Source organism: Marinobacter koreensis, from assembly GCF_023156285.1.
Classification (GTDB): Bacteria; Pseudomonadota; Gammaproteobacteria; order Pseudomonadales; family Oleiphilaceae; genus Marinobacter; species Marinobacter koreensis.
Window position 1 is genome coordinate 1 of sequence record NZ_JAKZAJ010000002.1, and the last position, 230,686, is coordinate 230,686.

Annotated in this window: 216 protein-coding genes and 2 other RNA genes (1 of these 218 cut by a window edge); 120 read left to right on the forward strand and 98 right to left on the reverse strand. The window is 59.5% G+C overall.

Annotated elements, in window-relative coordinates; translation table 11 throughout:
* The 6 genes from MLD04_RS17755 to grpE form a co-directional block, all read right to left on the reverse strand.
* Nucleotides 1–122, reverse strand: a 122-nt coding sequence (locus MLD04_RS17755; protein ID WP_278351164.1) for a carbamoyl phosphate synthase preATP-grasp domain-containing protein, incomplete at its 3' end; no start/stop codon positions are given.
* An 80-nt stretch (nt 123–202) separates the two neighbouring features.
* Nucleotides 203–1,333 carry a glutamine-hydrolyzing carbamoyl-phosphate synthase small subunit gene (carA, locus tag MLD04_RS05100; RefSeq protein ID WP_248155435.1) on the reverse strand — a complete coding sequence of 377 codons (1,131 nt, stop codon included), beginning with the start codon at nt 1,331–1,333 and terminating at the stop codon, nt 203–205.
* Nucleotides 1,334–1,530: 197 nt separating this feature from the next.
* Nucleotides 1,531–2,334, reverse strand: a complete 804-nt coding sequence (gene dapB / locus MLD04_RS05105; RefSeq protein WP_248155437.1) for a 4-hydroxy-tetrahydrodipicolinate reductase — start codon at nt 2,332–2,334, stop codon at nt 1,531–1,533.
* 27 nt (nt 2,335–2,361) lie between these two features.
* Nucleotides 2,362–3,486 carry a molecular chaperone DnaJ gene (dnaJ, locus tag MLD04_RS05110; protein WP_248155439.1) on the reverse strand — a complete coding sequence of 375 codons (1,125 nt, stop codon included), beginning with the start codon at nt 3,484–3,486 and terminating at the stop codon, nt 2,362–2,364.
* Between the two features lie 78 nt (nt 3,487–3,564).
* Nucleotides 3,565–5,490: a molecular chaperone DnaK gene (dnaK, locus tag MLD04_RS05115; protein ID WP_008939490.1), complete on the reverse strand. Its 1,926-nt coding sequence runs from the start codon at nt 5,488–5,490 to the stop codon at nt 3,565–3,567.
* Nucleotides 5,491–5,582: 92 nt separating this feature from the next.
* A complete protein-coding gene (grpE, locus tag MLD04_RS05120) occupies nt 5,583–6,188 on the reverse strand; it encodes a nucleotide exchange factor GrpE (protein WP_248155441.1) in 606 nt (201 codons plus the stop codon).
* Between the two features lie 260 nt (nt 6,189–6,448).
* Here grpE and recN point away from each other — a divergent pair, with 260 nt between their 5' ends.
* The gene (gene recN / locus MLD04_RS05125) at nt 6,449–8,125 is read left to right on the forward strand and encodes a DNA repair protein RecN (RefSeq protein WP_248155443.1); all 1,677 of its coding nucleotides are present in this window, start codon (nt 6,449–6,451) and stop codon (nt 8,123–8,125) included.
* 102 nt (nt 8,126–8,227) lie between these two features.
* Here recN and fur read toward each other — a convergent pair whose 3' ends face one another.
* A complete protein-coding gene (gene fur / locus MLD04_RS05130) occupies nt 8,228–8,650 on the reverse strand; it encodes a ferric iron uptake transcriptional regulator (protein WP_008939493.1) in 423 nt (140 codons plus the stop codon).
* A gap of 123 nt (nt 8,651–8,773) precedes the next feature.
* Between fur and MLD04_RS05135 the strand changes: the two genes are divergently transcribed.
* Nucleotides 8,774–9,100 (forward strand): outer membrane protein assembly factor BamE, encoded by a 327-nt coding sequence (locus tag MLD04_RS05135; RefSeq protein WP_248155445.1) that lies wholly within the window; start codon nt 8,774–8,776, stop codon nt 9,098–9,100.
* Between the two features lie 6 nt (nt 9,101–9,106).
* Here MLD04_RS05135 and MLD04_RS05140 read toward each other — a convergent pair whose 3' ends face one another.
* Genes MLD04_RS05140 through MLD04_RS05150 form a run of 3 tightly spaced genes read right to left on the reverse strand, consistent with a single transcriptional unit; the run spans nt 9,107 to nt 11,496 of the window.
* Nucleotides 9,107–9,388, reverse strand: a complete 282-nt coding sequence (locus MLD04_RS05140) for an RnfH family protein (RefSeq protein ID WP_248155447.1) — start codon at nt 9,386–9,388, stop codon at nt 9,107–9,109.
* On the reverse strand, nt 9,388–9,834 hold the full coding sequence (locus MLD04_RS05145) for a type II toxin-antitoxin system RatA family toxin (protein WP_248155449.1): 447 nt from the start codon (nt 9,832–9,834) through the stop codon (nt 9,388–9,390). Before MLD04_RS05145 ends, MLD04_RS05140 begins: the two co-directional genes overlap by 1 nt.
* Nucleotides 9,835–9,867: 33 nt before the next feature.
* A complete protein-coding gene (locus tag MLD04_RS05150; RefSeq protein ID WP_248155451.1) occupies nt 9,868–11,496 on the reverse strand; it encodes a sodium-dependent transporter in 1,629 nt (542 codons plus the stop codon).
* Between the two features lie 180 nt (nt 11,497–11,676).
* On the opposite strand from MLD04_RS05150, the gene smpB reads away from it, so the two are divergent.
* From smpB to MLD04_RS05245, 19 genes are all read left to right on the forward strand, one after another.
* Nucleotides 11,677–12,156: an SsrA-binding protein SmpB gene (gene smpB / locus MLD04_RS05155; protein WP_248155453.1), complete on the forward strand. Its 480-nt coding sequence runs from the start codon at nt 11,677–11,679 to the stop codon at nt 12,154–12,156.
* A 170-nt stretch (nt 12,157–12,326) separates the two neighbouring features.
* Complete coding sequence (locus tag MLD04_RS05160; protein WP_248155455.1) at nt 12,327–13,745, forward strand: wax ester/triacylglycerol synthase family O-acyltransferase; 1,419 nt, start codon at nt 12,327–12,329, stop codon at nt 13,743–13,745.
* 71 nt (nt 13,746–13,816) lie between these two features.
* Nucleotides 13,817–14,182: a transfer-messenger RNA gene (gene ssrA, locus MLD04_RS05165) on the forward strand.
* A gap of 201 nt (nt 14,183–14,383) precedes the next feature.
* Complete coding sequence (locus MLD04_RS05170) at nt 14,384–15,616, forward strand: tyrosine-type recombinase/integrase (protein WP_248155457.1); 1,233 nt, start codon at nt 14,384–14,386, stop codon at nt 15,614–15,616.
* A 17-nt stretch (nt 15,617–15,633) separates the two neighbouring features.
* The gene (locus tag MLD04_RS05175; RefSeq protein ID WP_248155459.1) at nt 15,634–15,831 is read left to right on the forward strand and encodes a hypothetical protein; all 198 of its coding nucleotides are present in this window, start codon (nt 15,634–15,636) and stop codon (nt 15,829–15,831) included.
* Nucleotides 15,832–16,197: 366 nt separating this feature from the next.
* Nucleotides 16,198–17,016 carry a hypothetical protein gene (locus MLD04_RS05180; RefSeq protein ID WP_248155461.1) on the forward strand — a complete coding sequence of 273 codons (819 nt, stop codon included), beginning with the start codon at nt 16,198–16,200 and terminating at the stop codon, nt 17,014–17,016.
* Nucleotides 17,017–17,108: 92 nt separating this feature from the next.
* The gene (locus tag MLD04_RS05185; RefSeq protein ID WP_248155462.1) at nt 17,109–17,345 is read left to right on the forward strand and encodes a helix-turn-helix transcriptional regulator; all 237 of its coding nucleotides are present in this window, start codon (nt 17,109–17,111) and stop codon (nt 17,343–17,345) included.
* The gene (locus MLD04_RS05190) at nt 17,342–18,322 is read left to right on the forward strand and encodes a toprim domain-containing protein (RefSeq protein WP_248155464.1); all 981 of its coding nucleotides are present in this window, start codon (nt 17,342–17,344) and stop codon (nt 18,320–18,322) included. Before MLD04_RS05185 ends, MLD04_RS05190 begins: the two co-directional genes overlap by 4 nt.
* 137 nt (nt 18,323–18,459) lie before the next feature.
* Nucleotides 18,460–20,205 carry a DUF927 domain-containing protein gene (locus MLD04_RS05195; protein ID WP_248155466.1) on the forward strand — a complete coding sequence of 582 codons (1,746 nt, stop codon included), beginning with the start codon at nt 18,460–18,462 and terminating at the stop codon, nt 20,203–20,205.
* 185 nt (nt 20,206–20,390) lie between these two features.
* Nucleotides 20,391–20,783, forward strand: a complete 393-nt coding sequence (locus MLD04_RS05200; protein WP_248155468.1) for a hypothetical protein — start codon at nt 20,391–20,393, stop codon at nt 20,781–20,783.
* A gap of 164 nt (nt 20,784–20,947) precedes the next feature.
* Nucleotides 20,948–22,660, forward strand: a complete 1,713-nt coding sequence (locus MLD04_RS05205) for a class I SAM-dependent DNA methyltransferase (RefSeq protein ID WP_248155470.1) — start codon at nt 20,948–20,950, stop codon at nt 22,658–22,660.
* Nucleotides 22,650–24,098, forward strand: coding sequence for a restriction endonuclease subunit S (locus MLD04_RS05210; protein WP_248155472.1), 1,449 nt, complete (start codon nt 22,650–22,652; stop codon nt 24,096–24,098). The genes MLD04_RS05205 and MLD04_RS05210 overlap by 11 nt, the downstream gene beginning before the upstream one ends.
* A complete protein-coding gene (locus tag MLD04_RS05215) occupies nt 24,098–25,153 on the forward strand; it encodes a restriction endonuclease (RefSeq protein WP_248156825.1) in 1,056 nt (351 codons plus the stop codon). Before MLD04_RS05210 ends, MLD04_RS05215 begins: the two co-directional genes overlap by 1 nt.
* A 368-nt stretch (nt 25,154–25,521) precedes the next feature.
* A complete protein-coding gene (locus tag MLD04_RS05220; protein ID WP_248155474.1) occupies nt 25,522–28,677 on the forward strand; it encodes a type I restriction endonuclease subunit R in 3,156 nt (1,051 codons plus the stop codon).
* A gap of 644 nt (nt 28,678–29,321) precedes the next feature.
* Nucleotides 29,322–30,323 carry a TRAP transporter substrate-binding protein gene (locus tag MLD04_RS05225; protein ID WP_248155476.1) on the forward strand — a complete coding sequence of 334 codons (1,002 nt, stop codon included), beginning with the start codon at nt 29,322–29,324 and terminating at the stop codon, nt 30,321–30,323.
* 1 nt (nt 30,324) lies between these two features.
* On the forward strand, nt 30,325–30,858 hold the full coding sequence (locus MLD04_RS05230) for a TRAP transporter small permease (protein ID WP_248155478.1): 534 nt from the start codon (nt 30,325–30,327) through the stop codon (nt 30,856–30,858).
* Nucleotides 30,855–32,105: a TRAP transporter large permease gene (locus MLD04_RS05235; protein WP_248155480.1), complete on the forward strand. Its 1,251-nt coding sequence runs from the start codon at nt 30,855–30,857 to the stop codon at nt 32,103–32,105. The genes MLD04_RS05230 and MLD04_RS05235 overlap by 4 nt, the downstream gene beginning before the upstream one ends.
* 105 nt (nt 32,106–32,210) lie before the next feature.
* Nucleotides 32,211–32,807: an exopolysaccharide biosynthesis protein gene (locus tag MLD04_RS05240; protein ID WP_248155482.1), complete on the forward strand. Its 597-nt coding sequence runs from the start codon at nt 32,211–32,213 to the stop codon at nt 32,805–32,807.
* Nucleotides 32,808–32,969: 162 nt separating this feature from the next.
* Nucleotides 32,970–33,860, forward strand: a complete 891-nt coding sequence (locus MLD04_RS05245) for a chemotaxis protein (protein ID WP_248155485.1) — start codon at nt 32,970–32,972, stop codon at nt 33,858–33,860.
* Here the strand turns inward: MLD04_RS05245 and MLD04_RS05250 are convergent.
* The 5 genes from MLD04_RS05250 to mqo all read right to left on the reverse strand — a co-directional run bounded on the left by MLD04_RS05250 (nt 33,857) and on the right by mqo (nt 41,483).
* Nucleotides 33,857–34,726 (reverse strand): MlaD family protein, encoded by an 870-nt coding sequence (locus tag MLD04_RS05250; RefSeq protein ID WP_248155487.1) that lies wholly within the window; start codon nt 34,724–34,726, stop codon nt 33,857–33,859. The two genes, MLD04_RS05245 and MLD04_RS05250, sit on opposite strands and share 4 nt — an antisense overlap.
* Before the next feature lie 40 nt (nt 34,727–34,766).
* On the reverse strand, nt 34,767–36,440 hold the full coding sequence (locus MLD04_RS05255) for an acetolactate synthase large subunit (protein ID WP_248155489.1): 1,674 nt from the start codon (nt 36,438–36,440) through the stop codon (nt 34,767–34,769).
* 94 nt (nt 36,441–36,534) lie between these two features.
* Entirely contained in the window at nt 36,535–38,559 is a 2,025-nt protein-coding gene (locus tag MLD04_RS05260; protein ID WP_248155491.1) for a hypothetical protein, read from the reverse strand.
* Nucleotides 38,560–38,613: 54 nt separating this feature from the next.
* The gene (locus tag MLD04_RS05265; protein WP_248155493.1) at nt 38,614–39,846 is read right to left on the reverse strand and encodes an ATP-grasp domain-containing protein; all 1,233 of its coding nucleotides are present in this window, start codon (nt 39,844–39,846) and stop codon (nt 38,614–38,616) included.
* Nucleotides 39,847–40,001: 155 nt separating this feature from the next.
* Nucleotides 40,002–41,483 (reverse strand): malate dehydrogenase (quinone), encoded by a 1,482-nt coding sequence (mqo, locus tag MLD04_RS05270; protein ID WP_248155495.1) that lies wholly within the window; start codon nt 41,481–41,483, stop codon nt 40,002–40,004.
* A gap of 323 nt (nt 41,484–41,806) precedes the next feature.
* Between mqo and nhaD the strand changes: the two genes are divergently transcribed.
* Together nhaD and MLD04_RS05280 are read left to right on the forward strand one after the other, a co-directional pair.
* A complete protein-coding gene (gene nhaD / locus MLD04_RS05275; RefSeq protein ID WP_248155497.1) occupies nt 41,807–43,057 on the forward strand; it encodes a sodium:proton antiporter NhaD in 1,251 nt (416 codons plus the stop codon).
* Between the two features lie 10 nt (nt 43,058–43,067).
* Nucleotides 43,068–44,060 (forward strand): calcium/sodium antiporter, encoded by a 993-nt coding sequence (locus MLD04_RS05280; RefSeq protein ID WP_248155499.1) that lies wholly within the window; start codon nt 43,068–43,070, stop codon nt 44,058–44,060.
* A 23-nt stretch (nt 44,061–44,083) separates the two neighbouring features.
* On the opposite strand, the gene MLD04_RS05285 is transcribed toward MLD04_RS05280, so the two are convergent.
* The 3 genes from MLD04_RS05285 to msrA form a co-directional block, all read right to left on the reverse strand.
* A complete protein-coding gene (locus tag MLD04_RS05285) occupies nt 44,084–44,848 on the reverse strand; it encodes a lysophospholipid acyltransferase family protein (protein ID WP_248155501.1) in 765 nt (254 codons plus the stop codon).
* 135 nt (nt 44,849–44,983) lie between these two features.
* Nucleotides 44,984–45,409, reverse strand: coding sequence for a peptide-methionine (R)-S-oxide reductase MsrB (msrB, locus tag MLD04_RS05290; RefSeq protein WP_248155503.1), 426 nt, complete (start codon nt 45,407–45,409; stop codon nt 44,984–44,986).
* A gap of 11 nt (nt 45,410–45,420) precedes the next feature.
* Nucleotides 45,421–46,071: a peptide-methionine (S)-S-oxide reductase MsrA gene (gene msrA, locus MLD04_RS05295; protein ID WP_248155505.1), complete on the reverse strand. Its 651-nt coding sequence runs from the start codon at nt 46,069–46,071 to the stop codon at nt 45,421–45,423.
* 208 nt (nt 46,072–46,279) lie between these two features.
* Between msrA and MLD04_RS05300 the strand changes: the two genes are divergently transcribed.
* Complete coding sequence (locus MLD04_RS05300; protein ID WP_248155507.1) at nt 46,280–47,254, forward strand: metallophosphoesterase; 975 nt, start codon at nt 46,280–46,282, stop codon at nt 47,252–47,254.
* Between the two features lie 5 nt (nt 47,255–47,259).
* Here the strand turns inward: MLD04_RS05300 and MLD04_RS05305 are convergent, their stop codons facing one another.
* From MLD04_RS05305 to pqqA, 11 genes are all read right to left on the reverse strand, one after another.
* Nucleotides 47,260–47,742, reverse strand: coding sequence for a CDP-archaeol synthase (locus MLD04_RS05305; RefSeq protein ID WP_248155509.1), 483 nt, complete (start codon nt 47,740–47,742; stop codon nt 47,260–47,262).
* A gap of 24 nt (nt 47,743–47,766) precedes the next feature.
* Nucleotides 47,767–49,143: a class II fumarate hydratase gene (locus tag MLD04_RS05310; protein WP_248155511.1), complete on the reverse strand. Its 1,377-nt coding sequence runs from the start codon at nt 49,141–49,143 to the stop codon at nt 47,767–47,769.
* A gap of 83 nt (nt 49,144–49,226) precedes the next feature.
* On the reverse strand, nt 49,227–49,511 hold the full coding sequence (locus tag MLD04_RS05315; protein WP_248155513.1) for a hypothetical protein: 285 nt from the start codon (nt 49,509–49,511) through the stop codon (nt 49,227–49,229).
* 68 nt (nt 49,512–49,579) lie between these two features.
* Nucleotides 49,580–51,325, reverse strand: a complete 1,746-nt coding sequence (locus MLD04_RS05320) for a PAS domain-containing hybrid sensor histidine kinase/response regulator (RefSeq protein WP_248155515.1) — start codon at nt 51,323–51,325, stop codon at nt 49,580–49,582.
* Nucleotides 51,309–52,472, reverse strand: a complete 1,164-nt coding sequence (gene ercA / locus MLD04_RS05325; protein WP_248155517.1) for an alcohol dehydrogenase-like regulatory protein ErcA — start codon at nt 52,470–52,472, stop codon at nt 51,309–51,311. The genes MLD04_RS05320 and ercA overlap by 17 nt, the downstream gene beginning before the upstream one ends.
* 56 nt (nt 52,473–52,528) lie before the next feature.
* A complete protein-coding gene (locus MLD04_RS05330; protein WP_248155519.1) occupies nt 52,529–54,421 on the reverse strand; it encodes a S9 family peptidase in 1,893 nt (630 codons plus the stop codon).
* A complete protein-coding gene (gene pqqE, locus MLD04_RS05335; protein ID WP_248155521.1) occupies nt 54,387–55,544 on the reverse strand; it encodes a pyrroloquinoline quinone biosynthesis protein PqqE in 1,158 nt (385 codons plus the stop codon). Before pqqE ends, MLD04_RS05330 begins: the two co-directional genes overlap by 35 nt.
* Nucleotides 55,541–55,819, reverse strand: a complete 279-nt coding sequence (pqqD, locus tag MLD04_RS05340; protein WP_248155523.1) for a pyrroloquinoline quinone biosynthesis peptide chaperone PqqD — start codon at nt 55,817–55,819, stop codon at nt 55,541–55,543. The genes pqqE and pqqD overlap by 4 nt, the downstream gene beginning before the upstream one ends.
* Nucleotides 55,816–56,571, reverse strand: coding sequence for a pyrroloquinoline-quinone synthase PqqC (gene pqqC / locus MLD04_RS05345; RefSeq protein WP_248155525.1), 756 nt, complete (start codon nt 56,569–56,571; stop codon nt 55,816–55,818). Before pqqC ends, pqqD begins: the two co-directional genes overlap by 4 nt.
* Complete coding sequence (gene pqqB / locus MLD04_RS05350; protein WP_248155527.1) at nt 56,568–57,497, reverse strand: pyrroloquinoline quinone biosynthesis protein PqqB; 930 nt, start codon at nt 57,495–57,497, stop codon at nt 56,568–56,570. Before pqqB ends, pqqC begins: the two co-directional genes overlap by 4 nt.
* 53 nt (nt 57,498–57,550) lie before the next feature.
* A complete protein-coding gene (gene pqqA, locus MLD04_RS05355; RefSeq protein WP_007153157.1) occupies nt 57,551–57,622 on the reverse strand; it encodes a pyrroloquinoline quinone precursor peptide PqqA in 72 nt (23 codons plus the stop codon).
* A gap of 224 nt (nt 57,623–57,846) precedes the next feature.
* Here pqqA and MLD04_RS05360 point away from each other — a divergent pair, with 224 nt between their 5' ends.
* The gene (locus MLD04_RS05360; protein WP_248155529.1) at nt 57,847–59,964 is read left to right on the forward strand and encodes a NosR/NirI family protein; all 2,118 of its coding nucleotides are present in this window, start codon (nt 57,847–57,849) and stop codon (nt 59,962–59,964) included.
* 106 nt (nt 59,965–60,070) lie between these two features.
* Here the strand turns inward: MLD04_RS05360 and exaC are convergent, their stop codons facing one another.
* The 4 genes from exaC to pedF form a co-directional block, all read right to left on the reverse strand.
* A complete protein-coding gene (gene exaC / locus MLD04_RS05365) occupies nt 60,071–61,591 on the reverse strand; it encodes an acetaldehyde dehydrogenase ExaC (protein ID WP_248155531.1) in 1,521 nt (506 codons plus the stop codon).
* A gap of 204 nt (nt 61,592–61,795) precedes the next feature.
* Nucleotides 61,796–63,574, reverse strand: a complete 1,779-nt coding sequence (locus MLD04_RS05370; protein WP_248155532.1) for a PQQ-dependent methanol/ethanol family dehydrogenase — start codon at nt 63,572–63,574, stop codon at nt 61,796–61,798.
* Between the two features lie 201 nt (nt 63,575–63,775).
* Nucleotides 63,776–64,747: a substrate-binding periplasmic protein gene (locus MLD04_RS05375; protein WP_248155534.1), complete on the reverse strand. Its 972-nt coding sequence runs from the start codon at nt 64,745–64,747 to the stop codon at nt 63,776–63,778.
* Between the two features lie 80 nt (nt 64,748–64,827).
* The gene (pedF, locus tag MLD04_RS05380) at nt 64,828–65,256 is read right to left on the reverse strand and encodes a cytochrome c-550 PedF (protein WP_008939530.1); all 429 of its coding nucleotides are present in this window, start codon (nt 65,254–65,256) and stop codon (nt 64,828–64,830) included.
* Between the two features lie 266 nt (nt 65,257–65,522).
* Between pedF and MLD04_RS05385 the strand changes: the two genes are divergently transcribed.
* From MLD04_RS05385 to MLD04_RS05400, 4 genes are read left to right on the forward strand one after another with little or no spacing between them, the layout of a single operon-like run.
* A complete protein-coding gene (locus MLD04_RS05385; protein ID WP_248155536.1) occupies nt 65,523–66,698 on the forward strand; it encodes an ABC transporter substrate-binding protein in 1,176 nt (391 codons plus the stop codon).
* 33 nt (nt 66,699–66,731) lie between these two features.
* Entirely contained in the window at nt 66,732–67,706 is a 975-nt protein-coding gene (locus MLD04_RS05390) for a YVTN family beta-propeller repeat protein (RefSeq protein ID WP_248155538.1), read from the forward strand.
* On the forward strand, nt 67,703–68,425 hold the full coding sequence (locus MLD04_RS05395; protein ID WP_248155540.1) for an ATP-binding cassette domain-containing protein: 723 nt from the start codon (nt 67,703–67,705) through the stop codon (nt 68,423–68,425). Before MLD04_RS05390 ends, MLD04_RS05395 begins: the two co-directional genes overlap by 4 nt.
* A gap of 1 nt (nt 68,426) precedes the next feature.
* The gene (locus MLD04_RS05400) at nt 68,427–69,230 is read left to right on the forward strand and encodes an ABC transporter permease (protein WP_248155542.1); all 804 of its coding nucleotides are present in this window, start codon (nt 68,427–68,429) and stop codon (nt 69,228–69,230) included.
* Between the two features lie 3 nt (nt 69,231–69,233).
* Here the strand turns inward: MLD04_RS05400 and MLD04_RS05405 are convergent, their stop codons facing one another.
* The 3 genes from MLD04_RS05405 to MLD04_RS05415 are packed head-to-tail and all read right to left on the reverse strand — an operon-like array spanning nt 69,234 to nt 71,654.
* Complete coding sequence (locus MLD04_RS05405; protein WP_248155543.1) at nt 69,234–69,896, reverse strand: ATP-binding cassette domain-containing protein; 663 nt, start codon at nt 69,894–69,896, stop codon at nt 69,234–69,236.
* Complete coding sequence (locus MLD04_RS05410) at nt 69,889–70,662, reverse strand: ABC transporter permease (RefSeq protein WP_248155545.1); 774 nt, start codon at nt 70,660–70,662, stop codon at nt 69,889–69,891. The genes MLD04_RS05405 and MLD04_RS05410 overlap by 8 nt, the downstream gene beginning before the upstream one ends.
* Complete coding sequence (locus MLD04_RS05415) at nt 70,659–71,654, reverse strand: ABC transporter substrate-binding protein (protein ID WP_248155547.1); 996 nt, start codon at nt 71,652–71,654, stop codon at nt 70,659–70,661. The genes MLD04_RS05410 and MLD04_RS05415 overlap by 4 nt, the downstream gene beginning before the upstream one ends.
* Nucleotides 71,655–71,914: 260 nt before the next feature.
* Here MLD04_RS05415 and MLD04_RS05420 point away from each other — a divergent pair, with 260 nt between their 5' ends.
* Nucleotides 71,915–72,592, forward strand: a complete 678-nt coding sequence (locus tag MLD04_RS05420; protein WP_248156827.1) for a response regulator — start codon at nt 71,915–71,917, stop codon at nt 72,590–72,592.
* 2 nt (nt 72,593–72,594) lie between these two features.
* On the opposite strand, the gene MLD04_RS05425 is transcribed toward MLD04_RS05420, so the two are convergent.
* The 4 genes from MLD04_RS05425 to MLD04_RS05440 all read right to left on the reverse strand — a co-directional run bounded on the left by MLD04_RS05425 (nt 72,595) and on the right by MLD04_RS05440 (nt 78,894).
* Nucleotides 72,595–74,826, reverse strand: coding sequence for a hybrid sensor histidine kinase/response regulator (locus MLD04_RS05425; protein WP_248155549.1), 2,232 nt, complete (start codon nt 74,824–74,826; stop codon nt 72,595–72,597).
* Entirely contained in the window at nt 74,804–75,973 is a 1,170-nt protein-coding gene (gene nosP / locus MLD04_RS05430) for a nitric oxide-sensing protein NosP (RefSeq protein WP_248155551.1), read from the reverse strand. Before nosP ends, MLD04_RS05425 begins: the two co-directional genes overlap by 23 nt.
* Before the next feature lie 241 nt (nt 75,974–76,214).
* On the reverse strand, nt 76,215–77,315 hold the full coding sequence (locus MLD04_RS05435; protein ID WP_248155554.1) for a porin: 1,101 nt from the start codon (nt 77,313–77,315) through the stop codon (nt 76,215–76,217).
* A 169-nt stretch (nt 77,316–77,484) separates the two neighbouring features.
* Complete coding sequence (locus MLD04_RS05440) at nt 77,485–78,894, reverse strand: WS/DGAT domain-containing protein (RefSeq protein WP_248155556.1); 1,410 nt, start codon at nt 78,892–78,894, stop codon at nt 77,485–77,487.
* A 320-nt stretch (nt 78,895–79,214) separates the two neighbouring features.
* Between MLD04_RS05440 and MLD04_RS05445 the strand changes: the two genes are divergently transcribed.
* A complete protein-coding gene (locus MLD04_RS05445) occupies nt 79,215–80,138 on the forward strand; it encodes an alpha/beta fold hydrolase (RefSeq protein WP_248155558.1) in 924 nt (307 codons plus the stop codon).
* Between the two features lie 68 nt (nt 80,139–80,206).
* Nucleotides 80,207–80,956 carry a DUF8198 family protein gene (locus tag MLD04_RS05450; RefSeq protein WP_248155560.1) on the forward strand — a complete coding sequence of 250 codons (750 nt, stop codon included), beginning with the start codon at nt 80,207–80,209 and terminating at the stop codon, nt 80,954–80,956.
* A 9-nt stretch (nt 80,957–80,965) separates the two neighbouring features.
* Here the strand turns inward: MLD04_RS05450 and MLD04_RS05455 are convergent, their stop codons facing one another.
* Nucleotides 80,966–81,250 (reverse strand): polyhydroxyalkanoic acid system family protein, encoded by a 285-nt coding sequence (locus MLD04_RS05455; protein ID WP_248155563.1) that lies wholly within the window; start codon nt 81,248–81,250, stop codon nt 80,966–80,968.
* 115 nt (nt 81,251–81,365) lie between these two features.
* Between MLD04_RS05455 and ubiE the strand changes: the two genes are divergently transcribed.
* The 9 genes from ubiE (at nt 81,366) to MLD04_RS05500 (ending at nt 87,466) form a co-directional block, all read left to right on the forward strand.
* Nucleotides 81,366–82,142 (forward strand): bifunctional demethylmenaquinone methyltransferase/2-methoxy-6-polyprenyl-1,4-benzoquinol methylase UbiE, encoded by a 777-nt coding sequence (gene ubiE / locus MLD04_RS05460; protein ID WP_248155565.1) that lies wholly within the window; start codon nt 81,366–81,368, stop codon nt 82,140–82,142.
* On the forward strand, nt 82,142–82,780 hold the full coding sequence (locus tag MLD04_RS05465) for a ubiquinone biosynthesis accessory factor UbiJ (RefSeq protein WP_248155567.1): 639 nt from the start codon (nt 82,142–82,144) through the stop codon (nt 82,778–82,780). Before ubiE ends, MLD04_RS05465 begins: the two co-directional genes overlap by 1 nt.
* Complete coding sequence (gene ubiB, locus MLD04_RS05470) at nt 82,777–84,420, forward strand: ubiquinone biosynthesis regulatory protein kinase UbiB (RefSeq protein ID WP_248155569.1); 1,644 nt, start codon at nt 82,777–82,779, stop codon at nt 84,418–84,420. Before MLD04_RS05465 ends, ubiB begins: the two co-directional genes overlap by 4 nt.
* A 28-nt stretch (nt 84,421–84,448) precedes the next feature.
* Entirely contained in the window at nt 84,449–84,856 is a 408-nt protein-coding gene (gene hisI / locus MLD04_RS05475; RefSeq protein ID WP_248155571.1) for a phosphoribosyl-AMP cyclohydrolase, read from the forward strand.
* A 10-nt stretch (nt 84,857–84,866) separates the two neighbouring features.
* Nucleotides 84,867–85,196: a phosphoribosyl-ATP diphosphatase gene (locus tag MLD04_RS05480; RefSeq protein WP_248155572.1), complete on the forward strand. Its 330-nt coding sequence runs from the start codon at nt 84,867–84,869 to the stop codon at nt 85,194–85,196.
* Nucleotides 85,197–85,285: 89 nt separating this feature from the next.
* Nucleotides 85,286–85,516, forward strand: coding sequence for a Sec-independent protein translocase subunit TatA (tatA, locus tag MLD04_RS05485; protein ID WP_248155574.1), 231 nt, complete (start codon nt 85,286–85,288; stop codon nt 85,514–85,516).
* Between the two features lie 11 nt (nt 85,517–85,527).
* Entirely contained in the window at nt 85,528–85,968 is a 441-nt protein-coding gene (tatB, locus tag MLD04_RS05490; RefSeq protein WP_248155576.1) for a Sec-independent protein translocase protein TatB, read from the forward strand.
* Complete coding sequence (gene tatC, locus MLD04_RS05495) at nt 85,965–86,750, forward strand: twin-arginine translocase subunit TatC (RefSeq protein WP_248155578.1); 786 nt, start codon at nt 85,965–85,967, stop codon at nt 86,748–86,750. Before tatB ends, tatC begins: the two co-directional genes overlap by 4 nt.
* Nucleotides 86,747–87,466 carry a 16S rRNA (uracil(1498)-N(3))-methyltransferase gene (locus tag MLD04_RS05500; RefSeq protein WP_248155580.1) on the forward strand — a complete coding sequence of 240 codons (720 nt, stop codon included), beginning with the start codon at nt 86,747–86,749 and terminating at the stop codon, nt 87,464–87,466. The genes tatC and MLD04_RS05500 overlap by 4 nt, the downstream gene beginning before the upstream one ends.
* A gap of 8 nt (nt 87,467–87,474) precedes the next feature.
* Here the strand turns inward: MLD04_RS05500 and MLD04_RS05505 are convergent, their stop codons facing one another.
* Genes MLD04_RS05505 through MLD04_RS05525 form a run of 5 tightly spaced genes read right to left on the reverse strand, consistent with a single transcriptional unit; the run spans nt 87,475 to nt 92,889 of the window.
* The gene (locus tag MLD04_RS05505) at nt 87,475–88,407 is read right to left on the reverse strand and encodes a DUF808 domain-containing protein (RefSeq protein WP_248155582.1); all 933 of its coding nucleotides are present in this window, start codon (nt 88,405–88,407) and stop codon (nt 87,475–87,477) included.
* A gap of 33 nt (nt 88,408–88,440) precedes the next feature.
* Entirely contained in the window at nt 88,441–89,652 is a 1,212-nt protein-coding gene (locus MLD04_RS05510; RefSeq protein WP_379883695.1) for an FAD-dependent monooxygenase, read from the reverse strand.
* A complete protein-coding gene (ubiH, locus tag MLD04_RS05515) occupies nt 89,645–90,937 on the reverse strand; it encodes a 2-octaprenyl-6-methoxyphenyl hydroxylase (RefSeq protein ID WP_248155586.1) in 1,293 nt (430 codons plus the stop codon). The genes MLD04_RS05510 and ubiH overlap by 8 nt, the downstream gene beginning before the upstream one ends.
* A 4-nt stretch (nt 90,938–90,941) precedes the next feature.
* The gene (gene pepP, locus MLD04_RS05520) at nt 90,942–92,261 is read right to left on the reverse strand and encodes a Xaa-Pro aminopeptidase (protein WP_248155588.1); all 1,320 of its coding nucleotides are present in this window, start codon (nt 92,259–92,261) and stop codon (nt 90,942–90,944) included.
* A 25-nt stretch (nt 92,262–92,286) separates the two neighbouring features.
* A complete protein-coding gene (locus tag MLD04_RS05525) occupies nt 92,287–92,889 on the reverse strand; it encodes a UPF0149 family protein (RefSeq protein ID WP_248155590.1) in 603 nt (200 codons plus the stop codon).
* 214 nt (nt 92,890–93,103) lie between these two features.
* Between MLD04_RS05525 and MLD04_RS05530 the strand changes: the two genes are divergently transcribed.
* The 4 genes from MLD04_RS05530 to MLD04_RS05545 all read left to right on the forward strand — a co-directional run bounded on the left by MLD04_RS05530 (nt 93,104) and on the right by MLD04_RS05545 (nt 94,479).
* Nucleotides 93,104–93,310 carry a TIGR02449 family protein gene (locus MLD04_RS05530; protein ID WP_008939560.1) on the forward strand — a complete coding sequence of 69 codons (207 nt, stop codon included), beginning with the start codon at nt 93,104–93,106 and terminating at the stop codon, nt 93,308–93,310.
* Nucleotides 93,310–93,606 (forward strand): cell division protein ZapA, encoded by a 297-nt coding sequence (locus MLD04_RS05535; protein ID WP_248155591.1) that lies wholly within the window; start codon nt 93,310–93,312, stop codon nt 93,604–93,606. Before MLD04_RS05530 ends, MLD04_RS05535 begins: the two co-directional genes overlap by 1 nt.
* A gap of 51 nt (nt 93,607–93,657) precedes the next feature.
* A non-coding RNA gene (gene ssrS / locus MLD04_RS05540) (6S RNA) lies at nt 93,658–93,839 on the forward strand.
* Between the two features lie 4 nt (nt 93,840–93,843).
* Nucleotides 93,844–94,479, forward strand: coding sequence for a 5-formyltetrahydrofolate cyclo-ligase (locus tag MLD04_RS05545; protein ID WP_248155593.1), 636 nt, complete (start codon nt 93,844–93,846; stop codon nt 94,477–94,479).
* Here MLD04_RS05545 and MLD04_RS05550 read toward each other — a convergent pair.
* Nucleotides 94,461–94,625, reverse strand: coding sequence for a hypothetical protein (locus MLD04_RS05550; RefSeq protein WP_008939563.1), 165 nt, complete (start codon nt 94,623–94,625; stop codon nt 94,461–94,463). The genes MLD04_RS05545 and MLD04_RS05550 overlap by 19 nt on opposite strands.
* Nucleotides 94,626–94,809: 184 nt before the next feature.
* A complete protein-coding gene (ilvA, locus tag MLD04_RS05555) occupies nt 94,810–96,360 on the reverse strand; it encodes a threonine ammonia-lyase, biosynthetic (protein WP_282451793.1) in 1,551 nt (516 codons plus the stop codon).
* Between the two features lie 112 nt (nt 96,361–96,472).
* Here ilvA and rpiA point away from each other — a divergent pair, with 112 nt between their 5' ends.
* The 3 genes from rpiA to ppa all read left to right on the forward strand — a co-directional run bounded on the left by rpiA (nt 96,473) and on the right by ppa (nt 99,098).
* Entirely contained in the window at nt 96,473–97,153 is a 681-nt protein-coding gene (gene rpiA, locus MLD04_RS05560) for a ribose-5-phosphate isomerase RpiA (protein ID WP_008939565.1), read from the forward strand.
* A gap of 139 nt (nt 97,154–97,292) precedes the next feature.
* A complete protein-coding gene (locus tag MLD04_RS05565; RefSeq protein WP_248155598.1) occupies nt 97,293–98,432 on the forward strand; it encodes an acyl-CoA dehydrogenase family protein in 1,140 nt (379 codons plus the stop codon).
* Nucleotides 98,433–98,570: 138 nt separating this feature from the next.
* Nucleotides 98,571–99,098, forward strand: a complete 528-nt coding sequence (ppa, locus tag MLD04_RS05570) for an inorganic diphosphatase (RefSeq protein ID WP_008939567.1) — start codon at nt 98,571–98,573, stop codon at nt 99,096–99,098.
* A 76-nt stretch (nt 99,099–99,174) separates the two neighbouring features.
* Here the strand turns inward: ppa and MLD04_RS05575 are convergent, their stop codons facing one another.
* Together MLD04_RS05575 and MLD04_RS05580 are read right to left on the reverse strand one after the other, a co-directional pair.
* Nucleotides 99,175–100,227: a DUF2333 family protein gene (locus MLD04_RS05575; RefSeq protein WP_248155600.1), complete on the reverse strand. Its 1,053-nt coding sequence runs from the start codon at nt 100,225–100,227 to the stop codon at nt 99,175–99,177.
* Nucleotides 100,228–100,249: 22 nt separating this feature from the next.
* On the reverse strand, nt 100,250–102,238 hold the full coding sequence (locus MLD04_RS05580) for an EAL domain-containing protein (RefSeq protein WP_248155602.1): 1,989 nt from the start codon (nt 102,236–102,238) through the stop codon (nt 100,250–100,252).
* A gap of 196 nt (nt 102,239–102,434) precedes the next feature.
* Here MLD04_RS05580 and MLD04_RS05585 point away from each other — a divergent pair, with 196 nt between their 5' ends.
* The 11 genes from MLD04_RS05585 (at nt 102,435) to MLD04_RS05635 (ending at nt 114,996) form a co-directional block, all read left to right on the forward strand.
* Nucleotides 102,435–104,051, forward strand: a complete 1,617-nt coding sequence (locus MLD04_RS05585; protein WP_248155604.1) for a diguanylate cyclase — start codon at nt 102,435–102,437, stop codon at nt 104,049–104,051.
* Between the two features lie 264 nt (nt 104,052–104,315).
* On the forward strand, nt 104,316–104,756 hold the full coding sequence (gene aroQ / locus MLD04_RS05590) for a type II 3-dehydroquinate dehydratase (RefSeq protein WP_248155606.1): 441 nt from the start codon (nt 104,316–104,318) through the stop codon (nt 104,754–104,756).
* Nucleotides 104,757–104,783: 27 nt separating this feature from the next.
* A complete protein-coding gene (gene accB / locus MLD04_RS05595; protein ID WP_248155608.1) occupies nt 104,784–105,245 on the forward strand; it encodes an acetyl-CoA carboxylase biotin carboxyl carrier protein in 462 nt (153 codons plus the stop codon).
* An 18-nt stretch (nt 105,246–105,263) separates the two neighbouring features.
* Entirely contained in the window at nt 105,264–106,610 is a 1,347-nt protein-coding gene (gene accC / locus MLD04_RS05600; protein ID WP_248155610.1) for an acetyl-CoA carboxylase biotin carboxylase subunit, read from the forward strand.
* Between the two features lie 2 nt (nt 106,611–106,612).
* Complete coding sequence (gene prmA / locus MLD04_RS05605) at nt 106,613–107,509, forward strand: 50S ribosomal protein L11 methyltransferase (RefSeq protein ID WP_248155612.1); 897 nt, start codon at nt 106,613–106,615, stop codon at nt 107,507–107,509.
* A 63-nt stretch (nt 107,510–107,572) separates the two neighbouring features.
* A complete protein-coding gene (locus MLD04_RS05610) occupies nt 107,573–108,748 on the forward strand; it encodes a DUF3426 domain-containing protein (protein WP_248155614.1) in 1,176 nt (391 codons plus the stop codon).
* Nucleotides 108,749–108,969: 221 nt separating this feature from the next.
* A complete protein-coding gene (gene dusB / locus MLD04_RS05615; RefSeq protein WP_379883174.1) occupies nt 108,970–109,968 on the forward strand; it encodes a tRNA dihydrouridine synthase DusB in 999 nt (332 codons plus the stop codon).
* The gene (fis, locus tag MLD04_RS05620) at nt 109,965–110,282 is read left to right on the forward strand and encodes a DNA-binding transcriptional regulator Fis (RefSeq protein WP_248155616.1); all 318 of its coding nucleotides are present in this window, start codon (nt 109,965–109,967) and stop codon (nt 110,280–110,282) included. Before dusB ends, fis begins: the two co-directional genes overlap by 4 nt.
* Nucleotides 110,283–110,398: 116 nt before the next feature.
* Nucleotides 110,399–111,979, forward strand: coding sequence for a bifunctional phosphoribosylaminoimidazolecarboxamide formyltransferase/IMP cyclohydrolase (gene purH / locus MLD04_RS05625; RefSeq protein ID WP_248155618.1), 1,581 nt, complete (start codon nt 110,399–110,401; stop codon nt 111,977–111,979).
* A gap of 12 nt (nt 111,980–111,991) precedes the next feature.
* Nucleotides 111,992–113,278, forward strand: a complete 1,287-nt coding sequence (gene purD, locus MLD04_RS05630; RefSeq protein WP_248155620.1) for a phosphoribosylamine--glycine ligase — start codon at nt 111,992–111,994, stop codon at nt 113,276–113,278.
* Nucleotides 113,279–113,421: 143 nt separating this feature from the next.
* Nucleotides 113,422–114,996, forward strand: coding sequence for a cation:proton antiporter family protein (locus tag MLD04_RS05635; protein ID WP_248155622.1), 1,575 nt, complete (start codon nt 113,422–113,424; stop codon nt 114,994–114,996).
* Here the strand turns inward: MLD04_RS05635 and senA are convergent.
* On the reverse strand, nt 114,993–116,342 hold the full coding sequence (gene senA / locus MLD04_RS05640) for a selenoneine synthase SenA (RefSeq protein WP_248155624.1): 1,350 nt from the start codon (nt 116,340–116,342) through the stop codon (nt 114,993–114,995). The genes MLD04_RS05635 and senA overlap by 4 nt on opposite strands.
* A 234-nt stretch (nt 116,343–116,576) precedes the next feature.
* Between senA and MLD04_RS05645 the strand changes: the two genes are divergently transcribed.
* Nucleotides 116,577–117,956 carry a sigma 54-interacting transcriptional regulator gene (locus MLD04_RS05645; RefSeq protein ID WP_248155626.1) on the forward strand — a complete coding sequence of 460 codons (1,380 nt, stop codon included), beginning with the start codon at nt 116,577–116,579 and terminating at the stop codon, nt 117,954–117,956.
* On the forward strand, nt 117,953–119,032 hold the full coding sequence (locus MLD04_RS05650) for a transporter (protein WP_248155629.1): 1,080 nt from the start codon (nt 117,953–117,955) through the stop codon (nt 119,030–119,032). The genes MLD04_RS05645 and MLD04_RS05650 overlap by 4 nt, the downstream gene beginning before the upstream one ends.
* Nucleotides 119,033–119,047: 15 nt before the next feature.
* On the opposite strand, the gene MLD04_RS05655 is transcribed toward MLD04_RS05650, so the two are convergent.
* From MLD04_RS05655 to MLD04_RS05670, 4 genes are read right to left on the reverse strand one after another with little or no spacing between them, the layout of a single operon-like run.
* Nucleotides 119,048–119,644, reverse strand: a complete 597-nt coding sequence (locus tag MLD04_RS05655; protein WP_248155631.1) for a hypothetical protein — start codon at nt 119,642–119,644, stop codon at nt 119,048–119,050.
* Nucleotides 119,645–119,649: 5 nt separating this feature from the next.
* Nucleotides 119,650–120,342, reverse strand: a complete 693-nt coding sequence (locus MLD04_RS05660; RefSeq protein ID WP_248155633.1) for a C39 family peptidase — start codon at nt 120,340–120,342, stop codon at nt 119,650–119,652.
* 13 nt (nt 120,343–120,355) lie between these two features.
* A complete protein-coding gene (locus tag MLD04_RS05665; RefSeq protein ID WP_248155635.1) occupies nt 120,356–120,700 on the reverse strand; it encodes a hypothetical protein in 345 nt (114 codons plus the stop codon).
* 56 nt (nt 120,701–120,756) lie between these two features.
* Nucleotides 120,757–121,776 (reverse strand): hypothetical protein, encoded by a 1,020-nt coding sequence (locus tag MLD04_RS05670; protein ID WP_248155638.1) that lies wholly within the window; start codon nt 121,774–121,776, stop codon nt 120,757–120,759.
* Nucleotides 121,777–122,346: 570 nt separating this feature from the next.
* On the opposite strand from MLD04_RS05670, the gene MLD04_RS05675 reads away from it, so the two are divergent.
* The 3 genes from MLD04_RS05675 (at nt 122,347) to MLD04_RS05685 (ending at nt 127,163) form a co-directional block, all read left to right on the forward strand.
* Complete coding sequence (locus MLD04_RS05675; RefSeq protein ID WP_248155640.1) at nt 122,347–124,161, forward strand: hypothetical protein; 1,815 nt, start codon at nt 122,347–122,349, stop codon at nt 124,159–124,161.
* Between the two features lie 150 nt (nt 124,162–124,311).
* Nucleotides 124,312–126,510: a sensor histidine kinase gene (locus MLD04_RS05680; RefSeq protein WP_248155642.1), complete on the forward strand. Its 2,199-nt coding sequence runs from the start codon at nt 124,312–124,314 to the stop codon at nt 126,508–126,510.
* The gene (locus MLD04_RS05685; protein ID WP_248155644.1) at nt 126,507–127,163 is read left to right on the forward strand and encodes a response regulator; all 657 of its coding nucleotides are present in this window, start codon (nt 126,507–126,509) and stop codon (nt 127,161–127,163) included. Before MLD04_RS05680 ends, MLD04_RS05685 begins: the two co-directional genes overlap by 4 nt.
* A gap of 92 nt (nt 127,164–127,255) precedes the next feature.
* On the opposite strand, the gene MLD04_RS05690 is transcribed toward MLD04_RS05685, so the two are convergent.
* The gene (locus MLD04_RS05690; RefSeq protein ID WP_248155646.1) at nt 127,256–128,848 is read right to left on the reverse strand and encodes an isocitrate lyase; all 1,593 of its coding nucleotides are present in this window, start codon (nt 128,846–128,848) and stop codon (nt 127,256–127,258) included.
* Nucleotides 128,849–129,037: 189 nt separating this feature from the next.
* Entirely contained in the window at nt 129,038–130,768 is a 1,731-nt protein-coding gene (gene dauA, locus MLD04_RS05695) for a C4-dicarboxylic acid transporter DauA (protein WP_248155648.1), read from the reverse strand.
* A 124-nt stretch (nt 130,769–130,892) separates the two neighbouring features.
* Between dauA and MLD04_RS05700 the strand changes: the two genes are divergently transcribed.
* Together MLD04_RS05700 and MLD04_RS05705 are read left to right on the forward strand one after the other, a co-directional pair.
* Complete coding sequence (locus tag MLD04_RS05700) at nt 130,893–131,075, forward strand: CopG family transcriptional regulator (protein WP_248155650.1); 183 nt, start codon at nt 130,893–130,895, stop codon at nt 131,073–131,075.
* Between the two features lie 83 nt (nt 131,076–131,158).
* Entirely contained in the window at nt 131,159–132,097 is a 939-nt protein-coding gene (locus MLD04_RS05705) for a ChaN family lipoprotein (protein ID WP_248155652.1), read from the forward strand.
* Here the strand turns inward: MLD04_RS05705 and MLD04_RS05710 are convergent, their stop codons facing one another.
* Nucleotides 132,098–132,625, reverse strand: a complete 528-nt coding sequence (locus tag MLD04_RS05710) for a macro domain-containing protein (RefSeq protein WP_248155654.1) — start codon at nt 132,623–132,625, stop codon at nt 132,098–132,100. It lies immediately after the preceding gene.
* Nucleotides 132,626–132,720: 95 nt separating this feature from the next.
* Here MLD04_RS05710 and MLD04_RS05715 point away from each other — a divergent pair, with 95 nt between their 5' ends.
* On the forward strand, nt 132,721–133,431 hold the full coding sequence (locus MLD04_RS05715) for an SIMPL domain-containing protein (protein ID WP_248155656.1): 711 nt from the start codon (nt 132,721–132,723) through the stop codon (nt 133,429–133,431).
* Nucleotides 133,432–133,442: 11 nt separating this feature from the next.
* Here MLD04_RS05715 and MLD04_RS05720 read toward each other — a convergent pair whose 3' ends face one another.
* Nucleotides 133,443–134,510 carry a beta-N-acetylglucosaminidase domain-containing protein gene (locus tag MLD04_RS05720; protein ID WP_248156830.1) on the reverse strand — a complete coding sequence of 356 codons (1,068 nt, stop codon included), beginning with the start codon at nt 134,508–134,510 and terminating at the stop codon, nt 133,443–133,445.
* 18 nt (nt 134,511–134,528) lie between these two features.
* On the opposite strand from MLD04_RS05720, the gene MLD04_RS17655 reads away from it, so the two are divergent.
* The 7 genes from MLD04_RS17655 (at nt 134,529) to MLD04_RS05750 (ending at nt 141,000) form a co-directional block, all read left to right on the forward strand.
* Complete coding sequence (locus MLD04_RS17655) at nt 134,529–134,651, forward strand: hypothetical protein (RefSeq protein WP_282451779.1); 123 nt, start codon at nt 134,529–134,531, stop codon at nt 134,649–134,651.
* A gap of 44 nt (nt 134,652–134,695) precedes the next feature.
* Nucleotides 134,696–135,154 carry an ATPase gene (locus tag MLD04_RS05725; RefSeq protein WP_248155658.1) on the forward strand — a complete coding sequence of 153 codons (459 nt, stop codon included), beginning with the start codon at nt 134,696–134,698 and terminating at the stop codon, nt 135,152–135,154.
* 155 nt (nt 135,155–135,309) lie between these two features.
* Complete coding sequence (locus MLD04_RS05730) at nt 135,310–136,386, forward strand: TRAP transporter substrate-binding protein (protein WP_248155660.1); 1,077 nt, start codon at nt 135,310–135,312, stop codon at nt 136,384–136,386.
* Nucleotides 136,387–136,490: 104 nt separating this feature from the next.
* Nucleotides 136,491–137,036, forward strand: a complete 546-nt coding sequence (locus tag MLD04_RS05735) for a TRAP transporter small permease subunit (RefSeq protein ID WP_248155662.1) — start codon at nt 136,491–136,493, stop codon at nt 137,034–137,036.
* Nucleotides 137,033–138,334, forward strand: coding sequence for a TRAP transporter large permease (locus MLD04_RS05740; RefSeq protein ID WP_248155665.1), 1,302 nt, complete (start codon nt 137,033–137,035; stop codon nt 138,332–138,334). Before MLD04_RS05735 ends, MLD04_RS05740 begins: the two co-directional genes overlap by 4 nt.
* Nucleotides 138,335–138,520: 186 nt before the next feature.
* Nucleotides 138,521–139,834, forward strand: coding sequence for an SAM-dependent methyltransferase (locus MLD04_RS05745; protein WP_248155667.1), 1,314 nt, complete (start codon nt 138,521–138,523; stop codon nt 139,832–139,834).
* Entirely contained in the window at nt 139,834–141,000 is a 1,167-nt protein-coding gene (locus tag MLD04_RS05750) for an NAD(P)/FAD-dependent oxidoreductase (protein ID WP_248155669.1), read from the forward strand. Before MLD04_RS05745 ends, MLD04_RS05750 begins: the two co-directional genes overlap by 1 nt.
* A 52-nt stretch (nt 141,001–141,052) precedes the next feature.
* On the opposite strand, the gene MLD04_RS05755 is transcribed toward MLD04_RS05750, so the two are convergent.
* The 3 genes from MLD04_RS05755 to MLD04_RS05765 form a co-directional block, all read right to left on the reverse strand.
* On the reverse strand, nt 141,053–142,087 hold the full coding sequence (locus tag MLD04_RS05755) for a porin (RefSeq protein WP_248155671.1): 1,035 nt from the start codon (nt 142,085–142,087) through the stop codon (nt 141,053–141,055).
* 164 nt (nt 142,088–142,251) lie between these two features.
* Complete coding sequence (locus MLD04_RS05760; RefSeq protein ID WP_248155673.1) at nt 142,252–142,725, reverse strand: Dps family protein; 474 nt, start codon at nt 142,723–142,725, stop codon at nt 142,252–142,254.
* 159 nt (nt 142,726–142,884) lie between these two features.
* Entirely contained in the window at nt 142,885–144,327 is a 1,443-nt protein-coding gene (locus tag MLD04_RS05765) for a dihydrolipoyl dehydrogenase (protein ID WP_248155675.1), read from the reverse strand.
* A gap of 180 nt (nt 144,328–144,507) precedes the next feature.
* On the opposite strand from MLD04_RS05765, the gene MLD04_RS05770 reads away from it, so the two are divergent.
* Entirely contained in the window at nt 144,508–145,179 is a 672-nt protein-coding gene (locus MLD04_RS05770; RefSeq protein ID WP_248155677.1) for a LysE family translocator, read from the forward strand.
* Here the strand turns inward: MLD04_RS05770 and MLD04_RS05775 are convergent.
* Nucleotides 145,124–146,176: a 3-deoxy-7-phosphoheptulonate synthase gene (locus tag MLD04_RS05775; protein ID WP_282451780.1), complete on the reverse strand. Its 1,053-nt coding sequence runs from the start codon at nt 146,174–146,176 to the stop codon at nt 145,124–145,126. The genes MLD04_RS05770 and MLD04_RS05775 overlap by 56 nt on opposite strands.
* A gap of 29 nt (nt 146,177–146,205) precedes the next feature.
* The gene (locus tag MLD04_RS05780) at nt 146,206–146,346 is read right to left on the reverse strand and encodes a hypothetical protein (RefSeq protein WP_248155679.1); all 141 of its coding nucleotides are present in this window, start codon (nt 146,344–146,346) and stop codon (nt 146,206–146,208) included.
* A gap of 182 nt (nt 146,347–146,528) precedes the next feature.
* Here MLD04_RS05780 and MLD04_RS05785 point away from each other — a divergent pair, with 182 nt between their 5' ends.
* From MLD04_RS05785 to MLD04_RS05795, 3 genes are all read left to right on the forward strand, one after another.
* On the forward strand, nt 146,529–147,326 hold the full coding sequence (locus MLD04_RS05785) for a secretin N-terminal domain-containing protein (RefSeq protein ID WP_248155681.1): 798 nt from the start codon (nt 146,529–146,531) through the stop codon (nt 147,324–147,326).
* A 248-nt stretch (nt 147,327–147,574) separates the two neighbouring features.
* Nucleotides 147,575–148,678 (forward strand): efflux RND transporter periplasmic adaptor subunit, encoded by a 1,104-nt coding sequence (locus tag MLD04_RS05790; RefSeq protein ID WP_248155683.1) that lies wholly within the window; start codon nt 147,575–147,577, stop codon nt 148,676–148,678.
* Entirely contained in the window at nt 148,678–151,758 is a 3,081-nt protein-coding gene (locus MLD04_RS05795) for an efflux RND transporter permease subunit (RefSeq protein WP_248155685.1), read from the forward strand. Before MLD04_RS05790 ends, MLD04_RS05795 begins: the two co-directional genes overlap by 1 nt.
* Nucleotides 151,759–151,829: 71 nt before the next feature.
* Here the strand turns inward: MLD04_RS05795 and MLD04_RS05800 are convergent, their stop codons facing one another.
* Both MLD04_RS05800 and MLD04_RS05805 read right to left on the reverse strand, forming a co-directional pair.
* Nucleotides 151,830–152,552, reverse strand: coding sequence for a helix-turn-helix domain-containing protein (locus tag MLD04_RS05800; RefSeq protein WP_248155687.1), 723 nt, complete (start codon nt 152,550–152,552; stop codon nt 151,830–151,832).
* A gap of 339 nt (nt 152,553–152,891) precedes the next feature.
* Nucleotides 152,892–154,562: a putative bifunctional diguanylate cyclase/phosphodiesterase gene (locus MLD04_RS05805; RefSeq protein WP_248155689.1), complete on the reverse strand. Its 1,671-nt coding sequence runs from the start codon at nt 154,560–154,562 to the stop codon at nt 152,892–152,894.
* Nucleotides 154,563–154,797: 235 nt separating this feature from the next.
* Between MLD04_RS05805 and MLD04_RS05810 the strand changes: the two genes are divergently transcribed.
* The 5 genes from MLD04_RS05810 to MLD04_RS05830 all read left to right on the forward strand — a co-directional run bounded on the left by MLD04_RS05810 (nt 154,798) and on the right by MLD04_RS05830 (nt 160,510).
* Complete coding sequence (locus MLD04_RS05810) at nt 154,798–156,468, forward strand: methyl-accepting chemotaxis protein (protein ID WP_248155691.1); 1,671 nt, start codon at nt 154,798–154,800, stop codon at nt 156,466–156,468.
* A gap of 51 nt (nt 156,469–156,519) precedes the next feature.
* Nucleotides 156,520–156,831 carry a DUF3301 domain-containing protein gene (locus MLD04_RS05815; RefSeq protein WP_248156834.1) on the forward strand — a complete coding sequence of 104 codons (312 nt, stop codon included), beginning with the start codon at nt 156,520–156,522 and terminating at the stop codon, nt 156,829–156,831.
* 77 nt (nt 156,832–156,908) lie between these two features.
* Entirely contained in the window at nt 156,909–158,219 is a 1,311-nt protein-coding gene (locus MLD04_RS05820) for a substrate-binding domain-containing protein (RefSeq protein ID WP_248155693.1), read from the forward strand.
* A 121-nt stretch (nt 158,220–158,340) separates the two neighbouring features.
* Nucleotides 158,341–159,636 carry a pyridoxal phosphate-dependent aminotransferase gene (locus tag MLD04_RS05825; RefSeq protein WP_248155695.1) on the forward strand — a complete coding sequence of 432 codons (1,296 nt, stop codon included), beginning with the start codon at nt 158,341–158,343 and terminating at the stop codon, nt 159,634–159,636.
* 49 nt (nt 159,637–159,685) lie between these two features.
* Complete coding sequence (locus MLD04_RS05830; protein ID WP_248155697.1) at nt 159,686–160,510, forward strand: inositol monophosphatase family protein; 825 nt, start codon at nt 159,686–159,688, stop codon at nt 160,508–160,510.
* Between the two features lie 188 nt (nt 160,511–160,698).
* Here the strand turns inward: MLD04_RS05830 and slmA are convergent, their stop codons facing one another.
* The 9 genes from slmA to MLD04_RS05875 form a co-directional block, all read right to left on the reverse strand.
* The gene (gene slmA / locus MLD04_RS05835; RefSeq protein ID WP_248155699.1) at nt 160,699–161,286 is read right to left on the reverse strand and encodes a nucleoid occlusion factor SlmA; all 588 of its coding nucleotides are present in this window, start codon (nt 161,284–161,286) and stop codon (nt 160,699–160,701) included.
* Between the two features lie 90 nt (nt 161,287–161,376).
* A complete protein-coding gene (locus tag MLD04_RS05840; RefSeq protein ID WP_248155701.1) occupies nt 161,377–162,186 on the reverse strand; it encodes a thiazole synthase in 810 nt (269 codons plus the stop codon).
* Nucleotides 162,187–162,249: 63 nt separating this feature from the next.
* Nucleotides 162,250–162,450, reverse strand: a complete 201-nt coding sequence (gene thiS / locus MLD04_RS05845; protein WP_248155703.1) for a sulfur carrier protein ThiS — start codon at nt 162,448–162,450, stop codon at nt 162,250–162,252.
* 7 nt (nt 162,451–162,457) lie between these two features.
* A complete protein-coding gene (locus MLD04_RS05850; RefSeq protein ID WP_379883583.1) occupies nt 162,458–162,850 on the reverse strand; it encodes a DUF423 domain-containing protein in 393 nt (130 codons plus the stop codon).
* A 19-nt stretch (nt 162,851–162,869) separates the two neighbouring features.
* A complete protein-coding gene (locus tag MLD04_RS05855) occupies nt 162,870–163,670 on the reverse strand; it encodes a symmetrical bis(5'-nucleosyl)-tetraphosphatase (RefSeq protein WP_248155705.1) in 801 nt (266 codons plus the stop codon).
* Nucleotides 163,663–164,487, reverse strand: coding sequence for a 16S rRNA (adenine(1518)-N(6)/adenine(1519)-N(6))-dimethyltransferase RsmA (rsmA, locus tag MLD04_RS05860; protein WP_248155707.1), 825 nt, complete (start codon nt 164,485–164,487; stop codon nt 163,663–163,665). The genes MLD04_RS05855 and rsmA overlap by 8 nt, the downstream gene beginning before the upstream one ends.
* A complete protein-coding gene (gene pdxA, locus MLD04_RS05865) occupies nt 164,484–165,494 on the reverse strand; it encodes a 4-hydroxythreonine-4-phosphate dehydrogenase PdxA (protein ID WP_248155709.1) in 1,011 nt (336 codons plus the stop codon). Before pdxA ends, rsmA begins: the two co-directional genes overlap by 4 nt.
* Nucleotides 165,491–166,837, reverse strand: a complete 1,347-nt coding sequence (locus MLD04_RS05870) for a peptidylprolyl isomerase (RefSeq protein ID WP_248155711.1) — start codon at nt 166,835–166,837, stop codon at nt 165,491–165,493. Before MLD04_RS05870 ends, pdxA begins: the two co-directional genes overlap by 4 nt.
* Before the next feature lie 58 nt (nt 166,838–166,895).
* A complete protein-coding gene (locus MLD04_RS05875) occupies nt 166,896–169,196 on the reverse strand; it encodes an LPS-assembly protein LptD (RefSeq protein ID WP_248156842.1) in 2,301 nt (766 codons plus the stop codon).
* 286 nt (nt 169,197–169,482) lie between these two features.
* Between MLD04_RS05875 and MLD04_RS05880 the strand changes: the two genes are divergently transcribed.
* The 3 genes from MLD04_RS05880 to MLD04_RS05890 are packed head-to-tail and all read left to right on the forward strand — an operon-like array spanning nt 169,483 to nt 171,969.
* Nucleotides 169,483–170,529: an aminoglycoside phosphotransferase family protein gene (locus tag MLD04_RS05880; RefSeq protein ID WP_248155713.1), complete on the forward strand. Its 1,047-nt coding sequence runs from the start codon at nt 169,483–169,485 to the stop codon at nt 170,527–170,529.
* Nucleotides 170,526–171,206: an N-acetylmuramate alpha-1-phosphate uridylyltransferase MurU gene (gene murU, locus MLD04_RS05885; RefSeq protein WP_248155716.1), complete on the forward strand. Its 681-nt coding sequence runs from the start codon at nt 170,526–170,528 to the stop codon at nt 171,204–171,206. Before MLD04_RS05880 ends, murU begins: the two co-directional genes overlap by 4 nt.
* Before the next feature lie 4 nt (nt 171,207–171,210).
* Entirely contained in the window at nt 171,211–171,969 is a 759-nt protein-coding gene (locus MLD04_RS05890; RefSeq protein ID WP_248155718.1) for a DnaJ domain-containing protein, read from the forward strand.
* An 8-nt stretch (nt 171,970–171,977) separates the two neighbouring features.
* Here MLD04_RS05890 and MLD04_RS05895 read toward each other — a convergent pair whose 3' ends face one another.
* Nucleotides 171,978–172,910, reverse strand: a complete 933-nt coding sequence (locus MLD04_RS05895) for a DUF3530 family protein (protein ID WP_248155720.1) — start codon at nt 172,908–172,910, stop codon at nt 171,978–171,980.
* Between the two features lie 85 nt (nt 172,911–172,995).
* Here MLD04_RS05895 and rpe point away from each other — a divergent pair, with 85 nt between their 5' ends.
* The 6 genes from rpe to trpC all read left to right on the forward strand — a co-directional run bounded on the left by rpe (nt 172,996) and on the right by trpC (nt 178,731).
* A complete protein-coding gene (rpe, locus tag MLD04_RS05900; RefSeq protein WP_248155722.1) occupies nt 172,996–173,679 on the forward strand; it encodes a ribulose-phosphate 3-epimerase in 684 nt (227 codons plus the stop codon).
* Nucleotides 173,679–174,368: a phosphoglycolate phosphatase gene (locus MLD04_RS05905; RefSeq protein WP_248155724.1), complete on the forward strand. Its 690-nt coding sequence runs from the start codon at nt 173,679–173,681 to the stop codon at nt 174,366–174,368. Before rpe ends, MLD04_RS05905 begins: the two co-directional genes overlap by 1 nt.
* Before the next feature lie 235 nt (nt 174,369–174,603).
* Nucleotides 174,604–176,091 carry an anthranilate synthase component I gene (gene trpE, locus MLD04_RS05910; RefSeq protein ID WP_248155726.1) on the forward strand — a complete coding sequence of 496 codons (1,488 nt, stop codon included), beginning with the start codon at nt 174,604–174,606 and terminating at the stop codon, nt 176,089–176,091.
* Between the two features lie 16 nt (nt 176,092–176,107).
* Nucleotides 176,108–176,689: an aminodeoxychorismate/anthranilate synthase component II gene (locus MLD04_RS05915; RefSeq protein ID WP_248155728.1), complete on the forward strand. Its 582-nt coding sequence runs from the start codon at nt 176,108–176,110 to the stop codon at nt 176,687–176,689.
* Between the two features lie 16 nt (nt 176,690–176,705).
* Nucleotides 176,706–177,734: an anthranilate phosphoribosyltransferase gene (gene trpD, locus MLD04_RS05920; RefSeq protein ID WP_248155730.1), complete on the forward strand. Its 1,029-nt coding sequence runs from the start codon at nt 176,706–176,708 to the stop codon at nt 177,732–177,734.
* Between the two features lie 175 nt (nt 177,735–177,909).
* Nucleotides 177,910–178,731, forward strand: coding sequence for an indole-3-glycerol phosphate synthase TrpC (gene trpC / locus MLD04_RS05925; RefSeq protein ID WP_248155732.1), 822 nt, complete (start codon nt 177,910–177,912; stop codon nt 178,729–178,731).
* Between the two features lie 48 nt (nt 178,732–178,779).
* On the opposite strand, the gene MLD04_RS05930 is transcribed toward trpC, so the two are convergent.
* On the reverse strand, nt 178,780–179,388 hold the full coding sequence (locus MLD04_RS05930) for a DUF4202 domain-containing protein (protein WP_248155734.1): 609 nt from the start codon (nt 179,386–179,388) through the stop codon (nt 178,780–178,782).
* A 135-nt stretch (nt 179,389–179,523) separates the two neighbouring features.
* Here MLD04_RS05930 and MLD04_RS05935 point away from each other — a divergent pair, with 135 nt between their 5' ends.
* Nucleotides 179,524–180,657, forward strand: a complete 1,134-nt coding sequence (locus MLD04_RS05935) for a GGDEF domain-containing protein (RefSeq protein WP_248155736.1) — start codon at nt 179,524–179,526, stop codon at nt 180,655–180,657.
* An 8-nt stretch (nt 180,658–180,665) separates the two neighbouring features.
* Here MLD04_RS05935 and MLD04_RS05940 read toward each other — a convergent pair whose 3' ends face one another.
* From MLD04_RS05940 to MLD04_RS05950, 3 genes are all read right to left on the reverse strand, one after another.
* Entirely contained in the window at nt 180,666–181,283 is a 618-nt protein-coding gene (locus tag MLD04_RS05940; RefSeq protein WP_248155738.1) for a glutathione S-transferase family protein, read from the reverse strand.
* A gap of 94 nt (nt 181,284–181,377) precedes the next feature.
* The gene (locus MLD04_RS05945) at nt 181,378–182,115 is read right to left on the reverse strand and encodes an alpha/beta fold hydrolase (protein WP_248155740.1); all 738 of its coding nucleotides are present in this window, start codon (nt 182,113–182,115) and stop codon (nt 181,378–181,380) included.
* Between the two features lies 1 nt (nt 182,116).
* Nucleotides 182,117–183,217 carry a M14 family zinc carboxypeptidase gene (locus MLD04_RS05950; protein ID WP_248155742.1) on the reverse strand — a complete coding sequence of 367 codons (1,101 nt, stop codon included), beginning with the start codon at nt 183,215–183,217 and terminating at the stop codon, nt 182,117–182,119.
* A 279-nt stretch (nt 183,218–183,496) separates the two neighbouring features.
* Here MLD04_RS05950 and MLD04_RS05955 point away from each other — a divergent pair, with 279 nt between their 5' ends.
* The 4 genes from MLD04_RS05955 (at nt 183,497) to MLD04_RS05970 (ending at nt 187,612) form a co-directional block, all read left to right on the forward strand.
* Complete coding sequence (locus tag MLD04_RS05955; RefSeq protein WP_248155744.1) at nt 183,497–184,468, forward strand: ABC transporter substrate-binding protein; 972 nt, start codon at nt 183,497–183,499, stop codon at nt 184,466–184,468.
* Nucleotides 184,469–184,578: 110 nt separating this feature from the next.
* The gene (locus tag MLD04_RS05960) at nt 184,579–185,616 is read left to right on the forward strand and encodes an ABC transporter permease (RefSeq protein ID WP_248155746.1); all 1,038 of its coding nucleotides are present in this window, start codon (nt 184,579–184,581) and stop codon (nt 185,614–185,616) included.
* Between the two features lie 9 nt (nt 185,617–185,625).
* Nucleotides 185,626–186,684, forward strand: coding sequence for a quaternary amine ABC transporter ATP-binding protein (locus MLD04_RS05965; RefSeq protein WP_248155748.1), 1,059 nt, complete (start codon nt 185,626–185,628; stop codon nt 186,682–186,684).
* A gap of 82 nt (nt 186,685–186,766) precedes the next feature.
* On the forward strand, nt 186,767–187,612 hold the full coding sequence (locus MLD04_RS05970; protein ID WP_248155750.1) for a substrate-binding periplasmic protein: 846 nt from the start codon (nt 186,767–186,769) through the stop codon (nt 187,610–187,612).
* Here the strand turns inward: MLD04_RS05970 and MLD04_RS05975 are convergent.
* Nucleotides 187,582–188,553 (reverse strand): META domain-containing protein, encoded by a 972-nt coding sequence (locus MLD04_RS05975; RefSeq protein ID WP_248155752.1) that lies wholly within the window; start codon nt 188,551–188,553, stop codon nt 187,582–187,584. The two genes, MLD04_RS05970 and MLD04_RS05975, sit on opposite strands and share 31 nt — an antisense overlap.
* 112 nt (nt 188,554–188,665) lie before the next feature.
* Nucleotides 188,666–189,586: a PEP-CTERM sorting domain-containing protein gene (locus tag MLD04_RS05980; RefSeq protein WP_248155754.1), complete on the reverse strand. Its 921-nt coding sequence runs from the start codon at nt 189,584–189,586 to the stop codon at nt 188,666–188,668.
* Nucleotides 189,587–189,924: 338 nt separating this feature from the next.
* Here MLD04_RS05980 and MLD04_RS05985 point away from each other — a divergent pair, with 338 nt between their 5' ends.
* From MLD04_RS05985 to MLD04_RS06025, 9 genes are all read left to right on the forward strand, one after another.
* Nucleotides 189,925–191,589 (forward strand): CocE/NonD family hydrolase, encoded by a 1,665-nt coding sequence (locus MLD04_RS05985; protein ID WP_248155756.1) that lies wholly within the window; start codon nt 189,925–189,927, stop codon nt 191,587–191,589.
* A 93-nt stretch (nt 191,590–191,682) separates the two neighbouring features.
* Nucleotides 191,683–192,426: a glutathione S-transferase family protein gene (locus MLD04_RS05990; protein ID WP_248155758.1), complete on the forward strand. Its 744-nt coding sequence runs from the start codon at nt 191,683–191,685 to the stop codon at nt 192,424–192,426.
* 107 nt (nt 192,427–192,533) lie between these two features.
* Nucleotides 192,534–193,499, forward strand: coding sequence for a sterol desaturase family protein (locus MLD04_RS05995; RefSeq protein ID WP_248155760.1), 966 nt, complete (start codon nt 192,534–192,536; stop codon nt 193,497–193,499).
* Entirely contained in the window at nt 193,474–194,424 is a 951-nt protein-coding gene (locus MLD04_RS06000; RefSeq protein ID WP_248155762.1) for an alpha/beta hydrolase, read from the forward strand. Before MLD04_RS05995 ends, MLD04_RS06000 begins: the two co-directional genes overlap by 26 nt.
* The gene (gene modA / locus MLD04_RS06005; protein WP_248155764.1) at nt 194,424–195,206 is read left to right on the forward strand and encodes a molybdate ABC transporter substrate-binding protein; all 783 of its coding nucleotides are present in this window, start codon (nt 194,424–194,426) and stop codon (nt 195,204–195,206) included. The genes MLD04_RS06000 and modA overlap by 1 nt, the downstream gene beginning before the upstream one ends.
* A gap of 13 nt (nt 195,207–195,219) precedes the next feature.
* Nucleotides 195,220–195,900 carry a molybdate ABC transporter permease subunit gene (modB, locus tag MLD04_RS06010; RefSeq protein ID WP_248155766.1) on the forward strand — a complete coding sequence of 227 codons (681 nt, stop codon included), beginning with the start codon at nt 195,220–195,222 and terminating at the stop codon, nt 195,898–195,900.
* Nucleotides 195,897–196,973 (forward strand): molybdenum ABC transporter ATP-binding protein, encoded by a 1,077-nt coding sequence (gene modC / locus MLD04_RS06015; protein ID WP_248155768.1) that lies wholly within the window; start codon nt 195,897–195,899, stop codon nt 196,971–196,973. The genes modB and modC overlap by 4 nt, the downstream gene beginning before the upstream one ends.
* Nucleotides 196,974–197,075: 102 nt before the next feature.
* On the forward strand, nt 197,076–197,972 hold the full coding sequence (locus MLD04_RS06020; protein WP_248155770.1) for an alpha/beta fold hydrolase: 897 nt from the start codon (nt 197,076–197,078) through the stop codon (nt 197,970–197,972).
* Between the two features lie 99 nt (nt 197,973–198,071).
* Entirely contained in the window at nt 198,072–199,127 is a 1,056-nt protein-coding gene (locus MLD04_RS06025; RefSeq protein ID WP_248155772.1) for an alpha/beta fold hydrolase, read from the forward strand.
* Nucleotides 199,128–199,153: 26 nt separating this feature from the next.
* Here the strand turns inward: MLD04_RS06025 and crp are convergent, their stop codons facing one another.
* Nucleotides 199,154–199,795 (reverse strand): cAMP-activated global transcriptional regulator CRP, encoded by a 642-nt coding sequence (crp, locus tag MLD04_RS06030; RefSeq protein ID WP_007153756.1) that lies wholly within the window; start codon nt 199,793–199,795, stop codon nt 199,154–199,156.
* Between the two features lie 243 nt (nt 199,796–200,038).
* Between crp and MLD04_RS06035 the strand changes: the two genes are divergently transcribed.
* From MLD04_RS06035 to MLD04_RS06050, 4 genes are all read left to right on the forward strand, one after another.
* Nucleotides 200,039–200,461 (forward strand): OsmC family protein, encoded by a 423-nt coding sequence (locus MLD04_RS06035; RefSeq protein ID WP_248155774.1) that lies wholly within the window; start codon nt 200,039–200,041, stop codon nt 200,459–200,461.
* Between the two features lie 227 nt (nt 200,462–200,688).
* On the forward strand, nt 200,689–201,480 hold the full coding sequence (gene speD, locus MLD04_RS06040; RefSeq protein ID WP_248155776.1) for an adenosylmethionine decarboxylase: 792 nt from the start codon (nt 200,689–200,691) through the stop codon (nt 201,478–201,480).
* A 156-nt stretch (nt 201,481–201,636) separates the two neighbouring features.
* The gene (locus MLD04_RS06045; protein ID WP_248155778.1) at nt 201,637–202,239 is read left to right on the forward strand and encodes an FMN-dependent NADH-azoreductase; all 603 of its coding nucleotides are present in this window, start codon (nt 201,637–201,639) and stop codon (nt 202,237–202,239) included.
* A 36-nt stretch (nt 202,240–202,275) separates the two neighbouring features.
* Nucleotides 202,276–203,121 (forward strand): pirin family protein, encoded by an 846-nt coding sequence (locus MLD04_RS06050; protein ID WP_248155780.1) that lies wholly within the window; start codon nt 202,276–202,278, stop codon nt 203,119–203,121.
* An 8-nt stretch (nt 203,122–203,129) separates the two neighbouring features.
* Here the strand turns inward: MLD04_RS06050 and MLD04_RS06055 are convergent, their stop codons facing one another.
* A complete protein-coding gene (locus MLD04_RS06055) occupies nt 203,130–203,996 on the reverse strand; it encodes a phosphoribulokinase (protein WP_248155781.1) in 867 nt (288 codons plus the stop codon).
* Between the two features lie 20 nt (nt 203,997–204,016).
* Nucleotides 204,017–207,766: a DUF1631 family protein gene (locus MLD04_RS06060; RefSeq protein WP_248155782.1), complete on the reverse strand. Its 3,750-nt coding sequence runs from the start codon at nt 207,764–207,766 to the stop codon at nt 204,017–204,019.
* A 166-nt stretch (nt 207,767–207,932) separates the two neighbouring features.
* Between MLD04_RS06060 and MLD04_RS06065 the strand changes: the two genes are divergently transcribed.
* On the forward strand, nt 207,933–209,003 hold the full coding sequence (locus MLD04_RS06065) for an aminopeptidase (protein ID WP_248155784.1): 1,071 nt from the start codon (nt 207,933–207,935) through the stop codon (nt 209,001–209,003).
* Here the strand turns inward: MLD04_RS06065 and argA are convergent.
* The 7 genes from argA to coaBC all read right to left on the reverse strand — a co-directional run bounded on the left by argA (nt 208,977) and on the right by coaBC (nt 218,125).
* Nucleotides 208,977–210,284, reverse strand: a complete 1,308-nt coding sequence (argA, locus tag MLD04_RS06070; protein WP_248155786.1) for an amino-acid N-acetyltransferase — start codon at nt 210,282–210,284, stop codon at nt 208,977–208,979. The genes MLD04_RS06065 and argA overlap by 27 nt on opposite strands.
* A gap of 13 nt (nt 210,285–210,297) precedes the next feature.
* A complete protein-coding gene (gene argE, locus MLD04_RS06075) occupies nt 210,298–211,467 on the reverse strand; it encodes an acetylornithine deacetylase (protein WP_248155788.1) in 1,170 nt (389 codons plus the stop codon).
* Between the two features lie 35 nt (nt 211,468–211,502).
* Nucleotides 211,503–212,744 carry an LSm family protein gene (locus tag MLD04_RS06080; protein WP_345799608.1) on the reverse strand — a complete coding sequence of 414 codons (1,242 nt, stop codon included), beginning with the start codon at nt 212,742–212,744 and terminating at the stop codon, nt 211,503–211,505.
* A gap of 35 nt (nt 212,745–212,779) precedes the next feature.
* Nucleotides 212,780–213,676 carry an acetylglutamate kinase gene (gene argB, locus MLD04_RS06085; RefSeq protein ID WP_248155792.1) on the reverse strand — a complete coding sequence of 299 codons (897 nt, stop codon included), beginning with the start codon at nt 213,674–213,676 and terminating at the stop codon, nt 212,780–212,782.
* A 55-nt stretch (nt 213,677–213,731) separates the two neighbouring features.
* Nucleotides 213,732–216,371: a phosphomannomutase/phosphoglucomutase gene (locus MLD04_RS17660; protein WP_282451782.1), complete on the reverse strand. Its 2,640-nt coding sequence runs from the start codon at nt 216,369–216,371 to the stop codon at nt 213,732–213,734.
* A 99-nt stretch (nt 216,372–216,470) separates the two neighbouring features.
* Nucleotides 216,471–216,932, reverse strand: coding sequence for a dUTP diphosphatase (gene dut / locus MLD04_RS06095; RefSeq protein ID WP_248155794.1), 462 nt, complete (start codon nt 216,930–216,932; stop codon nt 216,471–216,473).
* The gene (gene coaBC, locus MLD04_RS06100) at nt 216,929–218,125 is read right to left on the reverse strand and encodes a bifunctional phosphopantothenoylcysteine decarboxylase/phosphopantothenate--cysteine ligase CoaBC (protein ID WP_248155796.1); all 1,197 of its coding nucleotides are present in this window, start codon (nt 218,123–218,125) and stop codon (nt 216,929–216,931) included. The genes dut and coaBC overlap by 4 nt, the downstream gene beginning before the upstream one ends.
* A gap of 187 nt (nt 218,126–218,312) precedes the next feature.
* Here coaBC and radC point away from each other — a divergent pair, with 187 nt between their 5' ends.
* From radC to rpmG, 3 genes are all read left to right on the forward strand, one after another.
* Nucleotides 218,313–218,987 (forward strand): RadC family protein, encoded by a 675-nt coding sequence (radC, locus tag MLD04_RS06105; RefSeq protein ID WP_248155798.1) that lies wholly within the window; start codon nt 218,313–218,315, stop codon nt 218,985–218,987.
* A 219-nt stretch (nt 218,988–219,206) separates the two neighbouring features.
* Nucleotides 219,207–219,443, forward strand: a complete 237-nt coding sequence (gene rpmB / locus MLD04_RS06110) for a 50S ribosomal protein L28 (RefSeq protein ID WP_008939672.1) — start codon at nt 219,207–219,209, stop codon at nt 219,441–219,443.
* Nucleotides 219,444–219,454: 11 nt separating this feature from the next.
* A complete protein-coding gene (rpmG, locus tag MLD04_RS06115; RefSeq protein ID WP_008939673.1) occupies nt 219,455–219,610 on the forward strand; it encodes a 50S ribosomal protein L33 in 156 nt (51 codons plus the stop codon).
* A gap of 71 nt (nt 219,611–219,681) precedes the next feature.
* Here rpmG and MLD04_RS06120 read toward each other — a convergent pair whose 3' ends face one another.
* The 3 genes from MLD04_RS06120 to MLD04_RS06130 form a co-directional block, all read right to left on the reverse strand.
* Entirely contained in the window at nt 219,682–220,542 is an 861-nt protein-coding gene (locus MLD04_RS06120; RefSeq protein WP_248155800.1) for an endonuclease/exonuclease/phosphatase family protein, read from the reverse strand.
* Nucleotides 220,543–220,608: 66 nt separating this feature from the next.
* Nucleotides 220,609–221,247: a thiol:disulfide interchange protein DsbA/DsbL gene (locus tag MLD04_RS06125; protein WP_248155802.1), complete on the reverse strand. Its 639-nt coding sequence runs from the start codon at nt 221,245–221,247 to the stop codon at nt 220,609–220,611.
* Between the two features lie 155 nt (nt 221,248–221,402).
* A complete protein-coding gene (locus tag MLD04_RS06130; RefSeq protein WP_248155803.1) occupies nt 221,403–222,011 on the reverse strand; it encodes a c-type cytochrome in 609 nt (202 codons plus the stop codon).
* A 172-nt stretch (nt 222,012–222,183) separates the two neighbouring features.
* On the opposite strand from MLD04_RS06130, the gene yihA reads away from it, so the two are divergent.
* Nucleotides 222,184–222,807: a ribosome biogenesis GTP-binding protein YihA/YsxC gene (gene yihA, locus MLD04_RS06135; RefSeq protein WP_248155805.1), complete on the forward strand. Its 624-nt coding sequence runs from the start codon at nt 222,184–222,186 to the stop codon at nt 222,805–222,807.
* Nucleotides 222,808–222,994: 187 nt separating this feature from the next.
* Here the strand turns inward: yihA and MLD04_RS06140 are convergent, their stop codons facing one another.
* Nucleotides 222,995–223,645 (reverse strand): TetR/AcrR family transcriptional regulator, encoded by a 651-nt coding sequence (locus tag MLD04_RS06140; RefSeq protein ID WP_040886921.1) that lies wholly within the window; start codon nt 223,643–223,645, stop codon nt 222,995–222,997.
* Nucleotides 223,646–223,823: 178 nt separating this feature from the next.
* Here MLD04_RS06140 and MLD04_RS06145 point away from each other — a divergent pair, with 178 nt between their 5' ends.
* From MLD04_RS06145 to MLD04_RS06165, 5 genes are all read left to right on the forward strand, one after another.
* Nucleotides 223,824–225,269, forward strand: coding sequence for a coniferyl aldehyde dehydrogenase (locus MLD04_RS06145; protein WP_248155808.1), 1,446 nt, complete (start codon nt 223,824–223,826; stop codon nt 225,267–225,269).
* A gap of 73 nt (nt 225,270–225,342) precedes the next feature.
* Entirely contained in the window at nt 225,343–225,981 is a 639-nt protein-coding gene (locus MLD04_RS06150) for a hypothetical protein (protein WP_248155810.1), read from the forward strand.
* Nucleotides 225,982–226,007: 26 nt separating this feature from the next.
* Entirely contained in the window at nt 226,008–227,600 is a 1,593-nt protein-coding gene (locus MLD04_RS06155) for a GMC family oxidoreductase (RefSeq protein WP_248155812.1), read from the forward strand.
* Nucleotides 227,601–227,694: 94 nt separating this feature from the next.
* Nucleotides 227,695–228,171 carry a pantetheine-phosphate adenylyltransferase gene (gene coaD, locus MLD04_RS06160; protein WP_008939682.1) on the forward strand — a complete coding sequence of 159 codons (477 nt, stop codon included), beginning with the start codon at nt 227,695–227,697 and terminating at the stop codon, nt 228,169–228,171.
* A gap of 16 nt (nt 228,172–228,187) precedes the next feature.
* A complete protein-coding gene (locus MLD04_RS06165) occupies nt 228,188–228,436 on the forward strand; it encodes a YfhL family 4Fe-4S dicluster ferredoxin (RefSeq protein ID WP_248155814.1) in 249 nt (82 codons plus the stop codon).
* Between the two features lie 60 nt (nt 228,437–228,496).
* On the opposite strand, the gene MLD04_RS06170 is transcribed toward MLD04_RS06165, so the two are convergent.
* A complete protein-coding gene (locus MLD04_RS06170; RefSeq protein WP_248155815.1) occupies nt 228,497–229,783 on the reverse strand; it encodes a YdgA family protein in 1,287 nt (428 codons plus the stop codon).
* Nucleotides 229,784–229,801: 18 nt separating this feature from the next.
* On the reverse strand, nt 229,802–230,686 hold the 3' portion of the coding sequence (ppk1, locus tag MLD04_RS06175) for a polyphosphate kinase 1 (RefSeq protein WP_248155817.1). Its footprint extends 1,260 nt past the window's final position; the window shows 885 of its 2,145 coding nt (coding positions 1,261–2,145); its start codon lies beyond the right edge, outside the window; its stop codon occupies nt 229,802–229,804.

Consider the following 230,686-nt stretch of genomic DNA (forward strand, 5'->3'; position numbering starts at 1 on the left):
CCCTCTTCCCTCAGCGCCTTGCAGGCCTGGGCCCCGGAGTAATCAAACTCGCACGCCTGTCCGATCACGATGGGGCCCGCGCCCAGGATCAGGATGCTCTTGATGTCGGTACGTTTTGGCATGTCTTGGTAAACCTGTCAGCAACTTTTGAATTCTGGCAGCGCAACACGCGGCGCCCGTGAGTTTTCCGTGGCGATCGGTCTCAGGCCGATCGCTCCCCCATCAGGCGGATAAACTCGTCAAACAGCGGGGCCACGTCGTGGGGACCGGGGCTAGCTTCCGGGTGGCCCTGGAAGCTGTAGGCCGGCTTGTCAGTCCGGCGGATGCCCTGCAAGGTGCCATCAAACAGGGACTTGTGAGTCGCCTCGACATTGGCCGGCAGTGTTGCCTCGTCCACGGCAAATCCGTGGTTCTGGCTGGTGATCATCACCGTGCCCCTGGCGATATCCTGCACCGGATGGTTGGCACCGTGATGGCCGTGCCCCATCTTCATGGTCTTCGCACCGCTGGCCAGGGCCAGAAGCTGGTGACCCAGGCAGATACCGAAGACCGGAATGTCGGTTTCGAGCACTTCCTTGATGGCGGTGATGGCGTAATCGCAGGGCTCGGGATCCCCCGGGCCATTGGAGAGGAAAATACCATCGGGATTCATAGCCAGGACTTCGGAAGCCGGCGTCTGGGCGGGCACCACGGTGATATCGCAACCCCGTGAAGCAAGCATCCGAAGGATGTTGTACTTCACCCCGTAATCCCAGGCGACAACCTTGAAGCGCGACTCTGACCGTTCGCCGTAGCCGTTATCAAGATCCCACTCGGTCTGATTCCACTGCCAGACCTTGTCGCAGGTGACTTCCTTGGCGAGGTCCATGCCCTTGAGACCCGGGAAGGCTTTGGCCAGCTCCAGAGCGCGTTCGGCATTGGCGTTTTCGCCGGCGACAATGGCACCGTTCTGGGACCCTTTATCCCGGAGGATGCGAGTCAGGCGACGGGTGTCGATGTCAGCAATTCCAACAATGTTGTTTTTTCGCAGGTAATCGTCGAGGCGACCCTGGCTGCGCCAGTTGCTGGCCACCAGAGGCAGATCCCGGATGATCAGGCCGGCGGCCTGGATGCGGTCGGATTCGATATCCTCTTCGTTCACACCGGTGTTACCAATGTGCGGATACGTCAGGGTGACGAGCTGACGGGAATAGGACGGGTCGGTCAGGATTTCCTGGTAGCCGGTCATGGCGGTATTGAACACCACTTCACCGCTGGTTTCTCCGTCAGCGCCAATGGCGGTGCCGTAGAAGAGGCTTCCGTCTGCGAGTGCAAGGATTGCTGGTGTGCTCAAGGCTTGTATCCTCATCGAGTGGCGGATAAGTTCGTCACGAACAGGAACGCAAGCGCAAATTCAGGTCGCAAAAAAGCGAGAGGGAGTAGAGACTCCGTCCCGCTTTTCATAAAACTCTTAAAAGCTTCTCAAAGCTACGCTTGGTGCAAATAAATCGCCTTATTGTAAGAAATACGGCGCTTTCTGTCCACGGATAATCACGCTTTGAGGTTGAGTACATCCTGCATGTCGTAGAGGCCTGCGGGCTTGTCCTGCAGCCAGAGCGCCGCACGCATCGCACCCTTGGCGAAGGTCATACGACTGCTCGCCTTATGGGTCACCTCGATGCGTTCGCCCTCGGTAGCGAACAGTACCGTATGGTCACCCACCACGTCGCCGGCACGAATGGTCTCGAAGCCGATTTCCTTGCGGGTACGCTCGCCGGTAAAACCTTCACGGCCGTAGACCGCGCATTCTTTCAGGTCGCGCCCGAGGGCATCGGCGACCACCTCACCCATACGCAGGGCCGTCCCCGAGGGGGCATCTTTCTTGTGCCGGTGATGGGCTTCGATGATTTCGACGTCGTAGTCGTCGCCCAGTGTTGCGGCGGCGGTGCGAAGCAGGTTGAGCACGACGTTGACGCCAACACTCATGTTGGGCGCAAACATGACCGGCACCGATTCCGCCACAACCGCCAGCTGCTGCTTCTCGGCATCGCTCATACCGGTGGTGCCGATGACCATCCGCTTGTCATGCTTGCCGCAGAATTCCGCGTTTTCCAGCGTCAGATCCGGGAACGTGAAGTCGATGAGGACCTCGAAGTCGTCCCGGACCTGATCCAGACTGTCGACCATCTTCACACCGGTTTTGCCGATACCGGTCATTTCACCAGCGTCGGCACCAACGAGGCTGCTGCCCGGCTCGACAATTGCCGCGCCCAGCTCCAGCCCTTCGGTGCCGTCAACCGCTTCGATCAGCACTTTCCCCATGCGCCCGGCGGCGCCCATGATTGCTACCCGCATGTCTGCTCTTCCTTACTTGGCTGAGGCTCAGAATTTCATTTCGTCAAAGAAACTTTTCACACCTTCAAACCAGGAGGTTTTCTTCGGCGCATGATGGGTACCGTTGTTGCCATCCAGTGTCTGCTGGAACTCTTCAAGCAGCTCTTTCTGGCGTTTCGTGAGGTTCACCGGTGTTTCGACAATGACGCGGCACAGCAAGTCGCCTGCCGGACCACCGCGAACCGGGCTGACACCCTTGTTGCGCAGGCGGAACAGTCGGCCGGTCTGGGTTTCGGGCGGAATCTTGAGCTTCACCCGACCATCCAGGGTGGGCACTTCCAGTTCGCCGCCCAGGGTGGCATCCACGATACTGATCGGCACCTCGCAATAGAGATTGCGACCGTCACGGGTGAAAATCGAGTGTTCACGCACCGCGATCTGGACATACAGGTCGCCAGGCGGACCACCGTCCACACCCATCTCGCCCTCGCCGGACAACCGGATGCGATCGCCGGTATCCACGCCGGGCGGAACCTTGACCGAAAGTGTTTTCTCTTCCCGCACACGACCCTGGCCGTGACAGACCTTGCACGGATCCTTGATGATCTGACCAGCCCCACGACAGGTCGGACAGGTCTGCTGAACGGCGAAGAAGCCCTGCTGCATGCGAACCTGACCCATACCCTTACAGGTACCACAGGTTTCAACACCCGAGCCCTTGGTCGCGCCGCTGCCATCGCAGGCCTCACATTCACGGTGCCCGGGAATGGTGATCTGGACGGTTTTGCCTTTGACCGCCTCCTCCAGATCCAGCTCAAGGGTGTATCTCAGATCCGCGCCACGGGTGTTTCGGCCACGACCACCGCCACCAAAGATATCCCCGAACACATCACCAAAGATGTCGGAGAAGCTGGCGCCACCGCCACCGAAGCCGCCCCCGGCCTGACCATCAACGCCGGCATGGCCGAACTGGTCATAGGCAGCCCGCTTGTTGGCGTCCGCCAGTACTTCGTAGGCTTCGCTGGCCTCTTTGAATTTATTCTCGGCATCGGTGTCGTCCGGGTTACGGTCCGGATGGTACTTCATGGCGAGCTTTCGGTAGGCTCGCTTGATTTCCTTCTCGTCCGCATCCCGGGAAATTCCGAGAATTTCGTAATAATCGCGCTTGGCCATGCTTCAAAACCCTGTTTTTATAACGCGGAAAACGCGGGGAGTTCCCCGCGTTTTCCAACTACCTGATGTACTTCGGATTTACTTCTTGTCGTCGTCTTTGACTTCTTCAAACTCGGCGTCGACAGCGTCATCCGCAGACTGGGACTGGGCGCCTTCCTGGCCGCCGGCCTGCTGCGCCTGCTCGCCCTGCTCCGCGTACATCTTCTGAGCCAGCTCCGAGGACACCTCGGTCAGCTTCTGGGTCTTGGTCTCGATGGCTTCCTTGTCGGAACCCTCCAGAGCTTCTTCCAGGTCCTTGATGGCCGCCTCGATGGACTCTTTCTCGCTGTCGCTGACCTTGTCACCAGCCTCGCTCAGAGTCTTGCGAACGGCGTGGACCATGGCGTCGCCCTGGTTGCGTGCCTGTACCAGCTCCTCGAACTTGCGGTCTTCCTCGGCATTCGCCTCGGCATCGCGCACCATCTTCTCGATTTCGTCATCGTTCAGGCCGGAGGAGGCCTTGATCACGATGGACTGCTCCTTGCCAGTGGCCTTGTCCTTGGCGGACACGTTGAGAATGCCGTTGGCGTCGATGTCGAAGGTCACTTCGATCTGCGGTACACCGCGCGGTGCCGGCGGGATGTCCGCCAGGTCAAACCGGCCCAGAGATTTGTTCTGGGTAGCCTGCTTGCGCTCACCCTGTACCACGTGGATGGTTACCGCGGTCTGGTTGTCTTCCGCTGTGGAGAAGGTCTGCGACTTCTTGGTCGGAATCGTCGTATTCTTCTCGATCAGCGGCGTGGCCACACCACCCATGGTTTCGATACCCAGGGTCAGCGGCGTCACATCCAGCAGCAGGACGTCTTTCACGTGACCGGAGAGGACAGCCGCCTGGATGGCAGCACCCATGGCAACAGCTTCGTCCGGGTTCACATCCTTGCGCGCTTCTTTGCCAAAGAACTCTTTCACCTTCTCCTGCACCAGCGGCATACGGGTCTGACCACCAACCAGGATAACTTCGTCAATTTCAGACGCCTTCATGCCCGCATCCTGAAGCGCCACTTTACAGGGCTCAAGGCTGCGCTGTACCAGCTCTTCCACCAGGGATTCGAGCTTGGCACGGGTCAGCTTGACGTTCATGTGCTTCGGACCGGAGGCATCTGCAGTGATGTACGGCAGGTTCACGTCGGTCTGCTGGCTGCTGGACAGCTCGATCTTGGCCTTCTCGCCAGCTTCTTTCAGACGCTGCATGGCCAGGGAATCACCGCGAAGGTCGATACCACTGTCCTTCTTGAACTGATCTGCGAGGTACTCGATGATCTTCAGATCGAAGTCTTCACCACCCAGGAAGGTGTCACCGTTGGTGGCCAGCACTTCGAACTGGTGCTCGCCGTCCACGTCCGCGATCTCGATGATGGACAGGTCAAAGGTACCACCACCCAGGTCATAGACAGCCACGGTACGGTCACCGCTCTTCTTGTCCAGGCCATAGGCCAGGGCTGCAGCGGTCGGCTCGTTGATAATACGCTTCACTTCCAGACCGGCGATCTTGCCCGCGTCCTTGGTTGCCTGGCGCTGGCTGTCGTTAAAGTAGGCCGGAACGGTGATAACCGCTTCAGTCACTTTCTCGCCGAGATAGTCTTCTGCAGTTTTCTTCATTTTCTTCAGAACTTCTGCAGACACCTGCGGCGGAGCCATCTTCTGGCCTTTCACTTCAACCCAGGCATCACCGTTGTCCGCCTTGGTGATCTTGTAAGGCACCATCTTGATGTCTTTCTGAACAACGTCGTCCTCAAAACGACGACCGATCAGACGCTTGATCGCGTACAGGGTGTTGTCCGGGTTGGTCACCGCCTGCCGCTTGGCAGACTGCCCAACCAGGGTCTCGCCATCTTCGGTGTAGGCGATGATGGACGGGGTGGTGCGATCACCCTCGGCGTTTTCAATAACCTTTACCTTGTCGCCATCCATGATGGCCACGCAGGAGTTTGTCGTTCCCAGGTCGATACCAATAATCTTGCTCATCGAATCACTCCAAATCTTCTGAATGCTTTTTCCGGAACCGCTGCCCGGCTTTTTCGCTATTTACTCGCTATATTGGCGCTTTATTCGCCTTTTCAAGCCTGCTCATCAACTTTCGGCGCACCTTCGGCCTTGGCCACCATCACCATGGCGGGCCGAACCACCCGGCCGTTCAGCAGATACCCTTTCTGCACAACGGCGACCACGCTGTTGGGCTCGGCATCCGGCGCAGGCACCATGGACATGGCCTCATGCTGCTGGGGATCGAACGGCTCGCCAACGGGGTTGAGCTGCTCAACATTGAATTTCTTCAGGCTGTTCATCAGGAGGTTCAGCGTCATCTCAACGCCTTCGCGGATCGAGGCCACAACGTCGCCGGCGTCCTGGTGCCCTTCGGCACTTTCGACTGCCTTCTCCAGGCTGTCAGCGACCGGCAGCAACTCCTTGACGAATTTCTCCAGAGCAAACTTGTGGGCCTTTTCCACATCGATCTCCGCACGGCGGCGAACATTCTGCATTTCCGCCTGGGAGCGCAGCATCTGCTCCTGAAATTCCTGAACCTGGGCTTTCAGCGCCTCTACTTCGGACACCTCGCCTTCGGACGCTTCCGCGTCTTCCCGGGCCTGCGCCTCCTCAGCGGCAGCCTCGGTTGCTTCCTTCAGTTCGTCTACCTGCTCGTTGCGCTTTTCGTCAGTGCTCATGACTACTCCTGCTAGATCTTCAGCGGCCAGTATCGGGGCCGGTTGAAATGAACTTCCGACCGACGCAAGCCGGAAAACTGTGTTTGCGAACCGATATGGGGCCCGCTCGGCAGGTTTCAACCACCTGATGGATGCAATATTGAAGAATTTGACGCGAGCCAATTTGCAAACCCGAAAAACCCTGTATATATTCACAGTCACTGTATGCAATTACAGTGGTTCCAGAAACTGCATTCGAAATCCGCGAGCGGAGGTCAGTCATGCTCACACAGCTAACCGTATCCAACTACGCCATTGCCGAACGCGTAGAACTGCAATTCAGCAAAGGCATGACGGCATTGACTGGCGAAACCGGGGCGGGCAAATCCATCGTACTGGACGCGCTGGGGCTTGCCATGGGCGGTCGGGCTGACGCCGGCGCCGTCCGTCATGGCGCAAAACGGGCCGACATAACGGCCACGTTCGACGTCGCCACGATTCCCGAAGCCTCGCAATGGCTCGAGCAACACGAGCTGGACGACGATACCGATTGCATCCTGCGCCGGGTGATCAGCAAGGATGGGCGCTCCAGGGCCTATATCAATGGCCAGCCCTGCCCGCTTGCACACCTGAAAGAACTTGGCGGCCTGTTGATGGACATCCACAGCCAGCATCAGCACCAGTCCCTGCTCCGGAAAGACACACACCGGAAACTGCTGGACGAGTTCGCCGGTGTCGAAAACCTCGCCGCCGAGACGCGTGACGCCTGGAAGGCCTGGCAACAGACGCGGCAACGCCTGACCGAGCGTCAGCAGAATGCCGAGGAATCGGAAGCGAAACTGCAACTGCTGCGTTATCAGGTGGAAGAACTCGATCGCCTGGCCCTTGAAGCCGACGAACAGGCCGAGCTGGAGCAGGAGCAAGCCCAGCTCAGTCAGGCGGACACCGTTCTGCACAGCAGTCACCAGGCGGCGTTGCTCTGTACCGAGGATGAAACCAGCGCCTCCGATCTGGTCCGGCAGGCCCTGCAGCAACTGGAGCAGCTCCCGGTGGATGTCCCGGCCCTGGCCGATACCATCCAGATGTTGAATGACGCCCAGATCCAGATTTCCGAGGCCGGCGACAACCTGCGCCGGTTCGTCGAGGATTATGAGGCCGACCCGGCTCGCCTGGCCGAAGTCGAGGAACGCCTCAGCGCGATTTACCAGATGGCCCGGAAGCACCGGATCACCCCGGAGGAGCTTCCAGACCTGCACCAGCGACTGACGGCAGAACTGGCAGAGCTGGACGGTGGCGCCGGCAGCCTGGAGCAACTTGAGGCAGAACTGGACAGCTTGCGCGCCGATTACGACCAGCTCGCAAACCGGCTCAGCGACGCCCGGCAACAGGCAGCGGTCGAGCTGGACCAACGCATTGCCGAGGAACTGGCCCAATTGAGCATGCCGTCGGTTCAGTTTGTCACGCACCTGAGCCGCCACAGCGAAGAGCCTGCCGCCCACGGCATGGAAGACATCGAATTCCTGGTCAGCGCCAACCCCGGCCAACCGGCCCGGTCGCTGGCCAAGGTGGCGTCAGGGGGCGAACTGTCTCGCATCAGCCTCGCCATCCAGGTTGTGGTGGCGCAAACCTCCACCACGCCCACACTGGTGTTCGACGAAGTAGACGTCGGGATTGGTGGCGGTACCGCCGAAGTGGTGGGGCGACTGCTTCGAACCCTGGGCAACAACGGTCAAGTGCTTTGCGTCACCCACCTGCCCCAGGTTGCGGCCCAATGCCATCAGCACCTTTTTGTGAGCAAGTTTACCGACAAGGAGGCCACGTTCTCGAAAATTGAGACGCTGGATGATCAGGGAAGGATTTCAGAAGTCGCCAGAATGCTGGGCGGTGTGGACATGACGGAACAGACCATCGCGCATGCCCGGGAGATGTTTTCAAAGGGACAGGCCACTCATCACTGAGCCGGCCACCTGCCAAACAGGTTCCTCTACCCCTCTCGATCCTGAGAGCTGTTGGGGCAGACACGTTGTCTGCCCCTTTTTTTGGCCGGCTGACCGGCGCCGTCAGTCGTTTTCGGTTTGCTTGATGGGCCTGACGTACAGAATCAGACTGTGATCGACGATCTCATATCCGTGTTCTTCGGCGATCTTTTTCTGGCGCTCTTCGATCATCTCGTCAACGAATTCGATCACTTCCCCGGTCTGGGTACACACCATATGATCGTGATGATCATCACCCGCCATCTCGAACACCGCATGCCCGCCTTCGAAGTTATGACGGAGCACCAGGCCAGCCGCTTCGAACTGGGTCAACACCCGGTATACCGTCGCCAGACCCACGTCATCTCCCTGCTCAAGCAACTTTTTGTAGACGTCCTCGGCACTGAGGTGATGCTCCCGGGAATTCTCAAGGATATTGAAGATCTTGACCCTCGGCAGGGTAACCTTCAGACCGACTTTTCGTAATTCGGCGTTTTCAGATGACATGTTACTATTCGCTCTTTGGTGTGCCTAACGGCTTCCGGTATGATGAAGCCGCCACATTCACGGTGTTACCGTGTCACATCTGCCTCCGGCAGGCGGTTTCAAGATAGAGGATTTCCCACGGCGATGCAAAAGCTCACAGCTCTCATTCTCACTCTCTTTATTGCCGGCTGTGCCTTCCCCGGCGTTTACAAAATCAACGTCCAGCAAGGCAACATTGTAACTGACGAAGAGCTGACCTCATTGACCGAAGGCATGCCTAAAACACAGGTGCGCGCCCTGCTCGGCACCCCCCTGATGCAAAACCCGGTCGATCCTTCGAGGGATTATTATGTTTACACCTTTCAGAAGGCCGGAGGCGAAATCAAGGAACAGCGCCTGATCGTCTACTACGACAACGACCAGTTTTCGCACTACGAAGCGCAGCTTCTGGACGACACCCCCGCTTACTGAAGGGGGTCAGGCGGTTTTCTTTTTGGCGCGATTCAGTCGCGCCTGTTTGGGATCGATCTTGAGCGGGCGATACAGTTCAACGCGATCCCCTTCCCGCAACTCATGCGCCGCCGGGTCCTTGACCACCTTCCCGAAGATACCCATGTCGCTGCTCTCGGGGTCGACCTCCGGAAACAGAGACGTGATGCCAGAGAGCTTCACTGCCTCCAGTGCCGTGGTGCCATCGGGAACGTCCAAAGGGACGATTTCCTGTTTATCGGGCCGGGCATAGGCGACTTCGACGTGCATTATGCGTTCTCCCTCCGGTAAAGCTCATCAGCTCGACGACAGAACGCGTCCACCATGGTATTGGCCGCCTGACTGAACACCGTGCCGAAGGTCATGCGCGACAGTGAGCCGGAAAATTCGAACTCCAGGCTCAAAATCACCTTGCACGCATTGTCATCCAGGGGTTTGAAATGCCAGCGCCCGCTCAGATTCCGGAAGGGTCCATCGACGAGGTTCATCTCGATTACCTCCGGCATACGTAGCTGGTTCCGCGTGGTCAAGCGGTGGCGGATCCCCCCTTTGGCAATTTCCAGCGACGCGGTAATGTGCTCGCCGGTCTCGTCAACGATTTCGGCATCGGCGCACCAGGGCAGAAATTCCGGGTAGCGGGCGATGTCGTTGACCAACTCGAACATGCGCTCGGCCGAGTGCATTACAAGGGCGGTTTTATCAATCTGGTGGGCCATGAGCTCCCGTCGTCCTAATCACATAAGCCTGAATCAGACACTATGATAAAGGATGTCGTCCTGTTTGGGGGCATTTTCATGGGGAGAGCGCTTCGCAGGCGCCGTGCCGGGATCGCCCGAGCCCTCGCTCGGAGGCGATGTGACCGGTACCGGAGGCGCCTCTTCGGGGGCCGGATTGTCAGGAACGTCATCTGCTTTCTTTTCCACGGCCGGCGAGTGGGTTTCGGAGACCACCGGTTCCGCCTGCCCACACCACAGCCTGCCGGTGCTTCCCTGGCAGAGGCTGGACAGGGAGAAAAGAATGTACGAGATGCCTATGTAGGCCACCACCACTGGCAGCACCAGCCGCATGACCCAGTACCAGATACTCGCCACCGGTCGGGGCGCCCGCCCGATCAGTGACAGTGCCAGCCGACGGGTCAGACACCAGCCGGTAAACAGCGCAACCAGGCTTGCAACCAGGGGAATCAGCAGACCGCCACTGAATAACTCCAGCCAACGGAACACCGTCGCGCCCGCGAATCGGATCTCCGCCCAGAGGTTGAAGGAAAGCAGCGATACCAACCCTGCCAGCCAGACCATGAGACCAACCAGCAGCGAGGACACCCCCCGAGGTGCCCCGGTCCATTCCCTGAACCATCCGATCACCGGCTCCATCAGCGCCACCGAGGTGGTCCAGACCACCAACACCACCATCAGAAAGGCCACCGCAATCAGAACCTGGCTTCCGGGCAATGCCGCGAGATTGACCGGCAGCGAGATGAACAGCAGACCAAAGCCGCGAGCGCTGTCGGCTTCCGCACCGGCAGCCGACAGCGAATACACCATCAGTCCCGCCACGATAGCCACCAACGTATCCATCAGGACCACCGCCAGAAGCGAACGTTTCAACGCCGTATGCGAGGTAGTGTAGGCACCAAAGACCGTCCAGACACCCATCCCGAGGCCCAGCGTAAAGAACGCCTGGAACAGGGCGGCCTTCACACTGCCGGCCGTCACATCCGCAGGGTGCCAGCCGAGGATCTGATCCACCGCATCGTTCATGTGCCCCTGCCAGAGCGACAGGACAAACAAACCCGCCAGCAACAGCAGGGTGCCCGGGACCACCACGCGCATGGTGCGCTCAATGCCGCTGACGACACCTTGCATGGACACCCAGACCACGAGAATGACGAAAAACGTATACCAGGCAACAAATCGACGGTAATGATCCGGGTCTGATACCAGACCGGAGAGGACCCCGCCGGCATCGCCCATGCTGGCGCTGGAGAACTCGCCCATAGCCCCGAAGAATACGTAGGCCAGCGCGATGGCTCCGAACACCAGCGTATAGGACAGCACCAGGAAGGCGGCCAGAATGCTCAGACGGCCGGCAAACATCCAGAGCCGGGAGGCCCGGGCGCCCCGGATGAGCCCGTCGAGTGCCAGCACAATGCCATGGCGGGAGTAACGCCCGAGAGAGGCCTCCGTCACCATGAGTGGCAAGGTAATCAGCAACAGGCACGCAAGATAGATGAGAATGAACAGACCGCCGCCGTGACGGCTGGCCAGGTAGGGAAACTGCCACAGGTTCGCCAGCCCCACCGTCGCGCCCACGGAGGCCCAGAAAAAGGTGGATTTGCGGGTAAAAGACCCGATGGCAGTCTGGTACGGCGTCGACATGCAATTCCCTGATAAAGACTGGGGGGTCATTGTAGCCGATGCCATCATACGCGCACCCCGACTTACAGACTATTGCGCCGATTTCGTGACCGGTCTGGCACTCCTGAGCTACAATGCGCGCTTCGCCGGGCCCGACCGCCCGGCCATTCGTACACTAATCCGACCCCGGATCACTGGTTCATGAGCAAGAAGAAACCCGGAACGCCCAGCAGCACCATTGCGCTGAACAAAAAAGCGAAACACGAGTATCACATCGAGGAACGCTTCGAGGCCGGCCTCTCGTTGCTCGGCTGGGAAGTGAAATCCCTGCGGGCCGGCAAAGCTCAGCTGGTGGACGCCTATGTGCTGCTCAAGAACGGCGAAGCCTGGTTGCTCGGCGCCCATATCACGCCTTTGAGCACGGCCTCCACCCATGTCATTGCGGATCCGACCCGGACCCGAAAGCTGCTGCTCCACAAAAAAGAAATCGCCAAGATTCTCGGCAAGGTGAACCAGGCCGGCTTCACCTGCATTCCGCTGGCACTGTACTGGAAGAAAAACAAGGTGAAGTGCGAGATTGCCCTCGCCAAGGGTAAAAAGCAGTTCGACAAGCGCGCCACGGAAAAAGAACGCGACTGGAACCGTCAGAAGCAGCGCATCCTGCGCGAAGCCAATACCTGAACCTGATTCCGGCCCAACAACCCTCAGCCTGACGCCAGTCAAGTGCGGCGCCCGTCATGTGTCGCATACTGGTCCTCTTTGCGAAGCTGTTCGCCAGTCCTATACTCACTGGTCCGAGGAGAATGCTGTCCCACGGTTTCGCCACCGGATGCGTAGCAAAGGGAGGGCTTATGCCATCTGATCTGACCCCGATGTCATCGGTTGACCGTGCCTGGCTGAGAATGGACACGCCCCAGAATCCCATGATGATCTGTGGGGTGTGGACGCTGGAAAAGCCCATTTCCATGAAACGTCTCCGGAACACACTTGAGAAGCGATTCCTGTGTTTCGACCGGTTCCGGCAACGGGTTGTGGACAACGGGGACCGGGCTTACTGGCAGTTTGATCCCCTGTTTGACCTGGACAACCACCTCCACCAGATCGCATTGCCTGGCAAGGCCGACAAGGCCGAACTCCAGAAACTGGTCAGCGATATGAACAGTACCTCGCTGAATTTCCGGCAACCGCTCTGGCAAATGCACTACATCGACAATTATCAGGGTGGTGCCGCCCTGCTGATCCGCATCCATCATTGCATTGCCGACGGTATTTCACTGGTCCGGGTCATGCTGTCGCTGACCGACAAGACGCCCGAGCCGAAGCTGAGCAGGGTCGCGTTAAAGCATCGGTCAAAACCGCGCCAGAGATCCGCGATCCAGACATTGCTCCATCGCGCGGTGGACAACGTTCAAGTCGCCACCGATCAGGCCAGGCTGTTTATCCAGTCGGTACGGGAAGAACCCAACTACCCTCTCAAACTGGCGTCGACCGCCGGCGATGTGGCCTTCGACCTGGTCAAACTCGGCCTGGCCCCGTTTGAGCCCAAAACCGGGCTGAAAGAACCCCTCTCCGGACGCAAACAGGTAGCCTGGGCAGATCCTCTGGACCTGGCAGAAGTCAAAGCCTGCGCCAAGGCACTGGGCGGTACCATCAACGATGCCCTGCTCTGCACCGTTACCGGCGCTCTGCAGCGGCATTTCGCAGCGCACAAGGAAGCCATTCCCGATTGCGGAATCCGCGTTGCCGTTCCATTCAACCTGCGGCCTCTTGATCAACCCATCGAAACCCTGGGCAACCAGTTCGGCCTGGTGTTGGTGACCCTCCCGGTGGAAGTGATGGACCCGCTCATGTGCTTCCAGCAGGTGCAGGAGAACATGAACCGGTTGAAGCGCTCCTATCAGGCCCAGGTTACCTACAGCCTCCTTGATTTATTCGGCCGCGGCCCCGACATTCTTGAACGCCGGGCACTGGACCTGCTCAGCAACAAGGCGTCTGCCGTGCTCACCAACGTGCCGGGCCCCAAAGAGGCCCTCTACCTGGCTGGCAGCAAGGTGACCCAGCCCATGTTCTGGGTACCCCAGAGTGGCACCATCGGCATCGGCATGAGCATTCTCAGCTACGCGGGCACCGTTCAGTTTGGCATTACCGTCGACAAAGCCATCCATGCCGACCCCAATGCCGTGATGGACTACTTCCGGGAAAGCTTCGACGCCTTGCGCCACGCGGCCCTTGCCGGCCGACAGGATGCCCTCACTCGCGAGGCCAGTTGAGAGGTATAGGTATAAATCTCACGAATAACCCTTGAAGTCCGGCAATCCGGACACATATACTGGTTATGCAAGGGGACGACTTGGCTTCGACGCCGGTGACGAACCCTTGGGTGCATGTCGAGATGGCAGCGAATCTCGTAAATCCAAAGCTGCTTTAAAATAGTCGCAAACGACGAAAACTACGCACTGGCGGCGTAAGCCGTTCCAGTCGTCCTGGCTGAGGCGCCTATAACTCAGTAGCAACATCCCAGGACGTCATCGCTTATAGGCTGCTCCGCTACCCAGAGCTCACTGGTTAGCGGCTAAGATTAAAGAGCTCGCCTCTTGCACCCTGACCTTCGGGTCGCTTGAGGTTAAATCAATAGAAGGACACTAAGCATGTAGACCTCAAGGCTGAGTGCTGGCGGACGCGGGTTCAATTCCCGCCGTCTCCACCAAATTTAGGTTTCTCCGGAACACCCCGGAACCCAAAACCTCCTCAAAAGCCCCGCCAGTCGGGGCTTTTTTTCGTTTTAGCCGTCCAAATTATTCCAACGAGTTCCGCTGGAATCCGCATATTTTTGTGGGTAAATTTGTGGGTAAAGATCGGGCCTACCCACACTGGCCCGCGTCCATACCCACAACTAAAGCGGACAGCCATGAGCAGAGCGGCCAACAAGCTAACCAACACTGCAGTCAAGAACGCCACGACGGAGGGCAAGGCACAGCGCAAGCTTGCAGACGGTGGAGGGCTGACCCTAGTGGTGAAGCCAGAATCGAAAGTGTGGTGGCTCCGGTACCGTTACGACGGAAAAGAGAAAACTCTTACCCTCGGAGCATACCCACAAACCTCACTCAAGGAAGCAAGGGCCAAGCGCGACGAAGCAAAGCAACTGCTGACTGAAGGGATCGACCCCGTTACCCACAGGGCTACCCACAAAACCAAGCGGGTAGAAGCCACCGCCAACACCTTCAAGGCCGTGGCAACCGAATGGCTGAAGGAGGTACACCAGAAAGCCGTGGTAGAGGAACACTACAACCGGAACGTTCGCCGCCTGGAGCAACACGCCTTCCCCAAGCTTGGCCGCCGCCCTATCAGCGAGATAGAGCCATCCGACATCCTGACGACATTGCGGGACGTAGCGAAGACTGGCCGGGTAGAAACAGCCCACCGGGTAAAAACCTTAATTAGTCAGGTATTCCGCTACGCAGTGAGCACAAGCCGAGTCCAGCGAGACATGACCGCAGACCTCCAAGGCCTGTTGCCGGCTTCGCAAACAAAACACCACGCAGCCGTGGTGACTCCTGACGAGATTGCCGACCTCCTGAAGCGAATTGATACCTACTGGGGCACCCCAACCGTCTGCATGGCTTTGAAGTTATCACCCTTGCTTTTTTTAAGGCCTGGAGAGCTTCGCACCATGAAGTGGGAGCAGATCGACTGGGAAGCCGCCACCTGGACAACTGAGCGCACCAAAAACGGAGAGCCACTGGTAGTGCCGCTCGCACGCCAAGCCATCGAGCTGCTGAATCAAATCAGGGAAGTTAATGGCAAGTGGGAGTGGGTGTTCCCAGGCGGCCATAGCAAGAACAAACCCATGAGCAACAACGCAGTCAGAACAGCCCTAACACGGCTGGAGCTGCACGGCATCATGTCTGCCCACGGATTCAGAGCCATGGCCCGAACCGTTCTTACCGAACGTTTGGGCTTCAGAGCCGAGATTGTAGAGATGCAGCTGGCCCACCGAGTGAAGGATATGCACGGCAGAGCCTACAACCGGACAACCTGGCTACCTGAACGCCAGGCCATGATGCAGCAATGGGCCGACTACCTGGACAACCTGAAGAAACCTGACAACAACGTGACACCAATTCACAAAACCGCCAACTGAGATAACACGGAGACGTTATGAATACGAACACCAGCAACGCAGAAATCAGAGCAAAATTGATGGATGCCGAGGCCATCCTTCTGCACCTCTCCAACGCAGAAAAGCTGCTGCAACAGGACTCCCCCGAAGTATTGGTTACCGCACTGGCAGAGAAAGCACAATCACTCGTGTCAGAAGCAAGCGAAGCCCTTGAACTACAAAATAAGGCAAGTTGACGAGCACGCAACACCCACTGCAGAAGTGTTGCGCAACGCCCCAACAGTGGAACGCTACATACGCCCCACTATTGGGGAGCTTCTGTTACCAACCCCGTCATCAAAGGATTAACAGGCCGGTTAACACACCAGCCCTGAGAAAAGCGCCCCTTCACCTTTTTAGGCACTCTGCAAACCTCACAGGAAACTATTGGTATCATTGCCGAAAGAGGTTAACACTGGGTTAACACGGTTTTTTCGCATTTCGGAAAAGTCATTCCGGCGCCTCCACATCAGATGCGTTCCATGGTTTGGCTACTTTCGGGAAACACGCAACACCCGACGCAACACGATATTGGCTAGTTTGGAAAAGGACAGAAATTCGGCATGCAGTCGTACTATTACCTACCACAGCTTCTCCAGGGCTCGCCTTACGAGCTTTCTTTACTTGATGCTTTGCATCTGGGAGCAACTGAAGCTCTCCCCCTTTACGCCCAACTGCCGGATCTCGTCATTCTGGAAAATATGAGCACGCGTGAACTCGAAACTGTTGGAGACCTCTACCTTCAAGTTTCAAGAGAGCTCGTATCAGTTATGGAAAGAGATGCCGTACGAGCAGCGGTGCACCCAGTATCCGAACGTGTGACTAAGTTAACGACAGCGTATCCCCTCGAAGTGGGCACACTCGATGACAGATCTAACAGATACTCCCACAGAACCTTACCTTTTAACCTTCAGCCCAATGAAGCAGTTGATGTTTTTGTCGATATGGATTTAGACAGCGGCGGGGAGGGTAGATTGCGCCCAACGGAAGCCACACATCCCAAGATAGATATTGCCGACCTACTCTGCTGGACTGATGATTTGGAAATGCTGGCGGACAAAGGCCGCATAAAATGCCGGACTTACGACACCAGTACCGCTGCCAGCAGCCAGCCAGAAAGCGATCGTGAGCTAACAGTGCTTCGCCGTACGCAGAGAACCCTTGCCGCCCTGGCTATCGGCCTTTCAGGTAAATATCCCGCCTACAAGAACGGAAGCAAGCCGAACGCCTCACAACTGGCGAAGCTGGCAACAGAGCATTTACGTGACACCACCAGCGACCGCACTCCGCACGGCTTCGGCGAAACCACCGCCCGCCTGACCATTGCGGAAGCGCTGAAAGCCTGCCCTGAACTGGCAGAAAGTCTCGTCGAGCCAGACTGACAACTGTCATTTGATTCTGACAACCGTCACCGATCAACGGCCGGTCATTAGAGGATTACCCCGAACCTAAACGGAACAAAGGGGTAATCCAGATGACCGAACAACCGAAAACCCAACAAACCGCAGTCACCGCCCGCCAGCAAATCGACCGGATGCTACGCCGTAAAGAAGTCGAGCAAATCACCGGTCGAAGCCGCAGCTCCATCTACGATGGGATTGCCACTGGCACTTTCCCGAAGCCGGTAAAAATAGGAGCCCGCGCCGTAGCGTGGCCTGAGTCGGTAATCCGGGCATGGATCGCTGAGCGCATGGAAGGGGGCCAGGCATGAAAAAGGCACCCGCCCCCGAAGGGGCAAGGCACCAGACCCGGCGCCAGTATAGCACCGCTGGCGGATACTCTGCCCTGCAAGAATCTATAAGGGCCGCCCTGCCGGAAAACGGCATAGAACCGGCCAACGTGGATGAATTTCTGTCACTGCTGGCTGACTCTGATAGCCAGTTCGTCCGAACCGGCACCGCCAGCAAACCCCGCAGCAAGAACCTATGGGGGATTGCCTACCACGACAGAGGGTTGCCCGTTGTGGTGATCGCCGGAGACTGGGCAACCGGGGCTGAAATGAAATGGGTAGCCGGGAACGTGGACACCATGACCCCGGCAGAGCGCCGCGCACTGAAATGCCGCATGGCTGAAGCCAAACAGGTCAGAGAGGAAGAACAGGCCCGGCAATGGGAAGTCAGAGCCGCCGCAGCCGTTCGCCGCTGGCAATCCGCCCAACCAGCAGATCCGCAACACCTCTACCTACAAAGCAGGGGCACAGACCCGCATAGAGCCCGCCAGCAAGGCAGCGAATTGGTGTTGCTACTGGTGGACTTCAACGGCAAGGGCTGGAGCCTGCAAACCATAGACGAGGCCGGGAATAAACGGCTGATGGCTGGCGGAAAGAAGGCCGGAAATTTCATTGTGGTGGATGGCCCGGACTACCCCGCCCGCGTGCTGATCTGCGAGGGCTTTTCGACTGGCTGCACCCTGGCAGAGATAGACCCCGCTGCCCTGGTACTCGCTGCCGTGGATTGCGGCAACCTTCAGACCGTAGCAACCGGAGCCCGCAACCGCTGGCCTGACGCTGACCTGATTGTGTGCGGAGATGATGACCGCCAGACACCGGGCAACCCCGGAGCCGCAGCCGCAAGGGCCGCCGCGCTGGCTGCCGGGGCACGGTTTGCCCTGCCGGACTGGCCGCCAGCCGCACCCCTGAACCTTTCCGATTTTAACGACCTGCACCAATGGCAAAGGGGGCAGCAATGACAGATCAGAGCCCTACACCTGAAAAAACAGGGGTTACAGAGGTTACAGGGGTTACACCCAGTAATGGCGCGGGCTGTAGCCGTAACCCCGAAAAAAAGGCCGGGGTTACAGGGGTTACAATTACCCCGCTGGCACCCATGGACGCACCGCCAGAGAACCCGGCAGAGCCAGAAATAGAGCGTTCATGCTTTCTGACCCATGATGATTGGTTCCAACTGAACGGGAAGAAACACCGCCCCGGCCTGTACTGGCATGGCATCAAAAACCCCGGAGAGGAAAGCCAGGCCGACATAGACGACTGGATAGGGGCACCGATTCACGCCCGCGCCATGACCCATGACGAGCAAGGCAGCAACCACGGGATGCTACTTGAGTTCGCAGACCCGCAAGGCCGCTGGAAGGTATGGGCCGCACCCATGGCCCTGTTGGCTGGCGGGGATGAACTGTTAAAAGAACTGCTGAAAAACGGCTATCGGTATGACCTGAGAAAAAAGGCCCTGTTTCTGCAATGGATGATGGGCCGCTATCCGAAAGAACACATAACCGCCGCCACCTGCACCGGATGGAGCCGAGAGGAAGACGCCTTTGTTTTGCCGACACACACAATCGGCAATCAGGCAATCCGGTTTCAGTCGGAGCACGCCGCCGCAGACACGTACAAGACAGCGGGCACGCTGGAAGGCTGGCGGGACAGCCTGGCGGGGCTTTGTGTCGGGAACCCTGTTTTGATTCTGGCGGTATCAACGGCATTTGCCGGGCCGCTACTGCTGAGAGCCAAACGGCAGCACGCCGGGGGCGGAGGGATTCACCTTGTCGGGGGTTCTGGCACGGGTAAGACCGGAGCCGCACAGATGGCCGCCAGCGTATGGGGCGGGCCTGACTATGTGATGACCTGGCGGGCCACCGGCAACGGACTGGAAGCCACCGCAGCCGCCCGGAATGACACCCTTCTGCCCTTGGATGAAATCGGGGAAAGCAACGCTTTTGAGATTGGCGAGACGGTTTACGCCCTGGCAAACGGACTGGGCAAGCAACGGGCCGCGCGCACTGGCGGGGCCAGGCTTTCGGCACGCTGGCGGATTGTGACCCTATCGACCGGGGAGCACACGTTAGCCACCCACATGAAAAAGGCCGGGGCCGGTATCAAAGCCGGACAGGAAGCCCGCCTTCTGGATCTTCAGGTAGACAACCGCGCCTTCGGCACCTACGACAACTTGCACGACTATCCGAACGGGGCCGCCTTCAATAGCGCCATTAAAGAGCGTTCGGGGCGGGACTATGGGCACGCTGGCCCCGCCTTCATTGAAGCCCTGCTGAATGACACGGAAGACAGAGCGGCACAGTACAACCTGCTGACGACTGCTAACACCTTCAGCGCCCGTGATGGGGTAGAGGCCAGAGCCGCCAGCACGTTTACCCTGATCGCCCTGGCTGGAGAGATTGCCACGGAATACGGCTTAACCGGATGGCCTGAAGGGGTAGCACTGGAAGCCGCCGCCGATATGTTCCAAAGCTGGAAAGACAACCGGGGCCAGGGCCAAACCGAAACCCGGCAAGTACTGGAAGCCGTGACCGCCTTCATTGAAACCCACGGGGACAGCCGGTTTACCGAGATACACCCGACCAGCCCGGAGCCTGTGAAGGCCAGCGGGCAAGGCCGGGCCGGATACTGGGAGGACACAACCGAAGGCCGGGTATTCCTATTCACCGCCGCCGCGCTGGAGGAGGCCGCCAGGGGGTTCGATAAGCGCCGGATAATCGAAACCTTGGACGCTGAAGGCTGGCTAGTTGAAAAAGACACCGGCAAACGCTCAAAGCTGAGACGGGCCGGGGGTAAATCAACGCGCCTGTATGCCGTATTGCCACGGGATGCCGAGCAATGAGTGTTGCCAGCCTAATTGCCCGGAAACTGGGCCAGCCTGTAACCCCTGTAACCCGGAAGGAAAACACCGGGGTTACGGCTGTAGCCCTTGGGGCACAAGGCTGTAACCCGTGTAACCCCTGTAACCCCACCAAATCGAGGTACACAGACAAAAACCCGGAGCCGGTAAACCCTGACGCCCTGCTGATGGAGATTGTCCAAACCCTTCAGGCCAGCCCCGCCAGCTTGCGGGCCCTGCTGGATTCAGACGATATGCGGGACATAGCCGAAGGGGCAACCAGCCGGGCCCACCTGCTGGCGTACTTCAGGCTGATGCGTTCGGACGGGCACCCGCTGGCGGACGATACACCAGAGCCCACCAGGCAGCCCCAGAGCCGCCCCGGACACGTTGAACTGATGCAGGCATGGAAGCCTGCCCATGACGCACTGATTAACCACCTGATGGCCTGCCAGCTCTGTCATGCGCCCAGGAATAGATACTGCCCCGAAGGCCAACAGTTGCGCGAAAACTACCACGCCGCTTACGACCGCTCGAAGTTACTCCCAAGCCCCTTAACCTTGCCTAACCCCACCAACTGACGTAAAACAACCCTATATCGAGTGGTTAGCAAGCAATACACCCCGGTATTGCCCGTTACACTCCGGAACAATCCAAGGCACGAACCGACACAGCCTGTCGCTCCGTGCCTTTACGCTTTATCAGAGAGCCCAAGCAGTAACTTCTCATAGGGAACAACCGAGCAATGAACAACACGGAACAGCAATTCCTCAAAGCCCTGGACGACAAGCTCTGGAAAGCCGCCGACAAGCTCCGCGCCAACCTGGATGCCGCCAACTACAAGCACGTGGTGCTGGGCCTGATCTTCCTGAAGTACGTCTCCGATGCCTTCGAGGAGCGCCAGGAAGAGTTGCTGGAACGGTTCAAGGATGAAAACGACGACATCTACTACCTGCCGCCGGAAGACTACGACGGCGACGAGGACTACCAGCAAGCGCTTCTGGAAGAACTGGAAGTATTAGATTACTACCGCGAGGCCAACGTGTTCTGGGTGCCCAAGCCCGCCCGCTGGAGCACCCTGAAAGAGAAAGCCGTGCTGCCCGTGGGCACCGTGCTCTGGCAGGACGACGCCGGTAACGACATAAAACTGCGCTCCGTGTCCTGGCTGATCGACAACGCCCTGGAAGAAATCGAGAAGAGCAACGCCAAGCTCAGGGGCATCCTCAACCGCATCAGCCAGTACCAGTTGGACAACGACAAGCTGCTGGGCCTGATCAACACCTTCTCCGACACCTCCTTCACCAAGCCGGTATTCGAGGGCGAGAAACTGAGCCTGCACAGCAAGGACATACTCGGCCATGTGTACGAATACTTCCTGGGCCAGTTCGCCCTGGCCGAAGGCAAGCAGGGCGGCCAGTATTACACCCCCAAGAGCATCGTCACCCTGATTGTCGAAATGCTGCAGCCTTACTCCGGCCGGGTGTACGACCCGGCCATGGGCTCCGGCGGGTTTTTCGTTTCCAGCGACAAGTTCATTGAGGAGCACGCCAGCGAACAGCACTACGACGCTGCCGAACAGAAGAAGCACATCTCCGTGTACGGCCAGGAATCCAACCCCACCACCTGGAAGCTGGCCGCCATGAACATGGCCATCCGGGGCATCGACTTCAACTTCGGCAAGAAAAACGCCGACACCTTTCTGGACGACCAGCACCCAGACCTGCGCGCTGATTTCGTGATGGCCAACCCGCCGTTCAACATCAAAGACTGGTGGAACGAATCCCTGGCCGACGACGTGCGCTGGAAATACGGCACACCGCCCAAGGGCAACGCCAACTTTGGCTGGATGCAGCACATGCTCCACCACCTGGCACCCACCGGCAGCATGGCCCTGCTGCTGGCCAACGGCTCCATGAGCTCCAACACCAACAACGAAGGCGAAATCCGCAAGCGCCTGGTGGAAGAAGACCTGGTGGAGTGCATGGTCGCCCTGCCCGGCCAGCTGTTCACCAACACCCAGATCCCGGCCTGTATCTGGTTCCTGACCCGGGACAAAGCCAACGGCATGGTGCGCAACGAGAAAAAGCGCGACCGCCGGGAAGAGTTCCTGTTTATCGATGCCCGCAACCTGGGCTTTATGCGGGATCGGGTGCTGCGGGACTTCACCAATGAGGACATCGCCAAGGTCGCCGACACCTTCCATGCCTGGCAGCGCGGCGAGGGTTATGAAGATGTCGCCGGCTTCTGCAAATCCGCCAGCCTGGATGAGATCAAGAAGCATGACTTTGTGCTGACGCCGGGGCGCTATGTGGGTGCTCAGGAGCAGGAAGACGATGGAGAGCCCTTTGCTGAAAAGATGGCGCGGCTGACCATCCAACTGCGGGAGCAGTTTGCGGAGAGTGACCGGCTGGAGGCTGAGATTAAGCGGAATCTTGGGGGGCTGGGTTATGAGTGCTGAGCTCGGTCACTTTGCCAAAGTACAGGGAGGATTTGCATTCAAGAGCAAAGACTTTGGAAGCGAGGGCATACCAGTCATCAAGATTGCGAATGTCACAGGCGGTGGCTTTGTCGATCTTAGCTCTTACGAGTGTATTCAGCCCGACCTTTACCCTAGGATTGGTCAGTTCTTGACCGAACGAGATGATGTACTGATCGCAATGACTGGCGCAAATGTGGGCAAGGTAGTTCGAGTCAACCATGAACAGCCGCAATGTGCTATAAATCAGCGTGTTGGACGATTACAGATAAAAGCTCATTGTGAGTATTCTAAGGATTTCTTTTACTATCTGACCTCTTCTCCAGCCGGTTATCAACACTTTGTCGGTGCCGCCTATGGGTCTGCACAGCCAAACATCAGCGGAGCACTGATCGAGAGGTTACAGGTCCCAGATATTTCCCCAGCTAGCGCCAATCAAGCCGCTAGCTTTCTGAGACAGATCGACGACAAAATCCACCTCAACCACCAAATTAACCAAACCCTCGAACAGATGGCCCAAGCCATCTTCAAAAGCTGGTTTGTCGATTTCGACCCGGTGAAAGCCAAGATCGCCGCACTGGAAGGCGGCGGCAGCGAGGAAGACACCCTGCTCGCCGCCATGCAGGCCATCTCTGGCAAAGGCGAAGCGGAGCTAACCCGCCTCCAGACCGAACAGCCCGAGCAATACGCCAAGCTCCGCACCACCGCCGAGCTGTTTCCGTCGGCTATGCAGGATAGTGAGTTGGGGGAGATTCCGGAGGGGTGGAGCGTAACCAGGGTCAACGAAATAGCTGAAATCGTGAAGGGTAAGTCCTATAAAAGCGCCGAGCTAGAACCTTCACAAACAGCCTTGGTGACCTTGAAATCCTTTAACCGGGGAGGCGGCTACCGGCTTGATGGCCTGAAAGAATACACTGGGAAATATAAGTCACAGCAGGAGGTGATGGCAGGTGATTTAATCATTGCCTACACGGACGTAACTCAAGCTGCCGATGTGATTGGTAAGCCAGCAATGGTCATTGGAGATGAGAGGTATGAGCACCTAGTAATATCACTAGACGTTGCTGTAATTCGCCCCGTCGACTTGGCCCTTAAACCTTACCTATATGGTCTCGCCAAGACGGATACGTTTCAGTATCACACGAAGGCACATACAACGGGCACGACTGTTCTGCATCTAGCAAAGAACGCAGTACCAGAGTATCCGCTCGCGTTGCCCTCGAAAGCTCTGATTGATGCTTACGCAGGTCAGGCAACCCCGTTATTCACTCTTATTAATGAAAAAGTACAAGAGAGCCGTTCGTTGGAGTCGCTACGGGACACTTTATTGCCAAAGCTCCTGTCGGGTGAGCTCTCCATGCCCAGCACGATAGATCAACTTGTAGCAGAGCCGCAAAGAGCAGAGCGGGAGGTAACTTGATGGAACTCTGGCTAACCCGAGCAGGATCTCACGGCGAGTTTGAGCAGAAGTTCTTGGACGAGGGCCGAATATATCTGACCTGGGACGAACTGGGTGAAGATCTGTCGAAACTGGATAACCGGCAGTCCCTTCTGGCACTCCTTGAGCAGACTTACCCGAATGAAAAGCTGAAACGGTTACAGAACCACAGCAGCCAAATCTGGCCGTTCGTCAAAACGATGCAAGCCGGTGACTGGGTGGTGCTCCCCTCCAAAAAACAGCCTGTGGTGTATGTCGGGAAGATAACAGGGGACTACGTTCATAACGCCAAAGGCCCGGATCCCTTCTTCCACTGGCGATCCGTCGAGTGGTTTGGGCAGGAGATCCCCCGCTCTCACTTTGGGCAAGACCTGCTCTACAGCTTCGGCGCGTTCATGACTATCTGCCGCATCAGGCGCAACAACGCATTGCTACGCCTACAGGCCATGCACAAGGCTGGCTGGCAGGCTGAGAACACCAAGTCAGTGATACAGCATACCGGCCAGCCCACTAACCACGATGCCGATGATGTATCCGATGATGACGGCTTCGATTTCAATCTGGCAGACCTGGCCAAGCAACAGGTGGTCAGCCTTATTGAGCAGAAGTTCAAAGGCCATGAGTTAACCCGATTAGTCGGTGCCATACTCAAGGCACAAGGCTACACCATCTGGCAGAGCCCCGAAGGTGCAGACGGCGGCGCCGATATTCTGGCCTCCAACGGCATGATGGGCTTCGGTAGCCAAACCATCTGTGTGGAGGTGAAGTCCGGCACTGGAACGGTGGACAGGCCCACTGTGGACAAGCTCTTGGGAGCCATGTCGAAGTTCAACGCCGACCATGGTCTGTTTGTCGCGTGGGGCGGGTTCAAACAGAATGTGCAGAAGGACATGGCCAGCAGCTTCTTCCGTCTGCGGTTATGGTCTCAGGATGACTTGCTGGATGAGCTGTTCGCGGTATACGACAAGCTGGACGATGAGCTGAAGGCCCAGCTGCCACTAAAGCGAGTCTGGACGGTGGTTGCGGCCGATGACTGATGCCCGGATTACTGTCGAGGGAAAAGATGAGCAGTATGCACAAACTGCATATTGCTGAATCAGGCAAAAGGGATCGGGAACTCTCCGGTATTTCCGGAACGTTCGATCAGCGAGCAAATGCGCAGATTCGAAACCGGCAACCGCCGAGGATCTCTCGGTAGTTGCGCCACTTGCCCATAATCAGGCTTCCAGCCCAGGACAAGCGGTTTTCCGTCATCCAGAGTCCGAAAGAGCACAGGTTCCATTCCGGAACCCATGGCTAGAGAAAAGCCGCAAGCTCCCGAAGCGAAACCGTTTGCGGAAGTAAATCGCGTGTATTTGCATGGCGACAAGTCTTGAGTAGATGCGTTCAAGTAAGGAAGTACGAAATGACGGAAGATCAGCTGGAACAACAATGCCTGGAATGGTTTGCCGAAGGCGGCTGGGAAATCGCCCACGGGCCTGACCTAGCACCGGAGGGCGAAGCCCCGGAACGCGCCGATTACCGGCAGGTATTGTTGCTGGCGGATCTTGAGGCGGCTATTCACCGCATCAACCCTCACCTGCCCCAGAGCGCCGTTGAACAGGCTGTGGCGGTCGTCCGCAAACCGGAAAGCCTGGATGTGGTGATCAGCAACCGGGCCTTTCACCGCCTGCTGCTGGACGGTGTGCCGGTGGAGTACAAGCGCGACGACAAGGTAGTTCACGACCAGGCCTTTCTGGTGGACTTCGGCGACCTGTCCGCCAACCGCTTCCGGGCCATCAACCAGTTCACCCTCGAAGGCTCCAAGCAACTGCGCCGGCCGGATGTAATCTGTTTTATCAACGGCCTGCCCCTGGCAGTACTGGAGCTGAAGAGCCCCGGCGCCGAGAACGTGAACATCTGGGATGCCTACAACCAGATCCAAACCTACAAAGACGAATGCTCCGATCTGTTTGCCTACAACGAAGCGGCCATCATCAGCGACGGCTATCTGGCCAGGGTAGGCTCCCTAACCGCCAGCCAGGAACGCTACATGCCCTGGCGCACCATCAAGCATGAGGACGACAAGCCCCTGCTGGAGTGGCAGCTGGAAACCATGGTGCGAGGCTTCTTCGACCGGGAGCTGTTTCTGGATTACATCCGCTACTTCGTGATCTTCGAGACGGACTCCGACAAGCTGATCAAGAAGATTGCTGGTTATCACCAGTTCCACGCGGTGCGTGAGGCGGTTCGTGCAACCGTGATTGCAGCTCGGGATATCAGCGGCGATGGTATCAGTGAGAAGCGCGCCACCTACGGCGACGAGGTTCTGCCGGGCAGCAAGAAAGCCGGGGTGGTTTGGCACACCCAGGGCTCCGGCAAGAGTATTTCCATGTGTTGTTACGCCGGCAAGCTGCTGCAACAGCCGGAGATGAACAACCCCACGCTGATCGTCGTCACCGACCGCAACGATCTTGACGGCCAGTTGTTCGCCACTTTCAGCGCCGCCCGGGAATTGTTGAAGCAAGAGCCCGTGCAGGCCGACGACCGGGACACCCTGCGCCGCTTGCTGTCTGAGCGGGAATCCGGCGGCATCATCTTCACCACGGTTCAGAAATTCGCCCTGCTGAACGACGAATCCGGACACCCGATTCTGAACGACCGCCACAACATCGTGGTGATCTCAGACGAGGCCCACCGCAGCCAGTACGGCCTGAAAGCCACCCTCAAGAAAGACGGCACCTACAAGTTCGGCTACGCTCGCCACATGCGTGATGCCCTGCCCAATGCCTCGTTCATCGGCTTTACCGGCACCCCCATCGAGAGCGAAGACAAAGACACCCGGGCCGTGTTCGGCGATTACGTTTCCATCTACGACATCCAGGATGCGGTGGACGATGGTGCGACCGTGCCCATCTTCTACGAATCCCGCCTGGCCAAGCTGGACATCAACCGCGAACAGATCGAGGAGCTGTCCGATCAGGTGGAGGAAGTGGTTGAAGACGACGAAGACGTTGGCAGCCGCGAGAAAACCAAGGGCGAGTGGAGCCGGCTGGAGAAGCTGGTGGGTGCCGGCCCGCGACTGAAGCAGGTGGCGGAAGACCTGGTGAACCACTTTGAAACCCGCTCCAGCACCATCGACGGCAAGGCCATGATTGTGGCCATGAGCCGGGAGATTGCGGTTCACCTGTATAACGAGATTGTCGCCCTGCGCCCGGAGTGGCACGACGATGATCCCGAGAAAGGTGCCATCAAGGTTGTGATGACCGGCTCCGCCTCTGACCGGGCCCTGCTGCAGCCGCACATCCACAACAAGCAGACCAAGAAACGGTTCGAGAAGCGCTTCAAAGACATCAACGACCCGCTCAGGCTGGTGATCGTGCGGGATATGTGGCTGACCGGCTTCGATGCGCCCTGCTGTCACACCATGTATGTGGACAAGCCCATGAAGGGCCACAACCTGATGCAGGCCATTGCCCGGGTGAACCGCGTGTTCAAGGACAAGCCCGGCGGGCTGGTGGTGGATTACATCGGCATCGCCAACGAGCTCAAGCAGGCCCTGAAAACCTACACCGACGCCAAGGGCAAGGGCTCCCCCACCCACAGCGCCGAAGAAGCCTATGCCATCCTGCTGGAAAAGCTGGACATCATCCACGGCATGTTTGCGCCCGGCCCCAAAGGTAAGGGATTCAGCTATAGCGGTTTTGACACCGAGCCCCGCAAGGTTCTGCTGGCCACCGCGAACTATGTGCTCAGCCTGGAAGACGGCAAAAAGCGCTTCTTGGATACCGTGCTGGCCATGAACAAAGCCTTCTCCCTGTGCGCCACCCTGGACGAAGCCCAGGCGCTTCAGAAGGAGGTGGCGTTCCTGTCGCAGGTGAAGACGGCCATCACCAAGTTCACCAGCGTAGACAAGAAGCTGACCGAGGAAGAGAAGAACAGCGCCCTGAAGCAGATCCTGGACAACGCTTTGGTGGCCGAAGGGGTAACCGATGTCTTCGCCCTGTGCGGACTGGACAAGCCCAACATCGGCCTGCTCTCTGACGAGTTCCTGGAAGACGTGCGGCAGATGCCCTACAAGAACTTCGCCGTGGAACTGCTGGAGAAGCTGCTCAAGGACGACATCAAAGCCAAGACCCGCAACAACGTGGTGCAGGAGAAGAAATACGCCGACCGCCTGCAGGAGACGCTGCGCAAGTACAACAACCGGGGCATCGAGACAGCCCAAGTAATCGAAGAGCTGATCGCCATGGCCAAGCAGTTCCAGGCCGAAATGGAGCGGGACGCTGCCCTCGGCCTGAACCCGGACGAAGTGGCCTTCTACGATGCCCTAGCCAGCAATGAAAGCGCGGTGCGGGAGCTGGGAGACGAGATCCTGAAGAAGATCGCCGTGGAGATCACCGACAAGCTGCGCAAATCCACCACCGTGGACTGGCAGGTGCGAGAGAGCGTGCGGGCCAAGCTGCGGATTCTGGTGCGGCGGACGTTGCAGCGTTACAAGTATCCGCCCGATAAGGCGCCGGCAGCGATTGAACTGATCATGGAACAGGCGGAAGCCCTGTCTAACCACTGGACGAAGTAATGTATTACTACACCGAGGACTTCGACGACAGAAGTTAAGGCTATGAGGAACAACTGAGTATTGTTTTACTCATCGTGGACAAGCGCGTTGATTGCCCATGTTGAAAAATGTTGAACGAAGAACAGCCCTTAATCGTGCTTCGATAGCCCTGACTTGGGGCTCTGAGTTCCTGTCTGTTCCGGGGGTAGCGAGCACTGAATGTGGGTATGCATGTGGGTATTTTCAAAGGCATACCCAAGGACATTCCAACTTATTCAACATTTTACAGGATAACTTCAGTGGACGCCGTCTCCACCAAACACCAAGAGAAAAGCCCCTGATTTCAGGGGCTTTTTTTATACTCGTGCGACCCATCCGCCTGACTGTCGCTCCCGCGCTACCTGCCCCATCATCGTCCAAGGATTCGATAACGGTGATGGCCTGTTGGTCGAATCGTCTCAATGCTGACTCTTAGCGGAGCTCCTCAGTGGCCTCTGGTCCGATCTGGCATCAGATCTGGTTGCAATACGAAAGCCTGTCAGGGTGCCTCAGTTCCGCTGGTGGTCCACTTTTCACGAGTCCCCCACCCAAAAAGCGCATTGCGCCGGCGCCGCTCCCATCGCTAGAATCGTAAGCTTGATAAATAAAAACACAAGGAGTCTGCCATGCCCACTCAATGGTTCCGCGCTGCGGCGCTGTGCGTGTCTACCACCCTGGCGTCCGTTCCGGCCTTCGCCGCCGGTTTCGAAGATATGGACCCGGTCACCCTGCGCCTTGCTCACGTGGTGAACGAACAGGACGGTTTCCACGTGGCCGCCATGAAGTTCCGTGACCTGGTGGCCGAGCGCACCGACGACAAGGTCACCGTCAAGATTTTCCCCAACGCCAGCCTGGGAGATGAACGAACCCTGCTGGAGGGCATGCAGATTGGCAGCGTCGATATGGGCGTGATCACCAACGGCCCGGTGGCCAACTTTGTGGAAGACATGGCGGTGTTCGAACTGCCGTTCCTGTTCCCGACCCGCCAGGACGCCTACCGGATTCTGGACGGCGACATCGGACAGGAACTGCTGGACCGGCTGTCTGAGGTCAATCTCAAGGGTCTGGCCTACGCAGAGCGTGGGTTCCGCAACCTGACCAACAGCGAGCACCCGGTAAACACGCCGGCGGATATCGACGGGCTGCGCATCCGCGTTATGGAAAATCCAGTTTACATCGATACCTTCCGTGATCTGGGCGCCAATGCCATCCCCATGGCCTGGACCGAGGCTCTGACGGCAATGCAGCAGGGCACCATCGACGGCCAGGAAAACCCGGTGAACGTGGTCTACGCCTTTAAACTTAGCGAAACCCAGAAATACATGACAATGACCCGGCACACATACGCGCCGGCGGTGTTCGTGATGGGTATGCCCACATGGAACAAACTGCCGAAGGCGGCCCAGGATGTGATCGTGAAGGCGGCACACGAGGCGGCCGAGTACGAGCGCGCGGACAACGCGAAGAAAGAAGATGAGCAGCTCGCGGCGCTCAAGAAGGCCGGTATGCAGATCAACGATAACCCGGATCTGGCGGCGTTCCAGAAAGCCGTTGAGCCGGTCTACAAAAAGTACGGCGAGCAGTTTGGTGATTACCTCGAGCGTATCCGGGCCGAGCTGAAGAACTGACGTGCTGCGCTGGATTACCCACATGGACCGCGCGGTGGCCGCGGTCCTCAAACCGGTGCTTGCCGGCGGCATTGCCGCATTGATAGCCGTGATCACCCTGCAGATTGTGTCCCGGGTGCTGTTCTCCGCCGTTGGCTGGACGGAGGAAGTCGCCCGGTTCCTGCTGGTGTGGCTGACCTTTCTCGGTGCCGTACTGGCCTGGGCGCAGCGCCGGCACATTGTGGTGACAGTGCTGGTGGATCGGCTGCCGCCCGCGGTGCGCCGGTGGCTGTCCGCGCTGGCACTGGCATGCGCGGTGGCAGCGCTGGTGGCCCTCGCCTGGATTGGTTACCAGTACATGATAATGCAGAGCTATCAGAAGTCGGCGTCGCTGCGGGTGCCGATGATGTATATCTACGCGGTGATCCCCCTAAGTGCGTGCCTTATGGCCCTTCTCGGGCTGGCTGATCTGGTACGAATGTGCCGGGGCGGGATGCTGTCCGAGCCTGACGATGACAGCGCCACGGATTCCGGCGAAGGGGAGGGCAAGGCATGAGCCTACTGCTGTTCGGGCTGTTTTTTGTGCTCCTGCTGCTGGGCCTGCCCGTGGCCGTGGCAATTTTTGGCGCTACCCTGGTGGCCTTGCAGGGCGACAGTGTGCCGCTTCTGGTGATGCCCCAACAGATGTTTGCCGGCGTCGATTCGTTCGCGCTGGTGGCGGTGCCCATGTTCATCCTGGCCGGGGATATCATGGCGGAAGGGCAAGTGAGCGCACGGCTGGTGGCTCTGGCGGACGCGATGATCGGTTTTCTCAAGGGTGGCCTGTCGATTGTTTCGGTGCTGGCCGCCATGTTCTTCGCGGCGATTTCCGGCTCCGGCGCCGCCACCACCGCTGCGGTAGGTTCCACGCTGGTGCCGGAACTCAAGCGCAAAGGCTATGATCCGGCCTCCGCCGCCAGCCTGATCGCTGCCGGTGGGACCATCGGTGTGGTAATTCCCCCATCGGTACCGATGATCATCTACGCGGTGATTGCCCAGGAATCGGTGTCCAAGCTGTTTCTGAGCGGGTTCCTGCCGGGCCTGGCTATGGGCTTGGGTTTGATCATCGTAGCGCTGGTGCAGGGTCATCGGCGGGCGTATCCACGAGGCAGCGCCTTTTCCCTGGCTACCATCTGGCGGACCTTCCGGGCGGCCTTCTGGGGATTGATGACGCCGGTGATCATTCTCGGCGGCATTTTCTCCGGGGTGTTCACGCCCAGCGAATCTGCGGTGATTGCCGTGAACTACGCCATCCTGGTGTCGCTGTTCATCTATCGGGACCTGAACCTCCAGGACATCTACCGTCTTTTCATCCGGGCGGCAGTCACCACGGCGGTGATCATGTTCGTGATTTCCGCGTCGGCGGCCCTGAGCTGGGCGCTGTCAAACTGGCAGGTGCCCACCCGGCTGGCGGACCTGGTGCTGGGGCTGTCCACCAACAGCTTCGTGTTGCTGGGCCTGATGTTGATCCTGATCCTACTGACTGGAGTATTCATCGAGACCGCCTCGGCGTTGATCATCCTCACGCCCATTCTGCTCCCATTGGCCACCGGGCTGGGGATTGATACGGTCCACTTCGGCATCATCCTGGTGGTGGGGCTGGCCATTGGCATGATTACGCCACCGGTGGCCATCAACCTTTACGTGGCGTCGTCCGTAACCAAGCTCAGCCTGGAGCGCATCTCCCGGGCCGTGGTGCCCTACCTGCTAGTGCTGATTACTGTACTGATAATGGTGGCGTACGTGCCAATGTTGCTGGACTGAGGTCGGAGCGCCCTCTACGACCTGACAAACCCGTCACTTCCACTTCATGATTTTCCAGCACAATTCGTCTAGGTTGGCCAGATCTTTTGCAACAAAGCATCCAGTGTGAATCAACCCGACGACCCGGAAAATCTGGAGCAGCTGTTTCATCGGCTGCGCACCTCTACCGACGGCCAGCAGGACGTGACGGTATCGGACATTTTCCGGGCCGTAGGCGAACGCTCGTTCGGGCCGGTGGTTCTGGTGGCCGGGCTGCTTGTGGTCGCGCCGCTCATCGGCGATATTCCGGGGGTGCCCACGCTGCTGGGGTTATTGGTGCTTCTGACGCTGGGCCAGCTGCTGTTCCAGCGGCGATCAATCTGGTTGCCCGGGGCGATTGCCAACCGTCGGGTAAAGCGGGCGCAGTTGGTCAAGGGGCTGGACTGGCTGGACAAACCGGCGGCCTGGCTGGATCGTTACACCCGGCCCCGGCTGGTGTGGCTCACACGGGGACCGGGGCAGTATCTGATGGCACTGGAGTGCATGTCGGTGGCGGGCGCCATGCCGGCCATGGAGGTGGTTCCCTTCAGTGCCAACGGCGGTGGCCTGTCCCTGATGGCGTTCGGGCTGGCGATCATTGCCCGGGATGGGCTGCTGGCGCTGATCGCTTCGGTGATTACGGTCGGGACCTTCTGGTTCATTGGCTCGGCCCTGCTGGGCTGAATTGCTGCAGCTTCGCTTTCCACCCCTATCCTTTCGTCACCATTTGATACAAAGCTGCCTCGTTCCTCCGGTCTGGAAGCTGCTACTATTGCTACAGATTATTCCCCGATATCGGTAGCACCCCACTGCGCGGGTGGCGAGTAGCAAAAGGATCTCCAGTTCATGTCCGTCAAAACGAAACAGTCCCAGAAACTGCTGCTGTTCCGGCTCGCCGGTGAACGGCTGTTTGGTCTCGGCACACTGAAGATTCGGGAAATTCTGCCGTTCCAGCCACTGACCAAACTGCCCCACAGTCACCATGCGGTCATCGGTACGGCCACCTTCCGCGGCTCGGCGGTTCCGGTAATCGACATGGCGGCGGCGGTCGGGTATCCACCTCTGTCCCGGGAGGAGCGGGAGAAGGCGTCCATCATCGTCACCGATATCCAGCGGCAGGAAATCGGATTTCTGGTGCGCAGCGTGCAACAGATCGTCGAAGTTGACTGGCGCAAGGTGACGCCCCCACCCAAGGCTCTGGGGCACAATGCGTTCGTCACCGGGCTGCTGGACATGGACGGCACCATCATCCAGCTTCTGGATGTGGAGCTGTTGTTGGCGAGGGTGTATCCGGAGACTCTGGAACCACAGGACGTGGTGCTGACGGACGTCGAGCGGGAGACCCTGCGCACCCAGAACATTCTGCTGGTGGACGACTCGCAGGTGGCCCGCAAGCAACTGTGCGATGTCCTCGACAGCAAGGGGATCCAGTACCAGGTGACGGCCAATGGCGACCAGGCGTTCCAGACGCTGCTGCGCGATTACGAGCTTGGCAAGCCGATTGATATTCTGGTGAGCGATATCGAGATGCCCGGGCTGGACGGCTACGAACTGGCGTTCAATATCCGGGATAATGCGTCACTGAAACAGCCCTACATCATTCTGCACACGTCGCTGAACAGTGAAATGAGTCTGAGTTACGCCAATCAGGTCGGAGCCAACGAAGCCCTGACCAAGTTTGATGCGGACGAACTGCTCCACGCCATGCTTCGCGGCGCAGAGCAGTCCAGTCACTAGCGTTCCTGCCCCAGGTTCTCGAAGAATTCCCGGGTATCCGCCCGGATCTCTTCAAGGCTCGATTCCCACTGCTGCTGGTACTCACTCCAGGTATCACTGCTCAGTGAGGCAATGCGTTTACCCGCTTCAGCCACGGCGCGGCTGGCGTCCGCCAGATGTTCCGCCGTCGGCTCATCCAGTGCCTCTGCGCGGGTATCGAGATCCCGTGCCGCCTGCTGCAGAACGGCCCGGTCTTCCCGGGGTGCCTGCTGATTGTCCTTGAGCGCGTCGTTCAGGGAATCTTCCAGGGATTTCATAGCGTCCTGGAGCTTCTCCCCGAAAGACTCCATGGCGTCCTGTGCCTTATCCCGGAGGTCTTCAGAATAGGTCTGCAGGTCCTGGCCCAGCTGATCCATTCTCGCGTTAAAATCCTCTGAGGATTGCGAGAAGTTGCGGGCAATGCGGTCCCCCAGCCTGTTCAGCTCGCCCATCAGCCCCTGGAACGGCGACGGGTTGAGAATGGCCTCACCGGTGCGGTCGTAGTCGACCTGCCAGCCGTCCGGCCCCTGCACCAGGTAGGTAATCAGTTCCTGCCGCTCCCCCTCCGGCCGGTCTTCCGCCGGCAGGCGAGTGACGACGGTCGCTTTCGGCCCATCAATGACCACACGCCCGAACGAAGGCACCACATTGGTCCAGTTGTGCTTGTAACCGTCGAAGCGGGATTCGTCGGTCAGCGTGGAGTACTCCACCACATCACCGGCGTCGTTGTCGGCCATCGCCTGCCAGAACGCAGCAGCAACCTCCTGCGGCGTTTCCGGCTTACTGCAACCAGCCAACAACACTGCCGCGGCCAGAAAAGCCAGAAACCGGAGCCTGAAAACAGTCATTGCGTACACCTTTTGTCCGTTGAAGCGCAATGATACCGCGCTAGAGTTTGCAGGTCAGTTCCGCCAGTTCTTCGTCGAAGACCCGATGGTTTTCACTGTAATCCACCGGCACATCCACCAGATGGACGCCGCCCGCGGCCAGAGCCTTCTCAAGGGTCGGTTGCAGCTCTTCCGTCCGGGTAATGCGATGGCCGGTGGCCCCGTAGGATTCCGCGTAGGTCACGAAGTTCGGATTCCGGTAATCCAGTCCGAAATCGGCGAACCCTTCCTGGCCCTGTTTCCACTTGATCATGCCGTAGGCGCTGTCGTTGATGATCAGTACCACCAGGTCCAGATTCAGGCGGACGGCGGTTTCCAGCTCCTGGCTGTTCATCATGAATCCGCCGTCACCGCAAATCGCCATCACTTTCTGCTTCGGATACAGCATGGAAGCCATCATCGCGCTGGGCAGGCCGGCCCCCATGGAGGCCAGGGAGTTGTCCAGCAGAACCGTGTTGTTGTCGTACGCCGGGTAATTGCGGGCAAACCACAACTTGTACATGCCATTGTCCAGGGCAATGATGCCATCCTCCGGCACCACTGCCCGGACGTCCCTGACGATCCGTTGCGGAATCACCGGGAATCGGTCGTCGTCCGCCCGATCCTGGAGGTGCCGGTCCACGGCTTCCTTTACCTCCATGAAACGGCTGAAGTCGTGATTGCGACACTCGCCGCAGTTTTCCGCCATGTACTCCACGCTGTTGGCGATGTCCCCGACCACTTCGTGCTGGGGAAAGTACACCGGGTCCACATCGGCACCGGAAAAGTTCACGTGAATGACCTGCTTGCCGCCGGGCTTCATGAAGAACGGCGGTTTCTCGACCACGTCGTGGCCGACGTTGATCACCAGGTCGGCGTGGTTGATTGCACAGTGGACGAAATCCCCGGACGACAGGGCGGCGTTCCCCAGGTACCGGGGATGACGCTCATCAATGACGCCCTTGCCCATCTGGGTGGTGAAGAACGGTATGTTGGTGGAGTTGACCAGATGGATCAGCGCCTGCGACACCCGTTTCCGGTTGGCCCCGGCACCAATCATGATCAGCGGATGTTTGGCCTGGCGCAGCATCTCGCAGGCCATATCCAGGCTCTTGGTACTGGCCGTCGGTCTCCGGGCATCGCTGGGCTGGAAAATATGGGTGTCCGGCGCCGGCTCTTCCGCCGCAATGTCCTCTGGCAGCTCAAGATGGACCGCGCCAGGGCGCTCTTCGGAAGCCAGTCGGAAGGCCTCCCGCACCTTGGCGGGGATGGTGTTGGCGTTGCTGATCTGGCGGGTGTACTTGGTAAGCGGACGCATCAGATCGACCACGTCCAGGATCTGGAACAGGCCCTGCTTGGAGGACTTGATCGGCTTCTGGCCCGAGATCATCATCATCGGCATGGCGCCCAGCTGGGCATAGGCGGCAGCCGTGACCAGGTTGGTCGCGCCAGGGCCGAGGGTAGAGAGACAGACACCCACCTTGCCGGTGAGTCGGCCGTAGGTGGCGGCCATAAAGCCCGCCGCCTGTTCATGGCGGTTCAGTACCAGTTGAATATTCGAGGTGCGCAGTGCTTCGAGAAAATCGAGGTTCTCTTCCCCGGGAACCGCGAACAGGTATTTGACCCCTTCATTCTCCAGCGCCTGGATGAACAATTCCGCGCCGTTTCGAGCCCGGGAAGCTTGCTGGTTTGCCATGGTCCGTCCCCAACTGATGGATTTGATACCGAGCATACCATTGTACGACTGGTACACCGGAACCCAAGACTTACCATAAGTTCAAGAAGTGCGCTCAGTTCGAAATCGGAGGTTCTGCCTGCAGCGCCTCCGCCGGCACGCGATCCTCGCCCCAGCTGCGGTATACGCCATCCACCACGCGCTTCAGCTCTTCCTCGCCGACATTGGCCGGCTCGCCCCGCTCAAGAGGATCGAAATGGAAAATATAGAGGCGAGAGGTGAACTGCTCGAATGGCAATGAGGATTCCCCAAACCGCTCGCCGTGGCCCTCGGTACTGACCCGCACGTCATCACCCCAGTTCTGGCCACTGTCGTTGTTGGGATTGAAAAAATACACCCGCATCTGTTCACCCGGATCGAGCGCCACCCGCAGGATCGTGATCGCGTGCCAGCCAATGAACCGGGCCGCACTGTCGGTGACGGCGATACCCGCGGGCTGGGGGTGAATGAGCGGCTGGTTACCATTGTAATAGGGATGGTAACTAGCGTAGAAATGCCGGATAAACCCTTCCAGATCATCGAGCTTTCCGGTCTCCACATCCACGTTGATGGCAAAGCCGCGGCCGGCGGACCAGCCGTGAAACTCCGGATTCACCCATTTGTGAGGATCGCCGGGCCGGTCCGCACACAGGCGGCCCATCTCCGCGTAAATCCGATCCAGGTGCGGCACGACAACCAGGGAGACGGGGTCAAGGTCCAGAGTAACCTCCGATGCCAGCCCCCCAAGGCTCGTCGCCGACGACACAGGCTGCCCTTCAAAATGCATGATGATCTCGTTGTCGCGGGCGGCCCAGGCGACCATCTGCAACAGGTAATCAGGATCGTTGTAGGCCCACATCGACAGCGCCCGGGCAGACTGGCAGGTCGGGTTGTTCCCCTGCCCCACCCCGAGCGGCTGGCCAAGCATATTCAGTACGCCCTGAATCAACCAGGCACCCGGCTGGGGATGATAGCCATACGCCAGCTGCAGGCGTTCACGGGCTTCGGGGCAGAGAGACAGGTTCGCCTGGCGCCAGAGCGCCGGAGCAACCGGTGGCTGGTAGAGGATGCCCCGCTCAAGCATCAGCGCCAGTCCGTACAGGCCCTGGGCGGTCTCCGGATACACACTCTCCTTCACGAGGGTGCCCACCAGTTCCCGATAGCACAGCAGGCAGTCTCGGCCGGTACTGGACAACCCGAGCGCCTCCGTCAGCAGGGCGTCGTTTTCTTCCAGGATAAACCGGACAAAAGTGGCGTGGTACGGCGATACCAGACCGGTATCGTGCATGGAGCGGGCAAACCCTGTGGCTTCGTTCTGCAAAGCCTGGGCGTCCATGGACTCCAGACGCTGCTCGTACACCACGGTACCCGGATCTTCACTGCAGGCGCGGGTCGGCCCATAGAGGCTGGAAATCAGCCGGTCGGCGCCCCGGCCGGCACCACCCAGGTCGGCGTGCGGTTCGGCACGACAGATCGCAATCTGGGTGATCATCTTCCGGACATCGGCCACCTGTATCGGCCGCTGCTGCAGAATCCGCCAGATCTCCTCGATCAGGCTGTCGATCACATGCTCGTAGCCGATGTGATGGGCAACATACTGCACCACGGCCTGACTGATCTTCGCCAGCTTACCCTGCTCACGCTCGGCCTCGCCGGTCATGCCGAACAGCAGGCCGAGATTGATGGCCAGTACCTGGGTCAGGTAATGATGCGCCTGTTCGGCGGATACGGTTGGGTGCAGGTAAAAACCACGGGCGACTGCCAGCAACCGCAGTTCGCTGAAAGCTTCGATGACGACGGTATCCGCGTTCTGGCTCTGCAGGGAATGCGTCGTCAGCGAGGGAAGCAGTATGCCGGGTTCGGCCCAGTCCGTGCCGACATACACCCCCGCGCGCTCCAGGCGCTCGGCACGCTCTTCGATCACCCGGCAACCGTCCGGCTGCTGCAGGACTCTCCGGGCAATGTCGAATACGCGCGGAAGCTTGCCGGCCTTGGCAAAAGACCGGCTTTCTTCCAGTACCTGGATCGACTCATCCAGCCTTTGCACCAGCTTGTCAAAATTGACTGCCGGTACCGCGCCGCCCGCCTGGTGATCGCTCAAACGATAATCCTCAGGGCCTGCACCAAACCCATCTGTTGTTAATGCTTCTCCGGATTATACATAGAAATCGAGCTCTTCCTGATGTTTCAGCAGATCCCGCATGGTGTAAGGATCGTCGCCGAAGAAGTAAACAAGTCCCCAGTGCGTCCCGAAGGCGGTCCGTTTGGTGACCGTTTCCTCCAGCGGCGGGGTCAGTTCGTGGGACTCGAAATACTCGTGATTCTCGGTCTCCTCCGGGATTTCCAGTTTGCTGACAACCCGGCGACGCGGATAGACGCCGAAGCATCCGGCATAGCCCTTGGCGTCCACCACCTCTTTCGGGAAGAAGGCCTTGATTTCCTCGTCGGTGGTTTTCGGATCAAAGGCCAGGATCAGGCCCTGGTATGCGTTGAAACCATAGGCGCGTTCAAGCAGCTCGAAGACCTTGAACCCGGGCGGCCGATAGGCGACCTCACCGAAATACATGGTGCCGTCGCTGGTGACGAAGTACTCGGGATGCACAAACCCGAAATCAATATCGAACGTCTTGATCAGCTTTTCGATCTCCGCGGTGATCTGGGCCCGGTACTTTTCCAGGTCCGGCGTCGCCGGGACAAACACGGAATAGCCGAGGGTGACGTATTCGGAGATGTTCAGGAAGGCAATCTTGCCATTATGGATCCAGGCCTCAACGGCAAACTCCCAGCCATCCAGGTGGGATTCCATGAGCACCGGAAACTCCTCCTCGGGAATGGTATCCACCTCGTCCGGCGTCCGGATCACCCGGTGTCCCAGGCATCCGGCCTTGTCGAAGGCCTTCAGGTGAATCGGGTCGTTCGGGTCACCGTCCAGTTTGAGCAGTGTCTGGTTAACGCGCTTGAGGAACCGGATGACATCCCCTTTGTCGTGCGCCTCTTCAAAGATCCCGACCCGGATACCACCGAGCTGGGCACGGCGCTTCATCAACGCCTTGTCACGCAACAACATGGCCTGGCCAAACAGCCGGGGTTTGTCCATGAGTACCGAATTGATGGCGCCGGCCCACTCGACGGTTTCCTCGAACAGCGGAATCGCCACATTGACGCCCATGTCTTTCAGGGTCTGCGCGATTTCAACGGACCGGTCGTTCAGGCGTTCGAAATTCCACGGCACATAAGGAATATCGTGCTCTTTACAGTAGGCTTCAGCCCAGTCGGGGGCGACAACCACATAGCGCCGATCGAACTTGTCTGCGGCTTCGACGGCATTCAGGCTCCATCCAAGCAGCGCAACGTATCCCTTTTCGGGGTTATATTTTTGCTCGCTCATACGCTCTCTCCTTTCGCGGGTTGTCCTTTAACCGTACGCCGTACCAGCGAAATCGCAAATCATCGGCCACTTTCCAGAAAAAAAAGCGCGTTGCTCCGAGGGTTAGAACCCGCGGAGCAACGCGCTTCAGGAGGCTTTTAGACCGATTGGGAATATCAGCCCAGTTTGAGGGTTTCCAGCGTCCTCGCCCGGACTTCAGTCAACAGGGCCTCGTTGTCGACCAGCGACTGACCGTAAGAAGGAACAAGCTCCTTCATGCGCTCCTGCCACTGCTCGGTCTTCATCTGTTCCGGGAAGCAGCGCTCCAGGACATCGATCATGGCATTGGCCGCTGTGGAAGCCCCCGGTGACGCGCCCAGCAGAGCCGCCAGCGTGCCGTCCTGGGCCGCCACAATCTCGGTGCCGAATTCCAGCTTGCCACCGCCCTCGGGCGTCTGCTTGATGATCTGCACCCGCTGGCCGGCCATCTGCAGCTCCCAGTCCTCCTCCCGGGCGTCCGGGAAGAAGTTGCGCAACGATGCCACACGGTCGCCATGGGACTGGAACACTTCGCCGATCAGGTAGCGGGTCAGGTCCATGTTGTGCTTGCTGACGGACAGCATGGGCTTGAGGTTGGTCGGCCGGACAGAGCCAATCAGGTCAAAGATGGAGCCCTGCTTGAGGAACCGGGTGGTGAAACCCGCAAACGGCCCGAACAGCAGCGCCGGCTCACCGTTGATGATCCGGGTGTCCAGATGCGGAACCGACATCGGCGGCGCCCCGATGGGTGCCTTGCCGTAGACCTTGGAGTGATGCTGCTCGACGATCTCCGGCTTCCGGCAGACCAGCCACTGGCCGCTGACCGGGAAACCACCATAACCCCGGGCTTCGTCGATACCGGATTTCTGCAAAAGAGGCAGGGCACCGCCGCCCGCACCGAGGAAGACGAAACCGGCTTCCAGCTTGGTCAGTTCACCGGTTTTCTGGTTCTTGACCCGCACCTTCCAGCGGCCGTTGTCACGCTGGTCGATGTAATGCACCGGGGAGCTCAGCATCAGCTCGAAGTTCGGCTGTTTCTGGAGCCACTCCACCATGCTCCGGGTCAGCGAGCCGAAGTCGACGTCCGAACCATGCTTGATCCGCGTAGCCGCGACTTTCTCCATGGGATCCCGGTGTTTGACCACCAGTGGCATCCACTCGGCCAGCTCATCCGGTGATTCGGTGTATTCCATTTCCCGGAACAGGTGATGGCAACTGAGCTGTTTGTGACGCTGCTTGAGGAACGCCACATTCTTCTCACCCCAGACAAAACTCTGGTGCGGCGTACGGTTGATGAAGTTCTTCGGTGCCGGAAGAATGCCCTGTTCAACCAGGTAGGACCAGAACTGGAGCGAAACCTCGAACTGGGCGTTGATCTTCAGTGCCCGTTCGATCGTGACGCCACCGTCATCGGTTTCCGGTGTGTAATTGAGTTCACAGTAACCGGCGTGACCGGTACCCGCGTTGTTCCATCCGTCAGTGCTTTCATGGGCGACGTGGTCGAGACGTTCCACCATGACGATGTCCAGGGACGGATCGAGCTGCCTGAGCATCATGCCGAGAGTGGCGCTCATGACGCCACCGCCGACCAGCACTACATCTGCCTGTCTTGCGGCCATTGGTTATTACCCTAGCTAGTGTTGAGCCTGTTCACCCATCCACGATCAGCAGAAGGGCCTGTGGGAAGCCGGTTTTGGCGTCAGGTGTAGGACGCTGCCGTCTGCTTCCTGTTCGAATTTGCGCGCAATTATCCTGATTTTCGCCGAAATAATAAATTGCGATTATCAATGTTTGCGCTCTGGGCCGGTCATAAGCGGCCATTTTTGATGCCGTATACCACCGAAGGACAGTGGCCCGGCCCATGTCAAACGTCTACAATCGCGGCCGTATTATCTTCACGGCCCTTCTCGGGCCACGTTGATTTCACCGGTTGGGACGCCCCATGTCTGCTCTTGATGCTGTACTGATTGTTTTTGCTGTAATGGCGCTGTTGGGCGTCATTTTCGAAGAAGTCATTCACGTCAACAAAGCCAAGGTAACCCTGTTCTTTGGCACCTTGAGCTGGATGCTGCTGTTTCTTTTCAGCACCAATGCCGGAGAAACCAGATCCATCGACAGCGGTCTGTCGGAAAGCATCGCCGAGATCGCCAGCCTCTGGTTATTCCTGGTAGCGGCAATGACGTTTGTTGCTTACCTGAACAAGAAGGGAATGATCGAGAATGTGATTTATCTGATCATGCCGAAGCAGGTGAGCGAACGAAAACTGCTGTTCCTGACCGGACTTTTCTGCTTCATTTTCTCCTCTTTGGCAGACAATATAACTGCCACTTTAGTCTCATGCTCCCTTATTTTATCCCTGGATCTGGAGCTGAAAAAGCGCATTCAGTTCACCACGCTGGTCGTTTTTGCGGTGAATTCCGGCGGCGTTTCACTGATCACCGGCGACGTCACCACATTGATGATATTCCTCGCGGACAAGGTGGAAATACTGACGTTGCTGACCCTCGCCATCCCCTCGGCGATCACCGTTTTCATCCTCGCCGTCTTCCTTTCAAGGGGCCTGACCGGCACCGTCAACCTGCGCTCGAACAGCAACCCGGTGCGGAAAGTGGATGCCGTGATCAGCGGACTGTTTTTGTTAACAATCCTGTGCACCATTCTCGGCAACGCCCTGTTCTCGATTCCACCGGTACTCACCTTTCTGTTCGGCCTCTCGGTCATGTTCCTGGTGTCCCGCTTCATGAGCGATGACGCCGAACTGGACCCGATCATTGAGTACATCCGGGTGATCGAGTTCGAGACTCTGCTCTTCTTCCTCGGCATTCTGCTGCTCGTAGGGATGCTGAAAGAGATCCATGCGCTGGATTCCCTCGTCGCCATCTACGACGTACTGCCACCGCTGATCGCCAATTACCTGATGGGCATTTTCTCTTCCATCATCGATAACGTCCCCCTGACCGCCGCCATGCTGAAGGCCGGCATCACCATGTCACCGGGTGAATGGATGGGGCTGACCTACGCGGTGGGCGTGGGCGGCTCGCTGTTGATCATCGGTTCCGCCGCAGGCATCGTGGCCATGAGCAAGATCGATGGTTTAACCTTTGGCGCCTACATGCGCTACCTGTTGCACCTGCTGGCCGCCTATACGCTGGGCTACGCAGGCGTATACGCCGTCGGACAATTCATTCACTGAGATACTACCTATGCTTCTGGCTTCTGGTTCTATCATTGCCGGTCTGATCCTGCTGGTCTGGAGCGCCGACCGGTTCGTGGACGGTGCTGCGGCCACAGCCAAACATCTGGGTATGCCGACACTGCTGATTGGCATGGTCATCATCGGATTTGGCACCTCTGCACCGGAACTGGCGGTGTCTGCCATGGCCGCCGCCGATGGCAACCCGGGGCTGGCACTGGGTAACGGTTACGGTTCCAACATCACCAACATCGCCCTGATCGTGGGGCTGACAGCGGTCATTGCCCCGATTACCGTCCACTCCCAGGTGATCCGCAAGGAATTGCCGCTGCTGTTGGTGCTGACCCTGATCGGCGGCGTACAACTGCTGGACGGGTCCCTCTCTCGGCTCGACGGCATGGTCTTGCTGCTGGTATTTGCCGGCGTCATGGGCTGGTCAATCGTTCAGGGAATCCGTGGCAAGGACGACACCCTGGGCGGGGAAACCGAAGCCGAAATCATCGCGCATCCCATGCCGCTGAAGTCAGCGGTTATCTGGCTGATCGTCGGGCTGGTGCTGCTGGTGGTCAGTTCACGAATGCTGGTCTGGGGCGCGGTGACGATTGCACAAAGCCTCGGGGTCAGTGATCTGGTCATCGGTCTGACCATCGTCGCGGTAGGCACTTCCCTACCCGAACTGGCCTCGGCACTGGCTGCCGTCAGGAAGAACGAGCACGACCTGATCCTGGGCAACATCCTCGGATCCGGTATTTTCAACACGCTGGCGGTGGTGGGTCTGGCCGCAACCATCGAGCCTCTCAGCGTCGAGCCCGCTGTTCTGTACCGGGACTGGACCCTGATGTTCGCGCTGACGCTCGGCCTGCTGCTGATGGGCATGGGCCTGATCAGCAAACAACGGGTCATCAGCCGTATCGACGGTGGCGTACTGCTTCTGGTCTACGTCGCGTACACGGGATACCTGCTCAGTACCGTGGTGTCCGGCGGCACCACGGTCGCGTACTGACACGCGGGGAGGCCGGGCCGCCTTTATTCGGCTTCGCCGTTGCCCAGCAAATCCTCCAGCCGCTGCCGGACCTCCGCCATGACCTCCGGCAGGTCTTCCTTGGTCTTGCCCGCTGTTTCAAACGGTGTCCCGACCCGCACATCCACCGGCTGGCCGAGATTGATTTGCCAGGTCCGGGCCGGCAATACCTCGTGAATGCCGCGGATGGCCACCGGCACGATGACGGCTTCGGTGTCCAGCGCCAGGTGGAAACAGCCCTTTTTGAACGGTAACAGCTTGCCATCGCCTGAACGCGTGCCCTCAGGCGCGGCCCAGAGTACAATCCCGCTCTCCATCATGGCCCTCGCCCGCTCCAGGTCCCGCACCGCACGGGTCCGGTTGGAACGGTCAATCGACGGAAACTCCGCAGCACGCATCGCCTGTCCGAGCAAGGGAATGCTGAACAGCTCTTTCTTCGCCAGCATCCGGATGGATCCGGGCAGGGACACAAAGCTCACAGGAATGTCGTAATGGCTGGCGTGGGTGCACATAACGATGTAACGGCGCCCATCGCCAAAATCCGGCACCGCACCCCGTACCGTGAGATTGGCCCGCACCAACCGCAACAGGGCCGCCGACCATTCCCGACAGTACTTATCGACAATCGGCCGGTTCAGTTTTCCGAACAGGGCCCGAAGCAGGATCAGCAGCGAGTACAGCGCGGTCAGTCCGACAGAGCCAAGGACCACCCCGGCCCGTCTCAATAACGTGGCCGATTCGGTCAGCGGATTCAGTTTCAGTCGGATCATGGCAACTCCATCGTTCCCGATACTAGGTCACATGCCCTCTCGAGCACAGGCGGTAGCCGCGCATTATAGCCTGCTGGAGCGAGCGCGATAATGCGGCGAAACGGGAAGATGGAGCAGCCGGGCTGTCAGAACAGCTCAGGCGTCTTCCTTGAACACCATGGCAATCGAGTTCAGACAATAGCGCTGCCCGGTGGGAGGCGGCCCGTCCGGAAACACATGTCCCAGATGAGAATCGCACCTGGGACAACGAATCTCGGTTCGGGTCATACCCAGGGTATTGTCTTCCAGATAACGGATGTGGTCCGGATCGAACGGCTGGAAAAAGCTGGGCCAACCGGTCCCGGAATCGAATTTCGCGTTGGAACTGAACAACGGCAGATCGCACAGCCGACAATGGTAAGTGCCCGACTGCTTGTTATCGAGCAGGGTTCCGCAGAACGGGTGCTCGGTGCCATGATCCAGCAGAACACGGCGTTCCTCCGGAGTGAGGTCCGCGGCCATCTCGTCGATCCGGGCCTCGGTCAACGGCGTCAGGTCGTAGCCGGATGCAGATTGGGTCATTGATATCCTCCTCAGGCCAGGTCGGGGTCGTCATTGGTGTATTCCGGTTTCAGCCGATCGGCGTAATTGTCGACCAGCTTCTCCATTTTCGGTGCGGCAACGGCCATGATGTAAGGTTGGTGAGGGTTTCGGGCCGCAAAGTTCTGATGATACTCCTCCGCCGGATAGAACGCTTCCAGCGGCTCCAACGTGGTCACAACCGGATCCGGGTACACGCCCGCGGCCTCCAGCTGCCGGATGTAGGCTTCCGCGACCTGCTTCTGCTCATCGGTCTCAAAGAAGATGGCAGACCGGTACTGGGTGCCGCGGTCGTTGCCCTGACGATTCAGCTGGGTGGGATCGTGGGCGACCGAGAAAAACACCTTCAGAAGCGCCCCGAAGCTCACCTCGGAGGGGTTGTAATGCACCTCCACGGCTTCGGCATGGCCGGTGGTACCGGTGCAGACGGCCTCATAGTTGGCGGTTTCCGGACGGCCACCCGCGTAGCCTGAAACCACTCGCGTCACGCCATTGATGGCGACAAATACGGCCTCTACGCACCAGAAACAGCCGCCTGCCAATACCACGCGCGCCTCGTTTCCGGCGGCGGGCAGATCCCGCTCTGGATCCGGGAACCGGCTTCGGGGGACGGTCAGGCCGGCAATGCTGCAAGACTCTGTCATGATTACCTCTGATTTGACGGTGTTTACCCTAGCTTAAAGACTTTTACGGTCGATCCCCAATCCGGGACTTCCCTATCTGCATAACATGAACAAACTGCCGGTCCGGTTGCATCCCCGGCTGGGCCAACCATAATGACAGACAGGGTCCACCTCTCACCGGTTCCACCGTCTGTGCATACGGACCCTGCTCGGCATCAGGGATACAAGAATGACCGCAAAGGCTCACGCACCGGACAGCAACAACGAACTGCTGGACTATCGGCTCAGTCTCCGCCTCGGGCCGGTCCACGCCCGCCAACGCCTTGGCATTGAACAGGAAGCCGAGGCCAGGGTTTTCGGCCAGGATCACAAATCATTTCACCTCGAGAACCTCACCAACGCGCCGGGTTTCATCCGGTTCTGCCTGCAATCTGTGGGGCTCTATCGCCGCGCCCAGGCCAACAGCCTGAAACTCGCCGCCGTGCACAACCGGTTTGTACTGCCGGATCTCCCCGAGGCGTTTGACGGTTTCCGGATCCTGCATCTGACCGATCTGCACGTGGACATGGACGAGGCCAACCTGCAGGCCGTTCTGCAAACCATCGAGCCGCTCGAGTACGACCTGTGCGTCCTCACCGGCGACTACCGCAAACTGACCTGGGGCCCGATCGAGGCAGCCCTGAGTGGTATGGCCCGGTTGCGGAATGCCATCCGGGGGGACGCTTTTGCCGTGCTCGGGAACCATGACAGTATCCGCATGCTGCCGCCGCTGGAAGACATGGGCTACCGCATGCTGATGAATGAGATGGTCCCGATTGAAAAAGGTGACAGCCGGTTCTTCCTCGCCGGCGTCGACGACGCGCACTTCTACAAAGCCCACAATCTGCACCAGGCGGGCGACACCATCCCCGCCGGCGGCGTCAGCATCCTGCTGAGTCATACCCCGGAAATCTGGCGGGAAGCCGCCCACGCCGGATACGATGTCTTCCTGTGCGGTCATACCCATGGTGGCCAGATCTGTCTGCCGGGTGGCATACCTGTAACGCTCGATTCGGATTGCCCCCGACAGCTTGGCCGGGGCTTCTGGCAGGTGAACGGTATGCAGGGCTATACCTCACCGGGTGCAGGCACGTCGGTCCTGAACGTGAGGCTCAATTGCCCACCGGAGGTAACCATTCACACCCTCACCCGGGGGCCCGGCTGACGCGCTCAGTGAGGCTGCCTTCGGATACCGAGTCGGTACAGCAGCGGTGACAGCAGAATATTGGCCAGCGCGAACAGCACCACCAGCAATACCGCCAGCCAGAGATCCAGTGGCAGCCAGACGACGGCAAGCCCCAGCGGCAGGGCAGCCTCGGGAATCTGGTCCAGCCAGAGCGCTCGCGAGCTGGACGCAAGCCCCATCCGTCGTTTGATGAAACTGCTGATCATATCGCCAAACAGGCCCAGGAACCCGAATAGCAGTCCGAACAAGGCACCCAGGTCCACCAGGGCTGCAAACACGCCACAGCTCAGGCAGCCGGCGATCACGCCCCGCCAGGTCTTGCTCTTCCCAAGAACCGGACGGCCATCGGTCCAGAGTCGCCCGCCGTCCACCGGCTGATCCCAGCGCCCCTTGAGAAGGCCCGCAGCCACAACGGGGGCGCCGTTGGCGAGCACCAGCATCACAAACAACTCCAGCGATATCAGCAAAGGCCAGTGCTCCCCGTCCAGGTATCAGTCCAGGCCGCCGTGGGTCAGCTTCAGGGGGTCCATCAGCTGCTCCAGACGCGCGCGACTCAGACCGCTCCGTTCCTCGGCCACATCGATCACAGGACGTCCCGTCCGGTAAGCCTCTTTGGCGATGTCCGACGCCAGGCTGTAACCGATCTCGGGATTCAGTGCGGTCACCAATACCGGATTACGACCGACACCGGCGTTGAGATTGTCGGTATTCACCGAAAAATCCTTGATCGCCTTGTCGGCAAGAATGCCGGCAGCATTGCCAAGCAGCCCGACCATATCCAGAAGGTTGCCGGCCACCAGGGGCAACATGACATTGAGCTGGAAATTGCCCGACTGGCCGGCAATGGCCACGGCACTGTCCAGCCCGATGACCTGTGCACCCACCATGGCAACCGACTCGGGAATCACCGGATTGACCTTGCCGGGCATGATGCTGCTGCCCGGCTGGAGAGCGGGCAGACTGATTTCGGCGAGCCCGTGAATCGGGCCGCTGTTCATCCAGCGAAGATCGTTGGCGATCTTGGTCAGCACGATTCCGATGCCCCGCAACTGCGACGACAGCGCGACGGGGCCGTCAACCGCACTCTGCCCCACGAACTTGTGTTCCAGTGACCGGAAGGGGTAACCCGTGTTCTTTTTGAGGAACCGGATGAACTGTTCGGCAAATTCCGGCGCGGCATTAACCCCGGTGCCAACCGCAGTACCGCCCTGGGGCACCGCCAGCAGGTCGTCTGCTGCAGACTCCAGCCGGGCCTCAGCCGCCACCAGCTGTTCCCGCCAGGTGCGCAGCTCCTGTCCAAGGGTGACCGGCATGGCATCCATCAGGTGGGTACGGCCGGTTTTCACCTGCTCGGAAAACAGGGCCTCGCGCTCGTAGATCACACCACGCAGGTGGGTCAGCGCCGGAATCAGGCTTTCTTTCACGCCGATCGTGGCACTGACATGGATGGATGTCGGTATCACGTCGTTCGAACTCTGGCTCATGTTGACGTGATCGTTGGGATGAACCTCGGTGCCGGCACGGCGGGCAATGGAGGCAATCACCTCGTTGACGTTCATATTGGTGCTGGTGCCGGAGCCGGTCTGGTAACGGTCCACCGGAAACTGATCCGCGTGTTCCCCCCGGATCAACGCATCGCAGGCGTCCACGATGGCATCCCGGCGGTCGTTATCCAGAAGTCCCAGGCTGGTGTTGGCCTCGGCGGCCGCCTTTTTGACCTGGGCTACGGCCTTGATAAAAGCGGATGGCAGCGGCTGCCCGCTGACCGGAAAATTATCCACGGCGCGCTGGGTCTGGGCACCCCAGAGCGCATCGGCTGGTACATGAACCTCGCCCAGGCTGTCTTTTTCGACTCGAAAATCGCTCATGTTCCCTCCTGTCTTTCCATTTACCTTCAGGGTACTGACAGCGAGTACGACGCCCATAAGGGGTTGTATCAACCCCCATGCAATCAGTCGTTGGCGTGGCTGCGCAACCGGACGTGGTCGCAGATGCCGGTCACCTGCCGGAAATCGAGAATCAGGGTATGCACCGTATTGGTGTAGGTGTCGTGCAGGTGGAACTTGAACCGATGCTGTTTTTCTCCCTGCAGGAACGCATCGTACTCTTTCGCCAACTCGCGGACGTCACCGCCTTCACCCTTGCTCCAGGTTGCATTGAACGGTCCCAGCACGGCCCCGCCGGCCAGACAGATGGTCACTTCATGGTTCGTCAATCCGCTATCAGAATTGCTCATGGAAGGTGTCTCCTCTTGCCTCTGGGTTGATGAGGTAAGTGTAGACGCTGACAGGCAGTCCGTGAGCCTCAGGCCCGGTTGGACAAACTGGTGAGCAATGCCCGGAGTCGATTCGGCTTGACCGGTTTATTCAGAATGGGGAGGTATTGGGCGCGCATGAACCGGCGCGTCTCGTCGCTGCGGTCGGCGGTGATGATGGCAGCGGGTACGTCGCGCCCCAACGCCTGACGAATCCCGTAAATGGCTTCGCATCCGGTCAGGCCATGATCCAGGTGGTAGTCGGCCAGCAGAATGTCGGGCCGACTGCCTGATGCAACCCGGGATCGTGCCTGCCGTTCGTCCGGCACCGCAATCACTTCGCAGCCCCAGCGTTCCAGCAAGGCCGCCATGCTCTCGAGCACCGCAGGCTCGTTGTCGATGACCATCACCGACAGTCCGGCCAGTCCCTCCGACAAGGCAGAGATCGCGGCGGATGAGGGAATAGCGAGTTCGCCAACCTCCGCTTCAGACGGCAGCGTCACGACAAAACGGGATCCTCTTCCCGGCCGGGAGGAAACATCAATGCGGTAGCCAAGGACCCGTATCATCCGCTCGACGATCGCAAGCCCGAGACCCACGCCCTGTCGTCCCCCGGTGCCCTGTGGCAGGAGCTGGTGAAATTCGGTAAAGATTTCCTGGAGTTTTTCCGGCTCGATACCAACGCCGGTATCCCAGATTTCGATCCGGATCCGGCCCTGGCTCCGGCGCAAGGCCATGACCACTCCGCCCCGACGGGTGTAACGGAACGCATTGCTGAGGAGGTTCCGGACAATGCGCGTGAGCATTCGCTGATCTGTCCGTATGAAGGCTGGCGATGCCCGCAGCCGGAAATCCAGTCCGGCGTTGGCAGCCACGGCCTCGAATTCTTCACCCAACCCCCGCAGCAGGGCCTCCAGGTCGGTATGGACAAGGTCCGGCTTCATCGCCTGCTGATCGAGCTTGGAGATATCCAGCAGGTCGGCAAGCAGATCCTCCGCCCCCTCGAGGGCACGGTGAACCTGGTGCACCATGCGACTTTCGGACTCCGGCAACTGACTGTCCTGCAGAGCGGAAATCATCAACCGGGCCGCGTTCAGCGGCTGCATCAGGTCGTGGCTGGCGGCGGCCAGATATTTGTCCTTGCTGCGGTTCGCTTCCTTTGCGGCCTCGACGGCAACCACCAGCTTCCGTTCGACCCGCTCCCGTTCTTCAATCTGGTACCGCAAACCCACGTTCGCATTCTGCAAGGCTTCGGTCCGTTCCTCCACACGACGTTCCAGGTCCTGATTCAGCTGTTCCAGCTTCTGCCGGGCCTGGACCCGTTCGGTGATGTCGGCGACAAAGGCCTCCACCACTTCCGGCCCCAGATCCGGCCGGCGCAGCAGGGTGACCGCAACGTGCACAGGTGTGCGATCGGCTTTCTGGAATTGTGTTTCCCTGGCACTCAGGCTGCCCTGGTCCAGCAATTCCTGGCGAATGGTGTCGAATTCAGCAGCACGGCAGAACAGCTGCTCCCGGAGCCGGATCATTTTTCCCATCAGGTGTTCCGGGCTGTCGTATCCGCAGATGCGCGCCATCGCAGGATTGCAGGCAAGAAAGCCACCCCGAAGGTTCGCCTGGAAAATGCCATGCAGCGCATTTTCGAAAAGCCATTTATAGCGGTTGCGCTCCTTCTCGAGCTCTTCCAGCCGGTCCAGCAGAGCGGGATAGTAGCTCTTGCGGGCCGACTGGCTGCCCAGCCCGAGCAGATCGCCGATCCCATAGCCACTTTCCGGTGAATCAGAGGGCTTCTTCATAGACAACCTGAACGTCTTTCAGCGAAGACTTCCTCGGATTGGTCAGGATACAGGGGTCCTGTAACGCATAACCCGACAGATAGGGAATATCGGAGGTCGTCACACCCAGCTGGGCCAGCCTGGCTTCGAGCCCTACGTGACGCTTCAGCTCGATGATCCGGTTCATCAACCGCTTCTTGATTTCCCGGGCGTTCATGCCGCGGGTATCAATGTCCATGGCCTCAGCCACCCGTCGGAACCGATCCTCGGCGGACGGAAAGTTGTAGGCCACGACATGCTCCAGCAAAAGCGCGTTGCACAGTCCATGGGGCAGGTCGAGAAAACCACCAAGGCTGTGCGACATGGCATGGACCGCCCCGAGGATGGCGTTGGAAAACGCAAGTCCCGCCTGCATCGAGGCCAGCATGATCTGCTCACGCAGGTAAGGGTCGGCGGTATTGGTGACCAATGGCTCAAGATTGCGGTTGATCAGCCGGATGGCCTCAAGCGCATGGGTATCGGTGAGCGGCCCACTGCCTGTGGAGACAAACGCCTCGATCGCATGCACCAGGGCATCCACACCGGTGCAGGCTGTGAGGTAGGCATCCATGGTTTCTGTCACTTCCGGATCAATGAGCGACACATCCGGAACCACCGCCTTGCTGATGATTGAAAACTTGAAGCGCCGATTCGGGTCACTGATGATCGCGAACTGGGAGACGTCTGCAGACGTCCCTGCCGTCGTCGGAATCAGAATGAGCGGTGGCGGCGGGTTGGTAATGGTATCGACACCCTCAAACTCCAGTATGCTGCGCCCGTGAGTGGCCACAATGCCGATACCTTTGGCGCAGTCCATGGGACTGCCACCCCCGATTGCCACAATGACATCGCATTCGCTCGACTTATAGAGCTCGGCCCCCGTCATGACTTCTTCCACCTTGGGGTTGGCCGACACCCCGGTGAACACCGTGGACCGGATCCCGGCCTCGGTCAGCAGGGATTCAATCTCCCCGACCCAGCCGGCATCCGCGACACCGGGGTCGGAAACCAGAAGCACATGGCGGGCACCAAAATTATTCGCAAAGTTGGCAACAGAGCGGCGCGATCCTGCACCGAACACAATTTCCGGTGAAACGAACTTACGGAGTGCAGAAATGTCGTGACTCATGGAGAGGCTCTCGACGGCTTGTTGTTATAGGAATAGCCGACAGTTTAACTCAAGTTTTAGAGGCAATCATTGGCCTTTCGGCTATGCCTCCGGTAGAAGCTGTGCAACCACTCGAGCATGGCAGCCAGGTTCTCCGGTTGCCGGAAACCATGGGCTTCGTCCTCAAACCAGTGCAACTCCGGTGAATGCCCGGCGGCTTTCATGGATTCCACCATGGTGCGCGTCTGCTCTGGCACCACCACCCGGTCCTGGCCGCCCTGGAAAAAAATCACGGGCGTTCGAATCCGGTCCGCGTGGTGCAACGGTGTTCGGGCATGCCACCGTTCCGGCTGATCTTCCGGCGCTCCCAGCAGCCAGTCGAGATAGCCGGACTCGAACCGGTGCGTCATGCTCCGAAGCCTCCGCGGATCCGTCACGCCGAACAGGCTCGCGCCTGCCACAAAACAATCCGTTTCGATCAGGGCCATCAGCACTGTGTAGCCACCCGCGCTGCGACCCTGGACAAACACCCGATCGCCATCGACGCGACCCACGTCCGACAAATAACGGGCGGCCCGAACCATGTCCTGAACGTCGAACTCGCCCCAGTGGCTCGCCAGCGACAGCCGGAACCCTCGCCCGAAACCGCTACTGCCACGGTAGTTGACCTCGGCCACGGCGAAACCACGCTGACACCAGAACTGGATTTGTGGATTGTAGACCGGATAAACCGCGGAGGTGGGACCGCCATGGGCCACGAAAATCACAGGCGGACGGTCGGCCACCGAGATCGTGGGCTCATAGAAAAATCCCTGAACCGCCGGCTCGCTCGACGTCCGGGGCACGAGGAACGTCTCGGGGATCTGGCAGTGCATACCCGGCAACGGATCCTCGCCACCGGCAAGGACATGCTCGGCAAGCGTATCCGGATCAATGGCCAGCACGACATCGAGACGGGCGGGGGATCGGGCCACGCAGTAGAGGGTTCCATCGTGCACCGACAGGCAGCGGAAATCCGTGAAACCGGTGGCCACCCGGGTCAGCGCAGCTTCAGACCCCACCCATAGCTCGCCGGTACCCTGGTTATAGCGAACCCGGGCCCATCGGCCGCCGGGTAAAGGACAGTGATGTCGTTCACCAAGCTGCCAAGGCGCATTCGCATGATCCTGCGCCGGGGCCGGTGCGGCGGTCCAGAGCGCTTCGCGCCCACTCCACGTCAGTTCCCACGGCTGCCACCACCCCTGATGATCCGACAGGACCCAGAGCACCTGCCCCGCGAAAACCGGCTGCTGGATCGACCCTTCCATTGGAGGCACACAGGACTGCACATGCTGCAGATGGCCCTCTGCATCCAGCTCGGCCAACCAGAGCCTTGTTCTCAGCCAGGGCATGTCCGGCAACTGCCAGGTTACCCAGGCAATTCGACGGCCATCCGGGGAAAGCGCCGGAGCACCATAAAAATCCGCGCCCTCATGCAGACACCGGCATTGTCCGTCGGGCGCAATCGCCACAAGCGCCTGCTGTCCATTCCATTCCCGCACCGCCAGTAACCGATTACGTCGGCAATCCGCAACCAGGCCGCCCCAGGCACTGTCAGGGTTGTCGACCAGCGTGGACCAATGACCGTTTCCAAGGGGGACAGAGATCAGGTGTTGCCGGTCGGTCACAGCCACAACCCGATCCGGAAAGGCCGACAGGGCACCACCGCCATACCCGTTGACGCGGCTGCCCAGGCCCGGCGTGGCCAGGTTCAAAAGGCGTTCCCCGTCGTGCCATTTGAGGACGGTCTTGCCGAGCGCCGAATCCGATTCCAGCCAGAACAGACCCGCCTCAGACGCCGTCAACTCGCCGCGCTGGACATGCCCATCGACAGCCTGGCGGGCGGTCATCCGCTGGACTGACGTTGGCCGTTCGGATTCGATGATCCCCGGCGGCTCAGCCCTGGAAAAACAGTCGTGAGTTCCGGGCATTTCGGTACACCAGGTCCTGCAGGCCGGCCGTGGCATGATCCGCCGCCCGACGTGCCGCCAGGATGCGCTCATGATGCGGTGACTTGCCGCAGACCGGGTCAGCGTTGTCGGCGTTACCGGTCAACAGGTAAGCCTGGCAGCGGCAGCCGCCAAAGTCCTTGTCCTTTTCATCACAGGAGCGACAGGGCTCCGGCATCCACTCATCCCCCCGGTAATGGTTGAAGCCCGGACTGTCGTACCAGATTTCTCTCAAGCCGAGCTCCTTCACGTTCGGAAAGTCGATCGGAAGCAACCTTGCGCTGTGGCACGGCAGGGCGGTGCCGTCCGGAGCGACCGTCAGGAACAGGTTGCCCCAGCCGTTCATGCAGGCCTTGGGGCGTTCCTCGTAATAATCCGGGGTGACGAAGATCAGCTTCATTGCGGAGCCCTTGGCCTGCAGCCGGGCCCGGCTATCGTTGACCTCGGCCTCCGCCCGCACCAGCTGTGCCTTTGAGGGCATCAGCCCCTCCCGGTTCTCGAAGGCCCAGCCGTAATACTGGCAGGTGGCCAGCTCTACGTAGTCTGCATCCAGTCGCTCGCACAGGTCGATGATGTCCGGCATCTGGTGGATGTTGTGACGATGTATGACAAAGTTGAGCACCATCGGATACCCCGCGGCCTTCACCGCCTTTGCCATGGCCAGCTTCTGTTCGAACGCCTTCCGCGAACCCGCCACTGCGTTGTTCAACTCCGGATCCGAGGCCTGGAAACTGACCTGAATATGGTCCAGGCCGGCCTCGGCGAAGGCTTCCACCCTGGCCTCAGTAAGCCCCAGGCCAGACGTGATCAGGTTGGTGTAGTAGCCCAGCTTCCGGGCTTCGGCAATCAGCTCCGGCAGGTCCTGGCGCACCAGCGGCTCACCGCCCGAAAATCCCAGCTGGGCGGCCCCCATTTCCCGACCCTGCCGCAACACGCTGATCCACTGTTCGGTACTCAGCTCCTGCTCGGTCTGGGCGAAGTCCAATGGGTTGGAGCAGTATGGGCACTGCAGCGGGCATCGATAGGTCAGCTCCGCAAGCAGCCACAGCGGTGGCCCCGCATTGTTGGGATTAAGACTGCTCGGGAGTGCATCAGCGCGTGTCATGACAGGTCAATCCAGTGTTGCTGCTCGGCGTCTTCCAGGAAGGCACGGACATCCGGGCCGAGATCACCGGCCTCGGGGAATTGCCGTTGCAGGGACTGGACGATGGCGTCCACATCCTGCCGGCCATCCACCTCGTTGAGAATCGCCCCGGCACTGCCGTTGAGTTTGACCATACCCTCCGGGTACAGCAGTACGTAACAATCCTGGGCGGGTTCCCACTGGAACCGGAAGCCACGGCGAAAACGGGGAATCTGGCTCATACGGTGCTCACTCACAGGCCCCGGTGCCACACTTGCTGGTCGGTCACCGTGTGGTATGGGGGCGTTTGATGCAGGTAGGCCATCGTCAATGCATCCAGCAGAGCCCACAGGATATCCAGCTTGAACTGGAGGATATCCAGGGCGCGGGCCTGCTGGGCCTCGGTGACGAAATGATCCAGGGTGATGCTGAGCCCATGCTCCACATCCCGGCGGGCCTCGGACAAACGCTTGCGGAAATAGCGGTAACCGCCCTCCTCGATCCAGGGGTAGTGCTGGGGCCAGCTGTCCAGACGGGACTGGTGGATCTCCGGGGCGAACAGCTCCGTCAGGGATGAGCAGGCCGCCTCCTGCCAGGTCGCCCGGCGGGCAAAATTGAGGTAGGCATCTACCGCAAACCGGACGCCCGGCAGAACGTGGCGCTGGTCGATGACCTCTTCACGGGTCAGGCCCACGGCCTCGGCCAGTGACAGCCAGGCCTCGATGCCCCCGACATCGTCATCATGGCCGTCGTGGTCCAGAATCCGCTGCAGCCAAAGCCGGCGCACCCCGGCATCCGGGCAGTTGGCCATAATGGCGGCATCCTTCTGGGGAATCCTGATCTGGTAGTAATACCGGTTTGCCACCCAGCCACGGATCTGTTCCGGAGTGCACTGCCCGCCATACATGGCTTTATGGTAGGGATGGTGGATGTGGTAGTACTGCCCCTTGCTGCGCAGGGCCTGTTCGAAGGCCTCGCGGTTCATCGCGGTGTTGGCTTTGGCGTTCATGGCTGCCCCGACAGATCAATGTGCATGCCGTCCCGGGACACTTCGATGCCGTGCTCGCCCAGTTCGGCGTGCTCGGGAGAATCCTCGTCCAGGATCGGGTTGGTGTTGTTGATATGAATGAGGATCTTGCGACGGGCGGGCATGGTATCGAGCACCTCGATCATGCCCCCGGGACCGCTCTGGGCCAGGTGCCCCATCGCCTGTCCCGTCTTGGTGCCCACTTCCTGGCGAATCATTTCGTCGTCCCGCCAGACGGTCCCATCCACCAGCAGGATATCGGCCTTTCGCATCCAGGCCAGGATGCGCTCATCCGGCTGACCCAGCCCCGGCGCATACAACACCCGGGTGCCGGTTCGGGTATCCCGGAGAAACAGGCCGATGTTGTCGCCCGGGTGCGGGTTGTCGCGGCGCGGTGAATACGGAGGCGCATTGCTCAGCAAAGGAATGGCGGTAAGCCGAAGGGACGGCGCACAGGGAATGCTGAATTCCACCTGTTCCGAGGCCTCGATCTCGCGCCAGTTCAGGCCGCCATTCCAGTGTTCCAGCATGTTGAACAATGGAAAACCCGAGCTGAGATCATCGTGTACCTGCCGGGTGCACCAGACGTCCATGGGCAAGCCTTCGCGCAACGACAGCAGGCCCGTGGTGTGATCCACCTGGCTATCCATCAGCACGATGGCACTGATCCCGGTATCCCGCAGGGCACGGGCCGGTTGCATCGCAGGGAACGCCGCCAATTGCGCACGGATGTCCGGCGAAGCATTGAAGAGAATCCAGTGATCCCCGTCCTCACTGATGGCGATCGAAGATTGGGTGCGGGCCTGCGCTTTCAGGGTTCCCTTGCGGAAACCGGCGCAATTCCGGCAGTTACAGTTCCACTGCGGGAACCCACCGCCAGCGGCGGAGCCAAGGACGTGAATCTGCATGGCGAAGATCCTGCGGAGAAACGGCCAGCGACTGATCGCCGGCCGGCTCACGCTCAGCGATTGGCGAAGTACATGGTGACTTCAAAGCCGATCCGCAGATCCTCGTAGGCTGGTTTGGTCCACATAATGCTCACCTCTTGTCATGATTGTTAGCGCATTGGGTGTTGGTCCCGGCAATGCCGACGACTCAGTTTCATCCTAGCGACAGAGACAAGCGGCCAATATGGTACTTTCGCACTGTTTTTGACCACCACAAAGTAGCAGCAGTCTGGCTCCGAGGTTGAATTGTCTGGACATGGCCACGCCGTAGCATGGAAGACGGACAATAATAACTTCAAGGAGTCCCCCTATGCGCCGACGAATTCTGCTCCTGCTGCTTGGCCTGTTCTTTCTGCCCGCGAGCCACGCCGAATTGCCACCCGATAAACAGGCACTTATCCAGGCCCTGTTCCCCTCAGCGACGATCATCAAGGACAAACTTCCCGATTTTCCGGTGTACCCGGTTTACCAGTTGCAGGAATTGCTGGGGTACGCGTTTGAGAGCACCGATCTGAGTGATCTTCAGGGATTTTCGGGACAACCGATCAAAATGATGATCGGCCTGGATACCCGTGGGCGATTTACCGGTGTCCGGGTGATGGACCATCATGAACCTGTTTTCCTGCACGGTCTGGGGGAAGCGCCGCTGTTCGAGTTCGTCGACCAGTACGAAAATCATTCGCTGCGCGAGCAGATCATCGTCCAGTCCTCAAACTCCAGAAAATCCGGGCGCAGGCAGGACGGCAACGTGGTCTATTTCGACGGTGTCAGCAAGGCCACCGTGTCCGTACTGATCATTAACGATACGATCCTCTCCACCGCCCTGAAGGTAGCCCGAAGGGAACTGGAAGCGTTCGCCCAGGCAACGCCAACCCGGGCCAGAACGGATTTTTACCAGCCACTGGACTGGCAACAACTGATTGACCGGGGCTACGTCGGTCATGCCACCGTGTCTGCGGCGGAGGTTGAACAGAAGCTCGGCCGCCCACTGTCCGATTATCCCGGCTCACTGCAGCCGGATCCGGACCAGCCTTTCTCGGAGCTGTTCTTCGCCTATATGAATTCACCGATGGTCGGTCGCAACCTGCTCGGTGATGCCGGATACGAGCGTTTCATGGACCGCCTCGGTCCCCACGACAAGGTATTGCTCGTGGCCTCCCGCGGGGTGTTCCCCCATGTCGGTCAGGATTTCACCCCGGGGAGTTTTCCTGATCGCATCGGCCTGTCCCAGAACGGCCTGGCCATGGAAATGCGGGATCTGAACTGGCTCGACCAGAACCTGCCCCTGACCGCAAAGGATCTGCCGGACTTTGCGGCCACCAACCTGTTTCAGGTAGGTGGAAATGCCGGATTCAATCCCGGCGCCAAGGCCATGCTCAGCTTGAATATTGAATTACCGCGCAACCACCTGATCACCGATGAAACCCGCTTTGACCTGCCTGTGGCATTCAGCGACGACCTCTTCGAGACCGTCGCACCGGAAGCGTCTCCGGCCGAGGCACGAGATCCGGTATGGGTGGGTCTCTGGAAAGAGCGCTGGTGGCAGATCGCATTGCTGGTCACCGGACTGACGGTGCTGACCGTCTTCTTCGCCCGTCAGAAAAGCCTGTCCCGCCACCCGGTGCTGGTTCGCCGTTTCCGCTGGGGATTTCTCGCCTTCACCCTGTTTTTCATCGGATTCTACGCCCAGGGGCAGTTGTCCGTGGTCAACATTTACACCCTGTTCCTCGCGATACGGGATGGATTCAGCCTGAATGTTTTCCTGCTCGATCCGGTCCTGTTCATCCTGTGGACCTACACCTTTATCACCCTGTTTATCTGGGGCCGCGGGCTATTCTGTGGTTGGCTGTGCCCGTTCGGTGCATTGCAGGAAATGGCCGCCTGGTTGGGCGAGAAGCTTCGGTTTCGTCAGATCCGCGTGCCTGAACGCTGGCATCGTCGTCTGATCCTGTTGAAATATCCCATTCTGCTCGGGCTGGTCGGCACCGCCTTCTATTCCCTGACGCTGGCGGAACAACTGGCGGAAGTGGAGCCCTTCAAAACCAGCATCACCCTGTTCTTCTGGCGTTATTGGCCGTTCGTGGCGTATGCGATTGGGCTCCTGGTCATTGGCATGTTCATTCACAAATTCTACTGCCGGTATCTGTGTCCGCTGGGCGCCGGCCTGGCCGTGCTGGGCCGGTTCCGCCTGTTCAGCTGGCTGGAGCGCATAGAGCGCTGTGGGTCTCCCTGCCAGCACTGCAAGAACGAGTGCGGGATCAATGCCATTCGCAAAGATGGTCGCATCGATTATGACGAGTGCATCCAGTGCCTGGAGTGCGTGGTGATCCTCCGGGATGAAAGCCAGTGCGTCGACAGCATCCTCCGCAACAAGCAACAGAGAAAGCAGCAGGCAAGGATTCTCGCAACGGACGCGGCCGGAGCATAACCGGGGGACACAAAAAAGGCCCCGGGGAGGGGCCAAAGAGACATAACACACGTCCATGTGAGGACACGAAAAAAGGGCCCCGCGGGGCCCTACCGCTTCTTGCAGATCAGAAGAATCCGAGAGGATTGGTGTCGTAGCTGACCAGCATGTTCTTGGTCTGCTGGTAGTGCTCAAGAGCCATCTTGTGGGTTTCGCGGCCAACGCCGGACTTCTTGTAGCCGCCAAAGGCTGCGTGTGCCGGATACGCGTGGTAACAGTTCATCCAGACCCGGCCGGCCTGAATGTTCCGACCCATCCGGTAAGCCAGGTTGGTATCACGGGTCCAGACGCCGGCACCCAGGCCGAACTCGGTGTCGTTGGCGATTGCCAGGGCTTCCTCTTCGGTCTTGAAGGTGGTGACCCCTACGACCGGACCGAAAATTTCCTCCTGGAACACCCGCATCTTGTTGTCGCCCTTGAACAGGGTCGGCTGGATGTAGAAGCCATCGTTGAATTCCACGCCCAGGTCTTCCCGGTCACCACCGGTCAGTACCACAGCACCTTCCTGCTTGCCGATTTCCAGATAGGACATGATCTTGTCGAACTGCTCTTTCGACGCCTGTGCACCAACCTGAACATCGGTATCCAGCGGGTTGCCACGCTTGATGGCCTTGGTGCGCTGGATGACCTTCTGCATGAATTCCTCGAACATGTCTTCCTGCACCAGAGCCCGCGACGGACAGGTACAGACCTCGCCCTGGTTGAAGAACGCCAGAACCAGACCTTCCACGCACTTGTCGATGAATTCCGGTTCGGCCTTCATGACATCGGAGAAGTAGATGTTCGGCGACTTGCCGCCGAGCTCGACCGTGGAGGGAATGATGTTCTCTGCCGCGCACTTGAGGATATGGGAACCGACCGGCGTGGAACCGGTGAACGCGATCTTGGCAATGCGCTTGCTGGTGGCCAGGGCCTGACCGGCTTCGATGCCGTAACCGTTGACGATGTTAATGACGCCCGGCGGCAGCAGGTCACCAATGATTTCCATCAGCACCAGGATACTGGCCGGCGTCTGCTCGGCTGGCTTGAGCACGGTACAGTTGCCTGCGGCCAGACAGGGGCCCAGTTTCCAGGCCGCCATCAGTATCGGGAAGTTCCAGGGAATGATCTGGCCGACAACACCCAGTGGCTCGTGGAAATGATAGGCCACGGTGTTGTGGTCAATCTCACCCATGTGGCCTTCCTGGGCGCGGATGCAGCCCGCGAAGTAACGGAAATGATCGGCTGCCAGCGGGATGTCCGCATTCAGGGTTTCGCGAACCGCCTTACCATTGTCCCAGGTTTCGGCAACCGCCAGCTTTTCCAGATTGGCCTCGATGCGGTCTGCGATCTTGAGCAGGATGTTGGAACGCTCCGTGGGCGACGTCTTGCCCCAGGCCGGCGCGGCTTTGTGGGCCGCGTCCAGGGCCAGATCGATGTCTTCGGCAGAAGAACGTGGAATTTCACAGATCACTTCGCCGGTTACGGGGGTGATGTTCTCGAAGTACTGGCCCTTTACGGGTTCCACCCACTCACCGCCAATGTAGTTCTGATAGCGGGATTTGAACGAAACGACGGAGCCGTCTTTTCCGGGTTTTGCGTAGATCATGGTATCGACCTCTTGTTGTGTTTATCGCAGGGCAACGCGGCCTTTCGCGTTTACTCATTCAATGTAGACGGCCCCCGGGAATCCGTGAATGATTCGATGGATCCGAAAAACTCATCCCTTGGTAGTAAAAACATCGCGGCACGTTTCCCGGACCACAAAAAAGGGCTGCCCGAAGGCAGCCCTGAAGGGACCCGAGAATCCGGATCAGTTTGCGGCGACCCGATCACCCGGCAACTTGAAGGTCCAGACCATACCGCCCTGGTTGAAGTCCTTGACGACTTTGGCTACTTCGCCGCCCCAGAGTGGCACGGCGCCGCCCCACCCGGACAGGACCGAGACGTACTGCTCGCCATCCATCTCCCAGGTAATCGGCGTACCGACAACCCCGGAACCGGTGTTGAAGCGGTAGAGCTCTTTACCGGTCTGGGCATCGAAGGCCTTGAGGTAGCCTTCCGGAGTACCGGTGAACACCAGGTTACCGGCCGTGGTCATGACACCACCCCATAGCGGCGCTGTGTTTTCATAGCGCCAGACTTCCTTCCCGGTCTTGGGATCCATCGCACGCAGCACACCGATGAAATCGTCGTGGGCCGGCTTGATGGTGAATCCGGCCCCCAGGAACGCCGCACCTTTCTTGTAGGAAACAGGCTCGTTCCAGATTTCCATGGCCCACTCGTTCGAGGGCACGTAAAACAGGCCGGTCTTTTTGCTGTAAGACACGGGCATCCAGTTCTTGCCGCCCAGGAACGCCGGCTGCGCCATGACCTTCTTACCCTTGTTACCCTCAGCAGCGGCAGGGTCTCCGGGACGGTGCGCATCACTGTAGATGGGGCGGCCGGTCTTCGGATCCAGGCCCGTGGCCCAGGTGATCTTGTCGACGAACGGGAAACCGCGGATGAAGTCACCATTCTCACGGTTCAGGACGTACATGAATCCGTTTCGGTCAGCGGTGGCAGCGGCCTTGATGGTTTTACCGTTCTCCTTGTAATCAAACGAGACCAGCTCGTTCACCCCGTCGTAGTCCCAGCCATCGTGCGGCGTGGTCTGGAAATGCCACTTGATGCTGCCGTCGTCCGGATCAATCGCCAGTCGTGACGATGAAAACAGGTTGTCGCCCGGGCGCAGGTGGGAGTTCCACGGTGCCGGGTTACCGGTTCCGAAGAAGATGGAATCGGTGTCGGCGTCGTAGGTGCCACCCAGCCAGGTGGCGGCACCGCCGTTTTTCCACATATCGCCCGGCCAGGTCTTACCGGCCTTGCCGCCGGAAATGCCATTCTCGATGGCCTTGCCATCCTTGTAGACATAACCCATGTGGCCTTCCACCGTCGGGCGCATCCACACCTTCTCACCGGTGTTGGCGTCATAGGCAATCACCTTGCCCACAATACCGAACTCACCCCCGGAAACACCGGTAATCACCTTGCCCTTGACGATCATGGGCGCGGCCGTGATCGCGTAACCGGCCTGGTAGTCGGCGACCTTCTTGATCCACATCGGCTTGCCGGTGTCCTTGTTCAGGGCGACCAGTTTGGCGTCGAGGGTGCCGAAAATCACTTTATCGTCGTACAGCGCAACGCCCCGGTTGACCACGTCGCAACAGGGCATGATGCCGTCGGGAAGGCGGGCGTCATACTGCCAGATCTCCTCGCCGGTCTTGATATCAATGGCATAGACCCGCGAGTAGGAGGCCGACACATACATCACGCCGTCCTTGACCATGGGCTGGGCTTCCTGTCCGCGCATCTTCTCGTTGCCGAACGAAAATGCCCACACCGGCTGAAGGTACTTCACGTTGTCCGTGTTCAGCTTTTCCAGGCCACTGTAGCGTTGCCCCTTGAGCCCCATGCCATAGGTAACCACATCACCCGGGGTGTTCTCGTCGTTCATAATGTCCTGGTCGGTCACCGCCGCCTGGGCGCCGTAGGATACCGCCAGGGCCAGAGCGCTGGCCGCAATGCGAATCCCGAACTTGTTCGATCTCATGGTTGCGTTCTCCCATTCTCTTGTTTTCGGTTTCTAGGCGAACCGGGAACGTTTCCCGCCTCTGAGTTGATTCTTCGCGTTCGGGCAAGGTGCAACAATTAATCCGCCGAACAGGTTTTCTCATCACTTGGTAGTACGACCCCGCTCCCAAACCAAAAAGGCCCGCCGTTGCAGGCGGGCCTCCCGGGGCAGGTTTCCGGATCAGTCCGAGCCCGACGCCCGCGCCAGGGCTTCGGGCTTGAGGAACTCCCGATAGTAATCGGGCACACCGTAACGAAGACCAAGGCCGGCGAAGAGCTGATCCATTTCACCGGTCTTCACCAGCTTGTCGACGATGCCCTCCAGGGCGTAGCCAAGCTGGCGATGATTGTTCTTGACCGCCATGCCAACATCCCAGACTTGCTTTCCAATGCCGGGAAAGCCGGTCTCGGCCAGCCGAAAGGCCCTGTTTTCCGGCCGGCCAAGTTCAAAGTCGATCTCTGAACGCATCGCCATCACCGCGCTGACGTCGCCCTCGCGCATGGCATTGAAGGCTTCCTCCACATCCCGATAATGCCGGACCTGGTCACGCATCCGGCCGCGAAGTCCGGAGGTCAGGTAGAAATCCGGCAGGGTGTCAATCTCAACGCCAATCGGGTGATACTGGAACACGGCCACAGTCTGCACGCTGTCCAGTTGCGAGGGATCGTAGGCAATCTGCCAGGTTTCACGCTGGTACGGCCCGAACATATGAACCTGTTCGTTGACGTATTCACCGGTGGAGTCCTGCTTGTAGGCGTAGGCCTTGTCGTAGGGAACCCGCATCATCACGTCGGCCAGCCTCTGCTTGTCGAGGTAATGCCCCTTCCAGACGTTGTTCCGAAGATCGTCACTGAGCGCTTCATCCGGCACGATCCAGTGCACCCGAAAGTCCACCCCCAGTTCCCGGGCGATGCGTTTTCCCAGCTCAACATCAATACCCCGGGGCTCACCGTCCTGCTCAAAGGAATACGGCGGAAAGTCCTTGTAAACGCCCACTTTCAGATAGCCGGACTCGATGATCCGGTCGTAGGTCCGGTCGGCAGGCCGGTTCAGGAGATCGTCGCCGTCCCGAACCTCGCCGGCGGAAACACCTGCACTGCACAGGACAAGGCCAAGGGCCAGCAGGCCGCCAATAAGAAACCTGGTATTCATGTCCGCTCCCTCCAACGACAAAGGGCCGACATCAGGTCGGCCCGGTGTTCTTCACCCGAAAAACAACGTTTTCGGAACCATCATTCAGGCTTGGGCAGTGACTCGACGTAGGTCCGGATGGCCCACATGGCGTTCTGGTCCAGAGTCTTCTTCCATGACGGCATGCCGCGATCGGTACCGTTGCGTACCCGATGAATGAAGTATTCGTCGTCCCACTGGGTCAGCTCCCGAAGATCGGGGGTCAATCCGCCTGACATCGCCCGAATGCCGTGACATCCGGCGCAATTTCCGGCATAGGCGCTTTCTCCGATCTCAACCGCCTCGGCGTTGTACTTGCCGAATTCGTTGCCTTCCCGGAAGGGATTTTCGGTCCGCACTTCGTCACCCAGCTTTGGAAGATCACCGGTGTCGACTGGCTGGGGGGTGACGTTGCCGTGGGCGATTGCGAAGCTGGCGACGCCAGCCAGAGTGAAGGCCAGGACCGCCTTCATTGATGTGCGAGTTGCCATGATTGCTACCTCTTGTTGTTTCCCCGTGCGTTGGCGATTGGAATTGTGTTTGCCAACTTGCTGACATCCAGTCTAGGGAGGAGCCACACGCTTCCGAATGCCACTTTGGGGTTTTTGCCCTAGTTCCTTGGTAGTAGGTAGGCGGTAGTCAGGCTCAAAACTCGTTCTTAAGTAGTGCCCCTTTCCTACTTTGTGAATATTCCCGACGCGTCACGGTCTCTCTATCCTCGGATGTAGCGATACAACAACAAACGGGAGTCTGTTTCATGCCCGGCCACCGCCTTATTCGCAAGCTGATCTTCGGCGTCCTGCTTGTGGCCAGTGCGGCTCTGCATGCCGAGCCGCTGGTCGTCCCGATGGGCTACATACAGTGGGTGCCAGACCAGGGCCCGGTGCTGTCCAACGTCATTCCGAAGCCTGCGGATTCCGGTCTGCGAGGGGCAGAGCTGGCAACTGCCGACAACAACACGACGGGCCGGTTTCTGGACCAGAATTATCGGATGGCTACCTCGGTGGCCGACTCAGAGGAAGGCGTCCTGGCGTCATTCGACCGGATGCTTGCCGACGGTGTGCGGCTGTTTGTATTTCGAGTGCCGGCGAAAACCCTCACTGCCCTGTCAAAGCGCGCCCGTCCGGATGTCCTGATGTTCAATGCCGGCGCGAGAGACGATGGTCTTCGGCTACGCGATTGCGCCCCTTCATTGCTGCACACCATCCCCAGCTACGCGATGCTCACCGACGCACTGGGGCAATGGCTGAATCAACGACGCTGGAATGAGGTATTCCTGATCTCCGGCCCGACCGCGGAAGACAAGGCGTGGGCCGCGGCATTCCACCGATCTGCCAGGCGATTCGGTCTGGACATCGTGGAAGACAAACCCTGGACGTTTGATGCGGACCTTCGCCGGAGTGCGTCCCGCGAATTACCGCTGTTCACTCAGGCGGATGACTACGATGTCGTGGTCGTCGCCGACGTACGCGGGGACTTCGGTGAGTATGTTCCGTTTCACACCTGGCTGCCGCGTCCGGTTGTGGGCACACAGGGCATGACGCCCGTGGCCTGGCACCGGGTTGTGGAAAGCTGGGGAGCGACCCAGCTGCAGAACCGGTTCCGGGAACTCGCCCAACGCAACATGAACAGTGAAGACTACGCTGCCTGGGCCGCTGTCCGGGCGATCGGAACGGCTGTTACCGAAACCGGCTCCGCCGAGGTGAAAACCCTGCGATCCTTCCTGTTCAGCGACCAGTTCCAGCTGGCCGGCTTCAAGGGCCGCAAACTGACCTTCCGCACCTGGAACGGACAACTTCGCCAGCCTATTCCGCTGGTTCATCCCCGGGGCCTGGTGGACCGGGCGCCCTTCGAGGGATTCCTGCACCCCAGAAGCAGGATGGACACGCTCGGATTCGACAGGCCGGAAAGCGAATGCCGAATCAATGGATGAGCCCTCTGCAGGCCAAGTGATAAGGAACAGACGATGAAACACCTGATAAAAACCGCGGCGTTGTTCTCGCTGATAAGCCTGTCCCTGCCGGTGACCGCCAGCCTGGCGTATGTCTCGAATGAGAAAGACAACACCATCTCGGTGATAGACACCGATGCCATGACCGTGGTGGATACCATCCCGGTCGGCGCCAGGCCCCGGGGCATCCTGTTATCCCATGACGGAACCCGCCTGTTCATCTGTGCCAGTGACGACGACACCGTCCAGGTGATGGATCTGGCCACACGGAAAATCGTGGACACCCTGCCCTCAGGAGAAGATCCGGAACAGTTCGCACTGGCGCCGGATGACCGACACCTCTACATCTCCAACGAGAACGACGCCATCGTCACCGTGGTGGATGTTAAAACCAAGCAGGTGCTGTCACAGATCGACGTCGGGCTGGAACCCGAAGGCATGGCCGTCAGCCCGGACGGTAAATGGGCGGTCAATACATCGGAAACCAGCAGCATGCTGCACTGGATCGATACAGAGACCTTCACCATCAAAAAGAATATTGTCGTCGGCCAGCGCCCCCGGCATGTGGAGTTCAGCCGGGACAGCAAGATTGCCTGGGCATCCACGGAGGTGGGAGGCACGGTTCATGTGATTGACGTGGATAATCTCAAGCAGATCCGGGAACTCACGTTCGATGTACCGGGCGTCAATCCGGACCGGGTACAGCCCGTTGGTATCGAACTGACCTCCGACGGTCGTTACGCCTTCATTGCACTGGGCCCGTCCAACCACGTGGCGGTGGTCGACGCCAAGACCTACGAAGTGCTGGATTATCTGTTGGTGGGCAGTCGGGTCTGGCAACTGGATCTGGGCAAAAACGAGAAATACCTCTACACCACAAACGGGGTGTCGGGCGATGTGTCGGTAATCGACGTGGGTCGCCTCAAAGTCATCAAATCGATCAAGGTCGGCCGCTATCCCTGGGGTGTGGTCGTCGACCCGGCATCATGAGCATTGACGTCCGGCACCTTGGCTTTGACTACGGGACAACACCGGTCCTCAAGGATCTGAGTTTTTCCCTGACGCCCGGTCGATTCCACGCCCTGCTCGGGCCCAACGGTGCCGGAAAGTCGACCCTGTTCGGGCTGTTGACCCGGCTCCTGGCCCTTCAGCGCGGGGAGCTGTTGTTCGAAGGCCAGTCCATGGCGCGCTTCCCGGCGCAAGCCATGCGCCGAATCGGAGTCGTGTTCCAGCAAAATGCCCTGGATCTGGACCTGACCGTTCGACAGAACCTCCTGTACCACGCAGCCCTGCACGGCCTTTCTAGAAAGCAGGCCCGGAACCGTGGCGACCGGGAACTTGAGCGATTCGGCCTGCTGGAACGGGCCAACGATCCGGTCCGGCTGCTCAACGGTGGACACCGGCGACGGGTGGAAATTGCCCGGGCCCTGCTACACCATCCTTCGTTACTGCTCCTGGATGAGGCCACGGTTGGCCTGGACGTCGCCAGTCGAAAGGCCCTGAACGAGCACGTCCGGGCGCTGTGTCGGGATGAGGATCTTACCGTGCTCTGGGCGACCCACCTGATTGAGGAAGTCCGCCGCGACGATCAGGTGCTGATCCTGCATCAGGGCCAGCTTCTTGCGAATGGCACCGGGCAGGCCATCTGTGACGAGACGGGTTCAAGGGACCTGTCGGAAACGTTCCATGTCCTGACCGGAGCCGGATAACATGAAGCTGTCTGAATACTGGCACTGCTTTCTCGGCATACAGACCCGCGAGTGGCTGCGTTTCTGGCAGCAACGTACCCGGTTTGCCAGCGCGCTTGTGCGCCCGCTGCTCTGGCTGGTGGTGTTTGCCGCCGGCTTCCGGGCGGTTCTGGGAATTTCGATCATTCCACCCTACGACACCTACATTACCTATGAGACCTACATTGCCCCCGGCCTGTGCGGCATGATCATCCTGTTCAACAGCATGCAGGGCGCCCTGTCGATGGTGTATGACCGGGAGCTCGGCAGTATGCGGGTCCTGTTGATGAGCCCACTGCCCCGCCCGTTCCTGCTGGTAACCAAGTTACTGGCAATGGGCGTGGTCTCGGTCGGACAGGTTTATGTCTTCCTGCTGTTGGCGTTGCTGGTCGATGTCGAACCACCGCTCTGGGGCTATGTCGCGGTGTTGCCGGCACTCGTTCTGACCAGTCTGATGCTGGGCGCCCTGGGGCTCCTGATTGCGACCTGGATCAAGCAACTCGAGAACTTCGCCGGGGTCATGAACTTTGTGATCTTCCCGATGTTTTTCATGTCGTCGGCGCTTTACCCGCTGTGGCGAATGCAGGAGGCCAGCCCCTGGCTTTACTGGGTGTGCCAGTTCAACCCGTTCACCCATGCCGTGGAGGCGATCCGCTTTGCCCTGTATCTGCAGTGGAATGGCCAGGCGTTCGGGATTACGGCGGCGGTGACGGTCGTACTGGCTTTGCTGGCCACCGCCGGGTTTCAACCCCAGCGCACCAGAATCCTGGGAACACGCACCGGCTAGCCCTCACAGCAAAGGCATGCTGGTGCGCAGGCTCTGAACAATGGTCTCCACGTCCGACGCTACCGGCGCGTCCCATTGCAGGTGGGCGGGGTGGCCATCAAGGTACCAGAGACGATTCGCCAACGCGGTCGCATCGGAAGCATCGTGGGTCACACAGAGCATGCCCATGTGGGGATGGGCGTCCAGCAGCTCGGATATCAACGTTCGGAGCTCACCGGCGCGTACCGGATCAAGAGACGCGAACGGCTCGTCCAGGAGCAGAAGATCCGGTTCCACCGCAAGGCATCGGGCCAGCGCCGCCCGCCTGGCCATGCCCAGCGACAGCTGATCAGGAAAATGGTGCTGGTAACCGGTCAGGCCCACACTCTCCAGCAATCGGTCGATCTCAGTGCCAGCTGCGCCGACGATGGCGAGATTCTGACCCAGCGTCCGCCAGGGGAGCAGTCGATGCTCCTGGAACAGGTAACCCAGGCGCAGGGTTTCCCGTCCGCGAAACGCAGTCGCCGGAGTACGACGATCCAGCCCCGCAATCGCATTCAGCAAGGTGGTCTTGCCAATGCCGGAAGGGCCGAGAAGACAGATTCGATCCCCACGCCGTATCTGCGTGAAGATGTCTCCCAGTACCGGCCTCTCGAAGTCGCGGCCTTTGATCCGCAGCTCAAGCATGAGCCAACTCCGGTCGGCGCCAGCGACTGGCACGACGCTCGAGGGGTTGCAGGAGGGCCAGTTCAATCACCTGCACGACAGCAACGAACGCCAGGCTGTAGGCCAGGATGGTCGCGACATCGAATACCTGGAACGCCATATTCAGCTTGAACCCCACGCCATTCGAACGGCCCAGGAGTTCCACCACCAGGACAATCTTCCAGATCAACGCCAGGCCCCCTCGCATCGCTGCCATCAGGTACGGAAACAATTGTGGCAACCACACCTCGCGGGCTCGCTGCCAACGACTGAAACGGTAGGCCGTCGCCATCGATTCCAGCTTGGGATCCAGACTGCGGGCGCCCTCCCTGAGGGTAACAGCCACGTTGGGAACCTTGTTGATGACCACGGCCAGCACGGCGGCGGATTCAACCAGGCCGAACCAGACGTACATCAGGATAATCGTCACCAACGCCGGCAGGTTCAGCATCAGCAACAGCAGGGGATCCAGCAGCGCGTTGGTCGTCTCTGACCGCCCCATGACAACCCCGATCGTGACGCCAAGTCCCATGGCGATCACGAAAGCGACCGCCACTCTCGCCAGTGTGGCGCCGAGATTCAGCCAGAGTTCGCCATTGGCAGCCTCGGCATACAGCGTCCGTCCGACGGCCAGCGGCGTCGGCAACAGGCTGCTATCCAGTGCCATGGCGATCAGGAACCAGAACACCACCAATCCGGGTAATACCACCCAGTAACACCAGACGGGCGCATATCCCCGGCCGGTCATTCCCGGGCACCCCGGAAAAACAGGTGCGCCGGCAGCGGTTCCCCGGTGCCGTCACCGGTGAGCCCTATCAGCGTTTGCAGATCGGCGATACGACGGTCCGTCAGCGGCCCCGGCGTTCCGGCGATGAAACCGTCGTGCAGGGCCTGGAACACCGCCTGGGATGAAGCCCGCATCAGGGGGCGTAGCCGTTGCCATTGGTCGGGGTTGGCCGCCAGCTGGGCACGGGCCAGTCGGATGGAACGGGCAAAGTTCGCCACCAGCTGGGTGTGCTTACTGGCCCAGCCTTCAGGAAACACATAACCCAGTACCGGCAGGTCCGGATCCAGGTGGAAGGTTTCAAGCAGGTCGGACATCCTGAAAGCCGTGCGCCAACCCCCCTGTCCCCGCAACCTGGCGGCAAAATGCCAGTAGGTCACAATAGCGTCCACCTGGCCGCGTTTGAGTGCCTGATTGAGAAGCGGTGGCGAACCATACTGCACCTGATCGCGGCCTCCCAGCTTGACCCCCTGGCGCTCGGCAACGGCTTTCAGCAAAATCCAGCCTTTGCTGTCCGGGCCCCCGGCGACGCCGATGCGACGGCCTGAGAGATCGGCCACGCCGTGGATATCGGAGTTCTCCGGCACCACCACATCGCCGATTTGAGAGGAAAACGGAACGTAGAAGTAGGATTGCCCGTCCCGGTATCTGTGTTGAACCCAGAGCAGGTCCGCTACCGCGCCGTCTACCGAACCACTGGCGACGGCCAGCCGGGACGCTGACAGGTTGGCAAGGGGATGAACCACCAACCGGTAGCCATTGGCCCTGTCCAGCCCGCGATGCTGAACCTGATCCAGCTCCCAGTGTGCTGTACCGAACTGCAGAACACTGAGTGACAGTTCGGGTAGCGGCCCGTCACTCGCCAGGGCCGGACTGGTGTTCGCAAACAGGAGCAGCGCCAGAGCCAGCGGCAACCGGATAACTGCCAGGAATGTGTTCGATTTTGTGGTTGTCATAAACCCACGATACGAACCCTGAGGGACGTCCAGAATAGTACTTTGGTGCCTGTTTTTTGGTGCGATGGTCGCATTCAACCGACGGCGGATCTGGCGTGTAATGGTGCAATGACAACAATAAAACAGCGGGGCGGCCCCGATCGCCCCTGAGAAAGGAGGACGCCATGCTGAACGAGCTTGATGCCGCACTTTCACCGGAAAACCGCTATCATGATTCCGGACCCACTCCCGATTCCGATAACAAACAGGCCGAACCATCCATGGAGCCCGCTTACAAGATTCTGATCGCCGACGACCACCCACTGTTTCGTGAGGCAATCAGCAGCGTGATCTCATCGGGATTCGAAGGCAGCGAAATCCTGGAAACGGACGATCTCGACAGCGCACTGGACATTACCCGCGCCAACGATGACCTTGACCTGATCCTTCTCGACCTGAACATGCCCGGCATGCATGGTCTCAACGGCCTGATCACGCTTCGCAACGAGGCACCCACCATCCCGGTGGTCATCGTCTCCGCGGAGGAGGACAAACAGGTGGTGCTCCAGGCGATCACCTACGGAGCAGTCGGCTTTATCACCAAATCGTCGCCCAGGGCGCAAATGACCGAGGCCATCCAGCAGATTCTCAATGGCAACGTCTACCTGCCGTCGGACATTATCCGGACCGGCAAGGAAGGCAGCACCCGGCGCAGTCGACAGGACGACAATCCGATTTCCCCGGAACTTCTGAATTCGCTGACCCGCCGGCAGCTGCTGGTGCTTGAACGGATGTCGAAGGGAGAGTCCAACAAGCAGATCGCCTACAACCTGAATATTGCCGAAACCACCGTCAAGGCCCACGTTTCGGCCATTCTTCGCAAGCTGGGGGTCCACAACCGGGTTCAGGCCATCCTCTCCGCCAGCGACGTGGACTTCAGCCAATACCTCAAGCGCTGATCTCAGGATCGCTGTTTGAGAACCAGATGGGTGAGCACACTGCGCAGCTTGAGGGGCTTCACCGGTTTATTCATCAGAAGGTAGCCCAGCGTCCGGATGTGCTGCTTCAGCTCGTTGGTGTAGTTGGCCGTGATCATCAGCACCGGCGCTGCTGTCGCGCGTCGACGGTTGATCTCGGCAACCACATCCACGCCGTTGACGTCATTGTCCAGGTGGTAATCCGCCAGAATCAGATCAACCGGCTGACCGGCGGTGTCCAGCTGCCGCTCAAGATCTGCCAGGGAGACGGCCACCGTCACCTCACATCCCCAGCCTTCCAGAAGCGTTTTCATACCCTCGCAAATGGCCCGGTCGTTATCGATCACCCAGACCCTCGCGCCACCGAGTCCCTCATCCAGCAAAGGGATAGTGGCGCTGCCGGCAGGAAGCACTTTGGGTCGGAGTCTGCCCATGGGCACCCGCACGCTGAACACCGATCCCTTGCCCTCCTCGGATGACACGATTACCTCATGGCCAAGCATGCCGGAAATCTTGTCGACGATCGCCAGACCAAGGCCGAGCCCCTTGTCCATCCGGCATCCTTCCGAATGGATACGTTTGAATTCCTGGAAGATCTCTGAGAGCTTGTCCGTCGGGATGCCCGGCCCTGTATCCCAGACCTGCAGGAGGACATGCCCGGCCTGCCGACGGCAACCCAACAGGATTCTTCCCGACGGGGTGTAGCGGATGGCGTTGGTCAGGAAGTTGCGCAGGATGCGGGCAAGCAACTGGGAATCCGACTCTACCACGGCGGAGCACGGGACGAACGAGAGCGTCAGTCCCTCGGCCAGCGCAACCTGACGGAATTCCCGGGCAATGTTGTTCAGCAGGTCCCGGAGATCAAACGCGGTTACATCCGGCTTGATCACACCGGCATCCAGTTTCGAGATATCCACCAGCGTGCCCAGCAGATTCTCGACGTCGTCCAGGGAGGTACTGACGGAACGGACCAGCCCTTCGGCCTTCGGACCAAAGCTCTGCTCGAGCAGTGCGCTGGTAAAAAGCCTTGCGGCGTTCAACGGCTGCAGAAGATCGTGACTGACGGCCGCCAGGAACTTGGTCTTGGACAGGTTGGCTCGCTCGGCATCCAGCTTGGCATCCCTGAGACGCGCCTCAACGGCGGCCCGTTCGGTGATTTCCTGGCGAAGCTGATTGTTCAGCCCGGTCAATGCCGCGGTACGCTCCTTGACCCGGCGTTCCAGGTTATCGTAGGCCTGCTCCAGCGCCAGGGCGGTTTTACGGCGGTCGGTAATGTCCCGGATCAACACGAAAAAGCCAATGATGCTGCCGAATTCGTCGAAATTGGGCACGTAGGACCGGAGCATGTAACGTTGCTCGCCCTGCTCGCCGGTCTCCTCCAGTTCGAAGGTGACGTTGTGGCCTTCCATCACTTCCAGGATCTGCGGCAGCAGCCGGTGGTAGAAGTCCGGGGCATGGATCTGGTCCAGACGCTTGCCGAGCGGGGGCTCGCCGCCCCGGGCATACCAGGCCTCGTAGACCTTGTTGCAGAACTGCACCGTCATGTCGGCCCCGACGTACGCGATCAGCGCCGGCACATGGTCGGTCACCACCCGGATCCAGCGCTCACTTTCCTCCAGCGCCTTGATGCGACGGGCCATTTCGCTGTTTTTGACGTCGGTGATGTCCGTATAAAGAACGACCAGCCCCCCTTCCCGGGTGGGTCTTTCGGTCATCTGGACCCAACGATCGTTGGACAGCAGAAACACCGCTCCCTCGGCATCCTCACGTCCGTATTCCTCCCGGACGAGACCGGAACGGGTAGCAAGCCGCTTGACCTCATCAATGGTCGTGCCGGACTCGGGTGCGGGCACTCCGGCGTGCCGCCAGTAGCTGCGGAACCGACTGTTGCTCTGAATCAGCCGACGCTCATCATCAAACAGGACAAACCCGTCCGCGATGCTCTCGATGGCATCAATAAGCCGTTGCCGGGTGGTTTCGGCCTCCTCGCGGGCACGGTTGAGGGCATCAGTGCGCTCACGTACCTGTTCGGCAAGAATGACGGAATGCTCGAAAGCGGCGTAGGGTTCCGGTTTGTGGGAGGTGCCCGACTCCACCCGAACAATCAGCGCATCCCGGATCCGACGCAGCCGCAGATTCTCCGCTTCCAGTTCGGCAATGCGGCGGTCCTTTTCGGCCTGATCGGTAACGGTGTCAGACGAAGTTCGTGCTGGCATCAGGTTGGCCAATCACCACCCCCGTAAACGTCTGGTTGATGTGCATGCCGTCAAACTGCTCGCCATAAGTGTTGAATCCGATCACCCGATGATGACGGAGAAACTCGGAAACCCCCTCGACCTCTCCAGTGAGTTCGGCTTCAAGACGGCGCAGGAAGCAGTCGCAGCCAATGGTGATCAGGGGAGGACCAACCGACTGTTCGGCCTTTTCAATTTGCGCACGAACACTGTCGAGCAGCCCCTCGGGTTCCATGGACGTCATGACAATCCCCGTCTCAACGGCGCAATAGAAGGTCAGGCTGCCGTCCGGATTGACCCGCTGGATCGACCGGACAAAGTAGTGTCCACCTATCTTCACGCCCAGGGGACGAAGGGCAAAGGTCTTGCGATCCAGTGTGTCCACCGGTACACCGACGGCCCGGGCGTAGGCCTCTGCCGCGGGCTCGGCGTTGAGTTCATACACCGTTCGGCTCGAGGGGCAGGCGTCGGTGACAACCAGTTTTTCCTGACGCTCCACCATGTGATGGGTCGAAAAGACCCGGAAATCCAGGGGCGTATTTACCAGCATGACCGTCGCCGCACCGGTATGGAACTCGCCGTCAAAAAATACGTGGGTGTTGGCCAGACGCTCATCGTCGCCGGCGGAGCCACCAAACTGGGGGATGGTTCCCAGTGCGGAATTCAGGGTAGCCAGCACCAGTTCCTCCCGGCTGGACAGGCCATCGAGCAGGGTAATGGCAAAGGTATTGCCTTTGACCGGCGCCAGGCCGGCGTCCCGGCAGGTATTGAGGAGCCCGTCGATGACGTCCTGGGCATCCTGAAGCGTGAAGCTGTCCAGCGCCTGGATCAGCGCACAATCGATGGCGAAGTAGCGGCGGTCGAATCCGATGGCGGTAATGCATCCACGGCCATACCCTTCAGGGGTAATTTCACCCGCCGAGGTACAACCACAGACGCGAACGCCGTTGAAAGCCTGTTGAAGCGCCGGGCCCAGACGCTGAAGATCGAACTCCGCCGAACAGAAAAACAGCACACAGCCGAGATTGTCATGCGAGAGCTCGTTGGCAAGGTGCGTCGCAGCAAGCGCTGCCTCTCTGGCACCGGAACTTGCCACGCGAATGGCTGGAAGGGTTGTTACTGGCCTCATGCTTCCAGGCTCCAAAACCCTGGGAATTTCCGTTAATTCTACGGACTCCCCCGCGCCAGCCAATGCGACTTCCGTGCTTTTTATGGGCGCACCAAAATAATCATAAGCCATTGATTTTAAATCCTCCTGAATCAATGCCCGATGGCGCCACCGGTTTCCTTCCCGGGAAACCGGCACTTTAGTGCTAGATCCGTCTCCCGGGAAAGCTCCCGGCGCCGTGCACCAAGAGCAATCGCCATGTTCAGAAGGTTACGATGGCACCGAGCGCCAGGGTGTCGGCGTCCACCGTTTTGGTATCAGTGGATTTGGTGGTCTGTTCGAACATGTTGTACTCGGCGACCACTTTGAAGTACTCATTAATGTCGTGGAAGAGCGCGACCGAGCTGTTCTCTGTCTGGAAATCACCCTGGTCCGAATCGGTCTCGCCGTAGGAAATCACGAAACGATTGGCACCCAGGGTATAGCCTCCCTGAACCAGATAGCCGTCGGCATCCTCCTCCGAGGCCAGTGCCTGATCCGTAATCAGCACCGGCACATCGCCCTTCGAGGTGAATCCGGAAGCGGTCAGGGACAGTCCCGCCATGGCTGCACGAACGCCGTAGCCAAGACCCGTGGAATCGATCGAGGTGGTGGCATTTTCCGAGCTCTGGTAACGACCGTTCAGCCAGCCGGTCAGGGAGACACCGTTGAGATCGGCGCCGTAAGTGAGCTCGGCCTCAAACCGGGGCGCCGACTGTTCGGATTGCGCACCCGGAGTGGTGTTCGCCGGCTCCAGGATACCGGCCGCCACCTTGAGTCCCCCCAGGTCCGGTGACCGGTAGGTAATCTGTGCCGAGGGATTGGGATAGGGATAGCCGGCCCGGATATTGCCGAACGATACCCCGGTTGGGGCACCGGGCGAGCCAAAGCCCATCAGGATTTCATCCAGAAAGATGTTGGAGCGGGCGTAAAGTCCGAAATCCTTACCGATGAGGATCTGGCCAAAGCTGCCATCGACCGTTGCATACAACTGACGGACATCGATGGCCGTATCGGTGGGTGACTGCAGACTGTCGTTGATGGTGGACCAGAAGGAAGAACGCCCGCCGAGAGTCAGGTCACCGACCTCGCGACTGAAATTGAAACCAATGGTGTTGGGCAGAAAGCCCATTTTGACATCGGAATTGCGAACGTCGCCGATCTTGTCATCCCGATTCACATAAAAGGCATTGAAATAACCGTCTACCGAGAAAGACGTCCCGTCCTGATTGTAGACCTCCACCGCTGCGCTGGCACCGGTGCTCAGCCCCATGGCCGTGCCGACGGCCAAAGCCAGTCCCGCTTTTTTCAGATGGTTGCGCATAGCTCCCCCATGTTCTTGTTTGATGATCGGGTTCGGAGCAGGGGTCGTCCCAGGCTCCAGGCGCGTTGATCGCCCGGAATCATCTTCGACGAGGGAAGAAAGGTGTGAAATGCAACAAGGGAGCCGGTTTTGTGCTTATTTGGGAGGCAGTGGAAACGCCACTTTGGGATTACGACCCCGCGGGAAACCGGTCCAGTTCCAGCAGGCAATCGTCAAGGAACGCCGACGGATCCGCCATCACCGACTCGTCGGCCACCACCCCGAACTGGACCTGGCCGGCGTAACTGACGATGCTGACGCCCAGTCCGATACTTCCGGCCTGGGGTACCCAGAACATCTGTTCGGTAATGGGACAGCCGGCCAGGTAACGGGCCTCCCGGGTACCGGGAACGTTCGAGACCACGGCAGACGCTTTCCGGTAGAAGGTGTCTGCGACGGGATGGCGCAGGGGTTCCGGGATCAACGATGCACTGGCCGTCAGCCCCCAAGCCAGGCCCGGCTGCCAGCTCTTCTTGAGCCGCCGGGTTTCCTGTTTGATCCGGTACAGTCGCTCCAGCGGGCTTTCACCGTCTACCGGAAGCGGCACGAACACCGTGCCAAAATAGTTGCCCAGTTCGCCAGGCTCGGGCACCAGCTCCTCCGGCAAGCGATGACGAATATCCACCGGCACGGCTGCGTGCAAGACCGCCTCTTCCAGGTCTTCTGCGCCCAGGCCGAGCCTTGGGCGAACGGCGGCCGCGACGCAACCGAGCAGTACATCGTTGATTGTGACGTTGGTGGCGTTGGCAATGTTCCGGAACCGGTCGAGTGGCACTGGCTCCGACCAACGGCAATGCCGACGGCCAAGCAGGGGGCGCCTCAGGTCTGACGGGGAATCCTCCGGTTCAACCAGGAAATCGGTGACCTCATTCACCAGTTTCAGGCCCCGCTGCGCAAACTGCTCCAGCCACTGCCCGGCCTGCTCAACAGATGAGGAGGCCTGCGGAGCCGGATCCTCGTCGCCAGCCGGCGCGGTTTGGTCAACGGGCGTCGGAACCAGACGCTCCAGCCAGGATTGGGCCGCGCCAGTCCACCGGGCGAAGTCACCGTTTTCTGGTGCGCCATAGATGGCCGGGGGCTGACGGGGGGATGGCGGGCACAGGCGGTCGAAAATCGACATCAGTGAAAGACCATCGGCATAGCAATGGTGCATCCGGAGCAATACGGCGGCTCCGCCCTCCGCATTGGGTGCCAGCCAGAATTTCCACATCGGCCGGAACAGGGGCAGCGGCTGGTTCAGACGGGCCGAAACCCAGTCCTGGAGCTCGTCCCGGGTAAAACGATCGATCGCCACATCCAGATGGTGACGGACATCAAACCCGGGATCCCGCTCCCACCACCACCCCGGCATCCGCTCCACAGGGCGGTGAAGGAACCGCTCCCACGCCACCCAGTAATCCTTGAGGAAGGCCCGTAGCCGGGGCGCGGTGAGCCCTTCAACCCGGAGCATGACGGTAATGGTCATGGGGTTGTCCGGGCGTTCCAGGGCCAGCCAGGCCGAATCCGCAGGCAGCAGGAGATGCGATTGCTCTTGACTCAAACCTGTTAGTCCCCGGATCGATGGCGTGACGAAGGTACGTAAAAACCGAACTCCGCATTGTGCCAGACAACCCGAAACGGCTCCACATGACGACCAGCGCACCCTGTTACAAAAAATTACATGTGAGTAACTGTTCAGCCCTATACTGGTTATAAGCCTTGATGCGATGGTTATTAAAGACCATTTCGGTAGCCATTGGCTCCAGATTCGCGAAAACATCGCATGGAGCGCCAATACACCGCTACCGCCATCGCGGTACAACAGGGTGACCAGCACGAACTTCAATAACAGACCAACGCGGTGCTGGGAGGAGAAGAGTCATGAAAGCGAGTCACGTTCGCAAATTGATCAAACCCATCGAAAACGCCTATTCGGAAATGTTTTCCGGACGGGTGTATCGCGTTGGTAAAGGCGCCGTCTCGGTTCGCAACCACAGCGGTGTTGCAGAACAGACCGTCGTGGGAGTACACGGGTTCCTGGAGAATCACTGTTACTTCACACAGGCCTACGAGGGCCCGACAACCGAGCTGATCCTGCTCACCTGCAGCAACTATCACATCCCGGTCAACGGCGTTACGCCCGAGACCCCCGACTGGGAAGTGCCGATCAAACACCTGGAAGGTACCATCGAATACGATGCGTGCATCCTCAATCAGGCCCTGGCAAACCTGCCTACCACGCGTAATATCCGGATCCATGGCCACTCCCGCGGTGGCGCGGTAATCCTGGAGGCAGCGCGGCAGTGGCCGGAACTCTACGAAGACGTGGAAATCGTCTTTGAGGCGCCCGTGCTGCCACAGGGTCGCCTGCACGCTCTGGTCACCATGCTCCTGGAGCCGGTCAGCCATGGCATGTGGCCCTGGCTGATCCGTCTGATCAACAGTGCGCCCCAATCGGCCTATGGTCAGACCTTCTTCGGCAAGATGAATCCGCGGAAAAAGCAGCTGCTCAGCAAGCTGTTCTCGGCCACCAAGGATCACCTCACCATCGTCCGTAACATCGAGAACATCATGGACTGGATGGCCCGGACGGACACCTCGGTTTACCAGAATGTTCGCCAGGGCACCTTCCTGATTCCGGCCGTGGACCGCATTCTCGACCGGTCCGCCATGCTGGCCAGTGCCCGGCAGAGCCCGACCACCATGCGAATCATCGAAACCGAGGCGCCAAGCCACTTCATCACCCTGGACAGCAAGGAATGGGTTCCCGGTTTTGAGACATTGCCCGCCGCTGCACAGGGATAAGGCTGCTGCATCCCGGTCCATGCTCCGCTAAACTTGCGTGCCCAACCCAAGGCTAAGCGGAGTGTTCCATGTACCGTGACCGTCTGGTCGCCACCCCCGTTGAAACCGAGCACGCGCGCCGGCTTCAACGCCTGCTGCTGGCCTATCATGATTTCCGACAGCTCAAGGCCTCACATCGTCTTTCAGAATCCACCCGGATCATTGCTGACTGGCAGGCGCAACGCCTCAAGCAGACCCACCGGGATCTCTACGACCACCCCGGTTACCATTCGGGACTCGAGTTTCTGCTGACCGACCTCTATGCCCCTTCAGGGATGACCCGGCGCGATGACAACATCGACCGCGTCTTCCCCAAAATGGTGAAATGGCTACCTGACCATCTGCTGGGAACGCTGTCCGGGCTGGTAGAACTCAACCTGCTCACCCAGGAACTGGACCTGGAGCTTGCCGAACGGGTTCATCAGGAAGGACTGAACATCAGGGACCTGAACACAGATGGTTACTGCCGGGCCTATCGCAACAGCCGCCGGCTGTCAGACCGGGAAAGACAGATCCGGCTGGTGGCAGATGTGGGGCAGCAACTGGACCGGTATGTGCGAAACCGGACACTGGGGTGGTTGCTGAGCATGGCAAAGACGCCCGCAGAGATGGCCAACCTGACCGACCTGCACAGTTTCCTGCACCGGGGCTACAGTGCGTTCCGGAAGATGGAAGATGTGGACGGCCTGATTGACCGGCTGGTCGTTCGCGAATCCCGGGTTATGGACAACATTCTGGCCGGCCACCCGGCCCCCTTCGAACTGCCGAGTGACCTGTAGACCGGCCGATCACCCGTTCGGGTTGATGATCTGATCCAACTGGTTGTGGATCTCCTGCTCGATCCGGTGCTTGAAGGGCCGCAGCATCAGCCCCAGTTCGAGGCGGATGTGCAGGTCATCCGGGCTGATGTTCAGCTGGCCCTTCACACCACTGCGCTTGAACCTCATGACATCGCCTTCCCACTGGTAGTGAACGTCGAACTGACGGGACAGATCACGGGCCAGGGTTTCCGCGGCCTGGCGGGCGTGTTCCTTGTCCAGTGAGTGGGCGCGATGAACATCAATGACAGACATGGATCAGTTTTCTCTTCCAAATTGAATCGGTTTTACAGTGTATGTCGGTATTAAACTTGTAGCCACCCCGGCAACCGTTAGAATACGGGGTTCAGATACTGACAGGACACCTTCCATGAGCGAGCAGCAAACGCCAGCCGACAACGGCCAGGACGACGTCACCCACTTTGGCTTCCGCAATGTGCCGAAAAGCCAGAAAGCCGGCCAGGTGGCCCAGGTTTTTCATAACGTGGCGGGCAAGTACGACCTGATGAACGACCTGATGTCGATGGGGATTCACCGGCTCTGGAAGCGCTTCACCATCGAACTGTCCGGAGTACGTTCCGGGCACCGCGTGCTGGACATCGCCGGGGGTACCGGCGACCTCACCATGAAGTTTTCCGATCTGGTGGGGCCATCGGGCAGCGTGGTCCTTGCCGACATCAATGCCTCCATGCTCAAGGTGGGCCGTGGCCGGCTCGAAGACCGGGGCTACGCCGGTAACATCGAATACGTCCAGGCGGATGCGGAACACCTGCCATTCCCGGACAACAGCTTCAACGCGGTGTCGATTGCCTTCGGCCTGCGCAACGTCACCGACAAGGATCAGGCCCTGCGGGACATGGCCCGGGTACTCAAGCCGGGCGGTAAACTGATGGTGCTGGAATTCTCCAAGCCAACCAACCCGCTGCTGAGCAAGGCCTACGATGCCTATTCCTTCAATGCCTTGCCCCTGATGGGTCAGCTGGTGGCCGGTGACAGCGAGAGCTACAAATATCTCGCCGAATCCATTCGCATGCATCCGGATCAGGAGACGCTCAAAAGCATGATGGAGCAGGCCGGCCTGGCGAATTGCCGTTACTACAACATGACCGGCGGCATCGTCGCCCTGCACGTGGGTATCAAGCCCTGATGGGTCCGGGTCCTACCCTGCTCGCCGCAGGCAGCGCGATCGTGGAAAACGCCCTCAACCGGGCGCTCGAGCTCGACCCGGCCGGTCGACGGGCCCTGCTGGAGGCGTTGCCGGGGCCGGTTCAGTTCACCCTGACTGCTCCCACAACCGCACAGTACACCCTCGATCGGGCCGGTGACCGCATCCGGGTGAGCAGCCAGCCCCCCGAACAGCCCCGGGTGTCACTCGTGGGACGCCCCGTGGCGTTTGCGGCCCTGGCGCTGGGCGACGATCAGGTGCTCACCGATGGCCGTCTGCAGGTGGTGGGGGATACGGATCTCGCACACCAACTCCAGCATGCCCTGAGCACACTCAATCCGGACTGGGAAGCAGCCATGGCCAGGCATATCGGTGATGTGCCCGCCCACTTCCTTGGCAAACGCATTCGCGATGCGGTGAAGTGGAGCCGACAGGCAATTGGCTCGATGAATGCCAACCTGGAGGAATACCTGCACGAGGAAACCCGTAGTCTCCCCGGTCGTCACGAAGTGAATGCAGCACTCGACGACATCGAAGCCCTGGACCAGAGGGCGGGTGAGCTGGAGGCCCGGATCAACGCACTGGAAAGCCGCGACACTGACACACCGGAGAACCCGTGACCCGTTTGAGACGCCTGATCCGCATTGCCTGGGTATTCTGCCGTTACCGGCTGGACACGTTTCTGCCCCTCGCCGAATTGCCCGCGCCTCTGAAGGTCTTTTTCCTGCTGGCACCCTGGCACCTGTTCCCGAAACCGAAGCTCAACCGGGGGGATCGACTCCGCTTGGCGCTGGAAGAGCTCGGACCGGTATTCGTGAAATTCGGCCAGATACTGTCCACCCGCCGGGATCTGCTGCCGGATGACATGGCCGAGTCCCTGAAGCACCTGCAGGATCGGGTACCACCATTCCCCAGCGATACCGCCCGCGACATCATCGAGACTTCGCTGGGCCGTCCGGTCTCTGAGCTGTTCTCCGAATTCAGCGCGGACCCGATGGCCTCGGCCTCTGTCGCCCAGGTTCACGCCGCAACCCTGCCGGACGGACAGAAGGTTGTGGTCAAAGTCCTGCGGCCGGGTATCGAGCGGGTGATTCACCAGGACCTCGCCCTGATGTACTTCATGGCCGGACTGCTGGAGCGTTACTGGTCCGAGGGCAAACGGCTGCACCCGGTCGAGGTGGTCGCTGACTACGACTCCACGATTCACGACGAGCTCGATCTTCAGCGCGAGGCGGCCAACGCCAGCCAGCTGCGCCGCAACTTCGAGAATTCCTCGCTCATCTACATCCCGTTCATCGACTGGACCTACACCCGCAAAACCGTGCTCGTCATGGAGCGCATCCAGGGCATTCCCATTGCCGACATACCGGCTCTGCAGGCGGCGGGCGTGAACATGAAAGTCCTGGCAGAAAAAGGGGTGGAGATCTTTTTCACCCAGGTGTTCCGGGACAGTTTCTTCCACGCCGACATGCATCCGGGCAACATTTTTGTGGACGTTTCCAATCCGGCCGATCCCCGGTACATCGCCATCGATTTCGGGATTGTCGGGACACTCGCGCCCGACGATCAGAGCTATCTGGCCCGCAATCTTCTCGCGTTTTTCCGCCGCGATTACCGGCAGGTAGCGCAGCTGCATATCCAGTCCGGCTGGGTGCCACCCGATACCCGGGTGAATGAATTCGAGGCCGCCATCCGGACGGTCTGCGAGCCGATCTTCGAGCGCCCGCTCAAGGACATCTCGTTTGGCCACTTCCTGCTGCGCCTGTTCCAGACCGCACGCCGCTTCAACATGGAAGTCCAGCCCCAGCTCGTACTGCTCCAGAAGACCCTGCTGAACGTCGAGGGGCTTGGCCGGCAACTCTATCCGGAGCTGGATCTCTGGAGTACTGCCCAGCCATTCCTGGAGGACTGGATGCGCAAGCGCATTGGCCCCTCGGGACTGATCAAATCGCTCCAGTCGCATCTGCCGTCCTGGCTCGAGCAATCACCGGAAATGCCCCAGTTGGTGCACGATGCGCTGTTGCAGCTGCGTCATGCCGGACCCACGGAGCAGCAGAACCGCGCTACACTGGAGCTGCTGAAACAGCAGCAGGAACGCACGGAACGTCGTTGGCGCCGCGGCATTGCCGCCCTGGTACTGGTTGCTGTGGCGGTCGCGGGCACCCGTCCCGAAGCCCGGGCCTGGCTTGAGACCACCCCATCCTGGAGCTGGGCGCTGCTGGCCGTGGCCGGTGCCCTCGTGCTCCGTGGCGGCCGATAACCCACCCATTCACTCAGGACTGACCACCATGCAAGACTCCGCCTCCCCCGACAACTGGCTTGATCTCGTTCGCTGGAACAGCGACGGCCTCGTGCCCGCCATCGCCCAGGATGCGGAGACCGGGGAAATTCTGATGATGGCCTGGATGAACCGGGAATCGCTGAAACTGACGGCGGAAGAAGGCCAGGCGGTTTATTGGTCGCGGTCCAGGGGCAAACTCTGGCGCAAGGGTGAAACCTCCGGGCACCAGCAGGTGGTTCGGGACCTCCGCCTGGACTGCGATGAGGATGTGATCCTCCTGAAAGTCGAGCAGAAAGGCGGCATTGCCTGTCATACCGGTCGTCGCAGCTGCTTCTATCGAGCGCTGGAGGACGGCCAGTGGGTGCCGGTGGAGCCGGTGCTCAAGAACCCCGATTCGATTTACGGCAACCAATGAGGAGACACCCGTGAGTGACGTACTAGAACGCCTGGCCCAGGTTCTGGAAGCCCGGAAGGAAGCAGACCCGGAAACATCCTACGTTGCCAGCCTGCATGCCAAGGGTCTGAACAAGATTCTTGAAAAGGTGGGCGAGGAATGCACCGAGACGCTGTTGGCAGCCAAGGACGCCGAACTCAGCGGCGAGACCCGGGACGTCATTTATGAAACCGCCGATCTGTGGTTTCACAGCATGGTGATGCTGTCCCGCCTGGGTCTGGGGCCGAACGATGTCATTGAGGAACTGGGCCGGCGCTTCGATCTTTCCGGACTCGAAGAGAAGGCGTCCCGCGACCAGTAAACAGGGGTTACCTCTTTCGGGGGTTTCCGCCGGGCCGCTTAGTTAACGTACAATAGCGCTACAAGACACCATTGAACGAGGATCCCCGAATGGGTATCAGTATCTGGCAACTTCTCATCGTACTCGGCATTGTCATTCTGTTGTTCGGGACCAAGAAACTGCGCAACATTGGCAGCGACCTTGGCGGTGCCATCCGAGGCTTCAAGAAGTCCATGAACGAGGAAGAAAAGCCCTCGTCCGAACCGGAGTCGCTGGAAGACAAATCCAAGGCTCAGCCCGAAGGCGCAGACGAAAAGTCCCGGGACAAGACCCAGAGCTGAGAGCTGACTGAATGTTCGACATCGGCTTTCTTGAACTGCTGATCTGTGCCGTCATTGCCCTGCTGGTGCTCGGCCCCGAACGACTCCCCACGGCGGCGCGGGCCGCCGGCCGCTGGGTGGGCGCGGCCCGGCGCATGGTCAGCCAGTTCAGCTCTGAGCTCGACAGGCAACTGAAAGCCGAGGAACTCCGGGAAGAACTCCGTAAAGCCGGCGATGTCGGTCTGGACGACGTTCAGAAAACCGTACGCGGTGCTCTGGACGAGGCAAAAAAATACGAGCACATGATCCTGTCGGATGGCAAAGGCCATCAGCCGGCCCCCATGTCCAAAGATACGGCCGCCGACGCCGCCCCGTCGGAGAGCTCCAGCGATCAGGACGTCAGCCCGACACCGGACAACCAGTCGTCCACGCCCAAACAGGTTCCACCAGGCTCTCCGGATAAGCGTTCATGACCCAACAACCAGACGGGCAGCAGTCTCCCCCTGAACAACAGGAAATGCCGCTGGTCGAGCACCTGCTCGAGCTGCGTAACCGACTGCTGAAAATGGTGCTGGCAGTCATCGTCTGCTTTGCCGCCATCTACCCTTTTGCCAACGACCTGTACCTGTGGTTGAGTGAGCCGCTCAGGGCGCTGCTGCCCGAGGGCCAGACCATGATCGCGACCGACGTGACATCACCGTTCTTCGCGCCCCTGAAGCTCGCCCTGGTCGTGTCGCTGTTCGCCGCAATCCCGGTCGTTCTCTACCAGCTATGGAGTTTTATCGCCCCGGGCCTGTACGCCCATGAGAAGCGACTGGCGTTTCCGCTGCTGTTCACCTCGGTGATTCTGTTCTATGCGGGCGCAGCCTTTGCCTATTTCGTGGTGTTCCCGCTAGTGTTCGGATTCTTCACCGCCATCGGCCCCGAGGGCATCCTGGAACTGCCGGACATCAGCAGCTACCTGGATTTTGTGCTGAAGATGTTCTTCGCCTTTGGCGTTGCCTTCGAAATTCCCATCGCGACCGTGCTTCTGATCCTGACCGGGATCACCACGCCCCAGGATCTCGCCGCCAAACGCCCCTACGTGGTGGTTGCCTGCTTCGTGATCGGCATGTTGCTGACCCCACCCGACATCATTTCCCAGACCATGCTGGCCGTGCCCATGTGGATTCTGTTCGAAATCGGTATCATCTTCGGCCGGCTTGCGCGCCGGGAGGTTGCCGACGCCAATCCGGACGAGCCTGCAGACGAATGAACCTTGCCCTCCTGAACGACGAAGACCTGATCTCGGCGGATCGGGCGTTGCTCCGGGGCAGACGCCTGCAGCACCTGCAATCCGTGCTCAAGTCGGCGATCGGCGATCGGGTGCCCGTGGGCCGCATCAATGGGCCGATGGGCACCGGAGAAATCCTCCGACTGGACAACGACGAAGCCGAACTGCAACTGACCCTGGACCAACCTGCTCCCACGCCGCTTCCGCTGACTCTGGTGCTTGCCATGCCAAGGCCCAAGATGTTCCGGCGGATCATCCAGACCTGCGCCGCACTGGGCGTTAAAGACATCTGGTTGATCAACAGCTACAAGGTGGAGAAAAGCTTCTGGCAGACGCCCTGGCTGTCCGAACCCCACTTGCGGGAAAACCTGACACTGGGACTGGAGCAAGCCAGAGACACCGCCATGCCGCAGGTTCATGTTCGAAAGCTGTTCAAGCCGTTCGTCGAGGACGAGTTACCGGGACTGCTGGAAGGAAAACAGGGCCTGGTCGCGCACCCCGGCACCGCGACACCCTGCCCGACCCACCTGCCCGGGCCTGGCTTATTGTGCGTGGGGCCGGAAGGGGGCTTCACCTCCTATGAAGTCGGAAAACTGGAAGAAGCCGGCTGCCAGGGCGTTCACCTCGGGCCCAGGATCCTGCGGGTAGAGACGGCAGTACCGGTGCTGATCAGCCGGCTATTCGATCTCTGCGGCTGACCCTGTTTTTACTCGCCCCCGGCGGAATGGCCTTTGCGGTTCTGCCAGGCATTGATGACCGGCGTCAGCACCGCCAGCAGCAGCGCACCCGCCAGAACACCGAATATGCCATCGGCCAGGAACGGCGTAACGGTCGCCAGGGGCTCACCCAGCCCCTCCGCAAAATGATGCAGGGCGTCGTATGCCGGCGGCACGCCATGAATGAGAATACCTCCACCCACCAGAAACATGGCGATGGTGCCCAGGACCGACAGCGTCTTCATCATCCAGGGTGCGAGCCAGAGAATGCCACGGCCGGCCCGCTGGGCCAGTTCACTGTCCTGGCGGGTGAGGTACAGACCGCCATCATCCAGCCGGACGATGCCCGCCACCAGGCCGTAAACCCCCAGCGTAATCATCACCGCCACCAGGCTCAGAACGAGGAATTGCATGCCGATACTGTGACCGGTCACGGTTCCGAGAGTGATGGTAATGATCTCTGCTGACAGAACGAAGTCTGTCCGTATCGCGCCCCGGATCTTTTCCTTCTCGACCGCCCTCAGATCCGTGTCGGGCTTCTCCAGGGCCTCCTGGAGTTCCTCCCGGCGACTCCGGTCTTCCTTGCCGTGAAGGAACCGGTGCGCCAGCTTTTCAAAGCCTTCGAAACACAGGAAAGCGCCCCCGATCATCAATAGCGGTGTCACCAGCCAGGGGACGAAATAACTGATCGCCACGGCCGCCGGCACCAGAATCGCCTTGTTGACCAGAGAGCCTTTGCAGACCGCCCAGACCACCGGCAGCTCCCGGGCCGCCCGGACACCGGTCACCTGCTCGGCGTTCAGCGCCAGGTCGTCGCCCAGAACGCCCGCAGTCTTCTTGGTGGCGGCCTTGGTCATGAGGGAGACGTCGTCCAGGATGGTGGCGATGTCATCGATCAGCGCGAGCAGGCTGCTTGCGGCCATAGTAATGTCCCTTGTAATCCGGTGGCAGATGAATCAGTCGGCCAGACCCATGGCCTCGACAGCGATGCGGTTCTTGATGACCGGCATCCGGTCGAACCATCGCATCCCGGTGTTCCTCAACCAGCGCAGGGGGAGTTCGTCACGGGCAAACAGCTGCTTGAAGCCCTCCATCGCGGCCATCATGGTCAGGTTCTCGCCTTTGCGCCGGCGTTGATAACGCGTAAGAACGTCGGGGTCGGCCGGTGACAATCCCGCTGCGCGGGCCCGCCGCAATTCGTCCAGCAGGACGCGCACGTCCCCATATCCCAGATTGGCCCCCTGGCCGGCCAGCGGGTGAATGGTGTGGGCCGCATCGCCCACCAGCGCCACTCCCGCGGCGACGTAATCCTTGGCATGACGCTGACGCAATGGAAACGCATGGCGCCGGGACACCGACTGCACAGCGCCCAGTGTCTGTTCGATGGCTCTTTCCAGCGCCTGCCGGAATGCTTCATCGTCCAGCGCCATCAAACGTTGGGCTTCCAGGGTATCCTGGGACCAGACGATGGAACAGTAATGGTCGTCTTCCGCTTCGTTCAGTAACGGCAGGAACGCCAGAGGGCCGGTGATCGCGAATTTCTGCCAGGCGGTAAACCGGTGCGGCTTCTCCGTTCTGACGGTACAGACAATGGCCTGCTGGTCGTAATCCCATTCCCGGGTAGGCAAGCCGGCCCACTGGCGCATCCTTGAATGGGCGCCATCGGCGCCGATCACCAGGGCGGCCTCCAGACGACGACCGTCCGCCAGCTCCACACCATGGCCGGCCCGCCAGTACCGGACCTGCTGTCCCTCTTCAAGGACCACGTCGCTGTCCTGCAGGACACGGTATAGCGCGCGCACGATGTTTCGATTCTCAACAATGGTGCCGAGGGACCCGACGTGCAGATCCGCGGCATCAAAATGGATGCGTCCGGTTCCGTCACCATCCCAGACGGTCATTTCCCGGTACCGGCAGTGCCTGAGAGCCGTCACGCCCTGCCACACACCGAGATCCTCCAGCAGACGCTGACTTGCCATGGAGATGGCGCTGACCCTCGGTTCGAAATCATCCACATTCCGGGCCGGTTCTGGCTCCGCCAGCACCGATGCCTGTGTCGCTCCGTCAACGAGGGCGACCCGCCAGCCCTGATGACCCAGCCCCAGTGCCACCGCCGAGCCGATCAGGCCGCCGCCCACAACAACGACATCGAACTGCGAACTATCCATTTTGCTGTCCATTCGGTACTGCCTTCCTTCCGGATCGATTCGACGACGAGAGGACCGGCTTTCGGCCACCGGTACCCATGGCCTGCCGGGCAAACCAGCGCTTGGCACCGGGGATCATGTCCAGCCCGACCAGCCCCGCGTCCCTCGCCGCCGCAACCACAGGCAGGGACTGTCCGAACACCCGGATCAGGGAATCCGAGAAACGCACGGTCTGTTGCCAGTCCTGGCGATGATGCTGCTCATACGCGCCAAGCACCGACAGTTCCCCGATCGAACGCCCCTGCTCATGGGCATTCCGGAACTGCTCCACCAGGGTCATCAACCCCCGCAGAGCGAGGTTGAACCCCTGTCCGGCCACCGGATGCAGGGCATGGGCCGCGTTGCCCACCAGCGCCACACCGGAACGAACCGGCGCATCCACCGTGGTCAACGCCAGTGGATAGTGATGACACTCACCGATCCGGGTGAAGCGCCCGAGGCGCCAGCCAAACCGGTCCTGCAGGCGCTGACACCGGCCTTCGTCCGATAGCGCCAGAATCTCTGCCAGCGCTTCGTCGTTCAGTGTCCACACCAGCGCGGACTGATGCCCCGGCTCGCCCGGGGCATCATGGGGCAACAGGGCCATGGGGCCGGAATCGGTAAATCGCTCATACGCCGTAAACCGGTGCGACTCGCTGGTGGTTACGTTGGCGATCAGCGCGTTCTGACCGTACCGTTCGGTATGGGTGACAAATCCGAGCTTTTCCCGCAAGCCGGAACGACCGCCATCAGCCACGACAAGACACTGGCCGGTCAGGATCTGCTGCTCGCCCTGCTCCCGGATAGTGACCTCCACGCCGGACTCCCCGGGCATCATGTCCAGCACTTCCGCCGGCGCACGCCACCGGACCGAGGTATCCTGAAGCGCCCGCATCAGGCAAAGCCCCATCCAGCGATTGTCCGCGACGTAGCCGAGGGCATCCTGATGATGATCCCGGGCATGCAGCCGGGTTGCGCCGAACCGGCCACGATCCGATACGTGAATATGACGAATGGGTGTGGCGTGGCGGGACAGCTCCGGCCAGAGCCCGAGGGCGTCAAAGATCAGCCTGGAGCCCCAGGCAAGCGCCGTGGAACGCGCGTCGTAACTGGGCTGGTAGTCAGCCGGAAGGGCCTCCGGCGACAGGGGAAAGGTTTCCACCACCGTTACCCGCAAGGTCGGGACCTCACGAGCCAGTGCCAGCGCCAGCGTGGCACCGGCCAGTCCGCCACCGGCGATGATGAGATCGGTATCGGTTCGGTCCACGGTGTCAGCCCGCCATCAGCGCTTCGATATCGGCAATGGCCTTGGGAGCGTCGTCGGTCAGCACACGACAGCCGTCCTTCGTGACCACCACATCGTCTTCGATCCGGATGCCGATGCCCCGCCACTTCTCGTCCACACTGGTATTGTCCGGTGCCACGTAAAGGCCAGGCTCCACGGTCAGAGCCATACCCGGCTCCAGCTGGCGCCAGGCATCGCCAATGCGATAATCGCCCACATCGTGCACGTCCAGCCCGAGCCAGTGCCCGGTCCGGTGCATGAAGAACGGTTTGTAGGCTTCATCGGCAATGGCATCCTCAAGGGTGCCGGACAGCAGGCCCAGATCAATCAGCCCCTGGGTCAGCACCCGGAGCGCCGCCTCGTGCGGATGGTTCCAGTGGTTACCCGGGCGAACGGCTTCGATCGCCTCGTACTGGGCTGCCAGCACCACTTCATAGAGTGCACGCTGCTCCGGGCTGAAACGGCCGCTGACCGGGAAGGTGCGGGTGATATCCGAGGCGTAGCACTCGAGTTCGCAGCCGGCGTCGATCAGAACCAGGTCGCCCTCCTTCAAAGGCGCGCTGTTCTCGATGTAATGCAGGATGCAGCCGTTGGCGCCGCCACCGACAATCGACGGATAGGCAGTCGAACGGGCCCCGTGCTCCATGAACGTGTGGATCAGGGTGGCCTCCAGGTTGTATTCGTAACCGCCCTCACGGGCCCGACGCATGGCATTGCAGTGGGCCTCGGCGCTGATCTTTCCGGCCTTCGCCATGACCCGAATTTCGCCAGCACTCTTGTAAAGGCGCAGGTCATGCAACAGGTGCTCGAGTGCGACGAATTCACCCGGCGGGTGGGCGCCGGTGCGTACTTTACTGCGAATGGTCTTCACCCATTCCATGACCCGGTGATCAAAGCCCTGATCCTTGCCCAGCGGGTAGTAGACGCGGCTCCGCCCCTCGATCATACCCGGCAGGATGTCATCGATATCGGAGATCGGGAAGGCGTCGTCCAGACCGTACTGTTCGATGGCGCCCTCCGGCCCGCACAGGAGTCCGTCCCAGAGCTCTTTCTCGGGATGACGCTCCTTGCAGAACAGTACGGCTTCGCCGTGCTCCCGGCCCGGAATCAGGGCCAGCACCGCCTCCGGCTCGCCGAAACCGGTCAGGTACTGAAAATCACTGTCCTGGCGGAACGGGTGCAGGACATCGCGGTTCCGGACCCGTTCGGGCGCGGCGGGAAGAATGGCAATGCTGTCCGGCGCCATCCGCTCCATCAGCTTGCGGCGACGCTCGGCAAACTCTTTAACGGCTATCATGGACGACATGGGCTCTCCCGTGGTCAGACCCGGCTCAATGCAGGGTCGGTGAATCAGTGGCGGGCTTCTGCGGGGCGTTGAATTCGGTAAACACCGCCAGGGCCCCCAACCGGATGTATTCGGTAATCTCAAGCAACTGCTGTTCGCTCTCTTCGTCCGCTTCCTCGTCTTCAGACAACTGGCTGATAGCGACCATATCCTCGATCAGCTCACGAATTTCATCGGGGGCCTGGCCAAGGGATTCTCCTGCCGCCAGAGCCATACCTTCAAGAAACCCGCGGACCCAGGCCACCAGTGCCTCCAGTCGCTGCTCAATGGCATAGTCATCATCCGGCAACAGGGGATGGAAACTCATATCCGCAGACTGCAGAAGCGCCAGGGTCTGCTCGTAGGCCCGATTCATGAACGGAGCCAGATCCTCCGAGTCCTCGGCGGTCTGCTCGGGCAACCCCATGTGTTCGCAGACCATGGCCAGCCAGTTGTTCTCCTCAATACGGGCACCGGCCGCCAGGCGACCACATAGAGCACCATGAAGCTCGGAGGGATGACTGAATGCCTGATGGGCTGTAAAGACATTGGCCCACCGTTCGAATTCCGCGGCCCGTGCGGCCCCGGATGAGACGTCGGATTCTGACATTGAGCACAAAAATCCTGTATCGCTGAGTGAAGGTCCTATCCTAGCATTCGGGGCGCCACAAGGCACTCGGGGCGTAGCCCGGCCCCCTCATTCGCAACCCTGCCAACGGTGATCCCTGTCACGCCCACGAGGCCATGACAAGCCTGTAAATTGACCGACTTACCATCCACACTTATAGTTGTTTGGATTCATAACAAACGATGTTGGGCACGCCATGGAACAGTCCGAAGTACAGGCCTTAGCGGACAAGTTGGACAAGCTGATTGAACGCTGCCAGAAGCTGGAGCGTGATAATGCCATGCTGCGGGATCTGCAGGACGACTGGAACCGGGAACGCGCCCAGTTAATGCACAAGAACGATCTTGCCAAAAACAAGATTGAAGCCATGATCGGCCGCCTTCGGGCGCTGGAGCACCACTGATGTCACAGCAAGCCGCCACCGTTGAGGTGAAGATTCTCGACAAGGAATACCTGGTTGCCTGCCCGGATGAAGAGCGGGACGCGCTCTTGCGCGCCGCCCGGCACCTCGATCAGAAAATGCGTGAGATCCGGTCCAGTGGCAAGGTGTTCGGCGTTGAACGCATCGCTGTGATGGCGGCGCTGAACATCACCCATGAACTCCTCGAACAGGATTCCATGTCCGACGCCACCAGCTCCATCCTCAAGGCGATGGACGGCAAGCTTGATCAGGCCCTTGGGGACAATTCCGGGCACTGATCCGGAATCAGGTGTTGCAATCCGCCCCGGAGCTACCCGTATAATGGGATCAACTTCCTGGGCTGTTCGCGATGGTCGGATACGTCCTCGAGCCGATGCGCACTACCCAGGTGGCTACTTCAGGGCATTGTGAGCACGTCCCCTCACGGGGAAAGCCTAATATGTCACAGCGGCCACCGACCTTGAACTTTGGGTTCAAGGGCCACATCCGATAACGGCAGCCCGGGAAGCTTTATTTTGACCAGGTTTATCGCCCCACAACCCTTCGAATCCCATCCCGACACACTGAACCGAAGCCAGCTTCGCAAACACCTGCGCGCCCAACGACAGGCCCTGACCTTTGAGCAGCAGATGCAGGCATCGGAATATCTCGCACTGAACCTTCTGAGGAATCCGGACCTTCACCGGGCAAAACATATTGCGATCTACCTGCCCAACGATGGCGAGATCGATCCCCATCTGTTCATGGACATTGCTGGACGCAAAGGCGTGCATTTTTACCTGCCGGTACTACACCCCATCCATTCCGGAAAGCTGGTGTTCAGCCCGTATCGGGAGGGCGTCATGCTTCACGCCAACCGCTTTGGCATCCCGGAACCGGACTTCAGCAAAGGATTGAAGCGACCGCCATGGGCGCTGGATGCAGTGCTGTTTCCGCTGGTGGGTTTCGACGAAGAGGGTGGGCGCCTGGGAATGGGAGGCGGATTCTACGATCGCACGTTCGCCTTCAGCCGCTTCAGGCCACGACTGGCCCCGAAACTGATCGGGCTGGCGCATGATTTTCAGAGGGTAAAAAAGCTGCCGATGGAACCCTGGGATGTTCCGCTGCACAGTGTGGTCACCGACCGGCGTTGTTACCGGTTCAGACCGTGAGCCTCGCCCTGCACGGAGCCAATGGTCACTGTGTTCTCAACCTGGGGCTTGTCTTCTGAGGCGTGGATGGACGTAAATCCGGTAATCACAAGGCCGACAGCAAAAATCAGCACAATGGCTTTCAGGATGTCAGGCTTGCCGCCCATGGTTGGTATTCCTTCAGACTCAGGTGGTAATTAACTGGAAAATCAGTCAGCTATTCTTGATTTCAAGAATTAGACGAAAGACTAACACGCAATTGCCATTTTACAATTTTTGACGGATTAAACTTAGTTAAGAATTGCAACCACGCCCGGAGCATGGCGGGGCCCGCCATGCTCCTGCCTCGAGTTATTTCGAGCTTCCGTTCCCGGCTCCGAGAAACAGACGGTACGCTTCGTTATCGGTCATGTTTTCGTACCGGAAGCCAACCTTATCGAGCATCTTCTCAAAGTCCTGCTCTTCACCGTCGTTGACCTGCGCCCCCAGAAGAACACGGCTGTAGGCAGCGCCGTGGTTTCGGTAATGGAACATGGAGATGTTCCAGCGAGTCCCCAGTGACATCAGGAACTTGAGCAACGCACCAGGACGCTCCGGAAACTCGAACTGGTAGACCTTCTCATTGCTGATGCTCGGTGCGTGACCGCCCACCATGTGTCGAATGTGCTGTTTCGCCAGGTCGCTGTCAGTCAGGTCGACCACGGAATAGCCGGTCTCCCGGAGATCCTGGACCAGCTCGTCCCGGCCATAGCCTCCGGCCTGGATCTGGATTCCCACAAAGATAACGGCATTCTGGGCATCCGAATAACGGTAGTTGAACTCGGTGATACTGCGCTTGTGCAGGGCATTGATGAAGGTTTTGAACGCGCCCGGCTTTTCCGGAATCGTCACCGCAAGGATGGCCTCACGCTGTTCACCAATCTCGGTCCGCTCGGAGATATAGCGCAGGCGGTCGAAATTCATATTGGCGCCACTGAGAACCGCTGCGAGGTTCTCCCCTTCCAGCTGTTCCCGCTGGACGTATTTCTTCAGGCCGGCCACCGAGAGGGCACCGGCCGGCTCGGCGATAGAGCGGGTATCCTCGAAGACATCCTTGATCGCAGCGCAGATCTCATCGGTGGAGACGGTGATCACCTCGTCGACGTTGTCCTTGCAGACTTTCCAGGGTTCCTCACCAATCTGGCGGACGGCCACGCCGTCGGCAAAGATACCGACCTCATCCAGAATCACCCGCTCGCCGGCTTTCATCGCGGCCTGCAGACAGTTGGAGTCCTCAGGCTCCACACCAATGACCTTGATCTCCGGCCGGAGGTATTTGATGTAGGCCGCCATACCGGAAATCAGACCGCCGCCGCCCACCGGGATAAACACCGCGTGCAGGGGGTGGGAAAACTGCCACATCATCTCCATGGCCACAGTGCCCTGCCCGGCAATCACATCGGGATCGTCATAGGGCGGGATGTAGGTATAGCCGTGCTTGCGGATCAGCTCCTGGGCATGGGCCGCCGCTTCGTCAAACGCATCACCCTTGAGCACCACTTTTGCACCACGGTCACGGACCGATTTTACCTTGATGTCCGGCGTGGTCTGGGGCATGACGATCACGGCCTTGATGCCCAGCTCTTTCGCCGACATGGCCACGCCCTGGGCGTGGTTGCCAGCCGAGGCGCAAATGACACCCTTGGCCTTCTGTTCCTCGGAGAGCTGGGCAATCCGGTTATACGCGCCACGAATCTTGAAGGAAAACACCGGCTGAAGGTCTTCGCGCTTGAGCAGAATGTTGTTTTCAAAGCGCTTGGACAGGCTACGGGCTTCAGTCAGGGGTGTTTCGATGGCCACGTCATAGACGCGCGCATCGAGTATCTTCTTGATATAGCGTTGCGGCATTGTGGTTCCGGTCAGTTGATGAGTGTGCGAAGAAAACCCACAGTGTAGAAAGTTTGCACGGCAGCCGTCTATAAGCACACCGCCCAGACGGCTATAATGTGTGAAATTCCCCAATCCGGAGCCAGAAATGAATCAGGACGAACTCAAACAGGCCGTGGCCAAAGCCGCCGTAGAGTATATTGCCCCGCGCCTGAACCGCGACAGCATTGTCGGCGTCGGCACCGGCAGCACCGCCAATTTCTTTATCGACCTGCTGGCCGAGCACAAGGCGGAATTCGATGGCGCGGTGGCAAGCTCCGAAGCGACGGCTGAGCGGCTCAAGGGCCACGGCATTCCGGTTTACGATCTCAACAGCGCCAACACCCTCGAGTTTTACGTAGACGGCGCCGATGAAACCAACGAACGCCTGGAGCTGATCAAGGGCGGCGGTGGCGCACTGACGCGGGAAAAAATTGTGGCCGCTGTGGCAAAAACCTTCATCTGCATTGCCGACGAATCCAAACAGGTCGGCGTACTCGGCGATTTTCCCCTGCCGGTTGAGGTGATCCCCATGGCCCGCAGCTACGTTGCCCGGCAAATCGTGAAACTCGGCGGTGACCCGGTGTACCGGGAAGGCTTCACCACCGATAATGGCAACGTCATCCTGGACATTCACAACCTCGACATTACCCGCCCGATCCACGTCGAAGAGCAGCTCAACAACATTGTTGGCGTGGTCACCAACGGCCTGTTCGCCCGCCGGCCAGCCGACCTTCTGCTGCTGGGCACCGCCGAGGGCGTCAAGAGCATTCCCCGAAAAGGCATCTGATCCGAACGCAGGTCTGCACAGGGCTGGCATTTAAGGCCAGCCTTTTTTGTGCCCGCACAACACCAAACCAAGCGCTTGCTTGGTATCGATTTCTGAGGGACACTGCACTCATCCATGTTGACTGGCTGGGAGCCCGACTGTGTCCGATTACTTCAACGATACCCACGAACAGGCACGTCTGAGTGCCCGCAAGTTTATCCAAACCCACGTACTGCCTCACATCAACGACTGGGAAGAAGCCGGGGAATTCCCCAGGGATCTCTATCGAAAGGCCGGCGATGCCGGACTGCTGGGCGTTGGTTTCCCAGAGGAACTGGGCGGAACGGGTGAAGGCGATATCTTTTTGAAAGTGGCCATCTCCGAGGAGCTCATGCGCTCCACGTCCGGCGGCCTTGTGGCCGGACTTGGCTCCCTGGACATCGGCCTGCCGCCAGTAGCGAAATGGGCCAGAAAGGACATTCGCGAGCAGATCGTCCCCCCCGTCCTGCGAGGCGAAACCATTTCCGCCCTGGCCATTACCGAACCCGGCGGCGGCTCCGACGTCGCCAGTCTCAGAACCCGCGCCGTGCGGGACGGCGACCACTACATCGTCAACGGCAGCAAGACCTTCATCACCAGCGGCATGCGAGCTGACCACTATACGGTGGCGGTCCGCACCGGTGGCGAAGGTCACAGCGGCATCAGTCTGCTACTCATCGACAGGGACATGCCTGGTTTCTCGAGAGGCCGAAAGCTCCGCAAAATGGGCTGGTGGGCCAGCGATACAGCCGAACTCTTCTTCGAGGACTGCCGTGTGCCGGCAGACCGGCTGATCGGTGCCGAGAATGCGGGCTTCATTGTCATCATGAGTAACTTCCTGGCGGAACGGCTGATGCTATCCATCATGGCCTACATGACCGCCCAGCTCGCCTACGAGGCCGCCCTGGAATACACACAGCAGCGACAGGCGTTCGGCCGGAACATCGCGGGCTTCCAGGTGACCCGCCACAAGCTGGTGGACATGGCCACCCAGATCGACATTGCCCGCGAGTACACCTACCGCTGCGCGGCCCTGATGCAGGCCGGCAAGAACCCGATCAAACAGGTCGCCATGGCCAAGAATTTCTCGGTGGACGTGTGCGAGAAGGTCACCCGCGAGGCAGTGCAGCTGTTCGGCGGCATGGGCTACATGCGGGAGTCGGTGGTGGAGCGCCTGTATCGTGATGCCAAGATCCTGTCCATCGGCGGCGGCACTACGGAGATCATGAAAGAGCTGATTGCCAAGCAGATCCAGTTGTAGCCTTAAGATTTGGTGCAAGGGGCACGCACCGTACTCAACGACCAAGGTTTAGTTTCGAACTGCAGGAGACTCCCGTATAATTGCGCCCACTTTTTCACCGTAGTCAAACGCACTTCAACGTACCAGGAAGGATCGCACATGCAATTCGACAACATTCCCGCAGGCAAGAACCCGCCTGAAGACATCTACGTTGCCATCGAGATTCCGGCGAACAGCTCCCCGGTCAAGTACGAACTGGACAAGGACATGGGCGCCCTGCTGGTAGACCGTTTCATGGCGACTCCGATGTTCTACCCGGCCAACTACGGCTTCATTCCGCACACCCTGGCTGACGACGGCGACCCCCTCGACGTACTGGTTGTCACGCCTTACGCAGTACAGGCCGGCTCCGTCATCCGGTGCCGCCCGATCGGCGTACTGAACATGGAAGACGAAGCCGGTGGCGACGCCAAGCTGGTCGCGGTACCCCACGACAAGCTGACCCAGTCTTACCACAACGTGCGGGAAATCGAAGACCTGCCGGAACTGCTGCGTGACCAGATCCAGCACTTCTTCGAGAACTACAAGACTCTCGAGCCGGGCAAATGGGTCAAGGTTCAGGGTTGGGACAACGCCGCCGCTGCCAAGAAGGCCATCGAAGATTCGATCAAGGCCTACAAAGGCTGATTCAGGTCGATGCGAAACAAAAAGCCGCGACTCCGGTCGCGGCTTTTTTATGCCTGGATACCCGGTTCCGGGTCGTTCAGCCTCTGGACAGCAGGTCCCGCATATCACTGATTGCGGCGTTGGCACGGGACAGATAGGCGGCCATGGTCAGCGAATGATTGGCCAGGATTCCAAAGCCGCTGCCATTGAGAATAACCGGGCTCCACATGGGTTCCTGGGTGCCTTCGAGTTCAATGATGATCTGTTTCACGCTCGCCATCGCGTTCTTGTCCTGGAGCACCTTCCGGAAGTCGACTTCAATGGCACGGAAGATATGGAGCAACGCCCAGGCACTGCCGCGAGCCTCGTAAAACACGTTGTCGACCTGCGTCCAGGGGGTTTTCACTTCCTCCCCGTCCGGGATTTCCTGGAGGGCCTGGTCGGCGTCAACATCGACCATGGCGTCGGAGATCGATGCCTTGCCCACACTCTCGCCCAGATTTCGGGACAGACTGCCCAACCGGGTTTCCAGATCCGCCAGCCAGTTATTCAGGTTGTCGGCCCGTGCGAAAAACTGGGCACTGTTCTGGCCATTTGAGGACAACCGGTCGAGATAGCGTTTCAGCGCAGCAATGCCGCGACGGTATTCGGATTCGGTGGAAGGAATCGCCCAGCTGTTACTGTCAAAGTTGAACTGGGGCTCGGCCACGACCAGATCCGGGTCTTCGGCGGACTGGCTCTGGGATCGAGCGATGTCCCGACGCATGGCCCTCGCCAGGTCTCGCACCTGCACCAGGGCGCCGTATTCCCAGCTCGGAATATTGTCGAGCCACAGCCCGGGGGGAAAGATGTCGTTGGTCAGGTAGCCACCGGGCTTGTCCAGCAGCGTTTCGGCAATGCGAATGAGGGTACTGGTGGTGGCAAATCCGGTCACCGGTTCACGCCCCATGGCATTGGCCACTGCCCGGGTATTCTCCCGCACCGAGAAGGTTTCCGGCTCATCACTCCAGTAGAACCCGAGAACCACGGCCACCAGCAGGTAAATCACCAGGACGGCAAGCACGAATTTGCCGATAATACCGGACCCGCCGGTGTAATCCTGAACGTCCTCTTTACGATCCCTGAAGAACCGTCTGATTCTGCCTGACATAAGACTCCTAGTCCCTTTCCGGTTATTGGTTCGCCGCGAACGGTCGACCCAAATGGTACCCCATGGCGCCATCGATACCCAGTTTACCGATCACGGCATACTCCGACGCGGTTTCAACGCCGCTGGCAAAAACCTGAACACCCCGACTATGGGCGATCGACACCACGGATTCCAGGTAAAACCGGTTCTCTTCGTGGCTGTCGATGTTATGAATGAAGCTGTTATCGATACGCAGCGCCTGAAATCTCAGATTCTTGAGATAGCTGAATGGCACCCCACCCACACCGAAGCGATCTACCACAACCGGCACTCCAAGGCGGCCCAGAGCTCTTACGAGAAGCCCCACCGGGGTACGATGATGATGGATAGTCTGCTCGGAAATGCCAATCCAGAGATGCCGGGATGCCTCGCCCGCTTCCTCGAGCCAGACCAGAAGATCCCGCCGGAACCGCTCACTGGCGATGGAGGCGCCGGCAATGGAAACGGCAAACGATTGGTCGGGTCGACTTGCCAGCCAGTCCAGTACACGCCGGACCTGCAATCGATCGATATCCTCGATCAGCCCAAAACGCTCGGCCATCGGCACGAACACCCCCGCCTTCAGCTCGCCCTCGGGTGCCTGCAACCGGGAAAAAACCTGGTGGTATAAAGGCGTTTCGGAGTGTTCCGCAAACATCGGCTGAAGCCAGAAGGAGAAGCGCTCCCTCAAAATGGCCTCGCTGATGATCGCTCGCCAGGTGTCATTGTTGTGGTGGCGCTCCTGTTCACCGTTGGCGAAATGGCACGCCGATTCTTCGTGAGACTGCGCGTGTCTGAGCGCTTCATCGGCAGCAGACATGAGTTCACGGGCATTGACGCCAACCGCGGTCTTCGCAACCCCAGCGTGCACCGCGACTTCGGCCGGGGAGGCCTGATCCGCATAAATGCCGTCCAACTCGGACAGCAGATCCCGACACCAGATGCCGGCGTCAGCCGGTACCGCACCAGGCAGGTAAACGGCAAACTCGGCGCCCGTCCGGCGCCCTGCAAAGCTTCCGGCATGCCTGGACAGGAACTCCCGGATGACACCCGCAATCCGGATCAGCAGGCGGTCGCCTTCGAGGCGACCATAGGCATCATTGAAGCCGGCGAAGTCCCGCAACTGGATCAACATCAGCACACTGGGCGCGAATCGCTCCTCGGATTCGACCTCTGCTTTGAGTCGCTGGTCGAAGGCACTACGACTGGCCAGACCGGTAACCGGGTCTTCGTTGTTCACCCGACGAAAATGCTGGATGAGTTTGGCCTGGCCTTCGAACAGATGCCCCAGGTCGTCTGCCATCTGGTTCATGGCTGTCGTGACCTGATTGAGTTCACGGGTGGAACGTACCGTGACATGACGGCGGAACTCCCGCCGACCAAGCGCTTGTGCCTGCTCTTCAAGAGCGCTTAGGGGCCTGAGGACTCTAGCCAGTGTCAGGAACAGGACGAACAGGCCGATCCCGCCAATCACCAGGATGGCCACCACCAGGCCGGAGGTAATTCGCCATAGATCCCGATAGGCCCGCCCCGGATCGCTCACCACCTGCACGGATCCGAGCCGACTCCAGCCCCGCACCACCTCGGCCCGGGCCACCGGCAATGGCAGGTGGGCAAGAGAGCGGAACCAACCGGGTACACCGATATCCTCAAGGGTCCGACTGCGCCCGACGATGACCTGCCCCTGATTATCCAGGTACACAACGCTGAGGTACCGGCCACTGTCGAATACCGAGTCGATCAGTGAGCCTGCCGCTACCCGGTCACGGCCATCAATGGCATTGGACAGCGACAGCCCCACCGCCGTCGCACCGTCCCGGGCCTGACCCGCCAGCTGCTCCGAAACATAGCTCCGGAAGTGGCTGTAACTGGTGAAAAAGCCGGACAACAGCACCAGAACCAGCAAACCTCCGGTGAAGATCAGCAGGAGGGTTCGCAGAGTAATCACGCCCCGCTGGTGCCTGACAGATTGTGGGTCACGCTTCCGTGCCATCCAATGCGCTCCGGAGGGGCCGTGCGCCAGACCGCGAACGGACTGTGATCTGCACCCCAGAGTTGACAAACATTTACATAGCGCTACCTACGCCGACAACTTTAAACACTATAGACTCTGCAAAAGCACTAAGGTTAAAAAATCGTCCGCACCGGGCAGGACGACCGATAATGAGAAAAGGACGGACCGGAGCACAATGAACGACGAAAGCCAGAAAGAGAAACTCAGGCAACACTTCGCGCGTCGCGTCACCACCCAGGCTCGGGTGGTCCTGGATACCTGGCAGAAGATTCACTCCGATCACTCACTGGCCACCGCTCACCGTGACGAACTGGCGAGTGCCGCAGAAAAACTGGTTCGTTATGCCCAGCGCTTCGAAATGGTTTCCCACGCAGAGGCCGGGCAGAGGGTTCTGACACTGATGGACCAGTGGCCCGCCGGTGGCGACCCGGCCGACGATCTCTGGGCACCGCTGCAGGATGCCATGGAGATTCTCTGTCGCAGCACGCTTCGACGCACCGATCAGAACAGCGATGAAGCCCCGCATCAATACCGCCGCACCCCCATCTACATCGCACTGGAAAACGATGAGATGGCCAACCGGCTTATCCGGCAGCTGGAATTCTTCGGCTTCCGTGCCTCGGCCTTTTCCCGGGCAGACGATCTGATTGAAGCCTGCGCCCTGCATAAACCCGAAACCATCCTGATGGACATCAAATTCGGAGGTGACGCTCCGGACGCCGGCATCGCCGCGATCGAACGCCTGCAGGAACGCCATGAAACCCCCATTCCCATCATCTTCATGAGCGATGAGGACGGCACTATCGAGACGCGGCTGCGGGCGTCCCGCTGTGGCGGCGAGGAATTCTTCTATCCGGCTGTCGATCCCGGACAGCTGATCGAAAAGATCGAGACCTACACCCATGGCAACACCGTCGAACCCTATCGGGTGCTGGTTCTGGACGACTCCCGGGCCCAGGCCAAGTACATGGAAACGGTGCTGCGAAAGGCCGGGATGACCGCCCACATCATCACCGACCCCATGCAGATCATCCACGCACTGGAGGAATTCTCACCGGAAATCATCATCCTGGATATGTACATGCCCGGTTGCACCGGCATGGAGATCGCGCGGGTGATTCGCCAGCAGGACCGTTTTCACAGTGTTCCGATCATCTACCTGTCTGCCGAGGAAGACGTTTCCAAACAGCTGCACGCCATGAGCCTTGGCGGCGATGACTTCCTGACCAAGCCCATCGATCCCAAGCACCTGGTCGCCACCATTCACAACCGTGGGCGCCGGGCCCGCTCCCTGCTCGCTCTGATGATCCGTGACAGCCTGACCGGCCTGTACAACCACACCCACACGCTCCACCTCCTGGATCAGGAGATCGTGCGCGCTCGGCAGAAAGACCAACCTCTGTGCTTTGCCATGATCGACATCGATTATTTCAAGAAGGTGAACGACACCTTTGGCCATCCCATCGGGGATCGGGTCCTGCGCAGTCTGTCCATGTTCCTCAAGCAGCGACTGCGAAAAACCGACCACATCGGCCGGTACGGTGGTGAAGAGTTCGCCATCATCCTGCCCAACACCCGCATCAGTGATGCCCGAAACGTGCTCAACGAAATCCGGGAACGTTTTTCAGAACTGCAGCAGCCCGCCGGCGACCGTGAGTTCAATGTCACCTTCAGTTGTGGTGTCGCCGCCTGGCAGGGTGACAGTTCCCAGGCCCTCTGTGAGCGGGCCGACCGGGCGCTTTACAGCTCCAAGGAACACGGCCGTAACTGCGTGACCGCAGCCGATGCCTGACCCCTTCGCCGGGGCAGCACCCAGCTGCCCCGCGACCTTCCGCTATGAAACCAACGTCGAATGGAAGTTACCCCGGCCGTTGACGACAATGATTGTCATCAACGAAGGTTCCAGTTCGATGATCGCGCTGTCTTTTTACGACCAATGGCCAACACGAAAGATTGTCAAAAAGTGTTGATCTGAGGAAAACAAGCACGCACCATTGTGGGAAAATGCCTCGATTTTCGGCGATCCTGTAAAAAAGACAGCAAGACGGAAGCAATCATGTCCACCATTCTCGTGCTCCACGGCCCAAACCTGAACATGCTCGGCACCCGAGAACCCGAGGTGTACGGCTACGAGACCCTGAGTGACATCGATGACCGGCTGAAGGAGACGGCGGCGGCCCATGGCCATCACCTGCTCCATCTCCAGTCGAACGCCGAATACGAACTGATTGACCGGGTGCACGAAGCGCGGACAGAAGGCGTTGATTTCATCATTATCAATCCCGCCGCATTCACCCATACCAGCGTGGCCCTGCGGGACGCCATTCTGGCGGCAGGCATTCCGTTTATCGAGGTGCACCTGTCCAACGTGCATGCGCGCGAACCGTTCCGCCATCACTCCTACTTCTCCGATATCGCCGAGGGCGTTATCTGCGGACTGGGCAGCCAGGGGTACGATCTCGCCCTTCAGGCCGCCCTGCAACGAATTCACCGATAGACCAGACACAACGGGACTGGATTAGCTATGGATATTCGCAAAATCAAGAAGCTCATCGAACTGCTCGAAGAGTCCGACGTCGAAGAACTCGAAATCCAGGAGGGCGACGACTCGGTCCGAATCTCCCGCCGCCGCGAGCAACCGGCTGCGACCCATTATGTAAGTCATGCTCCGGCGCCGGCACCTCAGGCCGCTGCACCGGCAGAGGCTCCTGCGCCTGCGGCGGAGCAGCCTGCTGCCCCCGACGTCCCTGCCGGCCACACGGTTAAATCACCGATGGTAGGCACGTTCTACCGGGCGCCGTCGCCGACCGCACAGGCGTTTGTGGAAGTGGGCCAGACCGTCAACAAGGGCGACGTCATCTGCATCGTTGAAGCGATGAAGATGATGAACCAGATCGAAGCCGACAAGGCCGGTACCGTCACGGATATCCTGGTCGAAAATGGCCAGCCGGTGGAGTTTGACCAGCCGCTGGTCGTCATTTCCTGAACTGGGTGATAGCTACTCATGGCCATGTTAGAAAAAGTTCTGATCGCAAACCGCGGTGAAATCGCGTTGCGTATCCTGCGCGCCTGCAAGGAACTGGGCATCAAGACGGTCGCCGTGCATTCCCAGGTTGACCGGGATCTCATGCACGTTCGACTGGCAGACGAATCCGTCTGCATTGGCCCGAACAGCGCAACCGACAGCTACCTGAACATTCCTGCCATCATCAGCGCCGCCGAAGTGACCGATTCCGTCGGGATCCATCCCGGTTATGGCTTCCTGGCCGAGAACGCCGACTTCGCCGAACAGGTTGAAAAAAGCGGCTTCCGGTTCATCGGTCCCAAGGCCGAAACCATTCGCCTGATGGGCAACAAGGTGTCTGCCATCGAGGCCATGAAAAAGGCCGGGGTGCCCACGGTTCCGGGTTCTGACGGGCCACTCACCGACGACGACGAGCGAACGCTGAAAATCGCCCGCCAGATCGGTTATCCGGTGATGATCAAGGCCGCTTCCGGCGGCGGTGGTCGCGGCATGCAGGTTGTGCACTCCGAGGCGTCCCTGCTCAAGGCGATCCAGATCACCCAGAGTGAAGCCAAGAACGCCTTCGGTGATCCCACCGTGTACCTCGAGAAATTCCTTGAGGCGCCCCGCCATGTGGAAGTTCAGGTCCTCGCCGACATGCACGGGAATGTCATCCATCTGGGCGATCGCGACTGCTCCATGCAGCGCCGCAACCAGAAGGTTATCGAAGAGGCACCGGCACCGAACATCAACCCGGAATCCCGGGCCAAGACCCTGAAGGCCTGTGTCGATGCCTGCAAGGAAATCGGCTATGTCGGTGCCGGCACGTTCGAGTTCCTGTACCAGGACGGTGAGTTCTACTTCATCGAGATGAACACGCGGGTACAGGTGGAGCATCCGGTGTCGGAGATGGTCACCGGCGTGGACATCGTGCGCGAGCAACTGCGCATCGCCAGCGGTGAGCCTCTGCAGTATAACCAGGACGAAATCCGCATTTCCGGTCACGCACTGGAGTGCCGCATCAATGCTGAAGACCCGCAAACCTTTGTTCCCAGCCCCGGCAAGATCAAGCACTACCACGCGCCCGGTGGCTACGGGGTTCGCGTCGACTCCCATCTTTACAGTGGCTACACGGTACCGCCCTACTACGACTCCCTGGTGGCCAAGCTGATCACCTGGGGCGATGACCGGGAGATTGCCCGGCGCCGCATGAAGACAGCACTGGACGAGATGGTGGTCGAAGGCATCAAGACCAACCAACCCCTGCATCGAAGATTGGTACGCGATGGCGGCTTCAAACAGGTAGACTTCACCATCCACTACCTGGAAAAACTGATGCGGGAATAACCATGCCCTGGATACAACTCCAGATCCCGGCTGATCCGGACAACGCGGATCAGCTGGAGGATCTGCTCATGGAGCTCGGCGCTGACGCCGTCTCCATGGAAGACGCTGCCGACCAGCCCCTGTACGAACCCGACCCGGGAACCACGCCTCTCTGGAGCCAGACCACCGTCACTGGTCTGTTCCAGTCCGACCGCGATATCGAACAATTGTGCGCCGCCGTTCAGGATGCCTGGCACCAGCAGACCCAGCAGTCACTGGCGGACATCGAGGTCACGCTGGTTGAGGACAAGGACTGGGAGCGGGCCTGGATGGACGATTTCCAGCCCCTGAAATTCGGCGAGCGACTCTGGATTGTGCCCAGCTGGCACGAGGCACCGGATCCGGACGCGGCCAACCTGATGCTGGATCCGGGACTGGCCTTCGGTACCGGCACCCACCCCACCACCGCCCTGTGCCTGGAATGGCTGGACGGACAGGACGTTCAGAGCAAGGATGTCATCGACTACGGCTGCGGCTCCGGCATCCTGGGCCTCGCCGCCTTGCTTCTCGGGGCGCGCCACGTTACCGGGGTCGACACCGACCAGCAGGCACTGGAAGCAAGCCGGGAAAATGCCCGCCGCAATGGTGTCCAGGACGACCTGCTCGACCTCTATCTGCCGGAGCATGAACCCGACGATACCTGCGATGTCATGCTGGCCAACATACTGGCCCAGCCATTGATTGGACTTGCCCCACACCTGGCGAGCCTGACGCGCCCGGGTGGCGACCTCGTCTTGTCCGGCATTCTGTCCAACCAGGCCCGGGAGGTCATGGAGGCCTACGATCCCTGGTTCATCATGGACGAACCGGAACAACGCGAAGAGTGGATACGCCTCACAGGACGACGCAGGGACAGATGACGGGCCCGGCATTACCGACTAAACTCCGACATTTGTAGTACAAGCCGCTTTCAGGAACGAAGCATGACCCAGAGCAGCCTGCAGACCCAGTGCCCCAAATGTCAGACCCGCTTCCGGGTCACCGATCAGCAACTCGGAGTCGCCGGGGGGAAAGTCCGCTGCGGGAACTGCATGGAAGTGTTTAACGCCATCGACCACCAGATCCGGCCAGAGACAAAACCTGCGGCCACCGCCCAGAGCAGTCCAGCCACCTCGACCACCTCCGAAGAAGACTTCGTGTTCGCAGACAATCCGGAGGAGGATGCGGAGGAAGGCCGCTACGCGGGGTCGAAACTGACCTTCTCCGAAGACGAGCTGAGCGACAGCTTCCGATCCTTCGACGAACAGTCCACGGTCGACTTCAAGGACGCGGACGAAACGTCCGAACAGGAGGAAGTCGATGAAAGCTGGGCCGAAGCCATGCTGGATGAGCCTGAGGCTCCCACGGGCCGCCGGAAAGCCCCCGCGCAGGAACCCTCGTCCCGCCCGGAGCAACCACCTCGGGAAACACCGCCTCAGGAGCGCTTCGAGCCAGAGCCGGAGCCAGAGCCCGCACCATCGAACCCGACAACCGAGGCGCCGCCCGCTTCCGCACCCCGTGAACCGGAATTCCACATCGATCGGGAACAGGATCGCGTCGGTGAACCCGTTCGCTCGGGCGTGCCATTCGGCGACCTCAGAACCGAGCCTGTGGCCGTGGATACGCGATCCGGCTCGGGCCTCCGCAAGATTCTGTGGAGCCTGGTGGTTCTGACGCTCATCGGCGTTCTCGTGGCCCAGGTGACCTGGTTCCAGTTTGATCGCCTTTCCGCCATTCCAGAACTCCGCCCCTTCTATGAAAAGGGCTGTGAGCTGGCCGGCTGTACCCTGAAGCCACTGGTCAACGTCGACGCCATCCAGAGCCGGAAGCTGGTGGTGCGCACCGATCCCGAGAACCGCGCTCAACTTCTGGTTGATGCCGTCATCATCAATCGGGCAAGCTTCGAGCAACCGTTCCCCGCCATCGCCCTGACCTTCTCCAATCTGAACGGAGATGTTGTGGCCCAGAGCGTGTTCACACCGGAAGAATACATCGCCGGAGAGGCCAAAGATCTCGAGACCATGCCGGTCAACACGCCGGTCCGGATCGCCATCCGCATCCGGGATCCGGGGCGTGATGCCGTGAACTACAACCTCAGTTTCCGCCCCTACTCTCGGTAAACGTAACGGCCAATCCCGGTTGACCGTGCACCCGGGGCCACCGAAGCGAACAAAAGTCAACCAGAAAGAACGAAAAATAATCAACTTTTTTCGCTGTCAAGCCCCTTCAATCCGGCCAACGGCAACGGTATCATTACCGCCCTCCGGAAAAGATCGGTCATTAATTAACCAGCCGACTCTGTCCGGCTCTTGCTAAACCCGCTGTGACACGGACTCAGATCATGTTGCCAACGGCAAAAATCGGGCCGTACACCCTGCCCAATCCGCTGATTGTTGCACCCATGGCCGGTGTAACGGATCGCCCCTTCCGGCTGCTCTGCCGCAGACTGGGGGCGGGACTTGCGGTATCGGAAATGGTGATCGCAGATAGCAAGCTCTGGCATACGCGCAAATCACGCACACGCCTGAACCACGATGGAGAGCCCGAACCCCGCTCGGTACAGATTGCCGGCGGTGACCCGGAAATGCTCGCCGACGCAGCGAGGCAGAATGCCGAGTTCGGCGCCCAGATCATCGACATCAACATGGGCTGTCCGGCGAAGAAGGTCTGCAACAAGGCGGCCGGCTCGGCGCTCATGAAGGACGAGACTCTGGTGCGTGACATCCTCGAAGCGGTGGTCAACGCGGTTGATGTACCGGTGACCCTGAAAATGCGCACCGGCTGGGATGCAGACAACCGCAACGCGGCAGTCATTGCCAGAATGGCCGAAGACGCCGGCATCCAGGCGCTGGCCATTCACGGTCGCACACGGGCAGACAAGTACAACGGCGATGCCGAGTACGACACCATCGCCGACGTCAAGTCGCGGGTCAGCATTCCGGTGTTCGCCAACGGCGACATTACCTCGCCGGAGAAGGCACGACAGGTTCTGATGCACACCGGCGCCGACGGACTCCTGATCGGCCGGGGAGCGCAGGGACGACCCTGGATCTTCCGGGAGATTCTGCATTATCTGGAAACCGGGGAGCATCTGCCCGAACCGGATCTGGACGAGGTGGAAGCCCTGCTGACCGAACATCTGACGGAGCTGCACCGGTTTTATGGTGAGCTGATGGGCGTGCGTATCGCCAGAAAACACGTGGGCTGGTATCTGCAGTCCCATGATCGCAGCAAACAGTTTCGCAAACGCTTTAACGCCATCGACGATGCGTTGGAGCAGAAAGACAGCATTGAACAGTACTTTGCAGGCTTACGAAATGGAGAGGTATTCGCAGCATGACCGCTGAGACTTTGGCAAATGAAAACCTGAGCACCCCGGCAAACGATGATCTTCATCAGTTGCAGACAGTGAATAGCAGTGGCAACAGCGTCACCCTGCGTGACAGTGTGGAGGTTGCCCTGAAAAACTACTTCTCGCAACTCGACGGTGCTCCGGTGACCGACGTCTACCAACTGGTTCTGTCGGAGGTCGAAGCGCCTTTGCTGGAGCAGGTGATGAAATACACCCGCAACAACCAGACCAAGGCGTCGACCATGCTGGGGCTGAATCGCGGCACCCTGCGCAAGAAGCTGAAGCAGTACGGTCTGCTATAATCTGACCCGACCCAAGGGCCTCCCGGATCACGTTCGCGAGGCCCTTGTTCGTTACAGCGAGGCCATCGTCGCCCCGCCATGTTATCCGGCTTATCTGACCAGCGAAGAAAGTGACCATGTCAAACCAGGCAAATACCCCCGTCCGCCGCGCCCTTATCAGCGTTAGTGATAAAACCGGCATTGTCGATTTTGGCCGTGACCTGACCGAGCGCGGCGTAGAACTCCTTTCCACCGGCGGCACCTTCCGTCTGCTCCGGGAAAACGGCGTTCCCGTCACCGAAGTCTCCGACTACACCGGCTTCCCTGAAATGATGGACGGGCGGGTCAAAACCCTGCACCCGAAAATTCACGGTGGCATACTCGGTCGCCGGGGAACGGACGATAACGTCATGACCGAGCACGGCATCGATCCGATCGATATGGTGGTGGTTAACCTCTACCCCTTCGAGGAAACCGTTGCCAACCCCGACTGCGACCTGGCCACCGCCATCGAGAACATCGATATTGGCGGCCCCACCATGGTTCGCGCAGCCGCAAAAAACCACAACGATGTCGCTATCGTGGTCAACGCCAGCGATTATGGTCGCGTACTGAAAGAACTCGACAATAACGATGGCCAGCTAACCCACGCCACCCGCTTCGATCTCGCCGTCAAAGCCTTCGAGCACACCGCCGGTTACGATGGCGCCATCGCCAACTACCTGGGCGGACGCACACCCGATAACGACAACGCCGATTTCCCGCGCACCTTCAACGCCCAGTTCGTGAAGGTTCAGGACATGCGTTATGGCGAGAATCCGCACCAGCGGGCCGCGTTCTATGCGGAGCGAACGCCGAAGGAAGCTTCGGTGGCAACCGCCCGCCAGCTCCAGGGCAAGGAATTGTCGTTCAACAACGTGGCCGATACCGATGCCGCCCTTGAATGCGTGAAACCCTTCGCGGATCCGGCCTGCGTGATCGTCAAGCATGCCAACCCCTGTGGTGTGGCCATCGGTGCAGACATCCGCCAGGCTTACGACCTTGCCTTTGCCACCGACCCCACCTCGGCCTTTGGCGGCATCATTGCCTTCAACCGTGAACTGGATGCCGACACCGCCAGGGCCATCATCGACCGGCAATTCGTGGAAGTGATCATCGCGCCAACCATTGCACCGGAAGCGGTTGAGATCGTCGCGGCCAAGAAAAACGTACGCCTGCTGGCGTGCGGCGAATTCGACGCAGAACGGGCCAAGGCGCTGGACTTCAAACGGGTGACCGGCGGTTTGCTGGTGCAGGACCGTGATCTCGGCATGGTGTCCATGGACGATGTGAAAGTCGTGACCAAGCGCCAGCCCACCGAAGAAGAGCTGAACGATCTGCTGTTCGCCTGGGAAGTGGCCAAGTACGTCAAGTCCAACGCCATTGTCTACGCCAAGGCTGGTCGCACCATCGGTATCGGCGCCGGACAGATGAGCCGGGTGTACAGTGCAAAGATTGCCGGCATCAAGGCCGCCGATGAGAACCTGGAGGTGAAGGGCTCGGTGATGTCTTCCGACGCTTTCTTCCCGTTCCGCGACGGCATCGACGCTGCCGCCGAAGCCGGCATTACCGCGGTGATCCAGCCGGGCGGATCCATGCGCGACCAGGAAGTCATCGACGCCGCCAACGAACACGGCATTGCCATGGTTTTCACCGGCATGCGCCATTTCCGTCACTGAGGAGCTCACTGAATGAACATTCTGGTTATCGGAAGCGGCGGACGTGAACATGCCCTGGCCTGGAAGGCTGCCCGGTCTCCGCTGGCAGAGACGGTTTTCGTAGCGCCCGGCAATGCCGGCACGGCGCGCGAACCCGGCCTCGAGAACGTCAACATCGACGTGATGGACCTGGACGCACTGGCCGATTTCGCCGCCGACAACAACGTTGGTCTGACCATCGTTGGTCCCGAGGCGCCCCTCGTCGCCGGCGTGGTCGACCGGTTTGAAGAGCGCGGTATGCGCATCTTCGGGCCCAGTGCCGGAGCCGCCCAGCTGGAAGGCTCAAAGGCCTTCACCAAGGATTTCCTGGCCCGCCAGAAGATTCCGACTGCGGCCTATGGAAATTTCACAGATATGGACGAAGCCCTGGCCTACGTCCGTGAGCAGGGTGCACCGATCGTGGTCAAGGCCGACGGCCTGGCGGCCGGCAAAGGCGTGATCGTGGCCATGACGCTGGAAGAAGCGGAATCGGCCATTCGGGACATGCTGGCGGGCAATGCGTTCGGCGACGCCGGGAGCCGTGTCGTGATCGAGGAATTCCTCGAAGGCGAGGAAGCCTCCTTTATCGTGATGGTCGACGGCGAACACGTGCTACCCATGGCCACCTCGCAGGACCACAAACGGGTCGGCGACGGCGATACCGGGCCAAACACCGGTGGCATGGGCGCCTACTCGCCGGCACCGGTCGTTACCCCGGAGGTCCACCAACGCATCATGGACGAAGTGATTTATCCGACGGTCCGGGGCATGGCGGCCGAAGGGCATCCCTACAAGGGTTTCCTTTACGCCGGCCTGATGATTGATGCCAGTGGCGCTCCGAAGGTTATCGAGTACAACTGCCGATTCGGCGATCCGGAAACACAGCCCATCATGCTCCGCATGAAATCCGATCTGGTGGAACTCTGCCAGGCAGCGGTCGACGGCAAGCTGGACCAGTGCCAGTCCGAGTGGGACGACCGTGCGTCGGTTGGCATCGTACTCGCCGCGGGCGGTTATCCGGGCAGCTACAACAAGGGCGATGCCATTTCTGGCCTGCCGGAATCCGAAGTAGACGGCGAAAAGGTGTTCCACGCGGGCACAACACTGGACGGCGATACGGTGGTCACCAGCGGCGGTCGGGTACTCTGCGCCACCGCGCTCGGCCAGACGGTTACCGAGGCACAGAAGCGGGCCTACACCCTTGCCGCGAAAATTCATTGGGACGGCGCGTTCTATCGCAAGGACATTGCCTACCGGGCAATCGCCCGGGAAGAAGGCTGATCCTGACGGAAAACAGAGCCCGGTCAATGACCGGGCTTTTTTATGCCCGTTTCCCCCTTCCCCGGGCTGTTATGACTACAACCACTCTTCAAAAAAGGGTAGCCTTGGCGGGCATTTCCATTTTGTAATGAAACGTCCGTGCCATGCCCGAAGCTCTGTGGATTTCCTTTGCGTTTGTTCTTGGCCTGCTGGTTAAAGGCGTCGGCCTGCCGCCACTGGTAGGCTATCTGACGGCTGGATTCCTGCTGAGCGGTCTCTCTGCAACTACCGGCATCACCATAGAATCCACCGACGTCCTTGGCCACATCGCCCATGTCGGCGTCCTGCTGCTGTTGTTTACTGTCGGCCTCAAGCTCAAGTTACGCTCCATCATCAGCCCGGAAGTCATTGGCGGCAGCCTGCTCCACTTTGCCATCACCTGTCTGGTCCTGACCCCGGCCCTGCATCTTCTGATGACTCTGGACTGGACAACGGCGCTGATGCTGTCGATTGCCCTGTCATTCTCCTCCACCGTCCTGGCCGCCAAGGTTCTGGAATCGAAGCGGGAGCTTCGGGCCTTTCACGGCCGGGTCGCGATCGGCATCCTGGTCATGCAGGATCTGCTTGCCCTCGCGGTGATGAGCCTCGCGGCGGGACAAACCCCGTCACAGTGGGCGCTTATCGTTTTCGGCCTGCCCCTGTTGCGCCCCATCCTGTTCCGACTCCTGGATGCCAGCGGCCACGATGAATTACTGGTCCTGCTGGGGCTCCTCCTGGCACTGGTATTGGGCGGCTATGGTTTCGAGTCGGTCGGTCTGAGTTCCGAGCTGGGCGCCCTGGTATTTGGCGCCATGCTGGCCAATCATCCCCGCTCCCAGGAACTTTCCAAGTCGCTGTGGAGCGTCAAGGAAGTCTTTCTCGTGGGCTTTTTCCTGCAGATCGGCATCGGAGGCCTTCCGGACACCCAGGCCCTGATATTCGCGGTTGCCGCCGGCCTGCTGCTTCCGTTCAAGGGGATGCTATTCTTTTTCCTGCTGCTGACCTTCCGGCTGCGGGCACGCAGCGGCTTCCTCAGCGCCCTTGCTCTGACCAACTACAGCGAGTTCGGTCTGATTGTCGCAAGCATCGCACTGCCCCAGTGGCTGGTGCCACTGGCCCTCTCGGTAGCCTTGTCATTCCTGGTTTCCGCTCCGCTGAACCGGATCGCCCATTCGCTCTACGAGCGTCTGGCGAAACGGCTGGGGCGCTTCGAGTCGGACAAACACCACCCGGACGAGCAGCCCATCTCCCTGGGCAATACCCGGGTCCTGATCATGGGAATGGGGCGTACCGGCACCGCAGCCTATGACTGGCTCAAGGAGAGCGAGCCGCGCCTGATGGGACTGGACTCGGACCCCGCGAAAGCCCGGAAGCACCAGCACGAGGGCCGAAATGTGGTGTTCGCCGACGCGGAGGACGCTTCCTTCTGGAATGGCCTGCACATGCCCTCGGTACGGTCAGTGATCCTGGCCCTCGGTGATATCGAGGGAAAACTGATCGCGGCGCGCAGCCTGCGCAAAATGGGATTCCGCGGTTACATTGTCGCTCATACGATGTTCGAGGATGAAGCGCGCCAGATCCGGGAGGCCGGCGCCAACGACGCCTACCTCACCATGAATGAGACCGGCGTCGCTCTGGCCAGTCACATACGGAACATCGGCCCGGATTCCCCGGCCACCGCACCCCGACAAGTGGACTAGACCGCACAGGTCCGGAAACCGGTGAAGACATCGTTCCGGAAAGGCAGGTAAGCCTGCCGATAAGTGCCGCGGATCAGACAGGACGATGTGGCACAACTGCCACCCCGGGTCACCTTGTGGTCGCCGAATTGCAGCGTCGACATGAACGGATACATATCGACCCGGAACCCGTCGTAGGGCAGGAACTGATTGCTGGTCCACTCCCAGACGGACCCCACCATCTGCCGACAACCGAAGGGACTGTCGCCTGCAGCGTAATCCCAGACCGGATTCTGTGCCTGACTCCGGGCATCCAGGTCGGCCCTGGTGGGATCGGGTGCCTCATTGCCCCAGGGAAAACGCCGGAATGGCTGTCCCGGGCGGTTGGCCAGCGCCGCCACTTCCCACTCAAACTCCGAGGGCAGACGCCGGCCCGCCCAATTGCACCAGGCTTCCGCTTCCCAGTAGCTCACATGGGTGACTGGCGCATCGGGGTTCAAAAGCCGCCAACGATCGAACAGACGTTCTTCCCAGCGATTGTCGTGCCAACGCCAGTACAGCGGGTGACGGGGCTGACGCATCAGTGGCTCCGCGTAACCATGCACCAGCGCCATATCCTGTTCCGTCTGCAGCCACGCTCTTCCACCAAACGACCACAGGTCCGGACGCTGATAACCACCATCCTCGACAAACGCCTGGAATTGGCGATTCGAAACCGGCGTACGAGCGATCCGGAACGCCTCCAGATCCAGTTCGAACCCGGGCTTTTCGTTGTCGAACGCAAAACCGGATGTCGCAAAGTCCCCGGAATCACCGGGCATGCCGATGAGCCAGCGACCGGCCGGTATGTCAACATCACCGGCCAGCGATTCCGACGGCGCCGGGCGATCTGCTTTGAAGTCTTCCGGTGCCGGATATCCCGCTGTCTGACGACACCAGATCAGGGATTCGATGTGCATGTTCTGATGGTAAATCGCGTAGCGGTAGAGATAGAGTTCCCGGTCAGACAGGGACTGATTACGAATGCGGTCCGCCACCCGGTCATAGATGGTATTGAAGTAGGCCAGGGTTTGCTCCCGCCCCGGAAACAGATCTTTTCGCCAGCGATCCCGGTGGGCAACGTGAAACGAATCCCATAAATCATCCATTGAGGGATCGTAACTGGGGGCGCCATCCAACAGGCTGAACACAAAGACCTCGTAAAAAAAGGCGGCGTGCCCCATCTCCCAGAGCGGAGGATTCACCCCTGGATGGTAGGGAACGTCCAGTTGCCGATCGGAAAGTGACGTGACCAGGTTGATCGTGCGATGCCGGGCATTTTCCAGATCCGCCAGCAGGCGCTCCCGAGACCACTCAACAGGTTTCATCAGCCTTTTTCTCCTCTACCGATCACACAGTCTGGCCGGTCAAATGTCGACGCGGTTTACAGTTACCGTTACCGGTTGCATTGCGTCTTTTCCTAACTGCCCATACGCCCGCAGTAATACTCAATGTGGCACACAAACTGAATATACGTATCTCTCAAGAAACGGCCCAGGCAGTAACACCGTATTCAACATCGCCGCACTGTTCCACTCAGGCAACTCTTCAGGAGTCTCGCCATGAACCAAAAGCGGCTGCTTGTCTGGTTGTCGGCAGATCCCGAGAACATTGATCAATTCGCGTCCCTGAAAACGCACTGGGACATTCTTCCATTCGACTATCGCCAGCCCATTCCGGTGCAAGCGGATGTGCCCGAGGCCGCGCTGGTCGGGCTTGTGCAACCGGACCACCTGGACGAGTCCACACTGCCTCGGCTGGAAGCCTGGCTGGAAGCACTGGGGCTCAGCGCCTGGATTGCCCTGTTACCCAGCATGCCACCGTCTCAAAGCCCCGCCAGCCAGCTGGTGCGACGATACTGCGCGGACTTTCATACCGAGCCCCTGGACTACCGTCGGCTTGCCAATGTCCTGGGGCACCTGCACGGCATGGCCCGACTTCGCTCTGCAGCCGTTATATCCGGAATACCTGATTACCGGACCGTCGTGCTGAACGGGCAGTCCGACCGGATCCGTTCCGTGCGCCTGTTGCTCCGCCGGTTTGCTGAAAGCGATGCGCCGGTACTGATCACCGGAGAACCGGGCACAGGCAAGGACGCCGCCGCCCGTTTCCTGCATGACCACTCTCAGCGAGCCTCCGGGCCATTCGTCGTCGTGAACTGCGCCGCGTTACCGGCCAGTCTGACCCAGAGTGAACTGTTTGGCCATGAAAAGGGCGCGTTCACCCATGCCCTCAGCCAACATCGGGGAAAACTCGAACTCGCCCATCAGGGTACCCTTGTATTCTCGGGCATTGACGAACTGACCCTGGCGCAACAGTCCTCACTGCTCCGGTTTCTGCAGGAGGGGCAGATCGAAAGGGTTGGTGGTTCAAGGCCCATTCAGGTGGACACCCGGATCGTGTCGACCTGCTGTACCCCGCTACCCCGACTGATTGAGGAAACGCGCTTTCGCAGCGACGTCTTCTACCGCATTGGCAGCCTGGAAATCCGGATGCCCCCACTGAGACAGCGGGCCGATGACATCCCGGCGCTCACGGACGAACTCCTCACGGCGATCAATGCGGGAGCCCACCCACTGGGCGTCAGCAAAGCTGCCCGACAGGCCCTGATGACCCATTCCTGGCCGGGCAATGTCCGGGAGCTTCAGAACCGATTGCGTCAGGCGCAACTGCTTCACGAACAGGCGGCCATTCAGCCTCAGGACCTTGGACTCTCATCCATCGGGCCCGGAACCAGTCCGACCGTTTCGACACTGACTGCCTTCCGTGACCGGGCGGACCGGGAAGCCCTCGCCTACAGTCTGGCACTGACCCACCACAACGTCTCCGCCGCAGCCAGGCTCCTCGGCATTTCCCGGGTGTCTTTCTACCGACTGATGGACAAACACAACGGGCCCGCTCTGCGACACTCCCACCCGCGACAGAAAGGAAGTCCGCCATGAACAGGAAAACACTTTGGCTTATCCCGGTGATCTCACTCACCCACTCCATGCTCGCTCATGGTGCCAGGGCCGACAGGGACTCGACACCCGTACCCACTGGCACGGACCTAGAGACAGTCCGGGAGGAAGGCCATGACCCGGCCATCGACGTAGCCTCAATCACCGTGGACCGGGGCATTGTCACAAGGCCCGGGCGGTTCACGATTGAACCCGCCCTTTCCTATGCCCACAGCAATTCCCTCCAGGTGGCCGTGGAGGGTTATACCGTCATTCCCGCCCTGCTCGTCGGTCTGATCAATATTTCGGAGATACAGAGAGACGTCTTTGTTGCGGCCACAACGCTCAAATATGGCTTTACCAGTCGATTTGAAGCGGGGCTCCGAGTCCCGTACATCCGCATCAGTGAAGACCTCAGGGAACGCGAGGCCTTCCAGGGGACCCCCGTGGACACCCTGAGGGAATCGTCCGGCGAGGGGCTCGGGGATGTCGAACTGTCCCTGCGCTACCAGCTCAATGATGGGCTCGAGGGCTGGCCGTATGTCATTGGCGTTCTCAGGGTGAAAGCTCCGACCGGCGACGGCCCCTACGATGTGGATCGACAGACCGTATTCGACAGCAATGGAAACCCTATTGGTGTCGAGCTTGCAGAGCGGCCGACCGGATCGGGCTACTGGGCCTACGAACCGGGCTTCACGTTTATCTACCCATCGGACCCCGCCGTGCTATTTGGCAACCTGAGTTACGTGTGGACCCAGGAAGAAGACGAGGGGCCGGAGAATGGCGGCACCATCGATCCCGGGGACGTGATCCGGTTCGGTTTTGGAATGGGCTTCGCCTTCAACGAGCGCACGTCGTTCAGCCTGAGCTACGATCACTCCATCATCCGGAAAACAACCTACGAACAGAACAACGACCTGTTCGACGCCACCTTTGACCGGATCCAGGTCGGTACACTGTCCTTCGGTCTTTCCCAGAGACTGTCGTCCGACACCAGTCTTTCCCTGTCGGTCGGCATCGGGGTGACCGAGAGTGCACCTAGCACCGAGATCACGCTGAAACTGCCCATCAGCCTTTGAGGCTGATGGGCAGACTTATGGAAGGATGGGAAGGGAATTACGGATGCCCTGCGGTAATCGGTAGGCCGCCCCGAGATTGTTCAGCTCGATGTTGAGTTTCTGGATATTCTGGATAACCGAGCCATCGAACCGGTTCTGGATGACCGTCATCCAGTTTCCCGCGTTCATCTGACTGGATATCAGTGTGCCCACGGCGGAAGCTGGCGGATTGCCCGCGGGCATCGGCCCCGGCACATCAACCGTCGGAGTAGGCGCCAGCGGCGAACGGGGCTCAGTCGGAGGCGTTACGATCACCACCGTCCCCTGAGGCTGGGCATCGGCCAGGACCTGCTCCACCCGCGCTGCAATCCTGCCACCATCAACGACCTGGTTGAGATTCGGAATCGTGAGTCGGTTGAGCACAAGGGTTTGACCATCCACCGCCACCAGCTGCTCAAGGCCGATGGCAATCTGAAGGTTGTCCAGCCCCACAAATCCGCCTCTCAACTGGGCAAGTTCGGCATCGTCAAGAGGCTGCCCAAAAGCGTCCGGCATTGCGGCGTGGGACATTGAAACGTTTGCCAGAGCAAGACTCGCCGCAACGACTATCCCTGAATAGATACTGTGTTTCATGGTTTTCACCATTCCCTGGAAGAGGGCCAATAGGGCATGGAGTGGCCAATACCCTGCCCCTCCTCCGCCGCGGAAAAAGGAGCCTTGGCCAGTGGGGGCCAATCGCCGGACTGGTAGAAACTTGATCGCCCTTGGGCAAGGTGGCTGCGGATCACGAAGGCGGCGCCATCCCATTGCCGTTCAAAGGTGACACGGGCATATTCCTTGATGCCCCGCGCCGGATCGCCCACCAGAACCGAATCGTCACTGATGCCTTTGATCACGACAAAATGCCGGTAGCCCTCCAGCGTAACCAGCGCGATGGCCGGTAACCGGATCTGTTCACGAAGTCCCTTGAGAGGCATCCGGAAGCCGTCCGCCACATAGCCCCGATGCTCGAGAAACCGTTTCATATCCAGCATGGAGAAGCCTTCCCGGCGAACCTTGTCCACGTCCGCCAGCTCAAGCATTCCGTTAAAGACGTCCTGCTCGGAGACCGGATCCTGATAGTGGTAGGTCAGCAGAGAGGCCACCGCGGCAGAGCCGCAACTGAAGTCATACTGCTGGCGCATGATGGTACTGAATCGCTGCGCCTGGTAGCTGGTCACGCTGACTTCAATGCTTCCGGACATTCCGGGTACCCAGACGGTTCCCCCATAGGCAGTGGACCAGAGCATCGCCAGCGCTCCGGTCACCACCGTTGCTACACGCGATACCATGATCCACCCCCATTCACTGGTTGATAAGGACGTTGATCTGGGTACTGTCCTGAATCACCACCTGGTTACCCGTGTTCTGGATAACCGTGGCAATGCCGTTCATGTTCTCGAACGCATGATCGGTAATGCGGTTGTCGCCGGTAGTAACATTCCCGCTGAGGACGTTATTGCCTACGACCGCATTCTGCTCGGCGTCGTTGAGCTGCCACTGCACCGGCAGCCCCTGCTTGCCACTGGAATGCTCCAGCTGATCGGAACTCATCGGCGTCAGCTCAAGCAGTTCTTCTGCCGTAACTGACTGTGCCCCCCAGACGAAAACCAGCATCAGCGCATACAGCCACCCGATGTACTTGACCATGACACACCTCCCGGCAGGGCAGGGCCGCATCCGGAACCGGATGCGGCCGGTCGCCATCAGTTGCCGGTTGTCAGGTTAGACATCACGCTGACATTGGCCTGGGTCACACTGCCCACCCCGGCGTTCTGGGCAAACGCACCGACACCGGTGAAGTTGGCCGAGCCTCCGGAAATCTCGTTTGAGGCGTGGGCTTCGGTGTAGGAACGCTTGTCGTTGGCATTACCGTAGGTCACGTTGACCCCGCTGACACTGCCATTGAGTTCAGAGTCGTTCATGAACACTTCCATCGACATGTTCAACTGAGAGCTGCTGTTGTCCGAGTTATCGTTATTACTGTCGGCAGTATTGTAGGAATCGCTCACACTGTTATCAGAGTTGTCGTTCCCACTGTCGTTGGTGGAACTATCGGAATTGTCATTTCCACTATTGTTGGTGGAATTGTCCGAGTTATCGTTTTGACTGCTCGCCAAATCGGTAGAATTATCGGAGTTATCATTTCCACTATTCCTGGTGGAATTATCCGAACTATCGTTTTGGCTGCTCGCCAAATCGGTGGAGTTATCGGAGTTATCGTTTCCACTATTCCTGGTGGAGTTATCCGAATTATCGTTTTGGCTGCTCGCCAAATCGGTAGAATTATCGGAGTTATCATTTCCACTGTCGTTCGTGGAGTTATCCGAATTATCGTTTCCACTGCTATTGGTGGAGTTATTGGAGCTATCGTTTTGGCTGTCTGCCAGATCGGTGGAGTTATCCGAGTTATCGTTTCCACTGTGGTTAGTGGAGCCATCAGAGTTGTCGTTCTGGCTATCAGTCAGAGAGGTGGAATTATCCGGATTATTTGAGTTATCCGAGTAATCATTCCCGCTTTCGTTTGTGGAATTATTCGGGTAATTCGAATTGTCATTACCTGAATTGGTATTCCCGGATTCACTGTTGGTGGTGGTCGTGGCCGTGGATGTGTCGTTAGCGTTCGTATTGGGACTACCACCTCCACCCTGATCCGCAAAGGCGTATCCAGAAACACCCAGGCTCAAAGCAATGGCAGCAGCTAGCAGATTTTTTTTAGTGTTCATGATGTCATTCCCTTTACACGTGTTGGCTTTTGTAGGGATCCGACCCAACCCTGGAACGGGTAAGCCAAGGTCCTGTCCCGAAGGAACAGACTGCGATTCCTGTGCCAATCAGACCAGAACTCCATTATCTCACTGTTTTAATGAGATTTTTCCGGATACCGAACCTGCTAACCGAAATGCGTATACGCCTGAACTGTTCCGCTCATGAAACAGTGAGAAAGCAGATCGGTTCACTTATGCAGGTATTCCCGCCAAGTATCAGAGAGATGCGTCAGTTAACGAGGTGTCAAAAAAGAAAACGACCCGGAATGACACAGTTTTTTACCCGACATACCCAACTTTGGGGATTCACCGATATCAGCATCCTGCCACTCTTGACCTCCGATCGTCCGTTAGGCGCATTTGGAGACTTTACTCATGAGTATGTTCAAACAGTTACCAGTGGCTTTTGCTGTTTCATCAGTTATTGCCTTCACCGGTTGTGGAGGAGGATCCTCAAGTTCTGACGCAGATTCGGAGACAACGTCGAGTCAGACGATAAGTGGCACCGCATCGGCTCCTGCCGGCACCGTGGCCCAGCTGCAACCGATCAACCCGCTCGAAATCGCAACGAGCTTTCTGATCAGCCCCGCTCAAGCTGAAATCAAAGGCCTTCTGCCAATCAGGGGCGCAGATGTAGAGCTCATCCGTGTCGATGACGACGGTAACCAGATAGGCGAGGTACTGGCGACCACTACCACCTCAATTTCGGGCGACTATGAACTGACACTGCCGACCGGCGTCAGCCTCGCCGGCAATCTGATCGTACGGATCACCGGTCAGAATGATCGCCTCATGCGAGCACAGGTGGTCGAGCAGGATGTGGACATTTCTCCGGTGTCCGAATTTGTCCTTCAGAGCTTTATCAACAACGGCACGGACCTGGATACTCTGGATCCAGGAAAAGTGGTAAAACTCTCCGGCAAGGTCGAGGAGTTCGACCTGACGGCCGGAGCCAACCTGGACGAAATGTTCGAGAAACTGAACGAAGTGGCCGGCGATTATGTCGCGACTCAGGTGGCCCTGATCGAAACCGACACTGGCGACGCCACCGCCATTTCCGGCAACTACAGGTCTTCGGCTTTCTCGTTCAACCTGCACGACTCGGATAATTCTGGTTACGGCACTTACGCGCTGGACTACTACAGCGAATTCTTCAACTTTGACGGCACGGCTGACGGCAGTGTGGGTATAACCTTCTCCGGAGGCGAAAGCGCCTATGCAGGACTGACCGGCCCGGGACTGGCCAACGCCGCCGTCTACTACGAAACCGACATCTATCAAGACGAGGAAGACACCTTCAGCGCTGCCTTCAACGCAGCGAATGTTCTGGTCGTCGAAGGTGAATTCGAGGAAGAGTTCGAAGCCGGAGACGACGAAGGCTTCCGTTATCCAGCGGCCATCTACCCGCTGCAGAAGGTCAAAGGCGAAAACCTGTTCTTCGTTCAGGCTCAGGACGGCGCGGTACGTTATGCGCTGGTGGACACGGACGGCGACGGTGAAACCGACGCTCTGGACCCGTCGCAGAAACGAGGCGATGAAGCTTTCCGTTCGATCGAAGTGTTCGCCGAAGTCCCCGCCAACGCGTCCACCAGCGACATCTCGGGCTCCTATGGGCGGGTTTACCTGGCGTCTTACGTCAACGATGGCGGCCCGATCGAGGTAACCACCGAGGCAACGACACTGAATTTTGACGGGCAAGGTACGGTGGCCTTTACGGCAACCACCAGTGATCGCGTCAGCACCACGGGCTATACCAACCTGGATGAGCCTTCGAGCACATCCGGCAGCCTCCCGTATTCGGTCGACAGCGACGGCACTGTCACCGTTGACGGCTCCAAGGGCTTTGTAAACAGCGGCTTCAATTTCATTGCCTTCGGCGGCGCCTTCCAGGAAAACCTCAACAGCGCCGAGTTTGATACCACCTATATTGTAAAACTGCCCGACTCCGCGCCGGCGATGACCGACAAGACCTATCGTCTGATGTTCCTGGGCGTAACCCCGTCCGCTAGCGAACTGGCCATCAGCACCACCCGCTTCGCTTCCACCCTGACCATGACCAGCGAAACCCAAGCAACGATCAATGCGACGACCGACGAGGTAGTTCTGCCGGGATTTGGCTCCAACCTGACGTTCAACAAGGGCGAAGCCAGCATGGATCAGGCGAGTGTCAATATTGCCGCCAACGGCTACACTACGATGACTGTTGCTGGTGCTGGTGAAACCACCACGCTTGAAGGGTTTTTCAACGAGGATGGCAGCCTTGGCGTATTCCGCACGACCTACGCCGAACAAGGGGGAGACCCATCTGAACTGGGCATTGCCTTACTGATTGAACTGCCCTGAGTCGAATGCTTCTGATAAGACAGAAAGCCCGCATTGGCGGGCTTTCTGTAATTTCGGAAAACGGATAGATATCCGCCAGGAACACTACAAAAGATTAGGCCATCGAATCAGACGGAGCAGCCGGGGTTTGGACGTGGGAGCAGTAAAGAAATGATGGGACGCCAATGGCCGCCGTCCCGCATCCTGTCCGGGGGACTCACTCTCGGGCTTCTCCTGTTCCTGATTGCCCTCTATCTTTCGATTCATGTGCCCTGGCTCGGCATCAGTACCGAGCCAGGTTCCCGGGGCGTTCGGATAACCGACGTGGCGTCGCAAGGCCCGCTTGCGGGGCACGCTCATCCCGGAGACGAAGTACTTTCATTGAGAACGGATCTGGGCGTGATTAACCTGGAGCCTGGTGATGCAATTGCCGAACCTGACGATGCGCCAACCTTCGACCAATACAACCGTTTCTTCCAACGCCAGGAAATCATCTGGCAAGCCCTGAATCAGGATTCACTTACTCTCGAGATCGCCCCGTTGAGCGTTGGCGAGAGTGACTCGGCCCGAGAGTTGAGATCACGCTGGATTACCATCAGCCCCGCAGACTCCATACCCTCTACCGCACTTCCCACCATACTCTGGTATCAGCTTCTCTGCGGCCTGACCATCCTTTGGCTCGGTGTCGCGGCGTGGGCCTATGCCCAGTCGGAAAGGGGACCTCTTTTCTACGCACTTGCCGGTCTGGGAATGGCCGTCGGCGTTGTAGCCAGTGCGATCTACACCAGCCGCGAACTGGCACTGGCCCCGGACCTTTTCCTCACGCTGTCCAGAATCAATCAATTGGGCGCCATGATCTTTGCCGGCGCCGGCACAGCCCTGCTCTGGTATTATCCGACGCGGTTGGGGCGGTTCCGCTTTGAAGTCGTCATGGTGGTGGCCATCGCGTTGATCCTGATCTGCAACTGGACACAGGGGATCCAGAGCCTTGATGTTGTCGCCCGGTACACGCTGATCCTCTGGGCATCTCTGGATGTTGTGTTCGCGATCATGCAGTGGCGGAACACCCGGGTGGAACCCGTTGCCCGCGCCCGCCTCAAGTGGTTTGTCTACGCCTGGTTCGCCGGTATCATCGGCTATCTCAGCGCGGTTATCGTACCCCAGATTCTGGGTGAATCGTCACTGCTCAACCAGGAAATTGCCTGGGGACTGTTTGTGCTGTCCTACCTCGGCATCGCACTCGGCATTGTTCGGTTTCGGCTGTTTGACCTTGATAGGTGGATTCTGCTGGGCTGGTTCTGGTTTGCCTGTGGTATTTTCGTCGTGTTAATCGATGCGCTCCTTATCCTGTGGCTCGACGTCACTTCAGCCGCAAGTCTCATGATTACGCTCGCGGTCGCCGGATGGGTCTACTTCCCGCTACGTCAAGCCTTCCTGCATTTCTTCAAGCCCAAACCCCGCTTCCGTCACAAGCCGCAATTGCTTCCCCAGATGGTCCAGGGTGCATTCGATGCCAGCCAATCGTTGGAGCAGCAGTGGCATCAAGCCATGCTTGAAGCTTTCCAGCCTCTGCAACGGGATCTCCAGCAGGGCGCCATTGATCAGGCACGGGTGATCAATCATGGGCTCGGACTGGCGATCCCCCTCTTTGACGACTCGCACCATCTCAGGCTTAGCTATGCCCAGCAGGGACATCGACTCTTCGACCCGTCCGATATTGAATTCGTCGACCAGTCCCACATGCTTTTCAGTTATGCAAAAGATTATCGACGCTCCTTCAAGACAGGCGTGATGACAGAACGGGCACGGGTCGCCCGCGACCTCCACGACGACGTTGGCGCTCGCCTCTTGTCGGTCATCTACCGCGCCGACGACGCTACGGTTGCCCAGCTGGCCCGGGACTGCCTGAAAGAGCTACGTGGGGTTATTCAGGGTTTGCAGAAGCAAACGGCCTCTCTGGAACAAAGCTTCCAGAGATGGCAGGGCGAACTGGGCGAGCGGTGCGACCTGTTTGGGCTGCAACTGACCATGAGACTGGGCCGTGCCGCAGCCCAGCAGATTCTTACACCACGCACCGAACGTAACCTCGAACGCATTTTCCGGGAATTTCTGACCAATACACTGAAACACGCCAACGCCCGGCAAGTTTCTATCGCCATGGACTATCAGGACGATTTTCTAACCGTTGAATGCCGGGACGATGGGCAAGGTATCCGCTCCATTGATCTGGAACGGGCCATGGGGATCGGACTCTATGGCATTCGTGAACGGTGCGAGGAACTCGATGGACAATTGGCCTGGTTCTGTCCGATCACCGGCGGTACCGGGCTGGCATTAAGGATCCCGTTAAACAAGGAATTTCAACCGTGAAAAAAGTCTTGATACTGGAGGACCACCAGGATGCCCAGAAATGGCTGGGCCTTGCCGTAACCCTGGCTTTTCCGGGCATTGCCGTTCACTGTTGCGACCGACTTTCCCAGGCGATTGCTTTACTGGTGGAACTCAATCCGGACCTGTGCCTGGTTGACCTGAAACTCCCTGATGGATCTGGCGTGGATTTCATAACCCATTGCCGGCAGAATCACCCGGAAATACAACTGGTGGTTACCACGCTGTTTGATGACGACCAGCACCTGTTCCCGGCCATCAACGCAGGCGCCCAGGGTTATTTGCTCAAGGAAGAACCTCAAGAGGTGATTTCACAGGCTTTGCAGGGGCTCACCCATGGCACGCCGCCACTGTCCGGCCCCATCTCCCGACGAATTCTCAACCATGTAAAGACAACGATAGCCCAACCGGAATCCACGGAGGAGAATGCGGACCTGTTTCTCAGCAAACGGGAGCAGGAAATGCTGACGGTCATCGCGAAAGGCTACAAGACGGCTGAAGCCGCTGAACTGCTGGGAGTGAGCTATCACACGGCAGCCCGACATGTAAAAAATATCTACAGCAAACTAGACATCAATAGTCGTGCCGAAGCCACGCAGCAAGCGCTCCGACTGGGACTCCTCAAGGATTCATAACGCACACAAAAAGCCCCGCCGGGTGGCGGGGCTTTCGGGTATCGGTTCGGGACACACGGAGTGCCCCGACCAATGACAACCAAACCGTCGGCTTAGCCGAACTGGTTCATGGTGTTGTCCTTACCACCGGCCTTGAGCGCGGCGTCACCAGCGAAGAACTCTTTATGGTCATCACCGATGTTGGAACCGGCCATGTCCTGGTGCTTCACGGTTGCGATGCCCTGACGGATCTCCTTGCGCTGTACGCCAGCAACGTAGGCCAGCATGCCTTCGTCACCGAAGTAGCCCTTGGCCAGGTTGTCGGTAGACAGGGCCGCAGTGTGGTACGTCGGCAGGGTGATCAGGTGATGGAAGATACCCGCTTCGCGAGACGCATCACGCTGGAAGTTCTGACACCACTCGTCGGCCAGCTGGGCCAGCTCGGTGCTGTCGTACTCTTCGCTCATCAGCTTGTCGCGATCGTAGGCAGATACGTCCTTGCCTTCTTCCTTCCAGGCATCGAATACCTGCTGACGGAAGTTCAGGGTCCAGTTGAAGGACGGGCTGTTGTTGTAAACCAGCTTGGCATCGGGCACGACTTCACGGATGCGGTTAACCATGCCGGCGATCTGGCCAACGTGCGGCTTCTCGGTTTCGATCCACAGCAGGTCAGCACCATTCTGCAGGCTGGTGATACAGTCCAGAACAACGCGGTCTTCGCCAGTGCCCGGACGGAACTGGAACAGGCCAGACGCCAGACGCTTCGGCTTCATCAGCTTGCCGTTGGACTTGATGACAACGTCGCCGTTGTTGATCTCGGACGCGTCTTCGATGTAGTCGCCGTCGAGGAAGCTGTTGTACTGGTCGCCCAGGTCGCCCGGCTCGTCGGTAACGGCCAGTTTCTGGGTCAGGCCTGCGCCCAGGGAGTCGGTACGGGCAACGATCACACCGTCATCAACACCCAGCTCCAGGAACGCCAGACGTACGGCGTTGATCTTGGACAGGAAGTCGGCGTGGGGAACGGTAACCTTGCCGTCCTGGTGACCGCATTGCTTCTCGTCAGAGACCTGGTTCTCGATCTGGATGCAGCAGGCACCCGCTTCGATCATCTTCTTGGCCAGCAGGTAGGTCGCTTCGGCGTTACCGAAACCAGCGTCGATGTCGGCAATGATGGGGACAACGTGGGTTTCGTGGTTGTCGATCTGCTTGATCAGCTCTTCAGCCTTGGCGCTGTCGCCGGCGTTCTCAGCTTCTTCCAGGGCACGGAACAGGTGGTTCAGTTCCCAGGCGTCCGCCTGACGCAGGAAGGTGTACAGCTCTTCGATCAGGCTGGAAACCGCAGTCTTCTCATGCATGGACTGGTCTGGCAGCGGGCCGAACTCGGAGCGCAGGGCCGCAACCATCCAGCCGGACAGGTACAGGTAGCGACGCTTGGTGGTACCGAAGTGCTTCTTGATGGACAGCAGCTTCTGCTGACCGATGAAGCCGTGCCAGCAACCCAGGGACTGGGTGTACTGAGACGTGTCCTTGTCGTAGTTCGCCATGTCTTCGCGCATGATCTTGGCGGTGTACTTGGCGATGTCCAGACCAGTCTTGAACTTGTTCTGGGCGCGCATACGGGCCGCGTGCTTGGGATTGATGGCATTCCAGGTCGGGTTCTGCTTCAGGATGGAAGCAATCTGGTCAACGTCTTGTGCGTAGGGCATGGGTCTCATCCTTTCTACGTGGTTTTCTGATCTCGTGCGAAGAGGCTCTGACACCCCCTCCGAAGCCAATCGACTGCTCATTTTTTGAGCGGCGCGCTGACATTGACCGTTACTTTAGTGGTTTCGAATTTATAATTGAAATTTATATGATGTATTTCCAGCATTTTCTCTATGAATGTATGATTGCGGTCAATCCCGCCCGGAACGGACGGCCTCAAGCGCCGCTTCCAGGCTGGGGAAAAAGCGGCTCACACCCGCCTCCGGAACCACCCCGGCTCGGGCCAGAGTCCGCAACGGCTGGAACTGGAGATCCGCAATCACCACCTGGGTGCCAGACTGGCGACAGGTCCCGATCAGCTTGACCAGTGCCGCCAAACCACCGGCGTCAAGAATCGTGACGCCGTCCATGTAGAGCACGAACCCGCGGGAATGCCGGGACAGCTCCGCCAATTCGCCGAACACCCGATCCGCAGCGGCGAAGAACAGTGGCCCGTTGATCTTGAAGACCTGCCAGCCGTCGGGAAGGCTTGCCGAAACCACCCGGCGGTCATCGGTTACGTCGGTAATCCGGGTCATCCGGGCCATTTCCCGCATGAACAGAACCGAAGCCAGCAGCACGCCCGTGGTGATCGCAATGACCATGTCGAGGGCGACCGTCAGCCCGAAACAGGTCAGAAATACGAGGATATCGCTGGAGGGCGCGGTTTTAAGCAGGTGAACCGCTTTGGGCGCCTCACTCATGTTCCAGGCCACCATGACCAGCAGCGCCGCCATCGCGGGCATCGGTAAATAAGCCAGCACATCGGCGAGCAGCACCAGCGCCAGGAGTACCGCCAGTGCATGGATCATGGCGGCAACCGGAGACTCGGCGCCCGCCCGAAAATTGGCGGCGGAGCGTGCAATGGCCGCCGTCGCGGTAATACCACCGAACAGTGGGGTCAGGACATTGCCGATGCCCTGTCCCAGCAGCTCGCTGTTGGCGCTGTGGCGCTTTCCCGTCATGCCATCCAGGACAACCGCACAGAGTAGCGATTCGATGGCGCCCAGCATGGCGATGGCAAAGGCGTCCGGAAGTAGCGCCCTGACCATGTCCCAGGACAGCCCCAGTGCCTGTCCGTCAGGGCCGGGCTGAAGCCAGGGCCACTGGAAGGCAGGAAGCACCGAGGGGATACCGGCGCCCCGGGTACCGTCGGCCAAAAGATAGGTGAACCGGGAACCAATGGTCTCGATGCTGGCGCCATGGGCATTCAGCCAGAATGCCAGCGCACTTCCGCCAAGCACCGCCGGCAGATGCGCCGGAATTGGCGTTCGCAGCCGGGGCCAGAGCAGCATGACGGCAAACGTGGTAGCGGCGACCAGCAGGCTCATGGCATCGAAGTCAGGAAAGGCATGGGCCAGCGTCGCCAGCTTGTCCCAGTAATGCTCCGGCAGGTCCGTTACCGGCAGGCCAAAGAAGTCCCGGACCTGGAGCGTGGCAATCACCACCGCAATGCCACCAGTGAACCCAAGAGTGACCGGCTCCGGGATGTACTCGATAAACCGCCCCAACCGCATGGTCGCCATCAGAATCAGCAGCAAACCGGACATCAGCGTGGCCAGCAGTAGCCCACCCAGCCCGTATTTTTCCGCAATCGGATAGAGAATCACGACGAACGCCGCGGTCGGGCCGGAGATACTGAACCGGCTGCCGCCCGTCAACGCAATTACAAAGCCGGCGATGATCGCGGTATAGAGACCGTACTGGGGTGCCACGCCACTGGCAATGGCCAACGCCATGGAGAGAGGAATGGCAATAATGCCGACGGTGATGCCTGCCATGGCGTCGCGGAAAAAACGACGCCCGGAATAGCGCTCGCTCACACAGGCCTCGCGGAAGGCATGGGCGACGCGCAGAGAAAAAAGATGGGCTCGATGGGGCATGATGGTAGACTCGCCAGAACTGCAACTATGTTTACATTACATGATCAGCCATTGTGTACTCAATGTTAATATGATTAACATATAGGACACACAAACCAACCAATCAGCCGGACCCAGACCACTCATGGAAAATCGCACCGCCCGACTCACATTGCTCATCGACCCGGAAAAGAAGGCCGTTTTCGAAGCCCTCTGCAAAGAGGAAGACGTCACTCCGTCCCAGAAAGTCCGGCAATTTATCCGGGAATACGTCGAAGCCAGGCTCGGGCCGGACTGGCGCGCCCAACAGGATCAGAAAACCGATTAGGCACACCGGCGTATACTATGGCCATGAAACGTTTCCGAATCGGTTTTACCTGTGCCCTTCTCTCGCTTACGGGATGTGCCGCCATGCAGCCTTCTGATTCCGCCATTCATCCGCCTGCCAGCCAATACGACGCCGTCGTGGTGGACCCAGCATCCGGCGCCCCGATGACTGTAACGACACTGGCCGAGCGACTGGCCAATGTGGACGTTGTGGTGGTGGGCGAGTATCACGGCCATCATGCCGCTCATCTGCTGGAAGCGCGACTTCAACAGGCACTCTACCGGCAGCACCCGAACCAGGTGCTGACCATGGAACAGTTCAACGTCGATCACCAGCGGGATCTGGACCGCTATCTGAACGACGAGAGCGGCGAGGCAGAAATGATTGAAGACGCCGCTGCGTGGGACAACTATCGGGCCTCCTACCGCCCCCTGGTGGAATTTGCCCGGCAGCATGACATTCCGGTGGTTGCTGCAAACGCTCCGGCCACCATTGTCCGGTGCGTGGGCAGGCAGGGCCCCGGATACCTCGACAGCCTTCCCTCCGCCCAACGGCAGACGCTGCCGACCGATCCGTTCCTTGATACACCCGACTACCTGGACAAATTCGTCGAGGCCATCGGCGGCAGTCATGGCACGAAGAAGGCCAGCCTCTCAGACCGCATGATGAACACCTATCGCGCCCAGCTGCTTCGCGACAACACCATGGCCGCCTCCATACTTGGCGCTCTGCGCAGCCATCCGGGCGCGCAGATTCTCCACACCACCGGCACCTTCCACAGCGAAGACCGGCTGGGCACCGTGGCCCTTCTTCACCAGCGGGCCCCATCACTCGACATTGCCGTGATCACACCGGTGTTCTGGCCATTCGACGCAGAATCACCCCCCATCGCCGAGCATCGCAACGCGGGGGACTATCTGTACTTCATCCAGCCACTGCCGGAGGAATACAAGGACCCGGAGCGCGAGCGAGAGGCCATGCGGGCCCGGTTCGGCAAGTCCCCCACCAGCGACTGCGACTGATTACCCCGAATTTCCACCGGCGTTCAACGCATTCCGGAACACCGTCAGGTCGTGGTCACTGAACAACACCAGACGGACCCGGCGGACCGATGTCAGCTCTCTGGCCGTCGACTGGATCGTGGCCACGGCAATCCGGGCAGCCTCCTCGACCGGATAACCAAACACCCCGGTCGAAATCGCCGGAAATGCGATCGACGTCAGCCCCTTTTGATCCGCCAGCATCAGCGCGTTGCGATAGCAGTTGCCAAGCAGTTCAGCCGAGGGCTCATCGACGCCATACACCGGCCCGAGACAATGGATGACGTAAGGATTGGGCAGGCCGTACCCACCGGTGATGACTGCCTGCCCGGGAGCGATGGGGGCGAGCGATTCACATTCGCGCGCCAGCTCTGGCCCGGCAGCCGAATGGATGGCCCCGGCCACGCCACTCCCGGGCATCAACCGTGCGTTGGCCGCATTGACGATGGATTCCATGTCCGGCTGACTGGCAATATCGCCCTGAACACATTCAATGGTGAGATCCGCCATACGCCCCCTCTTTCCTGAATGACAGGTTACCGGTACTCTTTCAGCTCTCAGGATAGCAGGCCAACCACGAAACCTGCCCGAACAGGGAGTCCTCCATGAAAGCCGTTTCTGCCCTTATTCTCGGAGTCAGCACCATCATTGCCGCATCCCTGCTCGGAGACGGGTTGACCAACCTGCGCACCGGCGACCGGTTCGTGACGGTCAAGGGGGTTGCGGAACGGGAAGTACAGGCGGACCTGGCACTCTGGCCCATTCGCTTTGTTGCCACCGGCAATACGCTCGCCGAGGCACGGAACCGGGCGCGCGCCAGCCTGGACAGCATCCAGGCGTTCCTCAAACTTCAGGCCATTGATGCTGCCAACGTGGAACTGTTGAAGCTCGATGTCACCGACACCCGCGCGACACCTTACCCGGGAGCGGACTCGCCACAAAAGTTCATTATCAACCAGACGCTGATGGTGCGCAGCGAGGATATCGCGCGAATCCGTCAGGCAGCGCAGAATGTCGGCGACCTGGTGGATTCCGGTGTCGTACTGTCTTCCGACTATGGCCCCTCCGGCCCCACCTACCTTTTCAACGGTCTGAACGACATCAAACCCGCGATGATTGCACAGGCCACGGCCTCCGCCCGTAAATCGGCCGAACAGTTCGCCCAGGACGCCGAGGCGGAGCTCGGGGGCCTGAGACGCGCCAATCAGGGCGTTTTCCAGATTCTGCCGCGGGACCAGGCGCCGGGCATCAGCGAAGGCCAGCAGCCAGTGAAGACCGTACGGGTGGTCTCCACCGTGGAATATTACCTTCAGTAACGACGGTCCGCTTACTGGGTAGCGACCATTTCGTCCGTCACCTGGTATTCTCCGGCCAGCCAGCGCAGCACCTCACTGGCTGCCGGATGATCGAAAGCATCGTAGGTGTGCTGCAGACTCTGACGTTTTTCATCACTGATCCGGTTCAGCCCGGCGTCTTCCAGCACCAACAAATCCGCCAACAACTGATGAGCCAGGTCCTGGCCCAGCACCTCCACCGCCGCGTGCCGGAACGCCTGGCCGTATTGATAGTCTGGCCCCCGGCGATAGCTCTCTGCCAGGGTGAGCGCCGGTACCGCGGTGAGCGTGGGTTGCAACGCAGGATTGATAGCATGTCCGGCCAGGTAGGCCGCGTTCGCGGCTGGTCGCCCGGTGAAGGCCCGCAAGTGCAGATGACGGGACATCCGATCACCGTCGTTGACCGGATAATTGTCCCAGAGCAGGGGTTTGCGACCGAGAAGGTCACCGACCCGCCGGAGATGGCCAGGGGTAATTTCCCGCGAGCACACTTCTTCCCCGGTCCAGAACACGTTAATGGCCGGATCCAGGGACTTCCCCAACGACGGAAGATAGTCGCTCGGCCGTTCCCCGAACACCCGGTCCAGCACGGGATCGTCCGAGTAGTAACTGGGGCAGACACTGATCACGTCCACCTCGATCCGGTCCCGGATCCAGTGCACGATATCGGCTTGCACCGCTGCGAGTCCGGGTGTGTCCGAGCGCATGTCGTCAAACAGGATGGCCAGTTCGTCAATATCCAGCCGCTCCATCCAGGACAGCTTCCGGGCCAGAGCCTCCCGTGCGTCATCGTCAAAACGGTTGAATACCTCGTAAGGGCTTAGCCCGACCCCGAACCGGACACCCTGTTCCCGACAGAACCGGCCAAACGCCGCCAGCTCCGCGGTCTCGGCCGGGCCATGGGGTTCCTGCCAGCGCCGGCGCAGAAACGGATCCGCTTTGGGAGCGTACAGATAGAAGTCATAACCGTGGGGGGCCAGCGTCGAAACCAGGCTCCGGCGCTCCTGCCACGTCCACAATGGCCCGTAAAATCCCTCGATGATACCCAGTGGCAGGGTCATGTCGCCGTCCTCCAACTCATGCATTACCCGACAGTCTATCCCGGCAAGGCCATTGCAGCCATGAAAGTGACCACTGGCGGAACCCGCCCGCTGATCTGGGTCAACCTGGCCATCGCTGCCAGGCCCCATAATCTTGACTAGACTCAGTTCAGAGAAAACAGACAACGACTGGCACAGGAGCATTTATGGAAATCAGAACCTTCGAAGACCTCATCGACTGGACCCGACAACTCCACGCCCACCTCGCAAAATGCCTGCACGAATCCGCAGGGCAGAACAAGAATGAGCGCGCAAGCGCCCTGCTCGACTACCTCAGCAGCCATGAGAGCCTCCTGGAAAAGACGGTCGCCGAGTTTGAGCGGCAGGCAGATCCGAAGGCCATGAAAACACGGCTTTACGACTATTCGAGCCACAAACCCATTGAGACCCATCGAACCTGTGATGCTCATTATGCCGATCTGGATTTTGACGGTATCGAACGGGAGGTCCTCGATTTCCACAAACAGGTCATGGATCTTTACGATGCCCTGATCGGCAAAGCGGAGATACGGGAGGCCAAGGCGCTCCTGGAGGATCTGAAGGCTCTGGAGCAACATGAAGCGATGCGGCTTTCGCGCCAGATTGGCCGTATGGAGGACGTCTGACGTCTGCGACAGATGTCATAAGACCTAAGTAGTAGAACAGCCGCATTATCGTTTCGCTTGGGCGCAATAATTGCTACCTTGAACTAACATATGGAGTTGTTAGTCCCTACAGGGAAAGACAAGACTCACAAAAACGATAAGAGGATTGAAGAGCAATGAAGATCCGTTCTGTTCTTTCCGCGGCTGTGTTGGCTGTGGCAGCTACCTTTGCCAGCACACAGGCGCTCGCCCAGGATACCTACACCCTCCGCCTTGCAGAAACCTGGGGGCCGAACTTCCCCATTTTTGGCGACACCACCAAGCGCTTCGCCAAGCTCGCAGAGGAAATGTCTGACGGTCGTCTGCGCATTCGCATCGACTCGTCCAACAAGCACAAGGCCCCCTTCGGCATTTTCGACATGGTCAAGGCCGGCCAGTACGACATGGGCCACTCCGCCTCCTATTACTGGAAAGGCAAGGTCCCCGAGACCCTGTTCTTCACCAGCATGCCCTTCGGTATGACCGCCGTCGAGCAGTACGCCTGGTTCTATGAAGGCGACGGCATGAAGCTCATGCAGGAAGTTTACGGTCCGCACAACCTGCTGTCCTTCCCGGGCGGTAACACCGGTGTGCAGATGGGCGGCTGGTTCCGCAAGGAAATCAAATCCCTGGACGACCTGCAGGGCCTCAAGATGCGGATTCCGGGCTTTGCCGGCGAAGTGTTCGCGAAAGTGGGCGTCAGCCCGACCAACATCCCGCCGGGAGAGCTTTACACCGCTCTTGAGCGCAACACCATCGACGCCGTCGAATGGGTTGGGCCGGCCCTGGACCTGCGTCTGGGCTTCCAGCAGATCGCTGACTACTACTACACCGGCTGGCACGAGCCTGCGACCGAGCTGCAGTTCCTGATCAACAAGGACAGCTGGAACAAACTGCCGAAGGACCTTCAGGCCATCCTGAAGACCGCGATGCGCGTCTCTGCCTACGACATGCTGATCCAGTCTCAGGATGCCAACGCCAAGGCCTGGGCGACCATCAAGGAAAAATACCCCAACGTTCAGATCAAACACTTCCCGGATAGCGTGTTCAAGGCCATGTACAAGGCCAACAACGAACTGCTGAAGGAAGTGGCTGCAAAGAGCGACCTGGCGGCCAAAATCATCAAGTCCCAGGAAGACTATCTGAAGCAGACCCGCGCTTACACCAATATCTCTGAACGTGCCTACCTCAACACCATGGCCGAAGTCGAGTAAACTATCGTCCGTTTCAGAGCCGGGATCGCTCAAGCAGTGATCCCGGTTTTGTCGTTTATAGCAACTGAAAAGTCGCCAGTCCGCATGGCGGAGGATCATCAACAATGAGGTGGATTATCAAACTGGACGAGTGGCTTGCCACTGCGTCCAAGGTCTGTGGTTGGGTCGCCTGTGGGGCCATGATACTGATGGCCCTCAACGTGTTTTACGACGTTGTTGCACGCTACGCATTCAACTCGGTTTCAATCGGTTTGCAGGAGATGGAATGGCACCTTTATTCGGTTGTCTTCCTGCTTGGTATTCCCTACGCGTTGCGCACGGATGGCCACGTTCGCGTGGATGTGCTTTACACCAAATGGGGGCAGAAAACCAAGGCCTGGGTTAACCTGGTTGGGGCCATTATTTTTGTAATCCCCTTCGCCTACCTGATCGCCACTTACGGCTATGACTTCGCCCTGGACTCCTACAACATGGGAGAAGGCAGTGGCGACCCCGGCGGCCTGCCGTATCGCTGGATCATCAAATCCGTTATTCCCCTGACCGCGTTCTTCATCGGCACCGCTGGCCTGAACATGGTTACCTTTGCCATTCGAGTGCTGGCCGGCGACAAATCCTATGAAGTTGAACACAGCGCGGAGGGCCTGGCATGACCGGTATTGTAATGTTCGGAGCGGCCCTGCTCCTGCTGATGGTCGGCTTTCCCGTCGCCTTTACGTTTGGTGGCGTGGCCCTGTTCTTTGGCATCTATGCACAGGGTATGGATCTGTTTGCGTTCATGCCGTTCCGCATCATGAGCGTGATGCAGAACAAGGTTTTGATGGCGGTTCCCCTGTTTATCTTCATGGGCGTGGTGCTCCAGCGCACCAAACTGGCAGAACAACTGCTGACTTCCATGGGTCGCCTGTTTGGCGGGCTACCCGGCGGCCTTGCGATCTCCACCATTGTGGTCGGTGCCCTGCTGGCTGCCTCCACCGGCGTGGTGGGCGCCAGTGTCGTTGCCATGGGCCTGATCTCGCTGCCAGTCATGCTGGCCCACAAATACGACAAGCGCCTCAGCACCGGCGTTATCTGCGCCTCGGGCACACTCGGCCAGATTGTTCCTCCATCCATCATCCTGATCATCCTTGGGGATGTACTCGGCCTTCCCGTCGGTGACCTGTTCCGCGCGGCTGTCGGCCCTGGCGTTGTCCTCATTGGTCTCTACATCGCCTACATCCTGATCATGACCCGGTTCAAACCGGAAACGGCGCCCGCCATGCCTGCGGATCACTCCCTGTCCCGAAAGCAGGAAATCGGCGCCGCACTGCTGGCGATCATTCCGCCCCTCGCCCTGATCGTTGTCGTATTGGGCTCGATTTTCGCGGGCATCGCCACACCCACCGAATCCTCGGCCCTGGGCGGCGTTGGCGCGATTGTGCTTGCGATCATCTACCGGCAGTTTTCGTTCAAAATGGTGTGGAACGCGGCCAAGGATACCGTCAGCGTGACCGCCATGGTGTTCGCAATCCTGATCGGTGCCACTGCGTTCTCCATGGTGTTCAGTTACACCGGTGGCGATTACCTGCTGGAAGACTGGCTGCACATGCTTCCGGGAGACCATTGGGGCTTCATCATCCTGTCGATGGTGGTCATCCTGATTCTGGGTTTCTTCATCGATTTCGTGGAGATCTCTTTTATCATCGTGCCCATCCTGTCACCGGTGGCCGAGGCCATGGGCGTCAACATGCTGTGGTTCGCGATTTTGATCGCCATGAACCTGCAAACCAGCTTCCTGACACCGCCTTTCGGGTTCGCACTCTTCTACCTGAAAGGTGTCGCGCCTCCGCAGGTAAAGACTATTGATATCTACAAGGGCATTATCCCCTTCATTCTCCTGCAGATCCTGGTACTGGCCATGATCATCATTTTCCCGGAATGGTTCGGGATGACCGATCTGGCGACCTACTAGTCACTGTGATCACCAAAGCCGGGCCCTGCGCCCGGCTTTTTTATGCCCGCTCTCCAAACCTGACATTTTGCCATCCTTTTCTATACTGAACGGAAAACTGGTGATTCCCAGCCAGGTTATCGGGATACGCCTGACCACGTTCGCGCCAGAAATTGATGCAACAACCGGCAAGGGAGAGCGGAATCCATGACAGACAGTACGGTACGAAAGACCGATTCGACGGAACAGTCCCACAAAGCCCACGTTCTGACCCTGCCGCTGGAAAACGCCCAGGCAGACCGGGAACCCCACAGTTATGAGCGCTGGCTGATTACCAAGCTCATGCGAATGGCAGGCTCGCCGCCCGTGACCTTCCGGCTGTGGAACGGAGAGCTGATCGAACCGGAAGACCAGGAAGCGCAATTCGTCCTGACGCTGACCGATCACAAGGCACTGTATTCTCTGGTCGCCAATCCCAACCTGGCCTTTGGTGACCTTTATGCGGCCGGGCGACTCACGATCGACGGTGACCTGCCGGATCTGATGGAAACCCTGTACCGGGCCGTTCACAACGCCCGACAGAAATGGCCGAAATGGCTGGACGCACTCTGGAAGAACCACAATCCCAGGGCCACGGGCATCGCCGAAGCCAAGGAAAACATTCACCATCATTACGATCTCGGCAACGAGTTCTACCAACTCTGGCTCGATCAGGCCGAAATGCAGTACACCTGCGCCTATTACGAGCAACCGGACCTGTCACTGGAACAGGCCCAACTGGCCAAGCTGGAACACGTCTGTCGCAAGCTTCGGCTGAAACCGGGCATGACGGTGGTTGAAGCCGGTTGCGGCTGGGGCGGTCTCGCCCGGTATATGGCTCGACATTATGGCGTCACTGTCCACTCCTACAACATATCCCGGGAGCAGCTCACTTACGCCGAACAGGAAGCGAAGAAACAGGGCCTGGATCACCTGATCACCTATGTCGAAGACGATTACCGGAACATTGAAGGGCAATACGATGCCTTTGTTTCCGTGGGTATGCTCGAGCACGTCGGCAAAGAGAATTTCGAAGCATTATCCGAGCTGATCAAGCGCTCCCTCAAACCCGATGGCATCGCACTGCTGCACAGCATCGGGAGAAACCGCCCCATGCTCATGAACGCCTGGATTGAAAAACGGATTTTCCCCGGCGCCTACCCACCCAGCATCGGTGAGTTCATGGAAATCTGCGAGCATGGCGACTTCTCGGTGCTTGATGTCGAAAACCTGAGGTTGCACTACGCCCAGACCCTGACTCACTGGCTCGACCGGTTCAACGCCAGCGAAGACGAGGTCGCCGACATGTACGACGCGCACTTCACCCGGGCCTGGCGTCTCTACCTGGCAGGCTCCATTGCCGCGTTTCGCGCCGGTTCGCTCCAGCTCTTCCAGGTGGTGTTTACCCACGGCGACAACAATCAGCTGCCCCGCAGCCGGGCAGACCTGTACCAATCCACCGCGGCGCCGGAGGAGGCCTGATGGAGTACTACGACCTGATCATTGTCGGCGCGGGACCAGCGGGATCGACGCTGGCCAAAGCGCTGGAAGGCAGCAATAAGCGCATCCTGATCATCGACAAACAGACTTTCCCCCGGGACAAGACCTGTGCCGGCTGGGTAACGCCAAGCGTCCTGGACACCCTTCAGATCGATACTGAGGACTACCAGGTCGGTCGTACTCTCCAGCCGATCCGGCGCTTTCGCATCGGCATGATGGGACAACCTGCCGTGGAGAACAACCATGGGCAGGTGGTCAGCTATGGCATTCGCCGCTGTGAATTCGACGCGTATCTGCTGGATCGCGTCACCGCGCCAAAGCAACTGGGCACGCCGGTGAAATCGATTATTCGCCGTGATGGCAACTGGGTGGTAAACGATACCTGGGAAGCCCCAATGATCGTCGGCGCCGGAGGCCACTTCTGCCCGGTTGCCCGGCTACTGGGGGAAGGGCCCGGCGGCCACGAGACCGTGGTCGCGGCCAAGGAAGTGGAATTCGAGATGACACCGGACCAGGCGGAACAGTGCAACGCCCGAGGTGATACGCCCGAACTCTGGTTCTGCCGGGACCTGAAAGGCTACGCGTGGGTTTTCAGGAAAGGCAACTACCTGAACATCGGTCTTGGCCGGGAGGACAACCACAAACTCAGCGATCACCTTGAGTCTTTCGTCGAGGAAATGAAAGACTCAGGGCGAATTCCGCCGGATCTCCCCGGTCGATTCAAGGGACACGCTTATCTGCTCTACAATCATGCCGACCGTCCTCTCGTGGACGACGGCGTTCTGCTGATCGGTGATGCGGCCGGGCTGGCCTACACCCAGAGCGGAGAGGGTATCCGTCCAGCCATCGAATCGGCCCTGCTGGCAGCGCAAGTCATCAGTGATGCGACCGACTATTCCGCATCGTCGCTGGAAAGTTATGGCTCCGCCATCGCAGAACGATTCGGTAACCGCGCGAATGAGGCACAGCACGGCTGGCAAATCCCTGATTGGGTCCGGATGCCACTGGCCAGTTCGCTGATGCGGTCGCACTGGTTCACCCGGAAAGTCGTGACCGAAAAATGGTTTCTGCACCAGGAGGTGCCACCACTGGAAATCACGGACAGCCCTGCTCTTAACCTGCAGCGGGGGACTGCCCAACATCCATAAAAAAGCCGGGGCTTACGCCCCGGCAATGTCCTGATAACTCAAAGAAAGGGTATTACATTGAAAACTTGTGCTCGAAACCAATGCCGAACGTTGTGTCGTCGATAGCGAGCGCTCCAGCGCCGGTATTGTCTGACTCAACCTTGGCGAAATAGCCAAAGACTTTGCTGGCCTTGGCCATTTTGTAATCCGCACCCACAGCCGTCAGTTTCACCTTGTCGTTGGTCAGGTCGGTATCAGTCACACCGTATTGCGCCTTCAGTTTCCAGCGATCCACTTTGAACGCACCACTGACAATGTAGGTCGTGTCCTTGTAATCGCCTCCATCAACGGCGGAATCAGAGTTCTCAGACTGCTGAATAAGGGCGCCAACTTCAAACTGGTCCATGTTCAGTTTGGCGGCCACGTGCATGGCATCAACCAGGGTATCGGCATCGCCAAGATCGAACAGGTTCGTCTTGATTTCCGAGTCATAGCCGACCGAGCCGTACAGCATGCCATTGTCAAAGACTACGGAACTGGAAATGCCGTCAGCCGGCGAATCACGACGCTCATTTCCAACCGTGGTTCCCTCACCGGGCACCATCGCGACGTTCACGGTCACCGCGTTGGCCAGCTTCGGCGTGCTGTACTGGATGATATTGCTGATCCGCTCAGAACCACCAACGATTTTGTTGATGTCACCGCGCAGATCGCCAAACTGATCGATCTCACCCTGTGATTTCTTGAACGGGCTGTCAAACTTGCCTGCAATCAACCGGCCCAGGGTCGCGTGTTCAAACCCGCCGAAAATGTTGCGCTGGGAAAAGGTTTGTTTGTCGCTTTCGCTGCCATTATTTCCGTCATCCACGGCCATCTGGAATTCCGCCTGATAGACCGCTTTCAGCTGGTCGACGTCCAGGTCCAGCGCGCCTTTGACCCCGATCCGGGAAGAGTTGCTTTCCAGTTTCCACTCATCGTTGGTGCCATCATCCTGGTTCTCATAGGAGACGTTCACCTTTCCGTAGACAGTCGGACCTTTATCAGCAAGCGCTACGGACGGCACGACAACCATGGAACCTACAGCCAGGGCCAGCAATTGCTTTTTCATTCATCTTTCTCCATCAGTGATCGAATATGATCGGTGGGTAACTGAGTGGGGAAAGAATGACGATTAATTATTTCAGATTGCTGACACCTTTATTTCAGTTATATGAACCGGTGAGAAGAAATGGCGGCTCTCGCCGCCATTTCTGAACCATTCGGAGCTGGCCATCACTGGCCCAGATAGCTCCGGTACATCCACACCAATTTCTCCTGCTGGGAAATGTAGTCGCTCATCAGGGCAATCGTGCCTTCATCTTCGGCATCGCCTGCAAGATTCAGCAGGTCACGCTGTTTACCAATCAGCTTGCCGAAACTCTCGACAATGTTCCCCACGGCTTCACGACCGTCCGACACATCCTTTCGCTCGGGAATCTCGGAATGTTCCATGTAAGTGCTGTAGGCATGGGCTGGACGGTGACCAAGCGTCAGAACACGCTCCGCAATCTCATCGATCTTGAGCAGCAGATCGTCATAGAGTTCTTCGAATTTGGCATGCAATTCGAAGAAGTTTTCACCCTTGATATTCCAGTGATAGCCGCGGACGTTCATGTAAAAGATCTGGTAGTTGGACAGCAAGTCGTTCAGGGCGCCCGCAAGCTCCTGTGTTTTTGCCTGATCCAGTCCAATGAAGTTCTTCGCCATTTCGACCTCCTTGAGATTGACTCCAGAAAACTGACGTCATTATGGAAATCAATCCAGATTCCAGGAAGTAATATCAGATAATTCAGGCAATAGCACCAAGCTATTACAAACACATAATCATAAGATTATTGGCTATGGCAGTTTGAACACTCCAACATGTCAGCCTCCCGGCCCACATTCCAGGCACCCCTCGGCAGGCGACGGCCCGATGGCAAGATTCCGGTTCAGGTCTTTAAGTGCGGTTCGGAGACCCTCCTCAATAACCGGATGATAAAACGGCATATCCAGCATCTCGCTGACCGTCATACGTTTCTGAGCGCACCAGGCCAGAAGGTGACCGATATGCTCCGCTGCCGGGCCGAACATTTCGGCTCCCATGAACAGACCGCTGCCGTGTTCGCCATAGACCTTTAACAGGCCCCGGTTCTTGCCCACTACGCGGGCCCGGCCCTGCTCCGCAAAAGACACCTCCCCTACGGCAAAGCATCCCTGGCATCGTTCTCGCACCTGGTCCACCGTCAGGCCGACCGTGGCTATCTGCGGGTCGGTAAACACGACCGCCAGCGGTGTACGCCTCAGTCCGGTACGCACATCCGGCCAGCGGGCGGCGTTGGTTCCGGCAATCCGCCCCTCATCGGCGGCTTCATGAAGCAGGGGTTTGTCATGGTTGGCGTCCCCGGCAATAAAGATGTGACTGTCGCCACACCGCAGTGTGTAGGGATCAAATATCGGCGAGCCGTTCGTATCAAGTTCGATATCCGCGTTCTGGATGTCGAGGTCGTCGACATTGGGGCGACGCCCCGTTGCAGCGAGCAGATACTCGAACGTTTCCGTAATAGTCTCGCCGTCGGAATCGCGGAACGTCACCCGCACCCCGGAGGCGTCGCGGGATACGCCACTGACCTCGGACGATGGATCCAGAGGAAACTCCTGATTGAACGTTTCCAGGGCACAGGCGCGGATCGCCTCGTCGCGTATGGGCCCCACCGGGCCGCCGACACCAAACATCCGGACCCGAACACCCAGCCGGCTCAGCGCCTGTCCCAATTCGAGCCCTATGACACCGGGACCAAACACGACCACCGATTCGGGCAGATCGGTCCAGTCGAAGATATCGTCATTGACCACAAGACGGTCTCCCGCCTCCCGAAGCATCTTCGGGATGTTCGGCCGGGCACCGGTCGCAATGACGATCCGGTCGGCAACAACCTCCACCGCGTCACCCACGATCAGACGATGGGGTGCGATGAACCGGGCATGCCCCATCAGCCGGTGTGATTCGGGAAAGGACTCCACGGTCTTGACCACCGACCCGGCAAACCGGTCGCGCTCCCGACGAACGCGATCCATGACAGCTCTGCCATCAATGGTCATGGCGTCTGCACGAATACCGAACGCTTCACCCTGACGCATGGCGTCGGCATGGTCAGCGGCGGCAATCAGCAGTTTGCTGGGCATACAGCCCACACGTGCACAGGTGGTGCCATAGCGGTCACCTTCGATCAGAACCACCCGGTCGGTAAGCTTGCGTACGCTCTGATAGGCCACCATTCCCGCCGTGCCGGCTCCGATGATCGCCACATCCACTTCTCGCTTTTCCACCCTGCGCCTCCTGATCCGACGTATGGCCGGTTCACTGTAGAATGTTCCCTCGAGGATTCAGTATAGAGGTTCCGGCCCGGTTGTCGTAAAGCCGGGGTCGTTGAGGCGGGGCAGACAGCGGAGCTGAAATCACATACCCTTTGCTACTGCAACAGGAAAGCCCGACGCGGAGCCCATTCGATGACCCAGTACTGGCCGGAATTTCTGACAATTGTCGTCGCCCATCTGCTGGCTGTCGTCAGCCCGGGGCCGGATTTTGCGGTCATGCTGCGCCAGGCATTGTGCCAGACACGGAGAAATGCACTGCTGAGCGCCGCGGGCGTGGGGGCCGGCATCCTGGTGCATGTGACCTATTCACTGCTGGGTATCGGCTGGCTGATCCAGCAATCGATCGTCCTGTTCACCGCACTGAAAATCGTCGGTGCCCTGTATCTCGGCTGGATTGCGATCCAGTGCCTGCGCGCCCGGGCCGGTAGCATCCACGTGGAAACCTCCTCCGGCCCCGAACAGTCCGCTCTGGCCGCCTTTCGACTGGGTTTTCTGACCAACGCACTGAATCCGAAAGCGACCCTGTTTTTCGTCGCGCTTTTTTCTGTCGTGATCAGCCCCGGAACACCACTGATGATTCAGGCCGGTTATGGGGTCTACATGGCCCTTGCCACCGGTGTCTGGTTCTCTCTGGTGGCGGTGTTCTTCACACTGCCTCGTGTACGCCAGGCCTTTGGCCGCTTCGGACACTGGCTCGACCGGATCATGGGCAGTCTGCTGCTCCTGCTGGCGGCCGAACTCCTGTTCTCTACAGTGACCGAATCAGAGCCTCTGTCTGCGACCACCCCAGGCACGGATCGGTAATCGAGCAGCCATAGACCAGGTCAGGGCCATCGTTCTGACGCCCCGGCTCCAGGAAGCTTTCGAGCATCAGGCCTCGGATGTGGTCATTGCCGGCCAGGCGCTGGGCCATCACCTCCCGGGCAATGTCGATCTGGCGCTCGGCCTGTTTGCGGGCGTTATCGTGGCTGCAGTCCACCATCACGCTGGTCGACAGGCCCGCGGAGGTCAACTCATCCACGGTCCGGGCAATACTGTCGGCATCGTAGTTGGTGATCCCCCGGCCACCGCGGAGTACAAGATGGGTGTCCGGATTGCCCCGGGTCGAGATCATCACCGGAGCACCGCTGGCCGAAACCCCCAGATGATGGTGCGGATGCCCCGCCGATTTCATGGCGTTGGTCGCCACCCCGATGCTGCCATCGGTGCCATTCTTGAATCCCACCGGCATGGGCAGACCGCTGACCATTTCCCGGTGAACCTGGGATTCCGTCGTCCGTGCCCCGATCGCCGTCCAGCTGACAAGGTCACCCAGGTAGTCCATCACCAGCGGACTCAGTGCTTCTGTGGCCAGCGGCAGGCCCAGACCCGCCAGCTCCAGCAACAGCAACCGGGAGCGCCGGAGTCCCTGCTCAATGTCACCCTGACCATTGCGCTCCGGATCGTAAAGCAACCCCTTCCAGCCAACCGTCGTTCGCGGCTTTTCAAGGTAGGCCCGCATCACGATCAGGCAACGGTCCTTGACCTCGTCTGCCAGTGCCTTCAGTTTGCGGCCATACTCCAGGGCAGCCTGTTCGTCGTGGATGGAACAGGGCCCCATAACGATCAGCATCCGCGTGTCACGCCCCTGCAAAATGGCCCGGATGGCGTCCCGTTGGGCGCCTATCCGGGCCATCAGGTCCAGACTGGCAGGATATTCGCGGCGGAGCTGTTCAGGCGATGGCAATGCCCTCTCCTTCCTGTGACAACTGGCCGCGGCGAGTCCCTCGTTCAGTGTTTCGGCGCTGACTGGCATGTTCATAGCGTGGTTCCCGTTTCCCTGTATCAGAATCAAAAAAGCCCCGGCTGGGCTACCAGTCGGGGCTTTTTGAGTCCGGTGGCAGCCTGGGTGTCTGCCGGGCTGCCTTCCTCGTTATGTTTCGGACTAAGCGTCCGATAGGCGGCCCGGGTTCTGGCTAAAATAAAAGCCATAACCAAACCACCAAAAAAACACAGCAGCGACCGCCGCCGGCCTGATCGGGCCGAAAGCTTGCGAAAGATTGAATTGACAGGTCGCGCTCGAAATATTCATGCTCTCCACTATATACCCCCGGTTTCAGGCTTGGCAACCTGCTGCCCAGACTTTTTGCAGACGTTCTTTACCCGGAGACCCCATGAATCGAACCGCGTTCCCCCAATTGAGGCTTTTTCTGGTCCTGATAATGACGGTTCCTCTGTGGCTGGTGGCAACGAGCGCACAGGCGCAAACCGAAACCCGGGTCTATCAGCTGACTGCGCGTACCGGAGAAGACGTCGCTACACAGATTCGCGACCTTTACCAGGACAGTCAGATCACGGTAACAGCGAGGGGACAGCAACTGGTTGTCCGCGGCGAACCCAGACTGCTTGACGAGATCGGAACCCTGGTCCAGTCCCTGGATGTCGCCCCGGCGCAAATCCGGATCACGGTTCGAACCCGGGAAGACATCGGCGGCAAGCAGTCCGGCGGAGGCGTCAGCGGCAACGACAAATCGCTGCGCATCGAGGCGCAGAACAAGGTCATCTCTACGGCTAACCAGGCGGAGCGGACCGTCATCGTACAGGACGGCCAGACGGCCCAGATCACCTCCGGTCAGGTGCGGACTCTGCCCTTCGCCATCCGCGGCGGCCGGAACCCGGCCACCATCCTCGAACAGGTCAAGACGCATTCCGGTTTCCTGGTCAGCCCTCAGGTCATCTCGGACCAGACCGTTGAACTGAACATTGTGTCGTTCGAGGAGGATCCGGCCCAGATCCAGGGCTATGAAACCGAGGCCCTGCTGACGATTCGGCGTGTGGAACCCGGACATTGGGTGTCGCTCGGAAGCGTCGGCACACACACTGAGACTGACAGCAGCAACATCACCTACACGGTGAAGAGCAATCAATCCCGAAGCCGCATCGTCGACGTCAAGGTGGATATCCTCCGGTGATTGACGACCCGACTAATCTCCTGCCTCCACGCTCTCGTAATTCTGTCACTTGAAGAAGTTACGATACCCGGCCAAAACAGTAACGAGAATTACTCACAAACGGGTGACAAACCGTCATCAGTTTTTATAGGATGCTATGTTTCGTGAACTTCGTTTAATGATCGAACTCAACAGCCCCGCCTGAACAGACCGTCCACACTGTTTTGTTCAGGCACACTCACATGGATACGGACTCCAGGATATTCATTATGCGTACTGCCTCCCGCTTCGTGATTGTCATCATTCTCCTTGGCGTCGTCCTTGGCGGCATTTTCGGGTACAAGTTCTACCAGTTCGGACAGATGAAGGAAAAGATGTCCCAACCTCAGCCGCCGACCGCCATTTCCGCTACCGATGCAAAAGTCGAGCGCTGGACCCCCAGCATCAAAGCCGTAGGCAGTATTGAGGCGGTCAACGGCGTCCAGGTCGCCAACGAGGTCCCCGGGGTGATCCAGAGCATTGAATTCGAGTCCGGCGATACCGTCAAAGAGGGCGACATCCTGATCCGGCTGAATTCCGAGATCGACGAAGCCGCCCTGCGCACCCGTCGCGCCGAAGCCCAGCTCGCGCAACAGGAGTTCAAGCGGGTGTCCGACCTGCTCCCGAAGCGGGCGGTATCGCAGTCGCAGTACGACGAGGCAAAGGCAAACTATGATGCCGCTCGCGCGAGGGTGAACGAGGCGGAAGCGCAGCTTGGCAAGAAGGTGATCCGGGCCCCGTTCGACGGCAGACTGGGGATCCGTACGGTGGATCAGGGTGAATACATTCCCACCGGCACCCCCATCGTTGAAGTCAACATGCTTGATCCGATCTACGTGGATTACACCCTCTCCGAGAAAAACCTGCCCCATGTCGCCACGGGCTATCCGGTGGTTGCGACAGTGGCCGCTGTTCCGGACATGGCCTTCAACGGCAAAGTCAGTGCGATCAACACCTCGGTGAATCCGCAGACCCGTACGGTCCGTATCCGCGCGACCCTGAGCAACCCGGACAATCTCCTCCGGCCCGGCATGTTCGCGACTATCCAGACTGAGCAACCCGACCAGGAAGAGGTTGTTACCGTGCCCCGCACCGCCATCTCCTACAACACTTACGGCGATTTCGTCTTTGCCGTCGAGAAGGACGACAACGGCGATCTGGTGGTCAAGCGGCGCACCGTGACCACCGGCCAGACCCGGGACGGTCGCGTGGCGGTTCTGTCCGGACTGGAGGCTGGCGAGACCGTGGTTTCCAAAGGTCTGCTGAGACTCCGCGCCGGCCAGAAGGTCCAGATTCAGGAAGCAAAAGACAACACGCAGGGGGCGTCTGAGTAATGCGGTTTACCGACATTTTCGTCCGCCGCCCCGTCCTTGCGACGGTGGTGAGCCTGCTGATCCTCCTGATCGGTGCACGGGCCGCCATGGAAATGGAGATCCGGCAGTATCCCGAACTGGAGAGTACAACCGTAACGGTTACCACGGCTTATCCGGGCGCCAGCTCTGACCTGATCAAGGGCTTTATCACCACGCCTCTGCAACAGGCCATTGCCGAAGCCAGCGGCATTGACTACCTGACCTCCACCAGTTCACAGGGGACGTCGAAGATTGAAGCGCACATGCAGCTCAACTACGACGCCAACGCTGCCCTGGCCGAGATCCAGGCGAAGGTCGCCAGTCAACGCAACGTCCTGCCCGCTCAGGCCCAGGATCCGATCATTGAGTCGTCCACCGGCGATTCCACGGCATTGATGTACATTGCCTTCTACAGTGAAGAACTGGCGGTTCCCCAGATCACCGATTACCTGACCCGGGTGGTACAGCCCAAACTGCAGGCCCTGTCCGGGGTGGGCAAGGCCCGACTAATCGGCCGGCAGTTTGCCCTGCGGGTATGGCTCGATCCTGAGCGTCTGGCCGCGGTCAATCTCACGCCCACGGAAGTGGCCGCCAAGCTTCGCGCCAACAACTATCAGGCCGCGGTCGGCAACACCAAGGGCCAGTATGTCGAGGTCGCCATGACCAGCGACACCGATGTGGCTGATCCCGACAACTTCCGCAACCTCGTGGTCAAGACCCAGGACGGCACCCAGATTCGCCTTCAGGACATTGCCCGGGTGGAACTGGGCTCGGAAAGCTACAACGAACTGGCCCTGTACAAGGGCAAGCCGGCCACCTATGTCGCCATCGAGCTGGCACCGGGTGCCAACCCACTGACCGTCGCCAATCTGGTCAAGGGCGCCCTGCCGGACATCGAAAGCCAGCTGCCCTCCGGACTGGATGTCCGTCTGGCCTATGACGCCTCGGACTTCATCCAGGATTCCATTGACGAAGTCATCAAGACCCTGGCCGAGGCATTGATCATCGTCCTTGTGGTGGTGTTCCTGTGCCTGGGCTCGGTCCGCGCTTCGGTAGTACCCTCGGTCGCGGTTCCGCTGTCCCTGATCGGGGGCGCGTTCGTGATGCTGATGTTCGGCTTCTCGCTGAACCTGCTCACACTGCTGTCGATGGTCCTGGCAATCGGCCTTGTGGTCGACGACGCCATCATCATCGTCGAGAACGTGCACCGACACATCGAAGAGGGTGAGTCGAAGTTCCAGGCCGCCCTCCACGGTGCCCGTGAAATGGCGACTCCGATCATTGCCATGACGACCACGCTGGTCGCGGTTTATGCGCCCATCGGCTTTATGGGCGGCCTGGTCGGTTCGCTGTTTACCGAATTCGCGTTTACGCTGGCCGGGACCGTGGTGATCTCGGGGATTGTCGCCCTGACCCTGTCCCCCATGCTGTCCGGCAAGGTGCTGAAACCCCATGGCAGCTCTGGCCGTTTCGAGCAGGTCGTCGAGCGCACCTTCAATGGTCTCTCCAGTGGTTATAAATCGGCACTCAGCTCGCTGATGCAGACCAAATCGGTCGTGTTCTTTTTCGCCGCCGTCGTGCTCGGTTCCATTTACTTCATGGTCAACATGAGCCAGAAGGAACTGGCACCCACGGAAGACCAGGGCATCCTGTTCTACCAGGGCCTGGGCCCACAGACCGCCACTCTGGATTACCTGCGGGAAAACGGGGACGAGATCCAGCAACGTATGTCCAAACTGCCGGGGTACAACGAGGACTTCATGGTCATCGGCTTCACCGGCCCGAATGCGGTGTTCGGCGGTTACAAGATGAAGCCCTGGAGTGAGCGGGATGTCAGTCAGTTCGAGGTCCAGCCCATTCTCAACGCCGAGCTGAAAAAGGTGACCGGCCTGCAGACGGCGGTGTTCCCGAGGCCCTCCCTCCCGGGTTCCGGCGGTGGTCTGCCGTTCCAGTTCGTGATTACCACAGGCAACAGCTATGACCAGCTGAACCAGGCGGCCGACCAACTGCTGGGCAAGGCCATGGGCAGCGGCAACTTCCTGTTCCTGCAGAAGTCCATCAACTTCGACAAACCGGTCACCCGGATCCATGTCGACCGCGACCGGGTCGCGGACCTCGGGCTGTCCATGCAGGACATTGGCCAGGCACTGGCCAGCATGCTGGGTGGGGGCTACATCAACCGCTTCAGCATGGAAGGCCGGTCGTACAAGGTGATTCCCCAGGTGGATCAGAAATTCCGTCTGGATGAACAGGCCCTGAACGACTACTACGTCCGCAGCGGCAATGGCGAACTGGTCCCGCTGGGAAGCGTGGTCAGCTTTAGCCGTGACGTCGAACCGTCGAACCGCACGCAGTTCAACCAGCTCAACTCGCTGACCCTTCAGGGCGTAGTCAAGCCGGGTGTCGCCATGGGCAGTGCCATGGATTACATGGAACAGGCAGCCAAAGACACGCTGCCCCAGGGGTATAGTTACGACTACACCGGCCAGACCCGCCAGCAGGCAAATCAGGGCAACGCCCTGATGGTGACCTTTTTCCTGTCCCTGCTGGTGATCTATCTGGTTCTGGCGGCACAGTTCGAGAGCTGGCGTGATCCCCTGATCATTCTGGTCTCGGTCCCGATGTCAGTCGCAGGTGCCATGTCGTTCATCGTCCTGGGCTTCGCGTCCATGAACATCTATACCCAGGTGGGCCTGATTACGCTGATCGGCGTGGTGTCGAAAAACGGCATCCTGATCGTTGAATTTGCCAACCTCCTGCAGAAGCAGCGGGGGCTGAGCAAAGTCGAGGCGGTGATCGAGGCAGCAGCTATCCGGCTGCGCCCCATTATCATGACCTCGCTCGCACTGATCGTTGCCATGGTCCCGCTGTTGATTGCCATCGGCGCGGGTGCGGAAAGCCGGTTTGCCATCGGTCTGACGATCAGCGCCGGACTGGGCATCGGTACCCTGTTCACGCTCTTTGTATTGCCCGCGTTCTACATCCTGCTTGCCCGGGACCACAACAAGGGCGGGGAGGAAGACTCCGAAGGCGGCAGTCAGACAGTGGCCACCAGCCACTGATCTAAACCCGTGCCAGGGAAAACCGGCCACTTCGGTGGCCGGTTTTTTTATTCCAGAAGGGGGGAACGGGGTCAGGCGAATGCGGAGGTGGTCTCGAGCAAGCTGCGACGCCACTGAACCGTCTGGCTGGGCAATTCGCCAAAATGCTCCCGGTACAGCGCTGCAAACCGACCCAGATGGGAGAACCCCTCATCGGCGGCGTACCAGGATATGTGGGGAATGTCACACTGGCAGTCCACCAGCCTGCGCCGGACCCGGATAAGCCGGCATCGCTGGTAGAACCGGTAGGGTGTCAACCCGGTCTCGCGGCGCATCAGGTAGTAGAGATTGCGTTCACTGACCCCGGAATGCCGGGCCAACTGGGGCAGATCGAACTCCCAGTCCGATTCCTGTTCAATCTTTTCAATCGCCCGTTGAAGACGTCGATCCAGGGTTGGCACACAGCAAAGATCCACACCTTCCTCGCTCAACGAATTCCGCACCAGGCCATTGATCAGTTTGCGGGCACTCGCTACGGACTGAGCATGGGACCGGGCAAAGGCAACCTGGAACAGGAAGCGATCAAACAGGGCGCAGATGCGACTCCGGGATCCCCTTCGCCACTCCGTCTCAGCGTCCCCGGACCATTCACGGGGGATCACCAACGCTACCTGGGAGTCGGCACTCAGCTGAAACGTCAACGAACCCGGTGACCTGGCATCACCGGGCGCGAACGGAATCCCCTCGTCGGGCGACTGCATTCCGCCGTTCAGAATCCGAAGCCAGACCGGCTTAGAGGCATGCCAGCCATTCACGGTTATCGGCCTGGAAACCCGCATGCAAATCACGCTTCCAGCGGGTGACTCCAATGATGACAGCGCTCCGACCGGCGTCGAAATATCCGGGCTTTGTGAAAGGCATTCAAGGGCAGGGATACCGCTAAGCCTGCGTAAGGCCTCTTGCCATTCCTCAAGCGAAGCCCGATTCAGCTTCAGATAGGCTTCAAGCTCCAGCTGTGTTGGATGCACCAATGGCATAGGGCTACAACGGTAAGAAATGGAGCCACCGTTTTAAGACATTCCCTGACAAAGCCCTAGTCAAATTTTGCAAAACCCTCTCAGACGCTGCGATTTCAGCCCGAGACTTGATGTCCGTCAATCCCCGGACAGCCACGCTCCAAACGCCGCCGGGCGCCCCAGATAGAACCCCTGCCCTCGCATGCAGCGTAATTCCCGGAGTTTTTCCAGCTGGGCCTCGTTCTCAATGCCCTCGGCAACGACTTCCATATCGAGGGCATCGGCAATACCCAGAATGGCCGAGACGATACGGGAATCCCGGCTCTTTTCGCCGAGACGGCGGGTAAACTGGCGGTCAATTTTCAGGACTTGCACCGGCAAGGTGTGCAGGTAAGCCAACGACGAATATCCCGTGCCGAAGTCATCGATCGCCACCACGACGCCCCGCTTCCGAAAGCCGGCCAGACGTGACAGCGAGCGGGGCGACAGATTCATCATGTGCGTTTCAGTGATCTCCAGCTCGGGCTGGCATCCAAGACGATTTAACCGGTCAAAGAAAGGCGCAAGCAGAGCCTCGAGCCGGGAATCGTTGATCTGCCGGGGGGAAATATTGATGGCAATCCGGCATCCTTCGGGAAGCGACCTATCCGGTACATTCGGCAGATCCTGTAACACGCAACGGATCAGGTGTTCGGTCAGCTCGTGGATCTGGCCCCGATTCTCCGCCAGGGGCACAAAATCCGCAGGTGAGACCGGACCAAATTCCGGATGACACCAGCGAAGCAGAGCCTCATATCCGGCTATCTTGCCGGTCATCAGATCCAGTTGCGGCTGAAACACCACACTGAACTCCTCGGGAGCGGTCTTCAGGGAAACCACCAGCGCCTCGGACAATTGCTGATGACGGCGCCCCTGCTCACTGTCGACCGCACTGTACATGCGATAGCAGGCCCGACCAGCGAGCTTGGCGCTGTACATGGCCCTGTCTGCATTCTGAAGCAACTCGGGACCGGTACGGCCATGATCGGGGAAAAGCGCCGCACCCACCGAAGCCGACAGAAAATACTCCCGCTGATCGACCACCACCGGCGCCTGGAAGATCCGGACCATGCGGTCGCAGATGCTGGCGGGCGTATCCTGCCCATTGAGCTCAACAATGGCGGCAAATTCATCGCCGGACAACCGGGCAACCACATCCCCGTCCCGAAGGACGCTCCGCACGCACAGTGCAGCTTCTTGCAGGACCCGGTCACCGCACTCATGTCCGTAAAGGTCATTGATGGACTTGAAGAAATCCAGGTCTATGAACAGAACCGCGAATCCGGGGTAATCCGGATGATTCTGGGAAACCCGGGCGTTCAGGAACTCCTTGAACAGGGCCCGGTTCGGCAATTGGGTCAGCGGATCGTAATACGCCAGAGAAGCCAGGCGCTCATCATTCTCCGTGAGTTCGCCAATGTCCATGAAGACACCTGCAAACATTTGTGTGCCGGCAAAATTCACCGGGTAGATCGACAACCATTGGGGATAGACTTCGCCGTTCTTGCGCCGGTTCCAGATCAGCCCCTCCCAGCGACCGCGCTCCGACAGACCTTCCCACATACCACGGTAAAAACTCTCTGAGTGCAGGCCCGAACTGAGTACCGACGGAGGCTTGCCCATCACGTCATCGCCGCCATAACCGGTAACCGACCGGAACCGCCGGTTCACGTAGATGATTCTCGGTTCTGGGGTCGCCAGCATGATGGCCCGGGGATGATTGTCTATCAAAGACTTGAAGTCTTGTTGTTGTAGTGCCTGCATCGTCATTCGGATCCTCCGTCCTAATAGCCTGATCCATGGTCTGACCAGTCCCCGGTTTATAAGCATAGGGCGGAAATGTCGCCAACCTAGCCACATATTGCAAAAGGCGGCGTTGTTCGACGAAAGCATGATGAAAAGTGACCAATTGTCGCAAATTTGCAGTATCCGGATATCGCGTGGGCAATTGGGCGTCGATAGTGGGTGAAATAATTAGAAAAGCACGGCGCGTGCGGAGAAAACGATGAGACGAAATGAGCCAGTCACCCAGAAGGAGCGGACCTACCCCGCTACCTATCATCTGATCACCACAACCGATATCAAGGGACGAATCACCGCCGCCAATGACGAGTTCGCAGAGGTCGCCGGATACACCGTCGAGGAACTGGTCGGTCAGCCCCACAACCTGATTCGTCATCCGGACATGCCACCAGGCGCATTCGCGGATCTCTGGGACACCATCAAATCGGGTGAATCCTGGCGGGGCATGGTCAAGAACCGGTGCAAGAACGGCGACCATTATTGGGTGGACGCCTTTGTGACTCCCATCCGACAGCACGGCAAGATTGTCGAGTTCCAGTCTGTCCGGGTATGTCCGACCCGAGACCAGATCCGACGGGCAGAGAAGGTGTATCACAGCTGGAATCAGGGGAAGGTACCCCGTCGGTATCAGGCACTCAGCCCATCACTGACGTGGAAAATCGGCTGCCTTTACAGCATCCTGGCACTTGCCCTACCGGCGGTAGGACTTACCGGTGGACTGTCGCTGGCCAGTGTAGCGGTACTAGAGGCATTGTTGTTTGCCGTTTTTGCAGTCCTGTTCACCCTGACCCGGCCCATGGTACAGAGCGCCCGGCTCGCCTGTTGCGACGCTCATCCGGCCATGCCCTGGATCTACACCGGCCGGCGGGATGAAGGCGCCTGGATCGAATTCGACCGACAGAAGCGGGATCACACCCTGAGGGCTGTCTCGGCGCGTATGCACGCCAACATCGGTCGCCTGCACGGGCGCAAGCAGAAGACCATGGAGTGGGTGAACCAGTCCGTGGAGAGCATTCGCCACCAGCAGGGGGATATCCAGGATATTACCCGGGCGTTCGAGGAGTTGTCGGTGAGCGTCGATCGGGTGAGCGAGCTGACAGCCCGCACCCATGATGCCACCCGGGACGCTCGCGAGTCCGCCAGCCAGAGCGGCGAGCAGATGGGCCGGGTGAATCAGGCCCTCTCCGATCTGGCCGGTCGACTGACACTGGCCAGGCAGCACGTGACCACCCTCGGAGAGAAAAGCGACGCCATCGGCCTGGTGCTGGACGTCATCTCCGACATTGCGGAACAGACCAACCTGCTGGCACTCAATGCTGCCATTGAAGCTGCCCGGGCGGGTGAGTCCGGACGGGGATTTGCCGTGGTCGCCGACGAGGTTCGCGGGCTGGCCCGGCGGACCCACGACTCTACACGCAAGATCGAGGAAATGATCGATGCCCTGCAGAAGGAGACCCGAAGCGTTGCCGATGTGATCGCGGAAGGGACCCGGGCCTGCGAGGACACCTCAAGTATCGCTGCAGAAGCCAATGCCAGCATTAACCATACCTTGCGGGACGTCGATGTCATCGCCAGCTGCACCCATGAAGTGGCCGGCGCCACCGAGCAGCAGTCCGCCCTGAGCCTGCAGGTGGGGCGTCAGGCCGAGCGCCTTCTGGAGATGGGCAACCAATCGGTCCAGAGTAGCGAAAGCGCCCATGAGGAATCCGAACAATTGGGCCACAACGTGGACCAGGCTCAATTACTTACCAGCCATTTCCTGCAGATGCTGTGTGACAAACTGGTCCCTGTCAGCCAGGGAGCGCGAACCGGTCTGACGCCGGCGAAAGGCCCGGCGGGTGATGGCAAGCGGGCATTCCCCGAGCCGGCCTGATGCGGTAGTCTGGCGTTCCACAACGCCAAGACACGGGGAATTGTTCTGAATCTGACTCTGGAAACGCTGTTCTGGCTGCTCGTCGGCGGCTTTTCCGCCTGGTACTGGTGGCGCGCCAAGGCGATCAAGGATTCGGTACTCCAGGCCGCTCGCCGGTACTGCAAAACCATGGACGTCATGTTGCTGGACGATGCCGTCTACCTCCGCGGGCTCTGGTTCAAGCGGGACAACCAGGGCCACCTTCGCGTCTGGCGACGCTTCCTGTTCGACTTTACGGCAACCGGTGAGGAACGTTACACCGGCCGGGTGATCATGCTGGGCGCCAGCATCATCCACATGGAGCTGGAGCCCCACCGATTCTGAAACAGAAATGTCACATTCCTGAAGCATCCTGACGCCACGCAACTCTCTGTCTTGTCGATATTTTTCAGGAAGCACACATGATCAGGAAGAATCCCTCCCCACTGGCATGGCTCTTTGCCTGCCTCCTACTCAGCCACAGCGCATTCGCTGTCGATCTGGAAATCCAGGGCTCCAACACGGTCGGCGCGGCCCTCGCACCCATGCTGGTCACCGCCTATCTGGAGCAACGCACCGGGCACAAGGTCAGTGAAGAAGGCACCGGTAAGGAAAACGAGAAGCTCCTGACGGCAAAGGATGGCAACAGCCGGGTCAGCGTACTGGTCGCGGCCCATGGCTCCAGCACAGGATTCAAGGCCATGGCGGCCGGACACGCCGACATCTGGGCCGCGTCCCGCCCGGCGAAGGCGAAAGAAATCCAGAGCTTCAGTGACCGGGCGGATCTGACATCGATGGACAGCGAACACGTCATCGCCATCGATGGCCTTGCGGTTCTGGTTAACCCGGCCAACCCCGTCAGCCAGCTGGGTATCGACACGCTCGGCAAAATCTTTTCCGGAGAGATCAGTAACTGGTCTGAAGTGGGTGGACCAAACCGGAATATCCATATCTATGCCCGCGATGACCGTTCCGGTACCTGGGACACCTTCAAATCCCTGGTTCTGGGCAAACGATACAGCCTCTCGAAAGCCGCCAAACGCTACGAATCCAACGACCGTCTCTCGGACGATGTCAGCCAGGATCCGGGCGGCATCGGCTTCGCTGGTCTGGCCTCGGTCAGGAACAGCAAGGTGCTTGCCATTTCCGATGGCAATGCACCGGCGCTCAAACCCAATCAGTTGACCGTGGCCAGTGAGGACTACCCCCTGGCACGACGCCTGTTTATGTATACGCCGGGCTCCAGAGTCACGCCCATGGCCGCTGGACTGGTCGATTTCGCGTTGAGTACCGAGGGGCAGGCGATCGTTGCCAAATCCGGGTTCATTTCCCAGAACCCGATTGCCGTCAAACCCGACTTCGATGCCACCGTGCCTGATACCTTTCGCCGGCTCACCGCCCATTATCAGCGACTGACGGTAAACTTCCGCTTTTCCCGTGGACGCACCAAACTGGACAACAAGGCCATGCGGGATCTGCGACGGGTCAGGCAGTACCTTGAGCAACAAGGGCGAAGCGCCGACGACCTGATGCTGATCGGATTTGCCGATCGCCAGAGCAATGAACTGCGGGCCCAGCTCATCTCTGAATTACGCGCGCTGTCTGTCCGCAAGGCACTCAACGAGCTCAACGTCAAAGACGTGGCCTACACCGGGTACGGCCATTACATGCCCGTGGGGGGCACGGGCAGCCCCAGAAACGGACGCGTCGAGGTCTGGATTCGGTCCCGCTGACCCAACGTCTTCGACCAAGGTCGGGGGTGCGGCTGCGGCAAACACTTATCCGCACCCTCGTCACAGATATGTTTGGGTTTCCTATACTGTTCCTGTCAATTCCAACCAACAGACTGGGACAATGGACATACAAACCGACCACCGTTTCGCGATCAACCTCAACGTACGGGGCATCCAGCCCTCCGCCACCCTCCGCATCAACGAGCTGAGCAACCAGCTTCGAGCCGAAGGCAAAGACATCATCAAACTCGGCCTGGGACAGTCCCCGTTCCCGGTCCCCGATCGCGTGGTGGAAGCGCTCAAAGAGCACGCCCACGAAAAGGATTATCTTCCCGTCAGAGGCCTGAAAGGCCTGCGCGAAGCCATCGCCGGCTACATCAATCGCAGTGAGCGCATGCGCTGCACCTGGGAAGATGTGCTGATCGGCCCGGGTTCCAAGGAGCTGCTGTTCATGCTGCAGCTGGCCTACTACGGCGACCTGCTGATTCCCCGCCCGAGCTGGGTATCCTATGCGCCCCAGGCCCGGATCATCGGCCGCTCTGTCCACTGGCTGCCCACCCACGCCGAGAACAACTGGCAGCTTACCGCAGAAGAGCTGGACATCATCTGCCGCGATGACCCGTCCCGTCCGCGGATCCTGATCCTGAACTATCCGTCCAACCCGACCGGCTGCACCTATACCGACGACCAGCTGCTGGCCATTGCCAACGTCGCCCGCAAGTACAAGCTGATCCTGCTGTCGGACGAGATCTACGGCGAGGTGCATTTCGAAGGCAAGCACAAATCGATTGCCCGTTACTATCCGGAAGGCACCATCATCAGCACGGGCCTGTCCAAGTGGGCCGGTGCCGGCGGCTGGCGTGTGGGCACCTTCATTTTCCCACCCGAGCTGCGGCCCCTGCAGGATGCCATGGCCATCATCGCCAGCGAGACCTACACGGCCACCAGCGCCCCCATCCAGCATGCGTCCATCACCGCCTTTAACGGCGGGGAAGACATCGACGAGTACCTCAACCAGTCACGGCGGGTGCTCAAGGTGGTTGGCGAGTACATGCACCAGCGTCTGACGGACATGGGCGCCGTGGTCCAGAAACCGCAGGGGGCGTTCTACGTATTCCCGGATTTCTCGAACTTCCGTGACAAGCTTGCACGCAAGGACATCATGACGTCGCAGTCCTTCTGCACCGCACTGCTGGAAAACACCGGGGTTGCCATCCTGCCGTCCAGCGACTTCGGATTTGTACCGGATCACCTGGGTGCCCGGCTGGCCTTTGTCGACTTCGATGGTGCGGCAGCCCTGAAACTTGCCGGCGGCGACTACGCCGACCAGGAACTGGGCGACAGCTTCGTCGAACAGGCCTGTCCGCGTCTGGTAGCGGCCATGGACAAGATGGAGCGCTGGCTCAACAGCCTGTAACCCCTTCGTGTTAGACTGGCGCCCTCATTCGAGATCCCACGAGGGCGCCATGTCTGATTCTGCATCTCTTCACGACATTACCGACTTCGCCGAATCCCTGGCGCTGGAAGCCGGCGAGCTGATCCGCCGGGAGCGGGAGACCAACACCCTGCGCACGGATTACAAGCACCAGACCGAGCTGGTGACCCACGCCGATGTCATGGCGGACGAATTCATCACCGGCGCCATCCGCAAACGGTTTCCCCATCACCGAATCCTGTCCGAAGAAACCATGCCGGATCTCTCCCAGGCGGAACAGCTGGACACGCCGCTGTGGATCGTGGATCCGATTGATGGCACGGTGAATTACGCCTATGGTCACCCCCAGGTTGCCGTGTCGATTGCCTACGCCGAGAAAGGCGAGGTTCAGGCCGGTATCGTCCACGCCCCCTTCCCCGGCGAAACTTTCCGCGCCACCAAGGGGGAAGGCGCGACGCTCAATGGCCAGCCCATCCGGCACAGCGGCGCCACCGAACCACGACAGTCCCTGTTCGCCACCGGATTCCCCTACGACAAGGACAATCTCGAACCCCTGGTCCGTCGACTTGATGCCATGATTCACCAATGCCGCGACCTGCGTCGGATCGGCTCAGCCGCGCTGGACATCTGCTGGGTGGCCTGTGGCCGCCTGGACATCTACTACGAGAACGTCAGCCCCTGGGACTTTGCCGCAGCACGGCTGATTGCCAAGGAAGCCGGTGCCACGGCAGGCCATTTCGGAGACGTACCGGACAGTTACCCGGCCGACCTCTGGGGTCGCGACATCCTGATCTCCGCGCCCGCGGTCTGGGAGCCGGTTCGCTCCATTCTCCGGTCTGCTTCGGGGTATGACTGAAACTTCGGCCTCATGCCTGGCCTGCTCTCCCCAGCCTTCGTGCTTTGCGGGCTGGCCCGATGGGAGCATCCCTTTCCCGGAACCGCTACAAGCACATCCATGTGCTTGTAGCGGTTCTGTGCAGAGCAATCCCACCGTTCCCCTGCCCCCAAACTTTCAGGCTAGGCTCAGAGAAGCCCCTGCCCAAATCAGCCCCAGACACTCTCGGAAACCAGCCCCCAGCTCTCCTCGAAATCCGTGGAGGGCAACCGGGAAAACGACGACCGGACGAACCGCTGGATGCGGCCTTCCAGAAACACCATAACGAAGTCGGCTCCCCGCGCTGCAGAGGTGCGCGGACGGAGGCCCTGGCGGATTTCGCCTTCTTTCAACGCCTGGCGAACCTGAGTCTCCAGACGTTCGAAGAACTGGGACGCGCGCTTTCGCAACGCCTCGTTTTCGCCCATCAGGGCATCACCGGTCAGCACACAGCACAAGCCCGGATTCCTTTCGGCAAACACCAACACGAGATGCACCAGTTGCTGCAACCGGGTACGCACGTCCTCCTGCTCCTGGAGGATCACCTGGCACCGCGAAAATACCGCATCTTCGGCGAACTCGATCAGCGCCTCGAACATTTTCCGTTTGCTGGGGAAATGGCGGTACAGGGCCGCCTCGGTGACACCCACATTTTTGGCGAGGCCGGCAGTGGTGATGCGGGCACCGGGATCGGTTTCCAGCAACGCCACCAGGGCCTGGAGGATTGCCTCTCGGCGACTCGGTTTCTGGTCGGTCATGACAGGACTACAGCGCTCTGATTATTTGTTATTAAAGCCGGCGTCTGGCGGCCGGCTTTTAATCATTATGGATAGGGATTGTGCCCGAGTTCAGAAGAAGGTGCCATCAATCGGGGATGACGCACTGGCATACAGTTTCTTGGGCATGCGGCCCGCGAGATAGGATTCACGACCCGATTCGATGGCCAGACGCATGGCATTGGCCATGCGGATCGGATCTTTGGCCTGGGCAATGGCGGTGTTCATCAGGACACCGTCGCACCCCAGTTCCATGGCAATGGTGGCATCCGATGCGGTTCCAACGCCGGCGTCCACCAGAACCGGCACGCTGGCATTCTCGACGATCAGGCGGATGTTATAGCGGTTCTGGATCCCCAGACCCGACCCGATCGGCGCACCCAGCGGCATGATAGCGACGCAGCCCATGTCCTCCAGACGTTTGGCCAGGAGCGGGTCGTCGGAACAGTAGACCATCACTTTGAAGCCGTCAGCGATCAGCTCTTCCGCGGCGACCAGCGTTTCGGTCATATTCGGGTAGAGGGTTTTTTCTTCGCCAAGCACCTCCAGCTTCACCAGGTCGTGACCGTCCAGGAGTTCCCGGGCCAGTTTGCAGGTGCGTACTGCATCGCGGGCGGTATAGCAACCGGCGGTATTGGGCAGAATGGTGTAGGTTTCCGGTGAAATCACGTCCAACAGGTTGGGCTCATCCGGGTTCTGGCCCAGATTGGTCCGGCGCACGGCTACCGTCACGATCTCGGCACCACTGGCCTCGATCGCGTGGCCGGTTTCCATCAGATCCCGATATTTGCCGGTGCCGACCAGCAGTCTCGACTGGTAGACCTTTCCGGCAATTTCCAGGGGCTTGTCTTCGGGCAGTACAATTTCGGGGGTATCAGTCATAGGGTTTCCGAGCTGTTCTGTTCATCATCGGTTTATAGAAAGGTGCCGTCGCGCGTGCAGTCGTCAGCCACCGCCAATCGCATGCACCACCTCCACCCGGTCTCCATTATTGAGCTGAAATTCCGCATGGCGACTTCGCGGGACTATGTCCTCGTTCACCTCAACCGCAAGCCGCTTGCCAGAGAGCGCCAGGTGCTCGATCAGAATCGACACCGTGGCACCTTCCGGAAGCTGCATTGCATCGCCGTTCACATTGACCTGCATAGTGCACTCACACCTCTTCTTGCTTGGCTCGTTGCCGGACGCCCGCCGCCATCAGCAGTGCCCAGCCAACCATAAAACAGAGACCGCCCATGGGCGTAACCGGACCCAACCAGTGCGCTCCAGTCAGCACCAGCAGATACAGGCTGCCGCAGAACAGCACGATGCCCGCCAGGAAAAACCCCGCAGCCCACCCTAACAAACGACGGGAAAGCCGACGACCGGCCAGCAGGTATACCAGCACCAGCGCGAGAGCGTGGTACATCTGATAGGTGACCCCGGTCTGAAAAACGTCCAGGGCTCGGTCGCTCACCATGGATCGAAGGCCATGGGCGCCGAAAGCACCGGCCATCACGGCCAACAGCGCAAAACCGGCGCCGGTTACCAGTGGCCAGCGTAACAGCGGTTCCGTTCGGGCCTGCTCAACAGTCACAGTGAATTTTCTCCCCGCTATCCAGATTCATCACCGTCAGCGCCCCGCCCCAGACACAACCGGTATCCAGGCCGATGAACCGATCGCTGCCGGTATTACCTTCCAGCGCCGCCCAATGGCCAAAAATCACGCGGACACGATCCGCCCGGGGGAAATGGAACCAGGGCTCGAACCCTTCTGGCGCATTGCCCGCCGATTCCTTGGTCGCCAGTTCCAGGGTGCCATCCCGGGCAATGAATCGCATTCGGGTGAAGTAGTTGGTGATCATCCGCCATCGGTCCATGCCTTCGAGCGATGGCGTCCAGCAGCCCGGCTCATTGCCGTACATGTGGGTGAAGTAATACTCCGCATCGTCGCTTCGGATCACCGTTTCCACTTCGCGGGCAAGCGCAACGGCCTCCCCTACGCTCCAGATGTGCGGCAGTCCGGCGTGTGCCATGAGCAGATCCCGACGCTCGTCGTAGACGCAGAAGTTCTGGCGTCGCAGCCATTCCACGAGGTCACCACAGTCGGGCGCTTCCAGTATCTCGTGCAATGTGTCCTTGCTCTTGGTGGCATGGCCGCCGAGCGCGACAGCCAGCAGATGCAGATCATGATTGCCGAGCACCACCTCGGCACTGGCACCAAGACTCTTAATGTAACGCAGGGTCTCAAGTGAGTCGGGGCCGCGGTTGATCAGGTCTCCGGCCACCCACAGACGGTCCCGGGAGGGCGAGAAGCTCACCCTGTCCAGGACATCCCTGAGACGATCATAACAACCCTGAATGTCTCCGATGGCGTAGTCAGTCATCACTGCCCTCATTACCGGATCCGGATGTCTGCTCGACCAGGAAATCCGCGATGCGAACGAACTCTTCCAGGCCAAGGTTTTCAGGCCGCAGACCATCATCAATACCGAGTCCACGCAACTGATCGGCCGTGATCAGCCCGGCCAGCCCCTTGCGCAGGGTCTTGCGACGAGCGTTAAAGGCCGTCCGGACAACCGCCTGCAGCGTGCCGAGATCCCTGGCCGGATGCGGCAGCGTGTCATGGGGCACCAGCCGGACAATGGCGGAGTCCACCTTGGGCGCCGGCTTGAAGGCGCCCGGACCCACTTCAAACAGGGGCTGAACCTTGCAGAAATACTGGGCCATGATACCCAGACGTCCGTAATGGCGATCCCCCGGCACAGCCGCCAGACGCTGAACCACCTCTTTCTGCAGCATGAAATGCATATCTTTCACGACACCCGCCTGCTCCAGCAGGTGGAAAATCAGCGGCGTCGAGATGTTGTAGGGCAGATTCCCGATGATGCGCAACGGAGTGCCGTCCATCAACTGGCTGAAATCAAACGTCAGCGCATCCGCCTCATGGATCCGGAACTCCGGGTAGTTGAAAAACTTGGTTCGCAGAACCGGTATCAGATCCCGGTCGAGTTCGACCACCTGCAGCCGCGGATTCACCGCGAGAATTTCCTCGGTAAGCGCGCCCAGGCCGGGGCCGATTTCAACCAGGGCATCCTCCGGCTTTGGATTGATCGCGCGCACGATACGCTCGATCACACCGGGATCGTGCAGGAAATTCTGCCCAAAACGCTTTCTGGCCTGATGTCCGGTTTTCTGACTCACGATGACCTCTCTTGCCTGGCTGCCTTACGGCATCGGGCCATGTGCTCGCCGACCCGGATGGCCGTGTGAAGGCTGCCGGCATCCGCCGTACCGGTACCAGCCAGGTCCAGAGCGGTACCATGATCCACGGAAGTGCGGACAATCGGCAATCCAAGGGTGATGTTCACCGCACGACCAAAACCCTGGAACTTCAGCACCGGGAGGCCCTGGTCGTGATACATCGCCAACACGGCGTCGGCATTGTCCAGCCAGTGCGGCGTAAACAGCGTGTCCGCAGGCAAGGGGCCGGTGAGTTCAATGCCCTCGGCGCGGAGCCGGTCCAGCGTCGGCTCGATGACGTCGATTTCCTCATGCCCAAGGTGGCCGCCCTCCCCGGCATGGGGATTGAGTCCAGCGACAAGGATGCGCGGTTGTTCAATGCCAAAGAAGGTTTTCAGATCGGCGTTGAGTATCCGAATCACCTGAACCAGTCGCTCGGGTGTGATGGCATCGGCCACGTCTCTCAACGGCAAGTGGGTGGTTGCCAGTGCAACCCTTAGTTCCTCGGTGGCCAGCATCATGACCACCCGCTCCACCCCGCAGATGTCCTGCAGAAATTCGGTGTGGCCGCTGAACGGGATGCCAGCCTCGTTAATCACGCCTTTGTGGACGGGCGCGGTGACCATGCCATCCACAACACCATCCAGGCAGGCCCGGGCGGCCGTCTCGAGGGTATCGAGCACATAACGAGCGTTGGCCGGATCCGTCACACCCGGTTCCAGACCGGAGCAGCCTTCCACGGGCCATACCGAGAGCACACCGGGCTCGCAACGGACGGCGTCACCGGGTTGCCAGGTCCGCAGCTCGATATCCAGCCCAAGGCACTTGGCCCGGGCCGTCAACAGGTCCGGGCTGGCCACCACCACAATGCCGGCCTGACGCGGTTCCAGCGCCAATTGCAGGCACAGTTCCGGACCAATACCGCCGGGTTCGCCGGCGGTCAATGCCAGAGTCACCGCACTGGTCATGACGACTGGTCTGCCTCGCCTGTCGAGTTCTCATCCCGGGCATACTTGCCCTTGAACTCTACGAAGGCTTCGTCACGAATTTCCTGCAGCCATTTCTGCAGTTCGATTTCGAACTTGCGACGGTAGATTGCCTGACGGGCATCGGACTCGCGCATTTCGCTGCTGACGTCCTTTTTCCGCTTGTCCAGCACCTGCAGGATGTGCCAACCAAAGCGGGACTGGAACGGCCCCACCAGTTCGCCCAGGGGGGCATCGATCATGGCCTGTTCGAATGCAGGCACCATCTGCCCACGACTGACCCAGCCCAGGTTGCCGCCATCGGAACCGGAGACCGGGTCGTCCGAATACTCTTTCGCCAGTTTCTCGAAGTCAGCGCCGTCCTTCAGTTGCTGGTAGATGTCCCGGATGCGGGCTTCCGCCTCGTCCTCGGTCCGGGCATCGGACGGACGGACCAGAATGTGCCGCACCTTGTACTGTTCGACCAGTTGCTTCTGCTTGCCGCCCCGCTTGTCCATCACCATCACCAGGTGAAAGCCGCTCTTGTTCTCCAGTACCCGGGAGGGTTCGCCAACGGGCAGTTTCGGCACAATGGGTGCCACCAGGGACGGCAGCTGGCTTTCCGTCCGCCAGCCCATGTCGCCGCCATCAAGCGCGTTATTGGCATCCGACTCCGCGACAGCCACTTCACGGAAATCCCGGCCGTTCACGATCTCCTGGCGCAGATTCTCAGCCTTTTTCCGGGCGGCCTCGACGGCCGCATCGTTGTCGGGATCATCCACCTGGATAAAGATGTAGGCCAGATGGTATTCGGCACTGTCTGTGCCCTGGTTTTGCTTGGCCTCCAGGTAGTTTGACACTTCGCGATCGGTAACACGGACCCGGTTGCCGACCTGGCGCTGCTGAACCCGGCTGGTCAGCATCTGGTTGCGGATCTGTTCCCGGGCCTGTCGGTATGTAACACCCTCGGCGCCCAGCTGCTGCTCGAACTCTGACAGCGTCATGCCATTCTGTTTGGCAATGTTGGTCATGGTGTCATTGAGCTCATTATCGCTGATCCGCATCCCCATCTTGTCGGCCATCTGCAGCTGGATGGATTCGGTCACCAGCTGATCCAGTACGCGGTTTTCCAGAACGTCCCGGGGCGGCAACCCGGTGCCCTGAGACTGCAACCGGTTCACGATGGTTTCAATCCTGGCATCAAGCTGACTCTGAAGAATGACGTCATCGTCGACAATGGCCACTACCTGGTCGAGCAGCTTACGCTCGGCGTGGGCCGTCACAGACAGCATGACCATCAGCAGCAACAGGAAACTTCTTGCACCCTGGCGAAAGGTCGCCCTCATAATCACCTCTTCATTAAATGGTGGCATGCACCGTTGGCATTCTTTGTCCGGCCCGGGCTCATGGAGTTCCGAAACGACGTTTTTCTCGTTCCTCATAACCGTAAATCGCTTCGGACAATCGTGTCGACGCACCGCCGCTGCCACCCAGTCCTTTCAGCTGGATCTGGAACAGCAGGCGATTATCCAGTTGTTGATCTTCGGTAAAATAGCCCTGGTGGACGACTTGCACACTCCAGCAGCAATTGTTGTATTCGATTCCGGCCAGTGAGCCGACGGTGCGATCAAGCACCGAATCGTAGACCCAACGGCCAATCAGGCTAACACGGTCGGTGACCGGAAAAACCGCAGCCACATCCGACTGATCCAGCGAATCCTTGCTGTAGGTATGGCCGATACTGGCCAGATACCGGTAATCCTCCGAATGGAAGGTCAACTGGCTCCGCCCCTCCTCCGTGCTCCCCGTTTTCGGGTCCCACAACCCTGATGAACGGATTTCCAGGGTATCCAGGGGATTGAGCACCACTTCACCCGCCAGCGGGGACTCGCTGCGGGTACTGCCGCCGGTGCCGAAGAGGGTCACCTCACGGTCGTCGAAGTAATGCACCTGCCCGATGCTGACCCTGGCCCGTTCCGCCCCGGTGACCAGATCGTTGATCCGGCTGGTCAGGGCGACGGTAATCTGATTGGTATCACCCACCCGGTCGCCGCCGCTGAACCGATTGGGCTCGAACAGCTGGTCGAACCGGAAGCGCTTGATGGCGGTGTCGAAGTCGGGAATATGGTTCTGGTCTTTCGGGGCGCCGGCCCAGGCGTAGTACAAACGGGGCTCCAGGCTCTGGTTGTAGGGCACCCCGAACAGCTCCGAGCGACGGTCGAAATACAGGCCGTTGTCCCACTCCGCCACCGGAACGGTGCGGTCAAAGCTGCCGTCTCCGAGCGAGTAATCGGTCAGGTCGTAGCGGGTGTAATTAACGCTCACGGATGGACGGGTAAAGCCCCAGGGCGCCCGCAAGGGCAGTGCCAGCTCGGGAATGGCCCGTAACCGCTGACCATTGGCCCGATCCAGACCGGTCAGGTTGGTGTTGTCCCGGTAGAAATTGGTGTACTGACTCTCAAGCCCCATTTCCAGCCCGCCAAAGTCCGCGGTGGCGCCATACAGCACCTCCGGCAACTGAGCATAGGGTTTGTTCACATCGGCAATATAATCGCTGATGGTCTGGTAATCGTTCAGGAAGGCATCGAAATACTGGCCGGCACTGCGGTATCGAAAGCCACCGCGACGCCTGAGGTGCGTTGCCTGGCTGATGGAAAGGCTGCGATTCAGATCACTGAGATAGTCGTTATCGCTGACCACCGAAAAGTCGCCGTAGCCGGTCCAGCCATTGTCGAATCGGGCCCGGGTCGATGCATCCAGCGCCCAACGCTGGCCATTATCGCCGGGGTTGGCATCGGCATAGGCCTTATCGTTGTCGATGTAGCCCAGCTGAAGCACGCTCTGTCCGTACTGGCTCAGGTATCGCCCCTCCACCTCGTTGAACAGGCCGCGGCCATGAATGTACTGGGGCGTGAGTGTCGCGTCGTAATTCGGCGCCAGGTTCAGATAGTACGGCAGTGCCAGAAATCCGCCGCTGCCCGCGCTCGATGAACCGAACTGTGGGTACAGGAAACCGGTCTTGCGGCGATCGTCGATGGGGAAGCTCACCCACGGCCAATAAAACACCGGGACGTCGAGCACTTCGAGCCGGACGTTCTTCGCGGTGCCAAAGCCCTCCGCCCGATCCAGGCGAATGTCCGAGGACACCAGGGCCCAGTCGTTTTGGCGGGGGCCACAGGTGGTCAACAACCCGTCCCGTATCAGGACTTCACTCTCGCTGACTCGGGAGAGGCTGTCGGCGTTACCCCGCATTTCCGGCCCGTGCAGCAGAAAGGTCGCAGCGTCAATATCGAAGCGCCCGCTGTCCAGGCTGTAGCGGGCGGTATCGCCGGTCAGAAGAAAGCCGTCCCCCCGACTCACCAGCGGACCCAGGATGGAGACTTCGCCCTGTGCCTGGTCGTACCGGGCTTCTTTACCGGTGACTTCGAAACGTCCCTGGCGAATACGCACGTCGCCGTCGAGACGCAGGGTACGGTCTATCTCGTATCGCGCATTCAGCCCGCTGGCTTCCAGCGGTGCGGAGGTGTCCGACTGATCGCTCCCGAATACTCCGGGCTGATCACTCCCGCCCGATGGCAGATACCCGCCATCACAGAACGCCGGCAACCGGCTCCGGACCGACTCCGGCAATTCGGCTTTCGGACGCCAGTCTATTTCCGCGGCGGAGGGAGCCGCTGCCTGCTGCGCCAGGACCGGCGCTTCCATCGCAAGAGTCCCCAATGCCACCACGACCACTCTGGCGGCCACGCATGTCCGGCTCACGGGTCGGCGGCCGGTCGGCAACATGGAACGGCAACGGGTGGATGGCACGACGGCAGGATTCCTGTTCCGGTTGATGGGCGATCGGATGCTGAATTCGAGCCGCCTAGTTTACACGTGCCCCCCGACCTTGTTAACGCCAACGCCGCTGTAAAACGGATTTACCCGCTTTATACTCCTCTGCTAACTTTCGCTTGAAGAACAAACTACATCGGGAACGACCAGACCGTTTATGGACACACGCCTGCAATCCCTGACCCAGTGGGTCAGGAAGTTTCCCGGCTTTGAAGAGGCAGATGCCGAGCCGGTGTCGGGTGACGCCAGCTTCCGCCGTTATTTCCGGGTATGGCGGCACACCCCCGACGCGCAACAAGCGCCGTTTATCGTCATGGATGCCCCGCCGGAACATGAGGATTGCCAACCCTTTGTCGCGATTGCGCGGCATTGGCATTCCCGGGGCGTTACCGTGCCCGCCATCGAGGAGCAGGACCTCAACCAGGGTTTCCTGCTGATCGAGGACTTCGGCGATCGGCTGATGCTGGGGGAACTGGATGATCCAGCCAATGCCGACGTCCTTTACCGTCAGGCACTGGACGAACTGATCGACATCCAGCGGCTGCCTTCTCCGGAGGATTATCGACTTCCACCCTACGATGCGACACTGCTCGACCGGGAGATGGCCCTGTTTCCCGACTGGCTACTGGAACAGCAGCTGGGCCTGGAGCTGGACAACAGCGTGCGGTGCCTGCTTGACACCACCTTTGCCTTCCTGCGTGAAAGCGCGCTGGCTCAGCCGGAAGTAACCGTCCACCGTGACTATCATTCCAGAAACCTGCTGATCCGCCCCGGGGGCGGACGCCCCGGTGTGATCGACTTCCAGGACGCCGTCACAGGCCCCGTGACCTACGACGCGGTCTCCCTCCTCAAGGACTGCTACATCGAGTGGCCGGAGGCACAACTGGCCGAATGGCTGGAATATTTCCGGCAGTCGGGACTGAAGGCCGGCCTGCATCATGCCGATGCAGACACGTTCCGCCAATGGTTTGAGCTGATGGGCATGCAGCGCCATCTGAAAGCAGCGGGCATCTTTGCACGCCTGTCTATTCGCGACGGCAAACACGGTTACCTGAAGGACATTCCACGAACGGTGGGGTACCTAATCCGAACCAGCGCACGCCAACCGGCTCTGCGTCACTTCCATGAATGGCTATCCGTCACGGTCATGCCGAGAATCGAACAACAGCTCGGGGCACCAGCCACGGAGGCGCCCGGCCCGTGAAAGCCATGATTCTCGCCGCCGGCAAAGGCGAACGAATGCGGCCTCTGACCCTGACGACGCCCAAACCACTGCTGAGCGCTGGCGGCAAACCGCTCATCGAATACCATCTTGAACATCTGCGGGAGGCCGGGTTTCGGGACGTGGTGATCAACCATGCCTGGCTCGGCGACCGTCTCGAAACCACACTGGGAGATGGCCAGCGTTTCGGACTGAACCTTGAGTATTCCCGTGAGGGAGAACCGCTGGAGACCGCCGGCGGCATCATCCGCGCGCTGCCAATGCTGACGGACGCCGGCTCGGACTGGTTCCTGGTGATCAACGGCGATATCTGGACCGACTTCCCACTCGGAACCTTGCAGCCGATCGAAGGCCGGGACGCGATCCTTGTCATGGTCGACAATCCGGATCATCACCCCGACGGTGATTTCCGGATGACACCCTCGGGCACGCTCGCCAGCGACGGTCCCGGGAAGCTGACCTTTGCCGGCATCAGCCTGTTACACCGCCGGCTTTTCCGGGGCCTCGACGACAGTGCCGGGAAGCTCGGACCGATACTGCGGAAAGCCATGGCCGAGGGCCGCGTTGAAGGGCGATATCACAGTGGCGCGTGGGTGGACGTTGGCACACCGGAGCGATTGCAGGCACTGGACCAACACCTCTCGGCCGGGAGGCGCTGACGCAATGGCCGGCAACCCCAGCCATCCGGCCTTGCCGGCCCGGATGGAAGCCACTTTCTCAACCCTGCTCAACCGACTGACGGACTGCAACCATCAGGCCACCGGCTTTCTCGAACAGACGCCACTGCCCGGCTGGAGTCGTCGCTGCCTGTTTTTCTGCCTCGGCTATGTGGCCCGTGCCGACGGTCGGGTAACCGAAGCCGATATTGCATACGCAGAGGGACTGATCCGGGCTCTGGGACTGTCGGCGCGACAGCGACGGAAAGCCATCAAACAATTTCAGGACGGCAAAACCAGGAAATCGCTGCCGCACCTGACCGGGGTACCCATCCGGCTTTTCAGCCGGCTCTGGCCAAAACCGGCGCTCACCCTTGCGGTGTGCCTGTGCCATGCTGCCCAACTCAAAGGGCCACCCGGCAAGCCCCGCCGCTATCGCTGCGAAGATGCCATTGACCGTCTCGGACTGCCTGTCGGCGTTTGCGACGACATCCTGGAAAGTTATGCCCGCAAGGTCTGGATACGTCCGACAGACATCCCGGCCAAACCGGAAACCTATGAGGACGCCTGTCGAATTCTGGGCGTGACCCGCCGGGATTCTCAGGCCACCATCAAGCGGGCCTACCGAAAGAAAGTCTCCGAGTGCCACCCGGACAAACTGGCCCAGCAACGACTGTCGCCCAGAGAGCTGAGCCTCGCCAAGGAGCAGTTACTGCGTTACCAGCAGGCCTGGGAATTGATCCGGCGGCGCCAGCGCCCGCTCTGAGCCCGCAATCACGGAAGCTGCCTGGCCAGCCAGGCCAGAATACGATTCGCGACCGCATGCGCCGAAGCTTCACCAGGCGGAGAGGCCATGGCAACCGGCTGCAGGGAATAACCGGGAAAGCCGGACTTCCGGACCGAGACCGAGCGGACGCGGGCCTCGCCCATCCTCTCCGCCGGAGATAGCTCAAGCACGGACAGCCCGGCGGCCCCGGAAAGGGTCTCTGGCAATACCGATGCATCCGTCGGATAAAAATCCGGGGCCACCCACACCAGCGCAGACGTGCCGGGCTGGGCAACCGCCTGTTCCAGGGCATGGCCGGCGCCATAGCCGACCCCAACCAGCACCGGCCGGCTGTACCCCTCATCGGATGCAAACGTGAGAGCCGCGATCAGGGCCTGAAGGACTCGGGTGCGATACGCGGCAACGGCATCGTCCGGTGATTTGCCCTTCATCACATCGATCATGACCGATCCTTTCCCCGACTTGGCCGGATCGGCATCGCCCGGGGCCTTTCCCGGTTCCTCGAGCAGGCGCTCCAGACCGGAAGCCGGCGCCTCAAGCCCAAGTGAAACAACCGCCCAACCGCTGTCAGACAGCCGCTTACCAAGGCCCTGGGCAAACTCGCTCGCGGCACCCTGGCCGGCATCCGAGAGCAGCACAATCGCGCCTTTGGCCGGCACTGTCTGGGCGGCAAAATACAACGCAGGCACCTGCCCGCCATCTTCAAGGTCAAGCCCGCGATACCGGTCCGGGAACTCACCGGCCAATCCAACCTCTCCCGAGCCGGCATGGGCGACCGCTCTGAGTTGAGACTGGGCGGACTGACTCTGGGGCTGGGCCGGCGATTCCGACGACTGGGCCTGGGCCGTCACCACCCATAACAGCCCGACGATCCAACCAACCCAAACGGAAACTAGCGGTTTGCGATGAATTCTAGGCACGAATCCTGACTCTTTGGCGGCGAAAAGGACAATTCAAACTGGTAGACTAGCATCCTCCAAACCGACCCGCATTGAGAGAGACAGCATGAATCCGTACCTGATTGCCCCATCCATCCTGTCGGCTGATTTTGCCCGGTTGGGCGAGGAAGTCGACAATGTGCTGGCCGCAGGCGCCGACATCGTCCACTTCGACGTGATGGACAATCACTACGTGCCGAACCTGACCATCGGTCCCATGGTGTGTGAGGCCCTGCGCAAACATGGCGTCACCGCCCCGATTGACGTACACCTGATGGTATCGCCGGTGGACGACCTGATCCGCATGTTCATTGACGCGGGAGCCAGCTACATCACGTTCCATCCGGAGGCCTCCAACCACATCGATCGATCGCTGCAACTGATCCGCGAAGGTGGCTGCAAGGCAGGGCTGGTGTTCAATCCGGCGACTCCGCTGAGCTACATGGATTACGTGATGGACAAACTGGACATGGTTCTGCTGATGTCCGTCAACCCGGGTTTCGGTGGCCAGAAATTCATTCACGGCACCCTGGATAAACTCCGTGAGGCCCGCAAGCGGATTGATGCCAGCAACTACAACATCCGCCTCGAGATTGACGGTGGCGTCAAAGTCGACAATATCCGGGAGATCGCCGAGGCGGGCGCCGATACCTTTGTGGCCGGGTCCGCGATCTTCAACACCGACGACTATACGGCCACCATCAATGCCATGCGCACGGAGCTCGAGCAGGCCCGAAAGGTGATTGGCTGATGAGTCTGAAAGGGTTGTTCAATGCCCGCTGGCCGGGCGTTGCCCTGTTCGACCTCGACGGCACGCTCGTGGACAGCGCCCCGGACCTGGCGGCCGCAGTCGACCAGATGCTGGAGCACCTGGGCCGCTCGCCGGCCGGCATCGACAGGGTACGGAACTGGGTCGGCAATGGCGCCGCCATCCTGATCCGCCGGGCCCTGGCGGGCCAGACTGACTGGGAGCCCGCCCGGCCAGCGGACGACGCGCTATTCAAGGATGCGCTGACGATTTTCTACCACCACTACGGCCTTATCAACGGTCGCTATTCCCGGGTGTATCCCGGTGTCGAGGACTGCCTCACGCACCTCAGGCAGCAGGGATGCCGTCTGGCCGTCGTGACCAACAAGCCGGAACAGTTCGTGGCTCCCCTACTCGAGCAGATGGGACTCGATCACTGGTTTGATTTGAGCATTGGTGGCGATACCCTGCCGGTCAAGAAACCGGATCCGGCACCACTGATTCATGCCATGGAACAGCTCGGGGGTACCAAGGGAACCTCGGTGATGGTGGGAGACTCCGCCGCCGACGTCAATGCCGCCATCGCTGCCGGCATTCCCTGCGTGGCCGTGCGATATGGCTACAACTTCGGCAGCCCGGTGGACAGTCTCGGAGCGGACGCAGTTGTTGATTCGCTTGCCGAGCTTTTGTAATCTCGCAAGGACGTTATAGTGAACACTTCTGATCGGGAGATTCCTGCCGTGCAGGGACTGAATCTGACTGCAGCGCGAGGCGTACTGACAACCCGCGCAACACGATGGTGGCGATGGCGCACTGGCTGACCGGCCCGGCGGCGGACCGCTTCGTGCGTGTCGACGCCGCAACACCTGACGCAATGGCAACCGGCGATTGCGTCCTCATGCAGATCAGATTTCAGGAAACCCAGACATGACACCCGAGCAATTCTTCGAGCTCGCCCAAGCCGGCTTTAACCGTATTCCTGTGTACCGTGAAGTCCTGGCGGACCTGGACACCCCACTGAGCACCTACCTCAAACTCGCCAGCGGCCCCTATTCCTACCTCTTCGAATCGGTCCAGGGTGGCGAAAAGTGGGGGCGTTATTCCATCATCGGCCTCCCGAGCCGGGAAGTCCTGAAGGTGTTCGATCACCGCATCGAAGTCAGCCGGGACGGCGCCGTCGTGGAGCAGAAAGACGTCGAGGACCCGCTCGCGTTTGTGGACGAGTACCAGAAGCGTTTCAATGCCCCGGACCTTCCGGAGCTGCCCCGTTTCAACGGTGGCCTGGTCGGCTATTTCGGGTATGACACGGTGCGTTACATCGAGAAACGCCTGCGCCGTTCCTGTCCGCCGGACCAGATCGGCACGCCCGACATTCTGCTGATGGTGTCGGACGAGATCGTGGTGTTCGACAACCTTCGGGGCAAGCTCCACCTCATCGTTCACGTGGACCCGAGCAATGAGGGAGCCTACGACCAGGCTCAGCAGCGGATCGACGAACTGGAAAGCCGCCTGCACCGTCAGACCGCCAATGCGCCGAGAACACCCGAGCACCTGCGCGGAAAGAGTGTTGATGAAAGCGACTTCGTGTCCGGCTTTACCCAGGAACGCTTCGAAGCCGCCGTCGACCGGATCAAGGAATACGTGCTGGATGGCGATGTCATGCAGACCGTTATTTCCCAGCGGATGTCGATTCCGTTCGAGGCTCCGCCCCTGAACCTCTACCGCTCATTGCGGGTCCTGAACCCCTCGCCCTACATGTATTTCCTGGATCTGGAGGATTTTCACATTGTCGGTTCCTCGCCGGAAATCCTGGCCCGGGTGGAAGACGAGGAGGTAACGGTGCGCCCCATCGCCGGCACCCGGAAACGGGGTGCCACGGACGCCGAAGACCGGGCCCTGGAGTCGGAGCTGCTGGCGGATCCGAAAGAGATTGCCGAACACCTGATGCTGATCGACCTGGGACGCAATGACGCCGGCCGGGTATCGGAGACGGGTACGGTCCGGGTCACCGACAAGATGATTGTCGAACGCTATTCCCATGTCATGCACATCGTTTCCAACGTGACTGGCCGGCTGAAAGAGAACACCAGTTGCCTGGATGTCCTGCGCGCCACCCTGCCCGCAGGCACGCTCAGTGGCGCACCCAAGATCCGCGCCATGGAAATCATCGACGAACTGGAGCCCGTGAAACGGGGCGTCTACGGCGGTGCCGTGGGCTATCTCTCATTCAACGGCAACATGGATACCGCCATTGCGATCCGCACTGCCGTGATCAAGGACAACACCCTGCACATACAGGCGGGTGCCGGCGTCGTTGCCGACTCGATCCCGCGTCTCGAGTGGAAGGAAACCATGAACAAGGGCCGAGCCATCTTCCGGGCCGTGGCCATGACCTACAACGACTACGACCACTGAGGCGGAGGGAAACAGTATGCTCCTGATGATCGATAACTACGATTCCTTCACCTACAACGTGGTGCAATACCTCAGCGAACTGGGGGCCGACGTCCGGGTCTTCCGTAACGACGAGATCACCGTTGAAGAGATTGAAGCCCTCCAGCCCGAACGCCTGGTGATCTCACCCGGTCCGTGTACCCCCAACGAGGCCGGCATTTCCATGGCGGCGATCCGGCATTTCGCCGGCAAGCTCCCGATCCTGGGCATCTGCCTCGGGCACCAGGCCATTGGCCAGGTCTTCGGGGGTAACATCGTTCGCGCGGGCCACGTCATGCACGGCAAGGTGTCACCGGTGTACCACAAGGATACGGGGGTGTTCCGGGGCCTGAGCAATCCGCTTCAGGCCACCCGGTACCATAGTCTGGTGATCGAGCAGGACACACTGCCGGATTGTCTGGAGGTGACGGCCTGGACCCGGAATAACGATGGTTCGGTCGAGGAAATCATGGGCGTGCGCCATAAAACGCTGACCATCGAAGGCGTTCAGTTCCATCCCGAATCCATCATGACCGAACAGGGACACGAGCTGCTGCGCAACTTCCTGCGAACACAATAAAAGAGGCCGATTTTCCATGGACATGAAACAAGCACTGAACCGCATTGCCTCCAATCTGGACCTTTCCCGGGAGGAGATGAAGGAGGTCATGCGCATTGTCATGAATGGCGAAGCCACGGATGCCCAGATCGGCGCGTTTTTGATGGGGCTGCGCCTGAAGAGTGAAACCATTGACGAGATCACTGGCGCCACCGAGGTGATGCGGGAACTGGCCACCTCCGTCACCGTCAATGCTGAACCGCTGGTGGACATCGTCGGGACCGGTGGCGACGGCGCCAATCTGTTCAACGTGTCATCGGCCGCGTCGTTCGTGGTCGCGGCCGCCGGCGGCTACGTCGCCAAACACGGCAACCGCGCGGTGTCTTCGAAGAGCGGCAGCGCCGATCTTCTGGAGAAAGTGGGCATCAACCTGGACATGAAACCGGAGGAAGTCGCGCGCTGCGTTGAGCAGATCGGCGTCGGCTTCATGTTTGCCCCGGCCCACCATGGCGCAATGAAGCATGCCATCGGCCCACGCCGGGAGCTCGGTTGCCGGACAATTTTCAACATTCTCGGCCCGATGACGAACCCGGCCGGCGTGAAGCGCCAGCTGATCGGCGTCTTCACCCGGGAACTGTGCCGGCCCATGGCAGAAGTCCTTCATCGTCTGGGTGCCGAGCACATCATGGTGGTTCATTCCAAGGACGGCCTGGATGAGATCAGTCTCGCCAGTTCGACCCATGTGGCGGAACTCAAGGACGGTGAAATCAGCGAATACGACATCACGCCGGAAGATCTTGGCATCAAGAGCCAGTCGCTGGTGGGCCTGACCGTCGAAACGTCCGACGAATCACTGACCCTGATCAAGGCCGCCTTCGGCCGGACCCATGACGAGATTACCGAGAAGGCCCGGGATATGATTGCATTGAACGCCGGGGCGGCGATTTATGTTGCCGGTCTGGCCCGCAACGCCAAAGAAGGCGTGGATATGGCACTCGACGCCATGGGCTCCGGGCTGGCGGCGGGCAAAATGTCCGAGCTGGCCGATTTTTCTCAATGCTTTTGACCTGATAATCCCTGCCAGCATCGCGGCAGGACGAACCGGCGGGGCTGGACTTTCCAAAACACGCCCGTGAATACGTCCCTGTAGGGCTTGTCTGCAGCCATCCATGGCTGCAGACAGTTTTGGAAAGCCCAGCCCCGCCGGCTCTCGCATACTCTGTATCTGTAGCAGGCCCTTAATGACCAACAGACATCTGGACAAGACCCCCACCATCCTGCGGAAAATCGTGGACCGGAAGTGGGAAGAAATTGATGAGCGGAAGCGGACCGTTTCCATCGACGATCTGAAAGCCATGGCTGGCGACCAGCCAGCGGCGCGTGGCTTTGCGGAGGCCCTTCGCACCCGGATCGAAGCAGGAAAGCCGGCGGTTATTGCCGAGATCAAGAAAGCCTCTCCAAGCAAAGGCATTCTGCGCGATCCGTTCGAACCGGAAGCAATTGCCGAGAGCTACGAGCAAGGTGGTGCGGCTTGTCTGTCCGTGCTCACCGACAGGGACTTTTTCCAGGGGCATGAGGACTACCTGAAGGCCGCACGAGCAGCCTGCAGTCTGCCGGTCATCCGCAAGGACTTCATGGTGGCGCCCTACCAGGTTTACGAGAGCCGGGCCATCGGTGCCGACTGCATCCTGCTGATCGCGGCGTGTCTGACCAAAGACCAGATGCAGGAACTCGAAGGTATTGCCCACGAAATCGGTCTGGATGCACTGGTCGAGGTGCACGACGGCGAGGAACTGGATGACGCGCTGACGCTCACCACACCACTGGTAGGCATCAACAACCGGAACCTGCACACCTTTGACGTGTCACTGGACACCACGTTCAGCCTGCACGAACGGATCTCCGCCGACCGACTGACCATTACCGAGAGCGGCATCATGACGCGAGCGGATGTGGAAGCCATGACTTCCCGTGGGATTTACGGCTTCCTGGTGGGCGAATCCTTCATGAGATCAGATGATCCGGGATATAAGTTGCAAGAAATGTTTTTCCCGGCGGGCTAACGAGAAAGTTCAAACAGTCTGGCGGGGGCACCCCTGCCAGACTGTGCACTAAGTCAACGCCTCGCCGAGCAGGGTTTGTAAGTGTTCCGGCAACTGCCCCGCCAGCTTCAGCGCCGCCTCATGCCCTCGCGGTGACATCTTGCCCCAGGTACGGCGTACGATTCGCAGCCACTTTTCCCGATCATAGTCCGGCTTTTCCTCGTAGAAACGGGAGAAGTAACGCTCCAGGAAAACCAGGCACGCCACGTCCTCGAGGAGCTGGGTGTCCGGATCCTTCCGCAATTCCCGTTTGGTCAGAATGGTTTCCACCCGGGCGCACTCATCAGGTTCATAACCGCACTCGGCCATGATCTCAGCAGTACGCCGGCCGTGCATGCGTCCACAAGCCTGACGCCATTCATAGTAGCCTTTCCGGCCTTCCGGATAGTCACTCCGGGGAAGCCGCCAGCGTTCAATGTGCTGGGCCCGGCAGGCAATCTGCATACGCTCGGAGGGAGCTTCCTCAAGGGCAAACAGCCAGCGGGTCATATGGAGGCTGTAGGCATACTCACGAGGCAGCGATTGACCGTCCACCACCTCCGCATGAGGATCCCGCCGATTGGCACCGTCAATCCCGTCGAGCACGCATTCGAGGCGCCCGGCACTCTGTACTGTCATCCCTATCTCCAGTGTGTCGCATTTGTAGGTATATATCCCGAGCGATATACCCCTTATGACCAGTTGTAATCAAAAGCAGTGTCGCAGGATAATTCGTAAAAGCATCCATTCAGTTTCACAAGCTCTTTACCCGACATGCTATTCACCAAGCCCGACATTCCCCGCGAGTGGCAACCAGCCTACCGAGAATACCGACAGCGGCTGGAAGCGCTACTGGCCATATTGGGTGCCTGGCTTATCCTGTTCACCATGCTCGCCTATCAACTGAGCTACAGCATTCGGGGGGTCGCCACACCGGAACTTTGGTCCCTCGAATATCTGGTCCGGATACCAGTGTATGCCAGTCTGTTGCTGACCTTCCTGAGCCACTACGCTGGCTGGCCCCGGTGGCAACCCAAAACCCTGATCCGGGCAATGAGTGTGTCACTGATGAGCATGATCCTCATCCTGTTTTTCATCTACTTCTACTGGAAACGGGAGGGCCTTCACCAGATATCCGATGGCCTGATGATCAGCCTGTTCGGAGTCACGCTCATGGCCACGCGGGGCCTGAGGGATTGGATGATACAGATCGCCCTGCCATTGACCCTGTTTGCAGCCGGCGCCTTTATGCTCGATGTGCCGCTTCGAGGCCTGATGCCGTTCCTGTTCGGGCCAACGATCATGCTGGTCATCGGCTTTCTGACCAGTGAGGCATTACGGAACCTGTCAATCAATCAGTTTCTGACCAAACAGTCACTTCGGCAACTCGCCACGACCGATCAGCTCACGGGCCTGATGAACCGTCACGCGTTCCTGCCCCTGATTCGCCATGAGATGAATCGGAGCCGACGGAGCAAGCGCCACTCCCTGAGCGTCATTCTCGCAGACCTGGACCACTTCAAGCATATCAATGACCGCTACGGTCACGATGTCGGAGACCAGGTTTTGCGTGAAACCACGGTTCGCGTGACAGCCTCGCTTCGTCAGCAGGATGTCGTATGCCGCTGGGGCGGCGAGGAGATCTTGATCATGCTGCCCGAGACAACGGCAGACAATGCCCTGAACGTCGCCGACAAAATCCGGCTTGCCATGGCAGACGCCCCGATTACCACGAACAGGGGCCAGATCCACCAGACGATCAGCCTGGGCGTTGCCCGCTTCCATGGCGAACAACACCCGGAAAATCTGATCAACAGAGCCGACGAGGCGCTTTACCTGGCCAAGGACACCGGTCGGAATCGCGCGGTTCTGGCGCCCCCCTCCAGGTCAATCACCGCCTCGGACTAATCGGAGTGTCAGGCTCTTGCTGACGGGCGCTCCTTGATCCGATCGTACCAGGCCTGCAGGTGAGTCTGCTCCGGCTTGATGCGAACATTAACCACCTTGGCAAACGCTACCGTCGTGAACGCGTTGATATCCGCAGCGGTGAACTGGTCACAACAGATAAACTCTTTCCCTTCCAGGTGCTTATCGAGGAAATGCATGAATTTCTCGATACTCTGGCCGCATTCCTCGCCCCATTCCTTGATCGGATTCATGCGATCCTTGAAATAGCCTGTCGTGTGCTGGAAGCACATCCCCGTGGGCATGAAAAAATACAGCTCGATCCAACGCAACCACTGCTCGATCAGAGTCTTTTCCAGGGGTGTCTCACCCAGTAATTTCGGCGTGTCCGGATAGCTTTCCTCGAAATACCGGCAAATCGCCATGGTTTCAGCGATACAGGTACCATCATCGAGTTCCATGACCGGCACCTTTTTCATGGGATTGCGGGCAACGAACTCCGGGGTCAGGTTTTCCCCTTTCTGCAAGTCAATCTCGATGAACTCGGCCTTGTCCAGCAGCCCTTTTTCGGCCATGAACATCCGCACTCGACGGGGATTGGGAGCCGTCTTGGTTTCAAAGATTTTCATTGTTTTTAACTCCTTCCGGACATCAGGTGGGCCCTTGCAGGACAGCAAGGAAACCCAAAGCCTGACCGGAAAAAAGAGTTGCGTCAAGCAACCGTTAAGAGTCTGGCAACCAGGTGTCCAGCTGCTTCAGGATCCAGTCTGGATCGTCGAGAGGCAGGTCGTGACCAGCATCCGGGTGAACCTTCAGGGTCCACTGCCAGCGCGACTCGATCTCTGCACTGCAACGCCAGTTCACAATGCGGTCTCCCTCGCTCGCCAGCAGTAACGCGTCTGGCACAGGCCTGGATCCGGCCGGCGTGTAACGGGCAGCCGCCTTGAGCTGACGGAAGGCGTTACCAGTACTCACCGGTCGCTGGCGCTGGATGCTGTACCATCGTTTCGCCAGTTCCAGCGGTACCGGTCTGTTAGAGGTCAGGCGCAGGATATCCCGCTCGCGATCAAACAATTCCCTGCGAGCCAGCAAGCGCAGAATGTTGGGCCAGACGCCGGGCCGCATGCGGTGCCAGGGTGGACTGAATCCGGAGCTGGTGTTGATGAGAACCAGATGCTGTATTTCTCCGGGGGCCGCGTGTTGTGCCCAATCCAGCGCAACCATCCCCCCCATGGACAGCGCCAGGATACTGAAAGGACGGGGCATGTGCGCAACGCTCCGGCAAACCTGACGGCGAATGTCCGGGATCGCATCGGGGCTGGGCTCCCGGAAATGGACCCCGGTGCCGGGCAGGTCGACGGTATGGAACCGGTGTTCCGGGAACGCGGTTCCGAGCCGCTGCGGGAAGTCGCCCCAGTGGGCCTGCTCCCGCGTCAGACCGCGCAACAGAATCCAGTCCATACTAGTTCGTATCCCGATACCAGTGCATGATGGCCGCCTCCCTCAGCATGGACTCCGCTGCCGGATCCGGCAACCAGTGCCGGTGGCTTGCCGCCGCATGCAGCAGAAAATCGATCCAGGCGAGATGGCTACGCAGGACTCGGCGGTGACGATGGGGAACCAGTGGATTGAAGAACCCATCCAGGCGGAAAAGCTGCCTGGGCCGCTTACGTATCCAGCGCCAGGACCCCATTTCCAGGGTCAGTGGAAGGAAAACGCCACTGCTGTCCCGATTGATCTGCTTGTAGAAATAGTCCCAGAGATCGCCGTGGGTCAGATAATGGCGGGACTGCGGCTCAAAGCGGTAATCGTGGTTGGGATAGGCCTGTTCCCAGATCAGTTTCAGGGCCATGACCGATGCGATCCCGCGCATGGGCCGGCGACGGTAGGCGTAGGGGAACCAGATCTGGTCCTGCCAGCCAAAGCCGCTGTGGCAGTCGAGCGCCACACTGAATGGCCGGTCCGGCAGGAGTTCCTGAATGACCGACTCCAGGGTGAGGTTTTCGACTTCCATCCCGCGTTCCGGCGTTCCCGTATACCAGGGAAGGTGTCGCGACATCCGCTGCCCACCCAGCAGGAACGTGCTTCGCTCCTGTGCCTTGATCGGTGCATTCCGCATCAGGTCAACACCGTTCGGGTTACTGCGCTGGTTCAGGTACATTCCCCCCGGATTGAGGATAGGCAGCACGGTGATATGGATATCTTCGAGCAGCCGGAGCAGGGACTGGTCCCAGCCCATCCGGCTGATCAGGGTCGTCAGCCATGCAATCACCACCTGGGTCCCGATCCGTTCAAGTCCATGAACACCTCCAACCAGCAGAACCGCCGGCGCATCCTTCCGCTCAGAACCAATGTCGACCCGATAGATCGGCAGGGACATATCCCCCACGCTGGCATAGTCTGGAACCCGCGTTGTAACGCTCTCCGGGGCCTCCGCAAGAAGACGCTCTAGGTCCACGAGTTCGGGCAGGAACGTGCGCAAACGAGCCCGTTGCTGCCGGTCGCGACGAGCCTGTTCCGCAGGGATCACCCGATGGGGGGTGAGATTCCGTAATTCCGTCATGAGCACCTCCGGTCGACAAGCGGCAGAGGCTATCAACGAATTGCTACAAAGCGCTGACACCGACATTAAATCTGCCCATTGAAACGACGGATTTCGGAGAAAACCTTGAACGAATCTTCATTATCCTTATCCTTAGAGGTCAATGCTTTCGGAAACTGTCGTTTTGAACAACGCACTCGAAGCCTTGTCGTATGCCCTCACTTTCGATCCGTCAGGATCGCATGTCCGTACTTTTCTGAAACTTTTCAATACCTCACCAACCGAACAGGAGAAGTGATCATGAAAAAGTTTACTTCCGCGGCCCTGCTGTGCGCAGCCGCCCTTCCCGGATTCGCCCAGGCCAGTGACTGTGGCGAAGTCTCAATCACCGAGATGAACTGGGCCTCAGCAGCCGTCGTCACATCGACCGCAAAATTCCTCATGGAACAGGGTTACGGCTGTAAAGTTTCTGTCGTGCCGTCTGATACCGTGCCTGCGGTAACCTCCGTCGCCGAGAACGGCGAGCCGGACATCGTTACCGAGCTCTGGCTGAATTCTGCCGGTGAGGCCTACACGCGTCTTGAAGATCAGGGCAAGGTCGAGCGACTGGGCAAGGTCCTGGATCCGGGCGGTGTCGAAGGCTGGTGGATTCCGACCTATCTGGCCGAGGAACATCCCGAGCTTAAAACCATTGAAGGCGTGATGGCGCACCCTGAGTGGGTCGGCGGCACGTTCAACAACTGCCCGGACGGCTGGGGTTGCCGGGTCGTCAATGACAACCTGATCCGTGCCCTGGATCTGGAATCCTCTGGCCTCAAGGTCTTCAACCACGGCTCCGGCGAAACCCTCGCCACGTCCATGGCTTCAGCAGTCCAGGACCACAAACCCTGGTTCGGCTACTACTGGGGACCGACCGTACCGCTGGGCAAGTACGACATGACCCGCGTCAAAATCGGCGACGTCAAGCCTAAGGTCCACAAGGCGAACCAGACCCCGGACAATCCGAACCCGGGCGTGTCCGACTTCCCGGCGGCCCCCGTGCTGACCTCCGTCACCACCACCTTCAAGGACCAGCATCCTGAGGTGGCTGACATGCTGAGCAAGATGACCTTCAAGACCGATACCATGAGCAAGGTGCTGGCCTGGAAGAGCACCAACAATGCGTCCGCCGAAGAAGCGACCGTCTACTTCCTGAGCAACTACCCGGATGTCTGGTCAGACTGGCTGAACGATTCTGCCCGAAAGAATCTGTCCAGCCTGCTCAACAAGTAACGAGCCAACCCTCCCAGCCAGGGCGGCGGCTGCCGGCCGCCGCCCTTTAACCTATCCATCGATCGTTCGCTCCTCGTCCGGTTGATGGTTCGACGGGAATCAGAACAATCATGGCTACCTACGATTTCGTATTTTCCGCCCTGGGACTGGAAAAGTGGTGTTCCGAGGGCCAGAGCAGTGCGCCGCTGTCCATGGCGCAACTGCTGTCCAAAGCCAAAGGTGGAGACGGTACGGAAGCCATTTCCATCTGGGACCTGCCGTTTCCTTCCCTGGATGCGTTGCACAAGTCCTGTTCAGCCTGGCCTCAGTCCCGGGATCTGACCAAGGGCCTCGAGGACGGGTTTCTCCAGATCAAGGACAATCTCAGCCTGGTGCTTGATCCGATTACCCAACCGCTGAGCTGGTCGCTGGATGGCGCCCTCTACGCGATGCTGCACACACCCTGGTGGATCGTTATTCCGGTCCTGCTCGCTGTGGTCTTTTTGGTCACCAAATCATGGAAGCTGGTGTCTTTCGTTGCCGGCAGCATCATCCTCCTTGCTTTCATCGACTATTACGATTACGCGATGCAGACACTGTCGATTATTTTCGTCTGCGCCTTCCTGTGTGTACTGGTGGGGGTCCCGATAGGGATAGCCATGTCCCGAAGCGATGTCATGCAACGCATGACCATACCGATACTGGACATGCTGCAGACGCTTCCACCGTTTGTTTACCTGATTCCGCTGATCTTCCTGTTCAGCGTCACCGAATCCAAGCTTTACGGGATTGCCATCATTCTCTATGCCATCGTTCCGGTCATCCGCCTGACGAACCTGGGCATCCGACTCGTGGACAAAGAAGTCATCGAAGCCGCCGATGCATTCGGCATGACGCCCTGGCAAAAGCTTTACAAGGTGCAGATTCCCCTTGCCCTCCCCAACATCATGGCGGGCGTAAACCAGACGATCATGATGAGTCTGGCCATGGTAGTGATCGCCTCGCTGGTTTCAGCGCCTGGCCTGGGCGTGCTCGTGCTCAAAGGCATCCGGAATCTGGAACTGGGCGTTGGCCTGGTGTCCGGTCTCGGCATCGTGATTCTGGCGGTTATCCTTGATCGGGTTACCAAAGCTTCCCTGGCGCGTATCAACGCGGCACAGAAACAGTGAGGACGCCCCGTGACTTCTGATGTAAAGATTTCCATCAAGAATCTGTACAAGATCTTCGGCCCGGAGCCTGACGTTGCCCTGGAGTATGTCCGCAAGGGAATGGGTAAGGCCGAGTTACTGGAAAAACACAACCATGTGCTCGGTCTTCGGGACATCAACGTAGACATGCAAGAGGGCGAGATCACCGTCATCATGGGCTTGTCCGGTTCGGGCAAGTCCACACTGATCCGCCACCTGAACCGGTTGATTGAACCCACTTCTGGCGAGATCTGGGTGGATGGTGAGGATGTCCTTTCCTTCAACGAAACCCGACTGCGTCAACTTCGGCGCAAACACATGTCCATGGTGTTCCAGAAGTTCGCGTTGCTGCCGCATCGCACCGTTCTGGAGAATGCCGGTATGGCCATGGACGTCAGCGGAGTTTCCACCGCGGACTTCGAGGATGAGGCCCGAAAATGGCTCGCCCGGGTAGGACTGGAAGGCAACGAGAACCAGTATCCACACCAGCTGTCCGGCGGCATGCAGCAACGGGTCGGTATCGCCCGCGCGCTGGTGTCGAACTCGCCGATCATGCTGATGGACGAAGCCTTTTCGGCCTTGGACCCGTTGATCCGTTCTGACATGCAGGACCTCCTGCTCGAACTCCAGAAGGAACTCCAGAAAACCATCGTGTTCATCACCCACGATCTGGACGAAGCCCTCAAACTCGCGGACCACCTTGTGATTCTCAAGGACGGGGAAGTCGTACAGCAGGGCGACCCTCAGGACATCCTCCTGAATCCCGGCGATCCCTACATTGTGGATTTCATTTCTGACATTAACCGGGCCCGGGTACTGCGTGTCCGATCGGTGATGAAAGAGCCCAGTGGCGAGGCACAGGACTATGCCGGAGACATTTCCGAGAAAGACAACCTCGAGTCCGTGCTGTCTCTTTCCGAAGGCGACACCAACCTGACATACCGGGTTGTCCGGGATGGCAAAACCGTTGGCGATCTGAGCATGAAAGAACTGACCAGAGCCCTTGTGCCCACTGCGGCTGCTTCGGAAGAACGCCAGAAAGGCCGATAAACGCAAAGCAGGTTACAAAGTTCCTCCGGGCGGCTATGCTTGAAGTATTCGCCGCCCGGAGTGTGGCTTCTGGTTCCTGCTCATGTTCAAACCACTGGTTCTGTTTCTGCTTTTGCTGTGCACTGCCTGTTCGCCCGACGATCCACCAGCTGCGGTGCCCGAAGGGCTGACGTCTGATGCTGTTCCCGCCGCTCAACCATCCTCCCCCGACACGCCCGAATCTGTCGTTGTTCTGGCTGCGGACCCCTGGTGTCCCCACAACTGCGTAGCTGGCTCTGAACAGGAAGGCTACATGGTCGACATTGCCAGAGAAGCCTTTGCCAGGGTTGGCCTGACCGTCCAATACGTCAACATGAGTTGGGCCCGCGCCCTGTACCAGGCTGAAGCTGGCGAAATCGATGGAGTGATCGGAGCATTTCCCGGCGATGCACCCGGCTTTTTGTTCCCGGAGAAGCCGGCTGGCCATTCGCGCACAGAGCTATTCACCCACCCTGACAGTACCTGGGTGTACAGCGGCATTGATTCCCTCCGGAATCAGACGCTACTGGCAATCAATGGTTACTCCTATTCCCCGGAACTGGACGCCTACATCGCCGCTCACCTGGACGATCCGGAACGGGTACTGGTTCTGTCCGGGCCGTCACCCTTGAGTCGTGCGATTCAACTGATCTGGGAACGCCGGACCGACGTGTTTCCAGAGGACCGCGAAGTGATGAACTGGGCCCAGAGGGAGCACCCGTCCCAGGGACGGCTCAGAAGCGCTGCACGGATCTACGAATCACCGATATATATTGCATTCTCCCCCCAGACGCCAACCGGTAAGAAGCGGGCGGAGCAGCTCTCCGAAGGTATTCGCGCCCTCGAGGCTTCCGGGCGGATCGGGCAGATCATGGCCCGTTACGGAATTGATCCTCCCGAGTTCCGATGAGCAACAATGGTTCGACCATCCAGCGTCAGCAGATTCAATTCCCCGTGCTTTCCGATACGGAAGGCTTTGATCTGACCGAGCAATTTCAGGAAACGCTCCTCCTGTTTCATCAGCGAAGGCGCACAGGCCATGCGGGTTGACGCAATCGAGTCAACATCAAGCCCTTCGCCGGTCAAACGATAGGTTCCGGCATAACGGTTACAGGATGCAGCCCCCACCACACGTTGGCCATCGAGAAACCGGACAGTCATCTGCGATAGTTCCATGACCGCCAGGCCATCCACCGTTTCAACAACCCACTCTACGCCACGCAGCAGGCGAACGGGATCGCCCCCGCATCCCTGATAGACGTCACCATTGATCGTCAGCCGTGCCTGTGCCGGATACTGGCTACCCGACATGCTGTCGTTACAGAGTTGACGGGCAACACGGAGCCTGACCCGGACACCCGAACCTTCAGCGACAAACGTCCGGCCATGGCGATCTGATTGCTCGAGCTGCGCGTCCAGACGCAATGGGGGCGTTGATTCATAGGGTCGCTCAAGCGTCAACTGACCCGCAGCCACTCGCACCCGCCAGAAGGGCTCGTTACCGCGGGCTTCAAAGGGATCTTCTATGGCACCTGGCTCCAGACACTCGGGGTAACGCTCACCATCAACGGTCAGAGACGCGCGCGCTCCCTTGCTCCAGAACCGGGTATCCGGGTTATCGGGCGCCACATAAAGCGCTCCGGACGCACTCTCCGCAGACTTGAGCAGCAGGCGCTGGTCGGCAAAATCGATGCCCAGCAACCCCGCATCGGTTTCCGCGACGCGAATATCCAGCTGACCACAGCTATAGGTGTTCGATGACGGCTTTTCCGGCATCAGCGATGCACAGGCGACAAGCGAGAGAGCCACGGTCAAGAGACAGGCGGCACGAAGAGTTCGAAGGCATTGCATTTTGGATATCCCTATCTCGATCGGTTAACGGCGCCAATTCTAGACAGGAATGCACAGGCGGGAAAGCGAATAACCGGAGCCGCCAGAAGGCGACTCCGGTTGGACGGGTTTGTCAGGATTTTTTACGACGGAATGCCAGACCGGTCAAACCCAGACCAAGCAACGCCAGGGTACCGGGCTCCGGCACGGAGACCGGAGGCTGTTCGGTAATCTCCTGTACTTTGATATCCACAAAGGCCTTGGTGAAGGAATCGGCGTACTGATTCGTGTCTCCTGCCCGGAGAATCTCAAGGTCCCAGCCTGCACCTCCCGACTGCATCGCAAGATCGACATAATCGGAAGTGGTATTGCCGTCACCGGAGGCACCCACGGTTCCCGCGCCCTCGCATACGGTGTAGCCACCGGATCCATCCGCTCTAAAACCATTACCGTTGCTGGCTACCCCAATGGCACCGGATTGCCCATCGCATTTAAAGCGGTTATTAACAACCACATTGAGCAACGCATTCAGCCGTTGTAGGCCCGAGAGCAGCCCCGATTTAGTCAGTGAATTGTTCTCATTATCACGATCTTCATCGGTGACGAGAATAAAATTAACCGCAGCACCCTCCCGACGGTCTGAGTTAACCATACCCATGGCCCAATCCAACGCATTCCAGCCATCTTCCGTTCCACCATTTGTCACCAAGTGTTTCGTCGCATCGCCAAATTGAACGGCACTCCCCCAATTCTGAACCTCATCTGCATCGGTATCCATATCATGGGCATGAGGATCAAAATGGGAACCCGATGTCGCCCCTCCAAAACCAATAAGGGAATAGCGGTTAGCCTCGGACACTCCCACTCCTTGAGAGATCAAACCGGACTCCAAGCCACTGATCATATCTCCCAACCAGTCGTGCTCACCCGCCATTGAGCCGGATTCGTCCACCAGAAAAACCACATCCGCGGTGGTCGGCACTGCCAATGCCGGTGAACTCATCAAAGCGGCGGCAGCCAGACCGGTCGCACTGGTCATCCATCGCTTGTTCATAACTGAACTCCTTCTCTAAGGTTCAATTTGTTGCAAGAGACAACTAAGCGTAAATCCTGCCAACCTGATTTTTTTTACTGCAAATCAGGAAACTGAAAAGAACCCCGAGTAGATATTTGCAAAATTCTGTAAAACACCTCGACACCCTGTAACCGCCCACAAACAGGTGGAATCCGAAAGTTGGCACCAACAGACAAGTCCGTATGTGAACGACATCCGGGTAAGCCCGCGCGGCTTCTCTACACTGATCCGGCTTTCCGCAGTATCGAAGCAGAATCCCTTACCGGCCTTGCACAAGGCCAAGCCTCTATCCAAAAACAACCAAAGGCTGAATGATCATGAAACACTTTCTAGCCAGGGCATTTGCGCCCTGTTTACTATTACTGCTGGTCATCGTTCCGACCGATCAGGCCCACGCGGGTGAGTCGGCACTGTTCCCGACGGCCTCGCTGGTTGCCGGTGTGCTAAACCAGCCGCTGTTTCCAGTCTCCGATGCCTACACCACCAACGACGACGTGGTGATCTACGGTGATGATGGCGTTAACCTGGAAGCCAATGTCTTCATCCCGACCTCCGGCCAATCCAGCTATCCGGCCATCATCTTCGTGAACAGCTGGGGACTGAACGAGTACGAATACCTGACCGCGGCCGGCCGGCTGGCCGAACAGGGCTATATTGTCCTGAGCTACAGCAGCCGCGGCTGGGGCAAATCCGGCGGCCTGATCAATACCGCCGGTCCCAAGGACATGGCAGATTTCAGCGCCGTTGTGGACTGGCTGATCACGAATACGCCGGCCGACCCTGCGGCTATTGGCGCTGCGGGAATCTCCTATGGTGCCGGGCTCAGTCTGCTTGGCGCCGCCCACGATCCCCGGGTCCGCGCTGTCGCGGCCATGAGTGGCTGGGGCAACCTGGCCGAGGCGCTGTATGGCCAACAGACTCCGCGGTTGGTCTGGGGCGAACTGCTGACCCTGACCGGCGAACTGATCGGGCATCCGGATCCGATCATCAATGAACTCTGGCAGAACATCCTCCACCAGCAGGACGTCGATACGACCATCGCCTGGGCCAACCAGCGTTCGCCGCTGTCCGTCGTCGATCAGCTGAACGCCAATGGGACCGCGGTGTACATGGCCAACAACTGGGGCGACAACCTGTTCCAGCCCAACAGCCCCCTGCGCCTGTTCCATCAGCTGAGCGGACCGAAACACATTGATCTGCAGCCCGGCACCCATGCCACGGTAGAGATCGTCGGTATGATCGGTGACGGCAATACCCACGTGTGGAATAACGTCCAGCGCTGGTTTGACCGTTATCTGAAAGGCCAGCCACTGGCCATGGAAGGGCAATCGCCGGTGCAGATGAAAATCAAGCTGAGCAACCGCTACGAGGGCTTCTCGAATTTCCCGGTGCCGGCAGCGCAGACCCGGCGTTGGTACCTTCATCCCCGCACCTGGTTCAGCCAGGGCGAGCTCAGTGATACGCCCTACCAGAGCTGGTTCGGGAAAACCGAATGGATCAGTTCCTGGGCCGGAACGCTGGCAGATACCGGCATCCCGCTGGCCTCCCAGCTCTTCGAACAGATCAATGTCCCGGTGGTGGCGCCGATACTGACACTGGGACGTGACCGAAGCATCTGGTTCCAGACCCCCAGGCTCGGTTCCCCGCTGAAGATCCGCGGGATACCGGAAACCACGATCCAGGTGACCCCGAAATCGGACCATCTGCAGCTGGTCGCGTACCTCTATGACATGGACTGGACAGGCACCGGCAAACTCATCACCCACGCTCCCATTACCGTGCCTGAGACCACACCGGGCAAGACCCTGGCACTGGACATCGATCTGGTCGCCACCGCCTACGATGTTCCCGCAGGCGACCGTCTGGTACTGGTCATCGACTCCCGGGATCTGCTCTACAAGTACCCCGACCAGGGCACCACATCGGTCGGTTTCGAGTTCAGCAACAACCGGGCTTCGACGCTTGAAGTCCCTGCCCTGTAGGTGACAGAAGTCCCGGCAGGACCTGCCGGGACTTCTGAAAAAGTCGGTTCGACGGTATGGTAGAGCTCTCTCAAGGTCAGGAAGACACCCATCATGACAGTCAGGCTCTACCAGTTCGCCATTTCCCATTACTGCGAGAAAATCCGGTGGGCGCTCGATTACAAGGGCGTCCGCTACGAGACGATCAACCTGTTGCCGGGCCAACACATTCGCCCGATCCGCTCACTGACCGGAAAGGCAACGTCGGTTCCGGTCCTCGATCACGACAGCGAGATTGTGCAGGGCTCAGCCGCCATCATCGATCACCTTGATAAAAGCTTTCCAGAGCATTCCCTGACGCCCGATGACCCGGAACAACGTCAACAGGCCCTGGACTGGGAACATCGCCTCGACGAAGAGGCCGGCCCTGCCGTGCGCTGCTGGTCTTACCACTACCTTTTGCAGCGACCCAAGCGGGTCATTCCGATGCTGGCCGCGGGCACGCCTTTCTATAATCGCTGGCTGTTGAGCCTGGCGTTCAGCCGTGTCGATGAAACCATGCGCCAGTGGATGAAAATCAATCAGAAAACCGCGGATGCCTCCGAGCGAATCATGGAATCCCTTCTAACGGAACTGGCGGAACACTACCGGCAACGTCCCTTCCTCGTGGGCGACCGGTTATCTCGGGCGGATCTTGCGGCAGGCGCCCTGTTCGCCCCCTTGTTCCAGCCCCGCCAATACCCCGTGCCATGGCCCGCACAGCAGAAACTTCTGCCCCCCATGCGGGACTGGCTCACGCGCATGGAGCCGAGCATCGCACCGCTACGGGAGCATTACCTGAAACACCGGGGGAGCTGACTCAGACCGTGTCGCAATGGGCCATTGGCATTGGCGTAATGTGACACCGCGCCGACCGGGGATTGTGGCACCATAACCTGACAACAAGACCCTTTGCGGATACGGCTATGACCCTGATCGACATGATGCAAAACGTGCTGGAGAGCAGTGGGCTGCTGCCCCTGTGGCACTTGATCGCACCCTGGCTGGCGCTGGACGAGCGCCAGCTTATCTTCGTGTTTGCAACCCCGGTCTTTATTGCCGTCGCCTTCTGGGAATATCTCCGGATACGACACGATCCCCGGTTGATGGATACCCGGGAGGCCATCCGGAATTTTGCCCTCGGCGCTGGCTACCAGGTCACCGAACTGCTGTTCGCCGGCATTATCGCGTTTCCTCTTTATGCGTTTTGTTACCACCACAGACTGTTTGACCTGGAGCTCAACGCCTTCACCGCTTTCGGAACCTTCCTGGGGGTGGATTTCTGTTTCTACTGGATGCACCGGGCCAGCCATCGGATGCGCTGGTTCTGGGCCGCTCATGTGGTACACCACTCGTCCGAACGGATGAACTTCTCCACCGCCATGCGCCAGAATGCCACCAATATTTTCAACGGTATGTGGATCTTCTACCTGCCACTGGCGCTGATCGGCTTCAATCCGGTCTGGATCGGTGTGGCCTACGCCTTTTCACTGGTGTATCAGTTTTTCATCCACACCACCCTGGTCGGACGACTGCCGGGCTGGCTCGAGCAGGTCTTCAATACCCCCAGCCACCACCGCGTCCACCACGGGCGCAACCCGGGATACATCGACCGGAATTACGGCGGCACACTGATACTCTGGGACCGACTGTTCGGCACCTTCGTCGACGAAGATGCCCAGGATCCACCCCGATACGGGATTACCCGTCCGGTGCGCTCCAATAATCTTATTGTCCTCTGGACTCACGAATACGTGGACCTGTTCCGCGACATGGCCCGGCCTGGCGGATTATGGTCACGACTCAAACACCTCTGGAAGCCGCCGGAATGGGAAAGGCCGGCATCAATGGATGAAAACAGCCCCCATGAACGAACACACTCTGAGTATTGAGGCCGCTGACGGCAGATCCATCAAGGGCACCCTCGTCGCCCCGGCAAACCCCGACGCAATCCTTGTCATTGCCCACGGCATGGCCGAACACGCCGGCCGGTACCTGGAGCTGGCACGCTGGATGGCCCAGCATGGCATAGCCGTGGTGGCCTGCAATCATCGGGGACACGGTCCCGAATGCCCGGCGGACCAAAGGGGGCACTACAGTGACGAGCAGGGTTGGTACAAAGTTACCGATGACCTGCACCGGGTCATTCTCCACAGCCGGCAGGCCTTTCCGGGCCTGCCGGTAAATCTTCTGGGCCATAGCATGGGCTCGTTCATCGCGCAGAGCGTGGCCCAGCAACATGGCTCCGACATCGACGCCCTGATTCTCAGCGCCACCAATCGAATCAACCGGGGTGAACTGCTGCCTTCACGGTTCCTGGTAGGCCTCATCCGGGCATTCCGGGGACGACGCCATCGCAGTCGCCTGATCGCAGGACTGACCTTCGGCAAATTCAACCGCCAGTTTCAGCCCAACCGTACCGATTACGACTGGCTCAGCCGCGATCCGGAGCAGGTGGACCAATACATTGCCGATCCCTACTGCGGGTTCGAATGTTCTGTCGGTCTGTGGCATGATTTCATAAGTGGTATGCTTTCCATCGATCCGAAAACCTGGCGACGGGATCTGCCGGTTCACCTGTTTGCCGGAACCCGGGACCCGGTCGGCGAAATGGGCGCGGGCATACGCACCCATTTCCAGGCCATTCGCGAGGCGGGTATTCAGACAGTGACTCTCAGACTCTTCGAGGAAGGCCGACACGAAATGCTGAACGAAGTGAACGCTGCCGAGGTGACCAACTACCTGTACTCCCTTTGTCGGCGCCAGGCTTCCAACACCAGTGCAACCGATGACAACCCGATTCCAACGACAGCCTGATGGTACGCATTGACGCGCCAGCGGTTTCCGCTCCGCTGTTCCGGGCCGTTGTCCTCCTGATCCTGCTTGTGACAGGGTCTCCGGGGTTTGCCGGCGAGGTCCGTATTGCCGTCGCTGCAAACTTTACCGACACGACGCACGCCCTGATCACCGCATTCGAGACCCGAACCGGCCACCGGGCATCCGCCAGCTTCGGGTCAACCGGGAAGCTCTACGCCCAGATCCGCAACGGGGCGCCTTTCGACGTCTTCCTCGCGGCCGACGCCAGACGCCCGCGACTTCTCGAGAAGGAAGGCCGGGCGGTAGCCGGCACCCGATTCACCTACGCCATCGGGAAACTGGCACTCTGGACCCCAGAGCCACATGCGTTCGAGAAACCGGAAGCTTTCCTGTCATCGACGGCGCTCGCCCGGGTCGCCATCGCGAATCCAAAAACGGCGCCTTACGGGCTTGCCGCCAGGCAGGCGCTGAAATCCATGAATCTCTGGGATTCGCTGCAACACCGAATCGTCCGGGGCGACTCGATCGCCCAGGCCTTCCAGTTTATTGCCTCCGGGAACGCCGGCGCCGGATTTGTCGCTCTGTCCCAAATCAAGTCCTGGGATGGCCAGGCGGGGACTCAATGGCTGGTCCCGCAATCCTATTACGCCCCTCTCGAGCAACAGGCGGTCCTGCTGGACCGGGGCAAGACGAACCCGGCAGCACAGGCCTGGCTCGACTTCCTGAAAAGCCCGGAAGCCACCGGTATCATTCAAGGATACGGGTATGAGGGCCTGAAGTGACTGGTAAGGGCCAATGATCGAGACCTACTGGGAACCCGCCTGGCTGACGCTCAAGCTGGCCGGACTGACAACGCTTCTGCTACTGATTGTCGGCACACCGATCGCCTGGTGGCTGGCCAGGACCAACCACTGGCTGCGCCAGCCGATTGCCGCCGTGGTCGCCTTGCCGCTGGTACTGCCACCAACCGTCCTGGGCTTCTATCTGCTCCTGGTCATGGGGCCGGAGGGCGTCGTTGGCCAACTGACGGAGAAACTGGGCATCGGCCTTCTGCCCTTCACGTTCGAAGGCCTGGTGGTTGCATCCATGCTGTACTCCCTGCCTTTTACCGTCCAGCCGCTCCAGAATGCCTTTGAATCAGTTCATGCGGGCTTTCTCGAAGCCGCTGCCACCTTGCGGGCATCGCCGCTGGACCGTTTCTTCACGGTCGTCGTCCCCATGGCCCGCAACGGTTTCCTGACCGCCGGGGTGCTGACCTTCGCCCATACCATTGGCGAATTCGGTGTCGTACTGATGATTGGGGGCAACATTCCCGGCGAGACCAAGGTTCTATCGGTCGCGATCTATGACCACGTAGAAGCCCTCGAGTATACCCAGGCCCACTGGATGGCCGCTTCGATGGTCGCCTTCTCCTTCGTCGTACTGGTAAGCCTGTACGCCCTCAAAGGGCGTCCGCGCGTGGAAATGGTCCGATGACCGGCCGTATTGATCTCGACTTCCGGTGCGAGTTTCCCGGCTTCCGCCTCGACGCACACCTGTCCGTGCCGGGCTCCGGGCTGACCGCCCTGTTTGGCCACTCCGGCTGCGGTAAAACCACATTGCTGCGCTGTATCGCCGGGCTCCAGCCCTGCACCGGGTCCCTGTCGGTCAATGGCGAGGTCTGGCAGGATTCAAAGGTCAATCTGCCGGTCCACCAGCGCCCACTGGCCTATGTGTTTCAGGACACCACCCTGTTCCCCCATCTGTCGGTCAAGCGAAACCTGGAGTTTGGTTATCGACGGATTCCCGAATCCGACCGGGCTCTGTCGTTCGACGATGTTGTCGCCTGGCTGGGGCTGGCCCGACTTCTCACGCGCATGCCGGCCGGATTGTCCGGCGGAGAACGTCAACGAGTCGCCATTGCCCGTGCCCTTCTGACCAGCCCGCAACTGCTGCTCATGGACGAACCCCTGTCGGCACTGGACCAGCGGAGCAAACAGGAAATCCTCCCCTATCTGGAGAACTTGCGTGACCGGCTGGCCATGCCAATCCTCTACGTTTCCCACTCGGTGTCCGAAGTGGCGCGTCTGGCGGATCACATTGTAATCATGGACCAGGGTCAGGTTGTCGACGAAGGGCCGCTGCAGGCCACGCTGGCTCGGCCAGACCAGCGCTTCGGACTGGAAGAGGACGCGGGCGTGATTCTGACTGCCCGCATTTCCGAGCGCGATGACACCTGGCACCTGGCCCGAGCCGAATTCGACGGTGGCGAACTCTGGCTCCGAACCGATGACCGCATGGCCGTTGGCAGTCGGCCCCGTCTCCAGGTCCTGGCCCGGGATGTCAGTATCGCTCTCACCCGCCAACCGGACCAGAGCATCCAGAATCTGCTGCCGGCGACCGTCGATGATATTGTCACCGACATCGCTCCGGGCACCTCGATGGTTCGTCTGATGGCGGGATCCACGCCTTTCCTGGCCAGGCTCACCAGCCGCTCGGTTCATACCCTCGGTCTCACGCCCGGCCAACCGGTCTGGATGCAGATCAAATCGGTCGCCATCGTCGACTGATACGCCCGTAAAGCGCGGTTTATGGCCCCTTTGGCCCTCTTCGAATCCGGAAGGGCGGAGTACCCTGCTCCTGACATTCCAACCCATTGCGTGATCCAAACCATGAACGGCACAGAACATCGCATCGCCAGTGACAACATCCAACTGCACGCCGTTACCGATGGCGATCCCGGGAACCCCGCCCTGGTCATGGTGCATGGGTATCCCGATAACCTCCGGGTATGGGACAGAATCGTCCCCGACCTGGCCCGTGAATTCTTTATCGTCCGTTATGACGTCCGCGGTGCTGGCTTGTCGGATAAACCCCGACGCACCCGGGACTATCGACTCCCCCTGCTCAGCCGGGACCTGGAGGCCGTCGTCGACACGCTGATTCCGGGCCGCAGCTTCCACCTGGTGGCCCATGACTGGGGGTCCATTCAGAGCTGGGAATCGGTCACCAACGGCCCGCTCACATCACGAATCCTGTCGTTCACATCCATCTCGGGCCCCAGCCTGGACCATGTCGGGTTCTGGCTGCGTGACCAGATTCGGGATATCAGGGGTGGGGGCACATTGCGGGTACTCAGGCAACTGGCCAGCTCGTGGTATGTCTTCCTGTTTCAGATACCTGTGGTTCCGGAGGCGATGTGGCAATCAGGACTGGATCGCCTGTGGCCGGGCATCCTGAAAAAGCACGAAGGCGTGACTGATGCCCGGTTCAGCCCTTTGCAAAAGGCCGATGGCCGATTTGGCGTCAAACTGTATCGCGCCAACTTTCTGGGGCATCTGATCAATCCGGCCAAACGCTACGCCCACTGTCCGGTCCAGGTTCTGCTACCCAGCAACGACAACTATGTGGGGCCCCAGCTATTTGACCAGCTGGTTCAATGGACAGGAAAGCTGACCCGGGTCGAACTGGATGCGCCGCATTGGGCCCCATTGACCGCACCGGACCAGGTTGTCAAAGCGATCCGGAATTTTGTGACCCAGCCCCCAAATCCGGCAAGCGGGACCTGAAATAACCCGGTGACGCCCTGCGCCGGGCAGTGGCGTCAATGTCTCTGCCGGCAATGCCTGTAACCCTCGCGGTCCTGATTCATCAGCGAGGGAATGCCCATGCAAACCAACCACTCATCGTTTAGTCAGCGCCTTCTGGCGCTGCTGGCCCTGGTTTTCCTGATCGTCGCGGTATCCGGCTGCTCGGCGATCGGCGCATCCATGAAGGCCACCCCGACCCTGAGCAACTGGGCCGGGTTCACCAGCATGCCGCTGGACGATTTGAAGGCACGCTACACCAATGAATACTCACGGTTTGTCCGGGTCAACGGCTACACCATTCACTATCAGGACCGGGGTTCCGGAGATCCGATCATACTGATGCATGGCATCTTCTCGGCACTTCAGACCTGGGACGCCTGGGCCGGAGAACTCGCCAAAACCCACCGGGTGATCGCCCTGGACATGCCGGGCTATGGACTCACCGGAGGCCCCCAAAACCCGGACGACTTCAACGAGGAAAGCGCACTGGACGCGTTTGAAGCGTTCGTCAACAAACTGGACCTGGACAGCGTCTCACTGGCCGGCAATTCACTGGGTGGCTACATCGCCGCACGATATGCGGCCCGCAACCCCGGCCGGGTCAGTCGACTGATCCTGCTCGATCCCTTTGGCTACCCTCAGGATACGCCCTGGATTCTCAGCCTCGCGACCTTTCCGCCCGTCGCCTTTATCGGAAACTACATCCAGCCGGCCTGGGCGGTGACGCTCAATCTGAACTGGGTTTATGGCGATGCCGACCGTATTCAGCAAAAGGATTACGTGCGCTACGTACAGATGAACCAGCGCCCCGGCGCCAAGCCGCTGTACATACGGACACTGAAGATGATTGAAGCCCGCGCCGAAAACTTTGATCCACCGCCCTTCAAGCGGATCACGGCCGAGACACTGTTGATGTGGGGTGGAGAGGACGACTGGGTACCGGTATCACTGGCCGGAAAATGGATGGCGGATATTCCACAGGCGCAACTGATTATCTACCCTTCGGCCGGGCATATTCCCATGGAAGAACTGCCGGAGGCGACCGTCCGTGATGCGGAGCGCTTCTTTGACCGGGGCCTGGAGGCGGTCGGGAGCCGGACCACCAGTCTGGAGCAGGCACTGAAGGGAACCTGAGGGCGGGTCGGCACCCGCCCCTTCACTCAGCGGGTGCCGTAGACCACCATGGTCTTGCCCTTGACCCGGACCAGCCCCTGATCTTCGAGGGTCTTGAGTACCCGACCGACCATCTCGCGGGAACAGCCGACGATGCGGCCAATTTCCTGCCGGGTGATCTTGATCTGCATGCCGTCGGGATGCGTCATGGCATCGGGCTCCTTGCAAAGATCCAGCAAGGTGCGGGCGACTCGCCCAGTCACATCCAGGAACGCCAGATCACCAACCTTGCGCGTGGTCTGACGCAGGCGAGAGGCCATCTGCTCGCCGATGAAATACAGCACACGGGGGTCCTGCTGGGCAATTTCCCGGAATTTGGTGTAGCTGATTTCGGCTACCTCGCACTCGGTCTTGGCCTTGACCCATGCACTTCGGGAGTCCATGTTGTCGAACAGCCCCATTTCACCGAAGAAGTCTCCGGCGTTCAGGTAGGCCATGATCATTTCACGACCATCATCGTCTTCGATAATGACCGTCACAGAGCCCTTGACGATGTAGAACAGGGAGTCGCTCTTGTCTCCGGCGTAGATGATGGTGCTCTTGGCGGGGTAACGCCGGCGATGACACTGTGACAGGAAGTAGTCCAGGTGCTTGGTTTTCTGCTCAACCGGCTTGACGATAGTGGCCATAGTGCGAGTCATGCCTCCTCAAAAACTGGCGGGTTCCGATGTTTGTTATTTAACCCGGCTTTCCCTGCGGGTTCTTTCATTTTTCTTGAAAAACACGCCAACTTATAACAAGAAGCCTTGTTCCGGGCAACCGGAAAGCATCTCCTGCGGCAACTTTGCGGGCGCCGGTGACGGCTGTTCCCCGGAGCCGACTGTGCTAGCATCCGCCTTCAACCAGACCTGACTAACGGAGACTGCCAAACCATGAAAGCAACCGTCGACTGGACCGGCAATGCCAGTTTCAAGGCCACCAGTGGCAGTGGCCACAGCGTTCAGCTGGATGGACCACCGGACCACGGAGGCGAGAACCTTGGCCCCCGGCCCATGGAGATGCTTCTGATGGGCGTCGGTGGTTGTTCCGCGTTTGACGTCATGAGCATTCTGAAGAAAAGTCGCCAGGACGTCACCGCCTGCCATACCGAACTCGAGGCAGAACGGGCAGACGCTGTCCCCGCCGTTTTCACAAAGATTCACCTGCACTTTGTGGTCAGCGGCCATGGCCTGAAGGAAAACCTGGTCAAGAGGGCGGTGAGCCTGTCAGCGGAGAAATACTGTTCGGCTTCCATAATGCTGGGCAAAGCGGGCGTTGAAATCACTCACAGCTATGAAATCCGTGACCCTGCGTGACGTACCTGAAGGTGCGTCATTCCGGCGGCAATTACGGATGCTAAAATGTCATTGCAAATACTATTCAACACCACTTGCGGTGTGCATAATACGCGCCTTCTCCGCCGGTCTGCGCAAAAGGTGAACAATGGATTCACCGGGTCAGTAGTCGGTGGCGGCCTCGGCAGGGAACCGGAAACGATACCGGTCCTGCAGTCATTCATCTCCAATGTCCGGAGGGGCTGAGCATGGAAACCAAACTCCAGCTGCACGGTTTCAACAACCTGACCAAATCCCTGAGTTTCAATATTTACGATATCTGTTACGCGCAGACCGAAGAACAACGCGAAGCCTACATCGACTATATCGATGAGATGTACAACGCCGAGCGTCTGACCCAGATCCTGACCGACGTGGTCAAGATCATCGGTGCCAATGTGCTCAACATCGCGCGTCAGGACTACGAACCCCACGGGGCGTCCGTAACCATGCTGATTGCTGAACACGAAGTCAGCAATGGCGAAACGGACAACGAGGAGTCACCGGGACCTCTTCCGGACACGATCCTGGCCCACCTCGACAAGAGCCACGTGACGGTTCACACCTACCCCGAGAGCCATCCTCACGACGGAGTCAGCACCTTCCGGGCCGATATCGATGTATCGACCTGTGGCCTGATTTCTCCCCTGAAGGTCCTCAACTACCTGATCCACAGCTTTGATTCCGATGTGGTAACGGTGGATTACCGGGTTCGCGGTTTCACCCGCGATGTGGATGGGACCAAGCATTACATCGACCACGACATCAACTCGATCCAGAATTACCTGACCGAGGATACCCAGAACGCGTATCAGATGATCGACGTCAACGTGTATCAGGAAAACCTGTTCCACACCAAGATGATGCTCAAGGATTTCAAACTGGACAATTACGTGTTCGGCGTGAATGCCAGCGACCTCGGTCCCGGCGAGGCTCAATCCATTGAAGAGCGCCTGCGGCGTGAAATGCTCGAGATTTTCTACTCCCGCAACGTCGAATAACGCTGTCCGATCAGCTTCAGGCGCGCCAACGGCGCGCCGGTTTCTACATCAAATTTTCTGAACATACCCGCCAGTATTCTCCGATTTCTTCCCGACCCGAAACGCAGTTCAATAGTCTCAACACATCGGATTTACCGAATTCAGGAGACATTGAACATGAAAACCGTCCTTGTTATCACCGCCAGCATCTTTGGCGAAAATGGCCAGTCTTCACAACTCGTCAACCGGACCCTGCAGCAGTTGCGCGAAACCCAAGGGGATTTCCGGACGATCCACCGGGATCTCGCAGCGAATCCCGTTCCCCACCTGGATGCCTCGCGTTTTGGCGCTTTTCTGGCCAGCCAGGAAAACCGGGATGGGGATCAGCAACGGATCGTGGATTATTCAGATTCCCTGATCAATGAAATTGTCGAGGCCGACGTCATCGTGATGGGAGTCCCCATGTACAACTTTGGCATCCCCTCCGCGCTCAAGGCCTACTTCGACCACATTGCCCGGGCGGGGATCACTTTCCGGTACACCGAGAACGGACCAGTGGGCCTGCTCGAGGACCGGCCTGTCTATGTGCTGGCGGCCAGGGGCGGAATCTACGCAGGTACCCCAAACGACTCCCAAACACCGTACATCCGGTCTTTCCTCGGCTTCATCGGGCTCAAGGACGTACATTTTATCTATGCTGAGGGCTTGAACCTGGGCGACGACCAGAAAGAAAGGGCGCTCGACCGCGCCGACCGGGACATTGAAACCCTGACCGCATGACATCGCGAATCACCTCAACACAGGAGGTTCACCACCATGACTGAACGTATGCTCAAACAGATCATCCCTGGCGCGGAAACATCCGACGGGGCCGGCGTTCGCATCAAGCGGTCTCTGGGACAACAACAGACGGTTCGGCTTGATCCGTTTCTGATGCTGGACGAGTTCGGATCGTCCGATGCCCGGGACTACATCGCCGGGTTCCCGTCACACCCGCACCGCGGTTTTGAGACGGTCACCTATATGATTGAGGGGCACATGCTCCACGAGGATCACCTCGGCAACCGCGGCAACCTGCGTAATGGCGGCGTCCAGTGGATGACGGCGGGAAGGGGCATCATCCATTCGGAGATGCCTCAGCAGGAAGCAGGCACCATGCGCGGTTTCCAGCTCTGGCTGAACCTTCCCGCCGCGGAGAAGATGACCGAGGCCGGCTACCGGGATATCCAGCCGGAAGACATTCCGGAGATGACTCTCCCGGGCGGGCGGATCAAGCTGATCGCCGGCGACCTGGTGATTGCAGGGGAGCGGGTTGTTGGGGCCGTCAGTAACCGCAGCACTCAGCCAGTCTATGCAGACCTGCATCTCGACCCGGGGGGCCGGGCAACCCTGCCCGTTCCGGCGAGCCATAATGCCCTGCTGTACCTGTACGAAGGCAGTGCAGGCGTTGCCGGGAAGGCGCTTCCCCTCAGCGCCGCCAGCGTGCTGGACGACGGCGATGAAGTGACCGTTACCGCCGGCGATACGGGAGCCAGGCTGTTGCTCATTGCGGGCAAACCCATCGGCGAGCCGGTGGTTCAGTATGGCCCCTTCGTGATGAATACCCGAGAGGAAATCGAGCAGGCCCTTCGGGATTACCGGGACGGAACGCTGACAGCCTGACCAGCCCCTCAACCGTAGGGTCTTTGCTCTATCAACTGGCGCAGCCTGGGTCTGATGATCAGATCCATGGCCAGCGCCATCTTGTTACCTGGAACCACGAGGGTGTCGTACCGGGACAGGCTGCTTCCCGGAATCATCTGGAGCAGCCTGGTAAAGGCAACATCGCTCGAATCCCGGAACCGGATGACCACCATACTTTCATCTTCCGTGGGAACGTCCCGCACCACAAACGGGTTGGAGGTATCCACCAACGGTACCCGCTGGAAATTGATGTCGGTATTGGAGAACTGCGGCACGATGTCGTGGACGTAGTCGTCCATGCGGTTGATGATGGTCTGGACCACGGCTTCTTCGCTGTAGCCGCGCTGGTTGGTATCCCGGTGGATCTTCTGGATCCACTCCAGATTGACGATAGGTACCACGCCGATCAGAAGATCCACGTACTGGGCGATATCATAGGCCTCGCTGACGACACCCCCATGTAACCCCTCATAAAACAGCAGATCGGAGTCGGGAGCCAACGGCCCCCAGGTCGTAAAGGTCCCCGGCTTATGCCCTGCCTCGATGAGGTCCCGGTCTTCATCGTGAACATACTGCCGGTACCGGCCGTTACCGGACTGACCGTAATCGAAGAACAGGGCCTCCAGCTTGTCAATGTGATTGGCGGCCAGGGCAAAGTGGTTGCGCTCACCGAACTGCCCCTTGGCGGCCAATCGGGCCATCTGTTCCCGGTTATAGCGGTGAAAACTGTCCCCACTGACCATGGCCGCCTGCAGCTTCTCGCTGGCAAACATGCGACGGAAAATACGCCCTGTAGTGGTCGTGCCGGCGCCGCTGGAGCCGGTAACCGCAATAATCGGATGGCGCTTTGACATGCAGGAGACCGCTCCCGAAATCAGGAAAGACTGTCGAGGGATCGGGGCTTTTCCACCACGAATCCCTGAGCGTAATCCACGCCCAATTGACTCAGCATATCCAGAACCTCACGGGATTCAACCTGCGAGGCGATGATTTCCCGTTTCATGTAGTGCGCCATATCCACCATGGATTTGACCATTGCCCGGTCGGTTTCGCTGGAGGTCAGCTGACTGGTAAAAGCACTGTCGATCTTGATGAGGTCCACGGGCAAGGAGCGCATAAAATGGAAAGAACTGGGCCCACTGCCAAAATTGCCCAGGCAGAAACGGCAACCGAGTTCTTTCATCTCGCCAATAAAGTCCGCCACGCTCTCTACGTCGTTGATGGCCGACGCCTCGGTGAGTTCGAACCAGAGTCGTTCGATGGGCGCGTCTTTTTCGCTGAGCTTTTCGTAGATGAATTCCAGCAGCGTCTGGTCGTTGAGACTGTAGCCCGACAGGTTGATGCACACGCCGCCGAAATGTCGTGGGTCTGGCGCATTGACCCGCAGCCAATCCAGCATGTGGCCGACCACCCAACGATCCACTGTCTGCATGCGGTCATAACGCTCGGCCATCCGCACGAAATCGTGGCCGGTAATCAGGTTGCCGGCATCGTCGTACATGCTGATGAGGATCTCGTACTGCGGCGCCATGACGGTACCGGGGTGAAGTGGAATGATCTTCTGGCAGCGCAGAAGCATCCGTTCCTCATCCAGGTTGCCCAGACTCGCCACCTTGGCGGCGATCTGCTCCTGACGCAACTGGTCATCGGCATCGGGCGCATATTCAACGACCTGACCCGGGCCCTGCTGCCTCGCCGTTGAAAGTGCCTGCTCCGACGCCCGCAGCCACCGCTCCGCATTGACCAACGCCGGCAGCGTCGGCACCAGGCCGGCACTGGCCGACAACTGGTAGGAACGGCCACCGAACCGGAAGGGTTCGGCCTCAATCAATCGGATCAATTCTTTGGCGGCGTCCAGACCACGCTCCGCGGGCACCAGCATGGCAAACTCGTTACCGCTGAGCCTTGCCACCGGCATGCCATCGGCCACGTGTTGCTTGAGCAGTTCCGAAACCTGCTTGAGGGCTTCATCCCCTGACTGGTAACCGGCGGTATCGTTCAGCAGGCGGAACCCCCGGAGATCCAAACGGAGAAGCGCCCGCTCGTCTTCCTGACGGGCGAGTTGCTGGTCGAGCATTCGCTCGAATTCACGACGCCCCAGCAAACCGGTCAGCTCGTCGTGAGTGGAAGCCCAGGACAGTTGATCGTAGACATTCCGCACCATGCGATCGATGCTTTCATCCACCAACGGCCGCTCATACTGACTGTCGGGCACAATGATGCCCTTGCGCATCTGCCGCGCAAGGGATTCCAGATCAAGCTCCACCACGCGCATACCCTGGTGGTTTACAAACACGAACCGGCTGAACCCACGGGCAATCCAGACCAGCCGGATGTACTGGGGCTCATCCGGTTTCTCCTGGTCCCGGAGCCAGTCGCCGGTCCGGAGCTGCTGGGCCCGGTTAATCCAGCGTTGCAGGCTCTTCTGCTCCCGCTCCGACAGAACCTGCTTCTTCTCTTCCTCAGCCTGCGCTTCGGGAACCTCCACCATTTCCGGCGCCTTGTCGGGGCTGCGAACCAGAAACTGCTTCAGCTCATCGCGGATCTGCGAGGAGGGCATATGATTGCTTGAAATGGACGCCAGGCCATCCTGTATGACGCGCAGCAGCTCCGGGAGATTGATGGAACTGTCGGGATCATCGGCGAACGCCAGCAGGGAGTCGATCACCGACAGATAATCCTGCCAGAGCTGGCTGTCCGGGCCCTGACGAATCCAGGTCAGGGACAACAGGTCACGCCAGCCACCATCGAGCAGACTCAACACCGCTTTGGGCACCCGGCGCCCGGCCAACCGATCGTTCAGCACTTCGGAAACGGCCTTCTTGGACTCGGAGACTTTCTGCGCGCCTTCCGCCGCGGCGGTGACCCGCTCGACATTACGCCGGTAGACCAGATTCTGTCGGTCGATGAGCGAATCCAGCTCCTGTACCGTCTGCTCAAACACGCCGGTATCCTGTTCGAAGTCGGTGGCAATACGCTGGATCAGCTCATCAATCCGTCTCTGGACCACCGGATTGATCCGCCCGCCTTTGACACCCAGCTGGGCCAGACGATTCATGACGCCCCTGACCGGACTGTTCTGGTCATCGAAGAAAGACGGATCCCGCATCACCACCTTCAGTACCGGAACCTCCAGCTGACGCATGCGACCCTGGGCGTATTCGCTCAGCTTCGGGCTTTCCACCACGCTACGGAAAAACCGGTCGACCACGTCCAGCGTATCCTGTTGCTCTTCGTCAAGCCGATGCTCACCGCTTTCCTTTATCCGCTCGACCACCCGCTCCTTCAGCGGCAGAGCGTCATGTTCGGCATCCGCCTGGACCGACTGCACCTGAAGCTGCTGCAGTTCACGCTGGAATTCTCCGGAGGACAGCGGCCGGGCCCCCGGGGGAAAGGCAACCGGCTCCTGATCCCCCCGGGACAACCGACTGGCGGTCAGGGTTGAGACCAGGTTCCGGACCGTTGCAAACGCCGTCTGCGCGGCCTGGGCATAGCCGCGGAACTCCTGACCCACACGACTTGGGATCGACCGTGGACGGGGGGTGGCGTCCTCTGCTGGCGGATTTTCCCTGGCAGCGGGTTCGGCAGTCGGGGCGGGAGGCGCTGCCTCCGCCCCTGCGGGCTTCTTTGGCTGTTGCTCGCTCAGGTACTTGCTCAGGTCCAGGTCAGGCAGTACACCGTGACGAATCAGTATATTGTTGAGTTCCTGGTAAAGCGGCGCCAACTCGCGGAGCACGGTATGCTCAAAGGCCTTGAGGCAGACCTTTTCCACTTCCCGCGACAGCTTCAGCTGGTTGAGACCGGCATGAAAGGCTTCGCAGACCAGCGAAGGCCCTAAAGGATTGTGATGCCCGGTTGCGTTGGCGACACCCAGTTCATCCAGGCGCAACTTCAACTGCAACAGGTCGCCACGGTAGAGAGTGTCGGCCTTGGTGACCATAACGCGGATGGTCAGCCAATCTTCAAATTCCCCCTTGTCCACAATCGACAGTTCCGATCCGGGGAATCCCTTCGGCGCCGGCTTGAGTGGCGACTCCAGGCTTTTGGACATGTAATGCCAGATAGCTCGCTGGCGGGACTGAATCTGACCGGAAGCGTCCATGTATTCATTGGCGAGCTGGTCATTGGAGGCGCGCTGGGCGGCCTGTTTGAGATCCGCTGCCATGCGCACAACGCAGGCATCCATCAGCGGCTCGATGTATTGGGTTACCGCCCTGGCCGACTGATGCAGAACAAACTGGGTCCGGTCATTGGGAGGACGCAGCGAAGACCGGTCCTGATGGCGGGAGCCACCACACAGCTTGAGCATCGCTTCAACCGCATCCGGGTTGGAACGGGTGAAGCTGACTCCCATGGCACCCTGGATCCGGCGTACCGGGCTGACGTGAAGCTCATGTCGACGGTTACCCTCGGGGCTCCGAAAACGCACGACGAGCTCTGACGATCCGCCGTTCGAAAGCGCCTGGTCCAGTTTCCGGGAGGTATCACCGGAATAACGAATGAATAACCCTTCGGCACAGAAATCGGCGATCTGGCACGGCCACGACTGGCCATTACCCACCTCGATCTGGGCAGCCAACTTGATGGGCTGACGGGGACTACTACGACGTTCTTTTGAATCCATGAACAACCTGATATCTCGCACCACCACCCCACCAAGGGCCTACACCCCTGCGGCGGCTGACGTCCCTGATACGGTGGACTGGACCACCGGCTACTAAGGGAACCATGACTGTAATATAGTGGCCAGGTTCCAACAGGCAACCGGCCCCAGTATAACACCCGGACCCATGAAACAGCTTAGTCAGATCTATCTTGTTTTGCTACTGATCTGCGGGACCACCGCATGCACCACTGTCGAATATTACGGGCAGGCGATCTCCGGACACATCCGCCTTTTGGCCAACGCCCAACCCATTTCCGACGTCATCGCTGATCCGGAGACGACTCCGGCTCTGAGAAACAGCCTCCGGGTGGCGCTCAACGCCCGGATCTTTGCCAGGGATTCCCTGGCGTTACCCGTCGGCGATGCCTTTCTCGAGTATACGGAACTGGGACGCCCCTGGGTCGTGGTCAACCTGGTTGCGGTCCCGGAATTCTCACTGACGCCCCACCATTGGTGCTACCCCGTCCTCGGCTGCCAGGCCTACCGGGGCTACTTCAACCTCGACGACGCCAAACGGGAACAGTCGGCATTCAAACAACAGGGCTTCGATACCTTGATCGGAGCCGTTACCGCCTATTCCACGCTGGGCTGGTTTGATGATCCGCTGCAATCCGGGTTCACGGCCCTCTCAAATGACCGGATGGTGGCACTGATGTTCCACGAACTGGCCCATCGGGTGGTTTACGTCGACAATGCGACCGACTTCAATGAGAGTTTTGCCACGGCGGTTGAACTGGAGGGCCTCAGACGCTGGCTGATCCAGCGTGGCGAAGCCGACCACTTCCCGGCGATCGAGGCACGGCTGGAACGTCGCCGTCAGACACAGGCTCTGGTGACAGACACCACCAACCGCCTGAAAGCACTGTATCGGCAGGCCGACACCCTGGCACCACAAACGCTCAGGGATCGCAAACAGGCATTACTCAATGATCTGGCAGAGCGCTACGCAGCGGCTTCGGAGCACTGGGCGGAACCCGGTCCATTCGGACCACCGCCCGTCACGCTGAACAATGCCAACCTGGCCCTGTTTCGCCAATACAACCACCTGGTTCCGGGCTTCCGCCAGTTGCTGAAAGACTGCGACAACCGCTTTCCGGTTTTCTACGATGCCGTCAAAACTCTGGCCAGCCTGCCCGAAGAACAACGCTCAGCCAGGCTGCGCGCGCTCTCACAACGGTTTACAGAAGACCTTTGACGCACGTTTGGTATTGTAGGAGGCCAGTTTCGGGCCCGGCAGTGACTGCACGGAACTCGGCAGGAATCCCCGCTCCCGGAACCAGTGCTCGGTCTGCGTGGTAAGTACAAACAGCTTGGTAATGCCCTGACTCCTGGCCATCTTCTCGATCATCGAGAGAATATCATCGCCGCGACCGGACCGCCGATAGGCAGGGTCCACGGCGAAACAGGAGAGCTCGCCCGCACCTTCGTCCGGATAATGATAAAGGGCCGCGCACCCGACAATAGTGCCATCGCGCTCTGCCACCACGAACTGGTCGATTTCCGTTTCCAGCATTTCACGGGACCGCCTGACCAGGATGCCCTGCTCTTCGAGCGGCTGTACCAGCTCAAGGATGCCACCGATGTCCTCCACCCTCGCCTGACGGAGCTGTTCATAATGGTCGCTACTGACCAGTGTGCCCGACCCGTCCCGGGTGAACAGCTCCTCCAGCAGCGCACCGTCCTGGATATAGCTGATGATGTGAGCACGCCTTACGCCCTTGATACAGGCATCACAGGCAGCCTGAAGCAGCGCTGCGTCATGCCCTGTGACCTTGCCCGCCGCCAAACGTTCCGAGGCCTGGCGGGCCGAAAGTTCGCGGATCAGGGACCCGTCCTCTTCCAGTACACCCGGATCGTCGATAAACACGATCAGCTTCTCCGCCTGAAGAGCCGCCGCCACCTGGCTGCCAACATCCTCGTAGGAGAGATTGAAGGTATCACCGGTGGGCGAGTAACCCATGGGCGGCAACAACACGATGTGCCCGAGCTCGAGCAGCTTTTCGATGCCAGCGGTATCGATACGGCGAACCTTCCCGGTGTAGCCGAAATCCAGGCCATCCAGCACGCCAACGGGCTTCGCCGCCACGTAGTTACCGCTGCTCACACGGATCCGGGCATTGTGCATCGGAGAATTGACCAGTCCCATGGACAGTTGGCTCTCCAGATACGACCGGAGGCCTCCAATCGCCTCCATCACCTTGGGCAGATCCCGTTCGGGGGTGATGCGGAGCCCCTGGGAAAACTCTGACTGAACACCGGCGTGATCCAGACAGCGCTGTATCTGGGGACGGGCTCCGAAGGCAACCACCAATCGCACCCCAAGACTGGCCAGAAGGGCGATATCGTGCAGTATGTTGATGAAGTTGCCGTGTTCAATGGCATCGCCCGGCAACGTCAGCACCACCGTCCTGCCCCGATGCGCATTGATATAGGGCGAGGAGTGGCGAAACCCGTGCAGCCAGTCGTTCGATTTCAATTCGGAGTCTCCGCTAAAGACAAAATTGCTTGATCAGTCCCCGGAGGATCCGGACGGTCGGATCCAGCTGGGACAGTTCCAGATATTCGTCGGGCTGATGCGCCTGATCGATGGATCCCGGCCCCATGACCAGGGTTTCCAGGCCCAGCTTCTGCAACCATGGAGCCTCGGTGGCAAACGCCACCGCATGGGCCGTGTGCCCGGTCAGCTTTTCACAGGCCAGCACCAGTTCGGCATCAGCCTTCGTTTCAAATGGCGGAACGCCATCAAACAGCGGTTCGAACAGCAAGGAGAGCGAGCGCCGCTCGGCGACCGGCCGGATTCTCTCCAGAATCGTTTGCCGGAGGGTATCCATGTCCATACCAGGCAGGGGCCGAAGGTCAAAATGCAGTTCACAGTCGGCACAGATCCGGTTCGGATTGTCACCCCCGTGGATGCACCCCAGATTGAGCGTCGGTACCTGAACCTCGAAATTCGGATTCTGATACTTCGCCTGCCATTGCTCCCGCAACGTGAGCAGCTCGGTCAGGGCCTCGTGCATACCCTCCAGAGCATTGTGACCCAGGGCAGGGTTTGAAGAATGACCGGACTGGCCGTCAAACCGAAGGCGCTCCATCATGATGCCCTTGTGCATCCGCACCGGCCTGAGCCCGGTCGGTTCGCCGATCACCGCGTAACGGGCCTTGGGGCGTCCGGCCTCTGCCAGTGCGCGAGCACCGTTCATCGAGCTTTCCTCGTCCGCCGTCGCCAGAATGATCAGCGGCTGCCGAAGCTGAACACCGACCACCTCCCGGGCAGCTTCAATGGCAAGCGGAAAGAAGCCCTTCATATCGCAGGTACCCAGGCCGTACCATCGTCCGTCCCGTTCGGTCAGGGTAAAGGGATCGCTCTGCCAGCGCTGGTCATCGAACGGAACGGTATCGGTGTGGCCGGATAGAACCAGGCCACCGGGCCCCTGACCCAGCGTGGCAATGAGATTGAATTTGCCGGGCGCACCGGGAACCTCGAGTATCTCGACATCGAACCCCATCGGCTCCAACCAGTCCGCGAGTGTGCGGATGACCGCCTCGTTACTGTGGTCCCATTTGGGCGAAGCGCTGCTGATGGACGGTTGCGCGATCAGTCGGGCCAGCATGGATTTGAGATCCGGTAAGGCACCTGTTGTGCCTGCGGCATTCGACATAACGCCCCCTCAGCCCGTCCCGGGCCTTGTCGCTGTCATTGGTTGTGGCCACGTCGCCAGACTTCGAAGCCGGTGACGGCCCTCAATTTCATCGGGTAGGTGACCTCCCCGCCGGCGACGACCCTCGCGACTTCGAGTTCCTGATCAGTGACGCCCACCAGGCGACCCTCTACCACGTTACCGTTGGACAGGGTGATTCTCACCCGATGGCCAACCCAGTTCGCGGCCTGTTCCACCGGGTCAGCATACCACCGCTGAACCTTGGCATCGCCGCTTTGCTCCGGCTCCTGTAATGGCGGCTTCGACGACGGCTGCTCTGGCTCGGCCGTAATGGTTTGAAGGAACACATCCGGCACCACCGAGCCATTGTATTCGACGCGCCAGTCAGACCCGTCGGCTTCAGCCCCGGCATCATGGACCGGTATACCAAACCATGGCTTCGACGGATGCAGCGCCACCGTCAACTCACCGCCTTCGGTCAACCACTGCCGATAGAGCGCCAGCAACTGACCACTTGCCGTCATGCCGCGGGCCTCGAGAGCCGCTTCCAGGTCACTGGCGGCCTGTGAGGCCCAGTCACCCGTTGCCACTCCCACTTCCCGCGAACAGTATGCTGCGACACGTCGCATCAGGCCTCCATCCCGGACGGTGACGATCATCGGCGCTCTGGCATTCGTAAGCAGCGTATCAAGGGACATCAGATCGATTCTGGCGCCGTCCCACTGAAGCTCCAGGCTTCCGGTGCCGGCGGTATTCAGCTCCGCATGCACGCCATCTGCCTGCTGCTGCACCAGCGCTTCCCCGGCCAGGCCGGTAATGCCCATACGCATCAGGTCTCCACTGCCAAGCTGTTGCCGTGGATCCGGTGCGCAGGAAAGCTGAATAAGCGCCGGTTTGCCATCGACCTTCCGACCCTCTGCCGTCACCCAGTTCCGGAACATGGTGGGCTCAAGCACCATTCCCAGGCCGTCTGCCTGAAGACTCCATTGCGATGGCAGGCGGGCTGGATCTGCCAGCACCTCCAGCAACGTCAGGGGCGAACCGGCATCGAAGACGATATGACCGATGTCCAGGGGACGGGTCAGCCGGAAATCCTGCCAACTGGCGTTGGTCAGCCGTATGTGGCCATCCAGTCCGGAACTCACACTGCCCCGATCGAGAACGCCGGCCGGCTCCAGCTCCATCCGGAGTTCCGCCAGTCGCTGATCCGCCAGCCACCAGACAGCCCCTTTGTAGGCGGCAAAGCCCAGGATGGCGAGCAGGATCAACCATGTCATTAGACGCTTCATGCGGAAACTCCAGAAACCACGTATCAGTTGCGGGAAATCAGCGTACCGACGCCCTCGTCGGTAAAGATTTCCAGCAAACAGGCATGCGCCACACGCCCGTCAATGATGTGGGAGGTGCGAACACCGTTCTCGACTGCGCTCAGCGCACAGCGGATTTTCGGCAACATGCCACCATAGATGGTTCCGTCGTCAATCAGGTCGTTCACCTGCTGCGCGGTCAGGCCGGTCAACACCTTGTCGTCCTTGCTCTTGAGGCCGGAGACATTGGTCAGCAGCATCAGCTTCTCGGCTTTCATCGCCTCTGCCACCTTGCCCGCCACCAGATCGGCATTGATGTTGTATGACGCACCATCCGGACCAACCCCGATCGGCGCGATGACCGGAATCACGTTGCTGCGGGTCAGCATCTCGATGACCTCGACATTGACACTGGCAACCTCCCCCACGTGTCCGATATCGATAATCTCCGGCTTTGCGAATTCATCCGTCCGGTTGACCACTTCCAGCTTACGGGCACGGATCAGATTGGCATCCTTCCCGGTCAGACCAACAGCGGTGCCGCCATGGGCATTGATCAATGAAACGATTTCCTTGTTTACCTGACCGCCGAGGACCATCTCGACGACATCCATCGTTTCCTCGTCGGTCACCCGCATGCCGTTGACAAACCGGGATTCGATATTCAACCGCTTGAGCAGCTCACCGATCTGGGGCCCGCCTCCGTGAACCACAATGGGATTGATACCCACCAGCTTCATCAGCACCACATCGCGCGCGAAACTGCTCTTGAGTTCCTCATTCTCCATGGCGTTACCGCCATACTTGATCACCACGGTCTTGCCGGTAAACCGTTGAATGTAGGGCAGGCCTTTGCTCAGTACCGAGGCCACCTGCATAGCTGTATCACGATCCAGCGCCATGTTGTTCCTTACCTTTACAGAAAACGTTGATACTTGGACGGAGAGCAACCGGACATCAGAAGCTGATCTGCAGATCCGGCGCCACTTTGGCCAACTGCTCCCGGAACACCGCCTCGATTCGGGCAAGGGCATCGTCGGTCTCACCCTCGAACCGCAGCACCAGAACCGGCGTTGTGTTCGAGGCCCGGCACAGGCCCCAGCCATCCGCATAGTCGACCCGGATGCCATCAATGGTGCTGATATTGCCATCGCCGAAGTCGGCCTCCTGGCCAAGGCGCTCAATAATGGCGAACTTGGTGCTCTCCGTCACCTCGACATTCAGTTCGGGCGTGCTGATATCCTCCGGGAAATCGGCGAATACCTCGTCGCAATGGCGATCCTCGATCCCGAGAATCTCCAACAGCCTCGCCGCGGAATAGAGGCCATCGTCGAAGCCATACCAGCGCTCTCCGAAAAAGATGTGGCCGCTCATCTCACCGGCCAGCAGGGCCCCGGTTTCCTTCATTTTGGCCTTGATCAGGGAATGCCCCGTTTTCCACATAATGGGACGACCGCCGGCCTCCGACACAATGCTCGCCAGGCGCCGGGTGCATTTGACGTCGTAGATCACATCGGCCCCAGGGTTCCGGGAGACCACATCCCGGGCAAACAGCATCAGCAACCGGTCGGGCCAGATGATCTTGCCGGTGTTGGTAACCACGCCCACGCGATCACCATCGCCATCGAAAGCTATGCCCAGATCGGCACCTTCCGATTTGACCCTGGCAATCAGATCCGCAAGGTTATCCGGCTTGCCGGGGTCCGGATGATGATTCGGGAAATCGCCGTCTACTTCACAGTAAAGCGGGATGACCTCGCAGCCGAGTTCCTCGATCAGCATGGGGCCGAGTTCACCAGCAATACCATTGCCTGCATCCACCACCACTTTGAGCGGCGCGGCCACCGCCACGTCTCCGACAATCCGATCAAGATAGGCCCTGCGGACATCCTGGGCCGACTGACTGCCCTGCCCCGTGGCCAGGTCACCTGTCTGGATGCGCTGATACAGCCCCTGGATCGCTTCACCGGAGAGGGTTTCCCCTCCCAGCATGATTTTCAGGCCGTTGTAGTTCGCCGGGTTGTGGCTGCCGGTCACCATCACGCCGGAGCCTGTCTGCAGTTCGTGGGTGGCAAAGTAAAGAACCGGCGTCGGCACCGCTCCGATGTCGATGACATCACATCCGGTAGCCATGATTCCACGGGCCAGGGCGCTGGCCAGTTCCGGACTGGAGTGGCGGCCATCGTAGCCAATGCACAGGCTACTGACTCCCCGCGCGGCGGCCTCCGAACCGATGGCGCGACCGATCACCTGCACAATGTCGGGAGACAGGGTCTCGCCAACAATGCCGCGAATGTCATACGCCCGGAAAATTTCCGGCGCGATATCGACCGCCGGCGCCGAGACTTCCTCGACTTCCGGGGCGTCGGTAGCACCAAACACGGTCTCATCACTGTTACCGAAGCCAAGGACGTCCTCGTCGCCATCGAGCATATCAATGTCCGGCATTTCCTTGTCCTGGAACAGAGGTTCGTCTGCTGAAGACTGAGTCGACGGGCCTGCCATCGGTGCAGCCTTTGGACGGGCGGTTTCCACCGCCCTGGCCAGACGTTTCTCCACCACCTGGGAGAGCCGACCCAGGACTTCTGCCATGGACGCCACCATCTCCCAACGCAGGCCCGGCTGTTTGGCCCTCTCTCCGCCAAATACCTTGTGGGACCACTGGATCAGCGCAGCAACGTCCTGCCGAAGGCCCCGCTGGGCATTACTGAGGAGCATCCAGACCACAATAGCCGCCAGCAATGCCGGCACGCCGATCAGCAGTGCCAACATCACAATATCAACGGGCGCCGCCGGCTTTCGTGCCGGGGTGTAGGTGACGGACCAGTCGGGGTTCGACAAATCGCGGGTTACCGCATCCCCCGAGCCATTGCCCTTGCTGACCACCACCCGGGAGGTTCCGGATACTGTCTGGACCAGGGCAAGTCGCCCGCCCAGGTTGGTATTGACCACATTTAACAGGGGCTGAAGAACCGATGCGTCAAAGACCACCAGCATGCTGCCCACCACGGCATTGGAGGAGGGATTCCGCACGGGCGATGCCATCTGAAGATACCACTGGGCATTCCGGGGCACGGCTTCCGGCGTTACACGCTCACCGGCCGCTGCCTTGCGTGCCATCTCAAGGCCCGCGAAACCGAGCAACTCATCGCCGTTGGCGGAGCGGGGAATCTGTCGATAGGGGAACAGATAAACGGCCGCCACCCCGGGCAGGGCGCCGGCCAACTCCTGCTGTACCGATTCCAGAGGCACACGGTTGCCGATGGCCTCGGCCACATAAGCCTGCGAAGCCAGGCCGTCGACGCTGCGGGCCATCAGACTGAGATACTGGTCGAAGCGCTGCGCAGCGGCAGCGACTTCCTGGCTTTTCTGCGATTCCAGACGATCGCCACCGGCGGGTTCCACCACCAGGAAATGAGCCAGAGCCACAGCCACAACACCGGCAACGAGAACCACCAGCGCCTGGCTGATTGCAACGGCTCCCAAACCGCGCCGTTTCGGGCCGCTGGTCTTTTCAGGGCTGTTGCCAGCGGATTTTTTCCCGACCGGCGCTGTGTCCGATACATCCTCGGAAGACTTCTTTCTACCCAGCTTCATAGTCCATCCTGCGATTCTAATTTTTTGGTTCTGGACAAGCGGTTATCCGCCAAGTATAGACGGCGCAACAAGCCCTTGCGCGCCTCCCGACCGGTACCGCTAACGGGTGCCGGTCGAGCCGAAGCCACCCTCACCCCGGCTGCTGCTGTCAAACCGGTCCACGACCTCGAACTCGGCCTGGACCACCGGCACCAGAATCAGCTGGGCGATACGCTCGCCCACATCCACTGAAAATGTGGAGTTGCCCCGATTCCAGCAGGACACCATCAGTTCGCCCTGGTAATCCGAGTCGATGAGCCCCACGAGATTGCCCAGTACAATGCCATGCTTGTGGCCCAGTCCGCTGCGCGGGAGGATCATGGCCGCCAGCGACGGGTCGGCGATATGGATCGACAGCCCTGTCGGAATCAGCGATGTCTGCCCGGGCTCCAGCACCAGGGGTTCACTCAGGCAGGCCCGAAGGTCCAGGCCGGCAGAGCCTTCAGTGGCGTATTCAGGAAAGGGAATGGTGGTTCCAATCCGGTCATCAAGAATCCGGACCTGCAAATTTTTCTTGGTCATGAATTGGTTTCCAGGTGTTGGCTGATCAGCGCCACCAGACGGGTGGCAATGTTCCGCTTCGTGTCCGGGCCGATATGCTCCCGCCCATCGGACCAGAACACCGTGACCGCGTTATTGTCGCTGTTGAATCCCATACCGGGTGTGGACACATCGTTGGCCACAATCATGTCGAGTTTCTTACGGGCCATCTTGTCGAGGGCATACCGGTCGACGTCGTTGGTTTCTGCTGCGAAGCCAACGCTAAACGGCGCATCCGGCCGAGCGGCAACGGTGGCAAGCGTGTCCGGATTCTTGACCAGATCAAGGGAGAGGGTCTCACGGGTTTTCTTGATCTTGTCGCCGGCGCAGGTTTCCGGGCGATAGTCTGCCACTGCCGCCGTGGCGATAAATACATCGCTTCCGGCATCGACCGCAGCCATGGATTCACGCAACATGTCCTCGGCGGTGACAACCGACCGGAGTTCAACACCGGCGGGTACGGGTATCGACACCGGACCACTGACCAGTACCACGTTGGCCCCCGCATCCCGGGCCGCCGCAGCCAGCGCATAACCCATCTTTCCAGAGCTGTGATTGCTGATGTATCGCACCGGGTCGATCGGCTCCCGCGTGGGGCCCGCAGTAATCACGACCCGCTTGCCGCGAAGCGGACCATCCTGGGGATCCAGGATCCGTGCCGCCAGCACCTCCGGTTCGAGCATACGGCCAGGGCCGATATCGCCACAGGCCTGGTCGCCCTGATCCGGCCCCCAGATGCGGATCTGGGGATCAGACAACAGTAAAGACAGGTTCCGCTGCGTTCGATGATTGCGCCACATGGCCTGATTCATCGCCGGCGCCACCACAATGGGCGACTCCGTTGCGCAGCAAACGGTGGTCAGCAGATCGTCTGCGAGACCATTGGCCAACCGGGCCATGAAATCCGCAGAAGCCGGAGCCACCAGAATCTGCTCGGCCCATTTGGCCAGTTCGATGTGCCCCATGCCGGCTTCGGCTTCGGGATCCAGGAGCGACGTGCGGACCGGCTCCCCACTCAATGCCTGAAAGGTCAGGGGCGTTACGAATGCTTCAGCACCCCGGGTCATGACCACGCGGACTTCACACCCCGCCTTTTTCAGGTGGCGGACCAGCTCTGCACTTTTATAGGCGGCTATGCCGCCGGTTACTCCTACGAGAATTCGCCTGGCACCCATACCGGTTCCGTAATTCCTTAAAAAGAAAGGGGTATAAGATAGCATGCCCGACCAGACAGGACAGCCAGAGGAACCCCCTCAACGTTTACTGAATGTTACTTTTTAAAGTAACCTTTGTAACCCCGAGAACGGGTTCCGGTGCCGGATGCGCCGGAGATCACCCTGATACCTGCAAGGAATGCGCTTCATGACACCCGATCCCTGGCCTGCGGACGAACGCCCGCGGGAACGCCTGCTTCAGCATGGCCCCGAAAGTCTCTCCGATGCCGAGCTTCTGGCCATCTTCCTGCGGACCGGCACTCCTGGCACCCCGGTCATGGCGCTGGCCCGCAATCTTATTCAGCAATTCGGTGGCCTGCGGACGTTGCTGGCCGCGTCCCGGCGCCAGTTCTGTGAAGTCAAAGGACTGGGCTCTGCCAAGTTCGCCCAGGTCCAGGCGGCTATGGAAATGGCGCGACGGGTGATGGACGAGCCGCTGCGGCAGGGGGACCCACTTCGTTCCCCCGCTGACACCCGACGGTTTCTGACCAGCCGTCTCGGCACCTATCCTCACGAGGTGTTCGCCGGTCTGTTTCTGGACAATCGACATCGGGTGATCCAGTACCGTGAACTTTTCCGCGGCACGATAGACGGCGCGGCGGTCTATCCCAGGGAAGTGGTGCGTCAGGCGCTTGAGGACAATGCCGCTGCGGTCATCTTCGCCCACAACCATCCCTCGGGCGTGGCAGAACCCAGCCAGGCGGACATTTCCCTGACCCGCAGACTGAAGGACGCACTTGGCCTCGTCGATATCAGGGTTCTTGACCATATGGTTGTCGGGCATGGTGAGGTAATATCCCTTGCCGAACGAGGATTGATGTAGGTGACACCTTCGGGACGCCGGAGAGCTGGCCAATTTCCCAACAATTTTTTGCGTTGGGGGGCGAGTTCTGGTATAAAAGCGTCCCTTTCTGGCGGCGTCTGGCAGGCAGCGTTCCGTTTTCAAGGCGCGAACCGGGAGCAAGCAGGCTCCCCGGCAACCAGAGACGCATAAACAACGAATTCGTATTGATTGAGACCACTGCTCAGGTCGGAGGCAAGTATGTCCAGAGTTTGTCAGGTTACCGGTAAGCGTCCGGTATCCGGTAACAACGTATCCCACGCGATGAACCACACTCGTCGCCGTTTTCTGCCGAATCTGCAGAACCACCGTTTCTGGGTTGAGTCCGAGAAGCGCTTCGTGAAGCTGCGCGTATCCACCAAGGGCATGCGCATCATCGACAAAAAAGGCATTGACGCTGTGCTGGCCGATCTTCGTGCCCGCGGCGAGAAAGTATAAGGAGCCGCATCATGCGCGAGAAAATCAAGCTGGTTTCATCAGCAGGTACTGGTCACTTCTACACGACCAAAAAGAACAAGCGTAACACTCCGGAAAAAATCGCTATCAAAAAGTACGATCCGGTTGTTCGCAAGCACGTTGAGTACAAGGAAGCCAAGATCAAGTAATTCTGATCAGGCTTTCGAAAAAACCCGGCATTTGCCGGGTTTTTTTTATGGCAGGAAGAAAAGCGGCGTGATCAGAACTTTTCCAGGTACCCCTTGGGCAAAGCCACATCCATGGCGATGGGAAGATGGTCTGACACGGGATAACTCACCACCTCGGATCGGCGAATCTCCAGGCTGGGGCTGACCAGTATGTGGTCCAGCGCCTTTTCTGGCCGCCAGCTCGGAAAACTGTGGGCGGTCGCCGGCAACGGCACAAGATCCGTCTCTCTCAGGGGGGTGTTGGAGAGCAACTCTTCCGCATGGTTATTCATGTCCCCCATCAGCACGACATGCTCATAGTCGGCAATCTGCTCACGAATATACCCCAGCTGGCGCTGCTGGGCCGCTTTACTCAACGACAGGTGCATCAGAACCAGAACCAGTGGATCGTCTTCCGCGCCATAGCGGGCAATGATCGCACCACGCCCGGGGATCAGTCCGGGGAGCCGATGCTCCGTCACATCAAGGGGACGGAACCGGCTCAATAGCCCGTTGGAATGCTGTGCAAACTGACCCAGGTTCCGGTTGAGCTGCTGATACCAGTAGGGAATGCCGGCGGCTTCGGCCAGATACTGAACCTGATTGATGTAACCGCTTCGCAGGCTACCCCCATCACACTCCTGCAACGCCACCACATCGTAACTGCTGATCAGTCGCGCAATGCGATCCAGATTTTCAATGCGGTTGCGGTGTGGCAGGACATGTTGCCAGCTGCGGGTCAGGTAGTGTCGGTAAGAGGAGGTATTGATGCCAACCTGGATGTTAAAGGTCAGCAGACGGATGTGACGGTGAGGCTCGAACTCGGGGACGTGCTCGAGCCCGGAGCAGCGTCCCCTCGGGACCTGCTCCGACCGGATCAACTCACTGAACTGTTTCCGAATACGTTTGTACATGATGCGGCAGCACTACCCTGCCCGATTCCCCGGGTGACCGACTTGAACCAGCCAGCAAGCCACCGGCTACTGGCTTTGCGCGTGCTCTTTGGCGACCAGGAAGTCCACCACCTTGAGCATGTTTTCGAAGCTGCCGGCCATCGTGGCCGTGACGGTGTACTTCCCATTAACCAGCATAGTCGGTGTGCCGGTGACACGCGCGCCCCGAACTTTTGCCTGGGCCTGCTGGAGCTTTGCGTTCACGCCGAAGCTGTTGTAATTCTTCAGGAATTCGTCCGGATCAATCCCTTTTGTGGCCAGGAATGCCGCCAGCGATTTACCGTCGTTCAGCGGCTTGTGCTCTCCTGCCAGAGCCTCATACAGCGCATCGTGAACCTTCTCCCGCTGACCCATGGCCTCCAGGGCATAGAACGCCCGGGCATGTGGTTCCCAGGATTTCCCCAAGGCCGCCGGAATGCGGACAAAGTTGACGTAATCCGGGGCATTCTTCTCCCAGGCCTGAGCCAGAGGCTTGAAGCGGTAGCAATGCGGGCAGCCGTACCAGAAAATCTCAGCCACTTCGACGCCCTTTTCACTCTCCGTGGGCACAGGGGTCTCGAGCTTTTTGTAATGCACACCTTCCTGCCATTGGGTTTCAGCGCTGGCCGTACCGGTCACCATCACCGCCAGCGCCAGGAAGGCGGCCACTCCAAAGGTTCTGAACATGCAACTACTCCGTTTTCCCGAATTGGTTTGAAAGGGATTATGACCCACACACCGCCAAAAGTTCCACGCCACAACAACCGATGCGACATTACGTGATGGTAAGCAGCCACAAAAAAACCCCGCATCGCGGGGTTTTTCAACAACAGCGGCCAGCCTCAGTGGAGCCCGGACACGTAGTTGGCGACCGCTTCGATTTCTGCATCGGTCAGCTTCGCGGCAACGTCCATCATGATCGCCGAATTGGAATCGGTCGCACGTGAGCCACTGCGATAGGCTTTCAACTGGGCCATGACGTATTCCGCATTCTGGCCACCCAGGCGGGGGAAACCGCCCGGCTCGTTACCAAGCCCCTGGGGGTTATGACATCCCGCACAGGCCGGGACACCCGACGCCAGATTACCGCCGCGGTACAGAGCCTCACCCTGCGCGATGAGCGCCGGGTCTGCCTGATTGACGATCATTTCCTGGCCATCCATGTAGGCCGCCAGGTTCTGCAGATCCTGCTTGGACATGTTGTCCAGAATACCGGCCATCTGAGGCACGGCACGCTTACCGGACTGGATGGCCTGCAACTGGTTGAACAGGTACTTCTCGCCCAGCCCGGACAGTTTCGGGTAGGATCCCATCACCGGCTTCTGGCCACCCTGGCCATGACACCCGGCACATACTGCTGCTTTCTGTTCACCTGCCTGAGGATCTCCGGCGCCATACGCCAGCGACGTGAGGCTGACACCAAGAACCACTCCTGCGATCAGTTTTTTCATGCTCGCTCCACTTCTCTCATCTTGAAAGTATTCTTAACATGCAGCCGGCAGGCACTGACAGGCAGGCTCAAAACCGAGGCTGATAGCGGTCGCGCCAAGCGCACCACCCAGAATTGGTGTAGCATTATACATTAATCATCGGTAACTGAAATCCAAAGGGAAGCCAACCGTAGTGGACCCTGATCTGACTCAAAAATCCGTCTCTTTTAACAGCGCCCGTTTTCTGATCAGCGCATCCAGGCTGAACGAATGTCCGCCCGATTCCGGGGCGGAAATCGCCTTCGCCGGACGCTCGAATGCGGGGAAATCCAGTGCCCTGAACACGATCACTGCCAACGGCAAACTCGCCCGCACCTCAAAAACCCCGGGGCGGACACGGCTGATCAACTTTTTTTCGTTGAACCGGGAAGACTGCCGGCTCGTCGACCTGCCCGGTTACGGCTACGCAAAAGTCTCCCGGGACATGAAAGACGACTGGCAACAGCACCTGGGGCATTACCTCAATGATCGTCGCTGCCTTCGCGGGCTGGTACTGGTGATGGACATCCGGCATCCGTTGACGGATTTCGACCAGATGATGGTCGAGTGGTGCGAGCATAATCGCCTGCCGCTCATGATACTCGCCACCAAGGCGGACAAGCTGAAATTTGGCCAGGCCAAGACCGCCATGCTCGGTATCGCGAAAAAGCTTGAGAACTACCAGTGCCTGGAGCATCTGATCATGTTCTCAGCCACCTCCAAACGGGGTGTTGAAGAATGCCGGGAGGCACTGAACGACTGGCTGACAGCATCCTGAACGAAAAAACCGGTCTGCCAGACGACAGACCGGTGAAACGTCAGGGTTTGCGACGTGCTAAAACCTGAGAACTCACTCAGGAGACGCAAGGAATGTCCGATTTTCCCAACGTCACTGACTTTGACGGACAATCCGGCAAAGAGTTCCGGAATTTGTCTATTTTTTAATCAAACGCTGAATCAGCCACTCACGCTGGTAACGAAGGGCGATACTGCTCCCTCAGCGCCATCACCTGTTCCCGGTACGCCGGTGTCAGGTAGGGAATCTCGAGGGTGAGCACCTGATAGATGCCCTGCTTCAGTTCCGTCAGAGTCAGGTTGTTGGAATCTTCGGCTGCGTGTGCGGTTTTCAGGAACGCCATCCAGTTGGTGATCACCAGCCAGACATTGAGTGACATCGCGGTTCGAAGATCCACCGGTTGAGGTTCGATGATGCCCGCCTCCGCCATCTTTTCAAAAATCAGGCGAATGGATCCCAGGCACCGATTCGTAAAGTCCCGGTAATCCCGGCGCAACCGGTTGTCACTGTCGAGCAGATACTCCAGGTCCCGGTGAAAAAACCGGTAACTCCAAAGGCCATCGAACACCGACTCCAGATAGAACGTGAGGTCTTCGAGCGTCAGCGACCGGTCCTCCGGGATATCCAGGTAAAAATCGACCAGCTTTTCGTACTCGAGAAAGATCTCGTAGATGATGTCTGACTTGTTCCGGAAGTGGTAATAGAGGTTTCCGGGGGAAATCGCCAGATGAGCCGCAATGTGGTTCGTCGTGACGTTCCGCTCGCCTCGTTCATTGAACAGTTCGAGGCTGGCCAGAAGGATTTTGTCTCTTGTTTTCATAGGGATGTCGATACTCTTTGGTGATCGCGCGATGACTGGCCCGATAGGCCATCGGGCCTTGCTTGACTCACTAGAGTATATACTCTAATAATAGACCCTGATGCAAATTGGCTACTTTTTGGCCACACCACAACAAGACGCACCCGGCCACTGAACCGGTTGCACTGAGGAGAGCGTCATGGCTGCCACCGTTGTCCAGCTGACTGAAAGCAAGAAGCACATTCAGCATACACACCGTGTCTTCGAGGAACAGAAAAAGGCTTTTCGCAGCAATACCATGCCTTCGCTGGCGGAGCGCCAGGAGAATCTCAAGCGCCTCAAACGCGCACTGCTGACCCACCAGGATCGGCTACTGGAAGCGATCGACCGGGATTTCAGTTGCCGTTCCAGGGACGAGTCCCTGATCGCCGAGGTGATGCCTTCCATCCAGGGCATCAACTACACCCTGAAGAACCTCGCCGGCTGGATGAAACCCTCCCGTCGTCACGTCTCGGTGCTGTTCCAGCCCGCCAGCAACCAGGTGCACTACCAGCCCAAGGGTGTGGTTGGGGTGATTGTGCCCTGGAACTACCCGCTTTACCTGGCCGTCGGACCACTGGTGGCTTCGCTGGCGGCCGGCAACCGAACCATGATCAAGATGTCCGAGTACACGCCGCATACCTCGGCGCTGTTCAAGGAGATCATCGAGGCTACGTTCCCGGAAGACCTGGTATGTGTGATCAACGGTGAAGCCGACGTGGCAGCCGATTTCTCGTCCCGTCCGTTCGATCACCTCCTGTTCACCGGCTCAACCTCCGTCGGCAAGATGGTCATGCGGGCGGCAGCGGAAAATCTCACACCGGTAACCCTGGAACTGGGCGGCAAGTCACCGGCGATCGTGTCACCGGACGTACCCATGGAAGATGCCGCCCAACGGATCGCCTTTGGCAAGGCGTTTAACGCCGGGCAAACCTGCGTTGCACCGGATTATGTGCTGTGTCCGTCCGATCGGGTCCAGGCGTTTGTCGATGAGTTCCGCAGTCGCTTCGCCGAAATGTACCCGACCCTGCGCGACAACGACGACTACACCGCCATCATCAACGAACGGCAATACGACCGGCTGCAGGGGTACATTGAGGATGCCCGGGCGAAGGGCGCCGAGATTATCGAAATCAACCCCGCCCGCGAGGACCTCAAAGACGGTACCCGCAAGATTCCCCTGACACTGGTGCTCAAGACCACGCCGGACATGAAACTCATGCAGGACGAAATCTTTGGCCCCATCCTTCCGGTTGTGGCCTACGGCACACTTGAGGAAGCCATCCACTACATCAACGAACGTCCCCGGCCGCTGGCGCTCTACTTCTTTGGCTACGACCGGGATCACCAACGTCAGGTCGTTGAGAGCACCCTGTCCGGCGGCATGTGTATTAACGACGCCCTGATGCATGTCGCCCAGGATGACCTGCCGTTTGGCGGCATTGGCGATTCGGGGATGGGTCATTATCACGGCAAGGAAGGCTTCCTGACCTTCTCCCATCACCGGGCCATTTTCACCAAGCAGAAATTCAACAGCGGCAAGTTTGTGTATGCACCCCACGGCACCGCCGCGCATAAGATGGTGTACAAGCTGTTTATCCGCTGACCTGTACCCCCAGGATCGGTGCGAAAACCGGTCCTGCGGTGATCCTTACGACAACAACAAAAGACACGCCAACATGACCCAACAGAACCACGCCCCTGACAGTGAAGGAACCGGGACCGGACTGGATCGCCGGAGTTTTCTGAAAACCGGACTTGGTGGTGCCCTTTTCCTTGGCACCGTCAGCGTGACCGCCGGCCTGTCCGGATGCGCCTCCGCGCCCGCCGGTCGGATCACGGCTGAGGGCACCCGGATGGATGCCAGTTACAACTTCCGCTTTCTGACCCGTGATGATATCCAGCTGTTCCAGGCCTTGCTCCCGGCCATTGTCGGCCCCGGCCTGCCAGAGCAGCCCGAGGCGCGCCGACAGGCAATCGCCGGCACCATCGAGCGTATCGATTCCGGCATTCACCAGTTCGGTCCTGCAAACCAGGCCGAACTGCGGAGACTGTTTGACCTGCTCAATTTTGGCCTGACGCGTGTCACCGTGGCCCGGGTCTGGTCCAGCTGGCCCAATGTGACGACCTCCGAGGCAGACGCCTTTCTCGAACGCTGGCGTACCAGCAGCATCGGGCTGTTCAACAAGGGCTATATTGCACTGACCAAGATCAGCAACGTCGCCTTTTACGGCTATGAGGATTTCTGGCACCTGTCCGGTTATCCCGGCCCGCCTCAATATGCGGTCGACGCCCTGCCCCAATTCCACAACGCCTGATTTCCGGCAGACCAACGGAGCGAAACATGCAGTCAAACGATGTCATTGGACAGGGCCTTGCGTCCGGCTGGAAAGTCACCGACGGTGCAACCCTGACCGAAAACCAGACCGTGGAAGCGGATGTGGTGGTGATCGGCACCGGCGCCGGGGGCGGCACCACAGCCGAGATCCTTGCCCGGGCAGGCCTCTCCGTCATCCTGGTGGAGGAAGGCCGGCTGTATTACCAGAAAGATTTCAAGATGGACGAGCTTACCTCCTACGCCAATCTGTATCAGGAGGGCATGAGCCGGGTCACCCGGGATGGGGCAATCGCCATCCTGCAGGGACGCTGTGTCGGTGGCTCCACGACGGTCAACTGGACCAGCAGTTTCCGGACACCGGACGAAACACTGAACTACTGGGCCGAGCAGTTTGGCCTGGAAGCGCTGACACCCACCGCCATGGCGCCGTGGTTCGAGGGACGAGAAGAACGCCACAACATGGCGCCCTGGGATATGGATCCGAACGTCAACAACGACATTCTGAGACAGGGCTGCGCCTCCCTGGGCTACAGCTGGGACATCATTCCCCGGAACGTCAAGGGATGCTGGAATCTCGGCTATTGCGGCGTCGGTTGCCCGACCAATGCCAAGCAGGGCGCCTTGCTGACCACGGTTCCCGGCGCCCTGAACCACAACGCACACCTGTTCCACGGGCTCCGGGCGGACCGCCTGGTCATGGACCAGGACCGGATCGATCGCCTCGAAGCCAGCGCCATGGGTGCCGACGGCGTCACGCCGTCCGGAATCACCATCACCCTGAAGGCCCGGCATTTTGTCGCCGCCGCCAGTGCCATCGGCACCCCGGGTCTGTTGTTGCGGTCGGACATACCGGATCCCTATGGCCGGCTCGGCAAGCGATCCTTTATCCACCCGGTGAATGCGTCCGTTGCCGACATGCCCGAAAAAGTCGATCCCTTCTACGGCGCGCCTCAGTCGGTCTATTCCGATCACTTCAACTTTCTTCAGGGCGTGAACGGTCCGGTCGGCTACAAGCTGGAGGTCCCACCCCTGCACCCGGCCATGTCCAGCGGTGTCATCCCCGGCCACGGCCAGGCCCAGGCTGACAATATGGCCAGACTGCCCTGGATGAACTCGGTCATCGCCCTGCTTCGCGACGGATTCCATCCGGACAGCCCCGGTGGCACCATCAGCCTGCGCGACGACGGCAGCCCGGTACTCGACTATCCCGTGAGCGATTATCTCTGGGACGGCCTGCGCCGGGCCTATCACACCATGGCAGAAGTGCAGTTCGCTGCAGGCGCCAAGCGGGTGCGCCCGGTTCACATGGACGCCGGGTGGTATACCAGCCTGGCCGAGGCCCGGGCGGCGATTGATCGCCTGCCGATGGAACTGCACCGGGTTCGTCTGTTCACCGCCCACCAGATGGGCGGCTGCGGCATGGGTGCCAGACCGGAGGAATCGGTCGTCAATGGTTTCGGGGAACACCACCAGGTCCGCAACCTGAGCGTGCACGACGCGTCGATTTTCCCCACCAGCATAGGGGCAAATCCCCAGCTCTCTGTCTACACACTGGCGGCCCGCAACAGCACGCGGCTGGCCGCGAAACTGGCCGGATAAAGCGCCATCTCCGAAGCCAGGGACGGCTTCGCTGCAACTACAGAACCCCCGGGAATGCTGATATGATTGCAGCCAGCGAATAAAGGAGCTGTGCATGTCCAAAGTCATCTACCCGGGCACCTTTGATCCCATCACCAACGGCCACACCGATCTTATCGAACGGGCCGGCCGAATGTTCGACGAAATCGTTGTCGCCGTCGCCTACAACCCCAAGAAGCAGCCACTTCTCAACCTTGAGGAACGCTGCGATCTGGTCCGCAAGGCTACCGCCCACCTGTCGAATGTCACGGTCACGGGCTTCAGCAACCTGCTGGCGGATTTTGTCAGGGAACAGGGCGCCACCGTCATCCTCCGGGGGCTGCGCGCCGTCTCCGACTTCGAGTACGAATTCCAGTTGGCAGACATGAACCGGCGACTGGCACCAGAGGTGGAGAGTGTGTTCCTGACACCCGCCAATCACCTGTCGTACATTTCCTCCACCCTGATTCGGGAAATCGCATCGCTGGGCGGGGATGTATCCGAGTTTGTCGACCCGGCTGTCGAGGCCGCCCTGAAACAGAAGTTCAACTGAGCCTGAGGAAACGCAGATGGCCCTGATGATTACCGACGAATGCATCAACTGCGACGTCTGTGAACCGGAGTGCCCCAACGAGGCAATTGCTCCGGGCGATGAGATCTACGTGATTGACCCGAACAAATGCACCGAGTGTGTCGGCCATTACGATGAGCCGCAATGTCAGCAGGTGTGTCCGGTGGACTGTATCCCACTGGATCCGGAACATGCCGAATCGAAAGATCAGCTGATGGAAAAATATCATCGCCTGACGGGCCTGTAACGGCTCGGCCAGCCATAAAAAAAGCCCCGAATGGGGCTTTTTTTATGCGGTATGGCACCGTCAGAGAACCGGCGGCAGGGGCACCTCAATATCCTTGTTCACTTTCACCACCATATCGTTCAGCGTGGCATCCATCACCAGTCTCTCGCCCTTTTCCACCAGCAGACCCTGTTTGATCATAGGTGCTGCCTGCATCCGGATTTCCGGATAGTTCTCCACCAGCGATAGTGGCAGTCCGAAATGCAGTGTCCCGGTCAGACGTTGCATCACCAGCAACATGCCAGACCGGTCATCGCCGGACAGTTCCGGATGCCGGACACTCATAGTTCCCTTTACCTCGCCCTCGGGCGTGGCAATGCTCAGTTCCGGGATCGCAAACTCGAAACCGGCAGCAGCAAGATCTCTCAGCGCGCCGTTCATTTGCTGAATGGCCGCCATCTGCTGTTCCATGTCCGGCGCCCCGGCGTCTGACTGACTGACTTCCTGCAGGCTCGACAGGCCGGAGGTAAAGGCATCCCAGCTCGCCACATCAAGATCATTCAGTGCCACGACCAGTCGGTGAGGACCATAGGTGCCGGCCTCCGAGGAGACCGACTTCAGATTCACGTCCATCCGTGAATCCAGACGGGCACCGTCGTCACGAGACTCGCTGGAGCTGGCGATCCGAAGCCCTTCCAGCGAGACAGAAGCACCAGTCTTCGGGCTCAGGCTCATCGACGCAAGGCTCAGTTCGCCATTCCCGGTCCAGACTTCTCCGGACAGGTGTTCCATAATTTGTTGCAGGTGCACGCCTGAAAAACGCAGTTCCGCATCCCCGTTTGTGAGGGTCACATCCGAGACCTGGGCGAACGCATGGACCTCCTGGCCCTGATCACTGAACTCGAGCTTCGCCGTGCCGGGGCTCAGGGTGACGCTCTCGCCGGACTCCGGATTACGAATACGGGTGGCGGGCACATCGAACGTCAGCGTCGCCGTCCCCCAGACGCGGGTTTCCAGTGTCAGCTTCGGTTCTTTTCCGGCGAACCAGTTGGCGTCCGCGGCCGACCAGCCGTCGACGGGGCGAAGATGAATCAGACTTCCGGTAACGCCATGGCTGACGTCCGCATGCAGGCGGTATCGGTGGGAATCGCCCGTCTCCGGATTGGCGATGACGACAGCCAGCTGAATGTCCGAGCCCAATATTCCGCGTCGGTAGTCACTGGTCTCCATGTGCATGAACGGCTGGGCATCGTTCACTTCGGTTGTGGCCTGCTGCCACTGGTACTCCGTCAGGTACCCCACCCCCCAGGGCAGGGCACCGGCGACAACCAGCACAACGGCGCCGGCAATAATCCATTTGCGCTTCAAGGGCGCCTCCGTTATCGATCAGGTTTTTCCGGTCAGGCGATCCAGCAGGACCAGCTGGGATGCGAGTCGCTCCTCACCTTCCGCTGGTTGATTCTGCAGATAGCTGCCATCCGACTGCAAGACCCACGACTGACAATTGTCGGCCAGATAGGTATCGAGGTCCTCTTTCACGCGTGCAACCAGAGACGGATCCTCGATGGGGAACGCGGTCTCCACCCGACTCAGCAGGTTGCGCTCCATGCCATCGGCACTGGAGCAGTAGACCTCCGTTTTGCCGTTGTTGCCAAAATAGTACACCCGCGTGTGTTCAAGGAAACGACCAATGATCGACCGGACCCGGATGTTGTCCGACAACCCCGGGACCTGCGGGCGAAGACAGCAAATGCCACGGATGATCAGGTCGATCTGCACGCCAGCCTGCGAGGCCCGGTACAGGGCCTTGATCAACTGGGTTTCCGTCAGGGCATTGAACTTCAGAATGATGCGTCCGTTTTCGCCAAACTCCGCCTCCCGCTCAATCAGGGCAAGCAGGCGGGTATGCAGGGTGAACGGGGCATGGAACAGTTTCTTGATCTTCAGCGCCTTGCCCATGCCGGTCAACTGCTGGAACAGCTTGTTGACGTCATCACCAATCGACTCGTCACAGGTCATGAAACTGTAATCGGTGTAGAGCCGGGCATTGCCGGCATGGTAGTTACCGGTACCAAGATGCACATAGCGACGAAGACGGCCTTCCTCACGACGGACGATGAGAATCATCTTGGCGTGGGTCTTGTAGCCGACAACCCCGTAAACCACGATCACACCAGCCTCCTGGAGGCGACTCGCCAACTCCAGGTTCTCCGCCTCGCTGAACCGGGCCCGGAGTTCGATAACGGCAGTCACCTCCTTGCCACGACGCGC

Coding starts and splice junctions, on each gene's coding strand:
- dapB (WP_248155437.1), bottom strand. CDS start 2,334: ATGCGGGTAGCAATCATGGGCGCCGCCGGGCGCATGGGGAAAGTGCTG.
- dnaJ (WP_248155439.1), bottom strand. CDS start 3,486: ATGGCCAAGCGCGATTATTACGAAATTCTCGGAATTTCCCGGGATGCG.
- dnaK (WP_008939490.1), bottom strand. CDS start 5,490: ATGAGCAAGATTATTGGTATCGACCTGGGAACGACAAACTCCTGCGTG.
- grpE (WP_248155441.1), bottom strand. CDS start 6,188: ATGAGCACTGACGAAAAGCGCAACGAGCAGGTAGACGAACTGAAGGAA.
- recN (WP_248155443.1), top strand. CDS start 6,449: ATGCTCACACAGCTAACCGTATCCAACTACGCCATTGCCGAACGCGTA.
- fur (WP_008939493.1), bottom strand. CDS start 8,650: ATGTCATCTGAAAACGCCGAATTACGAAAAGTCGGTCTGAAGGTTACC.
- MLD04_RS05135 (WP_248155445.1), top strand. CDS start 8,774: ATGCAAAAGCTCACAGCTCTCATTCTCACTCTCTTTATTGCCGGCTGT.
- MLD04_RS05140 (WP_248155447.1), bottom strand. CDS start 9,388: ATGCACGTCGAAGTCGCCTATGCCCGGCCCGATAAACAGGAAATCGTC.
- MLD04_RS05145 (WP_248155449.1), bottom strand. CDS start 9,834: ATGGCCCACCAGATTGATAAAACCGCCCTTGTAATGCACTCGGCCGAG.
- MLD04_RS05150 (WP_248155451.1), bottom strand. CDS start 11,496: ATGTCGACGCCGTACCAGACTGCCATCGGGTCTTTTACCCGCAAATCC.
- smpB (WP_248155453.1), top strand. CDS start 11,677: ATGAGCAAGAAGAAACCCGGAACGCCCAGCAGCACCATTGCGCTGAAC.
- MLD04_RS05160 (WP_248155455.1), top strand. CDS start 12,327: ATGCCATCTGATCTGACCCCGATGTCATCGGTTGACCGTGCCTGGCTG.
- MLD04_RS05170 (WP_248155457.1), top strand. CDS start 14,384: ATGAGCAGAGCGGCCAACAAGCTAACCAACACTGCAGTCAAGAACGCC.
- MLD04_RS05175 (WP_248155459.1), top strand. CDS start 15,634: ATGAATACGAACACCAGCAACGCAGAAATCAGAGCAAAATTGATGGAT.
- MLD04_RS05180 (WP_248155461.1), top strand. CDS start 16,198: ATGCAGTCGTACTATTACCTACCACAGCTTCTCCAGGGCTCGCCTTAC.
- MLD04_RS05185 (WP_248155462.1), top strand. CDS start 17,109: ATGACCGAACAACCGAAAACCCAACAAACCGCAGTCACCGCCCGCCAG.
- MLD04_RS05190 (WP_248155464.1), top strand. CDS start 17,342: ATGAAAAAGGCACCCGCCCCCGAAGGGGCAAGGCACCAGACCCGGCGC.
- MLD04_RS05195 (WP_248155466.1), top strand. CDS start 18,460: ATGGACGCACCGCCAGAGAACCCGGCAGAGCCAGAAATAGAGCGTTCA.
- MLD04_RS05200 (WP_248155468.1), top strand. CDS start 20,391: ATGGAGATTGTCCAAACCCTTCAGGCCAGCCCCGCCAGCTTGCGGGCC.
- MLD04_RS05205 (WP_248155470.1), top strand. CDS start 20,948: ATGAACAACACGGAACAGCAATTCCTCAAAGCCCTGGACGACAAGCTC.
- MLD04_RS05210 (WP_248155472.1), top strand. CDS start 22,650: ATGAGTGCTGAGCTCGGTCACTTTGCCAAAGTACAGGGAGGATTTGCA.
- MLD04_RS05215 (WP_248156825.1), top strand. CDS start 24,098: ATGGAACTCTGGCTAACCCGAGCAGGATCTCACGGCGAGTTTGAGCAG.
- MLD04_RS05220 (WP_248155474.1), top strand. CDS start 25,522: ATGACGGAAGATCAGCTGGAACAACAATGCCTGGAATGGTTTGCCGAA.
- MLD04_RS05225 (WP_248155476.1), top strand. CDS start 29,322: ATGCCCACTCAATGGTTCCGCGCTGCGGCGCTGTGCGTGTCTACCACC.
- MLD04_RS05235 (WP_248155480.1), top strand. CDS start 30,855: ATGAGCCTACTGCTGTTCGGGCTGTTTTTTGTGCTCCTGCTGCTGGGC.
- MLD04_RS05245 (WP_248155485.1), top strand. CDS start 32,970: ATGTCCGTCAAAACGAAACAGTCCCAGAAACTGCTGCTGTTCCGGCTC.
- MLD04_RS05250 (WP_248155487.1), bottom strand. CDS start 34,726: ATGACTGTTTTCAGGCTCCGGTTTCTGGCTTTTCTGGCCGCGGCAGTG.
- MLD04_RS05255 (WP_248155489.1), bottom strand. CDS start 36,440: ATGGCAAACCAGCAAGCTTCCCGGGCTCGAAACGGCGCGGAATTGTTC.
- MLD04_RS05265 (WP_248155493.1), bottom strand. CDS start 39,846: ATGAGCGAGCAAAAATATAACCCCGAAAAGGGATACGTTGCGCTGCTT.
- mqo (WP_248155495.1), bottom strand. CDS start 41,483: ATGGCCGCAAGACAGGCAGATGTAGTGCTGGTCGGCGGTGGCGTCATG.
- nhaD (WP_248155497.1), top strand. CDS start 41,807: ATGTCTGCTCTTGATGCTGTACTGATTGTTTTTGCTGTAATGGCGCTG.
- MLD04_RS05280 (WP_248155499.1), top strand. CDS start 43,068: ATGCTTCTGGCTTCTGGTTCTATCATTGCCGGTCTGATCCTGCTGGTC.
- MLD04_RS05285 (WP_248155501.1), bottom strand. CDS start 44,848: ATGATCCGACTGAAACTGAATCCGCTGACCGAATCGGCCACGTTATTG.
- msrB (WP_248155503.1), bottom strand. CDS start 45,409: ATGACCCAATCTGCATCCGGCTACGACCTGACGCCGTTGACCGAGGCC.
- msrA (WP_248155505.1), bottom strand. CDS start 46,071: ATGACAGAGTCTTGCAGCATTGCCGGCCTGACCGTCCCCCGAAGCCGG.
- MLD04_RS05300 (WP_248155507.1), top strand. CDS start 46,280: ATGACCGCAAAGGCTCACGCACCGGACAGCAACAACGAACTGCTGGAC.
- MLD04_RS05310 (WP_248155511.1), bottom strand. CDS start 49,143: ATGAGCGATTTTCGAGTCGAAAAAGACAGCCTGGGCGAGGTTCATGTA.
- MLD04_RS05315 (WP_248155513.1), bottom strand. CDS start 49,511: ATGAGCAATTCTGATAGCGGATTGACGAACCATGAAGTGACCATCTGT.
- MLD04_RS05320 (WP_248155515.1), bottom strand. CDS start 51,325: ATGAAGAAGCCCTCTGATTCACCGGAAAGTGGCTATGGGATCGGCGAT.
- ercA (WP_248155517.1), bottom strand. CDS start 52,472: ATGAGTCACGACATTTCTGCACTCCGTAAGTTCGTTTCACCGGAAATT.
- MLD04_RS05330 (WP_248155519.1), bottom strand. CDS start 54,421: ATGCCCGGAACTCACGACTGTTTTTCCAGGGCTGAGCCGCCGGGGATC.
- pqqE (WP_248155521.1), bottom strand. CDS start 55,544: ATGACACGCGCTGATGCACTCCCGAGCAGTCTTAATCCCAACAATGCG.
- pqqC (WP_248155525.1), bottom strand. CDS start 56,571: ATGAACGCCAAAGCCAACACCGCGATGAACCGCGAGGCCTTCGAACAG.
- pqqB (WP_248155527.1), bottom strand. CDS start 57,497: ATGCAGATTCACGTCCTTGGCTCCGCCGCTGGCGGTGGGTTCCCGCAG.
- MLD04_RS05360 (WP_248155529.1), top strand. CDS start 57,847: ATGCGCCGACGAATTCTGCTCCTGCTGCTTGGCCTGTTCTTTCTGCCC.
- exaC (WP_248155531.1), bottom strand. CDS start 61,591: ATGATCTACGCAAAACCCGGAAAAGACGGCTCCGTCGTTTCGTTCAAA.
- MLD04_RS05370 (WP_248155532.1), bottom strand. CDS start 63,574: ATGAGATCGAACAAGTTCGGGATTCGCATTGCGGCCAGCGCTCTGGCC.
- MLD04_RS05375 (WP_248155534.1), bottom strand. CDS start 64,747: ATGAATACCAGGTTTCTTATTGGCGGCCTGCTGGCCCTTGGCCTTGTC.
- pedF (WP_008939530.1), bottom strand. CDS start 65,256: ATGGCAACTCGCACATCAATGAAGGCGGTCCTGGCCTTCACTCTGGCT.
- MLD04_RS05385 (WP_248155536.1), top strand. CDS start 65,523: ATGCCCGGCCACCGCCTTATTCGCAAGCTGATCTTCGGCGTCCTGCTT.
- MLD04_RS05390 (WP_248155538.1), top strand. CDS start 66,732: ATGAAACACCTGATAAAAACCGCGGCGTTGTTCTCGCTGATAAGCCTG.
- MLD04_RS05395 (WP_248155540.1), top strand. CDS start 67,703: ATGAGCATTGACGTCCGGCACCTTGGCTTTGACTACGGGACAACACCG.
- MLD04_RS05400 (WP_248155542.1), top strand. CDS start 68,427: ATGAAGCTGTCTGAATACTGGCACTGCTTTCTCGGCATACAGACCCGC.
- MLD04_RS05405 (WP_248155543.1), bottom strand. CDS start 69,896: ATGCTTGAGCTGCGGATCAAAGGCCGCGACTTCGAGAGGCCGGTACTG.
- MLD04_RS05410 (WP_248155545.1), bottom strand. CDS start 70,662: ATGACCGGCCGGGGATATGCGCCCGTCTGGTGTTACTGGGTGGTATTA.
- MLD04_RS05415 (WP_248155547.1), bottom strand. CDS start 71,654: ATGACAACCACAAAATCGAACACATTCCTGGCAGTTATCCGGTTGCCG.
- MLD04_RS05420 (WP_248156827.1), top strand. CDS start 71,915: ATGGAGCCCGCTTACAAGATTCTGATCGCCGACGACCACCCACTGTTT.
- MLD04_RS05425 (WP_248155549.1), bottom strand. CDS start 74,826: ATGCCAGCACGAACTTCGTCTGACACCGTTACCGATCAGGCCGAAAAG.
- nosP (WP_248155551.1), bottom strand. CDS start 75,973: ATGAGGCCAGTAACAACCCTTCCAGCCATTCGCGTGGCAAGTTCCGGT.
- MLD04_RS05435 (WP_248155554.1), bottom strand. CDS start 77,315: ATGCGCAACCATCTGAAAAAAGCGGGACTGGCTTTGGCCGTCGGCACG.
- MLD04_RS05445 (WP_248155558.1), top strand. CDS start 79,215: ATGAAAGCGAGTCACGTTCGCAAATTGATCAAACCCATCGAAAACGCC.
- MLD04_RS05450 (WP_248155560.1), top strand. CDS start 80,207: ATGTACCGTGACCGTCTGGTCGCCACCCCCGTTGAAACCGAGCACGCG.
- MLD04_RS05455 (WP_248155563.1), bottom strand. CDS start 81,250: ATGTCTGTCATTGATGTTCATCGCGCCCACTCACTGGACAAGGAACAC.
- ubiE (WP_248155565.1), top strand. CDS start 81,366: ATGAGCGAGCAGCAAACGCCAGCCGACAACGGCCAGGACGACGTCACC.
- MLD04_RS05465 (WP_248155567.1), top strand. CDS start 82,142: ATGGGTCCGGGTCCTACCCTGCTCGCCGCAGGCAGCGCGATCGTGGAA.
- hisI (WP_248155571.1), top strand. CDS start 84,449: ATGCAAGACTCCGCCTCCCCCGACAACTGGCTTGATCTCGTTCGCTGG.
- tatA (WP_248155574.1), top strand. CDS start 85,286: ATGGGTATCAGTATCTGGCAACTTCTCATCGTACTCGGCATTGTCATT.
- tatB (WP_248155576.1), top strand. CDS start 85,528: ATGTTCGACATCGGCTTTCTTGAACTGCTGATCTGTGCCGTCATTGCC.
- tatC (WP_248155578.1), top strand. CDS start 85,965: ATGACCCAACAACCAGACGGGCAGCAGTCTCCCCCTGAACAACAGGAA.
- MLD04_RS05500 (WP_248155580.1), top strand. CDS start 86,747: ATGAACCTTGCCCTCCTGAACGACGAAGACCTGATCTCGGCGGATCGG.
- MLD04_RS05505 (WP_248155582.1), bottom strand. CDS start 88,407: ATGGCCGCAAGCAGCCTGCTCGCGCTGATCGATGACATCGCCACCATC.
- MLD04_RS05510 (WP_379883695.1), bottom strand. CDS start 89,652: ATGGATAGTTCGCAGTTCGATGTCGTTGTTGTGGGCGGCGGCCTGATC.
- pepP (WP_248155588.1), bottom strand. CDS start 92,261: ATGTCGTCCATGATAGCCGTTAAAGAGTTTGCCGAGCGTCGCCGCAAG.
- MLD04_RS05525 (WP_248155590.1), bottom strand. CDS start 92,889: ATGTCAGAATCCGACGTCTCATCCGGGGCCGCACGGGCCGCGGAATTC.
- MLD04_RS05530 (WP_008939560.1), top strand. CDS start 93,104: ATGGAACAGTCCGAAGTACAGGCCTTAGCGGACAAGTTGGACAAGCTG.
- MLD04_RS05535 (WP_248155591.1), top strand. CDS start 93,310: ATGTCACAGCAAGCCGCCACCGTTGAGGTGAAGATTCTCGACAAGGAA.
- MLD04_RS05550 (WP_008939563.1), bottom strand. CDS start 94,625: ATGGGCGGCAAGCCTGACATCCTGAAAGCCATTGTGCTGATTTTTGCT.
- rpiA (WP_008939565.1), top strand. CDS start 96,473: ATGAATCAGGACGAACTCAAACAGGCCGTGGCCAAAGCCGCCGTAGAG.
- ppa (WP_008939567.1), top strand. CDS start 98,571: ATGCAATTCGACAACATTCCCGCAGGCAAGAACCCGCCTGAAGACATC.
- MLD04_RS05575 (WP_248155600.1), bottom strand. CDS start 100,227: ATGTCAGGCAGAATCAGACGGTTCTTCAGGGATCGTAAAGAGGACGTT.
- MLD04_RS05580 (WP_248155602.1), bottom strand. CDS start 102,238: ATGGCACGGAAGCGTGACCCACAATCTGTCAGGCACCAGCGGGGCGTG.
- MLD04_RS05585 (WP_248155604.1), top strand. CDS start 102,435: ATGAACGACGAAAGCCAGAAAGAGAAACTCAGGCAACACTTCGCGCGT.
- aroQ (WP_248155606.1), top strand. CDS start 104,316: ATGTCCACCATTCTCGTGCTCCACGGCCCAAACCTGAACATGCTCGGC.
- accB (WP_248155608.1), top strand. CDS start 104,784: ATGGATATTCGCAAAATCAAGAAGCTCATCGAACTGCTCGAAGAGTCC.
- accC (WP_248155610.1), top strand. CDS start 105,264: ATGGCCATGTTAGAAAAAGTTCTGATCGCAAACCGCGGTGAAATCGCG.
- prmA (WP_248155612.1), top strand. CDS start 106,613: ATGCCCTGGATACAACTCCAGATCCCGGCTGATCCGGACAACGCGGAT.
- MLD04_RS05610 (WP_248155614.1), top strand. CDS start 107,573: ATGACCCAGAGCAGCCTGCAGACCCAGTGCCCCAAATGTCAGACCCGC.
- dusB (WP_379883174.1), top strand. CDS start 108,970: ATGTTGCCAACGGCAAAAATCGGGCCGTACACCCTGCCCAATCCGCTG.
- fis (WP_248155616.1), top strand. CDS start 109,965: ATGACCGCTGAGACTTTGGCAAATGAAAACCTGAGCACCCCGGCAAAC.
- purH (WP_248155618.1), top strand. CDS start 110,399: ATGTCAAACCAGGCAAATACCCCCGTCCGCCGCGCCCTTATCAGCGTT.
- purD (WP_248155620.1), top strand. CDS start 111,992: ATGAACATTCTGGTTATCGGAAGCGGCGGACGTGAACATGCCCTGGCC.
- MLD04_RS05635 (WP_248155622.1), top strand. CDS start 113,422: ATGCCCGAAGCTCTGTGGATTTCCTTTGCGTTTGTTCTTGGCCTGCTG.
- senA (WP_248155624.1), bottom strand. CDS start 116,342: ATGAAACCTGTTGAGTGGTCTCGGGAGCGCCTGCTGGCGGATCTGGAA.
- MLD04_RS05645 (WP_248155626.1), top strand. CDS start 116,577: ATGAACCAAAAGCGGCTGCTTGTCTGGTTGTCGGCAGATCCCGAGAAC.
- MLD04_RS05650 (WP_248155629.1), top strand. CDS start 117,953: ATGAACAGGAAAACACTTTGGCTTATCCCGGTGATCTCACTCACCCAC.
- MLD04_RS05655 (WP_248155631.1), bottom strand. CDS start 119,644: ATGAAACACAGTATCTATTCAGGGATAGTCGTTGCGGCGAGTCTTGCT.
- MLD04_RS05660 (WP_248155633.1), bottom strand. CDS start 120,342: ATGGTATCGCGTGTAGCAACGGTGGTGACCGGAGCGCTGGCGATGCTC.
- MLD04_RS05665 (WP_248155635.1), bottom strand. CDS start 120,700: ATGGTCAAGTACATCGGGTGGCTGTATGCGCTGATGCTGGTTTTCGTC.
- MLD04_RS05670 (WP_248155638.1), bottom strand. CDS start 121,776: ATGAACACTAAAAAAAATCTGCTAGCTGCTGCCATTGCTTTGAGCCTG.
- MLD04_RS05680 (WP_248155642.1), top strand. CDS start 124,312: ATGATGGGACGCCAATGGCCGCCGTCCCGCATCCTGTCCGGGGGACTC.
- MLD04_RS05690 (WP_248155646.1), bottom strand. CDS start 128,848: ATGCCCTACGCACAAGACGTTGACCAGATTGCTTCCATCCTGAAGCAG.
- dauA (WP_248155648.1), bottom strand. CDS start 130,768: ATGCCCCATCGAGCCCATCTTTTTTCTCTGCGCGTCGCCCATGCCTTC.
- MLD04_RS05700 (WP_248155650.1), top strand. CDS start 130,893: ATGGAAAATCGCACCGCCCGACTCACATTGCTCATCGACCCGGAAAAG.
- MLD04_RS05705 (WP_248155652.1), top strand. CDS start 131,159: ATGCAGCCTTCTGATTCCGCCATTCATCCGCCTGCCAGCCAATACGAC.
- MLD04_RS05710 (WP_248155654.1), bottom strand. CDS start 132,625: ATGGCGGATCTCACCATTGAATGTGTTCAGGGCGATATTGCCAGTCAG.
- MLD04_RS05715 (WP_248155656.1), top strand. CDS start 132,721: ATGAAAGCCGTTTCTGCCCTTATTCTCGGAGTCAGCACCATCATTGCC.
- MLD04_RS05720 (WP_248156830.1), bottom strand. CDS start 134,510: ATGACCCTGCCACTGGGTATCATCGAGGGATTTTACGGGCCATTGTGG.
- MLD04_RS17655 (WP_282451779.1), top strand. CDS start 134,529: ATGCATTACCCGACAGTCTATCCCGGCAAGGCCATTGCAGCCATGAAA.
- MLD04_RS05725 (WP_248155658.1), top strand. CDS start 134,696: ATGGAAATCAGAACCTTCGAAGACCTCATCGACTGGACCCGACAACTC.
- MLD04_RS05730 (WP_248155660.1), top strand. CDS start 135,310: ATGAAGATCCGTTCTGTTCTTTCCGCGGCTGTGTTGGCTGTGGCAGCT.
- MLD04_RS05735 (WP_248155662.1), top strand. CDS start 136,491: ATGAGGTGGATTATCAAACTGGACGAGTGGCTTGCCACTGCGTCCAAG.
- MLD04_RS05740 (WP_248155665.1), top strand. CDS start 137,033: ATGACCGGTATTGTAATGTTCGGAGCGGCCCTGCTCCTGCTGATGGTC.
- MLD04_RS05745 (WP_248155667.1), top strand. CDS start 138,521: ATGACAGACAGTACGGTACGAAAGACCGATTCGACGGAACAGTCCCAC.
- MLD04_RS05750 (WP_248155669.1), top strand. CDS start 139,834: ATGGAGTACTACGACCTGATCATTGTCGGCGCGGGACCAGCGGGATCG.
- MLD04_RS05755 (WP_248155671.1), bottom strand. CDS start 142,087: ATGAAAAAGCAATTGCTGGCCCTGGCTGTAGGTTCCATGGTTGTCGTG.
- MLD04_RS05760 (WP_248155673.1), bottom strand. CDS start 142,725: ATGGCGAAGAACTTCATTGGACTGGATCAGGCAAAAACACAGGAGCTT.
- MLD04_RS05770 (WP_248155677.1), top strand. CDS start 144,508: ATGACCCAGTACTGGCCGGAATTTCTGACAATTGTCGTCGCCCATCTG.
- MLD04_RS05775 (WP_282451780.1), bottom strand. CDS start 146,176: ATGAACATGCCAGTCAGCGCCGAAACACTGAACGAGGGACTCGCCGCG.
- MLD04_RS05780 (WP_248155679.1), bottom strand. CDS start 146,346: ATGGCTTTTATTTTAGCCAGAACCCGGGCCGCCTATCGGACGCTTAGT.
- MLD04_RS05785 (WP_248155681.1), top strand. CDS start 146,529: ATGAATCGAACCGCGTTCCCCCAATTGAGGCTTTTTCTGGTCCTGATA.
- MLD04_RS05790 (WP_248155683.1), top strand. CDS start 147,575: ATGCGTACTGCCTCCCGCTTCGTGATTGTCATCATTCTCCTTGGCGTC.
- MLD04_RS05795 (WP_248155685.1), top strand. CDS start 148,678: ATGCGGTTTACCGACATTTTCGTCCGCCGCCCCGTCCTTGCGACGGTG.
- MLD04_RS05805 (WP_248155689.1), bottom strand. CDS start 154,562: ATGACGATGCAGGCACTACAACAACAAGACTTCAAGTCTTTGATAGAC.
- MLD04_RS05810 (WP_248155691.1), top strand. CDS start 154,798: ATGAGACGAAATGAGCCAGTCACCCAGAAGGAGCGGACCTACCCCGCT.
- MLD04_RS05820 (WP_248155693.1), top strand. CDS start 156,909: ATGATCAGGAAGAATCCCTCCCCACTGGCATGGCTCTTTGCCTGCCTC.
- MLD04_RS05825 (WP_248155695.1), top strand. CDS start 158,341: ATGGACATACAAACCGACCACCGTTTCGCGATCAACCTCAACGTACGG.
- MLD04_RS05830 (WP_248155697.1), top strand. CDS start 159,686: ATGTCTGATTCTGCATCTCTTCACGACATTACCGACTTCGCCGAATCC.
- slmA (WP_248155699.1), bottom strand. CDS start 161,286: ATGACCGACCAGAAACCGAGTCGCCGAGAGGCAATCCTCCAGGCCCTG.
- MLD04_RS05840 (WP_248155701.1), bottom strand. CDS start 162,186: ATGACTGATACCCCCGAAATTGTACTGCCCGAAGACAAGCCCCTGGAA.
- thiS (WP_248155703.1), bottom strand. CDS start 162,450: ATGCAGGTCAATGTGAACGGCGATGCAATGCAGCTTCCGGAAGGTGCC.
- MLD04_RS05855 (WP_248155705.1), bottom strand. CDS start 163,670: ATGACTGACTACGCCATCGGAGACATTCAGGGTTGTTATGATCGTCTC.
- pdxA (WP_248155709.1), bottom strand. CDS start 165,494: ATGACCAGTGCGGTGACTCTGGCATTGACCGCCGGCGAACCCGGCGGT.
- MLD04_RS05870 (WP_248155711.1), bottom strand. CDS start 166,837: ATGAGGGCGACCTTTCGCCAGGGTGCAAGAAGTTTCCTGTTGCTGCTG.
- MLD04_RS05875 (WP_248156842.1), bottom strand. CDS start 169,196: ATGGAAGCGCCGGTCCTGGCGCAGCAGGCAGCGGCTCCCTCCGCCGCG.
- MLD04_RS05880 (WP_248155713.1), top strand. CDS start 169,483: ATGGACACACGCCTGCAATCCCTGACCCAGTGGGTCAGGAAGTTTCCC.
- MLD04_RS05890 (WP_248155718.1), top strand. CDS start 171,211: ATGGCCGGCAACCCCAGCCATCCGGCCTTGCCGGCCCGGATGGAAGCC.
- rpe (WP_248155722.1), top strand. CDS start 172,996: ATGAATCCGTACCTGATTGCCCCATCCATCCTGTCGGCTGATTTTGCC.
- MLD04_RS05905 (WP_248155724.1), top strand. CDS start 173,679: ATGAGTCTGAAAGGGTTGTTCAATGCCCGCTGGCCGGGCGTTGCCCTG.
- trpE (WP_248155726.1), top strand. CDS start 174,604: ATGACACCCGAGCAATTCTTCGAGCTCGCCCAAGCCGGCTTTAACCGT.
- MLD04_RS05915 (WP_248155728.1), top strand. CDS start 176,108: ATGCTCCTGATGATCGATAACTACGATTCCTTCACCTACAACGTGGTG.
- trpD (WP_248155730.1), top strand. CDS start 176,706: ATGGACATGAAACAAGCACTGAACCGCATTGCCTCCAATCTGGACCTT.
- trpC (WP_248155732.1), top strand. CDS start 177,910: ATGACCAACAGACATCTGGACAAGACCCCCACCATCCTGCGGAAAATC.
- MLD04_RS05930 (WP_248155734.1), bottom strand. CDS start 179,388: ATGACAGTACAGAGTGCCGGGCGCCTCGAATGCGTGCTCGACGGGATT.
- MLD04_RS05935 (WP_248155736.1), top strand. CDS start 179,524: ATGCTATTCACCAAGCCCGACATTCCCCGCGAGTGGCAACCAGCCTAC.
- MLD04_RS05940 (WP_248155738.1), bottom strand. CDS start 181,283: ATGAAAATCTTTGAAACCAAGACGGCTCCCAATCCCCGTCGAGTGCGG.
- MLD04_RS05945 (WP_248155740.1), bottom strand. CDS start 182,115: ATGGACTGGATTCTGTTGCGCGGTCTGACGCGGGAGCAGGCCCACTGG.
- MLD04_RS05950 (WP_248155742.1), bottom strand. CDS start 183,217: ATGACGGAATTACGGAATCTCACCCCCCATCGGGTGATCCCTGCGGAA.
- MLD04_RS05955 (WP_248155744.1), top strand. CDS start 183,497: ATGAAAAAGTTTACTTCCGCGGCCCTGCTGTGCGCAGCCGCCCTTCCC.
- MLD04_RS05960 (WP_248155746.1), top strand. CDS start 184,579: ATGGCTACCTACGATTTCGTATTTTCCGCCCTGGGACTGGAAAAGTGG.
- MLD04_RS05970 (WP_248155750.1), top strand. CDS start 186,767: ATGTTCAAACCACTGGTTCTGTTTCTGCTTTTGCTGTGCACTGCCTGT.
- MLD04_RS05975 (WP_248155752.1), bottom strand. CDS start 188,553: ATGCAATGCCTTCGAACTCTTCGTGCCGCCTGTCTCTTGACCGTGGCT.
- MLD04_RS05980 (WP_248155754.1), bottom strand. CDS start 189,586: ATGAACAAGCGATGGATGACCAGTGCGACCGGTCTGGCTGCCGCCGCT.
- MLD04_RS05985 (WP_248155756.1), top strand. CDS start 189,925: ATGAAACACTTTCTAGCCAGGGCATTTGCGCCCTGTTTACTATTACTG.
- MLD04_RS05990 (WP_248155758.1), top strand. CDS start 191,683: ATGACAGTCAGGCTCTACCAGTTCGCCATTTCCCATTACTGCGAGAAA.
- MLD04_RS05995 (WP_248155760.1), top strand. CDS start 192,534: ATGACCCTGATCGACATGATGCAAAACGTGCTGGAGAGCAGTGGGCTG.
- MLD04_RS06000 (WP_248155762.1), top strand. CDS start 193,474: ATGAACGAACACACTCTGAGTATTGAGGCCGCTGACGGCAGATCCATC.
- modA (WP_248155764.1), top strand. CDS start 194,424: ATGGTACGCATTGACGCGCCAGCGGTTTCCGCTCCGCTGTTCCGGGCC.
- modB (WP_248155766.1), top strand. CDS start 195,220: ATGATCGAGACCTACTGGGAACCCGCCTGGCTGACGCTCAAGCTGGCC.
- modC (WP_248155768.1), top strand. CDS start 195,897: ATGACCGGCCGTATTGATCTCGACTTCCGGTGCGAGTTTCCCGGCTTC.
- MLD04_RS06020 (WP_248155770.1), top strand. CDS start 197,076: ATGAACGGCACAGAACATCGCATCGCCAGTGACAACATCCAACTGCAC.
- MLD04_RS06025 (WP_248155772.1), top strand. CDS start 198,072: ATGCAAACCAACCACTCATCGTTTAGTCAGCGCCTTCTGGCGCTGCTG.
- crp (WP_007153756.1), bottom strand. CDS start 199,795: ATGGCCACTATCGTCAAGCCGGTTGAGCAGAAAACCAAGCACCTGGAC.
- MLD04_RS06035 (WP_248155774.1), top strand. CDS start 200,039: ATGAAAGCAACCGTCGACTGGACCGGCAATGCCAGTTTCAAGGCCACC.
- speD (WP_248155776.1), top strand. CDS start 200,689: ATGGAAACCAAACTCCAGCTGCACGGTTTCAACAACCTGACCAAATCC.
- MLD04_RS06045 (WP_248155778.1), top strand. CDS start 201,637: ATGAAAACCGTCCTTGTTATCACCGCCAGCATCTTTGGCGAAAATGGC.
- MLD04_RS06050 (WP_248155780.1), top strand. CDS start 202,276: ATGACTGAACGTATGCTCAAACAGATCATCCCTGGCGCGGAAACATCC.
- MLD04_RS06055 (WP_248155781.1), bottom strand. CDS start 203,996: ATGTCAAAGCGCCATCCGATTATTGCGGTTACCGGCTCCAGCGGCGCC.
- MLD04_RS06060 (WP_248155782.1), bottom strand. CDS start 207,766: ATGGATTCAAAAGAACGTCGTAGTAGTCCCCGTCAGCCCATCAAGTTG.
- MLD04_RS06065 (WP_248155784.1), top strand. CDS start 207,933: ATGAAACAGCTTAGTCAGATCTATCTTGTTTTGCTACTGATCTGCGGG.
- argE (WP_248155788.1), bottom strand. CDS start 211,467: ATGTCGAATGCCGCAGGCACAACAGGTGCCTTACCGGATCTCAAATCC.
- MLD04_RS06080 (WP_345799608.1), bottom strand. CDS start 212,744: ATGACATGGTTGATCCTGCTCGCCATCCTGGGCTTTGCCGCCTACAAA.
- argB (WP_248155792.1), bottom strand. CDS start 213,676: ATGGCGCTGGATCGTGATACAGCTATGCAGGTGGCCTCGGTACTGAGC.
- MLD04_RS17660 (WP_282451782.1), bottom strand. CDS start 216,371: ATGAAGCTGGGTAGAAAGAAGTCTTCCGAGGATGTATCGGACACAGCG.
- dut (WP_248155794.1), bottom strand. CDS start 216,932: ATGACCAAGAAAAATTTGCAGGTCCGGATTCTTGATGACCGGATTGGA.
- coaBC (WP_248155796.1), bottom strand. CDS start 218,125: ATGGGTGCCAGGCGAATTCTCGTAGGAGTAACCGGCGGCATAGCCGCC.
- radC (WP_248155798.1), top strand. CDS start 218,313: ATGACACCCGATCCCTGGCCTGCGGACGAACGCCCGCGGGAACGCCTG.
- rpmB (WP_008939672.1), top strand. CDS start 219,207: ATGTCCAGAGTTTGTCAGGTTACCGGTAAGCGTCCGGTATCCGGTAAC.
- rpmG (WP_008939673.1), top strand. CDS start 219,455: ATGCGCGAGAAAATCAAGCTGGTTTCATCAGCAGGTACTGGTCACTTC.
- MLD04_RS06120 (WP_248155800.1), bottom strand. CDS start 220,542: ATGTACAAACGTATTCGGAAACAGTTCAGTGAGTTGATCCGGTCGGAG.
- MLD04_RS06125 (WP_248155802.1), bottom strand. CDS start 221,247: ATGTTCAGAACCTTTGGAGTGGCCGCCTTCCTGGCGCTGGCGGTGATG.
- MLD04_RS06130 (WP_248155803.1), bottom strand. CDS start 222,011: ATGAAAAAACTGATCGCAGGAGTGGTTCTTGGTGTCAGCCTCACGTCG.
- MLD04_RS06140 (WP_040886921.1), bottom strand. CDS start 223,645: ATGAAAACAAGAGACAAAATCCTTCTGGCCAGCCTCGAACTGTTCAAT.
- MLD04_RS06145 (WP_248155808.1), top strand. CDS start 223,824: ATGGCTGCCACCGTTGTCCAGCTGACTGAAAGCAAGAAGCACATTCAG.
- MLD04_RS06150 (WP_248155810.1), top strand. CDS start 225,343: ATGACCCAACAGAACCACGCCCCTGACAGTGAAGGAACCGGGACCGGA.
- MLD04_RS06155 (WP_248155812.1), top strand. CDS start 226,008: ATGCAGTCAAACGATGTCATTGGACAGGGCCTTGCGTCCGGCTGGAAA.
- coaD (WP_008939682.1), top strand. CDS start 227,695: ATGTCCAAAGTCATCTACCCGGGCACCTTTGATCCCATCACCAACGGC.
- MLD04_RS06165 (WP_248155814.1), top strand. CDS start 228,188: ATGGCCCTGATGATTACCGACGAATGCATCAACTGCGACGTCTGTGAA.